196 protein-coding genes, 1 tRNA gene and 1 riboswitch (1 of these 198 running past the window's edge) are annotated in these 227,262 nt (G+C 67.7%); of the genes, 128 read left to right on the forward strand and 69 right to left on the reverse strand.

All coding sequences use genetic code 11. The features are described 5' to 3' along the window. Both kduD and AB9O74_RS07980 read left to right on the forward strand, forming a co-directional pair. A protein-coding gene (gene kduD, locus AB9O74_RS07975; RefSeq protein WP_128095343.1) for a 2-dehydro-3-deoxy-D-gluconate 5-dehydrogenase KduD crosses the window boundary here: on the forward strand, positions 1–306 show its end. It extends 450 nt beyond the left edge of the window; 306 of the gene's 756 nt are visible here — the last part of the coding sequence; its start codon lies beyond the left edge, outside the window; it ends in the stop codon at positions 304–306. A 101-nt stretch (positions 307–407) separates the two neighbouring features. Continuing rightward, entirely contained in the window at positions 408–1,511 is a 1,104-nt protein-coding gene (locus AB9O74_RS07980; RefSeq protein ID WP_369348976.1) for a GDSL-type esterase/lipase family protein, read from the forward strand. A 112-nt stretch (positions 1,512–1,623) separates the two neighbouring features. On the opposite strand, the gene phhA is transcribed toward AB9O74_RS07980, so the two are convergent. Beyond that, positions 1,624–2,520 carry a phenylalanine 4-monooxygenase gene (gene phhA, locus AB9O74_RS07985; RefSeq protein ID WP_369349078.1) on the reverse strand — a complete coding sequence of 299 codons (897 nt, stop codon included), beginning with the start codon at positions 2,518–2,520 and terminating at the stop codon, positions 1,624–1,626. Between the two features lie 127 nt (positions 2,521–2,647). Between phhA and AB9O74_RS07990 the strand changes: the two genes are divergently transcribed. Next, positions 2,648–3,130, forward strand: coding sequence for an Lrp/AsnC family transcriptional regulator (locus tag AB9O74_RS07990; RefSeq protein WP_123730980.1), 483 nt, complete (start codon positions 2,648–2,650; stop codon positions 3,128–3,130). A gap of 45 nt (positions 3,131–3,175) precedes the next feature. On the opposite strand, the gene AB9O74_RS07995 is transcribed toward AB9O74_RS07990, so the two are convergent. Beyond that, positions 3,176–4,174 carry a patatin-like phospholipase family protein gene (locus AB9O74_RS07995; protein ID WP_369349079.1) on the reverse strand — a complete coding sequence of 333 codons (999 nt, stop codon included), beginning with the start codon at positions 4,172–4,174 and terminating at the stop codon, positions 3,176–3,178. 161 nt (positions 4,175–4,335) lie between these two features. Here AB9O74_RS07995 and AB9O74_RS08000 point away from each other — a divergent pair, with 161 nt between their 5' ends. Continuing rightward, positions 4,336–6,603, forward strand: a complete 2,268-nt coding sequence (locus AB9O74_RS08000; protein WP_369348977.1) for a TonB-dependent receptor — start codon at positions 4,336–4,338, stop codon at positions 6,601–6,603. 239 nt (positions 6,604–6,842) lie between these two features. Here AB9O74_RS08000 and AB9O74_RS08005 read toward each other — a convergent pair whose 3' ends face one another. Together AB9O74_RS08005 and AB9O74_RS08010 are read right to left on the reverse strand one after the other, a co-directional pair. Next, complete coding sequence (locus AB9O74_RS08005; protein ID WP_369348978.1) at positions 6,843–7,691, reverse strand: phosphatase PAP2 family protein; 849 nt, start codon at positions 7,689–7,691, stop codon at positions 6,843–6,845. 109 nt (positions 7,692–7,800) lie between these two features. Next, positions 7,801–8,586, reverse strand: coding sequence for an ABC transporter ATP-binding protein (locus AB9O74_RS08010; RefSeq protein ID WP_369349080.1), 786 nt, complete (start codon positions 8,584–8,586; stop codon positions 7,801–7,803). Between the two features lie 195 nt (positions 8,587–8,781). Between AB9O74_RS08010 and AB9O74_RS08015 the strand changes: the two genes are divergently transcribed. The 6 genes from AB9O74_RS08015 (at position 8,782) to AB9O74_RS08040 (ending at position 16,438) form a co-directional block, all read left to right on the forward strand. Beyond that, the gene (locus AB9O74_RS08015) at positions 8,782–9,984 is read left to right on the forward strand and encodes an acyl-CoA desaturase (protein ID WP_176990302.1); all 1,203 of its coding nucleotides are present in this window, start codon (positions 8,782–8,784) and stop codon (positions 9,982–9,984) included. Positions 9,985–9,987: 3 nt separating this feature from the next. Beyond that, positions 9,988–10,365: a hypothetical protein gene (locus tag AB9O74_RS08020; RefSeq protein WP_346478999.1), complete on the forward strand. Its 378-nt coding sequence runs from the start codon at positions 9,988–9,990 to the stop codon at positions 10,363–10,365. Between the two features lie 75 nt (positions 10,366–10,440). Beyond that, positions 10,441–11,253: a bifunctional DNA-formamidopyrimidine glycosylase/DNA-(apurinic or apyrimidinic site) lyase gene (gene mutM / locus AB9O74_RS08025; RefSeq protein WP_346488445.1), complete on the forward strand. Its 813-nt coding sequence runs from the start codon at positions 10,441–10,443 to the stop codon at positions 11,251–11,253. 65 nt (positions 11,254–11,318) lie between these two features. Further along, a complete protein-coding gene (locus tag AB9O74_RS08030; RefSeq protein ID WP_176990299.1) occupies positions 11,319–11,882 on the forward strand; it encodes an ECF-type sigma factor in 564 nt (187 codons plus the stop codon). A gap of 30 nt (positions 11,883–11,912) precedes the next feature. Then, positions 11,913–14,744 carry a protein kinase gene (locus AB9O74_RS08035; RefSeq protein WP_369348979.1) on the forward strand — a complete coding sequence of 944 codons (2,832 nt, stop codon included), beginning with the start codon at positions 11,913–11,915 and terminating at the stop codon, positions 14,742–14,744. 92 nt (positions 14,745–14,836) lie between these two features. After that, positions 14,837–16,438, forward strand: a complete 1,602-nt coding sequence (locus AB9O74_RS08040; RefSeq protein ID WP_176990297.1) for a glucan biosynthesis protein — start codon at positions 14,837–14,839, stop codon at positions 16,436–16,438. On the opposite strand, the gene AB9O74_RS08045 is transcribed toward AB9O74_RS08040, so the two are convergent. After that, positions 16,439–17,059, reverse strand: coding sequence for a thymidine kinase (locus AB9O74_RS08045; protein ID WP_176990296.1), 621 nt, complete (start codon positions 17,057–17,059; stop codon positions 16,439–16,441). A 131-nt stretch (positions 17,060–17,190) separates the two neighbouring features. On the opposite strand from AB9O74_RS08045, the gene AB9O74_RS08050 reads away from it, so the two are divergent. Then, a complete protein-coding gene (locus AB9O74_RS08050; protein ID WP_176990295.1) occupies positions 17,191–19,167 on the forward strand; it encodes a UvrD-helicase domain-containing protein in 1,977 nt (658 codons plus the stop codon). 116 nt (positions 19,168–19,283) lie between these two features. Then, positions 19,284–19,817: a GNAT family N-acetyltransferase gene (locus tag AB9O74_RS08055; protein WP_369348980.1), complete on the forward strand. Its 534-nt coding sequence runs from the start codon at positions 19,284–19,286 to the stop codon at positions 19,815–19,817. 55 nt (positions 19,818–19,872) lie between these two features. Here the strand turns inward: AB9O74_RS08055 and AB9O74_RS08060 are convergent, their stop codons facing one another. Further along, positions 19,873–20,550 carry a DUF480 domain-containing protein gene (locus tag AB9O74_RS08060; protein ID WP_346479004.1) on the reverse strand — a complete coding sequence of 226 codons (678 nt, stop codon included), beginning with the start codon at positions 20,548–20,550 and terminating at the stop codon, positions 19,873–19,875. Between the two features lie 111 nt (positions 20,551–20,661). Between AB9O74_RS08060 and AB9O74_RS08065 the strand changes: the two genes are divergently transcribed. The 4 genes from AB9O74_RS08065 to plsB all read left to right on the forward strand — a co-directional run bounded on the left by AB9O74_RS08065 (position 20,662) and on the right by plsB (position 26,140). Beyond that, positions 20,662–21,585, forward strand: coding sequence for a 5'-nucleotidase, lipoprotein e(P4) family (locus tag AB9O74_RS08065; RefSeq protein WP_369348981.1), 924 nt, complete (start codon positions 20,662–20,664; stop codon positions 21,583–21,585). Beyond that, complete coding sequence (pyrF, locus tag AB9O74_RS08070; RefSeq protein WP_346491450.1) at positions 21,582–22,307, forward strand: orotidine-5'-phosphate decarboxylase; 726 nt, start codon at positions 21,582–21,584, stop codon at positions 22,305–22,307. Before AB9O74_RS08065 ends, pyrF begins: the two co-directional genes overlap by 4 nt. A 150-nt stretch (positions 22,308–22,457) precedes the next feature. Continuing rightward, positions 22,458–23,426 carry a hypothetical protein gene (locus AB9O74_RS08075; protein WP_369348982.1) on the forward strand — a complete coding sequence of 323 codons (969 nt, stop codon included), beginning with the start codon at positions 22,458–22,460 and terminating at the stop codon, positions 23,424–23,426. After that, a complete protein-coding gene (gene plsB, locus AB9O74_RS08080) occupies positions 23,426–26,140 on the forward strand; it encodes a glycerol-3-phosphate 1-O-acyltransferase PlsB (RefSeq protein ID WP_369348983.1) in 2,715 nt (904 codons plus the stop codon). The genes AB9O74_RS08075 and plsB overlap by 1 nt, the downstream gene beginning before the upstream one ends. Positions 26,141–26,254: 114 nt before the next feature. Here the strand turns inward: plsB and AB9O74_RS08085 are convergent, their stop codons facing one another. Next, positions 26,255–26,458: a DUF465 domain-containing protein gene (locus AB9O74_RS08085; RefSeq protein WP_176990288.1), complete on the reverse strand. Its 204-nt coding sequence runs from the start codon at positions 26,456–26,458 to the stop codon at positions 26,255–26,257. A gap of 97 nt (positions 26,459–26,555) precedes the next feature. Here AB9O74_RS08085 and ttcA point away from each other — a divergent pair, with 97 nt between their 5' ends. The 3 genes from ttcA to AB9O74_RS08100 are packed head-to-tail and all read left to right on the forward strand — an operon-like array spanning position 26,556 to position 29,266. Continuing rightward, positions 26,556–27,464, forward strand: a complete 909-nt coding sequence (gene ttcA, locus AB9O74_RS08090; RefSeq protein WP_346491453.1) for a tRNA 2-thiocytidine(32) synthetase TtcA — start codon at positions 26,556–26,558, stop codon at positions 27,462–27,464. 50 nt (positions 27,465–27,514) lie between these two features. Beyond that, the gene (locus tag AB9O74_RS08095) at positions 27,515–28,420 is read left to right on the forward strand and encodes a recombination-associated protein RdgC (protein WP_369348984.1); all 906 of its coding nucleotides are present in this window, start codon (positions 27,515–27,517) and stop codon (positions 28,418–28,420) included. Positions 28,421–28,477: 57 nt separating this feature from the next. Then, the gene (locus AB9O74_RS08100) at positions 28,478–29,266 is read left to right on the forward strand and encodes a SprT family zinc-dependent metalloprotease (protein WP_346491454.1); all 789 of its coding nucleotides are present in this window, start codon (positions 28,478–28,480) and stop codon (positions 29,264–29,266) included. Between the two features lie 194 nt (positions 29,267–29,460). On the opposite strand, the gene AB9O74_RS08105 is transcribed toward AB9O74_RS08100, so the two are convergent. After that, the gene (locus tag AB9O74_RS08105; RefSeq protein WP_369348985.1) at positions 29,461–30,333 is read right to left on the reverse strand and encodes a methylglyoxal synthase; all 873 of its coding nucleotides are present in this window, start codon (positions 30,331–30,333) and stop codon (positions 29,461–29,463) included. Positions 30,334–30,507: 174 nt separating this feature from the next. Between AB9O74_RS08105 and AB9O74_RS08110 the strand changes: the two genes are divergently transcribed. Then, the gene (locus tag AB9O74_RS08110) at positions 30,508–30,801 is read left to right on the forward strand and encodes a hypothetical protein (RefSeq protein ID WP_346491456.1); all 294 of its coding nucleotides are present in this window, start codon (positions 30,508–30,510) and stop codon (positions 30,799–30,801) included. Between the two features lie 6 nt (positions 30,802–30,807). On the opposite strand, the gene AB9O74_RS08115 is transcribed toward AB9O74_RS08110, so the two are convergent. The 3 genes from AB9O74_RS08115 to AB9O74_RS08125 form a co-directional block, all read right to left on the reverse strand. Then, entirely contained in the window at positions 30,808–32,253 is a 1,446-nt protein-coding gene (locus AB9O74_RS08115) for an FAD-dependent oxidoreductase (RefSeq protein ID WP_369348986.1), read from the reverse strand. Between the two features lie 88 nt (positions 32,254–32,341). Next, positions 32,342–36,796, reverse strand: a complete 4,455-nt coding sequence (gene gltB, locus AB9O74_RS08120; protein WP_369348987.1) for a glutamate synthase large subunit — start codon at positions 36,794–36,796, stop codon at positions 32,342–32,344. Between the two features lie 167 nt (positions 36,797–36,963). Next, a complete protein-coding gene (locus tag AB9O74_RS08125) occupies positions 36,964–37,365 on the reverse strand; it encodes an I78 family peptidase inhibitor (RefSeq protein ID WP_319210233.1) in 402 nt (133 codons plus the stop codon). 134 nt (positions 37,366–37,499) lie between these two features. On the opposite strand from AB9O74_RS08125, the gene AB9O74_RS08130 reads away from it, so the two are divergent. Next, entirely contained in the window at positions 37,500–38,564 is a 1,065-nt protein-coding gene (locus AB9O74_RS08130) for a DNA topoisomerase IB (RefSeq protein ID WP_176990280.1), read from the forward strand. Between the two features lie 9 nt (positions 38,565–38,573). Here AB9O74_RS08130 and AB9O74_RS08135 read toward each other — a convergent pair whose 3' ends face one another. Continuing rightward, positions 38,574–38,915 carry a hypothetical protein gene (locus AB9O74_RS08135; protein ID WP_176990279.1) on the reverse strand — a complete coding sequence of 114 codons (342 nt, stop codon included), beginning with the start codon at positions 38,913–38,915 and terminating at the stop codon, positions 38,574–38,576. 206 nt (positions 38,916–39,121) lie between these two features. Between AB9O74_RS08135 and AB9O74_RS08140 the strand changes: the two genes are divergently transcribed. Then, a complete protein-coding gene (locus tag AB9O74_RS08140) occupies positions 39,122–40,231 on the forward strand; it encodes an SDR family oxidoreductase (protein WP_369348988.1) in 1,110 nt (369 codons plus the stop codon). Here the strand turns inward: AB9O74_RS08140 and AB9O74_RS08145 are convergent. Then, positions 40,188–41,312: a serine hydrolase domain-containing protein gene (locus AB9O74_RS08145; RefSeq protein ID WP_369349081.1), complete on the reverse strand. Its 1,125-nt coding sequence runs from the start codon at positions 41,310–41,312 to the stop codon at positions 40,188–40,190. The genes AB9O74_RS08140 and AB9O74_RS08145 overlap by 44 nt on opposite strands. 228 nt (positions 41,313–41,540) lie before the next feature. On the opposite strand from AB9O74_RS08145, the gene AB9O74_RS08150 reads away from it, so the two are divergent. Together AB9O74_RS08150 and AB9O74_RS08155 are read left to right on the forward strand one after the other, a co-directional pair. Beyond that, positions 41,541–41,927 carry a BlaI/MecI/CopY family transcriptional regulator gene (locus tag AB9O74_RS08150; protein WP_070472651.1) on the forward strand — a complete coding sequence of 129 codons (387 nt, stop codon included), beginning with the start codon at positions 41,541–41,543 and terminating at the stop codon, positions 41,925–41,927. Positions 41,928–41,942: 15 nt separating this feature from the next. After that, on the forward strand, positions 41,943–43,808 hold the full coding sequence (locus AB9O74_RS08155; RefSeq protein ID WP_369348989.1) for a M56 family metallopeptidase: 1,866 nt from the start codon (positions 41,943–41,945) through the stop codon (positions 43,806–43,808). A 16-nt stretch (positions 43,809–43,824) separates the two neighbouring features. On the opposite strand, the gene AB9O74_RS08160 is transcribed toward AB9O74_RS08155, so the two are convergent. After that, positions 43,825–44,160, reverse strand: a complete 336-nt coding sequence (locus AB9O74_RS08160) for an I78 family peptidase inhibitor (protein WP_176990276.1) — start codon at positions 44,158–44,160, stop codon at positions 43,825–43,827. A gap of 32 nt (positions 44,161–44,192) precedes the next feature. Between AB9O74_RS08160 and AB9O74_RS08165 the strand changes: the two genes are divergently transcribed. After that, the gene (locus AB9O74_RS08165) at positions 44,193–44,633 is read left to right on the forward strand and encodes a hypothetical protein (protein WP_176990275.1); all 441 of its coding nucleotides are present in this window, start codon (positions 44,193–44,195) and stop codon (positions 44,631–44,633) included. A gap of 13 nt (positions 44,634–44,646) precedes the next feature. Here AB9O74_RS08165 and AB9O74_RS08170 read toward each other — a convergent pair whose 3' ends face one another. Further along, the gene (locus tag AB9O74_RS08170) at positions 44,647–45,762 is read right to left on the reverse strand and encodes a ribonuclease H-like domain-containing protein (protein WP_369348990.1); all 1,116 of its coding nucleotides are present in this window, start codon (positions 45,760–45,762) and stop codon (positions 44,647–44,649) included. Next, positions 45,759–48,239 carry a DEAD/DEAH box helicase gene (locus AB9O74_RS08175; protein ID WP_319210249.1) on the reverse strand — a complete coding sequence of 827 codons (2,481 nt, stop codon included), beginning with the start codon at positions 48,237–48,239 and terminating at the stop codon, positions 45,759–45,761. Before AB9O74_RS08175 ends, AB9O74_RS08170 begins: the two co-directional genes overlap by 4 nt. Positions 48,240–48,426: 187 nt before the next feature. On the opposite strand from AB9O74_RS08175, the gene AB9O74_RS08180 reads away from it, so the two are divergent. Then, positions 48,427–48,903: a hypothetical protein gene (locus AB9O74_RS08180; protein ID WP_369348991.1), complete on the forward strand. Its 477-nt coding sequence runs from the start codon at positions 48,427–48,429 to the stop codon at positions 48,901–48,903. A 19-nt stretch (positions 48,904–48,922) separates the two neighbouring features. Here the strand turns inward: AB9O74_RS08180 and AB9O74_RS08185 are convergent, their stop codons facing one another. From AB9O74_RS08185 to AB9O74_RS08225, 9 genes are all read right to left on the reverse strand, one after another. Next, a complete protein-coding gene (locus tag AB9O74_RS08185; protein ID WP_369348992.1) occupies positions 48,923–50,752 on the reverse strand; it encodes a hypothetical protein in 1,830 nt (609 codons plus the stop codon). Next, positions 50,749–52,920 (reverse strand): hypothetical protein, encoded by a 2,172-nt coding sequence (locus tag AB9O74_RS08190; RefSeq protein ID WP_369348993.1) that lies wholly within the window; start codon positions 52,918–52,920, stop codon positions 50,749–50,751. The genes AB9O74_RS08185 and AB9O74_RS08190 overlap by 4 nt, the downstream gene beginning before the upstream one ends. Next, positions 52,917–54,032 carry a BatA domain-containing protein gene (locus AB9O74_RS08195; RefSeq protein WP_369348994.1) on the reverse strand — a complete coding sequence of 372 codons (1,116 nt, stop codon included), beginning with the start codon at positions 54,030–54,032 and terminating at the stop codon, positions 52,917–52,919. Before AB9O74_RS08195 ends, AB9O74_RS08190 begins: the two co-directional genes overlap by 4 nt. Beyond that, complete coding sequence (locus tag AB9O74_RS08200; RefSeq protein WP_369348995.1) at positions 54,029–54,925, reverse strand: DUF58 domain-containing protein; 897 nt, start codon at positions 54,923–54,925, stop codon at positions 54,029–54,031. Before AB9O74_RS08200 ends, AB9O74_RS08195 begins: the two co-directional genes overlap by 4 nt. A gap of 10 nt (positions 54,926–54,935) precedes the next feature. Beyond that, positions 54,936–55,919, reverse strand: a complete 984-nt coding sequence (locus tag AB9O74_RS08205; RefSeq protein WP_176990267.1) for a MoxR family ATPase — start codon at positions 55,917–55,919, stop codon at positions 54,936–54,938. Positions 55,920–55,980: 61 nt separating this feature from the next. Continuing rightward, on the reverse strand, positions 55,981–56,682 hold the full coding sequence (locus AB9O74_RS08210) for a DUF4159 domain-containing protein (protein WP_176990266.1): 702 nt from the start codon (positions 56,680–56,682) through the stop codon (positions 55,981–55,983). Positions 56,683–56,749: 67 nt separating this feature from the next. Next, positions 56,750–58,084, reverse strand: a complete 1,335-nt coding sequence (locus tag AB9O74_RS08215) for a TldD/PmbA family protein (protein WP_346479608.1) — start codon at positions 58,082–58,084, stop codon at positions 56,750–56,752. A 20-nt stretch (positions 58,085–58,104) separates the two neighbouring features. After that, a complete protein-coding gene (locus tag AB9O74_RS08220; protein ID WP_176990264.1) occupies positions 58,105–59,739 on the reverse strand; it encodes a TldD/PmbA family protein in 1,635 nt (544 codons plus the stop codon). Positions 59,740–59,871: 132 nt separating this feature from the next. Continuing rightward, entirely contained in the window at positions 59,872–61,500 is a 1,629-nt protein-coding gene (locus AB9O74_RS08225) for a TldD/PmbA family protein (RefSeq protein WP_369348996.1), read from the reverse strand. 144 nt (positions 61,501–61,644) lie between these two features. Here AB9O74_RS08225 and AB9O74_RS08230 point away from each other — a divergent pair, with 144 nt between their 5' ends. The 3 genes from AB9O74_RS08230 to AB9O74_RS08240 all read left to right on the forward strand — a co-directional run bounded on the left by AB9O74_RS08230 (position 61,645) and on the right by AB9O74_RS08240 (position 64,027). Continuing rightward, on the forward strand, positions 61,645–62,268 hold the full coding sequence (locus tag AB9O74_RS08230; protein ID WP_369348997.1) for a DUF938 domain-containing protein: 624 nt from the start codon (positions 61,645–61,647) through the stop codon (positions 62,266–62,268). Between the two features lie 92 nt (positions 62,269–62,360). Continuing rightward, positions 62,361–62,999, forward strand: a complete 639-nt coding sequence (locus AB9O74_RS08235) for a tetratricopeptide repeat protein (RefSeq protein WP_369348998.1) — start codon at positions 62,361–62,363, stop codon at positions 62,997–62,999. 110 nt (positions 63,000–63,109) lie between these two features. After that, positions 63,110–64,027 carry an AEC family transporter gene (locus AB9O74_RS08240; RefSeq protein WP_369348999.1) on the forward strand — a complete coding sequence of 306 codons (918 nt, stop codon included), beginning with the start codon at positions 63,110–63,112 and terminating at the stop codon, positions 64,025–64,027. Between the two features lie 10 nt (positions 64,028–64,037). Here AB9O74_RS08240 and AB9O74_RS08245 read toward each other — a convergent pair whose 3' ends face one another. Continuing rightward, positions 64,038–65,522, reverse strand: coding sequence for an AAA family ATPase (locus AB9O74_RS08245; RefSeq protein ID WP_346479614.1), 1,485 nt, complete (start codon positions 65,520–65,522; stop codon positions 64,038–64,040). Positions 65,523–65,654: 132 nt separating this feature from the next. Here AB9O74_RS08245 and AB9O74_RS08250 point away from each other — a divergent pair, with 132 nt between their 5' ends. The 9 genes from AB9O74_RS08250 (at position 65,655) to AB9O74_RS08290 (ending at position 74,682) form a co-directional block, all read left to right on the forward strand. Beyond that, positions 65,655–66,287, forward strand: coding sequence for a ParA family protein (locus tag AB9O74_RS08250; protein WP_176990258.1), 633 nt, complete (start codon positions 65,655–65,657; stop codon positions 66,285–66,287). Positions 66,288–66,300: 13 nt separating this feature from the next. Further along, positions 66,301–66,777 carry a histidine phosphatase family protein gene (locus tag AB9O74_RS08255; protein WP_176990257.1) on the forward strand — a complete coding sequence of 159 codons (477 nt, stop codon included), beginning with the start codon at positions 66,301–66,303 and terminating at the stop codon, positions 66,775–66,777. Between the two features lie 42 nt (positions 66,778–66,819). Further along, positions 66,820–67,377, forward strand: a complete 558-nt coding sequence (locus tag AB9O74_RS08260) for a YceI family protein (RefSeq protein ID WP_241696586.1) — start codon at positions 66,820–66,822, stop codon at positions 67,375–67,377. Beyond that, on the forward strand, positions 67,374–69,440 hold the full coding sequence (locus AB9O74_RS08265; protein WP_369349000.1) for a phospholipase D family protein: 2,067 nt from the start codon (positions 67,374–67,376) through the stop codon (positions 69,438–69,440). Before AB9O74_RS08260 ends, AB9O74_RS08265 begins: the two co-directional genes overlap by 4 nt. A 26-nt stretch (positions 69,441–69,466) precedes the next feature. Further along, positions 69,467–69,904, forward strand: a complete 438-nt coding sequence (locus AB9O74_RS08270; RefSeq protein ID WP_176990255.1) for a hotdog fold thioesterase — start codon at positions 69,467–69,469, stop codon at positions 69,902–69,904. Positions 69,905–70,084: 180 nt separating this feature from the next. Continuing rightward, positions 70,085–70,876, forward strand: coding sequence for a 1-acyl-sn-glycerol-3-phosphate acyltransferase (locus tag AB9O74_RS08275; RefSeq protein ID WP_176990254.1), 792 nt, complete (start codon positions 70,085–70,087; stop codon positions 70,874–70,876). A 57-nt stretch (positions 70,877–70,933) separates the two neighbouring features. Beyond that, entirely contained in the window at positions 70,934–71,929 is a 996-nt protein-coding gene (locus AB9O74_RS08280; RefSeq protein ID WP_176990310.1) for a YheT family hydrolase, read from the forward strand. A gap of 61 nt (positions 71,930–71,990) precedes the next feature. Next, positions 71,991–74,060, forward strand: coding sequence for a tetratricopeptide repeat protein (locus AB9O74_RS08285; protein WP_176990253.1), 2,070 nt, complete (start codon positions 71,991–71,993; stop codon positions 74,058–74,060). A gap of 10 nt (positions 74,061–74,070) precedes the next feature. Then, positions 74,071–74,682, forward strand: a complete 612-nt coding sequence (locus AB9O74_RS08290) for a YbhB/YbcL family Raf kinase inhibitor-like protein (RefSeq protein WP_369349001.1) — start codon at positions 74,071–74,073, stop codon at positions 74,680–74,682. Positions 74,683–74,855: 173 nt separating this feature from the next. On the opposite strand, the gene AB9O74_RS08295 is transcribed toward AB9O74_RS08290, so the two are convergent. Together AB9O74_RS08295 and AB9O74_RS08300 are read right to left on the reverse strand one after the other, a co-directional pair. Further along, positions 74,856–75,680, reverse strand: a complete 825-nt coding sequence (locus tag AB9O74_RS08295) for a DUF4377 domain-containing protein (protein ID WP_369349002.1) — start codon at positions 75,678–75,680, stop codon at positions 74,856–74,858. Positions 75,681–75,751: 71 nt separating this feature from the next. Then, entirely contained in the window at positions 75,752–76,546 is a 795-nt protein-coding gene (locus AB9O74_RS08300; protein WP_179460568.1) for an undecaprenyl-diphosphate phosphatase, read from the reverse strand. A gap of 223 nt (positions 76,547–76,769) precedes the next feature. Between AB9O74_RS08300 and glnA the strand changes: the two genes are divergently transcribed. From glnA to AB9O74_RS08350, 10 genes are all read left to right on the forward strand, one after another. Further along, the gene (gene glnA, locus AB9O74_RS08305) at positions 76,770–78,179 is read left to right on the forward strand and encodes a type I glutamate--ammonia ligase (RefSeq protein WP_019184908.1); all 1,410 of its coding nucleotides are present in this window, start codon (positions 76,770–76,772) and stop codon (positions 78,177–78,179) included. Positions 78,180–78,544: 365 nt separating this feature from the next. After that, complete coding sequence (locus AB9O74_RS08310) at positions 78,545–78,883, forward strand: P-II family nitrogen regulator (RefSeq protein ID WP_353085229.1); 339 nt, start codon at positions 78,545–78,547, stop codon at positions 78,881–78,883. 18 nt (positions 78,884–78,901) lie between these two features. Continuing rightward, entirely contained in the window at positions 78,902–80,335 is a 1,434-nt protein-coding gene (locus AB9O74_RS08315) for an ammonium transporter (RefSeq protein ID WP_369349003.1), read from the forward strand. Between the two features lie 162 nt (positions 80,336–80,497). Then, a complete protein-coding gene (locus AB9O74_RS08320) occupies positions 80,498–81,247 on the forward strand; it encodes an N-acetylmuramoyl-L-alanine amidase (protein WP_176990248.1) in 750 nt (249 codons plus the stop codon). Then, entirely contained in the window at positions 81,244–82,419 is a 1,176-nt protein-coding gene (locus AB9O74_RS08325) for a murein transglycosylase A (RefSeq protein ID WP_369349004.1), read from the forward strand. The genes AB9O74_RS08320 and AB9O74_RS08325 overlap by 4 nt, the downstream gene beginning before the upstream one ends. Positions 82,420–82,480: 61 nt before the next feature. Continuing rightward, positions 82,481–82,831, forward strand: coding sequence for a VOC family protein (locus tag AB9O74_RS08330; protein WP_369349005.1), 351 nt, complete (start codon positions 82,481–82,483; stop codon positions 82,829–82,831). A gap of 54 nt (positions 82,832–82,885) precedes the next feature. Then, entirely contained in the window at positions 82,886–83,944 is a 1,059-nt protein-coding gene (locus AB9O74_RS08335) for a nitrogen regulation protein NR(II) (protein WP_176990245.1), read from the forward strand. Next, entirely contained in the window at positions 83,937–85,388 is a 1,452-nt protein-coding gene (gene ntrC, locus AB9O74_RS08340; protein ID WP_369349006.1) for a nitrogen regulation protein NR(I), read from the forward strand. Before AB9O74_RS08335 ends, ntrC begins: the two co-directional genes overlap by 8 nt. Before the next feature lie 93 nt (positions 85,389–85,481). Then, entirely contained in the window at positions 85,482–86,048 is a 567-nt protein-coding gene (locus tag AB9O74_RS08345) for a superoxide dismutase family protein (RefSeq protein ID WP_179460552.1), read from the forward strand. Between the two features lie 53 nt (positions 86,049–86,101). Then, entirely contained in the window at positions 86,102–86,737 is a 636-nt protein-coding gene (locus AB9O74_RS08350; protein ID WP_369349007.1) for a superoxide dismutase family protein, read from the forward strand. A 104-nt stretch (positions 86,738–86,841) separates the two neighbouring features. Here the strand turns inward: AB9O74_RS08350 and AB9O74_RS08355 are convergent, their stop codons facing one another. After that, the gene (locus AB9O74_RS08355) at positions 86,842–87,729 is read right to left on the reverse strand and encodes a hypothetical protein (RefSeq protein WP_176990241.1); all 888 of its coding nucleotides are present in this window, start codon (positions 87,727–87,729) and stop codon (positions 86,842–86,844) included. Positions 87,730–87,821: 92 nt separating this feature from the next. Here AB9O74_RS08355 and AB9O74_RS08360 point away from each other — a divergent pair, with 92 nt between their 5' ends. Then, positions 87,822–89,117 (forward strand): acetyl-CoA C-acetyltransferase, encoded by a 1,296-nt coding sequence (locus tag AB9O74_RS08360; RefSeq protein ID WP_346479625.1) that lies wholly within the window; start codon positions 87,822–87,824, stop codon positions 89,115–89,117. 100 nt (positions 89,118–89,217) lie between these two features. Here the strand turns inward: AB9O74_RS08360 and AB9O74_RS08365 are convergent, their stop codons facing one another. From AB9O74_RS08365 to AB9O74_RS08375, 3 genes are all read right to left on the reverse strand, one after another. Further along, on the reverse strand, positions 89,218–90,582 hold the full coding sequence (locus tag AB9O74_RS08365) for a heme biosynthesis protein HemY (RefSeq protein WP_369349008.1): 1,365 nt from the start codon (positions 90,580–90,582) through the stop codon (positions 89,218–89,220). 3 nt (positions 90,583–90,585) lie between these two features. Continuing rightward, on the reverse strand, positions 90,586–91,563 hold the full coding sequence (locus tag AB9O74_RS08370; protein ID WP_369349009.1) for a uroporphyrinogen-III C-methyltransferase: 978 nt from the start codon (positions 91,561–91,563) through the stop codon (positions 90,586–90,588). Between the two features lie 108 nt (positions 91,564–91,671). Further along, the gene (locus AB9O74_RS08375; RefSeq protein ID WP_369349010.1) at positions 91,672–92,448 is read right to left on the reverse strand and encodes a uroporphyrinogen-III synthase; all 777 of its coding nucleotides are present in this window, start codon (positions 92,446–92,448) and stop codon (positions 91,672–91,674) included. A 43-nt stretch (positions 92,449–92,491) separates the two neighbouring features. Here AB9O74_RS08375 and AB9O74_RS08380 point away from each other — a divergent pair, with 43 nt between their 5' ends. From AB9O74_RS08380 to AB9O74_RS08400, 5 genes are all read left to right on the forward strand, one after another. Then, the gene (locus AB9O74_RS08380) at positions 92,492–92,962 is read left to right on the forward strand and encodes a YiiD C-terminal domain-containing protein (protein ID WP_179460545.1); all 471 of its coding nucleotides are present in this window, start codon (positions 92,492–92,494) and stop codon (positions 92,960–92,962) included. A 30-nt stretch (positions 92,963–92,992) separates the two neighbouring features. Then, complete coding sequence (locus AB9O74_RS08385) at positions 92,993–93,427, forward strand: hypothetical protein (RefSeq protein WP_369349011.1); 435 nt, start codon at positions 92,993–92,995, stop codon at positions 93,425–93,427. 78 nt (positions 93,428–93,505) lie between these two features. Next, positions 93,506–93,943, forward strand: coding sequence for a rhodanese-like domain-containing protein (locus AB9O74_RS08390; RefSeq protein WP_176990234.1), 438 nt, complete (start codon positions 93,506–93,508; stop codon positions 93,941–93,943). Between the two features lie 105 nt (positions 93,944–94,048). After that, the gene (gene secB / locus AB9O74_RS08395; protein WP_019184891.1) at positions 94,049–94,564 is read left to right on the forward strand and encodes a protein-export chaperone SecB; all 516 of its coding nucleotides are present in this window, start codon (positions 94,049–94,051) and stop codon (positions 94,562–94,564) included. A gap of 20 nt (positions 94,565–94,584) precedes the next feature. Next, complete coding sequence (locus AB9O74_RS08400; protein WP_088434819.1) at positions 94,585–95,610, forward strand: NAD(P)H-dependent glycerol-3-phosphate dehydrogenase; 1,026 nt, start codon at positions 94,585–94,587, stop codon at positions 95,608–95,610. Between the two features lie 206 nt (positions 95,611–95,816). On the opposite strand, the gene AB9O74_RS08405 is transcribed toward AB9O74_RS08400, so the two are convergent. Next, positions 95,817–96,389, reverse strand: coding sequence for an Ax21 family protein (locus AB9O74_RS08405; protein WP_172407593.1), 573 nt, complete (start codon positions 96,387–96,389; stop codon positions 95,817–95,819). A 444-nt stretch (positions 96,390–96,833) separates the two neighbouring features. Here AB9O74_RS08405 and AB9O74_RS08410 point away from each other — a divergent pair, with 444 nt between their 5' ends. Further along, a complete protein-coding gene (locus AB9O74_RS08410) occupies positions 96,834–104,951 on the forward strand; it encodes an ESPR-type extended signal peptide-containing protein (RefSeq protein ID WP_369349012.1) in 8,118 nt (2,705 codons plus the stop codon). 94 nt (positions 104,952–105,045) lie between these two features. Here the strand turns inward: AB9O74_RS08410 and AB9O74_RS08415 are convergent, their stop codons facing one another. The 5 genes from AB9O74_RS08415 to AB9O74_RS08435 all read right to left on the reverse strand — a co-directional run bounded on the left by AB9O74_RS08415 (position 105,046) and on the right by AB9O74_RS08435 (position 113,705). Further along, the gene (locus AB9O74_RS08415; protein WP_346478507.1) at positions 105,046–105,687 is read right to left on the reverse strand and encodes a response regulator transcription factor; all 642 of its coding nucleotides are present in this window, start codon (positions 105,685–105,687) and stop codon (positions 105,046–105,048) included. A gap of 29 nt (positions 105,688–105,716) precedes the next feature. Next, on the reverse strand, positions 105,717–108,872 hold the full coding sequence (locus AB9O74_RS08420; RefSeq protein ID WP_369349013.1) for an ATP-binding protein: 3,156 nt from the start codon (positions 108,870–108,872) through the stop codon (positions 105,717–105,719). A gap of 122 nt (positions 108,873–108,994) precedes the next feature. Continuing rightward, positions 108,995–109,666: a response regulator transcription factor gene (locus tag AB9O74_RS08425; RefSeq protein WP_354274981.1), complete on the reverse strand. Its 672-nt coding sequence runs from the start codon at positions 109,664–109,666 to the stop codon at positions 108,995–108,997. Continuing rightward, positions 109,663–110,883: an EAL domain-containing protein gene (locus AB9O74_RS08430; protein ID WP_369349014.1), complete on the reverse strand. Its 1,221-nt coding sequence runs from the start codon at positions 110,881–110,883 to the stop codon at positions 109,663–109,665. Before AB9O74_RS08430 ends, AB9O74_RS08425 begins: the two co-directional genes overlap by 4 nt. Continuing rightward, the gene (locus AB9O74_RS08435; RefSeq protein ID WP_369349015.1) at positions 110,880–113,705 is read right to left on the reverse strand and encodes a response regulator; all 2,826 of its coding nucleotides are present in this window, start codon (positions 113,703–113,705) and stop codon (positions 110,880–110,882) included. The genes AB9O74_RS08430 and AB9O74_RS08435 overlap by 4 nt, the downstream gene beginning before the upstream one ends. 178 nt (positions 113,706–113,883) lie before the next feature. Here AB9O74_RS08435 and AB9O74_RS08440 point away from each other — a divergent pair, with 178 nt between their 5' ends. Then, positions 113,884–114,615, forward strand: coding sequence for a class I SAM-dependent methyltransferase (locus AB9O74_RS08440; RefSeq protein ID WP_346478502.1), 732 nt, complete (start codon positions 113,884–113,886; stop codon positions 114,613–114,615). A 60-nt stretch (positions 114,616–114,675) separates the two neighbouring features. On the opposite strand, the gene AB9O74_RS08445 is transcribed toward AB9O74_RS08440, so the two are convergent. Further along, positions 114,676–115,314: a response regulator gene (locus AB9O74_RS08445; RefSeq protein WP_369349016.1), complete on the reverse strand. Its 639-nt coding sequence runs from the start codon at positions 115,312–115,314 to the stop codon at positions 114,676–114,678. Between the two features lie 74 nt (positions 115,315–115,388). Between AB9O74_RS08445 and AB9O74_RS08450 the strand changes: the two genes are divergently transcribed. Further along, the gene (locus tag AB9O74_RS08450; protein WP_369349017.1) at positions 115,389–118,961 is read left to right on the forward strand and encodes a transporter substrate-binding domain-containing protein; all 3,573 of its coding nucleotides are present in this window, start codon (positions 115,389–115,391) and stop codon (positions 118,959–118,961) included. Between the two features lie 15 nt (positions 118,962–118,976). On the opposite strand, the gene AB9O74_RS08455 is transcribed toward AB9O74_RS08450, so the two are convergent. Beyond that, positions 118,977–119,366: a cytochrome c family protein gene (locus AB9O74_RS08455; RefSeq protein WP_176990225.1), complete on the reverse strand. Its 390-nt coding sequence runs from the start codon at positions 119,364–119,366 to the stop codon at positions 118,977–118,979. Positions 119,367–119,464: 98 nt separating this feature from the next. Continuing rightward, on the reverse strand, positions 119,465–121,141 hold the full coding sequence (locus tag AB9O74_RS08460; protein WP_369349018.1) for an electron transfer flavoprotein-ubiquinone oxidoreductase: 1,677 nt from the start codon (positions 121,139–121,141) through the stop codon (positions 119,465–119,467). A 285-nt stretch (positions 121,142–121,426) separates the two neighbouring features. Here AB9O74_RS08460 and AB9O74_RS08465 point away from each other — a divergent pair, with 285 nt between their 5' ends. Next, positions 121,427–122,590, forward strand: a complete 1,164-nt coding sequence (locus tag AB9O74_RS08465; protein WP_369349019.1) for an acyl-CoA dehydrogenase family protein — start codon at positions 121,427–121,429, stop codon at positions 122,588–122,590. Between the two features lie 43 nt (positions 122,591–122,633). Here AB9O74_RS08465 and trmL read toward each other — a convergent pair whose 3' ends face one another. Together trmL and AB9O74_RS08475 are read right to left on the reverse strand one after the other, a co-directional pair. After that, the gene (gene trmL / locus AB9O74_RS08470) at positions 122,634–123,113 is read right to left on the reverse strand and encodes a tRNA (uridine(34)/cytosine(34)/5-carboxymethylaminomethyluridine(34)-2'-O)-methyltransferase TrmL (RefSeq protein ID WP_346478496.1); all 480 of its coding nucleotides are present in this window, start codon (positions 123,111–123,113) and stop codon (positions 122,634–122,636) included. A gap of 43 nt (positions 123,114–123,156) precedes the next feature. Next, the gene (locus AB9O74_RS08475) at positions 123,157–123,636 is read right to left on the reverse strand and encodes a hypothetical protein (RefSeq protein WP_369349020.1); all 480 of its coding nucleotides are present in this window, start codon (positions 123,634–123,636) and stop codon (positions 123,157–123,159) included. 342 nt (positions 123,637–123,978) lie between these two features. Here AB9O74_RS08475 and AB9O74_RS08480 point away from each other — a divergent pair, with 342 nt between their 5' ends. The 4 genes from AB9O74_RS08480 to AB9O74_RS08495 all read left to right on the forward strand — a co-directional run bounded on the left by AB9O74_RS08480 (position 123,979) and on the right by AB9O74_RS08495 (position 129,416). Then, positions 123,979–126,870: a M16 family metallopeptidase gene (locus AB9O74_RS08480; RefSeq protein ID WP_369349021.1), complete on the forward strand. Its 2,892-nt coding sequence runs from the start codon at positions 123,979–123,981 to the stop codon at positions 126,868–126,870. A 127-nt stretch (positions 126,871–126,997) separates the two neighbouring features. Further along, the gene (locus AB9O74_RS08485; RefSeq protein ID WP_176990219.1) at positions 126,998–127,315 is read left to right on the forward strand and encodes a DUF4156 domain-containing protein; all 318 of its coding nucleotides are present in this window, start codon (positions 126,998–127,000) and stop codon (positions 127,313–127,315) included. A gap of 112 nt (positions 127,316–127,427) precedes the next feature. Then, positions 127,428–128,444 carry a 3-oxoacyl-ACP synthase III gene (locus tag AB9O74_RS08490; protein ID WP_019184878.1) on the forward strand — a complete coding sequence of 339 codons (1,017 nt, stop codon included), beginning with the start codon at positions 127,428–127,430 and terminating at the stop codon, positions 128,442–128,444. A gap of 81 nt (positions 128,445–128,525) precedes the next feature. Continuing rightward, positions 128,526–129,416, forward strand: coding sequence for an alpha/beta fold hydrolase (locus AB9O74_RS08495; RefSeq protein WP_369349022.1), 891 nt, complete (start codon positions 128,526–128,528; stop codon positions 129,414–129,416). 74 nt (positions 129,417–129,490) lie between these two features. Here AB9O74_RS08495 and AB9O74_RS08500 read toward each other — a convergent pair whose 3' ends face one another. Beyond that, the gene (locus tag AB9O74_RS08500) at positions 129,491–129,919 is read right to left on the reverse strand and encodes a YkgJ family cysteine cluster protein (RefSeq protein ID WP_369349023.1); all 429 of its coding nucleotides are present in this window, start codon (positions 129,917–129,919) and stop codon (positions 129,491–129,493) included. A gap of 117 nt (positions 129,920–130,036) precedes the next feature. Here AB9O74_RS08500 and oleC point away from each other — a divergent pair, with 117 nt between their 5' ends. The 3 genes from oleC (at position 130,037) to AB9O74_RS08515 (ending at position 132,918) form a co-directional block, all read left to right on the forward strand. After that, positions 130,037–131,692 carry an olefin beta-lactone synthetase gene (gene oleC / locus AB9O74_RS08505; RefSeq protein WP_369349024.1) on the forward strand — a complete coding sequence of 552 codons (1,656 nt, stop codon included), beginning with the start codon at positions 130,037–130,039 and terminating at the stop codon, positions 131,690–131,692. Further along, positions 131,689–132,699, forward strand: coding sequence for a 2-alkyl-3-oxoalkanoate reductase (gene oleD / locus AB9O74_RS08510; protein WP_369349025.1), 1,011 nt, complete (start codon positions 131,689–131,691; stop codon positions 132,697–132,699). The genes oleC and oleD overlap by 4 nt, the downstream gene beginning before the upstream one ends. 63 nt (positions 132,700–132,762) lie before the next feature. After that, positions 132,763–132,918, forward strand: a complete 156-nt coding sequence (locus AB9O74_RS08515) for a DUF1328 domain-containing protein (RefSeq protein WP_019184873.1) — start codon at positions 132,763–132,765, stop codon at positions 132,916–132,918. Between the two features lie 81 nt (positions 132,919–132,999). Here the strand turns inward: AB9O74_RS08515 and ddlA are convergent, their stop codons facing one another. Beyond that, on the reverse strand, positions 133,000–134,106 hold the full coding sequence (ddlA, locus tag AB9O74_RS08520; protein WP_369349026.1) for a D-alanine--D-alanine ligase: 1,107 nt from the start codon (positions 134,104–134,106) through the stop codon (positions 133,000–133,002). Positions 134,107–134,233: 127 nt separating this feature from the next. Here ddlA and AB9O74_RS08525 point away from each other — a divergent pair, with 127 nt between their 5' ends. The 3 genes from AB9O74_RS08525 to AB9O74_RS08535 are packed head-to-tail and all read left to right on the forward strand — an operon-like array spanning position 134,234 to position 137,234. Further along, a complete protein-coding gene (locus AB9O74_RS08525) occupies positions 134,234–134,875 on the forward strand; it encodes an SCP2 domain-containing protein (protein WP_176990214.1) in 642 nt (213 codons plus the stop codon). Further along, positions 134,872–136,530 carry a ubiquinone biosynthesis regulatory protein kinase UbiB gene (gene ubiB / locus AB9O74_RS08530; protein WP_369349027.1) on the forward strand — a complete coding sequence of 553 codons (1,659 nt, stop codon included), beginning with the start codon at positions 134,872–134,874 and terminating at the stop codon, positions 136,528–136,530. Before AB9O74_RS08525 ends, ubiB begins: the two co-directional genes overlap by 4 nt. Beyond that, positions 136,527–137,234 (forward strand): pseudouridine synthase, encoded by a 708-nt coding sequence (locus AB9O74_RS08535; protein WP_369349028.1) that lies wholly within the window; start codon positions 136,527–136,529, stop codon positions 137,232–137,234. Before ubiB ends, AB9O74_RS08535 begins: the two co-directional genes overlap by 4 nt. A gap of 44 nt (positions 137,235–137,278) precedes the next feature. Here AB9O74_RS08535 and AB9O74_RS08540 read toward each other — a convergent pair whose 3' ends face one another. Further along, positions 137,279–137,809 carry a DUF2059 domain-containing protein gene (locus AB9O74_RS08540; protein WP_241696585.1) on the reverse strand — a complete coding sequence of 177 codons (531 nt, stop codon included), beginning with the start codon at positions 137,807–137,809 and terminating at the stop codon, positions 137,279–137,281. Between the two features lie 156 nt (positions 137,810–137,965). On the opposite strand from AB9O74_RS08540, the gene arfB reads away from it, so the two are divergent. The 3 genes from arfB (at position 137,966) to dcp (ending at position 141,307) form a co-directional block, all read left to right on the forward strand. Then, entirely contained in the window at positions 137,966–138,397 is a 432-nt protein-coding gene (gene arfB, locus AB9O74_RS08545; protein ID WP_121044396.1) for an alternative ribosome rescue aminoacyl-tRNA hydrolase ArfB, read from the forward strand. Positions 138,398–138,443: 46 nt separating this feature from the next. Continuing rightward, entirely contained in the window at positions 138,444–139,004 is a 561-nt protein-coding gene (locus tag AB9O74_RS08550) for a lysophospholipid acyltransferase family protein (RefSeq protein WP_241696584.1), read from the forward strand. 146 nt (positions 139,005–139,150) lie between these two features. After that, positions 139,151–141,307 (forward strand): peptidyl-dipeptidase Dcp, encoded by a 2,157-nt coding sequence (dcp, locus tag AB9O74_RS08555; RefSeq protein ID WP_369349029.1) that lies wholly within the window; start codon positions 139,151–139,153, stop codon positions 141,305–141,307. Positions 141,308–141,448: 141 nt separating this feature from the next. Here the strand turns inward: dcp and AB9O74_RS08560 are convergent, their stop codons facing one another. Together AB9O74_RS08560 and AB9O74_RS08565 are read right to left on the reverse strand one after the other, a co-directional pair. Then, complete coding sequence (locus AB9O74_RS08560; RefSeq protein WP_046272278.1) at positions 141,449–141,898, reverse strand: 3-dehydroquinate dehydratase; 450 nt, start codon at positions 141,896–141,898, stop codon at positions 141,449–141,451. A gap of 3 nt (positions 141,899–141,901) precedes the next feature. Beyond that, positions 141,902–142,312, reverse strand: a complete 411-nt coding sequence (locus tag AB9O74_RS08565) for a hypothetical protein (protein ID WP_369349030.1) — start codon at positions 142,310–142,312, stop codon at positions 141,902–141,904. Positions 142,313–142,490: 178 nt separating this feature from the next. Here AB9O74_RS08565 and lepB point away from each other — a divergent pair, with 178 nt between their 5' ends. Together lepB and AB9O74_RS08575 are read left to right on the forward strand one after the other, a co-directional pair. Beyond that, a complete protein-coding gene (gene lepB, locus AB9O74_RS08570; RefSeq protein ID WP_369349031.1) occupies positions 142,491–143,123 on the forward strand; it encodes a signal peptidase I in 633 nt (210 codons plus the stop codon). Between the two features lie 132 nt (positions 143,124–143,255). After that, positions 143,256–144,530 carry an MFS transporter gene (locus tag AB9O74_RS08575; RefSeq protein ID WP_176990207.1) on the forward strand — a complete coding sequence of 425 codons (1,275 nt, stop codon included), beginning with the start codon at positions 143,256–143,258 and terminating at the stop codon, positions 144,528–144,530. On the opposite strand, the gene AB9O74_RS08580 is transcribed toward AB9O74_RS08575, so the two are convergent. Next, a complete protein-coding gene (locus tag AB9O74_RS08580) occupies positions 144,520–145,422 on the reverse strand; it encodes a LysR substrate-binding domain-containing protein (RefSeq protein ID WP_179460523.1) in 903 nt (300 codons plus the stop codon). The two genes, AB9O74_RS08575 and AB9O74_RS08580, sit on opposite strands and share 11 nt — an antisense overlap. Before the next feature lie 10 nt (positions 145,423–145,432). Next, complete coding sequence (locus AB9O74_RS08585) at positions 145,433–146,398, reverse strand: LysR family transcriptional regulator (RefSeq protein WP_121044373.1); 966 nt, start codon at positions 146,396–146,398, stop codon at positions 145,433–145,435. A 108-nt stretch (positions 146,399–146,506) separates the two neighbouring features. Here AB9O74_RS08585 and aceB point away from each other — a divergent pair, with 108 nt between their 5' ends. From aceB to AB9O74_RS08605, 4 genes are all read left to right on the forward strand, one after another. After that, a complete protein-coding gene (aceB, locus tag AB9O74_RS08590) occupies positions 146,507–148,153 on the forward strand; it encodes a malate synthase A (protein WP_354275001.1) in 1,647 nt (548 codons plus the stop codon). A gap of 52 nt (positions 148,154–148,205) precedes the next feature. Continuing rightward, entirely contained in the window at positions 148,206–149,498 is a 1,293-nt protein-coding gene (gene aceA / locus AB9O74_RS08595) for an isocitrate lyase (RefSeq protein WP_159498903.1), read from the forward strand. A gap of 223 nt (positions 149,499–149,721) precedes the next feature. Beyond that, complete coding sequence (locus AB9O74_RS08600) at positions 149,722–150,768, forward strand: GGDEF domain-containing protein (protein ID WP_176990203.1); 1,047 nt, start codon at positions 149,722–149,724, stop codon at positions 150,766–150,768. 13 nt (positions 150,769–150,781) lie between these two features. Beyond that, positions 150,782–153,274 (forward strand): putative peptide modification system cyclase, encoded by a 2,493-nt coding sequence (locus AB9O74_RS08605; RefSeq protein ID WP_369349032.1) that lies wholly within the window; start codon positions 150,782–150,784, stop codon positions 153,272–153,274. Between the two features lie 8 nt (positions 153,275–153,282). Here AB9O74_RS08605 and AB9O74_RS08610 read toward each other — a convergent pair whose 3' ends face one another. Continuing rightward, on the reverse strand, positions 153,283–153,576 hold the full coding sequence (locus AB9O74_RS08610) for an NHLP-related RiPP peptide (RefSeq protein WP_179460518.1): 294 nt from the start codon (positions 153,574–153,576) through the stop codon (positions 153,283–153,285). Between the two features lie 136 nt (positions 153,577–153,712). On the opposite strand from AB9O74_RS08610, the gene AB9O74_RS08615 reads away from it, so the two are divergent. Next, complete coding sequence (locus AB9O74_RS08615; protein WP_369349033.1) at positions 153,713–154,915, forward strand: putative peptide maturation dehydrogenase; 1,203 nt, start codon at positions 153,713–153,715, stop codon at positions 154,913–154,915. Here AB9O74_RS08615 and AB9O74_RS08620 read toward each other — a convergent pair. The 3 genes from AB9O74_RS08620 to AB9O74_RS08630 are packed head-to-tail and all read right to left on the reverse strand — an operon-like array spanning position 154,870 to position 159,692. Further along, positions 154,870–156,852, reverse strand: a complete 1,983-nt coding sequence (locus AB9O74_RS08620) for an acetyl-CoA carboxylase biotin carboxylase subunit (protein WP_369349034.1) — start codon at positions 156,850–156,852, stop codon at positions 154,870–154,872. The two genes, AB9O74_RS08615 and AB9O74_RS08620, sit on opposite strands and share 46 nt — an antisense overlap. A 55-nt stretch (positions 156,853–156,907) precedes the next feature. Continuing rightward, positions 156,908–158,518 carry a carboxyl transferase domain-containing protein gene (locus tag AB9O74_RS08625; protein WP_369349035.1) on the reverse strand — a complete coding sequence of 537 codons (1,611 nt, stop codon included), beginning with the start codon at positions 158,516–158,518 and terminating at the stop codon, positions 156,908–156,910. 10 nt (positions 158,519–158,528) lie between these two features. Further along, positions 158,529–159,692 carry an isovaleryl-CoA dehydrogenase gene (locus tag AB9O74_RS08630; RefSeq protein WP_176990199.1) on the reverse strand — a complete coding sequence of 388 codons (1,164 nt, stop codon included), beginning with the start codon at positions 159,690–159,692 and terminating at the stop codon, positions 158,529–158,531. 146 nt (positions 159,693–159,838) lie between these two features. On the opposite strand from AB9O74_RS08630, the gene AB9O74_RS08635 reads away from it, so the two are divergent. The 3 genes from AB9O74_RS08635 (at position 159,839) to AB9O74_RS08645 (ending at position 162,617) form a co-directional block, all read left to right on the forward strand. Next, a complete protein-coding gene (locus tag AB9O74_RS08635) occupies positions 159,839–160,444 on the forward strand; it encodes a TetR/AcrR family transcriptional regulator (RefSeq protein WP_176990198.1) in 606 nt (201 codons plus the stop codon). 114 nt (positions 160,445–160,558) lie between these two features. Beyond that, the gene (locus AB9O74_RS08640; RefSeq protein WP_369349036.1) at positions 160,559–161,077 is read left to right on the forward strand and encodes a cytochrome c5 family protein; all 519 of its coding nucleotides are present in this window, start codon (positions 160,559–160,561) and stop codon (positions 161,075–161,077) included. Between the two features lie 94 nt (positions 161,078–161,171). After that, entirely contained in the window at positions 161,172–162,617 is a 1,446-nt protein-coding gene (locus AB9O74_RS08645) for an ExeM/NucH family extracellular endonuclease (RefSeq protein WP_369349037.1), read from the forward strand. 83 nt (positions 162,618–162,700) lie between these two features. On the opposite strand, the gene AB9O74_RS08650 is transcribed toward AB9O74_RS08645, so the two are convergent. After that, positions 162,701–163,567 (reverse strand): EamA family transporter, encoded by an 867-nt coding sequence (locus tag AB9O74_RS08650; protein ID WP_369349038.1) that lies wholly within the window; start codon positions 163,565–163,567, stop codon positions 162,701–162,703. 56 nt (positions 163,568–163,623) lie between these two features. Between AB9O74_RS08650 and AB9O74_RS08655 the strand changes: the two genes are divergently transcribed. Then, entirely contained in the window at positions 163,624–164,310 is a 687-nt protein-coding gene (locus AB9O74_RS08655; RefSeq protein WP_369349039.1) for an alpha/beta hydrolase, read from the forward strand. Then, the gene (gene zapE / locus AB9O74_RS08660; protein WP_176990194.1) at positions 164,307–165,407 is read left to right on the forward strand and encodes a cell division protein ZapE; all 1,101 of its coding nucleotides are present in this window, start codon (positions 164,307–164,309) and stop codon (positions 165,405–165,407) included. The genes AB9O74_RS08655 and zapE overlap by 4 nt, the downstream gene beginning before the upstream one ends. Positions 165,408–165,464: 57 nt before the next feature. On the opposite strand, the gene AB9O74_RS08665 is transcribed toward zapE, so the two are convergent. Beyond that, positions 165,465–166,286, reverse strand: coding sequence for a DUF2884 family protein (locus AB9O74_RS08665; protein ID WP_369349040.1), 822 nt, complete (start codon positions 166,284–166,286; stop codon positions 165,465–165,467). Between the two features lie 567 nt (positions 166,287–166,853). Here AB9O74_RS08665 and AB9O74_RS08670 point away from each other — a divergent pair. The 5 genes from AB9O74_RS08670 (at position 166,854) to AB9O74_RS08690 (ending at position 173,018) form a co-directional block, all read left to right on the forward strand. After that, entirely contained in the window at positions 166,854–169,238 is a 2,385-nt protein-coding gene (locus tag AB9O74_RS08670) for a ribonucleoside-diphosphate reductase subunit alpha (protein WP_176990192.1), read from the forward strand. A gap of 147 nt (positions 169,239–169,385) precedes the next feature. Next, positions 169,386–170,405: a ribonucleotide-diphosphate reductase subunit beta gene (locus AB9O74_RS08675; RefSeq protein ID WP_176990191.1), complete on the forward strand. Its 1,020-nt coding sequence runs from the start codon at positions 169,386–169,388 to the stop codon at positions 170,403–170,405. Positions 170,406–170,532: 127 nt separating this feature from the next. After that, positions 170,533–170,946 (forward strand): acyl-CoA thioesterase, encoded by a 414-nt coding sequence (locus tag AB9O74_RS08680; protein ID WP_123731098.1) that lies wholly within the window; start codon positions 170,533–170,535, stop codon positions 170,944–170,946. 46 nt (positions 170,947–170,992) lie between these two features. Beyond that, a complete protein-coding gene (locus tag AB9O74_RS08685; RefSeq protein WP_350463781.1) occupies positions 170,993–171,811 on the forward strand; it encodes an NAD-dependent protein deacetylase in 819 nt (272 codons plus the stop codon). 58 nt (positions 171,812–171,869) lie between these two features. Then, a complete protein-coding gene (locus tag AB9O74_RS08690; protein WP_369349041.1) occupies positions 171,870–173,018 on the forward strand; it encodes an NADH:flavin oxidoreductase/NADH oxidase in 1,149 nt (382 codons plus the stop codon). A gap of 50 nt (positions 173,019–173,068) precedes the next feature. On the opposite strand, the gene AB9O74_RS08695 is transcribed toward AB9O74_RS08690, so the two are convergent. Then, a complete protein-coding gene (locus AB9O74_RS08695; protein WP_369349042.1) occupies positions 173,069–174,001 on the reverse strand; it encodes a LysR family transcriptional regulator in 933 nt (310 codons plus the stop codon). A gap of 224 nt (positions 174,002–174,225) precedes the next feature. On the opposite strand from AB9O74_RS08695, the gene aceE reads away from it, so the two are divergent. The 3 genes from aceE (at position 174,226) to purU (ending at position 178,893) form a co-directional block, all read left to right on the forward strand. Continuing rightward, entirely contained in the window at positions 174,226–176,898 is a 2,673-nt protein-coding gene (gene aceE, locus AB9O74_RS08700) for a pyruvate dehydrogenase (acetyl-transferring), homodimeric type (RefSeq protein ID WP_369349043.1), read from the forward strand. 206 nt (positions 176,899–177,104) lie between these two features. Beyond that, on the forward strand, positions 177,105–177,971 hold the full coding sequence (locus AB9O74_RS08705; RefSeq protein ID WP_369349044.1) for a hypothetical protein: 867 nt from the start codon (positions 177,105–177,107) through the stop codon (positions 177,969–177,971). 70 nt (positions 177,972–178,041) lie between these two features. Further along, entirely contained in the window at positions 178,042–178,893 is an 852-nt protein-coding gene (purU, locus tag AB9O74_RS08710; protein ID WP_369349045.1) for a formyltetrahydrofolate deformylase, read from the forward strand. Positions 178,894–178,977: 84 nt separating this feature from the next. Here purU and pncA read toward each other — a convergent pair whose 3' ends face one another. The 3 genes from pncA to metE form a co-directional block, all read right to left on the reverse strand. After that, entirely contained in the window at positions 178,978–179,604 is a 627-nt protein-coding gene (gene pncA, locus AB9O74_RS08715) for a bifunctional nicotinamidase/pyrazinamidase (protein WP_369349046.1), read from the reverse strand. A gap of 52 nt (positions 179,605–179,656) precedes the next feature. Then, positions 179,657–180,346 carry an epoxyqueuosine reductase QueH gene (locus tag AB9O74_RS08720; protein WP_369349047.1) on the reverse strand — a complete coding sequence of 230 codons (690 nt, stop codon included), beginning with the start codon at positions 180,344–180,346 and terminating at the stop codon, positions 179,657–179,659. A gap of 70 nt (positions 180,347–180,416) precedes the next feature. Continuing rightward, positions 180,417–182,714, reverse strand: coding sequence for a 5-methyltetrahydropteroyltriglutamate--homocysteine S-methyltransferase (metE, locus tag AB9O74_RS08725; protein WP_369349048.1), 2,298 nt, complete (start codon positions 182,712–182,714; stop codon positions 180,417–180,419). Between the two features lie 213 nt (positions 182,715–182,927). Beyond that, positions 182,928–183,161: riboswitch (cobalamin riboswitch) on the reverse strand. 104 nt (positions 183,162–183,265) lie between these two features. On the opposite strand from metE, the gene AB9O74_RS08730 reads away from it, so the two are divergent. From AB9O74_RS08730 to AB9O74_RS08790, 13 genes are all read left to right on the forward strand, one after another. Continuing rightward, complete coding sequence (locus tag AB9O74_RS08730) at positions 183,266–184,048, forward strand: hypothetical protein (protein WP_369349049.1); 783 nt, start codon at positions 183,266–183,268, stop codon at positions 184,046–184,048. Positions 184,049–184,118: 70 nt separating this feature from the next. Next, positions 184,119–184,685 carry a sigma-70 family RNA polymerase sigma factor gene (locus AB9O74_RS08735; RefSeq protein WP_241696580.1) on the forward strand — a complete coding sequence of 189 codons (567 nt, stop codon included), beginning with the start codon at positions 184,119–184,121 and terminating at the stop codon, positions 184,683–184,685. Beyond that, a complete protein-coding gene (locus tag AB9O74_RS08740) occupies positions 184,682–185,467 on the forward strand; it encodes an anti-sigma factor (protein ID WP_369349050.1) in 786 nt (261 codons plus the stop codon). The genes AB9O74_RS08735 and AB9O74_RS08740 overlap by 4 nt, the downstream gene beginning before the upstream one ends. Before the next feature lie 90 nt (positions 185,468–185,557). Continuing rightward, a complete protein-coding gene (locus AB9O74_RS08745) occupies positions 185,558–186,517 on the forward strand; it encodes an acyl-CoA desaturase (RefSeq protein ID WP_369349051.1) in 960 nt (319 codons plus the stop codon). 1 nt (position 186,518) lies between these two features. Continuing rightward, complete coding sequence (locus tag AB9O74_RS08750) at positions 186,519–187,799, forward strand: NAD(P)/FAD-dependent oxidoreductase (protein ID WP_369349052.1); 1,281 nt, start codon at positions 186,519–186,521, stop codon at positions 187,797–187,799. Continuing rightward, entirely contained in the window at positions 187,796–188,563 is a 768-nt protein-coding gene (locus AB9O74_RS08755) for a DUF1365 domain-containing protein (RefSeq protein WP_369349053.1), read from the forward strand. Before AB9O74_RS08750 ends, AB9O74_RS08755 begins: the two co-directional genes overlap by 4 nt. Continuing rightward, a complete protein-coding gene (locus AB9O74_RS08760; RefSeq protein WP_369349054.1) occupies positions 188,560–189,816 on the forward strand; it encodes a class I SAM-dependent methyltransferase in 1,257 nt (418 codons plus the stop codon). Before AB9O74_RS08755 ends, AB9O74_RS08760 begins: the two co-directional genes overlap by 4 nt. Position 189,817: 1 nt before the next feature. Continuing rightward, a complete protein-coding gene (locus tag AB9O74_RS08765; protein WP_369349055.1) occupies positions 189,818–190,375 on the forward strand; it encodes a DUF2878 domain-containing protein in 558 nt (185 codons plus the stop codon). Beyond that, a complete protein-coding gene (locus AB9O74_RS08770) occupies positions 190,372–191,169 on the forward strand; it encodes a DUF1295 domain-containing protein (RefSeq protein WP_369349056.1) in 798 nt (265 codons plus the stop codon). Before AB9O74_RS08765 ends, AB9O74_RS08770 begins: the two co-directional genes overlap by 4 nt. Next, on the forward strand, positions 191,166–192,239 hold the full coding sequence (locus AB9O74_RS08775; protein WP_369349057.1) for a class I SAM-dependent methyltransferase: 1,074 nt from the start codon (positions 191,166–191,168) through the stop codon (positions 192,237–192,239). The genes AB9O74_RS08770 and AB9O74_RS08775 overlap by 4 nt, the downstream gene beginning before the upstream one ends. A 28-nt stretch (positions 192,240–192,267) precedes the next feature. Next, entirely contained in the window at positions 192,268–192,804 is a 537-nt protein-coding gene (locus AB9O74_RS08780) for a lipocalin family protein (RefSeq protein ID WP_369349058.1), read from the forward strand. A gap of 144 nt (positions 192,805–192,948) precedes the next feature. Then, entirely contained in the window at positions 192,949–194,838 is a 1,890-nt protein-coding gene (locus AB9O74_RS08785; RefSeq protein ID WP_369349059.1) for an RpoH suppressor, read from the forward strand. 89 nt (positions 194,839–194,927) lie between these two features. Beyond that, positions 194,928–195,497, forward strand: a complete 570-nt coding sequence (locus AB9O74_RS08790; protein WP_369349060.1) for a hypothetical protein — start codon at positions 194,928–194,930, stop codon at positions 195,495–195,497. Positions 195,498–195,523: 26 nt separating this feature from the next. On the opposite strand, the gene AB9O74_RS08795 is transcribed toward AB9O74_RS08790, so the two are convergent. Next, positions 195,524–196,894: a short-chain fatty acyl-CoA regulator family protein gene (locus tag AB9O74_RS08795; RefSeq protein ID WP_369349061.1), complete on the reverse strand. Its 1,371-nt coding sequence runs from the start codon at positions 196,892–196,894 to the stop codon at positions 195,524–195,526. A 111-nt stretch (positions 196,895–197,005) separates the two neighbouring features. On the opposite strand from AB9O74_RS08795, the gene AB9O74_RS08800 reads away from it, so the two are divergent. From AB9O74_RS08800 to mmsB, 5 genes are read left to right on the forward strand one after another with little or no spacing between them, the layout of a single operon-like run. Next, the gene (locus tag AB9O74_RS08800) at positions 197,006–198,511 is read left to right on the forward strand and encodes a CoA-acylating methylmalonate-semialdehyde dehydrogenase (protein ID WP_176990171.1); all 1,506 of its coding nucleotides are present in this window, start codon (positions 197,006–197,008) and stop codon (positions 198,509–198,511) included. A gap of 19 nt (positions 198,512–198,530) precedes the next feature. Then, positions 198,531–199,697, forward strand: coding sequence for an acyl-CoA dehydrogenase family protein (locus AB9O74_RS08805; RefSeq protein ID WP_369349062.1), 1,167 nt, complete (start codon positions 198,531–198,533; stop codon positions 199,695–199,697). After that, positions 199,694–200,491, forward strand: a complete 798-nt coding sequence (locus AB9O74_RS08810) for an enoyl-CoA hydratase (protein ID WP_369349063.1) — start codon at positions 199,694–199,696, stop codon at positions 200,489–200,491. The genes AB9O74_RS08805 and AB9O74_RS08810 overlap by 4 nt, the downstream gene beginning before the upstream one ends. Then, positions 200,488–201,663: an enoyl-CoA hydratase/isomerase family protein gene (locus AB9O74_RS08815; protein ID WP_369349064.1), complete on the forward strand. Its 1,176-nt coding sequence runs from the start codon at positions 200,488–200,490 to the stop codon at positions 201,661–201,663. Before AB9O74_RS08810 ends, AB9O74_RS08815 begins: the two co-directional genes overlap by 4 nt. After that, positions 201,660–202,550, forward strand: coding sequence for a 3-hydroxyisobutyrate dehydrogenase (mmsB, locus tag AB9O74_RS08820; RefSeq protein ID WP_346478443.1), 891 nt, complete (start codon positions 201,660–201,662; stop codon positions 202,548–202,550). The genes AB9O74_RS08815 and mmsB overlap by 4 nt, the downstream gene beginning before the upstream one ends. A gap of 23 nt (positions 202,551–202,573) precedes the next feature. On the opposite strand, the gene AB9O74_RS08825 is transcribed toward mmsB, so the two are convergent. The 3 genes from AB9O74_RS08825 to AB9O74_RS08835 form a co-directional block, all read right to left on the reverse strand. After that, a complete protein-coding gene (locus AB9O74_RS08825) occupies positions 202,574–204,349 on the reverse strand; it encodes a peptidoglycan-binding protein (RefSeq protein ID WP_369349065.1) in 1,776 nt (591 codons plus the stop codon). A gap of 71 nt (positions 204,350–204,420) precedes the next feature. Then, a complete protein-coding gene (locus AB9O74_RS08830) occupies positions 204,421–204,858 on the reverse strand; it encodes a lysozyme inhibitor LprI family protein (RefSeq protein ID WP_176990165.1) in 438 nt (145 codons plus the stop codon). 142 nt (positions 204,859–205,000) lie between these two features. Further along, positions 205,001–205,426 carry an organic hydroperoxide resistance protein gene (locus tag AB9O74_RS08835; protein WP_019185509.1) on the reverse strand — a complete coding sequence of 142 codons (426 nt, stop codon included), beginning with the start codon at positions 205,424–205,426 and terminating at the stop codon, positions 205,001–205,003. A gap of 110 nt (positions 205,427–205,536) precedes the next feature. On the opposite strand from AB9O74_RS08835, the gene AB9O74_RS08840 reads away from it, so the two are divergent. Continuing rightward, positions 205,537–206,373: a cupin domain-containing protein gene (locus tag AB9O74_RS08840; RefSeq protein WP_369349066.1), complete on the forward strand. Its 837-nt coding sequence runs from the start codon at positions 205,537–205,539 to the stop codon at positions 206,371–206,373. A gap of 21 nt (positions 206,374–206,394) precedes the next feature. Here the strand turns inward: AB9O74_RS08840 and AB9O74_RS08845 are convergent, their stop codons facing one another. Further along, positions 206,395–207,342: a cation diffusion facilitator family transporter gene (locus AB9O74_RS08845; protein ID WP_176990163.1), complete on the reverse strand. Its 948-nt coding sequence runs from the start codon at positions 207,340–207,342 to the stop codon at positions 206,395–206,397. Positions 207,343–207,660: 318 nt separating this feature from the next. On the opposite strand from AB9O74_RS08845, the gene AB9O74_RS08850 reads away from it, so the two are divergent. The 5 genes from AB9O74_RS08850 to AB9O74_RS08870 all read left to right on the forward strand — a co-directional run bounded on the left by AB9O74_RS08850 (position 207,661) and on the right by AB9O74_RS08870 (position 212,173). Then, positions 207,661–208,275, forward strand: coding sequence for a hypothetical protein (locus AB9O74_RS08850; protein WP_369349067.1), 615 nt, complete (start codon positions 207,661–207,663; stop codon positions 208,273–208,275). A gap of 97 nt (positions 208,276–208,372) precedes the next feature. After that, positions 208,373–209,389, forward strand: a complete 1,017-nt coding sequence (gene dusA, locus AB9O74_RS08855; RefSeq protein WP_369349068.1) for a tRNA dihydrouridine(20/20a) synthase DusA — start codon at positions 208,373–208,375, stop codon at positions 209,387–209,389. A gap of 212 nt (positions 209,390–209,601) precedes the next feature. Continuing rightward, positions 209,602–209,967, forward strand: a complete 366-nt coding sequence (locus AB9O74_RS08860; protein WP_176990160.1) for a hypothetical protein — start codon at positions 209,602–209,604, stop codon at positions 209,965–209,967. A gap of 77 nt (positions 209,968–210,044) precedes the next feature. Then, positions 210,045–210,728: a response regulator transcription factor gene (locus AB9O74_RS08865; RefSeq protein ID WP_019185514.1), complete on the forward strand. Its 684-nt coding sequence runs from the start codon at positions 210,045–210,047 to the stop codon at positions 210,726–210,728. 20 nt (positions 210,729–210,748) lie between these two features. Further along, complete coding sequence (locus AB9O74_RS08870) at positions 210,749–212,173, forward strand: sensor histidine kinase (protein ID WP_070474511.1); 1,425 nt, start codon at positions 210,749–210,751, stop codon at positions 212,171–212,173. Between the two features lie 204 nt (positions 212,174–212,377). Here the strand turns inward: AB9O74_RS08870 and AB9O74_RS08875 are convergent, their stop codons facing one another. Further along, positions 212,378–213,163, reverse strand: a complete 786-nt coding sequence (locus AB9O74_RS08875; RefSeq protein WP_369349069.1) for a zinc-dependent peptidase — start codon at positions 213,161–213,163, stop codon at positions 212,378–212,380. Next, a complete protein-coding gene (locus AB9O74_RS08880; RefSeq protein ID WP_319209739.1) occupies positions 213,130–213,405 on the reverse strand; it encodes a hypothetical protein in 276 nt (91 codons plus the stop codon). The genes AB9O74_RS08875 and AB9O74_RS08880 overlap by 34 nt, the downstream gene beginning before the upstream one ends. Before the next feature lie 128 nt (positions 213,406–213,533). Here AB9O74_RS08880 and birA point away from each other — a divergent pair, with 128 nt between their 5' ends. The 7 genes from birA to AB9O74_RS08915 all read left to right on the forward strand — a co-directional run bounded on the left by birA (position 213,534) and on the right by AB9O74_RS08915 (position 217,958). Further along, the gene (gene birA / locus AB9O74_RS08885) at positions 213,534–214,499 is read left to right on the forward strand and encodes a bifunctional biotin--[acetyl-CoA-carboxylase] ligase/biotin operon repressor BirA (protein WP_369349070.1); all 966 of its coding nucleotides are present in this window, start codon (positions 213,534–213,536) and stop codon (positions 214,497–214,499) included. After that, the gene (locus tag AB9O74_RS08890) at positions 214,496–215,233 is read left to right on the forward strand and encodes a type III pantothenate kinase (RefSeq protein ID WP_346478432.1); all 738 of its coding nucleotides are present in this window, start codon (positions 214,496–214,498) and stop codon (positions 215,231–215,233) included. The genes birA and AB9O74_RS08890 overlap by 4 nt, the downstream gene beginning before the upstream one ends. Positions 215,234–215,242: 9 nt before the next feature. Continuing rightward, positions 215,243–216,076: an SPOR domain-containing protein gene (locus tag AB9O74_RS08895; RefSeq protein ID WP_369349071.1), complete on the forward strand. Its 834-nt coding sequence runs from the start codon at positions 215,243–215,245 to the stop codon at positions 216,074–216,076. A 41-nt stretch (positions 216,077–216,117) separates the two neighbouring features. Continuing rightward, positions 216,118–216,193 (forward strand) — tRNA-Thr (locus tag AB9O74_RS08900). 93 nt (positions 216,194–216,286) lie between these two features. Further along, entirely contained in the window at positions 216,287–217,207 is a 921-nt protein-coding gene (gene rocF / locus AB9O74_RS08905; RefSeq protein WP_179460470.1) for an arginase, read from the forward strand. Between the two features lie 191 nt (positions 217,208–217,398). Further along, positions 217,399–217,536, forward strand: coding sequence for an entericidin A/B family lipoprotein (locus AB9O74_RS08910; RefSeq protein WP_019185522.1), 138 nt, complete (start codon positions 217,399–217,401; stop codon positions 217,534–217,536). Between the two features lie 200 nt (positions 217,537–217,736). Then, positions 217,737–217,958 carry a CsbD family protein gene (locus AB9O74_RS08915; protein WP_019185523.1) on the forward strand — a complete coding sequence of 74 codons (222 nt, stop codon included), beginning with the start codon at positions 217,737–217,739 and terminating at the stop codon, positions 217,956–217,958. A 91-nt stretch (positions 217,959–218,049) separates the two neighbouring features. On the opposite strand, the gene AB9O74_RS08920 is transcribed toward AB9O74_RS08915, so the two are convergent. After that, positions 218,050–218,850, reverse strand: coding sequence for a hypothetical protein (locus AB9O74_RS08920; protein ID WP_369349072.1), 801 nt, complete (start codon positions 218,848–218,850; stop codon positions 218,050–218,052). 108 nt (positions 218,851–218,958) lie between these two features. On the opposite strand from AB9O74_RS08920, the gene AB9O74_RS08925 reads away from it, so the two are divergent. From AB9O74_RS08925 to AB9O74_RS08940, 4 genes are all read left to right on the forward strand, one after another. Then, positions 218,959–220,248: a tryptophan--tRNA ligase gene (locus AB9O74_RS08925; protein WP_369349073.1), complete on the forward strand. Its 1,290-nt coding sequence runs from the start codon at positions 218,959–218,961 to the stop codon at positions 220,246–220,248. A 68-nt stretch (positions 220,249–220,316) separates the two neighbouring features. Further along, positions 220,317–220,646, forward strand: coding sequence for a hypothetical protein (locus AB9O74_RS08930; RefSeq protein WP_121044217.1), 330 nt, complete (start codon positions 220,317–220,319; stop codon positions 220,644–220,646). Positions 220,647–220,686: 40 nt separating this feature from the next. Further along, on the forward strand, positions 220,687–221,619 hold the full coding sequence (locus AB9O74_RS08935) for an MBL fold metallo-hydrolase (RefSeq protein WP_369349074.1): 933 nt from the start codon (positions 220,687–220,689) through the stop codon (positions 221,617–221,619). Positions 221,620–221,689: 70 nt separating this feature from the next. Then, a complete protein-coding gene (locus tag AB9O74_RS08940; RefSeq protein ID WP_369349082.1) occupies positions 221,690–223,342 on the forward strand; it encodes a M28 family metallopeptidase in 1,653 nt (550 codons plus the stop codon). A 162-nt stretch (positions 223,343–223,504) separates the two neighbouring features. Here AB9O74_RS08940 and AB9O74_RS08945 read toward each other — a convergent pair whose 3' ends face one another. Beyond that, entirely contained in the window at positions 223,505–224,839 is a 1,335-nt protein-coding gene (locus tag AB9O74_RS08945; RefSeq protein WP_369349075.1) for an MFS transporter, read from the reverse strand. 177 nt (positions 224,840–225,016) lie between these two features. Between AB9O74_RS08945 and yedA the strand changes: the two genes are divergently transcribed. Both yedA and rarD read left to right on the forward strand, forming a co-directional pair. After that, entirely contained in the window at positions 225,017–225,919 is a 903-nt protein-coding gene (gene yedA / locus AB9O74_RS08950; protein WP_179460465.1) for a drug/metabolite exporter YedA, read from the forward strand. Then, positions 225,916–226,833 (forward strand): EamA family transporter RarD, encoded by a 918-nt coding sequence (gene rarD, locus AB9O74_RS08955; RefSeq protein ID WP_369349076.1) that lies wholly within the window; start codon positions 225,916–225,918, stop codon positions 226,831–226,833. The genes yedA and rarD overlap by 4 nt, the downstream gene beginning before the upstream one ends. The last annotated feature ends 429 nt before the right edge of the window (positions 226,834–227,262 follow it).

The raw sequence follows: 227,262 nt of genomic DNA on the forward strand, positions 1-227,262 counted from the left end.
ATCCGCGTGCCGTCGTACACCGCCAGCAAGAGCGGCATCGCCGGCATCACCCGCCTGCTCGCCAACGAATGGGCCAGCAAGGGCATCAACGTCAACGCGATCGCCCCGGGCTACATGGCCACCGACAACACCGCCGCGCTGCGCGCCGATGAGGACCGCAACAAGTCCATCCTCGACCGCATCCCGGCCGCGCGCTGGGGCACCCCGGAAGACCTCGGCGGCACGGCAGTGTTCCTGGCCTCCAGCGCCTCGGACTATGTCAACGGCGCGGTCCTGCCGGTCGACGGTGGTTGGCTCGCCCGGTAACACCATCGCTACGCGCTGGCGCTCCCACGATCTGCGCTGCAGATCGTGGGCTCCGGTAGTGCCGGCCGCTGGCCGGCAGCTCTCCACCCAGGAGCATGACCATGCTGCGTTTGCTGCTCTCCCTGTCGCTGCTGATGGCGGCCCCCAGCGCGCTGTGCGCCCCGCACCGCATCTTCATTGCCGGGGATTCCACCGCCGCCGGGTACGGCCCGGAGCGCGCGCCACAGGCCGGCTGGGGCCAGGCCCTGCAGAGCTATCTCGATCCCGCTGTGTGGGAGGTCCGCAACCACGCCAAGGGCGGCCGCAGCACGCGCAGCTTCATCGATGAGAAACGCCTGGACGCGATCGCCGCCGAACTCCAGCGGGGTGACGTGCTGCTGATCCAATTCGGCCACAACGACGCCAAGTTCGAAGATCCCAGCCGCTATACCGATCCTGCCGTTGCCTACCCGCAGTTCCTGATGCGCTACGTGCAGCTGGCCCGCGACAAGGGCGCCACGCCGGTGCTGATCACCCCGGTGGCGCGGCTGCTGTACGACTTCGGGTCGCTGCTGGATACGCATGGCGTGTACACCCAGGCAGTGAAGCAACTGGCGACCCGCGAGCAGGTCGCGCTGATCGATTTGAACGACAGTTCCACGCGCTGGATCCGCGGGCTGGGCGAACAGGGCGCCAAGCCGTATTTCCTGTTCGTGCCCGAGCAGAACAAGGCCGATGGCACGCACTTCAGCGTGGCCGGTGCGACGGCGGTAGCGTGCCTGGTGATGCGCGACTGGGTGGCGTTGCGGCCTGAACTAAAGTCGGCGCTGAAGCGCGACATCGACTGCGAGGTGCGCAGTGCAGGGCAGGGCGGTGATGCCCCCCGGCCCTCGCGCGTCGTGCACGAACGCGACATCGCCGTGAACCAGCCGGGACCCCATGGCGGGGCCGGGCCAACCACGGCGTACCCGTTCTTCGCCGAGGACACCGACATCCCGTTCGTGCTGCGCAAGCGTGTGCTGCATAAAGGTGCCGGCATCGGCCTGCACCCGCAGCACAAGGACGAGATCTACTACATCGTCAGCGGGCAGGGCAGCTACGTACTGGATGGGAAGCAGTACGACGTCGCGGCGGGTGATGCGCTGCTGACGAGAACGGGCAGCTCACATGCGCTGCAGCAGGTGGGGGAGCAGGATCTGGTGGTGCTGTTGGCGTATCCGCGATGAAAGGCAGCAGCGCATGACCCGGCTCCACCCATTGCCAACCTTCAAAAGCTCCCGAGGCTTTTGAAGGATAGGTGTCTAAACTTCAACAGCCCCGGTGAATTGCGTCACGACGTTACACGTCGCCGCCGTCTTCCCAGCCTTCCCCCGTGCCCTTCTGGAACACGCGGTCACCGTCCTGCACCTCACCGGCCGGCAGATGCTCCCTGGCCTCCAGCCCGGCGTAGATCGGGGTGAAGTCCGGCGCGGTCGCGGCCATCAACTGCTCGAAGCTGTCGATGACGAAGTAGGTCTTCTGGAAGGTGTCGATCCGGTAGCGGGTGCGCATGATCCGCTCCAGATCGAAGCCGATCCGGTTCGGCGCCGCCGACTCCAGCGAGTGCAGCGACTCGCCCTTCGATGACACGATGCCGGCGCCGTAGATGCGCAGGCCCTCGTCGGTGTTGATCAGGCCGAACTCCACCGTGTACCAGTACAGGCGGGTCAGGTGCTGCAGCGCTTCCGGACCGATCGCATGCGCCTTGACGCCGCCGCGGCCGTAGGCGGCCATGTAGTCGGCGAACACCGGGTTCATGAGCAGCGGCACGTGACCAAACAGGTCATGGAACATGTCCGGCTCGGCGATGTAGTCGATCTGGTCCGGGCGGCGGATCCACCACGTCACCGGGAAGCGGCGGTTGGCCAGGTGGTCGAAGAAATCCAGCTCCGGCAGCAGGCCTTCCACCCCGACCAGGGTCCAGCCGGTGGCGGCGCCCAGCACTTCGTTGAGCTGGTCGAAGCGCGGGATCATGTGCGCGCTCATGCCCATCTCGTCCTGCGCGTGCAGGAATTCCCTGCTGGCACGCCCTTCCAGCAGCGCGCGCTGGCGCTGGTACAGGGTGCTCCAGGTGGCGTGGTCGTCGGCGGTGTAGCTGTCCCAGGGCTGTTCCACGATGGCGGTGGTATAGACCGGCACGTATCCCTTGTCGGTCTGCTGGTGTTCGACGCGGCGGGGGGCGGTGGCGGTTTCCATCGTGGTGGTCTCCTGGGAAGTCATCTGTCGATGCTAGGGCAGGGCGCGCGCAAGAGGTTTGCAAAGTTGCGCGGATATGGCCTTCTGGCGCAAGATCATTGCGTCCACCTCATGTTGCGGGGCAGCAATGACCGGAATTGCCCAGTTCGACCGCACGGATCTGCGCCTGCTGGCGGAAATCCAGCAACACGGCCGCGCGACCAATGCCGAATTGGCTGCACGGGTGAATCTGTCCCCGTCGGCCTGCCTGCGGCGCGTCCAGCGGCTGGAGAGCGAGGGCGTCATCGCCGGGTATGGCGCGCGCCTTGAGCCGCGCCAGATCGGCCTCGGCCTGCAGGCCTTCGTCCGGGTGCAGCTGGAGAAGCACGACCAGCACGCCATCGGCGTGTTCGCCGACAGCGTGCTGATCTGGGATGAGGTGGTGGCCTGCCATGCGCTCACCGGCGACATGGACTACCTGCTGCACATCTATGTGCGCGACCTGGAGCACTTCTCCAGCTTCCTGCTCGACAAGCTGCTCAATGCCGCCGGCGTGGCCGACGTCAATTCCAGCTTCGTGCTGCGCACCGTGAAGGACTTCCGCGCGCTGCCGCTGTCGCAGCTGGAATGAGGCGGGTAGCGCCGACCGCTGGTCGGCGGTTACCGGTGCGGGGCCTCAGCCCTCGCACTTCTCCTTGCGCCCCATCAGCCGGCCCACGCGCGAGGGCTCATCGCACTTGGGCTTGGGCGGCGGCGGGGCGAGCGCGGCGGCACGCGCCTTCTGCAGCTGCTGGACCTTGGCGCGGATCTGCGGCATCGCCGCCATCGCAGCTTTCTCGCCTTCCAGGATCGCGTTGTTGCGCTGGCCGAAATCGGCGGCGCCGATGTCGAGCACCTTGGGCCGGATGATCACGTCCGCGCGTGCCAGCTCCTGTTCGCCCAGGCGCTGGCCCATGATCGAGATCGACTGGTTGACGATCCCGAGCATGCCGGTCGGCGCCTTGCCGCTGGCCTTGCTGGAGATGTCCACGGCGATCACGATGTCCGCGCCGAGCTGGCGCGCCGCATCCACCGGCACCGGGCTGACCACGCCGCCGTCGATATAGTTGTATTTGCCGATCTTCACCGGTTCGAACACGCCCGGGATGCTGCTGGACGCACGCACCGCCTGGCCGACATTGCCGCGCACGAACACCGTGCGCTCACCGGTTTCCAGCTGGGTGGCGACCGCGGCGAAGGGCTTGCTCAGTTTTTCGGCGGGGCGGTTGTCGACCTGCGCGTTGACGTAGTCCTGCAGCTTCTGGCCCTGGACCAGGCCGCCGGAGAACAGGCGCACATCGCGGATGCTGGCTTCATCCAGGGCCACCGCCTTGGACTGCATCTGGAACGCGTCCATGCCGCTGGCATACAGCGCGCCTACCACGCTGCCGGCGCTGGTGCCGGAGACCACCACCGGCTCGAAGCCGTTGGCCTCCAGCATCTTGATCACGCCGATGTGGGCGAAGCCCTTGGCCGCGCCGCCGCCCAGCGCGATGCCGATCCTGACCGGCTTGGCCGGCGTCACCGGAACGGCCGCCGGCGGCGGGGTCGGGCGCACGGGATCACCGCCGCAACCGGCCAGCAGGCCGAGCAGGGCAACGGACAGCGTCAGGCGGGTACGGCGCAGTGAGGTCATCGGCGTGGCAACGTGAATGGGCATCGAGGGCCGCCAGCATACCGAAGCGGTGGCAGGCCGGCAGGGGTAATGAATAGCGGTTGTTTGCGGCGCTGTTGTTGTACTGCAACAATTGTCTGGTAGCGCCGGTCCACCACCCCTCCCAACACAGCCTAAACGCCATGTTCCCGAACCGCACTGCCCACGGCCGTTTCCCGTCCGTGCACCCGCTCGTTGTCGCTCTTGCCGCCCTGCTGCCATTGACGGCCGCAGCCCAGGATGCCCCCGCCACCAAGGATCCGGTTGCCCTCGATACGCTGCAGGTCACGGCACAACGCCGCGTCGAAAACGCCAAGGACGTGCCGGTCTCGATCTCGGCGATCCAGGGTGAAAAGCTCGACGTGCTCGGTTCGGCCGGCGATGACATCCGCTTCCTGTCGGCGCGTGTGCCCAGCCTGAACATCGAATCGTCCTACGGCCGTGCCTTCCCGCGTTTCTACATCCGCGGCCTGGGCAACACCGATTTCGACCTCAATGCCTCGCAGCCGGTGTCGCTGGTGTATGACGACGTGGTGCAGGAAAGCCCGCTGCTGAAGGGCTTCCCGCTGTTCGACCTGGCCGGTGTGGAAGTGTTGCGCGGCCCGCAGGGCACGCTGTTCGGCCGCAATACCCCGGCCGGCGTGGTGAAGTTCGATTCGGCGCGTCCCTCGCAGGATGCCGACGGGTACATCAAGGTCGCCTACGGCAGCTACAACACCTGGAACACGCAGGGCGCCTACGGCGGCCCGCTGACCGACCGCTGGTCGGCCCGCGTCTCCGCGCTGTACCAGCGCCGCGACGACTGGGTCACCAACACCCGCCAGGGCGCACCGGCGCAGGGCTTCGAAGGCTATGACGAAGCCGCCGCCCGCGTGCAGTTCCTGTACGAAGGCGATGATGTCGAAGCGCTGTTCAACCTGCACAAGCGCAAGCTCAACGGCACCGCGCGCCTGTTCCGCGCCAACATCCTCAAGCCGGGTACCAACCAGCTGGTCGAGAACTTCGACCGCGATGAAGTCTCGACCGATGGCCAGAACTTCTCCGACCTGGAAACCTGGGGCGGCAGCGCGCGCCTGAAGTGGGACCTGGGCCGCGTGACGCTGCACTCGATCACCGGCTACGAGACTGCCGAATCGCTGAACCACGGCGACATCGACGGCGGTTACGGTGCCAGCTTCCTGGGCGCCGGCAACTACGGCCCGGGCAACATCCCGTTCGCCTCCGAGTCGGCCGATGGCCTGCCGCACCATCGCCAGTGGACCCAGGAATTCCGCGTGGAATCCAATGAGTGGGGCCGCTTCGACTGGCAGGCCGGCGTCTTCTACTTCGATGAAGACGTCACCATCGACAGCTTCAGCTACGACTCACTGACCCCGGGCAATCCGCAGACCGGTCACGCCGTGCAGCAGCAGCGCAACAAGGCGTGGGCCGCCTTCGCCTCCGGCGATTTCGACGTGACCGAGCGCTTCAAGCTGCGCGGTGGCGTGCGCTACACGCAGGACAAGAAGGACTTCAGCGCGAGCGTGCTGCAGGCCGTGCCGTTCGGCACCCCGGTCAGCGGCCCGTACATCGCCAAGACCGACGTCAACGACGTCAGCTGGGACCTGAGCGGCGTCTACCAGATCACCGACAACCTCAACGCGTACGCCCGCGTGGCCAAGGGCTTCCGCGCGCCGTCGATCCAGGGCCGCCTGGCCTTCGGCGGCGTCTCGCAGGCCGATTCGGAGAAGGTGATCTCGTACGAGGCCGGCATCAAGGCCGACCTGTTCGACCGCCGCGCGCGCCTGGGCTTCAACGTGTTCCGCTACAACGTCGACGGCCAGCAGCTGATCGCCGTGGGTGGCACCAACAACACCGCGACCCTGCTCAACGCCGACAAGACCCTCGGCCAGGGCGCCGAGCTCGACTTCGAAGCCTACCTGACCGACCACGTCCTGCTGACCCTGGGCAGCAGCTACAACGACACCGAGATCAAGGACAAGGATCTGGCGGTGGCGATCTGTGGCGGTGGCTGCACCATCACCGACCCGACCACGGTCATCGATGGCGGCACCTACGCGCTGGTCAACGGCAACCCGCTGCCGCAGGCGCCGAAGTGGATCCACAACCTGACGCTGCGCGCCGGCTTCCCGGTCAACGATGCCAGCGAGTTCTACGTCTACACCGACTGGGCCTACCGCAGCGAAGTGAACTTCTTCCTGTACGAGTCGCCGGAGTTCCGCAGCCGCTCCTCGCTGGAAGGTGGCCTGCGCCTGGGCTACAACTGGGATTACGGCCAGTACGACGTGGCCGTATACGGCCGCAACCTGACCGACCAGGTCCGCGTGGTCGGCGCGATCGACTTCAACAACCTGACCGGCTTCCTCAACGAGCCGCGCACGTTCGGCCTGGAGTTCACCGCAAAGTTCTGATGCACGTCATGCGGTAGGTGCCCACCGATGGTGGGCACGCTGTTGAAACGAAAACGGCGCGGAGAAATCCGCGCCGTTTTCTTGTGTGCCGCCATCGTCGCGCCGACCGCCGACCGCCAATCGGTACCGCCGTATCGGTAGTGCCGGCCGCTGGCCGGCTCTGCACCCTGTTGGGCACCGCGAGGCGCCGGCCAGCGGCCGGCTCTACCCACAATGCCATGCCATCGACAGGTGTCGCCTTACAACGCGCTCGCCGGCCGCACCTTCAACACCGCTTCTTCAGCCGCGCAATCCCGTGCCGAATGCAGCCCCGCCCTGCGTGCCGCGGCGATCTCCTTGCGCGCCGCCAGCAGGTCGCTGTTGAACGCGGCGTTGTCATGCAGGCGTGCCACGGCGGCCGCGCCCATGAAACGGCCTTCCAGGATGTCGCTCTGCCAATGCACGTTGCAGACCAGACGGCTTTCGCCGTAGTTGCGGCCGCGTGCCTGGATCGCATCGGCGCGGTCCGGAACGATCTCCGACAGGATCAACGCCCACGCCCAGCCGATCGAGGTGTGGCCGGAGGGATACGAGCCGTTGCCGCGCAGGTCCTGCTCGTCTTCCGGCGAGCAGGTGGGCTCACCATTGACCATGAACGGCCGCGCGCGCTGGTAGTGCTTCTTCGCGGTGCGGGTGGCGGCGCTGGCATCGATCCGGCTGCGTTCCAGCAGGCGGTACAGGGCCGGCGTCTTCACCGCGTCCACATCGACATCGATCGCGCACGAGAACTGGTTGGCACCCGCCGGGAAGGCGAGTTCGGCGTCGCGGTGTGCCTGCTCGAAGCGCGGGCTGCCGCGCAGGGCACGGGCTTCACGGCTGACCTGTTCGTCCAGCGCGAAGCCGGCCGAGCCGGCGGCCGGCGGCGCCGGTACCAGCGCCAGGCTCGCCGGCACGGCCGAGCCCTGCAGGTAGCCGACGGCCTTGGTGGTGACCGAGGCTTCCACCGCCGTCGTGCGCGGCGCAGCCGTCGACGAGCAGCCGGCGAGGGCGGCGAGCAGGGCGGTCGCCAGCATCGGGCGAACGGCAGCGGAGCGCAGGGACGAGGACATCGGCAGGTCTCGAAGAAGAGGGGAGCGGCATGATCGCAGCTTCACCCTTCAACGACAGCGGCCGTTCGTCATCCGGCCAGATCCGGCATGGCGTGCCCTCGGGCAGCGCTCAGCCCGCGAACGCACTCAACCGGCCGGCCTGTTCCACCACCCGGATCGGGCCGCCGAACAGCTCGGACAATGGCGCATCGCGCAGCAGCTCGGCACGCGCGCCATCGGCGAGGATCTTGCCGCCGCGCAGCATCACGACCCGTTCGATCTCGGGAATGATCTCCTCGATGTGGTGGGTCACCAGCACCAGGGTGATGCCCTGGCGGGCGAGATCACGCATGGTGGCGATCAGCTGCTCGCGGGCGATCAGGTCCAGCCCGGTGGAGGGCTCATCCAGCAGCAGGGCCTGCGGCCGATTGACCAGCGCGCGGGCGATCAGCACGCGCCGGGCTTCCCCGGCAGACAGCTCGGCATAGCCACGCTGCAGCAGGGGCAGGGCACCGGTCATGACCAGGGTTTCACGCGCGCGGTCGCGCATCTCCGCGCTCACTTCACGGAAGGCCGGCACCACGAAGCTGGCGAAGAAGCCGGTCAGCACCGCTTCTTCCACGGTCAGCCCGGGCATGTCGGAGAGGTTGCTGCTCAGATCGCCGGTGACGATGCCCAGCTGCGAGCGCAGCCGGTCGACCTGCCAGCGGTTCTGGCCGAGCACGCGCACCGCCACCGTGCCATCGCCATGCGCCAGCGGGTAGAGCTCGCGGGTGATCAGCTTGATGAAGGACGACTTGCCGCAGCCGTTGGGGCCGAGCAGGGCGGTGTGCTGGCCCTGTTCGATGCGCAGGCTGAGATCGTGCAGGACCCGGACCTGGCCGCGGATGACACAGGCGCGGTCGAGCTCGATCAGGGGGACGGGGGAGGCCGGCACCACCGGCGAGGCTGCGACTGTCATGAATGCGGGGGCATGCTCACGAAGGTAAGGGAGGAACTGAATGACTGCGCAAAAATGGCATCAGAGGGATGAAGTTTGCAACGTCAGGCCCCATCATGTCCGAAGGTAGCCCTGTTTCCTTGACGGCCGACTGCGGCCCGGAGTCCTGCGATGTTCGATACGCTCCTCAACTTCCTGACCGGCGGTGTCGTCGGCCTCGGCTGGTGGGGCATGGGCCTGGTGCTGCTGGTGTTCACCCAGCTGACCATCTTCGCCGTGACCCTGTATCTGCACCGCAGCCAGGCGCACCGCGGCGTGGATTTCCACCCGGTCATCGCGCACTTCTTCCGCTTCTGGACCTGGCTGACCACCTCGATGATCACCAAGGAGTGGGTGGCGATCCATCGCAAGCACCACGCCAAGGTGGAGACCGATGAAGACCCGCACAGCCCGGTGACCAAGGGCATCGGCATGGTCTTCTGGCGCGGCGTGGAGCTGTACCGCGAGGCCCGCGCGATGCGCGCGGACATCGAGCAGTACGGCCGCGGTGCCCCGGACGACTGGATCGAGCGCCACCTGTACACCCCGCACGCCAATCTCGGCCCGGTCGCGCTGCTGGTCATCAACAGCGTGCTGTTCGGCCTGCCCGGCGTGGCCCTCTGGGCGATCCAGATGGCATGGATCCCGTTCTGGGCGGCCGGCGTCATCAATGGCCTGGGCCACTGGTGGGGCTACCGCAACTTCGAATCGGCCGACACCTCCACCAACCTGACGCCGTGGGCGTTCTGGGTGGGCGGTGAAGAACTGCACAACAACCACCACGCCTTCCCGAGTTCGGCGCGCTTCTCGATGCGCCGCTGGGAGTTCGATATCGGCTGGGCGGTGATCCGTGGCCTGCAGGCCCTGCGCCTGGCCAAGGTGCTGCGCGTGGCACCGAGCATGGACGTGCGCCCGAACATCGCCGTGCCCGATGCTGAAACCCTCAAGGCCCTGCTGTCGCACCGCTTCCAGGCAATGACCGACTACCAGCGCAACGTGTTCGTGCCGGCCCTGCGCGAAGAGGCCGCGATGGCCGGCGCCAAGCTGCGCAAGCTGCTGCCGCGTCGGATGCGCCGCGGCCTGGTCAACGACGGCCGCTGGCTCAAGCCGGATTGCCGCGCCCAGCTCAGCACCTGGGTCGAGCAGCGCCCGCGCATCCGCGTGCTGGTCGAACACCGCGCGCGCCTGGCCGCCCTGCTCGAAGCGCGCGGCAACGACGCCGCCGAGCGCCTCAAGCTGCTCCAGGCGTGGTGCCATGAAGCCGAAGCCAGTGGCATCGCCGCGCTGCAGAACTACGCCGCGCGCCTGAAGGGCTACGCACTGACGGCACACTGATCGATGCGCCTCCCGCCCGGGAACGTGTCCGCGAAACGCCGCCTTGTGCGGCGTTCTGCGTGTCTGGGCCTGGCCGTTGGCCTGTTCGGCGCGACGGCACAGGCGCAGGTCACCGACACCGGCAGTTACCTGCAGCGCATGGACACCGACGGCGATGGCCGGGTCAGTGTGGAGGAGTACGTGCAGTGGCTGCTGTACGCCTTCGATCGCATGGACCGCAACGGCGATGGCGTGCTCGGCGCCGATGAGCTGCCCGGTGGCAAGGGCCCGCCGATCACGCGGGCGCAGCAGCGGCAGACGCTGGTCCAGCGGTTCCACAAACAGGATGCCAATGGAGACGGGTATCTGAGTGCGCGCGAGCTGGCGGCACCGCCGCGCTGAGCCTCGCGCTCGGACCGTAGCGGGGCAGCGCGCCGCTCTACCGCGGTTCATCGGGGGACGCCTTAGAATTGCGCCATGCCCGAGCTCCCCGAAGTAGAAACCACCCGCCGCGGCCTTGCGCCGCATCTGGAAGGCCGTCGCGTCCACGGCGTGATCCTGCGTCGCCCGGATCTGCGCTGGCCGATCCCGCCGGAGGTCAGCGAGCAGCTTCCCGGCCAGGCCATCGAGGGCGTGCGCCGCCGCGCCAAATACCTGCTGCTGGATACCGCCGTGGGCAGCGCCGTGCTGCACCTGGGCATGTCCGGCAGCCTGCGGGTGCTGCCCGGCGATACCCCGGTGCGGGCGCACGACCACGTGGACATCAGCCTGGACAACGGCCGGCTGCTGCGCTTCAACGACCCGCGGAGGTTCGGCAGCCTGCTCTGGCAGCCCGCCGGGGAGACCCATCCGCTGCTGGCCGGACTCGGCCCGGAGCCGCTGGATGAGGCGTTCGACGGCGACTATCTGTTCGCCCGCAGCCGCGGCCGCAGCGCCTCGGTGAAGACCTTCCTGATGGACCAGGCCATCGTGGTCGGCGTCGGCAACATCTATGCCGCCGAGAGCCTGTTCATGGCCGGGATCAACCCGCTGCGCGAGGCCGGGCGGATCTCGCGCGAGCGCTACCAGCGCCTGGCCGACGCGGTGAAGCAGATCCTGACCCACGCCATCACCCGCGGGGGCACCACCCTGCGCGATTTCATCAATCCGGACGGGGCGCCGGGGTATTTCGAGCAGGAACTGCTGGTCTACGGGCGTGAAGGCGAGCCCTGCCGCCAGTGCGGCCGGCTGCTCCGCCACGCCACCATCGGCCAGCGCGCCAGCGTCTGGTGCGGGCACTGCCAGCGCTGAATCGTCGCGCGGCTGTCGCTCCCCCGGCGGTATAGTCCGCCCAACATCACCGGCGGGGGTGTGCGATGGACGAGGGACCGGATATCACCGTGTGGCTGGATTCGGCCCGGGCGGGCGACCGCGCCGCGCTCGACCGGGTCCTGACCCTGCTCTATCACGAGCTGCACAGCATGGCGCGCCGGCAGCTGGCCGGGCAGCAGGGACGCACCCTGGATGCCACCTCGCTGGTGCACGAGTCCTACCTGAAGCTGCTCGGGTCCCGGGGCGCGGCGCGCTTCGAGGATCGTGCGCACTTCTTCGCCTATGCGGCCTCGGCGATGCGCAGCGTGGTCGTTGATTACGCACGCAACCGGCTCGCCCGCAAGCGCGGTGGCGATCTCAAACGGGTGGAACTGCCCGAGAACAGCAGCAGCGGCGTGCGCCTGGATGAAGACCTGCTCGCGCTGGATGTCGCGCTGGCACAGCTGCATGCGGTGGATGCGCACCTGGCCAAGGTAGTGGAACTGCGTTATTTCGCCGGCCTCTCCGAACAGGAGATCGCCGATCTGTGCCAGCGCTCGGAGCGCAGCATCCGCCGCGACTGGCAGAAGGCGCGCATGTTCCTGCTGGCCTCGGTCGGGGAGTCCTGAACAGCCACGCATCGTCCGGGGAGAGGAGCGATGGAGGCGTCACGCTGGCGGCAGCTGTCCTGCCTGCTGGATCAATTGCTGGAACTGCCCGAACCGGCGCGTGAGCAGCGGCTGCTGCGCCTGCGCGCGGAGGACCCCGGCCTGGCCGACGACGTGGAGCGCCTGCTCGCCCACGAGCGCGACAGCCACGAGTTCCTGGCGCAGCCGCTGTGGACCGCCGCGCCCGAAGACAGCCGGGTCGGCACCCGGGTCGGCCCTTACCGGTTGCTGCGTCCGCTTGGTGAGGGTGGCATGGGCGAGGTCTGGCTGGCCGAGCGCGCCGACGGTCTGTACGAGCGCCAGGTCGCCCTGAAGCTGCTGCGCAGCGGCTACGCCGACCCCGGCCTGCGCCAGCGCTTCAGCCGCGAGCGCGAGATCCTGGCCCGGCTGCAGCATCCCAACCTGGCCCAGCTGTTCGATGCGGGCGTGGACCTGCAGGGGCAGCCGTACCTGGCGCTGGCCTATGTCGAAGGCGAGCCGATCACCGACCACTGCCAGCGGCTGGCGCTGCCGCTGGAGCGCCGCCTGCAGCTGATGCTGCAGGTGTGCGCGGTGGTCAGCCACGCGCACGCCAACCTGATCGTGCACCGCGACCTGAAGCCCTCCAACATCCTGGTCACCGCCGATGGCGAGGTGAAGCTGCTGGATTTCGGCATCGCCAAGCTGCTGGACGACGACGACGGCAAGCCGCCCGCGCATCCGCCCACCGAAGCGCGCGCCTTCACCCTGCACTACGCCGCGCCGGAACAGGTACGTGGCGAGCCGGTCTCCACGCTCACCGATGTCTACTCGCTGGGCGTGGTGCTGTTCGAGGTGATCACCGGCCAGAAGCCCTACCGGTTGCGCCGGCACAGCGATGCCGAGTGGGAACGCTCGATCCTGGAGGTGCAGGCACCGCGTGCCTCGTCGGTGATGGCGCGCCTGGCCGCCGCCGGTGGCGAACACGCGGTGGCGGCCAGGCGCCTGTCACGGCGCCTGCGGGGCGACCTCGACACCATCCTGCTCAAAGCCCTGCAGAAGGAGCCGGCGCATCGCTACCCCTCGGTCGAAGCACTGGCCCAGGATCTGCGCCGTTTCCTCGAAGGCCGGCCGATCCATGCGCGTCCACAGCACGTGGGCTACCGGCTGCGCAAATACCTGGGCCGGCACCGGTGGGGAGTGGCGCTGGGCAGCGTCGCGGTGCTGGCCCTGCTTGCACTGGCACTGACCGCGCTGTGGCAGATGCAGCAGGCGCGCCGCGAGATCGCGCGTGCCCAGGCCATGCAGGATTTCACCGTGGGGTTGTTCGACCGCGCCGCCGGCGTGCGCCACGGCAGCTTCGATCTTCGCCAGCTGCTGGCGACCGGACAGCAACGCGGCGAGGCCGAACTGCGGGATCAGCCGCTGTCGCTGGCCGAGCTGGAAGGGGTGATCGGCCGGCTCCGGATCGGCATGGGCGACTACCAGCTGGCACTGCAGACGCTGGACCGCCAGCGCGCGCTGCTGGAGGAGGTCGGCGAGGTCCCGCCGACGCTGCAGCTGGAGGCCGTGACCCAGCGCGGGCGTGCGCTGCGCATGCTGGGCCGCTCGCGCGACTGCGTGACCCACCTCACCCCGATGCAGTCGCTGGCCACGGAGTACCGCCTGCGGCTGCCGGCGGCCGTGGCCGCGTACCACACCCAGCTCGGCCGCTGCCAGCAACTCCTCGGCTACCGCGACAACGCGCGCGCCGCTTTCGGCCAGGCGCTGGTCCTGCGCCGCGACATCCTCCGCGATACGCCCGGCACCGCTGAGAGCCTGGCCGACCTGGCCGCGCTGGACAGCGACGATGGCCGCGCCCCGGCGGCGCTGGCCGGTTACCGGCAGGCGCTGCAGCTGCTGCAGGCCGATGCCACGATGCGGTACCCGCAGCTGATCGCGCGGCGCCGGCACATGGGCGAGAGCCTGGCCGCGCAGGGGGACCTGGACGCCGCCGAGCAGGCACTGCGACTGGCAGCTGCCGATGCGGTGACGCTGTATGGACCGGACCATCCCGAGACCCTCTCGATCCGCCGCCTGCGCGCCCTGCTGGCGATGCAGCGGGGCGACCTGGAGCAGGCGGAAGCAGAGCTGCAGCAGATCCATCGCCTCACCCGGCAGGCGCTGGGGGAGCAGCACCGCGATACCGGGCTGACCTGGCACGCGCTGGGCCGGCTGGCCATGGAGCGCGGCGACAGCGCCACCGCCATTGATGACTTCGCCCGAGCCGTGGCGATCTGGCGGCAGCCCGATTGCGTGGGACTGCTGCCGCAGGGCCTGTACGACCAGGGCGAGGCCTTGGCCCTGGCCGGGCGTTGGCAGGCCGCCCTGGCCGCCCTGCATGAGGGGCGGCAGTGGCAGGCCGCGCAGCGCGGCGATGACGATGCCTCGGTGCAGCAGGCCGACCGCCGCATGGCCGAGCTGGTCAGTGCGCACGGCGACCCGCGCCAGGCCGGGGAGCAGCTGGCCGCGCTCATGCCCCGGGTGGACCGGGCCGGGTCCGCCGGCCCGGCCCTGCAGCGTGCGCTGCAGCTGGCCTGGGGGCGCAACCTGGGCCGCATGGGCCAGGCCGTGGAAGCCCGCCGCGCGCTGGCGCCCCTGCTGGTGGGCGACACGGCCGACCCCGAGAGCCGCGCGCTGCGCTGGCGCGCCCGGGCGGCGATGGCCGAACTCGACTGCCGCGGTGCACCGGCGCGTGCCCGCGAGGCGCTGGGGCAGCTCCACCAGACGCTGAAGACGCAGTTCCCGCAGGGGGGACAGCTGGTCGCGGAGGTGGAGCGGGCACGCCAGGCCTGCGCATCGGCGCAGGTAGCCGCCACTCCCTGAGCGCGCTGGCTGAACGCTGCGCCGTATTCACTTCGGCGAATTCACGTCTGCGTGCCTATGATGGCCGGCCCTTCCCTGCCATCGCTGCCTGCATGCAACGACGCGACTTCCTCCGCAATGCCTCCGTGGCCCTGGCCGCCTTCGGCCTGCCCGCACTGCCGGCCTGCGCCGCGCAGGGCAACCAGGTCGGCCTGCGCCGGCTCGGCCAGCCGCAGCCGTTCGACTTCGCCTCGCTGAAGGGGCAGGCCCGCGCGCTGTCCCAGGCCGCTTATCAGAGCCACAAGCGCACGCTGCCCGGCCCGGTCGAAGCGCTGGACTGGGACCAGTACCAGTCGATCCAGTACCGCCAGGACCATGCGTTGTGGGCCGACCAGCCCGGCCGCTACCAGGCCAAGTTCTTCCACCTCGGCCTGTACTTCCACTCGCCGGTGCGGATGTTCGACGTGACCGACGGCAAGGCGCAGGAGCTGGCCTATGACGGCGCGGCGTTCGATTACGGCAAGAGCGGCCTGAAGGGCAGCCACCTGCCGGCCGACCTCGGCTTCGCCGGTTTCCGCCTCAACACGCGCAAGGACACCAACCGCGACTTCGCCGCGTTCCTCGGTGCCAGCTATTTCCGCGCGGTCGGCAAGGAAGGCCAGTACGGCCAGTCCGCGCGCGGCCTGGCGATCGACACCGGCATGGGCAAGCCCGAGGAGTTCCCGGACTTCATCGCCTACTACCTGGAGCAGCCGGCGGCCGATTCCGACACCCTGGTGGTGTACGCGCTGCTGGATTCGCCGAGCACCACCGGCGCCTACCGCTTCGCGATCACCAACGGTGACGTGCTGCTGATGGACATCGACTGCGCGCTGTACCCGCGCAAGGCGATCGAGCGGCTGGGCATCGCGCCGTGCACCAGCATGTACCAGGTGGGCGAGAACGACCGCCGCATGGCCTGGGACTGGCGCCCGGAGATCCACGATACCGACGGCCTGTCGATGTGGACCGGGGCCGGGGAATGGATCTGGCGCCCGCTGTGCAACCCGTACAACCTGCGCTTCAACATGTTCGTGGACAATAATCCGCGCGGCTTCGGCCTGCTCCAGCGCGACCGCAACTTCGATCACTACCAGGACGACGGCGTCTTCTACGAGAAGCGGCCGTGCCTGTGGGTGGAACCGAAGGGGCAGTGGGGCAAGGGCTCGGTGCAGCTGGTCGAGATCCCGACCGTGGATGAGACCTTCGACAACATCGTGGCGTTCTGGAATCCCGAGGCCAAGCCGCAGCCGGGCCAGGAGCTGCTGCTGGGCTACCGCCTGTACTGGGGCGCCGAGCCGCCGGCCCGCACGCCGCTGGCGCACTGCGTGGCCAGCCGTACCGGCCTGGGCGGGGTGATCGGCAAGAAGCGCGCGTATTTCTCATGGCGCTTCGCGGTCGATTTCGAAGGCGGCGAGCTGGCAGCGTTGATCGACAAGGGCGAGGTCGAAGCCGTGGTCCAGGTCAGCCGTGGCCGCACCGAGATCGTCTCGGCGCGACCGCTGCGCGAGATCAAGGGCTACCGCGCCATGTTCGATGTCGTGCCGCCGGAGGATTCCACCGAGCAGATCGACATCCGCCTGTACCTGCGCAGCGGCGGCAAGACCCTCACCGAAACCTGGCTGTACCAGTACAGCCCGCCGCCGAAGGGCGCGCCGGAACGCACGTTGTATTGATCAAAGCGGCAATGGGACCTGTGCCGGGTCGATTCTTCCCTCGCCGCGCGTGATCTTCTTGAACTCCGCGCGGCTCACCGACACGTAGCGCTCGTTGCCGCCGATCTCCACTTGCGGGCCGTCCTGCACCGCGTGGCCGTGCTCGTCCACGCGGACCGTCATCGTGGCCTTCTTGCCGCTGTGGCAGATGGTCTTGATCTCCTGCATCTCGTCGGCCCAGGCCAGCAGGTACTGGCTGCCTTCGAACAGCTCGCCGCGGAAATCGGTGCGCAGGCCGTAGCAGAGCACCGGGATGCGCATCTGGTCGACCACCTCGCTGAGCTGCCAGACCTGGCTGCGGGTCAGGAACTGCGCTTCATCGACCAGTACGCAGCCCAAGGGGCCGTGCGTGCCGATGTCGTCGGCGATCAGCTGCTGCAGGTCGGTGTCCTGCTGGAACGCGATGCCGTCGGCCTTCAGGCCGATCCGCGAGGCGACCACGCCGCGTCCCGCGCGATCATCCAGCCGGGGGGTGAGGATGGCCACGCGCATGCCCCGCTCGCGGTAGTTGTGCGCCGACTGCAGCAGGGTCGTGGTCTTGCCGGCGTTCATCGCCGAATAATAGAAATAGAGCTTGGCCATCGGCCAATTCTAGACGCCCGGCCGCCTCTCGTGGCTGCCGGGCCCATGGGAGCGGACGCTTTCGTCCGCTGCCGGCGATCACCACGCTCCGGCCGGGCGGCCCGCTACAATGCCCCTCCCCTGGAGATGGCATGCACGGTCTCAATCCTCCCCAACACGCGGCAGTGATGCACTGCGAAGGTCCTCTGCTGGTGCTCGCGGGCGCGGGCAGCGGCAAGACGCGCGTGATCGTGGAGAAGATCGGCCAGCTGATCGCCAGCAAGCGCTACCCGGCGCGGCGGATCGCGGCGATCACCTTCACCAACAAGTCGGCCAAGGAAATGCGCGAGCGCGTGGCCAAGCGCCTGCGCGGTGACGATGCCGATGAAGTGACGATCTGTACCTTCCACGCGCTGGGCCTGAAGTTCCTGCAGATCGAGCACGCCGCGGTGGGGCTCAAGCGCGGGTTCTCGATCTTCGATGCCGACGATTCGACCGCGCAGGTCAAGGACCTGATGTACGGGGCAAAGCCGGACGACATCGAGGACGTGAAGAACCTGATCTCGCGCGCCAAGAATGCCGGCCTCTCGCCCGAGCAGGCGATGGCGGCCGCGCGCAGCACGCGCGAGAAGGAAGCGGCCAGCGTCTACGAGCGCTACCAGCTGCGCCTGACCGCGTTCAACGCGGTCGATTTCGATGACCTGATCCGGCTGCCGGTGCAGGTGCTGGAAGAGAATCCCGAGATCGCCATCGCCTGGCGCGAACGCATCGGGTATCTGCTGGTCGACGAATGCCAGGACACCAACGATGCGCAGTACCGGCTGCTCAAGCAGCTGGCCGGCAGCAAGGGCAACTTCACCTGCGTGGGCGATGACGATCAGTCGATCTACGCCTGGCGCGGTGCGAATCCGGAAAACCTGCAGCAGATGGCGCGCGATTATCCCGCCCTGGAAATCATCAAGCTGGAGCAGAACTACCGCTGCTCCAACCGCGTGCTGCGCGCGGCCAATGCGTTGATCGCCAACAACCCGCACGAACACCTGAAGAAGCTGTGGAGCGACCAGGCCGACGGCGAGCGCATCCGCGTGTGGGAGTGCCGCAACAGCGAGCACGAGGCCGAAAAAGTAGCGGCGGAAATCTCCTTCCTGGCCACCTCCAAGAAGATTCCGTGGAGCGATTTCTGCATCCTGTTCCGCGGCAATTTCCAGTCGCGGCCGCTGGAAAAGGCGCTGCAGCTGGTGCGCGCGCCGTACCACATCACCGGCGGTACCGCGTTCCTGGAACGGCAGGAGGTCAAGGACACGCTGTCCTGGCTGCGCCTGCTGGTGAACCCGGACGACGATACGGCTTTCATGCGCGCGGTGCAGTCGCCCAAGCGTGAAGTGGGCGCCGGCACGCTGGCCAAGCTGGCCGAGCTGGCGTCGGAAAAAGACCTGCCGATGGCGCATGCCGCCGAAGCGATCGGCGCGCTGTCGCAGCTGCCGCCGCGCGCGGCCAACGGCCTGAGCCGCTTCACCGACATCCTGCGCGACCTGCGCGCGGAGATGCCCAAGCTCAGCTCCGGCGACCTGGTGCGCAAGCTGGTGAAGGACTCCGGGCTGGTCTCGGACCTGCGCAGCGCGTGCAAGGAAGAGTCCGTCTACCAGCGTCGCCTCGGCAACCTGGAAGAACTGGCGCAGTGGTTCGAAGGCGGCCCACGGGGTGCCTCCACGGCGGATCTGGCCGCGCAGCTGGCGTTGCTGTCGCGCAACGACAAGGACGACGGCGGCAACCAGGTGCGCATGATGACCATGCACGCCTCCAAGGGCCTGGAATTCCCGTACGTGTTCATCATCGGCTGCGAGGACGGCGTGCTGCCGCACCAGGTCAGCCTGGACGAAGGCAACCTGCAGGAAGAGCGGCGCCTGCTGTACGTGGGCATCACCCGCGCCAAGGTGCAGCTGTGGATGAGCTACAGCAAGCTCACCCGCAAGTTCGGCGAGCACGTGCGGCTCAAGCCCAGCCGGTTCTTCGATGAGATACCGGCCGAGGAAATGCAGCGCGATGGTGCCGATCCGGTCGCCGATGCGGCGCGCAAGAAGGAACGCGCGAGCGCCGGGTTGGCGGCGATCCAGGCCCTGTTCGACTGAGCGGTGCCAGGTAGAGCCACCCCATGGGTGGCTGCTCTGCGATCCGGCACACGGAGCAGCCACCCATGGGGTGGCTCTACGGCACAATCAGGCTATCTCCCTCAGCCGGTACCCGCATGTCCGCCGTGATCCAGACCGACCGCCTGCACCTGCGCCTGATCGACCCCGACCATGACGCGGCCGACATGCTGGCCCTGCTCAACGAGCCCGGCTTCATCCGCAACATCGCCGACCGCGGCGTGCGCACCTTGGCGCAGGCGCGTGACTACACCGCCGAGCGCGTGCTGGGCAGCTATACGCTCAACGGCTTCGGCATGTACGCGATCGTCCGCCGCGAAGACGGCGCCTGGCTGGGCAACGCCGGCCTGGTCCGTCGCGACGGACTGCCGGCACCGGATATCGGCTATGCGCTGCTGTCGCAGTACGAGGGCCACGGCTACGCGTTCGAAGCCGCGCGCGGGGTGATGCACTATGCGCGCGACGTGCTGGGCTACACCGATCTGTACGGCATCGTTTCGCCGGACAACGTGCGGTCGGCCGCGCTGCTGCGCAAGCTCGGCATGGAGGATCGCGGCGACCTGCTGCTGCCGCCGCCGCATGGCGGCGATGTGGTGCTGCTGTTCGGCACCCCGGGCGCGCCGGCCGTCTGATCCGGTAGAGCCACGCCATCCGACCCGGTAGAGCCACGCCATGCGTGGCTGCACTTCACCCCCCCAACTGCGCGCGCAGCTCCGCCAGCTGCTCCTGCAGCTCGGCCACGGTGGCTTCCAGCTGCTGCACGCGCGACTCCAGCGCCGGATGGGCGGCACCGCCACCGCCACCGCCAGCGCCCGACGGCGCCGACCTGTACTGCTCCGCCAGGGCCTGCACGTCCACCGGGCCCGCCAGCAGGTGCATGTAGCGGTCTTCGCGCTGGCCGCTGGCGCGCGGCAGCTGGACCGCCATATCGCGCTGGATCATGCGCTCCAGGTGATGGCGCAGTTCGTCCACGTCCTGGAAGCGGACCAGGCGCTCGCTGCGGGTCAGCAGCTCATTGAGGGTCTGCGGGCCGCGCAGCAGCAACAGGCCCAGGATGGCCAGCTGCTGGCGGGTCAGGTCCAGCGCGGCACCGGCGCGATGCTCGTAGCGCTCGGCGCGCGAGGAGTACTGCTGGCGCGCCAGGCCCAGGGTCTCCAGCTGGCGCAGCGCGTGGTGCACATCGCCGGCCGACAGCGCCATCACCGGCTCGCGGGCGGTCTTCTGGTTGGCGGCCACCTGGGCGGCGTTGACCGTCAGCGGGTAGGCGTCCGGGGTGGTCGCCTCCTTCTCGATCAGGCAGCCCAACGCGCGGGCCTGGGCCGCGCTGAGCACGGGCAGGGCAGGGGTCTGGGTGTCGTCGGTCATGGGGCGCTCCGCGGTGTTTCAGGGGCGTGCAGCATAGCCGAGCCCCGCCGGCCACATGAATGCCGCGGGACAAGCCGGTAAACTGGCGCGAATCTGTTGCCGGTGAATGCCATGCGTCGTAGTGCTGTTTCCCTGTCCGTGCTTGCCTGTGCCGTGCTGGCACTGAGTGCCTGCAAGCGCACTGAAACCCCGGCCGATGCCGCCCCGCCGGCAGCCGCTGCCGCGGCGAGCGCCCCGGCTGCCAGCGGCGATGGTGCCGTGGCCGCCAATGACAACCTCAATGCCGTGCTGTGGATGCAGCGCGCGCAGGAATACCGCGCGATCACCGAGCAGACCTACCGCGCCGCCGCCGATCACCTGGACAAGGCCCTCAAGGAACCCAACTGGGACGCGCTGGTGCCGGACGAACGCGGCAACGCCGCCAAGGGCCTGAAGCCGGCCGTGGTGCTGGACGTGGATGAAACCGTGCTGGACAACTCGCCGTACCAGGCGCGCCTGGTGCGCGATGGCAAGGAATACGACGAGCTGAGCTGGGACCAGTGGGTCGCCGAGAAGAAGGCCAAGGCGATTCCGGGCGTGGTCGATTTCGCCAAGGCCGCCAACGCCAAGGGCGTCACCCTGCTGTACATCTCCAACCGCGCCGTGCACCTCAAGGACGCCACCCTGGCCAACCTGCGTGAGCAGGGCCTGCCGGTGGCCGACGACAGCGTGTTCCTCGGCCTGGGCACCGTGGTCGACGGCTGCGAGCAGGCCGGCAGCGAGAAGAACTGCCGCCGCCGCCTGGCCGGCCAGCAGTACCGTGTGCTGATGCAGTTCGGTGACCAGCTGGGCGACTTCGTGGAAGTCACCGCCAACACCAACGATGGCCGTGACACGCTGCTGCAGCAGTACCACGACTGGTTCGGCGAACGCTGGTGGATGCTGCCCAACCCGACCTACGGCGGTTTCGAGCCGGCCCAGTTCAACAACGACTACAGCCAGTCGCGCCAGGCTCGCCACGACGCCAAGCGTGCCGCGCTGGATTACGCACCGTGAGCCGCGCGCCGCTGCCGCTGCGTGACGAGGAGCGCCTGATCTTCGCGCTCGACGTGCCCGGCCGCGACGACGCGCTGGCCTGGGTCGATCGCCTCGGCGATGCCGTGTCGTTCTACAAGATCGGCATGGAACTGCTGGCCTCCGGCGAGTACTTCGAGGTGCTCGACGCACTCGCCGCGCGCGACAAGCGCGTGTTCGTCGATCTGAAGTTCTTCGACATCCCGGCCACCGCCGCGGCGGTGATCAAGCGCCTGTCGCAGTGGCCGGTGAGCTACGCCACCATCCATGGCTGGCACCCGGCGATGATGGAAGCCTGCGCGGCCGCCAACGGCAGCGACATGCGCCTGCTGGCGGTGACCGTGCTGACCTCGATGGGACGCAGCGACCTGGCCCGGATGGGCATCGACCGCGAGCCGGTGGAGGTGGTGGTCGAACGCGCGCTGGCTGCCCAGGCGGCCGGCATCGATGGCGTGATCGCCTCCGGCCAGGAGGCCGAGCCGATCCGCGCCGCCACGGGTGCCGGCTTCTCGATCGTGTGCCCGGGCATCCGCCCCGGCGGTCCGGTCGGCGATGACCAGAAGCGCACCGTCGGCGTGGCCCAGGCGTTTGCCGACGGCGCCGATGCGATCGTGGTCGGGCGCCCGATCCGGCTGGCCAGCGACCCGCAGGCCGCCGCGCGCGCCATCCAGGCCGAGATCGCTCAGGCCCTGGCCGCGCGCTGAGGCGACGACGGGGCGGAGCCGCCCCGTCACAACCGGTTTTTCTGTACATTCAACGGCTTGCGCATATGGCGCGAGGTCGGCGGGGTTGCCGGCTTGCCGCTGTCACTGAACAGGCCGCAAGATGCGGACCGGTCCGGGGAGTCCGAATTCATGTCCATGTCGTTGAAGCCGTGGCAGTACCGAGGGCCGGCGTTGGCGCTGGCCCTGTGCGGGGTGGTGCTGCTCAGTGCCTGCAAGGACAAGCGGATCGATCCGGATGCACCGGCGTCCGAGCCGGTCGCCGCCCTGCAGCAGCTGGCGCAGCGGGTCGCCGACAATGATCTGGTCGGCTACGCCAAGGCGGCGGTGCCACCGGCCCAGTACGCGCGCCTGCAGGGCGCCTGGAACCAGGGCCACAGCCGCTGGCCGTTGACCGAGCTGCCGCTGGATGGGCAGCTGCTGCCGATGCTGGCCGCGCTGTCGCGGCCGGATGCGCCACAGCGGCTGCAGCGCTCGTTCGATACCCAGATCGCCGGCCAGGCCTCCCAGGTCCGCCAGGCGGCCCACTCGATGGGATTGTTCGGCGAGCAGTACCTGCGCAACCAGAGCGAGTACAGCGACAGCGAGCGCGCCCACTACACCCAGGTGGTGAACGCGCTCAGCCGCTGGGCCGCCGCGGCGCCACTGACGGACAAGCAGCGGGCGAAGACGACCATCACCCTGCTCACCGCCACCGCGCGTACCGCCGGGCTGTCCACCGATGCCGAGCTGCAGGCGGCTGGCATGGAAGAGAGCCTGCGTCGGCTGGGCCCCTTCATCAAAGCCTTCAAGACCGCGCTGGCCAGCTACGGGCTGTCGCTGGACGGCGCGTTGACCGAGCTGCGCGGCGAACTGACCTCCGAACTGGGCGACGACGCGGTGGTGCGCATCCAGTACACGCTGGCCGGTGAGCAGATCGAAGCGCAGGTGCGGATGACCCGCCGCGATGGCCACTGGTATGTGACCCGTACGCTGGAAGACACCGATGCGCTGCTGCAGGCCGCCGACGCCGCGCAAGCTGAACATGACGCCCGGCAGGCGGCCGAAGCAGAGGCCGCCGCGACGGTCAAGGACGGTGCTTCTGCACCGGCTAAGCCATAATGAAGCCGATGCCGAACCAGAATCCCCTGCCTTTCCCCGGCGAAGAGCCGCCCAAGACGCCGGACGCCACGTCCTCGTCGCCCGCTACCGTGCCGTCCGACGGTGCCGCCGCCCCGGTCCCGCCGGTCGCTGGCGCGCCTGTGGATGCCGTTGCGGTCGATGCGGAGCCGTCCACCGTCGTGCCGTCCGCGATCGTGCCCGGCACGCGTCCGCCCAGTGGCCGCCCGCCGTGGTGGGCGCGCCTGCTCGGCCGCCTGGTCGAGCCGTGGCTGTCGCTGAAGATCGAACCCGAACACCCCGGCCAGTACAACGACGGCCGCCCGGTGGTCTACGTGCTGGAGGACTACGGTCTGTCCAACGCGCTGATCCTGGACAAGGCCTGCCGGGAAGCCGGCCTGCCCTCGCCGCTGGTGCCGATCGCCGGTGACCCGACCGGGCGCAAGCGCGCCTACCTGGCCCTGTCGCGCCGGAGCAGCAGCAACTCGCTGATTCCCGAGCAGCGGGGCGCCAAGACCCACTCGGACTCGCTGGCCAAGGTCCTGCAGGCGCACCGCGCCCGCGGCGAGCTGGACGTGCACCTGGTGCCGGTGTCGATCTTCGTCGGCCGCGCGCCGGACAAGCAGAGCGGCTGGTTCGCGGTGCTGTTCTCGGAAAACTGGGCCCTGGTGGGTCGTTTCCGTCGCCTGCTGGCGGTGCTGCTCAACGGCCGCAGCACGATCGTGCGCTTCGCCCCGCCGATCTCGCTGCGCAGCACGGTCGATGAGGGGCTGGACCCCGAGCGCACCGTGCGCAAGCTGCAGCGCGTGCTGCGCACCCACTTCCGCCGCATCCGCGAGTCGGTGATCGGTCCTGACCTGTCGACCCGCCGCCTGCTGGTGGACAAGGTGCTGGACGCGGACACCGTGCGCGAAGCGATCGCCTCCCAGGCCAAGCGCGACAACTCCAAGCCGGCCGATGCCTGGAAGAAAGCCCACGCCTACGCGTGGGAAATCGCCGCGGATTACTCCAGTCCGGTGGTGCGCTCGGCCAGCTTCATGCTCAGCCATGTCTGGAACCGCATCTACGCCGGCGTGCTGGTCCATCACCTGGACAAGTTCAAGGCGGCCGCGCCCGGGCACGAAGTGGTCTACGTGCCCAGCCACCGCAGCCACATGGATTACCTGCTGCTGTCCTACCTGCTGTACGACCGCGGCATCGTGCCGCCACACATCGTGGCCGGCATCAACCTCAACCTGCCGGTGGTCGGCACGCTGTTGCGCAAGGGCGGTGCGTTCTTCATCCGCCGCTCGATCCGCGGCAACGCGCTGTACTCGGCGGTGCTCAGCGAATACGTGGCGCAGCTGGTCGCCGGCGGCTACTCGATCGAGTACTTCGTCGAAGGTGGCCGCTCGCGCACCGGGCGCCTGCTGCAGCCCAAGGGCGGCATGATCTCGATGACGCTGCGCGCGTTCCTGCGCCAGCCGCGCAAGCCGGTCCTGTTCCAGCCGGTCTACATCGGCTATGAAAAGCTGATGGAAGGCGGCAGCTACCTGGACGAACTGTCCGGTCGGCCGAAGGAAAAGGAATCGATCTGGTCGCTGCTGTGGTCGATCCCGAAAGTGCTCAAGCAGAACTACGGTCAGGTCGTGGTGAACTTCGGCGAGCCGATCGCGCTCAACGACGTGCTCGCCCAGCGTGCGCCGGACTGGAATGGCCAGCCGGTGGGCGAAGACGAGAAGCCTTCATGGTTGTCCGGCACAGTGGATCACCTGGCCGAACGCATCCAGGTGCACATCAACGGCGCGGCCGACGTCAATCCGATCAACCTGCTCGCGCTGGCGCTGCTGTCCACGCCCAAGCATGCGATGGGCGAGGCGGACCTGATCGCGCAGATCGAGCTGTGCAAGACCCTGCTGGTCGAGATGCCCTACTCGGACCGGGTGACGGTGACCCCGCACTCGCCGGAGCGGATCATCGCCCACGCCGAGGAGATCAACGTCCTCACCCGCATCAAGCATCCGCTGGGCGATGTGCTCAGCGTCAGTGGCGATACCGCGGTGCTGCTGAGCTACTTCCGCAACAACGTCATCCACCTGTTCACGGCCTCGTCGTGGGTGGCCTGCTGCTTCCAGAACAACCGCCGCATGAGCCGCACCGGGCTGGTCCAGCTGGGCCGCACCGTGTACCCGTTCCTGCAGGCCGAGCTGTTCCTGCCGTGGACGGAAGACGAGTTCGCCCAGCGCATCGAGCAGACCATCAACGTGTTCGTGCGCGAAGGGCTGCTGCAGAACATCAACGATGACGATGGCGGCATCCTGGCGCGCAACACCGGGCAGACCGACGAAGTCTTCCGCCTGCGTGCGATCGGCCATTCGCTGCAGCAGGCGTTCGAGCGCTATTACATCGCGATCTCGGTGCTGGTGAAGAACGGCCCGGGTACGCTGGGTGCGGCCGAGCTGGAAAGCCTGTGCCAGCAGGCCGCGCAGCGCCTGAGCCTGCTCTACGCGCCGGCCGCGCCGGAGTTCTTCGACCGCACGCTGTTCCGCGGCTTCATCCAGAAGCTGCGCGAACTGCGCCTGGTGTGGCCGGATGAGAACAGCAAGCTGCTGTTCGACGCGCGCCTGGACGCGTGGGCCAAGGATGCGAAATTCATCCTCGGCCGCGAACTGCGCCACACCATCGAGCGTGTCAGCCCGGAAGCGGCGAAGCCAGAGGAACCGGTAGCCCAGGATTGACGACGGCACGTCGTCAATCCGACGAATCCGGACGTATCCGGATCTTATTGCGTTCGCCAGCAATTCGTAGGTACCGACCGTTGGTCGGTACCCGCGCGCCAGCGCGGCACAAGGCTACGCCGGCTCGTCCGGAATCAGCATGTCTTCCAGCTTGGCGATGCAGTCCTTCAACTGCAGCTTGCGCCGCTTCAGCCGCTTGGCTTCGAGCTCGTCGTCGCCGTTGGCGGCCATGCGCAGGATCTGGTCATCCAGCGCACGGTGCTCCTGCCGGAGCGTGGCAAGTCGGGCACTGATATCGCTGGGGGTCATGGTTTCCACAGGCTCCGAGCATACACATCCCGGATGACCGCCGGGAGTGAACGCAGTCACCTCACGGGCTCCGTGGCGGCGGGTGCGAGCCGGTAGAATGAACCCCATGAGCGCTGTCATCCGCCTGCCCGATCCCGTCCCGCGCGCCCGCGATCCGCGCGCGCCCGGCGGCGTGCAGGACCGGCTGGCGCGGCAGCTGCGGCGCCAGGTGGGCCAGGCGATCGCCGACTTCGGCATGATCGAGGCCGGCGACAAAGTGATGGTGTGCCTGTCCGGTGGCAAGGACAGCTACACCCTGCTCGACATCCTGCTGCAGCTGCAGAAAAAAGCGCCGGTGCCGTTCGAGCTGGTGGCCGTGAACCTGGACCAGAAGCAGCCCGGCTTTCCCGAGCACGTGCTGCCGACCTACCTGGCCTCAATCGGTGTGCCGTTCCAGATCATCGAGCAGGACACCTATTCGGTGGTCAGCCGGGTGATCCCGGAAGGCCGCACGATGTGTTCGCTGTGCTCGCGTCTGCGCCGTGGCGCGCTGTACCGGCATGCGGCCGAACACGGCTTCACCAGGATCGCGCTGGGCCATCACCGCGATGACAGCGTGGCCACGTTCTTCCTCAATCTGTTCCACCACGCCAAGCTCTCGGCGATGCCGCCCAAGCTGCGCAGCGACGACGGCCAGCACATCGTGATCCGCCCGCTGGCCTACGTGAGCGAAGCGGACATCAGCGCCTACGCACAGGCGCGTGCCTTCCCGATCATTCCCTGCACGCTGTGCGGCAGCCAGGACACCCTGCAGCGCCGCCAGGTGGAGCAGATGCTGCAGCAGTGGGAGCGCGACCAGCCCGGCCGCATCGACCAGATCGCACGCGCGCTGGGCAACATCCATCCCTCGCAGCTGGCCGATCCGGCGCTGTTCGATTTCATGGCACTGGGGCGCGCCGCGGCGGCCCCGTTGCCCGACCCGCCGGCCTGGGCCGGCACTGCCCACGACCCCGGCGACGCCCCCGGCCCGGCCTGAGCCACGCCGGCGCGCCCGCCCTCCCTTTCACGCTCTTACTCTGGACGTCCATGTTCTTTCGCAACCTGACGCTGTTCCGCTTCCCGACCGCCACCGATTTCTCCGACGTAGACACCCTGCTGCCGCAGGTGCTGCTCAAGCCGGTCGGTCCGCTTGAAATGAATTCCCGTGGCTTCATCTCGCCGTTCGGCCGTGAAGAAAAGGGCGTGTTCTCGCACCGCGTCGGCGATGCGCTGTGGCTGACCGTCGGCGGTGAGGACAAGATCCTGCCGGGCGCGGTGGTCAACGACCTGCTCGCGCGCAAGCTCGAGGAGATCGAAGAGAAGGAAGGCCGCAAGCCCGGCGGCCGCGAGCGCAAGCGCATGAAGGACGACCTGCTGCACGAACTGATGCCGCGTGCCTTCGTGAAGAGCTCGCGTACCGACGCGCTGATCGACCTGACCCACGGCTACGTCGCGGTGGACTGCTCGAGCAGCAAGAAGGGCGAGAACATGATGTCCGACATCCGTGGCCTGCTCGGCAGCTTCCCGGCGATGCCGTTGAATGCCGAAGTGGCGCCGCGCTCGATCCTCACCGGCTGGATCGCCGGCGAACCCCTGCCGACCGGGCTGAGCCTGGGCGAAGAGTGCGAGATGAAGGACCCGGCCGAGGGCGGTGCGGTGGTCAAGTGCCAGCACCAGGAACTGCGCTGCGACGAGATCGACAAGCACCTGGATGCCGGCAAGCAGGTGACCAAGCTGGCGCTGGTGTTCGAGGACAACCTGTCCTTCGTGCTCGGCGACGACCTGATCGTGCGCAAGCTGAAGTTCCTGGATGGCGCGCTGGACCAGCTCGAGCATGCCGACGATGACGGCCGCCGCGCCGAGCTGGACGCCCGTTTCGCCCTGCAGAGCGGCGAAGTGCGTCGCCTGTTCCTGCTGCTGGAAGAGGCCTTCAAGCTCAGCAAGGCGGACTGACCGGATCCGATCAGTCCCCAGTCATGCGCCGGTCACGGCCGGCGCTATGCTGTACCCATGTCCGGATTCCTCCGCCGCCTGATTTCGCCGGCTGTCAGCACGCTGCAGCGCGATACGGTACGGCTGCGCCTGGAGGATGCCGAGATCGATGTGTTGCGCGTACGCGATCCGCGCGCGCGCCGGATCAAGCTCAGCGTCGATGAGCGCGGCGTGCGCCTGACCCTGCCACCGCGCGCCAGCCTGGTGATGGGCGAGCGCTTCCTGGAGCAGCACCGTGGCTGGTTGTCCGAACAGCTGCGCAGCTACCAAGCGACCAACCTGCCGCCGCCGCTGGTGATCGGCGAGGCGGGCGTGCTGCCGCTGCGCGGTGAGCTGCTGCCGCTGCGCTGGGAAACCGGCCGCTATGCGCATATGGAGATCGACGCCGACGGCGCCTGCCTGCACTGGCCCAGCCGGGGCACCGACGCCACGCTGCGCCGTGCCCTGCGCGAGTTCTACGAAGCACAGACCCGTGCCGATGTCGGCCAGTGGCTGCCGCGCTACCTGCCGGGCCTGCCGCGCGCACCGGCGCGGCTGCGGCTCAAGGTGATGTCCTCGCAATGGGGCTCGCTGGCCCCGGACGGCAGCATGGCACTGGATCTGGCCCTGGTGCTGGGGCGGCCGTCGGCGTTTGAATACGTGCTGGTGCACGAGCTCTGCCACCTGATCCAGGCCAACCACTCGCCAGCCTTCTGGGCCGAGGTGGAGCAGCGTTTCCCGGCGTGGCACGCCGAGCGGGATTACTTCCAGCTCGAAGGGCGGCGGCTGAAGGCGATGCTGCGGCAGATGCTGACCCCGGCGGGGTAGAGCCGCGCCATGCGTGGCCGGGTTCCGCCCGGGCGCCATGGACGCTGGATGCAGGTCTTCGGTCGGGTTTCAACGTCGGTCGCTCGGCCAACGGGTCGATGATCCGGTTCCGGAGAGATGTGCCGCGCTGGCGCGCGGTATCCACGCATGGCGTGGATCTACGCGACGTGCGACGTGCTCCGGCGATGTTTCCGTCAGTTCCCCATCCGCAACGCAGCCGCCTGCGCCCAGCGGGCCGCCACCCGCGGTGCGGTGATGCACACGGCCTGATCGGTCACGGTGGTGACCGCGCGCTCCAGCAGCTGGATGTCGGCTTCGTGCTGGCGGGCGACGTGCGGATCCTCGAAGAAGATCGCCCGCTGGCAATGGCCTTCCAGTACGCGGTCGGCGATCTGCGCATCGCCGCCCATCGGGCCGCTCTGGTAGCGCGTCACCCATTCCTCGCCCTGCGGCCAGCCGCGGCTCCAGGCCAGTTCGTTGAGGCGCTGGCCGGTGGTGCCGGTGCCGACCCGGCTGCGGAAGCGCGACAGCACCTCGAAGTGCTCGTCGGCGAAGGCCAGCATCGCCGGCTTCATCGCGTCATGCGCGATCAGCGCCAGCGTGTGCTGCGCGAAGGCGTGCAGGTCATCGGCGCCCGGGTCCGGGGCCAGCCCGGCGTGCAGGCGCTCCACCTCGACCCAGTCGCGCGCGGTGGCGACGGTGGAGATGAAGGGTTTGCCGTGGATCACGCACTGGCGCTTCAGCGCGGTCGCCTCGGGGAACACCGACGAGGGATCGACCGGGTCCATCAGGTAGATGGCGCCATCCAGGGTGCGCTCGGGCGTGCCCATGCCGACCACCTCGGCGACCAGCTTCATCAGTCCACCCTCGCGGCCGTTCGGGTAGCGCCGCAGCGGGGCGAAGTCCTGCAGGAAGCCCAGCCGCTGGATCGCATCGAAGGTGCGTCCGACCGCGTGCAGCTCCACGCCCAGTTCGCGCAGTCCAGTGTCGCTGGCGCGCAGCCAGCGGAACAATGCGGCGTGCTTGTCGTGGTGGTGCAGGCGGTTCGCGGCCAGGCCGATGCGCATGGGAGCAGTCCAGAGGGAGACGCGGTCAGTGTAAGTCGTTCAGGTTGCAGCGGCGCCAGCACCGAACGGTGATGGCGGTCACGCGCCGTCACGCATTTTCGTAATTGTTGCATGGTGTCCGGAGGGGGCCATATCCGACAGTAGAGGTCGTCCGTCAATCAGGGAACTCCTGCCATGACCCTCTCTCTTTCTGCCGTTGCCGCCTCGTCCGCATCTGCTCCGGAGGATCCGGGCCCCCGCATCCGTGCGCTGGCCGCGGTATTGCGGGAGGCCCCGCAGGCCGATGCCGACGTGCTGCTGGCCGGGCTCGCCCGCATGCTAGATGCGCACATGGGCCGCGGCCACGACGATCCGGCGAGCAACCGCCGCATCCGTGACCAGCTCGACAACATCGAGCTGCTGATGGCGCTGGAGATCGAGCGGGCCGGCGTGCGTCACACGCCGTCACCGCTGCCCGCTGCCGCGTAGGCGCGATTACGCCGAGAGCAGCTGCACGATGCTGCCGGCCGCATCGCGGCCCTCGGCCACGGCCGTCACCACCAGGTCCGCGCCGCGTACCGCATCGCCCCCGGCGAACAGGCGCGGATGGGCGGTCTGGAACGGCAGGCGGCCACTGCCACCGGCCACGATGCGGCCATTGGTGCCGGCCTCCACGCCCTGTCCGGTCAGCCAGGCCGGCGCAGTCGGCGAGAAGCCGAAGGCGATGATCACCACGTCCGCTTCCAGCAGCGATTCGCTGCCGGCGATCGGCACCGCATTGCGGCGGCCCTGGGCATCCGGTGCGTCCAGCTGCGTTTCGACCACCATCACCCCGATCACTTCGTCATCCGCACCGGCCTCGATCGACAGCGGCTGGCGATTGAACAGGAAGCGCACGCCTTCCTCGCGGGCATTGGCCACTTCGCGCGCCGAGCCGGGCATGTTGGCCTCGTCGCGGCGGTAGGCGCAGGTCACCTTGGCCGCGCCGAGCCGGATCGCGCTGCGCACGCAGTCCATGCCGGTATCGCCACCGCCCAGCACCACGACGCGCTTGCCTTCGAGGTCGGGCAGGGCGATCTGGTCTTCCCAGCCGGCGATCGGCCGGCCGTGGGCATCGCTGCCACTGACGATGCGGCTGTTCTGCACCAGGAACGGCAGCGCCGGCAGCACGCCCTTGAGGTCCTGGCCGAGCAGGCCGCCGTCGGTATAGCGGTAGGCACCGGTACCCACGAACACCGCGTCGTACTCGGCCAGCAGGTCATCGATGCTCACATCGCGGCCGATCTCCACCCCGAGGCGGAACTGCACGCCCATGCCTTCGAGCACGTTGCGGCGGCGGCTGATCACCGATTTGTCCAGCTTGAAACTGGGGATGCCGAACTGCAGCAGCCCGCCGATCTGTTCGTAGCGGTCATACACCACGGCCTGGATGCCGGCATGCGCCAGCTTGTCGGCGCAGGCGAGCCCGGCCGGGCCGGCGCCGATCACCGCCACGCGCTTGCCGGTGGCTTCCACCGCACTCATGTCCGGACGCCAGCCGGTGGCGAGCGCGGTATCGACGATGTACTTCTCGACCGCGCCGATGGTCACCGCGCCGAACTCCTCCAGCGTGCAGCTGCCTTCGCACAGGCGGTCCTGCGGACACACCCGGCCGCACACTTCCGGCAGCGGATTGGTCGAATGGCACAGCGTGGCCGCTTCGTGGATGCGGTTTTCCTGCACCAGCTGCAGCCACTGCGGGATCGCGTTGTGCACCGGGCACTTCCAGCTGCAGTACGGGTTGCCGCAATCCAGGCAGCGACCGGCCTGGAACTGCGCGTCCTCCTTGCCGAACTTGCCGTACAGCTCGCCCCAGTCGCCGGAGGTGCGCAGTTCGACCGGGATGCGCTGCGGCATCGTCCGGGGCAGATCGAGGAACTGGAAAGCTTGCTTGCGGCTCATGGGTGGGCCCTGGGATGGTGATCTGCCGGCCAGCGGCCGGCACTACACGTTGAGGGTGCCGGCCAGCGGCCGGCACTACCGGGATGGATCACGCAGCGCGGCGCAGTGAGTCGGTCAGCGATTCGATGCTGGCGGCCTTGGGTTTGACCAGCCAGAACTTGCCGACGTAATCGCGGAACTCGTCGAGGATCTGCTGCGCCCAGATGCTGCCGGTCAGTTCGCGGTGGCGGCTGATCAGCGTATGCAGGTGCTGGCGATGGTTCTCGAAGCCCTCGGCCGAGATGCGGTGGATGTCGATCAGTTCGTGGTTGTAGCGGTCCACGAAGTCACGATCGATATCCAGCACGTAGGCCAGGCCGCCGGTGAAGCCGGCGCCGAAGTTCAGCCCGACCTTGCCCAGCACCAGCACGATGCCGTCGGTCATGTACTCGCAGCAGTGGTCACCGGCCCCTTCGATCACTGCCAGCGCGCCGGAGTTGCGCACGCCGAAGCGTTCGCCGGCACGCCCTGCGGCGAACAGCTCGCCACCGGTGGCGCCGTACAGGCAGGTGTTGCCGATGATCGCGGTGTTGCGCGCCTCGAAGCGTGCGCCACGCGGCGGGCGCACCACCAGCCGGCCGCCGGCCATGCCCTTGCCGACGTAATCGTTGGCTTCGCCTTCGACCTCCAGCTGCAGGCCGCCCACGTTGAACGCGCCGAAGCTCTGCCCGGCCGTGCCACGGAAGCGCAGGGTCAGCGGTGCATCGGCCATGCCCTGGTTGCCATGCGTGCGCGCGATCTCGCCGGACAGACGGGTGCCGATCGAGCGGTCGGTGTTGTGGATCAGGAAGCGGTGTTCACCGCCCAGCTTGCCGGCGATGGCCGGCGCCAGCAGCCCGTCCATCTGCGTCGCCAGGCTGTCCGGCGATTCGTACAGACGCTGCGCGGCGCAGTGGCTGCCCGCGTAGTCGGCCGGGTGCAGCAGGCGCGACAGATCCACCTTGACGCCCGGTCGCGGTGAAACCTCCAGCTGCTGCAGCAGGTCGGTACGGCCGACGATCTCCTCCAGCGAGCGCACGCCCAGGTAGGACAGCCAGCCACGGACTTCCTCGGCCAGCAGGCGGAAGAAGTTCTCCACGCGCTCCGGCAGGCCGGTGAAGTACTGCGCACGCAGGCGCTCATCCTGGGTGGCCACGCCGGTGGCGCAGTTGTTGAGGTGGCAGATGCGCAGGTACTTGCAGCCCAGCACGATCATCGGTGCGGTGCCGAAACCGAAGCTGTCCGCACCGAGCAGCGCGGCCTTGATCACGTCCAGGCCGGTCTTCAGGCCACCATCGGTCTGCAGCAGGGTGCGCCCGCGCAGGTCGTTGGCGACCAGTGCCTGGTGCGATTCGGCCACGCCCAGTTCCCACGGCACGCCCGCATAGCGGATCGAGCTGACCGGGCTGGCACCGGTGCCGCCGTCATGGCCGGACACGGTGATCAGATCGGCGCCGGCCTTGACCACGCCGGCGGCGATGGTGCCGACCCCGGCATGGCTGACCAGCTTCACCGAGACCAGTGCGGTCGGGTTGACCTGCTTGAGGTCGTAGATCAGCTGGGCCAGATCTTCGATCGAGTAGATGTCGTGGTGCGGCGGCGGCGAGATCAGGCCGATGCCCGGCTTGGCGTACCGCAGCCGCGCGATCAGCTCGTTGACCTTGTGCCCGGGCAGCTGGCCGCCTTCGCCGGGCTTGGCGCCCTGGGCAACCTTGATCTGCAGCACTTCGGCGTTGACCAGGTACTCGGCGGTGACGCCGAAGCGGCCCGAGGCCACCTGCTTGATCTTGCTGCGCTTCTCGGTGCCGTAGCGCACCGGGTCTTCGCCGCCTTCGCCGGAGTTGCTGCGGCCGCCGAGCCGGTTCATGGCGATCGCCAGCGCTTCGTGCGCTTCCGGCGACAACGCACCGAGGCTGATCGCGGCGGTGTCGAAGCGGCGGAACAGGTCTTCGGCCGGGGCCACTTCCTCCAGCGGCGTCGGCGTGGGCGCGGCCTTGAGCTGCAGCAGGTCGCGCAGTGCCGACACCGGTCGGCCATGCACCGCCTCGCAGTAGCGCTGCCAGTCCGCAGCATCGCCGCTGCGCGCGGCGCGCTGCAGGGTCATGACCACGTCCGGGTTGTACATGTGGTACTCGCCGCCGTGCACGTACTTGAGCACGCCGCCGACATCCGGGCGCAGCAGATCATTCCAGGCGCGCACGGTGAGCTCGCGGGCCTCGTCGTCCAGACGGGCGAAGCCGACCCCGGCCACGCGCGAGGCGGTGTCCGGGAAGCACAGGTCGACCACTTCGTCATCCAGCCCGACGATCTCGAACAGCTGCGCGCCGCGGTAGCTGGCCACGGTACAGATGCCCATCTTGGAGATGATCTTGGACAGGCCCTTGTAGATGCCCTTGCGGTAGCGGCGCCCGATCTGCGACTGCTCGCCGCCCTTGCTCAGCTGCAGGATGCCGCGCCGGCCCAGGTCGAACAGGGTCTGGTAGGCCAGGTACGGGTACACCGCGGTGGCACCGAAGCCGAGCAGGCAGGCCATGTGGTGCGGATCGCGCGCGGTGCCGGTTTCCAGGATCAGGTTGACGTCGCAGCGCAGCCCCGCATTGGAGAGATGGTGATGTACCGCGCTGGTGGCCAGCAGGGCATGCACCATCGGGCGGTCGGCAACCGGGTAACGGTCGCTCAGCAGCAGCATGACGATGCCTTCGCGGGCGGCGGCTTCGGCTTCGGCGCAGATGCGCTCGATGCCGGCCTTCAGGCCTTCGTCCAGGCTGTAGGACAGATCGATCAGCCGGTTCTTGTCGGCGTACTGCTCCATCTTGATCAGCTGGCGCAGCTTGCGCTGGCTGAGCACCGGCGAATTGAGGATGACGTGGTTCACCGTCTCCGCGCCGGCATGGAAGATGTTGGTCTCCTTGCCGAGCTGGGTGGACAGCGACATGACGCAGTCTTCGCGCAGCGGATCGATCGGCGGGTTGGTGACCTGCGCGAACGCCTGGCGGAAGTAATCGTAGAGCGGACGACTGTGCTGGCTCAGCACCGCCATCGGCGTGTCATCGCCCATCGAGCCGGTAGCTTCCTGCTCGGTCTCGGCCAGCGGACGCAGGATCTGTTCGACTTCCTCGGTGCTGAGCTGGAACAGCTTGTGGTAGCTGCGCAGGGTGCGCTCGTCGAACGGCTCTTCCACCAGCGACGGATCGATCAGCTCGGTCTGCAGGTAGGTCACGCCCTGCTGCAGCCACTGCTTGTACGGCGCGCGGCCGCGGTTGATGCGGTCGATGGCATCCGAATCGAGCAGGTCGCCGCGCTTGAGGTCGATGGCCATCATCTCGCCAGGGCCGAGCTTGCCCTTGCGCACCACGCGCTCGGCCGGCACTTCCCACACGCCGGCTTCGGAGGCGACCAGGAAGTGGCGGTCGGAAGTGAGCATCCAGCGCGCCGGGCGCAGGCCGTTGCGGTCCAGCGTGCAGGCGGCATAGCGGCCGTCGCAGGCGACGATGCCGGCCGGGCCGTCCCAGGGCTCGCTGTTGAGCCCGTAGAACTCGTAGAACGCGGCCAGGTCCGGATCCTTGAACTCCAGCGACTGGGTCGCCGGCGGCACCAGGATGCGCAGCGCCTGGATCAGCTCCATGCCGGCGCTGACCATCAGCTCGAGCATGTTGTCCAGGCTCTGCGAGTCCGAGCCGTGCATGGAGATGACCGGATTGAATTCGCCGATGTCGAAGCGCGGGGTCTTCCACACCTTGCTGCGCGCCTGCGCCCACCGGCGGTTGCCCTCGATGGTGTTGATCTCGCCGTTGTGCGCGAGCATCCGGAACGGATGCGCCAGCGGCCAGCGCGGCAGCGTGTTGGTCGAGAAGCGCTGATGGAACACGATCGCGCTGGAGGCCAGGTCGTTGCGCTGCAGGTCCACGTAGAAGCGGCTCAGCTTGTCCGGCAGCACCATGCCCTTGTAGCTGATCGCATTCGGGCTGAGCGTGGTGACGTAGTAATCGGCGTGCTCGCGCAGCTGTTGTTCGCTGCGGCGGCGGGCCAGGAACAGGGCCAGGGTGAAGGCGGCCTCGTCCTGCGCGGCACCGGCATCGACGAACACCTGCTCGATGTGCGGCAGGGTGTCGCGCGCGAGCTGGCCGCAGACGCTGGGATCGGTGGGGACCACGCGCCAGCCGACAGGCTGGCAGCCGGCCTCGCGCAGCTGTTGTTCGAGCGTGTCGCGGCAGGCCTGTGCGGCAGCGGTGTCGTGCGGCAGGAACACCACGCCGGCGGCGAAGCGCGCACCCAGCGTGAGACCCGCTTCGGCGGCGAGTGCCTTGAGGAACACGTCGGGACGGCGCAGCAACAGGCCGCAGCCATCACCGGTGACACCGTCGGCAGCGACGCCGCCGCGGTGGGTCATGCGCGAGAGTGCGGCGATAGCGGTGTCGACCAGCAGTCGGGACGGCTGGTCGTCGAGCTGGGCGACCATGCCGAAACCACAGGCATCTCGCTCATCTTGCGGGTCGTAAAGCCCTTGGCGGTTGCGGGGGGCCATCTCTGCCTCAATGTCGGGTGAGCGGCGACACTCGTCCCCGCTCAATCCGTTGAGCGCATCTGGAGGCACCGGATGACTCGACTAGAGCATAGTTGCTGCAACGCCGCAATACACGGTTGCAGGCGCAACCAAACCCCTGAGTTTCAGGGGTTTTCTCCGTCGCCTGTTCAGCCGCAGCGGACGCCGGCCACCACGTTCTTGGCATCCACTTCGACGTTCAGGCGCTCGCCGATGAACTCCATCGTGGTCATGTCGTTCGGCTTGAGCACGCGCACGCTGGTGGCGCCGGCATCCTGCTGGGCCTGGCTGCCGAGCGCGTCGGTATAGGGCTGGCCGACCAGGCTCTGCACCTGGGTGGCATCGCAGCTGCCGACCGGCGGCGCTTCGGTCGCCTTGCCGGCTTCGTCGGTCGGCGCGGCGGCGGCTTCGGCCGCCTTCTGCGCATGGGTGGCGACGGCCTCCTGCTCGTCCATCGGCGGGGCGCTGCACGCACCGAGGACCAGCAGGGCGGGGAACAGGGCGATCAGCCCGAAAGAACGCCGCACGCGGCGGAACGACAGGGACGACATCGGTACTCCAGGAAGCGAGCCAGTAAAGTCTGGAGGATATCGCCAAGCGCGGCGTGAGGTGTTTGTGTTGCGTTATTGACGCGGCGCCGCACCGGCAGCGGTAACACTGCGCTTCCCTGATCCGCGCCGCGTCCATGAGCCCGAGCCGCACCACCACCCCCGAAGCCGCCGCCGCCCGCCAGGCCGGCCTGCGTTATGTCAGCGATGAACTGCCCGGCATCGCCCGCCGCAAGGCCGGCAAGGGCTTCGCCTACCGCGACGCTGACGGTGCAGCGGTGCGCGATGCCGCCACGCTGGCCCGGATCCGCGCGCTGGCGATCCCGCCGGCGTATACCGATGTGTGGATCTGCGCGCTGCCCAACGGCCACCTGCAGGCGACCGGCCGCGACGCGCGCGGGCGCAAGCAGTATCGCTACCACGCTGACTGGGCGCGGGTGCGTGGGGACGGCAAGTTCGACCGCATCATTGCCTTTGGTACCGCCCTGCCCACGCTGCGTCGGCGCCTGCGCCGCGATCTGAAGCTGCCCGGCTTCCCGCGCGACAAAGTGCTGGCGATCGTGGTCGCGTTGCTGGCGCAGACGCTGGTGCGCGTTGGCAATGAAGTCTATGCACGTGACAACCGCTCTTACGGGTTGACCACGCTGCGTAACCGCCACCTCGCGCTGGTCAAGGGCGGCCGGGCGCAGATGCGCTTCCGGGGCAAGTCCGGCCAGGCGCATGAGGTGGACGTGGATGACCGCGAACTGGTCAAGCTCATCCGCAGCTGCCAGCAGCTGCCCGGGCAGGCGCTGTTCCAGTACCGCGATGACGAGGGCGCGGTGCAACCGGTGGATTCGGGCATGGTCAATGACTATCTGCACGATGCGATGGGCGAGGATTTCAGCGCCAAGGATTTCCGCACCTGGGGCGGCACGCTGGAGGCGATCCGTCAGCTTGCCGCGACCGAGCTGCCCGAACCCTCCAGTGAGCGTGCGCTGGCGGCATTGCAGAAGCAGGTGGTATGCGAGGTGGCCAACCTTCTGGGCAACACACCGTCGGTGTGCCGCAAGGCCTACATCGATCCCTGCGTATTCGATGGCTGGCGGGCCGGCTCATTGAAGGCGCTTGCCGGGCTGCGCGGCGACCGTCAGTGGGAACTGGCCACGCTGAAAGTACTCAAAGCCGCGCGGCGCACCGTCCGGCGCGCCCGCGCGGGATGAGCGCAGCGATCAGCCGCAGTAGATCGCGGTGATGTTGTTGGTGTTGCCGGTTTCGATGGTGAGCCGTTCGCCACCGCTTTCCGCCCCGGCGCTGGACGGCACCGCACCGCTGGCGGTCGGGCCGCTTTCCTGGCGCTGGCCCCGCAGCACGATGACCTCGAGGCTGTCGCTGTCCACGCGGGCCCGCTCCACGGTGGCCGCCGACGCGGCCAGCCCGGTGGCGCCACGGACCTTGTCGACATGGCACTGGCCGGAAATCACGCCGTCGATCGGCTGGACCTGCGCGACAGGGGTGCTGCTGCAGGCGGACAAAGCAAGGACGGCCACAGCCGCGGACAGGTAACGAAGCATGCGACGCACTCCATGGGAATTGCGCTCAGGGTGCAACGGTGCCCGTATGCGGCGCATGAATCCTCTACACGGTGTGGGCACGCTCCATTCACCGTCCCTGGCCGCCGGGTTGACCATAGTGGGGCTGCGCACTCCAGAGCGGCACCGCCGCGGCGACATGCGCCCGCGTGAGATCCACGCATCTGATCCGGCAACAGGAGTCGAACATGGCCACGGCCAAACCCCGTAAGACCACCAAGACCCCCACGTCCCGCAAGGCGGCCCCGGCGGCCGACGCAACCGAACCGCGTACCCGTGCGCCGGTCGTGAAAACCGCGACCCGCAAGGCTGCTGCCACCGATCCGCGCGCTGCGCGCGTGGCGGCGCGCCAGCGCCGGCTGCAGGACCAGGAGAAGGCCAAGGACGCGCGTGCGGCGAAGAAGGCCGCCGCGACCAAGACCAAGAAGGCGACCCAGGCCGGCACGCGCCGCCAGCCGGAAAAAATGCCGGCCGAGCAGCTGGCCAAACCGGGCAACGAACACGAGATGCAGCTGGCCCCGCGTTTCCTTGCGCCGGACTACCAAGGCAGCGGCAAACTCAAGGGCAAGCGCGCGATCATCACCGGCGCCGACTCCGGCATCGGCCGCGCGGTGGCCGTGCTGTTCGCCCGCGAAGGGGCCGATGTGGCGGTGCTGCACCTGGATGAAAAGAAGGACGCGAAGATCACCCGCGAGCACGTCGAGAAGGAAGGCGGCCGTTGCGTGGTGATCGCCGGCGACGTGCGCGACCCGGCCTTCTGCAACAAGGCGGTGAAGCAGGTGGTCAAGGCGTTCGGCGGGGTCGACATCCTGGTCAACAACGCTGCCTTCCAGCTGCACTGCGACCGCCTGGAAGACCTCGAGGACGACCATCTGCAGGAAACCCTGCAGACCAACATCGGCGGTTACATCCAGATGGCGCGTGCGGTGCTGCCGCATCTGGGCGAAGGCGCCAGCATCATCAATACCGGCTCGGAAACCGGGCTGTTCGGCAGCAAGTCGCTGGTGGACTACTCGGCCACCAAGGGCGCGATCCATGCCTTCACCAAGGCGCTGGCCAGCCAGCTGCTGCCGCGCGGCATCCGGGTCAATGCAGTCGCCCCGGGACCGGTCTGGACGCCGCTCAATCCGGCCGACAAGAAAGCCCCCGACGTGGCCGAGTTCGGCCAGGACAGCGACATGGGCCGACCGGCGCAGCCGGAAGAACTGTCGCCGGCCTATGTGTTCCTCGCCTCGCCGATCACCGCGAGTTACATCAGCGGCGTGATCCTGCCGGTGATGGGCGGGCCGCGCGGCTGACCGTCGGCATCGGCGCGTCCACGCCGTAGAGCGCGGCGATCTGCGGAATGAAGTTCTGCGGGTTGGCCCCGACCAGGTTGGTCAGCACCACGATGGCCAGCCCCTGGTCGGGGTAGACGATGAAGGCCGAGCGCGCGCCCCCCATGCCGGCCACCTGGCGTAGCGGGGCTCCCTGCAACACCGCCCAGCCGTCTCCCCAGGCGCCCTCGCGGCCATCGTTGAGCCGTTCCGGCGTCCACATCCTGCGGGTACTGGCCGCGTTGATCAGGCGGTTGCCGGACACCGCGACCAGCCACTGCGCGACGTCATCGGCGGTGGTCAGCATGCCGCCGCCGGCCCACAGCCCAGGCGTCATGTCGTAGAACCAGTGCGAGAGACGTGGCGCGGCGTCCGGCGCATCGGTGCGGCGCGGGAACCAGCTGTAGATCGTGGCGCTGTTGGCGATCAGGTCGTAGCTGTCGCCGAACGTCGTGGACGGCATCCCGACGACATCGAACTGACGCGTGGCCACATAGCGGTCGTACGGCATCGCCGACTGCGCGGCGATGATCCGAGCCAGCAGCACGTAGTTGGTCTGGTTGTAGGTGAAGCGCGCGCCGGGGGCGGCGTCCACCGGCAGCCGGGTCACCGCCGCCCAGGCCGCCTGCTCGCTCCCTCCGCCGAGCAGTCCCTGCGCATCGAGGATGTCCGGCAGCCCGGAGGTGTGCGCCAGCAATTGGCGCACACGAACGCCGCGCCACGCCTCGGGCAGATCGGCGAGATAGGTCGAGATCGGCGCATCCAGGTTCACCTTGCCCGCCTCGGCCAGCTGCATCATCGCCACCCCAGTGAACGACTTCGTCGCCGAGTTGAGCGGGAAACGCGTCGTGCGCGTGGCCGGCAGCCCGTTTTCGACGTTGGCCAGCCCGTGGCTCTCCGAGAGCACCACCTTTCCGTCCTGGATCACGGCGATCTGCAGCCCGGGAATGCGCAGGGCGTCCATGGTCCGGCCGATGAACTGCCGGGTCTGCTGGTTGGCGGTGTCCACGTTGCCGGCTCGCGCCTGCGCGCCAAGCGGGAACAGCAGGGCGGCCATCAAGATCACGCGGTACGTAGAGCGCATGCAGCAGGTCCTTGGCGAAGGTGACGCGGCGCCAGGGCGGGATGCCGCAGCTCGAAGGCTTGGATGCGGGCCGCGGCGAAAAGGTTTAAGGCCACCGGCAGGGCGATAGCGCTCGGTCTACCGTTCGTCGGCACCGACCGTCCGGCACTTGACGACACCTGTAGTCACTGGCACGGTAGCGACACGTGTAGTCATAGGGAGTGCGCCATGCGCGGCAAGACCATCGGGGACCAGGAACTGGCCCTGCTGCAGTACATCGCGGAACAGGACCGTCCAAGCGTCGGCGAAGTCGCCGCCGGGTTCGGCGAGCAGCGCGGGCTGGCACGGTCCACCGTGCTGACCATGATGGAGCGCCTGCGCGCCAAGTCGTACCTGAGCCGCAAGCAGGTGGACGGCGTGTACCGCTATGCCACCACCAGCGGCCAGGACAGCGTGGTGCAGGGCGCGGTGGCCAGCTTCGTGGAGAAGACGCTGCAGGGCTCGGTCTCGCCGTTCGTGGCGTTCATGTCGCACAAGGTGGACGTCAGCGATCAGGAGCTGGCCGAGCTGGAAGCGCTGGTCGCACAGTTGCAGTCACGCAAGCGGGAGGGCTGAGCCATGGACATGATGATGAGCGAACTGCTGATGCGGCTGGGCTGGACCAGCGTGCAGAGTGCGGTGCTGGTGGCGCTGGTGTGGGGCGTATGCCGCCTGCTGCCGCAGCTGCCCTCCGCCACCCGCTGCCGGCTGTGGTGGCTGGTGGCGGCGCAGGCGGTGCTGGGCCTGTTCTGGAGCAGCCCGCTGGAACTGGCGGTGCTGCCTGCACCCGTCGCGGTGATTGCCCCGACCGCCCCGGTGACGGCACTGCCTGCGTTCGATGCGGCCGTGCAGGCCGCGCCGGTCATCCATGCAGCGAGCGCGGCCGAGACGGCGACGATGGCCGTGTCCTGGCCGTCGCTGCTGCTGGCCCTGTGGGCCGCCGGCGTGCTCTTGATGCTGGTGCACAGCCTGCGCGGCTACCGCGCGAGCCGCGCGCTGGTGCGCGGTGCCACCGAGTGCACCGACGCCGGTCTGCAGCAGGCCCTGCAGCTCGCTGCCGAAGCGCATGGCCTGCGTCGCGCACCGCGCCTGAAGCTCTCCGCACAAATCCGCTCGCCGCAGTTGATCGGACCGTGGCGGCCCGTGCTGCTGCTGCCGGCGCGCGAACTGCCGGCGATGTCGGCCGATGACCTGGACATGGCGCTGACCCATGAGCTGATCCATCTGCAGCGCCGCGACCTGTGGTGGGGCCTGCTGCCGGCACTGTCGCAGCATCTGTTCTTCTTCCATCCGCTGGTCCACCTGGCCGCGCGCGAATACGCCCTGGCCCGCGAAGAAGCCTGCGATGGTGCGGTGGTGGCCGGCCACGGGCATTGCCGGCATGGCTATGGCCGGTTGCTGGTGCAGCTGGGTGTCGCGCCGCGTCCCGCCGTGGGCGTGGCGAGCGCCTCGCCGAACCTGCGCAGCCTCAAGCGCCGCCTGTTGACCCTGCAGCAGACCCGCAGCTTCCCGCGCGTGGCCTCGCTGGCGATCACCGCGCTGTTCGTGGTGGTCGGCGTGGCGCCGCTGCGGTTGGTGGCTGCGCCGCCGCCGCCGGCGCCACCGGCCCCGACCGCACCGAACGTACCCACGCCGCCCACGCCGTTGCCTGCGCGCGCGCCCCGTCCGGCACCCGCCCCGGTCCCCGCGCCGGAGCCGATGCCCGCACCGGAGCCCATGCCGGCCCCGGAACCGCCGGCCGCCCCCGCCGCCCCCGTCGCACCGCGTGCGCCGGAACCGCCGAAGGATCTGGATGACGGGATGTCCTTCGTCACCCATGGCAAGCTCAACATCCGCCAGCAACCCGCCCAGGCGTTCGTGCTGATGGGGCAAGACGACAACTTCGTCGATGCCTCGGTGGCCGATCTCAAGCAGGCGCGCCGCGATGCGGGCGGTGACGAACCGGCGCTGTGGGTACGTCGTGGCCAGGCGCGCTATCTCATCCGCGATCCCGCCGTCCTCAGCCAGCTCAGCCGCAGTCAGTCCGACGTGGCGGCCTTGGGCAACGCGCAGGCCGAGCTGGGCAACCGCCAGGCGGCGATCGGCCAGCAGCTGGCCAAGGTCTCGATGCAGGTCACCGCCGACGCGCTGGCCGCGGTGGATGTCGCGGCGGTGGTCAACCACGCGACGCGCCAAGTGGGACTGGATGCGGCCACCGAGGCCAACCAGGCCGCGCGCCAGTCACGTGCGGCTGCCGCCGGTGCCAGTCAGGCAGCGCGCGAAGCGCGTACCGCAGCGGCCAAGGCGGTGGACGCCCGTCAGATCACCCTGGTCGCGCGCGAGCAGGCCGAGCTGGGCCGGGAGCAGGCGCGCCTGGCGCAGCAGCAGAGCCTGGCCTCGGCCCGCGCCGTGCGGGAAGTACGCACGGCCATCGATCAGGCGCTGGCCAGCGGCAAGGCCCAGCGCCTGCGCGACTGACCTGCAGGAAGCCTTCTCAACCGCAGTTGGCGCGCACGATCCTGTTCTGCGCGTCCACTTCGATGCTGAGGCGATCTTCGCGGTAATCCATGGTCATCGCCATGCCCGGCTTGAGCACGCGGGCGTTGCGGGCACCGCTGTCCTTCACTGCTTTCTGGATCACCGCCTCGGTGGCGGTCTGCCCGGTCAGGCCGGTGAGCTTTTCCGGATCGCATTGGCCGCCACTGCCGGCCACCGCGGGCGGCGCGGTCGAGGTCGGGCTGTCGGCGGGTGTTCCCGCCGTCTTGCCGGGATGACTGCAGGCGGCCAGCGGCAGGGCGCAGCCCAGGGCGAACAGAAGGTTCAGACGCATGTGGTGGTCCTCCCACGGAGAGTGCGTGCAGTGTGGAACACGCCTACTTCACGCCGCGTCAAGACATGACGCACCACCTGCCGTCATTATTGGCGGCGTACCTCTCGGGAAGCCATCAGCCACCCTTCAGCAGGCAGCGCCTGCGAGCAAGGTTTGATTTGTCGGAGAAAACAATGAGCGCACCTGATATCACGTGGTTCAGGGGCAGTATTCATCCCCATTTGACGGGATTCAACATTACCTACACAGACGAAGGGCGCGGGGACTTCGGAGAGCTGCAGAGAGCGAGTGTTGAAGGAAACAATAAATTCGCGACGATAGATTTCTGGTCCAGCGGCTGGACGTCCGTGGACATTTTTGACTGTCAGGAGGACGCGCAAACCATGAATGAGATGATTCCTCCGGCGGAGGCCCATCGCGTGAATGAACTTCTGTCCCTGATGATTGATCGACTGCGTGCCGGACTGAGCTGATCCTGCGTTTCCCTCAGGGGGACGGCGAGGACAAAGCCAACGTCTCCCGGTCGCGCTGCTCCTCGGCCACCAGCCGCCGCATCAGCAGCGCCAAGGTCACCACGTCCTGGTGGTTGTGCTCGGCCACCCGGCGCAGGTTCACCGCGCTGCCGCCCCGGAGGTAATTCAGCCACGCCGCAGGGGCTTCCGAGCCGGGCAGATCGTCTTCGCGCACGATCTGCAGGAGCTGGCGCTCGATCGTGGCCAGCCGGCAGTTCTCCCAGGTGCCGCGATAGCGGCGGCGGGTCGGGAACAGCAGGTCGACGTGATCCAGCGGTGTGATCGGGCAGCGCTGCCGGGCCAGCCGATAGCGCGTCTTGAGCAGCGGCGCGTCGTAGCAGCGCCCGTTGTAGCTGGAGAACACCGTGCCCGGCTGCAGCCAGCCGGCAAACTCGCGCAGCATCGCGGCCTCGGCCGCCATCGTGGTCATCAGCAGTTGGCGGATGCGCAGGCCGTCGCCGCGGTCGGGATGGGTGTGCCAGTCCGCCGCGCCGATCATGAAGGCACGGGTACCGGTGCCGCCGGCCAGGCCGGTGGTCTCGGTATCGAAGAACAACAGATCCCGCGGCTGCACCTGCTCGCCCTCGCGCTTGGCGAAGGCCAGCGACAGCGGTTCGGTGGGGATCGCCTGCGCGACGAACGATTCGATCAGGAACAGCCCCGGCGCGATTTCCTCGCCCGGCACGTGGCGATCTGCGGCGTTCTCGCGCGGCTTGGCGGTGCTGATGCCGCGATCGCGCAGGCCAAGCAGACGGCGCAGGCCACCAATCTCCGGCTTGCGCAGCGCGGGCGCGGGGACAGGAACAGGAACAGCGGGAACCGCCGGTGCGGTCTCGCGTGCGGCGGCGCCGGTCGGTTTGTGCCGGATCTCCTGCTCGACCCAGCCGAAAACGGAGGCGGGCGCAGGCGTGCGCGCACGCGCGTCGTTGGCGGCGGCCGGAAGAGGTTCGCTGCCCGTGTGGCCGCGCACGCCCGTGTCAGCGGCAGCGGTTCCACGCCCAGGGGCGATGGCCGGATCAGAGGCAGGCGCCGCCGTCGCATCGCCCGCCTGCCGGCGCAGCAGGCGCAGCTTGTCCAGGCTCAGGCTCACGGGGCGACCACCTCGGCATGCTGGCGCTCACGTTCGGCGGCGGACGGCAGCGCGGCACTGTCGAACAGGTCCAGTACCTTCAACGCCAGCGCCTTCGGCGTGGTGGCATCGTCTTCCTGGCCGGCCAGCACCGGGCCGACGCAGGCCGGGCAGCCGGCCTTGCAGTCGCAGCCCTGCACCAGTTCGCGCGCGCGCAGCAGCAGCTCGGCCTGGCGCACCCACAGCGGCTCGCTCAGGCCCACGCCGCCGGGGAAGTTGTCGTACAGATAGACCGTGGGCACGAACTGCTGCTGCAGTTCGATCGCGCTGGCATCGAACTCGGCGCCACGCAGCTGCCCGCGCCCGCTCTGGTCGGCCACCGCGAACCACGCACCGTCACCATTGCCGACCGCCTTCTGCAGATCGCGCGCATCGGCCATCACCGCGACGGTGGCGACGATATGCAGCGCGTAGGCGGCTCCGAGGAAACCATCCAGCGCTTCCTGCTTGCTGTCGAACGCGGTCAGCAGCAGCGCCTGCGGCAACTGCCACCACACCGCCGTGGTGTGCAGCTCCTGGTCGGGCAGGTTGACCGGGCCGTAGCCGATGTTTTCGTGGGTGTAGTAGCGGATCTTCTTGTAGCCGGCCACGCGGCGCACCACGTGCACCTCGCCATGGTGGGAATCGCCGCGCCCGGCGATGCAGCCATCGAAACGGTCCAGCACCTTGAGCTTGGTGAAGTCGATGCTGTCGGTGTAGTAGTCCACGTGGGTGCGGGTGACATAGGCCTTGCGGCCTTCCCAGTCCAGCCGCTCCACCTGGTAGGGCGTGGACTGCACCATGTGGATGGCGCCTTCGTACAGCGTCAGCGCGGCGGCGGAGTAATCCACCTCGGCGATGATCTGCTGCTTGCCGTCGCTGCGGTCCACCACCACGAAGTTGCCATCGGCGACCGAGCGCAGGCTGACCGCATTGGCCGGGTAGCTGTCGGCGATCCACTCCCAGCGGTCGCCTTCGCGATGCACGACCTCGGTCTCAGCCAGGGCTTCCAGGAACACCAGCGGATCGATCGGGCCGAACGGATCGCCGGCCAGGAACGGGAGCTCGAAGGCGGCGCAGCGGATGTGGTCGAACAGGATCAGCGGCTGGTCCGGTGCGATGCGCGCATGCTCGGGCGAGGCTTCAGCGAAGAAATCCGGATGCCGCACCACGTACTGGTCCAGCGGCTGTGAGCTGGCCACCATCACGCCCAGCGCGGGCTGCTGGCGGCGACCCGCGCGGCCGAAGCGCTGCCAGGTCGCGGCGACGCTGCCCGGGTAGCCGTTGAGGATGACCACGTCCAGGCTGCCGATATCCACGCCCAGCTCGAGCGCCGAGGTGCTGACGATGCCGTCGATCTGCCCCGCGCGCATGGCGCGTTCGGTCTCACGGCGCTCGGTGGGGAGGTAGCCGCCCCGGTAAGCACGGATGCGCGCCGGCTTGCGCGGGTCGTGGTCGAAGATGTCCTTGAGGTACTTGGTCAGCACTTCGACCATCAGCCGGCTCTGCGCGAAGATCAGGGTCTTCAGCCCGGATTTGATCGCGATGCGGGCGATGCGGTTGCTCTGCGAACGCGCCGAAGCGCGCAGGCCGAGATCGGCGTTGACCACCGGCGGGTTCCACAGCAGTACATGCTTCGGCCCGCTGGGCGCGCCGGACTCGGTGATCGCCGTCACCGGCGCTTCGATCAGCGCCTCGGCATGCGCCTGCGGGTTGCCGATGGTCGCAGAGCACAGGATGAACTGCGGTTCCACGCCATAGAACGCGCAGATCCGCTTGAGCCGGCGCAGCACGTTGGTGACGTGGCTGCCGAACACGCCGCGGTAGGTGTGCACTTCATCGATGACCACGTAGCGCAGGTTCTCGAAGAACTGCGCCCACTTGGTGTGATGCGGCAGGATCGCCTGGTGCAGCATGTCCGGGTTGGAGACCACGATGTCGCCGTGCAGGCGGATCGCCTGGCGCGCATCGCCCGGCGTATCCCCATCGAAGGTGAAGGCTTTCACGCCCAAATCGCCGGCGCGGTTGAGTTCCAGCAGCTCGGCGACCTGGTCTTGGGCCAGCGCCTTGGTCGGGAACAGGTACAGCGCCTTGGCCTTGCCCTGCATCGCCGCGCTGACCACCGGCAGGGTGTAGCACAGCGACTTGCCGCTGGCGGTCGGGGTCACGATCGCCACGTGCTCGCCTCGCTGGCTGGCCTCCCAAGCCTGCGCCTGATGGCTGTAGAGCTGCTCGATGCCGCGCGCCTTCAGCGCCTGGACCAAGGCGTCGGGCACATCGGCCGGGATCGGCGCGTACTGGCCCTCGCGGGCCGGAATCGTGAAGCTGCCGGTGATGCGGTCGTTGTAGCGGCGCTGCAGGCGCGCGGTCAGCAGCGCGCCATCGCGCGAGGGCAGCCCGTCGGTGGTGGCGAGGCGGCGCTCGGCGTCTTCAGTGCGCTTGGCGAGTTCGTAGGCCATGGTCACAACGGTCCGCAAAGGACGCTATGGAAACATGACCGCGTCTCAATGTCTGAGACATCGGGGTGCGCGCGGGTGAATGGTTCAGTGCATGGCGGCGTCGCCTGGACAGCTGCCATCAACGAAATCTGACGCCGGCCTCCGTATCCTTGAGATCAGCCCGCAACCAAACACGGATGGAGTCGCTGTGGCATTACGTGGACATCAAGGCGCCGCGCTGCTGGCCGGCCTGCTGCTGGGTGCCGCCGCACAGGCCCAGCAGGCCGCCGCACCCGAGCCGGTGGAGCCACCGCCCGCGACAGCGCAGGGGGAGGTCACCACGCTGGGCGAAGTGCGTGCGCTCAAGCCCGACGACGAACCGCTGGATCTGTACCGCTTCAAGAATCCGGTGCAGGTGCAGCCCAATCGCTTCAGCCGCACCTGGAGCGAGCCGCCGTCGCCCGAGCAGGTCAGCATGAGTGGCGGTTATCTGATGATGGGCATCAACCAGGGATTGGCCAAGGCGGCGCAGGGCGTGAACAAGCTCACTGGCGGGCCCGCGCAGATCCAGTCCGCGACCGCCCGCCCTCCGCCGGAACTCACCGACGAAGAACAGCGTCGCGCGATGGAGGTGTGTGCGCAGCAGGGTGGGTGCCCGACGCCACTGCCGCCGTTGCCGGAGTAACGGACAGGCGGACCTGCCGTCATCGCGTTGTCGCCACCCGCCGCCGCTCCAGCCACCACAGCAGCCCTGCCGCCAGCACGAAGGCCAACAGCCACGGCCAGCGTGCGCCCGGCGTTTCGACCAGGCCCACCGATGCGGCGGCGGTGCCGCCAGCCAGACGCTGTGCGGTCGCCTCCCGCAGCTGCTGCCGATGCAGCGGTCGCGCGGTGGCCGGATCGAACACGTAGAACGTGTGGCGGTTCTCGCCCTGCTGCAGTTGATGCCAGCCGGCCTGCGCTGGCCAATAGCCGGCGCAGTGCTCCGCACCGCTGGCCGGGTCGATCCGCAGCGGAATGAACGCGCCATCCGGCGCACGCACCTGCGCGGTCGCCTGCAGGTGGCACAGGGCCATGCGCTCACCGGCCCAGGGGGTGATGGCGTCGATGCGTGGGGCCTCCGCAGCGGGAAGCGCGCGCGCGATGCTGGCCAACACGCTGCTCCACAGCTCGGCATGGCGATCGTCGCGGCCGGCCAGCACCAGCCGATAACTGTCGGTGACCGGCAGCAGCGCGACGCGTCCGCGTCCGAGGGCGCGATAGCCGCCGACCGACGTGCCCTTGTCATCGTGCAGCAGCGGCGTCGCGCCGGCGGTCTGCACGGCCAACCGCTCCAACACCGGCAGCGCGGCCTGGTGCGAGGCGGTGTCTGCTTCCTCGACGTAGGCGGTGCTGTCCGACGCGGGCCGCTGTGGGCCACGGCGCGCCTGCAGCAGGGCGGCGTCGGCATCCCCGGGCAGTGACAGGGGCGCGGCCTGGTTGCCGCCGGTGACGGGCAGTCCCCAGCTGCGCAGCACCTGACGGGCGCCATCGCCAAGCGGGCCGCTGGTACGAACCAGGACGCCGAGCCCATTGCGGATCGCCTGCTGCAGCGTGCTGCGCTGCGTAGCCGACAGTGCGACCAGGCTGCGCTCATCCAGCACCACGACATCGGTTTCGGCCAACCTGTCCGCAGCGAGCGTGATCGGCGCATCGCCAAGCGAAACCCCACCGCCCGCATTGGCCTGCGCCTGCACGCGCAGACCTGCATCCGTGGCCCAGCGGCGCAGGTACTTGAGCTCCGGGCCTGGCGCACCGGCCAGGATCAGCAGGCGCGGCGTGGCCTTGGCGACGGTGTCCACGGGTACGGCCAGGGTATCGACCACATGCTGGCCGGCATCCAACAGGCGCAGGCGGAACACACTCTGCCCGGGGACGCGTGCCACACCGTCCAGGTGCACGCTGCCATCGGCGCCGGGCGTGGCACGGTCGACGACCAGGCCGGCCGGATCCACCAGCTCGGCGCGTGCGTCCGGCACGCCCTGCGCACGCGCGCTGACGGTGAACACCGCACCGGGCGCGGTGACCGGCGGCGGCTGCAGTGACATCCAGCCCTGCGGTGCGCCAGGCGATGCGAGACGCACGCCGCGCGGCAGTGCCACATCGCGATCGCGGGCCGTCAGGCCATCGCCGATCAGCCGCAGGGAGGTGGTACCCGGATGCTGGCGCAGCGCGGTCGCGAGGTCGGGTGCACGGAGGGCCTCGGCCGCCGTTGGCGCCTCCGGCAGCGCGACCACGGTCTCGCCGGGCGCGGCCGACCAGCGCACCTGATCGGCCGCCGCGGTCAGCACGGTGAGCTGACCCCCGGCCGCGCGCTGCATCGGCGGCACCAGGGTCAGATAGAGCAGCGCGGTGACCGCGATCTGCAACAGCAGCAGGCCGGCGAACACGCCGCGCGCCCGCAGCGGCCCACGCCACTGCTGCCAGCACAGGCGTGCGCTGGCCAGCAGCAGCACGGCCAGCAGCGCGATCAGAATCCAGCGCGGTTCGCTCATGGGGTGGCCTCCAAGGCATCCAGGTAGCGCTGGCCCATGGCATCGGGTGCGTTGCGACGAGGCACCTGCGGCAGCGGCCGCAGCAGGGCACGCCACAGCTGCGCGCGCAGGGCCTGATGGCAGTCGGCGCAGTCCGGGGTGATCCGCAGTGTCTCGATGGCGGCGGCCAGGCTCAATGGATCCGGCAGCCGCGCTTCATTGCGCCGCAGCCACTGGGTCAGCGCGTCCAGATCGGGCGCGCTGCCGGGATCGGCCAGCTGCTGCCAGACCTGCACGATGGCCTGGTCGGGTGCTTCCAGCGCACGCAGCGGCAATGCCCTGCTGGCCAGCTCGGCGCGATCGCCGGTCATGCGCCGGCCTTCATCGATCGGCGGCAGCTCCGGACCGACCCGCGCCAGATAGATGCGCTCGGCCTGCTGCACTTCCTTGATGAAACCCAGCGCCTTGTAGGCGTAGGGCAGGGCGCGCTCGGGCTGGCCCTGGCGCAGTTCGCCTTCCGACGACCACATCTGGTCGAGCGCCGCCTTCAGCGTGGCGCGCGTCTTGGGATCGAGCAGGGTGGCGGCCTCGGCGTGGTCATGGGTATGGCCGTACTCGGAGAGCACATCGGTGGCGCTGCCAAACACGGGCGCGGTGCCGTCGGTTGGTACGCCATGGTCGTGATCATCGTGGCCGGCCTGTGCCTGGGCCTGTGCAGGCTCGCCATGGTGATCATGATCATCGTCATGCGGGGTCGCCGGCGTGTCGCTGGTGGGCAGGCTGTCGCTGGTCGGTGGCGGCTTGGCCCCGCCCTCGCTTTCCTCACCGAGGAACTGGCCATAGCGCAGGCGCAGGATGCGCTGGTCCACGCCGATCGCATCGGCGCGTTTGACGAACTCCTCGGCCGGCAGCTGGCGGCGCTGTTTGATCAGCGCCTCGGCGTCGATGATGATCTGGCGCTGGCTGCGGAAGTACGCCGGCAGGGTCTTCTTGACCATGCCCTCCATGTCGGTGCCCTGGATCTCGGCGGCGCTGGGCAGGCGCAGGATGACGCTGCTGCTCTGTGCGCTCTGCGCGGTGGGCGCATGGGTGTCGCGCACGGTCAGCTGCGCGATCACATCGTTGCCTTCGGTGGCACCCAGCGCGCCGAGATCGAGCGTGCGCGCGAAGCGCCGCTGCGTCACCGGCCCGGTGCCGGACAGGGTGAAGGTCTGCTCGCGGAAGGTGATGTTCTCACCGCTGCCCTGGGCCAACGTGACCTTCAACTGCGCGGTGGCGACCACACCATGGTCGTCAGTGGCCTCGAACTGCAGCGGCCACTGGCGCTGGCCGGGCGTGCCCAGCACGAGGCTGCGGTCCGGGGCGATCACGCGCACCACCGGGGGGCGATCCGGCACCACATCGAGCCGGTACAGACGGGTGTCGCGCAGGGCGGGCTCGGTCACCACGCGGTACAGCGCCGGGCGGGTCGCGGTCCACCGTGCGGTCCAGAGGTCGCCCTCGCGCTGCAGCGCGATGCGCTGGCCATCGTGGAACTGCAGGGCGGCGGTGTGCGGCTGCGCGGAGAAGCGCAGCGACCAGTGCAGGCGGCTGTCCTGCGCCACCTTGCCATCCAGCGCGTTCTGCACGCGCACCGCCTGCCCGGTGTAGGCCGGGGCGATGATCTCCAGCCGCGTCGAACGCAGCTGCGGCGGTTGCGCCGGTGTGGCCGGCGGTGCGGTCGCGCCGGAGAACAGTGGCGCTGCGCTCGGGCCGCGCGGCCAGCCGACGGCCAGGGACATGGCGAGCACTGACATCACCACCGACGCCAGTACCCAGCGCCACGGCCAGCGGGGTCGCAGCTCGGGCAGGCGCGACTGCAGTGCCGCCTCGACATGCGCCCGCTGGCGCCGCTGCAACGGGTTCAACGTGTCGGGGGTCGCGAACAGCAGGTCGGCACTGTCCTGTGCGATCGGGTGTTCATCCAGACGGCGAACCAGCCACCGGCGATCGAGCCGGCGTGCGCGCCAGGTGGCCAGCCCGACGCCGACCAGCAACGTCAGCAGCAGGATCACGGTGAACGCATTGAAGCCCGCGATCCGCCATGCAACGGCACTCAGTGCCAGCGCGATCGGTACCGCGAGTACGGCGGTGATCCACCAATGCCGCCGGCGCGCGCGCTGCCAGCCGCGCTGGATGATGGGGTTCATGCGCCTGCTCCGCGGCGCGGCGAGGTGGCCATCACCCGTTCGAGCGCGAACAGCAGCACGATCAGCGCCAGCAGCCACGGCGCAAGCTCACGTGGCGCGGGGAGCGGTGCGGCAGCGCCACGCAACGGTGCCTGTGTGGCCGCGGGTGCGAGGGTGGGTGCAGCCGGTGCCGCGATGACCGCCAGCAACTGGCGGGGGAAGCCGGGGTCGCGCAACGCCGGCTCCGTCGGCGACAGCGCTGCGCTGAAGCGCAGCAGACGACCGCTGCCTTCCTGCCGTTGTTCCAGCACCACCGCGCCCTGTGCATCGCGCAGGGCCGGCGTCCAGCCGGACCCCGCAGCACCGGGCGCGACCAGCACACTGCCGCCCCGTTGCACCCACGCCTGCCAGGCGGTGGGCAACGGCCCAGCGGCAAGCCACACGCCGAGCTGGCCATCGTCCGGGGCGGTGCCCGCGGCGCGTGCGGGCGACAGCGGCTGATTCGACCAGGCGCGCTGGATCGCTGCCAGCACCCGCTGCTCGGCGTCGGCGATGCCGGCGCCGACCTGCACCTCAGGCGGCGTCGCCGCGCGCGTGATGGCGGGCGCCAAGGGCACCGGCCGCCAGGTCACGGCGCGTGAAAGGCGCGGACGCTCGCCATCCAGCCCGGGCATCGGGTCGGGAATGTAGACGGTCAGTGGCGTACCGGCCGGCAGGGTCTGGTCCAGCTCGCGCAGCAGGCTGGCCAGCGGTGAGGGGGATGCGGGGACAGCATCGGCCAGTGCCGGGAAACCCGGGGCCAGCCAGCGCCAGTCCCCCGTGGCGTCCCGCCCGCGCAGGGCAGTGCCGTCCAGCCCCGGGGCGACCACCGTGACCGGGTGGGTGTCGGCCGCAGCGTCGTGCAACAACGGGCGTGCCAGCAGCAGGGCCAGTGCGGCGAGCAGCAGCAGTCGCACCAGCAGCAGCGGCCACTCGTCGAAACGGATTTTCTGGCGCGGCCGGATCCGGGCCCGCAGCCAGCGCAGGGCGGCGAAGTCGAGCGGCGCGTACTGATGCCGGCGTGCAAGGTGGATCAGCAGCGGCACCAGCCAGGCAGCCAGTGCCAGCAAGCCAAGTGGATACAGCAGGCTCATGCGCCGCCCCCGGCACCGAGCAGCACACGCAGCGGTTGATCCAGCGGCTGGTCGAGATAACCGGTGGCATGCACGATGCCACTGCTCTGCAGGCGTGCCTGCAATGCGCGCTGCGCCGTGTCGAAGCGGGCCAGGTAATCCGCGCGGATGGCGCGGCCGTCGCCCAGCAGTTCTTCGCCTGTCTCCGGATCGCGGAAGCGGTGGCCGTCGGTGAACGGGAAATCGCGCTCTTCGGCGGTCAGCAGCTGCAGGTGCAGCACCTCGCGGCGCGCAGCGGCGAGCCGCTCCAGCAGCACGACGCCGGCCTCGTCGAAACCGTCGCCCAGCGCGACCAGCAGGTCGCCGGCCTGCACGCGCTCCCAGATCGGTGCCAGTGCCGTGCCCGGCGGCCACCTGCCGCTGGCCTGGACCTGGCGCAGCAGCAGATGCACGCGGTCGCGCTGGCGCGGGCCATGGCCGGCCGGCACCAGTTGCACGCCTTCGCCGGTCAGGACGATCACGCCGAAGCGGTCGCTCTGCTGCAGGGCCAGCTCAACCAGGCAGGCGGCGGTGGCGCAGGCGTGGTCCAGCCGCGACCAGTCCGGTCGCGCGCGATCGCTCTGGCCCGCCGAGGCGGTGGCATCGAGCAGTACCCAGAGCGTGATCGGGCTTTCGCGCTCGGATTCACGCACGAAGAAGCGGTCCGAGCGCGCGTAGAGCTTCCAGTCGATCTGCCGCAGCTCATCGCCGGGCTCATAGGCGCGGTACTGTGCGAACTCCAGCCCGGCGCCACGACTGCGGCTGGCGTGCTGGCCGATCCCGTGTGCACCCCGCGCACGGCGCGGCAGCAGCCGCAGTGCCTTCAGGCGGCTGCGGACATCGGCGGGGATCGCGATCGGTGCGTTGCGGCTCACGGCGTGTGGATCAACCCGGGAACGGCACGGCCTGCAGCAGCGCGGCGACCACGTCGTCGGCGCTCTTCTGCTCGGCCTCGGCGGCGAAGGACAACAGCAGGCGATGGCGCATCACCGGGGCCGCCAGCGCCTGCACATCCTCACGGGTTGCGGCGAAACGGCCCTGCAGCAGTGCACGTGCCTTGGCCGCCAGTACCAGCGACTGTCCGGCACGCGGGCCGGCACCCCACTTGATCCATTGGTTCACCGCCGCCGGCGCATCGCTGCCGGGTCGGCTCGCACGCACCAGGCGGGTGATCCAGGTCAGCACGTCCTCGCTGATGTGCACCTGGCGCACGGCCGCCTGCAGGGCCAGCACGTCTTCGGCGTGCATCACCTTGGGCACGCTGCCCGTGGCGCTGCCGGTGGTCTGCAGCAGGATGTCGCGCTCTTCCTGCTCGGTGGGGTAGTCCACCCGCACGTGCAGCAGGAAACGGTCCAGCTGCGCTTCGGGCAGCGGGTAGGTGCCCGCCTGTTCGATCGGGTTCTGCGTGGCCAGCACGAAGAACGGCGCGGGCAGCGCATAAGTGGTGCCAGCGTAGCTGACGGTACGCTCCTGCATCGCTTCCAGCAGCGCGGCCTGGGTCTTGGGCGGTGTGCGGTTGAGCTCGTCGGCCAGCAGCAGGTGGGTGAAGATCGGGCCCTTCTGGAAGCGGAAATGACGGTGGCCGGTGCCGTGGTCTTCTTCCAGCAGCTCGGTGCCAAGGATGTCGCTGGGCATCAGGTCCGGGGTGAACTGCACGCGCCGGAACTGCAGCTCCAGCGCCTGGCCGAGCGAGCGCACCAGCAGGGTCTTGCCCAGGCCCGGTGCGCCTTCCAGCAGGCAGTGGCCGCCGGCCAGCAGGCCGATCAGCAGCTGCTCGACCACGGCGTGCTGGCCGACCACGGCCTGGCCCAGCGCGCTGCGCAGTTGATCCAGTCGGGGCAGGAGGACATCAAGGCTGTCGGTCGTCATAAGGCACTCGCAGAGATCGGTGTAGAGCCACGCCATGCGTGGCTGGAATGCAGGAAGGAACCTAACTGTTCAACGCATACATGATGATGTTGACCGCGAAGCGGGTGTTGTCTTCGGCCAGGAAACGCTTGTTGCGCCAGTCGTAGTCCCACTCGCAGCCGTAGTCCTTGTTGCTGTAGAGCACGCCGAGCCGGCCATCGATCTCGATGCCCTTGAGGTAATCGTGGACCAGGTCGTCGCCCCAGCCATTGAGCTCGAACCCCGTGGCGGGCGGGCCCTCGGGAAAGCGGAAGAAGCTGCGGTACAGCGCGTGGTTGTTCGGCAGCTTGTTCAACGCCTTCGGTCCGAACAGCTTGGCCATCTGTGCTTCGAAGGACTTGGCGAACAGGCCGTCGATGTCGTGGTTGCAGTCATCGACGAACACGAAGCCGCCGTTGCGCACGTAACGCACGAAGTTCTGCCGCTCGGCGGCATTGAACTCGACCAGCTTGTGCCCGGCCAGATAGCAGAACGGCGCCTCCAGCATGCGCGGATCGGACAGGGCGATCACGTGCTCGGTCGGGTCCACGCGCAGGGAGGTGTAATCGATCAGCGAGGTGATCACGTTGGACGGCATGCGCGCATCCACGTCCCAGTCGCCGGAGTCGTACTTGAGGCGGGTGAACCAGAAGTCATAGCGCCCGGCCTGGGCGCGCGCCGGCGCGGGCAATGCCGCGAAGGCGGCACTGCCCAGCATCAGGCGCAGGAACTGTGCGCGGTTCATCGCCACGCACGTTCCCGGGGGCAACCGGCCAGACGGAGAGACGGCCAGCGGCCGTCACGACCGTGCATCAGACCGCGTCGGACAACGAGGTGAAGGTGAAATCGCGCAGTTTCATCGGCGGGATCATCATCACCAGGCTGGATTCGTCACCGGCCACACGCACCGGCTTGCCCAGTTCTTCGATGTTGTTGAGCATGATCACCGGCGATTCGTTGAAGCGGAAGTTCTTCACCGGATGCTTGATCTGGCCGTTCTCGATGTAGAAGGTGCCATCGCGGGTCAGGCCGGTCAGCAGCACGGTCTGCGGATCGACCATGCGGATGTACCAGGTGCGGGTGACCAGGATGCCCTTCTGGGTACCACGCACCAGCTCGGCGGTGCTCTTGTCGCCACCGGCCATCAGCAGGTTGCCCGGCCGCGCGTTGGCGGTCTTGCCCTGCTTCTGCGCCCAGAAGCGCGAGTAGTTGAGGTTGGCGATCTTGCCGTTCTTGATGATGTCCAGCTTCTCGCGCGGCTGGCCTTCGTTATCCCACGGCAGCACGGCGGCCTCGGGGTGCCACGGGTCGGCCACCATGTTCACGCGCGGGTCGTAGACCTGTTCGCCGAGCTTGTTGCCGCCGCCCTTCTTGGACAGGAAGCTGCGGCCTTCATCGGCCGAGCGCGCATCGAAGAAGTTCATCATGAAGCTGATCAGGCCCGCCGCGGCAGCCGGCTCCAGGATCACCGTGTACTTGCCCGGCTCCAGCGCCTTGGCTTCGGCCGATTCGGTGGCCTTGCGCATGGCGATGCGGATGTCCTGGTCGGCCTTGAAATCAGCGGCCTCCTTGAGGTTGCGGCCGACCCAGCCCGAACCGCGGCCGTCTTCGGTGCGCACCGTGCAGGTGTAATCGAAGTTCGTGCCGCGCTGGTAACCGAAGTTGCCGTTGCTGTTGGCGGTGGCCTGGAAGCTCTGGCCGTCTTCGAGGAAGCCGGCCGCGATCAGGCCGTTGCCACGGCACGGCGCGATCGAATCGGCGGCGACCTTGGCGCGGAACGCCGGGTCGATCGCCGCGGTGGATTCGCTGAAGGTCGGGCTGGACCGGTAAGTCTGCTTGCCGATCGCCGGCAGGAATTCCGGGTTTTCCGGGGCCAGGCGGGCCAGATCCTCGGCGCGGCGCACCACGCGTTCCAGCGCGGCGTCGTCGAACTCGTTGATCGAGGCGGTGCCGACCCGCTTGCCGAAGGCGACCGTGACGGCCAGTTCGGTGTTGTCGACGATGCCGCTGGTGGAGACGTTGTTCAGTGCGAAACGGATGTTGCCGTCGATCGAGCCGGCCAGCACGGCGGTGCACTCATCGGCCTTGGAGAGCGCGATGACCTTGTCGAGGATGGCCTTGGCCTGGGCTTCGGTGAAGATACTCATGGATTGGGGCTCCTGACCGGTCAGCCGAGGCTGCGCGCGGTGTTGATGACGTTGATGCCGTTGAAGCGCGCGGTGGACGAACCGTGCGAGACCGCCGAGACCTGGCCGGGCTGGCCCTTGCCATCGAAGAACGAACCGCCCAGGCGGTAGTCGCTTTCATCGGCCACGGCGGTGCAGGCGTTCCAGAACTCCGGCGTGCGGATCTGGTAGGCCACGTCCTCGAGCATGCGGGTGATCTGGCCGTTCTTGATTTCATAGAACAGCTGGCCACCGAACTGCGCGTTGTAGCGCTGCTGATCGATGGAGAACGAGCCGTCGCCGATGATGTAGATGCCGTTCTCGACGTCCTTGACCATGTCGGCCACGCTCAGCTTGGTCTTGCCCGGCGCCAGGGACACGTTGGCCATTCGCTGGAACTGCACGCTGGACCACGAATCGGCGTAGCAGCAGCCGTCGGACTCGGTCTTGCCCAGGATGTGGGCCTGGTCGCGGATGGTCTGGTAATCGACCAGCTTGCCTTCGCTGATCAGGTCCCAGCGCTTGGTCTTGACGCCTTCATCGTCGTAACCGACCGCGCCGAGGCTGCCCGGCTGGGTCTTGTCGGCAAAAATGTTGACCTTGTCGCTGCCGTACTGGAAATGCTGCTCGCGCTTGTCCAGCGTGGCGAAGCTGGTGCCGGCGTAGTTGGCTTCGTAGCCGAGCACGCGGTCCAGTTCCAGCGGGTGGCCGACCGACTCGTGGATGGTCAGCCAGGTATGCGACGGATCCAGGATCAGGTCGTACTTGCCCGGCTTCACCGACGGTGCCTTGAGCTTCTCCTGCGCCTGCTTGGCCGCGGCGATCGCATCGGCCTTCATGTCGTAGGAGTTGCGGTAGTTGACCACGCCGTTGGGCGAGACCGCCTTGCCGGTGCCGACGCCATCGAGGTACTCGTAGCCCAGGCCCATCGGCGAGGACAGCCCCGAACGGGTGCGGAACTTGCCGGTGCTCTTGTCGATGGCGGTGACCGTCATCGGCGCCCAGATGCGGTGCACGTCCTGGTCGATGTAGGAGCCATCGGTGGACGCGAAGTACTTCTGCTCGTTGACCAGGAACAGCATCGAGTTGACGAAGCTGGCGCCGGCGCCCATCGCGCCTGCATTGACGTCCAGCAGCAGCTCGACCTTCTCCTTGATCGGCACGTCCATCGCGTTCTTGCGGATCGGCGTGCGCCAGGACACTTCGCCCACGCCGGGCGCGGCCGCCAGCTGCACCGGGGCGGTCTGCACGCCGGCGTTGGCCTTGGCGATCGCGGCGGCCTGCTGCGCGGCACGTGCCACATCGGTGGTGCCGAGCTGGTTGGTGGCGGCAAAGCCCCAGGCCCCGTTGACGATCACGCGGATGCCCACGCCGGTCGATTCGGTGTTCACCACGTTCTGGACCTTGTCCTCGCGGGTGATCACGTACTGGCGCAGGTAACGGCCGATGCGCACGTCGCAGTAGGTTGCGCCGGCTTGGCGGGCGGCGGCCAGCGCGGCATCGGCCAGGCGCTTCTTCAGGGCCGGATCGAGCGCGCTCTGCAGCTGTTCGGCGGCAATGACCTTGCCGAAGAACGACGGCACGATCAGTCCGCCAGCGGTAAGCCCGGTCAGGGCGAGGAAGTCACGTCTTTGCAAGGCAGCTCTCCACGTCGGTGTGGGGGTGGCAGGGAAACAGCGACATCAGGGCGACCGCCGCGGCGGCACAGCCGATTCTTGCGGCCATGCGGGCGCCGCGGTAGTGACATTCGGCACGGAGCGGGGACAGGCTCATCCCAGGCTGCGTGCGGTGTTGATGATGTTGATGCCATCGAAGCGCGTGGTCGACGAGCCGTGCGAGACCGCCGAGACCTGGCCCGGCTGGCCCTTGCCATCGAAGAACGAGCCGCCGAAGCGGAAATCGCGCTCGTCGCAGATCGCGCTGCAGGCATTCCAGAACTCCGGCGTGCGGATCTGGTAGGCGGCATCCTCGACCATGCCGGTGATCTCACCGTTCTTGATCTGGTAGTACAGCTGGCCGCCGAACTGCGCGTTGAAGCGCTGCTGGTCGATCGAGTAGGAGCCACGGCCGTGGATGTAGATGCCGTTCTCCACGTCCTTGATCATGTCGGCCACGCTCAGCGGGGTCCTGCCCGGCGCCAGCGAGACGTTGGCCATGCGCTGGAACTGCACGCTGGACCACGAATCGGCGTAGCTGCAGCCGTGCGATTCCTTCTCGCCCAGAATGTGCACCTCATCGCGGGTGGCCTGGTAGTTGACCAGGATGCCGTCCTTGACCAGGTCCCAGCGCTTGGTCTTGACGCCTTCATCGTCGTAGCCCACCGCACCCAGGCTGCCCGGAGCGGTCTTGTCGGCGAAGAAGTTGACGATGTCGCTGCCCCAGCGGAAGCCCGCATCACGCTTGTCCAGCGTGGCGAAGCTGGTGCCGGCGTAGTTGGCTTCGTAGCCGAGCACGCGGTCCAGCTCCAGCGGATGGCCGACGTTCTCGTGGATGGTCAGGAACAGGTTGGACGGGTCCAGCACCAGGTCGTACTTGCCCGGCTTGACCGACGGTGCCTTGAGTTTTTCGCGGGCCTGGCGGGCCGCGGCGATGGCATCTTCGACCGGGTCGTAGGAATCGCGGTAGGCGACCACGCCGCCCGGCAGCGCGATCTTGCCGCGCGCGTCGCCATCCAGGAACTCGTAGCCCATGCCCATCGGCGAGGACAGCCCGGCGCGGGTGCGGAACTTGCCGCTGGCCTTGTCGATCGCGGTGGCGGTGAACGGCAGCCAGATGCGGTGCACGTCCTGGTCGATGAAGGAGCCATCGCTGGAGGCGAAGAACTTCTGCTCGTTGACCAGGAACAGCGTGGAGTTGATGAAGTCGGCGCCGGCATTGAGCGCGGCCGCGTTCAGCGACAGCAGCATGTCGACCTTGTCCTTGATCGGCACCGCCATCGCGTTCGTGCGGATCGGCGTCTTCCAGCTCACATCACCCACCCCGGTGACCGGGGCCAGCTGCACCGGGCGGGTCTGGATGCCGGCGTTGGCGCGGGCGATCGCCGCGGCCTGCTCCACCGTGGCCAGCACCGCGGCCGGGGTCTGCTGGTGGGTGGCGGCAAAGCCCCATGCCCCGTTGACGATCACCCGGATGCCGATGCCCGAGGATTCGCTGTTGGTGACGTTCTGGACGTTGCTCTCGCGGGTGATGATCGCCTGGTTGAGGTAACGCCCGATGCGCACGTCGCAGTAGCTGGCGCCGGCCCGCTTGGCGGCGGCGAGCGCGGCCTCGGCCAGTGCCTTGCGCCGGCCGACATCGCCCGGTTCGAGCAGCTGCTCGGCGGCGATCAGCCGGCCGTGCGGCAGTACCAGGCCAGCCAGGCCCATTCCAGACAGCGCTAGGAACTCACGACGTTGCACAGCTCACATCCCCCAAGGACGGCCGACGGCACGGAGGCGGCCGGCGTTGGACAAGTCTTCGACTTTCGGTGCCATCGCACAGTGGCACAAGTGACTGCGGTCATGGTTGGATGGAGATCGATTCCCTGTCGGTGTGACATCCCGATGAGCCAGATACGCTGGTCCGAGGCCTGCGAGCGCAACCGCGCGCCGATCCTGGCGGTGCTGCAGCGCCACTTCGCCGACCGCCGCCGGGTGCTGGAGATCGGCAGCGGCACAGGCCAGCATGCCGAATACTTCGCCGGCGCACTGCCGCACCTCCAGTGGCAGGCCAGCGACCATCCGGATCATCTGCCCGGCATCGCCGCGCGCCTGCAGGCGGCCGGCCTGCCCAACACGCCGACCCCATGGCCCCTGCAGGCGGTGCTGTCGCCCGCGCCCGGGCTCGGCCCGCTGCCGGCCGTGCCGCTGGCGTTCGATGCGGTGTTCAGCGCCAACACCCTGCACATCATGAGCTGGGCGCACGTCCAGGCGCTGTTCGCCGGCCTGCCCGCCGTCATGGCCGATGACGCCGTGCTGGCGGTCTACGGGCCCTTCAATCACCACGGCGCCTTCAGCAGCGACAGCAACCGCCAGTTCGATGCGTGGCTGAAGGCGCGGGATCCGGCCTCGGGCATCCGCGACGCCGAGGCGGTGGATGCGCTGGCGGCCGGAGTGGGCCTGGTGCTGCTCGAGGACGTGGCGATGCCGGCCAACAACCGCCTGCGGGTCTGGCGCCGCGGCCGGTAGCGCCGACCGCCGGTCGGCGGCGCTTGGTGCCGGGCCCGCGCTGCGGTTAGGATCAGGAGGGGAGGTTGTTGTGACAACCTGGGGGAGTTTGCATGGCAGTTGCAAGACAGATGCTGGCCGGCGTGATGCTGGCCATGGGGGCTTGTGTGTTCAACGTGTCGGCGCAATCGCTGCCGGCCGTGCAGGAGTTCTACTTCGACAACGACGCGGCCGCCACGCCGATGGTGGCGGTGACGGGCAGCAGTGCCGACCTGGTCGACCAGTTGATGAAGCAGCGCGAACGCGGCCGCAAGACGCTGGAGGCGACCGTGCAGCTGGCCGGCGTGGCGATCGCACAGGGGCGGCCGGAACTGGGGCGCAGCCTGTACGAACAGGCCACCTCGACCACCGCCGCCAGCTCGATGCAGGCGCGTTCGGTACGCTGGAACTACGGTTGGGACCTGTTCCGCCTGGGCGATACCGAGGCCGCGCTGGTGCAGTGGACGACGGCCCAGAACGGGTTGCGCGGCAACCCGTCGTGGGTGCCGCCCACGTATGCGCTGGCCCTGTGGACACTGGGCCGCAGGAACGATGCGGTGCAGTGGTATGCCGCCGCGGTGCGCACCGAGCCGCAGCAGTGGAGTGGGACGGACCGCTACGCCGCCCTGCTGCCGGGCTGGCGCGACAGCGAACGCAGCACCCTGGCCGAGATCCAGCAGGCGTGGGCCGAGAAACCGCCGGCCTGGCCGTGATCGGGCGTCCCTGCCCGCGCGGGCGGGCAGGGACTGTCGGTCGCGCGGGGCATCGGCACGTCGACCAAGGTCGGGGCGGAGACCGCAGGCGAGTGGGCTAGGCTGTCGCGATGGCTTTCGATGCATTCGCGCTCATCCTGACCATGCTCGGCCTGGGCATGGCGTTCTCGCGCCTGCGCGCGCTGCCGGACAACACCGCCGATGTGCTCAACCGCATCGTGCTGTACGTGTGCCTGCCGGCGGCGGTGCTGATCTACGTTCCTCGGCTGGACCTGGATGCCAGCCTGATCGGACTGGTGGCGACGCCGTGGCTGCTCATGCTCGCCACCCTGGTCCTGGTCGGCCTGGCCACGCGCGCGTTCGGCTTCCCCCGCGACGTGCACGCGGTGCTGCTGATCTGCGTGGCGCTGGCCAATTCCAGTTTCATCGGCTACCCGATGGTGCGCGCGCTGCTCGGCGACCACGCCCTGCCGTATGCGGTGGTCTACGACCAGTTCGGCACCTTCGTGCTGCTGTCCACCTTCGGCCTGTACGTGATCGCGCGCTACAGTGGCGATACTCCGCCCACCGCTGCGCAGATCCTGCTGCGGATCGCGAAGTTCCCCCCGCTGTGGGCGCTGCTGTTCGCGTTGACCCTGATGCCCGAACAGCCACCGACCTGGATCGGCACCGGGCTGAAGCAGCTGGCCGATGCGATGCTGCCGCTGGTGATGCTGGCGGTGGGTTTCTCCATCCAGCTGCGGCTGCCCCTGGATGAACTCAAGCCGCTGGGCATCGGCCTCCTGCTCAAGCTGCTGGTGATGCCGGCGCTGGCGCTGCCGATCTCCTGGGCCTTCGGGCTGCAGGGCACGATGCTGCAGGCCAATGTGCTCGAATCGGCGATGCCGACCATGATCACCGCCGCCGCGCTGGCGATGTCCCACCGCCTCGCCCCGCGCCTGGCCGCCGCGCTGGTCGGCTACGGCATCCTGCTGTCGCTGGTGACGCTGCCGGCGTGGGTGTGGGTGCTGCACCGTCTGGCGGGATGAGGCGCGGGCGTCACTCGTCCGCGCTGACCGTGCGCCCCCGGGCCCAGTCGCGCAGGGCGGTGACCTGTTCGGCCATCAACACCGACAACGGCCGGCTGCCGCGGATCTCCTGCATCAACAGCCCGGTATCCAGCGCCCGGGATTCGGCATGCGCGGCGTACAGCCCGGAGACCACGGCCTGTTCGATCTCCGCGCCGGAGAAGCCCTCCGCCGCGGCCGCCAGCGCCGGCAGCGCGAAGTCGTCGGCGTTGAGCTGGCGCTTGCCCAGGTGCAGCCGCAGCAGCTCGACCCGGGTGTTGGGATCGGGCAGGTCGACGAAGAAGATTTCATCGAAGCGGCCCTTGCGCAGCAGCTCGGCCGGCAGCTCGTGCACCTGGTTGGCGGTGGCGACGATGAACACCGTGCTCTTGCGCTCGGCCAGCCAGGTCAGCAGGTGGCCCAGCACGCGGCGCGAGACGCCGCCATCCTCGCCGCCACTGGCCAGGCCCTTCTCGATCTCGTCGATCCACAGCACGCAGGGCGCCAGCTGCTCGGCCGAGGCCAGCGCCTCGCGCAGGTTTTTCTCGGTTTCACCGTGGAACTTGTCGTACAGGCTGCCGAAGTCCAGCCGCAGCAGCGGCACGCCGAAACCGGCAGCGGTCGCCTTGGCCAGCATCGACTTGCCACAGCCCTGCACCCCGAGCAGGAGCATGCCCTTCGGCGGATCCAGGCCGGCCGGGCCGGCACCGCCGAGGAACACCGGGCGGCGCTGGTTGACCCAGCGCTTGAGCCGGTTGGCGCCGGCCACGTCGGCAAAGCGGGTGGTGTCGTATTCGTAGTGCAGGTGCCCGGCGCGGTTGAGCAGCTCGAACTTGAGCCGGGCCAGCTGCGGCAGGTCGTCCTGGCTGAGCGCGCCGTCGGCGAAGATCAGCTGCCGGGCGATCCGCCGGGCATCGACCAGGCTCAGCCCGCGCAGGTTGTGCAGGATCTTCTGGACCGCCTCGTTGTCCACCTCCACGCGCCGTCCGCCGTTCTCGCGGGCATAGGCTTCGGCTTCCTCGCGCAGCATCTTCAGCAGCGCGTTGAGGTCGGGCAGGCGCGGGTTGAAGCGGGTGGCGAGCGCTTCCAGCTCGGCCGGAAGCTCGACCTTGGCCCCGATCAGCACCAGTACGTGCGCCTCGCAGTGCCGCCGCTGGATCAGGTCGCGCAGCGCGCGCTGATGGCTGGCATAGCCCAGGTAGGGATGGAAATCGAGCAGCAGGTAGATGCCGCGCTGCTCGGCCTGCCGGATCATCTGCAGCGCCGCGCTCGCATCGGGCGGGCCGACCGGGTCGTCCTCGCGGTCCATGTCGATGCGGCGCAGGCCTTCGGTGATCGACCAGCGGTGCAGGGCACGCCAGACATGCATCAGGGTCTGCCGGAACAGCTCCACCACCCGGCCCTCATCCTGGGTCTCGATGATGATCAGCGGGGTGTTGGCGCGGATCAACGCGCTGAGGTCCTGTAGTTCGCTCATGCTGGCGGTCAGTCCATTGGAACCATCCACGATAGCAAAGCCACGGCCGTCGGTTCGGGTTCAGCGCTGCGACTATCTCCGTCACAGGCGCCGGTGTAGGCTGCGGAAACGTTCCCCGGAAGCGAGGCTTGCATGAAGACGATCCTGGTGGCCGGTTCCAAGGGCGGGGTGGGCAAGACCACCGTTGCCACCCACCTGGCCGCGCATTCGGCATTGCAGGGCAGACCGACCGTCCTGGCCGATGCCGATCCACAGGGCTCCAGTACCCGTTGGGCACAACGGCGCTCGGTCCTGGAAAGCGCCGTGCTGCCCATCGACGTGTACCGCAAAAAGAGCTGGGAACGACTGATTCCCGACGGCACCGAGGAGGTCATCATCGATGCCCCGGCCGGTGCGATGGCCGACGATATTCCGCATTTCCTTGACGTTGCCGATGCCGTGGTGGTGCCGGTATTGCCTTCGGCGCTGGACATCGAGGCCATCGTCGGCTTCCTCAACAGCCTGTCGCGCGTCCCCCGCGTGCACAACCGCAGCCTGCCGGTCGGTTTGGTGCTCAACCGCACCAAACCCTGGACGCAGACTTCGCAACAGGCGATACAGATGTTGGCCGATTGGCCGTATGAGGTCGTCGCGCAGTTGCGCGACAGCCAGAGCTATGTGGTGATGGTCGGGCTGGGACGGAGTCTGTTCGACTACCGCTCGGCCCAGGTGCGCGAGCACCAGAGTGACTGGGAGCCGCTGTTGAAGTGGCTGAAGAAAGCCTGACACGAGAGATCCCATGCGAGAACTGATACTGCTGCGTCACGCCCATGCCGAAACCGCCAGCACCGGCCAGGCCGATCTGGACCGCCCGCTGTCGCCGGTCGGTCTGGCCGAAGCCGAGGCCGCCGGCCGCTGGCTCAAGGAAAACAACCTGCTGCCCGACTGCGTGCTCTGCTCGCCGTCACGGCGGACCCGCGAAACCCTGGAGGCCGTACTGGGCATCACCGGCTTCGTCGAGAAGCGGCTGGAGGATGCCGTCTACGACGCCACCCCGGGCACCCTGATGGGGTTGATCGATGCGCGCCGCGATGTGGACCGCCTGCTGGTGGTGGGCCACAACCCCGGCCTGGAACAACTGGTGGCCCTGATGAGCGAGGGCACCAGCAGCGATTACCGCGGCATGCCGCCGGGCGGAATCGCGGTACTGGCCTTCGACCGTGAGGCTGCCATCGAGCCCGGCGTGGCCAGCCTGACCGCCTTCTGGTGGCCGTAAGCAGTGTGGGCAGTCCGCGCGGCGTGGTTCGGGCTGCTGTTGATGGCAGGGGCGGTGCATGCCGCCCCGCCGTCGTCGGTACCGGCGCCGACCAGCCATGCCCTGGCCTTCGATACGGCCAGCTCGCGCTTCGGATTTGAGATCCGGACGCGGCTGGGGCAGCGCATGGAGGGGGTATTTCCCCGCTTCGAAGGCAACATCGAGGTGCTCTCCGACGGTCGCCACCAGGTGCACCTGCGGATGTTCACCCGCTATGTGGAGATTCCCGGCAAGCCGCGCTATACCGGCTGGATGCGCGGCGAGGAGTTCTTCGACTCGGCCCGCTACCCGGTGGTCGAGTTCGACTCGCTGCCGTACTGGCCCGAGGTGGTGGAGAAGGGCGGCAGCATCGAGGGCCGCCTGATCCTGCGCGGGGTCAGCCACCCGGAGACCCTGCGGGTCGAACCGCCGGCGTGTGCCCGGGCCGGGTATGATTGCGATGTGGTCAGCCGCGGTACCGTCCAGCGTGGCCGGTATGGAATGGACAGCTGGCAGCTTGCCCTGAGTGATCGAGTGACTTTTGTATTGCGTGCGCGTCTGAGCGAGGCGCCGAAACCGTGAACCCATTGCTGCGTCTGTTGGTGCTGGCAACGCTGTTGCTGGGCAGCGGCTGTGCCTCGCTGTCCAACGCCGAGCGCGACCGCGCGGCCGGCATCGCCGTGCAGGCGCGCTCGACCGTGGTCGACTGCGATCAACCGGACCGCTGCGCGCTGGATTCACCGCTGCGCGCCCTGGGCGGCCGCGCGTTCGCCGAATCCCGGCCGGACCAGCCGCGGCATTACGCCACCATCCTGGACGAGGGCGAGGTGTCCCTGGTCGCGCGGCTGAACCTGATCCGCAGCGCCACCCGCAGCATCGACCTGCAGACCTACATCTTCGACAAGGACGACAGCGCCCGGCTGGTGCTGGACGAACTGCAGGCGGCCGCCCGCCGCGGGGTCAAGGTACGGGTGCTGATCGACCAGCTCTCGGCGATCTCCGATCTGGAGATCCTCGGCGCCCTGTCCGGCAGCCATGCCAACTTCGCGCTGCGGGTCTACAACCCGACCTTCGGCAAGGCCCGCCTGAACTACTTCGATTACGCCGCCAGCGTGGTGTGCTGCTTCCGCCGCTTCAACCAGCGCATGCACAACAAGCTGCTGGTGGTGGACGACGCACTCGGCGTGGTCGGCGGGCGCAACTACCAGGACGACTATTACGACTGGGACAGCGAATACAACTTCCGCGACCGCGATGTGATCGTGGCCGGCCCGGAAGTGCGCGAGATGGCCGCGAACTTCGATGCGTTCTGGCGCGCGCCGCGCAGCGTGCCGGCCGAGCGTCTCAACGATGTCGGGCGCACGCTGCTCCGCCAGGGCGTCCCGGCCATGCCGCCAGCCGACTTCCGGCGGCCAGAGCGGATCGAGCGGGTCAGCGAAGAGGCCGACGATCCCGATTTCGTGCGCCGCACGTTCGTGGATACCGCCCTGCCGGTGGCCTCGGTGCAGTACGTCGCCGATCTGCCGCGCAAGCATCGCCGCGAACGCGCCAGCCAGCCGGCCAACGGCCAGCACGTGACCGAGCCGCAGCTGGACGCGCTGATCGCCAGCGCGCAGTCCGAAGTGCTGCTGCAGACCCCGTATCTGGTGTTGTCCAAGCCGGCGCAGCGCCTGTTCCGCGACCTGCGCAAGCGCGAGCACGCACCGCGCGTGGTGGTGTCGACGAACAGCCTGGCCGCCACCGACAACCCGATCGTCTACGCGCTCTCCTACAAGTACAAGCGTCGCAACCTGCGCGAGCTGGGCTTCAACATCTACGAGTTCAAGCCGTTCCCGCTGGACGCGCCGGTGGATTACCGCAATCTGCTGCCCGCCCCGCTGGGAACCGAGGTGCCGCCGTCGCAGGGTAAGCGCAGCAGCCTGCTCGGTGGCAGCGCGGCGGGCAGCAATGCGCGCGGCAGCGGTACTGCCGATACCCGTCGCGGCCGTGATGCCGGCAGCGACGCGGCCAGTGCCAGCGACGCCCGCGTCACGCGCCAGCCCACGCCGGGTCCGTCCGCGCGCCGGCGTACCGATGGCAGCGTGGTCGAGCGCCGCGTGCTGCGTGCCGAAACCCGGCCCTCGTTCCTGGGCACCAAGGCGGTCAACAAACCGCTGCCGGTCACCCGCAAGGGCGCGCGCATGGGCCTGCATGCCAAGTCGATGGTGGTGGATCGCCGCATCGGCGTGATCGGCACGCACAACTTCGATCCGCGCAGCGAGAACTACAACACCGAAGGCGCGGTGATCATCGATGACCCCGTGTTCGCCGAAGCGCTGGCGCAGAGCATCCTGCGTGACATCCATCCGCAGAACTCCTGGGTGGTCGCGCCGCGGGCCAAGCCGCCGGTGCTGTCCGGCCTGAATTACAGCGTCGGCAAGGCCTCCGAAGCGCTGCCGGTGCTCGATTTCTGGCCGTGGCGCTACGCCACCGATTACGAATTCCAGCCGGGGCCCGAGTGCCCGGACCCGCTCAAGCGGCAGGACCCGGCCTTCCACACCTGCTATGTGGCCGTCGGGGACTTCCCCGAGGTCAACGTCGGCCCGAAGTGGCTGCTGGTGCGCATGCTCACCGCCTTCGGCGCCGGGCTGGTCCCGATTCTGTAAGTCTGCAACCCCCACGGAGAAGCTGCATGTCCCAGGTATTCCGCGAAGCGGTGTCGATCGAAGCCCTCAACGATCTCGGCCGCAACACGCTCATCGAGCATCTGGGCATCACGTTCACCGCCGCCGGCGAGGACTGGATCAGCGCGACCATGCCGGTCGACCCGCGTACCCGCCAGCCTTACGGCATCCTGCACGGTGGCGCCTCGGTGGTGCTGGCGGAAACCCTCGGCAGCAGCGCCGGCAATCTGTGCGTGGATACCACGCAGCAGGTCTGCGTGGGGCTGGAAATCAACGCCAACCACATCCGCGCCGTGCGCGCCGGCACCGTCACCGGCACCGCGCGTGCGGTGCATGTCGGGCGCAGCACCCAGGTCTGGGACATCCGCATCGAGGACGAGGCCGGCAAGCTGGTCTGCACCTCGCGGCTGACCCTGGCGGTGGTACCGGCCGTGCGCCCGGGCTGATCGCGCACATGGCACGGATGCTGTGTTGCGGGACCCACGACAGTGCGCCGGCGCATGTCGGACGGCCGTTGTGCCGCCGCTGGCCGTTGGCTTGATCGCTTGCGGCGGCTGGCGTGCGCACGCCATCGATTTGTCCGGATTCCGCTGGCAGAGCCTGCGGCGCTCGGGTATCGTTCGCGGATGAATTCCCCCACTCCGGCCTCACGTGGCGGCGTGGCGCGTGTGTGCCGTTACCTGTACCGCGTACCGCTGCTGCTGGTCCACCTGTTGCTGTTCCTGCCGATGCTGCTGATCGCCATGCTGCCGCTGTGGGCGCGCGTGCGCGTGGGCGAGCGCACGCTCGAGCATGCGGCGGTGAACGTCTGGTCGGCCGGCCTGATGTGGATCTTCGGGTTCCGCCTGCACCGGATCGGCACACCGCTGCCGGGTGCGGTGCTGTTCGTGGCCAACCACGTGAGCTGGGTCGACATCTCGATGCTGCACAGCCAGCGCATGATGGGCTTCGTGGCCAAGCAGGAGATCGCCGGCTGGCCGGTGGTCGGGTGGCTGGCTGCGCGCGGGCAGACCATTTTCCACCAGCGCGGCAGCACTGAATCGCTGGGCGGCGTGATGCAGGAAATGGTCGTGCGCCTGCGCGAAGGCAAGGCAGTGGGTGTGTTCCCGGAAGGGCGTACCCGCGGCGGCCATGAAGTGGGTCCGTTCCATGCGCGCATTTTCCAGGCCGCGGTCGAGACCCAGGTGCCGATCCAGCCGGTGGCGTTGCGCTATGGCTGGCGCGGTGATGCGCAGACCATTGTCGCCTTCGGCCCGAAAGAGAGCTTTTTCGCCAACTTCCTGCGTCTGCTGGGAGAGCCGGCACGGCGGGCCGAGGTGCACTTCCTCGCGCCCATTGATACCCATGATCTGGAAGGCCGTCGCCGCATCGCGGAAACCTCGCGTGCGCGCATCCTGGCGGCCATGTCCGCCGAGTAAGCCGGCGGTGTTCCTTCACGCGCCAGCGTCGCAGCCGGGAGCAGGCTCGCGCCCATGTTGACCGCTGCCGACTATCAACCGCCGCGTTGGCTGCGCAATCCGCACCTGCAGTCGATGCTCAGCTCCAGCCGGATGCGCATGCAGCGCGGCCTGGTGCTGCTTGCGGCCACCGGCGCGCACACCGACGAACTCATCCTCGATGGTGGCGAAGGCGTCCGCCTGCAGGGCTGGCACAGCTATATCCAGGGACGCCAGCCGATCGGCATGGCGCTGCTGCTGCATGGCTGGGAAGGCAGTGCCGAATCCAGCTACATGCGCATGACCGCCGCGCGGCTGCTGGAGGAAGGCTACGACGTGGTCCGGCTGAACTTCCGCGACCACGGCAACACCCATCACCTCAATCCCGGCATCTTCCACTCCAACCGCATCGATGAAGTGGTGCAGGCCGCCGGCGACATCGCCCGCCGCTGGCCCGAGCTGCCGCTGGTCGCGGCCGGCTACTCGCTGGGTGGCAACTTCGTGCTGCGCCTGGCACTGCGCGCGCCCTCGGCCGGCGTGCCGCTGCGCCGCGTGGCCTCGGTCTGCCCGGTGCTGGACCCGGCGATCACGATGGAGAGCATCGAGAACGGCCCGGCGATGTACGACTGGTACTTCCGGCGCAAATGGGCCGGCTCGCTGCGCCGCAAGCGCGATCTGTTCCCCGAGCTGAGCGACTGGGACGACCGCGTGCTGAAGCTGGACATCCGTGCGCTGACCGCCTGGCTGGTCGAGCACCACACCGAGTTCGGCTCGCTGCAGGCCTACTTCGACGGGTACTCGATCGCCGGCGACCGGCTGGCCGGGCTGCAGGTGCCGGCCGACATCCTGATGGCGCAGGACGACCCGGTCATCCCCTTCGCCACCTTCAACGGCTGGCGCCTGCCGGCCCACGCCCACCTGGAAATCGCCCCCTGGGGCGGGCACTGCGGCTTCCTGGAGAACTGGCGCGGCGATGGCTTCTCCGAGCGCTGGGTGGCCCAGCGACTGCGGATCGAGGCGAATACGCCCGCCTGAGCGACCGCCCAGGCCGGCCGGCCCCGCTACAATCGGGGTTTGCCCTCGAGTTCGGACCGTCATGCAAGACCAGATTCTCCAAGCCCTGCGCCGCAATGCGGTGGACGATGCCGTGCAGCTGGCGCGCGAGTGGACCACGGCCGAGCCGGAGCAGCCGCAGGCGCACCGCTGGCTGTCGCTGTCGCTGCAGCAGCAGGGCCAGTTCGACGACGCGCTGGCCAGCCTGCAGCAGGCGCTGACGCTGGCCCCGGACAATGCCGACCTGCACCTGCAGCAGGCCGGCCTGCTGCTGGCCCTGCGCCAGTTCGATGCGGCCGGCTCGGCACTGGACCGCACCGCCGAACTCAACCCCAATGAACTGTCCGCCTACGTGATCCAGGCGCATCTGGCGCTGGCCCGCAACGATGTGGAGGAAGCCGAGCGGCTGACCCGCATGGCCACCCGCGTGGACGAAGAGCACCCGGAACTGGCCGCGCTCTCGGGCATGGTCGCGCTGCGCCGGGGCGAGGTGGATCGCGCGCTGGCCCTGCTGTCGGCCGCCAGCGAAGCCCTGCCGGGCGATTCGCGGGTGCTGTACGCGCTCGGCTTCGCCTACATGGGCAAGGACATGCTGGCCTTCGCCGAGCAGGCGTTCCGCCGCGTGCTGGAGTTGAACCCGAGCGTTACCTCGCTGCAGGGCCTGATCGTGCAGCTGGCCCTGCGCCAGGGCCATGTGGATGTGGCCGCGGAGATGATGCGCCAGGTGCTGGCCACGCCGGCCGGTGACACCCCGGCGATGCGTCGCCTGGCCGGCGAGCTGGAGCTGCAGGCCGGGCAGCCGCTGCAGGCACTGGAGCATCTGCTGCCGGTGCTGACCCAATGGCCGTCCGATCGCCACACGCTGCAGCTGCTGCTGATGGCCTGGCAGCGCCTGGGCCGCGAAGAGCAGGCCCGCGAGACCCTCGATGCGACCCTCGCCGATCACCCCGAGGTGCACGACCTGTGGATGGCACGCCTGACCGTCGAGCCGGTGGGGGGCCCCGAAGCGGTAGCCGTCGGCGAGCGCTGGCTGCAGGCCATGCCCGAGCACCTGCCGGCGCTGGAAACGCGCCTGCGCCTGCACGACATGAACGATGAAGATGACGCGGCCGAAGCGATCGCCGAGCGGATCGTGACGCTTGAGCCGGGCCGCGTCAGTGGCGAAGCGCGCCTGGTCGAAGGCCTGCTGAAGCGGGATCCGTCCGCTGCGATCGCGCGCGTGCAGGCCCTGCACGATGGCGCGCCCGAGGCGGCCAGGCCATCGCTGCGCGCGTGGCTGGGCTCGATCCAGGACCGTGCCGGCCAGTACCGCGATGCCGTCCGGACGTGGGTGGATCTGCACGCGGCCGACGCACCGCAGCGCCTGCCGCTGCCGCCGCAGGCCAAGGCGCCGCTGAGCTGGCCGGAGCTGGCAACGGTACCGGAGGACAATACCCTCGCGCCGATCTTCGTGTGGGGCGCCCCGGGCTCGGGCGTGGAGCGCGTGATCGCCGCCCTGGCCGCCGCCAGCCCGGTGGTCCGCGGTGATCGCTTCGGTGCGACGCCGCCCAACGATGCCTTCCAGAGCTATCACACGCTGCAGGACCTTTCGACCGGCACGCTGACGCCGGAGGCGCTGGTCGCACGGTGGCGCGAACAGTTGCCCGCACGCGGGATCAACAGTGGCGCCGTGATCGACTGGCTGCTGTGGTGGGACAACGCATTGTTGTGGGCGCTGCGTCCGCAGCTGCCGGAAGGCCGCCTGATCGTCGCCCTGCGCGATCCGCGCGACATGCTGCTGGAATGGATCGCCTTCGGCGCGCCGGCGCCGTTCGCGGTGAACTCGGTGCACGAAGCCGCCGAGTGGCTGGCGCGCTCGCTGGCCCAGATCGCGACGTTGCACGAGCAGGATCTGTACCCGAACGCACTGGTACGCATCGATGACATCGGGCACGACGCGCAGGCGATGGCCCAGTACCTGGGCAACCTGTTCGGCATGCGCTTCCCGCCGGCGGCGACGCTGGGCCCGGCCCGGATGGCCCCCGGCCATTGGCGCGATTACCGCGATGAGATGGGCCCCGCGTTCGCATTGCTGACCTCGGTCGCGGTGCGCCTGGGCTACCCGGAAGAGTGAGGAGAGACACATGCACCTGAGCAGTGACAGCATCACCAACGGCCAGCCGATCCCCGCCACGTTCGCGGCGGGCAATGCCGAGGGCTTCGCACCCAACCGCAATCCGCAGCTGGCCTGGCACGACGTGCCGGCCGGCACCCGGTCGTTCGCGCTGCTGTGCATCGATCCGGACGTGCCGACCGTGCCGGACACGGTCGGCCGCCAGGATTGCACGGTGCCGCGCGACCAGCCGCGTGCGCACTTCACCCATTGGGCGATGGCCGATATCCCGGCCGACGTGCACGCGTTGGCCGCCGGCAGCTGCAGCGACGGTTTCACGGTGCGCGGCAAGACCCAGCCGGCGGGCCCGGCGGGCAGCCGCCAGGGAGTGAATGATTTCACCGGCTGGTTTGCCGGAAACCCGGACATGGCCGGCCAGTACCTGGGCTATGACGGCCCGTATCCGCCGTTCAACGACGAGCGCGTGCACCGTTATTTCTTCCGCGTGTTCGCGCTGGACGTGGCGCAGCTGGCGCTGCCGACCCCGTTCACTGGGGCGGACGTGCTGCGCGCCATGCACGGGCACGTGCTGGCCGAAGCATCGCTGCATGGCACCTACACGTTGAACCCGGCGTTGGCGTGATCCCCCGGTGGGTGCCGACCGTAGGTCGCCACCCTGTCCGGTAGGTGCGGGCCGTTGGCCGTCACCACATCCGGAAGGTACCGACCGTTGGTCGGTACTGCGCTATCGGGAGCCGGCCAGCGGCCGGCACTACAGGATGAAGAAGGGCGGCCGGTGGCCGCCCTTCTGCTTTCTTATTTCTTCTCGTTCGCGGACTCGACCACCATGTCCAGCACATACGCGTTGGACGAGGCATCGGCCGGCGGGTTGGCGATCTTGTAGCGCTTCACGCGCACCACGTTGCGCACGCCGTCTTCGTGGGTATACCCCTCGATGACATCGTAGAAGTTCTCCCACTCGCCCGGCTCGCCCTGCTTGATGCCGTTGGCGTCGTAGCGGATTTCGCGGGTCTGCAGGCACTGCTTGTCGCGGATCATCGGGTGCGGGCACGGCTTGGTCTGCGCGGCCACTTCCAGGAAGACGGTCTCGCCTTCGCCGCCGTAGCGGGTTTCCGCGGTCGGCTCCGGGGTGAACACCAGCACATCGCCCTTGGCGGTGCGCAGGGTCAGCTGGCCGGCATCGCCCAGCTCGGTCTTCAGGGCGCCCTCCAGGCGGCTGCCGACGGCCTGGTCCAGCGCCATCAGGTTCTTGTCGGTGCAGGCCATCATGGTCGACGCCATCGGCGAGATCGTCAGCGAACCATCGGCCAGCGTGTAGCCGCCGCCCATGCGGTTGCAGGTGTTGCTGATCGCGATGCGGTCACCTTGGAAATCCAGCGTGACCGGCTTGTCGGCGCGGGCGAACAGGGCATCGATGCGCTTGCCGCTGGCATCGGTGGCCGAATCCAGGCGCCAATGGCTGCCCTGCAGGCGCTGCACGTCCAGACGGGCCACGGCGGCCTGGTCGGCGGCGGCGGTCGGCGCCGGGGCGAGGTCATCGCGGCCGGCCGGCGCGGTCGAAGGGTTGCTGCAGGCGGCCATCAGGGCCAGCGGCAGGATCAGCATCAGGGTGCGTTTCATGTACATCTCCTTGGGAACCTGGGGAAAAACGCCGGCGCCACCACAACGGGGTTACGCCGGCGCCGGGCTGTTCAGTTGCCAGCCGGCAACCAGAGCAGCAATGCCGCGCCCAGTGCGATGCGGTAAATCGCGAACGCAGTGAACCGGTGCGACTTGATGTAGCCCAGCAACCACTTCACTACGACGAAGCCGGTGACGACCGCGGCAAGGAAGGCCACGCCGACATCGGTCCAGTTCTCGCTGGCGAGCTTGCCGTCCTTGGCCAGTTCCAGGAAGGCATAGCCGCTGGCGGCGAACATGGTCGGGATACCCACCAGGAACACGAACTCGGTGGCCTTCGCGCGTCGGCTCAGGCCGAACAGCATCGCGATGAAGATCGCCGCCGCCGAACGCGAGGTGCCGGGAAACACGCCCGCCACCACCTGTGCCACACCCACCAGGACCGCGACCTTCCAGGTCACTTCATCGCGTTCGGGCAGGCGCGCGGTGTAGGCCTCCACCAGGATCATCCAGAGGCCGCCGATGATCAGTGCCCAGGCCACCGGGGTGACCGTCTCGGGCAGTTCCCAGCCGGCCAGGCGGACCGGCAGGCCGACCACGGCCGTCACCAGGAACGCGGTGCCGAGCTTGAGCACGTAATCGCGGTTGGCGCGCTCGTGCAGGCCGGTCGCCAGGGTCCACAGCCGCTGCCGGAACACCAGCGTGATCGCCAGGATCGCGCCGGCCTGGATGATGATGTTGAAGAAGTCCGAGCGTGCGCCCAACCAGTGCTGGGCGATCAGCAGGTGGCCGGTGCTGGAGATCGGCAGGAATTCGGTGAGGCCTTCAAGAATGCCCAGAAGGAGGGCGGAGAGCAGGTCGGACATCGGGAGTGCTGGGGCTCGGAATGGGTGAAATCGGGAGGCAGCATAAAACATCCGCGTCCCGCACCAAATGTGTGCGTGGTGCAGGGCGTGCACTACTTTGGTGCGGGCGGGCGCGCACCGGGGCTTCGATGAGCCCAGTGAAATCAAGGGTTTGTGAAGTCTGAAAAGTTGGCACGGGGATTGCTCTATCCACTCAGGCAATCACCCATCTGAGGTTTCACCGATGTCCGTGGAAAATGTTGAGAAGCTGATCAAGGACAACCAGATCGAGTTCGTCGACCTGCGTTTCGTCGATATGCGTGGTATCGAGCAGCACGTCACCTTCCCGGTCAGCATCGTGGAGCCGTCGCTGTTCGAAGAAGGCAAGATGTTCGATGGCAGCTCGATCGCCGGCTGGAAGGGCATCAACGAATCGGACATGGTCCTGCTGCCGGACCCGTCCAGCGCCTACATCGACCCGTTCTACGCCGATCCGACCCTGGTCATCAGCTGCGACATCCTCGATCCGGCCACCATGCAGCCGTACGGCCGCTGCCCGCGCGGCATCGCCAAGCGCGCCGAGGCCTACCTGAAGTCCTCCGGCATCGCCGAGCAGGCCTTCTTCGGCCCGGAGCCGGAATTCTTCATCTTCGATTCGGTCCGCTTCGCCAACGACATGGGCCACACCTTCTTCAAGATCGATTCCGAAGAAGCGGCCTGGAGCACCGGTGACAAGTACGACGGCGCCAACAGCGGCTACCGTCCCGCGGTGAAGGGCGGCTACTTCCCGGTCCCGCCGACCGACTCGCTGCACGACCTGCGCGCGGAAATGTGCAAGACGCTGGAGCAGGTCGGCATCGAAGTGGAAGTGCAGCACCACGAAGTGGCCACCGCCGGCCAGTGCGAGATCGGCACCAAGTTCAGCACCCTGGTGCAGAAGGCCGATGAACTGCTGCGCATGAAGCACGTGATCAAGAACGTCGCCCACCGCAACGGCAAGACCGCCACCTTCATGCCCAAGCCGCTGGTCGGCGACAACGGCAGCGGCATGCACGTGCACCAGTCGCTCTCCAAGGGCGGCACCAACCTGTTCTCCGGTGACGGCTACGGCGGCCTGAGCCAGCTGGCGCTGTGGTACATCGGCGGCATCTTCAAGCATGCCAAGGCCATCAATGCCTTCGCCAACTCCGGCACCAACAGCTACAAGCGCCTGGTCCCGGGCTTCGAAGCCCCGGTGATGCTGGCCTACTCGGCCCGCAACCGCTCCGCCTCGTGCCGCATTCCGTGGGTGTCCAACCCGAAGGCGCGCCGCATCGAAATGCGCTTCCCCGATCCGATCCAGTCCGGCTACCTGACCTTCACCGTGCTGATGATGGCCGGCCTGGACGGCATCAAGAACCAGATCGACCCGGGCGCACCGAGCGACAAGGATCTGTACGACCTGCCGCCGGAAGAAGAGAAGCTGATCCCGCAGGTCTGCTCCTCGCTGGACCAGGCCCTGGAAGCGCTGGACAAGGACCGCGAGTTCCTCAAGGCCGGTGGCGTGATGAGCGACGACTTCATCGACGGCTACATCGCGCTGAAGATGCAGGAAGTCACCAAGTTCCGCGCGGCGACCCACCCGCTCGAGTACCAGATGTACTACGCGAACTGAGCAATGGGTGACGATGACGAAGGATTTCCCTCCCACCCTTCGTCATCGTCGCCACCTTTTGCAACCGGGGCCGGGGCGGCCTGCAACGCGCCCCGCACCGCGGTTCAACGGGACAGTGGTAGATGCGCTGCGGCTGGGGAGCCGCGACGCAGGCAGTACGCACCACCAGGGGCAAGAGAGACCGGACGCGTGTCATGGGCCCTTCCTCCCTCCCGCGTCACCGCTGGCGTCGCCCTCCGGGCGTCGGCAACGGCGTGGCCCATGCAACGTTCGGCGCAACGACCGGCGGCCATGTGCAAGTGGCCGCCGGTTGACCTGACATCGGCCCCACGCGGGCCGGTTCCATCCACCATCGGGATATGCGCATGAAACTGATCTCCGCCATCATCCGGCCGTTCAAGCTCGACGAGGTCCGCGAGGCCCTCTCCGACGCGGGCGTGTCGGGCATCACCGTGACCGAAGTCAAAGGCTTCGGGCGCCAGAAGGGCCACACCGAGTTGTATCGCGGCGCGGAGTACGTCGTGGATTTCCTGCCGAAGATCAAGATCGAGACCGTCGTGACCGACGATCGCCTGGAGGCCGTTGTCGAGGCCATCCAGGCCGCGGCCGGCACCGGCAAGATCGGCGACGGCAAGATCTTTGTCACCGCGGTCGAACAGGTCGTCCGCATCCGCACCGGCGAAATCGGCGCTGACGCGCTCTAACCCCACTCGGAGCCCACAATGAAGACCTCTTTGTTCACCGGGTGGCAAGCCCGGTTCCATGCCGTGTGCCTGATGATGCTGCTCAGCGCGCTGGCCGTTGGTGCCTTCTCCAGCAGTGCGCATGCCCAGGCCCAGGTCACCCCCGTGCCGTCGGAAACGGTCGCGGTCGAGCCGCTGCCGGCCACGCCGGAGGCCACGGCTGTGCCGGTCGCCGAAGCGGCCGCTGCACCTGTCTTCGACCACGGCGACGTGGCCTGGATGCTCACCTCCACCCTGCTGGTGCTGCTGATGGTGGTGCCGGGCCTGGCGCTGTTCTATGGCGGCCTGGTGCGCTCCAAGAACGTGCTGTCGATCCTCAGCCAGATCCTGGTGGTGTTCTCGCTGGTGCTGATGCTGTGGGTGGCCTATGGCTACAGCGCGGTGTTCAGCGAAGGCAACGCCTTCTTCGGGTCGTTCACCCAGTTCGCCTTCCTCAAGGGCTTCGGGCCGGATACCGTCGGCAACACGCCGATCGCCGGACTGCCGGACTATCTGTTCGTCGCCTTCCAGTCGACCTTCGCCGGCATCACCACCGCACTGATCGTCGGTGCGTTCGCCGAGCGCATCAAGTTCAAGGCCGTGCTGCTGTTCTCGGCCCTGTGGTTCACCCTGAGCTACATCCCGATGGCGCACATCGTGTGGGGCGGCGGCTATCTCGGTGAGATGGGCGCGATCGACTTCGCCGGTGGCACCGTGGTCCACATCAATGCCGGCGTTGCCGGCCTGGTGGGCGCGTACTTCGTCGGCAAGCGCATCGGCTACGGCCAGACCGCACTGAAGCCGCACAACGTGCCGTTCACCTACATCGGCGCGATGCTGCTGTGGGTGGGCTGGTTCGGCTTCAACGCCGGCTCGGCCGCCGCCGCCGACACCGTCGCCTCGCTGGCCTTCATCAACACCATCCTCGCCACCGCCGCCGCGGTGCTGGGCTGGACCCTGGTCGAAGCGGTCAGCAAGGGGAAGCCGTCCGCGCTGGGCGCTGCTTCTGGCGCCGTGGCCGGCCTGGTCGGCATCACCCCGGCCTGCGGCACCGTGGGCCCGCTGGGCGCGATCGTGATCGGCCTGGTCGCCGGCGTGGTCTGCGTCTGGGGCGTCACCGGCCTCAAGCGTCTGCTCAAGGTCGATGACACCGCCGACGTCTTCGGTGTGCACGGCATCGGCGGCATCGTCGGTGCGCTGCTCACCGGCGTGTTCAGCGCCGAATCGCTGGGCGGCACCAAGGCCGACCTGGACATCGGCCACCAGGTCTGGGTGCAGCTGGTCAGCGTCGGCTTCACCATCGTCTGGTGCGCCGTGGCCACCGTGCTGATCCTGCTGGTGGTGCGCATGGTGTTCGGCCTGCGCGTCACCGAAGAAGCAGAGCGCACCGGCCTGGATGTCACCTCGCACGGCGAGTCGGCCTACGAGGCCTGAGCCGCGCGATACCGCATTAGAAACGAGAGAGAGATGCTTCACCTTCGCCGGCGGCCTTCGGGTCGCCGGCTTTTTTATCGGGCTGCTTTCGACGACGTCCGCGCACACCGCCGATTCACGCCGCGCCCGGCAACCGCGCGCCAGATCACGCACAATGCGGTCATGCGCCAGATCCGCTTCCTGCTCCCGCTGCTCGCCTGCCTCCTGTTCGCTGCCTGCGCCAGCACCGGGGTCCGCAGCCCGCTGGCCACCTGGGTGCCGTCACCGAACCACAACGCGCGCGCGCCGGTGGTGATCGTGCTGCACCACACCGATCAGCACTCCGTGCAGGAGAGCCTGGACACGCTGCGCAGCGCCAACAGCGGCGGCAAGGTCAGCTCCCACTATCTGGTCGGGGCCGATGGCCACCTCTACCAGCTGGTCGGCGATGACCGACGCGCCTGGCATGCCGGTCCCGGGCGCTGGGGCACGATCACCGATCTCAACTCGGCCTCGATCGGCATCGAGATCGACAACGACGGCGATACGCCGTTCGCGCCGGCGCAGATCGCCGCCCTGATCCGCCTGCTGGAGGACCTGTGCACGCGCTTGCGCATCCCACCCAGCCAGATCATCGCGCATGCCGACCTGGCGCCGTCGCGCAAGCAGGATCCCAGCCGTTTCTTCCCGTGGCAGACCCTGGCCGAAGCCGGCTTCGGCGTATGGCCGCGCGCAGCCGATGGCCCGGCCCCGCCCGGCTTCGATGCCTGGCTGGCGCTGCAGGCGTTCGGCTATCCGATGGACGACCGGGCTGCCGCGGTCGGTGCCTTCCATCGCCGCTTCCGCGGCCGTGACGATCTCCCCGCAGATCTCGATGCCGAAGACGCCCGCATCCTGCACTCGCTGCTGCTGCAACAGGAACGCCGCCCATGAAGTTCACGCCCGTCCTCCCCGCTCTCAAGCACACCGCGCTGTTGGGGGTGGGGTTGGCGCTGTTGAGTGCCTGCGCGGTCGCCCCGCAGCGCCCCGCATCACAAGCGCCTGTGCAAACCAGCACTTACGCGAAGGCAGATTGGAACGCATTGCCTGCCGTCGCAGACGCCGATCTGCAGGCTGGCTTCGCGGCCTGGCGCAGTGCCTGCCCGCGCCTGAAGACGGAGGCCAACTGGGCATCCACCTGCGCTGCAGCGGCCAATGTCGCCACCACGCCGGCCGCCATCCGCCAGTTCCTGCAGGCGAATCTCGACGTCTATGCCCTGCGCGCCGGTGGCAGCCGGTCGGACGGATTGATCACCGGCTACTACGAGCCGATCTATGCCGGCAGCGTCACCCGTACCGCCAAGGCATCGGTGCCCGTGTACGGCGTGCCGGGCGACATGGTCAGCGTCCAGCTCGACAGCCTCTACCCCGAACTCAAGGGCAAGCGCCTGCGCGGCCGCGTCGAGGGGCGCGTGCTCAAGCCGTATGACGATGCCGCGCGGATCGCCGCGAACGGCGTCAAAGCGCCGGTGCTGGCCTGGCTCACCAGCCCGATGGACCTGCAGTTCCTGCAGATCCAGGGCTCGGGACGCGTGCAGCTGGCCGACGGCCGCCAGCTGCGTATCGCCTACGCCGACCAGAACGGTCATCCCTACCGCCCGATCGGCCGCTGGCTGGTGGAGCAGGGCGAGCTGAAGCAGGCCGACGTGAGCATGGCCGCCATCCGCGCCTGGGCCGATGCCCATCCCGCACGCGTGCCCGAGCTGCTGGCCAGCAACCCGAGCTATGTGTTCTTCACCCGTGGCCCCGATAGCGATGAAGGCCCGCGCGGCTCGTTGAACGTACCGCTCACCGCCGGCTACAGCGTCGCCGTGGACCGCAACGTGGTGCCGTTGGGCAGCCTGCTGTGGCTGTCCACCACGCGCCCGGACGGCACTGCGCTGGTGCGCCCTGTCGCCGCGCAGGATACCGGCGGTGCCATCACCGGCGAGGTCCGCGCGGACCTGTTCTGGGGCACCGGCGATGCCGCCGGCGAACTGGCGGGGCACATGAAGCAGAAGGGCACGATCTGGATGTTGTGGCCGAAGGGCGTGGCGTTGCCGAAGGCGCCGGTCACGGCGAACTGACGACGCGCGGATCTGGTGGAGGCGGGTATACGTGCGGTTGTTGCAGCGCCCGGGAGGGCTCATGAAGGTCAAACGCATCATCGCCAATATCGCCGCGTCCGATCCGTCCGCTGCGGACAGGTTCTATCGGGACATCCTCGGCCTGGAGCTGGTCATGGATCACGGCTGGATCCGCACCTATGCGGGATCCGCGGATATGACTGTCCAAGTGAGTGTGGCGTCCGAAGGCGGCTCCGGTACCGTCGTGCCTGATCTCTCCATCGAGGTCGACGATCTGGACGAAGTGCTTCGTCGAGTGCACGCGGCCAACCTCCCCATCGCCTATGGCCCAGCCAGCGAACCGTGGGGCGTGCGTCGGTTCTACCTCCGCGATCCGTTGGGCCGGCTGGTCAACATCCTGCAGCATGCGTGAGCGAGGCAGGAAACCGGGATCAACAGGCCTGCCGTTTTGCACTACATTGGTGCAATGACCACCGCGCTACCGCCCCCCGCCCTCGACGCCCTCGGCACCCCGGTCGCCTGGGCCGATGCCAGTGGCCGCCTGGTGGGCTGCAATCCCGCCTTCGCGCGCTGGCTGGGGGTGAGCGTGCGGCGCCTGCTGGGCCAGCCGCTGGCCTCGCTGGAGGCACAGGGCGACGCGTTGGCCCACTTCCTGGCCCGTGACGAGCGCGACACCCTGCGACTGCACCGGCTGGCCCTGGCGCTGCCGGGCGATGCGCCGCGCTTTGCCGAGGGCTGGCTGAGCCGCTGGGACGAGGGTGGCTGGCTCCTGGAGGCGCATCCGGTCGACGAATTCCCGGGGCTGGATCCCACCCAGGCGCTGCCCAGCGCGCTCAGTGCCGCGCTCAAGGGTCTGGCGCACGAGCTGCGCAATCCGCTGGCCGGGTTGAAAGGCGCGGCCCAGCTGCTGGCACGCCGCAACGCGCAGCGTGATCCGGATGAGCGTGAACTGATCGAGCTGATCGGCTCGGAGATCGAACGCCTCAACGGCCTGCTCGAGCAACTGCTGTCGCCGGCACCGGCCGCGCCGCATGCACCGCTCAACATCCATGCCTCGCTGGAGCGCGTGCTGCGCCTGGCCGAGAGCGAGGGTGGCTGGGCCGTCCGGATGCAGCGCGATTACGACCCCAGCATTCCCGAGTTCGATGGCGACGCCGACCGCCTCACCCAGGCGGTGTGGAATCTGGTCCGCAATGCGATCCAGGCCGGTGCCGGCACGGTCACCCTGCGCACGCGGGTGGAGCACGGTGTGCGGATCACCGATCAGCTGCACCCGCTGGCGCTGCGGCTGGAAATCGCCGATGACGGCCGAGGCGTGCCCGAAGACCTGGCCGAGCATCTGTTCCTGCCGCTGGTCAGTGGTCGCGCCGAGGGCACCGGGCTGGGCCTGGCACTGGCCCAGCAGGTGGCGCGCGAGCACCGCGGCACCCTGACCTACCGCTCGCGCCCGGGCCACACCGTATTCACCGTGCTGCTGCCGATCGGGCAGGGCACCCCCGCCGAGGACACCGCCGCCCATGGCTGACCAGGTCGATACCACCGCCCAGCGCGTCTGGGTGGTCGACGATGACCGCGCGGTGCGCTTCGTGCTGTGCACCGCGCTGCGCGAGGCCGGCTACCGTGTCGAAGGCTTCGACGGCGCTGCCGCGGCGCTGGCGATGCTGGCCGATCAGCCGCCACCGGACCTGTTGTTCACCGATGTGCGCATGCCCGGCGATGATGGGCTGGTGCTGCTGGACAAGCTCAAGGCGGCGCATCCACAGCTGCCGGTGATCGTGATGTCGGCCTACACCGACGTGGCCAGCACGGCCGGTGCCTTCCGCGGCGGTGCGCAGGAGTTCCTGTCCAAGCCCTTCGATCTGGACGATGCGGTCGCCCTGGCGCAGCGCGTGCTGCCGGCCCCGGATGTGCCCCTGGCCGAGCCGAGCGAGACCGCCAGCACCACGCCGCCGGACCAGCGCCCGCAGCTGGTCGGCGATACGCCGGCGATGCGCGCGTTGTTCCGGGCGATCGGGCGCTTGGCGCAGGCGCCGCTGTCGGTGCTGATCAATGGCGAGACCGGCACCGGCAAGGAGCTGGTCGCGCATGCACTGCACCACGAATCGCCGCGCGTGCAGGGGCCGTTCGTCGCACTCAATACCGCGGCCATTCCGTCCGAACTGCTGGAAAGCGAACTGTTCGGCCACGAAGCCGGCGCATTCACCGGGGCGCAGCGTCGCCATATCGGCCGCTTCGAGCAGGCCAATGGCGGCACGCTGTTCCTCGATGAAATCGGCGACATGCCGTTGCCGCTGCAGACGCGCCTGCTGCGCGTGCTGGCCGAGGGTGAGTTCTTCCGTGTCGGCGGACGCGAGCTGATCCGCGTCGATGTGCGCGTGATCGCCGCGACCCACCAGGACCTGGAAAGCCTGGTCGCGCAGGGGCGCTTCCGCGCTGACCTGCTGCATCGGCTGGATGTCGTTCGGCTGCGGCTGCCGCCACTGCGCGAGCGTCGCGACGATATCGCCCAGCTCGCCGAGACCTTCCTTGCGGCTGCCTCACACAAACTGGACACGTCCCCCAAGCGGCTGACCGCGGCTGCGCTGCAGGCACTGCGCGAACACGATTGGCCGGGCAACGTGCGGGAGCTGGAAAATGTGTGCTGGCGCATGGCCGCGCTCGCTGCAGCCGACAGCATCGGTGTGGCCGACGTGGACAGCGCGCTGCATCGGGGCGCGGGTGCGCCGCGCTTGCGGAGTGCTGGCGATCCGGGCCAGTGGGAAACGCTGCTGTCGGCGTGGGCGCGCCAGCGCCTGGCCGAAGGCGCGGAAGGCCTGCACGCACAGGTGCGTGAGCGCGTCGACCACGCACTGCTCGAGGCCGCGCTGCAGATCACCCATGGCCGCCGTGCCGAGGCCGCCGCGCGGCTGGGCATGGGCCGCAACACCCTCACCCGCAAGCTCGGCGCCGGTCGCCGCCGCGGCGGATGAACCGCATGTCCACAGCGCGTGTGCGCCGTGTCCCGGCCACTTTCATGGCCTGTGGACGAGCGCACCGTTAGTTTGCAACCAAGGAGTCTTCCCATGCGCAGTTCCCCTGTCGTCCTTGCTGCGGTAATCGCGGTCGGCCTGGCCGCCTGCGGCAGCACGCCGCCGCCGCGCCCCGTGGCACCGGTCGTGCCGGTGGTCAGCACCGCGCAGATGGCCGAAGCCAATCTGTCGCCGGCCTCGGCCAGCCTGGTCAGCGGGCGCCTTGCGCTGGTCCCGGATACGCGCGGCGTGCATATCACCGGCGTCATCGGCGGCCTGCAGCCCCTGCAGGTGGCCGGGTTCCATGTGCATGAGCGCGGCGACTGCAGTGCGGTCGATGCGAGCAGCGCCGGTGCGCATTTCAATCCGGCCGGCCAGCCGCACGGCCGCAACAGTGCCGGTGCGCATCACGCCGGTGACATGGACAACCTGCGTGCCGACGCGCAGGGGCGCGTCAACGTCGACATCCGCCTGCCAGCGGTTACTCTTGGCGGCGGCGCAGCCACCGATATCGCCGGACGTGCACTGATCGTGCATGCCAACGCCGACGATTACCGCAGCCAACCCGCCGGCAACGCCGGCGCCAGAATCGCCTGCGGCGTCATCCGGGTCGTGCGCTGATCGCGCAGTCCCCCGACGTCGCTTCTTCCAACGCTACCCGCAAGGAGATCCACATGCGCCTGATCCATACCTCGTTGTTCGCTGCCATCGCCGCGCTCGGCCTGACCGCCTGCAACAAGCCGGCCGACACGACCCCGGAAGCCACCCCGGCCGCTGAAGCCACCGCGGCCCAGCCGACGGCCGAAGCGACCCCGGAAGCCCCGCCGGCAATGACCAGCGAAGCCCATGCCAACCACACCGCCAGTGCCGATCTCGCCGCCACCCAGGGCAACGACGTCAAGGGCAACGTGACTTTCAGCATCGTCGACGGCAAGGTCCACGTGAAGGGCCAGGTCAGCGGCCTGAAGCCCAACAGCGAGCATGGCTTCCACATCCATGAGAAGGGCGACTGCAGCGCGTCGGACGGCGCCAGCGCCGGGGGCCACTTCAACCCGGGCAAGGAAGACCACGGCAGCGTTGCCACCGCACCGCACCACGGCGGTGACATGCCCAACATCAAGGCCGACGCCCAGGGCAATGCCGTGGTCGACGCTCCGGTCTCGACCAACGTCAACATCGGCAAGGGCGATGACTTCGACATCATCGGCCGCGGGCTGATCGTCCACGCCGACGCGGACGACTACAAGACCCAGCCGACCGGCAACGCCGGCGCGCGCCTGGCCTGCGCGGTGATCAAAGCGGCCCCGTAATCCGGGCCGTGGTTGACGAAAAAACGCCGGCATTCGCCGGCGTTTTTTTTTAAATAACGGGGACGGAGGTAGTTAAGCCGCCGGCTTAACTACCTCCGTCCCTATTAACGCGCCAGCAGCGCGCGCGCGTCCTGCCCGGCTTCGCAATGCACGAACAGCACCGGCAGTCCGTGGGCTTCCAGCACGGCGGCCATCTGCCGCTGGCGGATCAGGTACTGGTCGTAGATGGCCTGCAGGCGATCGCAGTCACCGGTGCCGTGGTTGTAGTACGCACACCAGCCGGCAGGGTCGAACAGCGCCATACGCACTTCGCCGTCAGCGTATCGAAGCAGCGGCTCCGGTGCGGCATCCAGCCACTCTTCCACGTGCGGTGCCATCAGCGCGGTTTCGATCAGCGGCCACAGGATCGCCAGGCCCTGGTTGTCGTACTGCATCGACATCATCGCGGCGAGATCGTTCACCGTGAAATAGCGCGCATGCTCGATCTGTGCGCCGAACGCATTCTGCGCCTGCAGGGCGGTATCGGGCTGCGCCATGCCCTGGGCCAGCAGCACTTCTTCCAGTGCTTCGGCCACGGCCTGGGTCTGGGCGACTTCGGTGCCGGTCAGCAGGAACGGCACCACCCGCAGCCCGCCACCGGTGAGGGTGGCATCGGCCTGGAACGGCAGCGGCACATCGCCGTCGGCGCCGGCACCGAAGGCCAGCACGCGCGGACCCTGGCTGCGGCCCGGGGCACGCATCTGCAGCTCTTCCAGGCGCCGGTGTACCGGCCAGCCCGGACGCAGCACTTCGGCCGGATCGAAATGGGCGCCGGCGAACACGAAGTCCAGCCCGCTGACGCCGGGCACCAGCTTGGCCAGATCGCGGCCGACACGTTCGGCCAGTTCACCAGCCTGTTCAGAGGACAGCGCGGCATGGCGCGGGGCGTCGCCGCCGGCCAGTTCCAATGCCAGTACGCCAATGGCATTCATGCCGTGGTCGGGTTTGCTCATGGTTTCACGGTTGGCCCATCACAGGGCGGCAGCTACACTTGGCCCCATTATGCCTGCTCCTTCGTGCAGGCCATGTTGCAGACACCCCTCCCATGCCAGGTATCTCCATGCCCAACGCCCGTCCCGTCGCCATCCTCGGCGGCGTCCGCATCCCGTTCTGTCGCCAGAACACGGCTTATTCGGACGTCGGCAACCTCGGTATGTCGGTACGCACGCTCGGGGCGCTGGTGGAGCGCTTCGGCCTGCACGGCCAGCAGTTGGGCGAAGTGGCGATGGGCGCGGTGATCAAGCACTCCAGCGACTGGAACCTCGGCCGCGAAGCGACGCTGTCCTCGGGCCTGTCCCCGCTGACCCCGGGCATCACCATGCAGCGTGCCTGCGGCACCTCGCTGGACACCATCATCGCGGTGGCCAACAAGATCGCGCTGGGCCAGATCGACTCGGGCATCGGCGGCGGCTCGGATACCACGTCCGACGTGCCGATCGTCTACGGGAAGAAGCTGCGCGCACGCCTGCTGGCCGCCAACCGCGCCAAGAGCACCGGCGACAAGCTCAAGGCGTTGACCCGGGGGTTCAAGCTGAGCGAACTCAAGCCGGAATTCCCGGGCGTGGCCGAGCCGCGCACCGGCAAGAGCATGGGTGATCACTGCGAGGACATGGCCAAGGAGTGGAACATCTCCCGCGATTCGCAGGACGAGTGGGCGGTGTCCTCGCACAAGAAGCTCGCCGCTGCTTACGAGCGCGGGTTCTTCAACGACCTGATCGCCCCGTTCCGCGGCGTGGAGCGCGACAACATCCTGCGTGCCGATACCTCGCTGGAAAAGCTGGCCACGCTGAAGCCGGCGTTCGACAAGGTTTCCGGCCGCGGCACGCTGACCGCCGCCAACTCGACCCCGCTCACCGATGGTGCCTCGGCGGTGCTGCTGGCCAGCGAAGACTGGGCACGCGCGCACGGCCACGAACCACTGGCGTATCTGCGTGATTCGCAGGTGGCCGCGGTTGATTTCGTGCACGGCGAAGGCCTGCTGATGGCGCCGACGATCGCCGTGCCGGAGATGCTCAAGCGCAACGGCCTGACCCTGCAGGATTTCGACATCTACGAAATCCACGAAGCGTTCGCCGCCCAGGTGCTGTGCACGCTGCGCGCGTGGGAAAGCGAAGACTACTGCCGCAACCGCCTCGGCCTGGATGCGCCGCTGGGCAGGATCGACCCGGCCAAGATCAACCCGCTGGGTTCGTCGCTGGCCACCGGCCACCCGTTCGCCGCCACCGGTGCCCGCGTGATCGCGACGGCGGCCAAGCAGCTGGCCGAGCGCGGCGGTGGCCGCGCGCTGGTCTCGATCTGCACCGCCGGCGGCATGGGCGTGGTGGCGATCGTCGAGCGCTGATCGCCGACGCAGGAAATGAAGAAGGCCGCCCAAGGGCGGCCTTCTTCGTTTCCGGGTATATCCACGCCATGCGTGGATGTCCCAAATCCCGCGCCGCCTGTTACGGCAGGCGCGGATTGCCGAACTCGTCGCGTTCCACGTGCAGGCGATCTTCTTCGACGTGCACGCGGCCCGGCTCCCCGTGCAGGCGATCCTGCAGCGGCGCCGGTTCGCCCATCAGCGACTGCTCTTCGATGGTCGCGCGCTCGGGCACGATCGGGTCCAGTGGGGTCGCGGTCGAGGCACGGGCCAGCGCCACGCTGTCATCGCCGCGCTGCTGGCGCAGGGCATTGGCGAAGCACTGCGAGGCCAGCGCGGTCTCGCCACGGTCGAGGAACACTTCGCCCAACGCTTCCCATGCGGCCGGGCCGGCACCGGCGGCGATCGCGCGATGCAGGTAATCCTCGGCCAGCGTGTGCTGACGCTGACGGGCGGCGATGCGACCCAGCGCCAGCAGCAATGCCGGGCTGGAAGGCTGCGTGGTCAACCAGCGCTGCAGGTTGGCCTGGCGGGTGGCCAGTTTCTCTACCGGCATCTGGCCGTAGAGGGTCACCACCGATTCGTCCCAGCGCGTGTCCAGTGCCTGTTCGAGGTTGAGCAGGGCCGGTTCGTCCCAGTCCAGGGCCACTGCGCGCAGCGCATAGGCGGAGACGACATCGGGATCACTGCGCAATGCCTTCGGCGTGGCTTCCCACTGGGCGGCCAGCGCGTTCACGTCACCGGCTTCGAGCAGCGACTGCGCGGCCAGGCGGATTTCCAGTTCGGCCACGGCGGCATCGGGCAGCACTTTCTGCTTGCGCAGCGCGCCCAGCTGGCCATACGCCTCGTGCGCGCGATCGGCACGGGCCAGTGCTTCGGTCCGCAGCCACAGGCCGCGCGGCGGCAGCGGCTGGATCGCGGCCACGTCGAGCACGTTGATCGAATCGACCGGCCGTTCCTGGGCCAGCAGGCGTTCGGCCAGCAGCAGGGCATGGCTGGTGGCATCTTCGGTGGCCAGGCGCTGCAGGTACTGATTGACCGCAGCATCGTCATCGCGCGCCTGTGCACTGCGCACCGCGGTCACCATGGCGACAGCGCTCACTTCCTTGTCTTCAGCAGCACTGGTCAGCAGCTTTTCCGCACGCTGCCAGTGGCCGTATTCGTGCGCCTGCAGGCCTTCGGTCAGGCGGGCGCGGCCCTGCTTGCGGCGGTAGCGGCCCCAGGCGCGGAACGGCGAGGCCAGCAGGCTCCACAGCAGCCACAGCACCAGCAGCCCGACCAGCACCATCAGGGCGACCTGCGGCACGGTGGAGCGGTAGTCGGTACCGCCGTAGCGGTAGATCACTTCACCGAACTGGCGCAGCTGCTCGGTGCCGAGCCACTGCGAGGCGATCACGCCCAAGGCCACGGCCAGCAGCAGGACCACTAGAGATTGAAACGGCTTCATCGATTAACTCCCAGTACGCATCGTGCGCAGTTGCTGCAGGGTGCTGCCCAGTTCGGGCAACGATGGACGCAGCTCACGGGCGCGTAGTTGGTGCAGTTCAGCACGACGCTCGCGCAGAGCAGGTGAATCCGGCCACAGCCGCGGCAGCCACAGCGCCACCCGGTCCAGCGCCTGGACGTAGCCGGCCTGGTCGCCGCGCTCCACGGCGGCGCGCGCCAGGGTCAGCTCCAGCTGCAGCGAATCCCAGGCGGCCACACGCTCGGCCTCGGTCAACGGGCCCTGCAGGCGGGTGGGGGTGATGGTCACGAACGGGGCGAGCACCTGGTGCCACCACGGCGTCACCGCGGTGGCGTCGACCGCTGCGTCGATCTGCTCGGGCAGCCCGGTCAGCGCAGCGGCAAACTGCGACAGCGCGGCCTGCGCCTGGGCACGCGCACCGGGGCCGAGGGCATCCACCGCGTTGCGCTCCTGCATCAGCGCCTGCCGCAGGTTCAGATATTCATTGCCCTGTACATCGTCCAGCGAGGTGGCCGCCAACGCGTACAAGCGCTTGGCCCCCTCGACGTCATCGGCATAGGCCAGCCGTTGCCCGGCCTGGCTCAGCAGCAGCTCGGCCTCTTCCAGCTGCAGCGCCTGGGCGCCGTGGCGGGTGCTGTCGGCGAGCTTGGCCAGGTTCTCTTCGAGCAGGGCGTTGCGTTGGCTCAGGCCCAGCATTTCATCGCGCAGCACGCGGTTGGTCGCAGCGGCATCCTGCACGCGCTGGGACGTCGAACGCTGGTCACGGCGCAGTGCCTCGACGCTGTCCAGCAGGCCCTGCACCTGCAGCTGGGCGTTCTCCAGCCGCAACTGCTCCTGCGCTTGCCGCGCCTGCCATTGCGTCCAGCCCCATGCACCAGCCCCGGCCAATACGGCCAGCGCCGCGATCGGTACGATCCAGCGCAGGGGGCGGCTCGAAGAGGGGGGCGAAACCGGGTCGTTCATACGGGCATCCTTGTCGCGCGCGCCGGGCAGTCCGCTGGCTGGCGAGCGACGTGGCGCACAGCATCGCCCGTCGCCCGAGCCCCCTGCAAGACCGCCCCGCCTCCCTGTTCAGGAAGATGCGGGCGGGATGAGCGCGGCGTGTGCAGCGGCGACCAGCTGCGCCGGCAACGGCCCGGCCGCGACATGGACCTGTCCGAAGCCGGCGGCCCGTGCCTGTACCGCCAGCCGCTCGCTGGCGGCCACCACGGTGGCGGCGCGCAGGGGCGCCTGCAGATCGTCGGGCAGCTGCGCCAGCAGCAGCGCCAGCGCCTCCCCGCTGCTAACCGCCAATGCCCAGGGAGCAACCGCGTGCCGCAGCCGCTGCAGCGTGCGCGGCGCGAAGGGCAACGGCCGGCGCGCATACACGTTGGCGCGCAGCAGCTGCGCGCCGCGCTGCTGCAGGGTGTCGGCGATGACACCGCGCCCGCCAGGTGCGGTCACCAGCCCGGCACGCAGGCCGCGCAGGTCCGCCAGGGCGGGCAGCGCCAACAGGCCTTCGCTGTCCATCCGTGCCGGCGCGGCGATGTCCAGTGCCCCCTGCCGGTGCAGTGCCGCCGCAGTGCCGGCGCCGACCGCAAGCCACTGCCCCGGGTGGGGCGCGGCGAGGTCCACCAGTCGCGCGGCGGCATGGACGGCGGCCGGACTGCTGAAGACGACCCGCTCGGCCGCCAGCGCAGCGGCGAGGTCGACGCAGGTGGCCGCATCCCTGCGTGCCTGCAGCGCCCACGGCGACAGCGCGATGACGGTTGCGCCGGTGCCCTTGGCCGCGCGCCGCAGCGGCGCATGCTGGCCACGCGGGCGCAGCGAGATCAGGGTCCAGGGCGCGACTTTCGTTTCGGTGTTCATTGCGGGCATTATGCGAGCCCTTCGATGTGACGTGACCAGCCAGATGTCCGCAACCGATTCCCTGCCGGCGCAGCTGTCCGCGCTGCAGCATGTCCTGGATGCCATGCCGCCGGTGGCGGCCATGCAGATCCGTGTCCACGATTATCGCGACGGCGTCCTGCACATCCATGCCCCGCTGGCCGCCAACGTCAACGACAAGGGCAACGCCTTCGGCGGCAGCCTGGCCTCGGCCCTGACCCTGTCCGGCTGGGCCCTGGTGACGCTGCGGCTGCGCCTGGCCGGGTTCGATGCGGATGTCTACGTGGCCGACAGCCACATCCGCTACCTCGCGCCGGTGTACGGCGATCTGCACGCGCAGGCCCAGGCCGATGCGGAAACCGACTGGGACAGCTTCCTGGCCACCTTCGCCCAGCGCGGCAAGGCGCGCATCAGCCTCACCGCCCGCCAGCCGGGCGACGGCGACAAGGCGGCCGCTGAACTGAGCGGCCGTTTCGTGGCCTTCGCCAGGCGGTAGGATGGGCGCCTTGCCTATTGGGGAATTCGCATGCGCCGTACGCTTCAGATCCTGCTGATCGCCTTGTTCGCGCTGACCAGCGTGACCGCGCTGGCCGCCGAGCAGAAGACCACCAGGAAACAGCGCAAGGCGCTGGAGGAAACCCAGGTCAAGTACGACGCCACGATGCGCTGGGGCACCGTCGAGGATGCCTTGCCGTACCTGGATCCGGAATATGCCAAGGACCACCCGATGACCGATCTGGAGCTGCGCCGCTTCGAGCAGGTCAAAATCTCCAGCTATCGCGCCAGCGACAACGTGCCCATGCCCGACGGCCGGGTGGGGCGCACGGCCGAGGTGCGGGTGATCAACAACAACACCCAGTCCGAGCGGACGGTGCGGGTGCGGGAGATCTGGCGCTGGGACGCCGTGGACAAGCGCTGGCTCCAGGCCAACGGCCTGCCGGACCTCTGGCAGGACCGCTGAGGCCCGCCCGCACGGGGCTGGACGCCGATTCGCCCGCATGTGCGACAATCGGCGCCCGCTTATCGACCCGTGATCTTAGTGAATTACGAAGAGTTGCTGGCCTTTGCCGGCCGAAACCCGATGTTGTCGATGGCCCTGGTCGGCCTGACCGTGGCCATCATCGTGACCGAAGTCCGCCGCCTGTTCCGTGGCTTCAAGTCGCTCAAGCCGGCTGAACTGACCCAGCTGATGAATGCCGGTGGCGCCATCGTGGTCGACCTGTCCTCGAGCAGCGATTTCGAGAAGGGCCACATCGCCGGCAGCCGCAACGTGCAGCCGGCCCAGTTCGGCCCGGAGCACAAGCTGGTGGCCAAGGCGCAGCAGAGCCCGGTGGTGCTGGTCTGCCGCAGCGGCAATGCCTCCGAGACCGCGGCCAAGGCACTCAAGAAGGCCGGTTTCACCCAGGTCAGCGTGCTCGACGGTGGCATCCCCGCCTGGCAGCAGGCCGAGCTGCCGCTGGTCAAGGGCCGCAACTGATTCCCCTCGGATTCCAGCGCACGCCTTGTGCGCGGCGCACAGCGCCCCCATCGCAGGGCATGTAACAATCCGTTTTTACAGCATTCATTTTTGGAGCAACAGGAAATGTCCGAAGAGAACACCAACGGCGCCGTCGCGCCGGTCGACGCCGCTACCGGTCCCTCGTTCACCGTCGAGAAGATCTACGTCAAGGACGTTTCGTTCGAATCGCCGAACGCTCCGGCCGTCTTCAATGACGCCGTGCAGCCGGAACTGCAGCTCAACCTGAACCAGCGCGTGCAGCGCTTGGGCGAGAGCGCCTTCGAAGTCGTGCTGGCCGTGACCCTGACCTGCAAGGCCGGCGAAAAGACCGCCTATGTGGCCGAAGTGCAGCAGGCCGGCGTGTTCGGCCTGGTCGGCCTGGACCCGCAGTCGATCGACGTGCTGCTCGGCACCCAGTGCCCGAACATCCTGTTCCCGTACGTGCGTTCGCTGGTGAGCGAGCTGATCCAGGCCGGCGGCTTCCCGCCGTTCTTCCTGCAGCCGATCAACTTCGAAGGCCTGTACGCCGAAACCCTGCGCCAGCGCCAGGAACAGGGCGAGACCTCGCTCGCCGATTCCGAGCCGGCCGGCAACGCCTGATCGGCGCTGCAGTCGTACGGATGAGCAACCACGCAGACAAAATCGCGGTTCTCGGCGCCGGCTCCTGGGGTACCGCCCTGGCGAGCCTGCTCGCGCGGCACGGTCATCCGACCGTGCTGTGGGGGCGCGATGCGGCGATGGTCGAGGCCATCGACCAGCGCCACGAGAACACCCGTTATCTGCCGGGCATTCCGTTGCCCGAGTCGCTGCGCGCGACCACCGACCTCGCCGCTGCCGTCAAGGACGCGGCCTGGGTCCTGGTGGTGGTGCCGTCGCATGCTTTCGGTGAAACCGTGCGTGCGCTGGCACCGCTGCGGCCGGCCGATGCCGGCGTGGCGTGGGCGACCAAGGGCTTCGAACCCGGCTCCGGTCGGTTCCTGCACGAAGTAGCACGTGAGGTCCTCGGGCCGGACGTGCCGCTGGCGGTGGTGACCGGCCCGTCGTTCGCCAAGGAAGTCACCCAGGGCCTGCCGACCGCGATCACCGTGCACGGTGACGCGCCGGACTTCGCCCAGCAGGTGGCCGATGCGATGCACGGCCCGGCGTTCCGCGCCTATACCGGCGATGACATGGTCGGTGCCGAGCTCGGCGGTGCGATGAAGAACGTACTGGCGGTGGCCACCGGCGTCGCCGATGGCATGCAGCTGGGCCTCAACGCCCGTGCCGGCCTGATCACCCGTGGCCTCAATGAAATGCTGCGGCTGGCCGCCGCGATCGGTGCCAAGCCGGAAACCCTGATGGGGTTGGCCGGCCTGGGCGATCTGGTGCTGACCTGCACCGGCGATCTCTCGCGCAACCGTCGGCTGGGCCTGGCCCTGGGCCGCGGGCAATCGTTGAACGATGCCGTGCGCGAGATCGGCCAGGTGGTGGAATCGGTGCAGACCGCCGATGAAGTGATGCGCCAGGCGCGGCGTCACGGCATCGATCTGCCTATCTCCGACCGGGTGCGCGCCGTGCTGCACGGTGAGCAGACCCCGGAAGAAGGATTGCGTGCGCTGTTGGCACGCGAACAGAAGCCGGAGTATCCGGACACGCTGTTCAAGTGACGCATGGAAAACCCCGGCAAGCGCCGGGGTTTTTTTTTCAGCGCCAGAACGAAAAAACCCGGCACGTGGCCGGGTTTTTTCGTGGCGTACCGACGAGGGTGTCGCCAGGTGCTGCATAAAAGAAGCCCGGCGTGAGCCGGGCTTCATGGCGCAGGGGAGAGAGACCGCGCCATCCAACAACGTACCGCGGTGTTGCGTATCGCGTATTACCAGGTGAAGCGCGGACCGACGAACCATTCCTTGTCGCCGCCCTTGGCCAGCTTCACTTCGCCAGCCAGGCCCCAGTTCTGGTTGAGCTTGGCCTGGGCGCCGACGCGGCCGTAGAACTCGCCGTCCGGGTTGATGCCGTGCTTCTTGCTGTAATCCTCGTAACCGGCCATCACGTAGCCTTCGAAGTTCGGGGTGAACGCGCTGCGCACGCCGACTTCGGTCGAGTAGCCGTTGAAGTCCAGGCCGTGCTTCGGATCGAACTTCTGGTAAGCAACGCGGGCGACCAGATCGGTGGTCGGGGCGATGCCGTAGTTGTAGCCGACACCGACCTTCCACTGGTCCACATCATTGCTGCCGCGCTTGGTTTCCTGCGCGTTGTAATCACCGAAGACGTGGAAGTTCGGCGCCACGGCGACCGAGCCCTTCACCGCCCAACCGTCAGCGTCGCCGCCCTTGGCATCGGTGTTCACGTAGCCGCCTTCAACATAGTTGTACGACAGGCCGTCGGTTGCCGAAGCAGCGAACGGCAGTGCAGCGAGCAGACCCAGGGCAAGCAGGGAAGTCTTCATCATCGGGGACACCTTTTTATTTTTTGGTTTTGTCCGCCAGCAGAGGGGAGGGGAAATCGCTGCTGGCGACAGGTGTGAATTATCCGTTAGTCACCCCAATTAGCCCTGAATATCAAACTGAGCAGTACATAAATACAAGGGTATTAGAAGGAACTTTGTCGGCGGTATCTGTAGCCATGTCCCCGTAGTTGGTGTCGATTGCACGAACTATGGGCGCAGCAGCCTGCACGAACTATGGGCGCACACTTTTCCTCCGCTCCAAGACAAAGCCGCGCCTTAACGGCGACGTAACGTCTGCTTCCTGGCCAGCCTAAGACGCAACTTTAAGAAACCGCTGATATATCCCAGAGAGACAGCTGAGGAGGATGGAGCCATCCGGTCAGACCGGAACCAAGGCCCCTCCACTCTCACGCGCAGTTTGCCGCGCAGCTCCTGGGATTCTCCATGAACTTTGTATACAAGTTGATCTTCAACATTTCGACGGGCACATGGGCAGTCGCCCATGAACTCGCTGTTTCGCGCGGCAAGAAGAGCCGCACCCGGTTGGCGAAGGCCATGGCCGTTGCGTTGGCGTTGCCGGCGGGTGCGGCGATGGCGGCTGACTCTCCGGCGCCGCTGGAGTGTTCCGCAAATGAAGTGAAGTCCCACGACGGGATGCTCTGCGAAACGGTCAAAATGCTGGAAACTCGCGCAACCAGTATGGCTACGCGCGGCGCCACGGACGGTGGCAGTGCTACCGGTAATGGCAGCACTGCCGTCGGCTCAGGGTCGCAGGCGACCGGTGTGAGAGCAACCGCGATGGGGATAAACGCGGTGGCAACGGGCAAGTGGACGACTTCTTACGGGGCATTTACCAACGCCGTTGCAGACGGCTCAATCGCCATCGGTAACGGTGCAGCTGTTGAAGCCGACGGAAAATTTGGAACCGCAATTGGGTATATCGCGCGCGCAAAGGCTGAGAATTCGGTGGCGTTGGGTTCCGGGGCCGTTGCGGATTCCAGCTGGACCGTGTCAGTTGGCAATGATAATACAGAACAAAGGCGACGGATCGTCCATGTCGCAGCCGGTAGGGGCGACAGTGACGCGGCCACCGTTGGTCAGTTGACCCCCTTGATCGCCGGCCTCGGTGGCGGCGCTGCGATCGACGCGGAGACAGGTGCCGTTACCGGCCCCACCTATAAGATCGATGGCAAGGATCAGAACCTTGGCGAAGCCATCGCAGGGCTGGGTGATAACACCCAAGCCCTGAAGGACAAGCTGACCAGCAGCGGGCTTGTGGCCGAGGACGGCAAAGCCATCGCAGCAGTGACGTATGACCGGGATATCAAAGGTGAAACCAACTTTGGTTCGGTCACCATGGGCAACGGTACTGGTCCGGTCAAGCTGAAGAACGTCGCCGTTGGCACCGCCAACACGGACGCGGTCAACGTCGGCCAGCTCAACACGGCCCTTACGAAAGCTGCTCAGGATGATGTTCATACGTTCTTGCAGTTCGGCGCGACCGGTGCCAGTTCCAGCGGAAACGCAGTCGCAGGCGGCGCCGGGGCGGTAGCAGTTGGCCGGGGCGCGAACGCAGCCAAGTACAGCGTTGCGGTCGGTGGCAACACGAAAGCAACCGGCGACTCTTCCACAGCCATTGGCATTGAAGCCTCTGCCGTAGGCGCCAAGGCCTCTGCACTTGGCTGGAAGGCAAACGCTGCTGGCGAACGCGCCACAGCCGTCGGCTTTGGCGCGACAGCAGAAGGTGCCGCCAGCGTCGCGCTGGGCGGTGGCATCAGCGAAACCCCGGAGGGCGTGGTCACTGCAACTGGCGCATTGTCGTCGGGTGAGAACTCTGTCGCCATCGGCGTCCGTAGCAAGGCGACCGCCAAGGACGCTGTCGCGCTCGGCTCGGAGTCGGTGGCGGGGTCGGCCAACTCCTTCTCGATCGGCAACGATACCTTGAAGCGCACCATCATCAACGTGGCGGCCGGCAAGGCTGCAACCGATGCGGTCAATGTCAGCCAGCTGTCGCCGCTGGTGGCCGGCTTGGGCGGTGGCGCAGCCATTGATCCCACCACGGGCGCGGTCACCGGGCCGACCTACAAGGTTGACGGCAAGGAACAGAAGAATCTGGGCGATGCGCTGACCAGCCTCGACGCAGGTACGAGCGCACTGAAGGAAACGCTTGCAAGCAGTGGGCTGGTGGCAGCCGACGGCAAGGCACTGGCCGCTGTCAGCTACGATCGCGATATCAAGGGTGTGACCAACTATGGCTCGGTGACGCTGGGCAACGGCAAGGGTGCCGTTTCGCTCAAGAACGTGGCGGCGGGCACGGATGATACCGATGCCGTCAACATGACCCAGCTCAAGAACGCCATGGCGAATGCAACGCCGGCCGAAAGCACCTTCCTGGCCGGTAAGGGCGGTGGCACGGCAGCCAAGGCGACCGGCTTCAACTCGGTGGCCCTGGGCATCAACTCGGTGGCCGACCAGGCCAACACCGTGTCGGTGGGCTCGGCGTCGGGGAAGCGTCGCATCACGAACCTGGCGTCGGCCCAGGAAGAAAGCGATGCCGCAACCTATGGCCAGGTTACCGCCCTGGTGGGTAACGCCAGTTCGAGCGCCCAGCGTGCACTGAAGGACGTCAACACGCGCCTGTCGGCACTGAGCGAGCAGACGGGCCGTGTCGGTTTGGATAGCCCGTTCCTGAAGATCGATGCCCCGGAAGGCTCCGAAGCGGCTGTCGTCGATCTGAACAACTCCGCTGTGGCCATTGGTGCATCGACCAGCGCCATCGGCAGTATTGCCACGGCGATTGGTGGCGCCTCCTACGCGAAGGGTTCGCAGGCTGCGGCGATTGGCGGTGGCGCCTACGCCGAAGGTCAGGGCGCTCTGGCGATGGGCTCCGCACGGGCCGAAGCCGACAATTCCACGGCGCTGGGTAACGGTGCGCGTGCCACCGGTGCCTACACGCTGGCCATCGGCGCCAACGCGCGCTCGGCGGGCATGAATGGCGTTGCCCTGGGTAACAGCACCCGCGCGAACGCTGATAATGCAGTGGCCATCGGCACCTTGGCCAACATCGACGCCACGGCCACCAACTCCATGGCCTTTGGCCGTAACGCCAGCGTGGGCGCTGGCGCGACCAATGCGATGTCGCTGGGCAGCAACACGACCAATACCCGTGCCAACACGGTGTCGGTCGGCAGCCTGAAGAACGAACGGCAGATCACGAATGTGGCGGCCGGTACCGCTGACACCGACGCCGTCAATTTCAGCCAGCTGAAGAGCTTCGTCGGTTCCAATGGTGGTGGTCCGCTGACGGTGTCGTACGCCGATGAAACGAAAGCCTCGCTCGCCCTGGCCGGCGAAAACGGCACGACGATCAGCAACGTGAAGGCTGGCGCCGTCTCGGCCACCAGCACCGAAGCGATCAACGGCGCGCAGCTGCAGGGTACGGCCTCTTCGGTTGCCTCCGCGCTGGGCGGCGGTTCGACGGTGAAGGCCGACGGCACCCTCGTGGCGCCGAGCTACACCGTGGGTGGCAACAAGCATGGCTCCGTCGGCAGCGCGCTGGGTGCTGTGGATACCTCCCTGACCGATCTGGACGGCCGTACCAATGACTTGGCCAGCCAGATCAAGGGCAGCGGCCTGGTGGACGACAAGGGCAACGCCTTGGCCGCCGTGACCTACGACAAGAAGGCGGATGGTTCGGCTGACCGGGCTTCGGTGACGCTGGGCACGCCGGGCACTGCCGTCAAGCTCTCGAACGTGGCCGCCGGCAAGGTGACCGCAGCCAGCACCGACGCCATCAACGGCGCCCAGCTGCAGGGCACGGCTGCTTCCGTGGCAGCGGCCCTGGGTGGCGGCTCCACGGTCAAGGCCGACGGCACCATTGCCGTGCCGAGCTACACCGTGGGTGGCAACACGCACGGTTCCGTCGGCAGCGCTCTGGGTGCCGTGGATACGTCGCTGACGGACCTGGATGGCCGCACCAATGAACTGGCCAGCCAGATCAAGGACACCGGGCTGGTGGACGACAAGGGCAACGCCCTGGCTGCGGTCACTTATGACCAGAAGGCGGACGGCTCGGTCGACCGTGCTTCGGTGACGCTTGGCACGCCCGGCACGGCGGTGAAGCTGTCGAACGTGGCCGCCGGCAAGGTAACCGCGGCCAGCACCGACGCCATCAATGGTGCGCAGCTGCAGGGCACGGCCGCGTCGGTTGCGGCCGCACTTGGCGGCGGCTCGACGGTCAAGGCCGACGGCACCCTTTCGGCGCCGAGCTACAGCGTGGGTGGTAAGCCGCATGCCTCCATCGGCGGCGCGTTGGGCGCTCTGGACACGTCGGTCACGGCGCTGGATGGCCGGACCAATGATCTCGCCGAGCAGCTTGCAGACAGTGGCTTGGTGGATGACAAGGGCAACGCCATCGCGGCAGTGACCTATGACCAGAAGAAGGACGGCTCGGCGGACTACGCGTCGGTGACGCTGGGCAATGCGGACACTGCTGTGAAGCTCTCGAACGTGGCCGCCGGCAAGGTGACCGCCGCGAGCACGGACGCCATTAACGGTGCACAGCTGCAGGGGACGGCCACTTCCGTGGCGGCGGCTCTGGGCGGCGGCGCGGTGATGAAGGCTGACGGTACGCTGACTGCGCCGAGCTATACCGTGGGAAGCGGCAAGTACGGCGACGTCGGCGGCGCTTTCGGTGCGGTGAACAGCTCGCTGACCGATCTGGATGGCCGTGCCAAGTCCATGGCCGAGCAGCTCGCAGGTATGGGCGTGGTGGGCGAAGATGGCAAGAGCCTGGCTGCCGTAACCTATGACCAGAAGAAGGACGGTTCGGCTGACTATGCATCCGTGACCCTGGGCTCGAAGGATGCTGCGGTGAAGCTGTCGAACGTGGCCGCTGGTTCGGTAGCCGCCGGTAGCACCGAGGCCATCAACGGCGCTCAGCTGCAGGCCAATGCGGCGTCTGTTGCCGCATCGCTGGGTGGTGGCAGCCAGGTCAAGCCGGACGGCACCCTCTCGGCTCCGAGCTACACCATCGGTGGCGACAAGCATGGCAGCGTGGGCGGCGCCCTCGGCGCGGTCGATACATCGCTGACCGATCTGAAGAAAGTCACCAATGACCTGTCCTTCAAGTTCGAAGATGCAGGCCTGGTCGGTGAGGACGGCAATGCGCTGGCTGCCGTCACTTATGACCAGAACAAGGACGGCACGGTCGACCGCACGTCGGTCACCCTGGGTGACGCGGGCACGGCAGTGAAGCTGAAGAACGTCGCTGCAGGTGCAGTGAATGCCAGCAGCAGCGAGGCCATCAATGGTGCGCAGCTGCAGGGCACCGCCGCTTCGGTGGCAGCAGCACTGGGCGGTGGTTCCACCGTGAAGGCCGACGGCAGCATTGCGGCTCCGAGCTACACCGTGGGTACCACCAAGCACGGCGATGTGGGCAGTGCCTTCGGCGCCGTCAACACCTCGCTGTCTGACCTGGATGGCCGGGCCAAGCAGCTGGACGAAAAGTTGTCCGGCACGGGCCTGGTGGACGACAAGGGCAATGCGTTGGCCGCTGTTGTCTACGGCCAGAACAAGGACGGTTCGACCAACTATGGTTCGGTGACGCTGGGCAAGATCGCTGGCAGTGAACCGGTCCGCCTGAAGAACCTCGCCGCTGGCGTGGACAGCAGCGACGCGGTCAATGTCAGCCAGCTGACCGCTGCAACCGCAAATCCGTGGTTCAGTGGCAAGGGCGGCGGCACGGCGGCCAAGGCAAGTGCGTTCGGTTCGGTTGCCATCGGCATCAACTCGGTCGCCGACCAGAACAACACGGTGTCCGTTGGCAGCAGTGACCTGCAACGTCGCATCACCAATGTGGCTGACGGTGAGAGCAACAACGACGCAGTCAACTACGGCCAGCTGGTGTCGATGGCGTCCGGCCAGAACACGCGGACCCAGAACGCACTCAAGGCTGTTGACAGCCGCTTCGCCGCGCTGGATGCACGCGGCATCGTGGACGATTCGTTCATCAAGATCGACGCTCCGGAAGGCTCCGAAGCGGCGGTTGTCGATCTGAACAACTCCGCTGTGGCCATTGGTGCATCGAGCAGCGCCATCGGCAGTGTTGCCACGGCGATTGGTGGCGCCTCCTACGCGAAGGGTTCGCAGGCGGCAGCGATTGGCGGTGGCGCCTACGCTGAAGGTCCGGGTGCCCTGGCGATGGGCTCGGCTCGGGCCGAGGCCAACAACGCCACGGCGCTGGGCAACGGTGCGCGTGCCACGGGTGCCTACACGCTGGCGGTCGGCGCCAACGCGCGCTCGTCGGGCATGAGTGGCATTGCACTGGGTAACAACACCCGGGCAAACGCTGACAACTCAGCGGTCATCGGCAATCTTGCCAATGTCGATGCCACGGCCACCAACTCCATGGCCTTTGGCCGCAACGCCAGCGTGGGTTCTGGCGCGACCAATGCGATGTCGCTGGGCAGCGGCAGCACGAACCTCCGCGCCAACACGGTGTCGGTCGGCAGCTTGAACAATGAGCGGCAGATCACCAACGTGGCGGCTGGCACGGCCGAGACCGATGCTGTCAACTTCAGCCAGCTGAAGAAGTACGTGGGTGAGAACGGTGGCAGCGGTGGTGCAGCCAATCCGCTGGCTGTGGCCTACACCGATGCCGACAAGGGCACGGTCAGCCTGGCGGGCGCCGAGGGTACGATCCTCTCCAACGTCAAGGCGGGTAGCGCAGACACCGACGCGGCCAACGTCGGCCAGGTGAAGGGTGTTGCCGCCGCGATCGGCGGAGGCGCCTCCATTGCGGCAGACGGTTCCGTCACCGCGCCGAGCTTCACGATCGGTGGCGGCCGCTACAGCAATGTCGGCGAGACCTTTGCTGCAGTGGACACCTCGCTGACCGACCTGGATGGGCGTGTCACGGGCAATAGCAGCAGCGTGACCAACCTGAGCAAGCAGTTCGAGGCGCTGACGGCAGGCACCAGTGGCATGGTCACCTTCGATGCGGCGTCCAACACCGTGAAGGTGGCTTCGGCCCAGGCGGGCACCACGGTCGACTTTGCCAACAGTGATAACGAAGCACGCACGCTGACCAACGTTGCTGCAGGCAGCGCCGAAGGTGATGCGGTGAATGTTGCCCAGCTGAAGGGCACTGCACAGAGTGTGGCCGCAGCCATCGGTGGCGGTTCGGTCGTCAACGCGGACGGCACTGTGTCCCAGCCGAGCTACACGGTTGGTGGGACCACGGTGACCAACTTCGGCGATGCCATCACCAACATCGATGACCGCACGACCACCAACGCAACCGAGCTCACCACGCTGGGCACGACCATCAAGGAACTGTCCAACGGTACGTCCGGTCTGGTCACGGTTGATCAGGTCACCGGCAATGTGCAGGTCGCTGCAGCGCAGGGCGGGACCCTCGTCGACATGGAAGGTACCGACGGCAAGCGTCGCGTCAGCGGTGTTGCCAACGGCACGGAGGAAGACGACGTGGTGACGATTGCCCAGCTGCGTGCAGCCGGTGCGATCGATCCGGTCAGTGGCCAGACGTTGAGCGTGCTGACCTACGACGGTGCCGATCTGTCGCGTGCCACCCTGGGCGGTAGCCAGGGAACCGTGCTGGCCAACGTCGCCAGCGGGTTCATCGGCGCGGGCAGCATGGAAGCGATCAACGGTGGCCAGCTGTTCGACATGAATGCCGCTATCCAGGGCAGGATGGATGGGCTGGATGGCCGTGTAGGCACCATTGAGAAGGGTATTGCCGAGGGTTCGATTGGCAGCGGCAATGGTTCCGGCAACGGCAACGGCAACGGCAACGGCAACGGCAATCCTGCCGGCGACGGTGCAGCCGAGGGCGGTTTGGTTGGCCCGGGTGCTGGCGAAGGTGCGCTGATTGTCGGCGGCGGTTCGGCCGGCGGTTCAGGTGCGGTGAGCGTCGGCGACGGCAGCAAGGCGGAGGGCGACAGCTCGATCGCCGTTGGCGGTGGCAGCTCGGCCGGCACCGGCTCCATCAGCGTCGGTGGTGGCAGCTCGGCCGGTGGCACTGGAGCGATCAGCGTCGGCGAGGGCAGCGCGGCCAGTGGTACCGGCTCGGTTGCCATCGGTGAAGGTGCGAAGGTGACGAACGACAACTCGGTTGCCATCGGCAGCGGATCCACCACCACCCGGGACAATGAAGTCTCGATGGGCTCGGCGGGTTCGGAACGGGTTGTCAGCAATGTCGCCGCGGGTATCCAGGGCACTGACGCAGTCAATCTGCAGCAGATGGATGACCGCTTCAAGGCCGAGCATGACTGGTCCAACAGCCGCTTCCAGTCGATGGACAAGCGCATCGACCGGATGGGTGCCATCAGTGCGGCCTACGCCGGTATGGCCATCAATACGGCCGGTCTGAGCGGCGACAACCGCCTGGGCGCCGGTATCGGGTCGCAGAACGGTCGCAGTGCATTGGCCGTCGGCTACCAGCGCATCCTCGGCGAGAAGAAGAACGTGTCGGTCTCGCTGGGCGGTGCTTTCAGTGGCAGCGACCAGAGCGTCTCGGCAGGTGCCGGCATCAGCTGGTAAGCGCAGAGAGCTTGATGTCGTAGTGTAAAAAGAAGCCCGCGGTCGAAAGACCGCGGGCTTTTCTACGTCTTCCTGCGAAGCAACCGCGACTCGATCAGCCGAAAAGGCCTGATTCCAGACAGAACGCGACCAGTTCCTGATCCGTCCGGGTGCCCAGCTTGCGCATGGCGCTGATCTTCTGCGTGCTGACTGTCTTGCTGCTGCGATTGAGCGCGCGCGCGATGTCACCAACGCTCTGGCCGCTGGCGAACAGCCGAATCACTTCGAACTCCCGGGGCGACAAGGTGGCGGCCGAGGTGGGCTCGCCAGCCTCAGGCACCATTTCTTCGCGAGGCAGTTCGGGGGAACGGTATATCCGCTGTGCCAGCAGGCTGGTCAGGGCCCCGTCGAGCTCATTGAGATTCCCGCTCTTGCGCACCACACCGCTGGCACCCGCGCGATACATTTCGGCAACGATGGAGGGGTTGGACACCATCGTGAGTATCAGAACGCGAGTGTCCGGGAAATTGCGGGTCAGGTAGGAAATGAGCTTGATCCCATCCCCCATCCGCTCGTCACCAGGCATGCTGTAGTCAGTGATGATGATGTCCGGCGCATGCTGCTGTGCAAGGTCCACCAGCCCGGCCGGGTCCTGTGCCTGACCGACGACCTGGAAGCGCGGGTCGCGATCAACAAGATCGGCGATGCCCGCCAGCACAATCGGGTGGTCGTCGGCAATGACGATCTTGGTCTTCAAGGCGGGGTCTCCGGATCGCGGGGGAAAGGTCAAGGTGGATCGGTCGGGTCGACGGATGTCGACTCGAGATGGGCCAGGGCGCATTCCAATCGGACAATGAATGCATCGATGCCAGGCACGCAGTCCTCCGCACTGGTCCCGTCATCGATTCTATCCTCGATATGCTTGCTCTCATCGGCCAACGGCTCTGCCGACACTATGACCAGCGCACCACGCAGGCGATGCAGCATGTGCTTGACGCCCTGCAGATCCCTGATCTCCTGTGATCTTGCCAGCGCGGCCATATCATCACGCATGGTTTCCAGGAAGAGCGTCCGCATCCGCGGAGCGACCAAGAGGACATCCGGGCTGGATCCGGTAACCGCCAAGGGGCTCAGATGCCGGTACAGATCGTCCAGCCGGATGGGCTTCACCAGACAATCGGCCATGCCCACGCTGCGGCAACGCGCGCGCTCAGTGGGGTCGGCATTTGCGGTGGCGCCGAATATCGGCGCCGTTATGCCGTGCCCGTGCAGCCGCTCTGCCAGTGCGTACCCATCGACATGCGGCATGTTCAGATCGGTGATGACCACATCGAAATGACGACGTGTCCAATAATCAAATGCCTCGGCGCCATCGCTGGCGACGACGGCATGGCACCCGAGACGCTCCAGCTGTTCACGCAGGATCATCTGGTTGATGGGGTTGTCCTCTGCGACCAGAACGCTCAGGTGGAGCGGCTGGAACGCCTTGGCCGACGGTTCCCCCTGCAGTGGCAGTGGGCGGCCGGTCGCGAGGAGCAGTGCATCGACCATCGCATCGAGCCGGTGCATGGACACCAGCCATACGCCGTTGACCTGTTGGGGATGATCGCCGCCGCCGGTGCGGGCGACCACGTGAGGGCCGTCCCATGCGCCGATCGGTCCATTCATGGGGACCTCCAGAAGAGGCGTGCCGGGGATCGTATCCATGCCCGGGTCCCGGTGAAGCCCCTGCGCGAGGAAACCGCGCTTGCGCAGACGGGCGCACAGGGTGTCAACCAGCTCGCCGGCCGGCGAGCGCACGTAAACGCGCTGCTCTGCGTCGGCGGAACGTCCGCTCGGGGAGGAATCCTCTGGCCGGTCCAGCTCGAGCTCGAAACTGAAACTGCTCCCAAGCCCCGTGTCACTGACCACTCTCAGTTGGCCGCCCATCAGGCCCACCAGTTGCGCGCTGATCGCCAACCCAAGGCCGGTGCCCCGCTGCGCATCGGCGCCCGGATTGGCCTGATAGAACGCTTCGAAGAGATGCGCTTGATGGTGTTCCTCGATCCCGATCCCGGTATCGGCCACCTGCCAGGCGAGCGTCGCCTTTCGCCCGCTCACGTCCCGTGCCTGAAGCCGGATGACCACGCGGCCGGCCTCGGTGAACTTGATGGCGTTGCTGACCAGGTTGTTCAGGACCTGACGTATCCTCGCGCCGTCGCCGTGGACGTGCTCAGGCACGTCGCCATCAATGCAGGCATACAGCTGCAGGTTCTTCCGCGTCGCGGACGCGGCATATGAGCGGAGTACCTCTTCGGTGAGTTCGGCCGGAGAGAACAGCGCGGGCTCCAGGACCAGCTGTCCGGCTTCGGCCTTGGACACGTCCAGGATGTCGCCAATCAACTGCATCAACGTGGAGGACGAATGCTGGATGGTGCTCAGGTAGTCTCTCTGCTGACTGTCCAACGCGGTGAGCCCAAGCAGCTCCAGCGTGCCCAGAACGCCGTACAGGGGGGTGCGGATCTCATGGCTCATGGTCGCCAGGAACAGGCTCTTGGCGCGGTTCGCCTGATCGGCCTCCTGCCGAGCCTGTTGTAGAACCTGCTCGGCTTCATGCTGTGCAGTGAGATCGATGAACAGGCAAAGGGTGACAGGCTCGCCGCGATACCGGGCTTGGGTGGTATTGATCAGCAGGTGGCGTCCATCCGGTGTCCGGTAGGGAATCGTGCGGCTCTGCCCGGATTTCACCAACGTCAGTGCATCTTGACGCCACGTGCCATCCCAGCCGGGAGCGTCGTGTCGAGCACCCAGCCACTCGCGAGCCAGCGCATTCTCCAGAACCACGCTGCCATCACTGCTGCGAAGAAGACACAGCCCGATCGGAGCGGCCTCCAGGACGGTGCGGCTGAACGCCTCGCTCTCCTGCAGCCGTTCCTGATTCCTGCGCAGCGGCACCAGGACGGAGCGGCGGTAGCTGCGAAGCGCCACGATGCCACCGAGCGCAAGCAGGATGGCCGCAATCACGCCGCCGATCAGGGGCCAACGCTGGTGAAGCAGCACGCGCGCCCAGCCGACCTGATAGACCGCTTGCCAGCCTTCAGCGTCACGCATGCGATAGGTAATGCTCCCGGCGCTGTAGTGTCTGCTTTGCCCGCCGCCACCATCGACCTCCGGCCCGTAGAGCAGCCGCCCGTCGGGGGCCAGGATCGAAAGCCGGTCGTAAATAGGCTCTCCGAGCACCTGCTGGTGGTCATCGATGCGGGACACATCCAGCATGCAGGAGATCGCCGGGGTCCCGCCGTCGGCCCAAAGGACCGCATCCTGGGGGGAGCGCATGACGGACAGCAACCAACGGCTCCCGTCGGCCAGATCACGTCGGTGCCACCCCATGCCGCCGTTCTGCGGGTTTGTGATCAAGGCTTCCGCGTGAATGATGCCCATCATCCGGCGCAGGGTTGGATCCGCGGCGTTATCCGAACCGCTTATGGGGAGTGCATGCGGCACCAGCGCTGCCATCGTGCCGGTGCCATCGAGCAGGAGGCAACGGGGCGATGGATAGCGCGAATCGGACCAAAAGCTGCCATAGAACCCTGAGAAAGCTCTGCCCAACTCCGTTGCTGCGGGTGAAGGCGGGGATCCGGTGCTGCTTACGACGGAAAATGGAGAGAAGGCTGCGGGGTAAGGACTGGCGTCCAGAAAGCGTGGCGTGGCGCGCTTTGAATCCGCGGGATCCAGCTGATGGCCCTGCCAGCGCGCCATGAAGCGCTCTTGTTCGTGCAGCGCACCAGAAAGCCGCTTGAAGTGGAAATCCACCTTCTGCTGCTCTTCTCGAAGCAGCTGTAGCGAGCTGGAGAGAAGAAGACCGGCCTGAATGGTGGCCACGGCGATGGTGCCCACGAGCAGGCTGTGCAGCCACAGGGACCTGCGCGCAAGCAAGCGCACGGGAGTGGACTCGACCGGCATGCATATCTCGTCTGACGGGCGGAGCGGCCCTTGCGAAGGATAATCGATAGGAACCCGGGCGCGCACGGGACGGTGATGGTCCCCCCAGCGGTCTGGCCCCTGCAACCATTCACGGGCTCCCGTCAGGTGACCTGGTCACCCATCCCGACAAAGTTCAGTCCCAGCGCTACCAGTTCCTGGTCGCTCCTCGTACCGAGCTTGCGCTTCGCACTGGCCTTCTGCGCGCTGACGGTACAGCGGCTGCGATTGAATCTCGCCGCGATGTCACTCACGGTCTGGCCGTTGGAAAACAGCCTGACGACTTCCAGCTCCCGCGGCGACAGGCCGTGTCGAGGCGCTTGAGGGGGCGCAGTCGTTCCGCTGGAACGACCAGCGCTATTTGACCGATAAGTGCGCTGCATCCGTGCCGCTGTCAGTGCACTGAGAAGTTCAGCCGGATCCCCCGATTTGGTGATCACGCAGTGCGCCCCGACTCTGTACATCTCATCGATCATCCACGGGGTGGTGATCATTGTCAGAACCAGAATGGGGAGGCAGGGAAACGCCCTGTGCAGCCTGCCGATGAGCACGGAGCCATCGCAGGTGCGGGAATCGCCGGGCATCACGTAGTCGGTGATCAGAATGTCAGGTTGTTGCGTATGGAGCGCCCTCATGAGTGCGGCGGAATCACTCACCTGTGCAACCACCCGGAATCGGCCGTCCTGCTCGATCAGTTCACGGACGCCCGCCAGTATGAACGGGTGATCGTCGGCAATAACAACGCGCGACGTCCCTCGGCCATCCTTGCGTTTCATCGGCCGTCATTCCGCTGGGCGCGCGTCTCACCATTCAAAAGTTCTGCGAAGGCGTCTGCGGGGATCGCGGCGGAGATCAGATAGCCCTGCACCTGTGTGCAGCCGAGGGCCCGGAGCGTGGACAGCTCTTCATCCGTCTCCACACCTTCGGCGACGATGTTGAGGCCGAGCTTCTGGCCAAGCGTGATCACGGTGCTCAAAGCGCTCCGCAGTGCAGAATCCCGCGTGCAGCCATGTACCAGAGACCGATCGATTTTTACCTCGGTGAATGGAGCGCTCACCAGGTTGTGCACGGAGCTCAGTCCCTGTCCAAAGTCATCCTGGGCCAACCCGAAGCCTTTCATGCGCAGGCGGCAGGCGCCAGCGTAATAGTCGCTGACATGCCGGGTGGTGCTGCTCTCCATCAGCTCGAAACAAAGATCAGCAGGCGAGCCGCCGTGCTCAATGGTCAGCTCCGCCAGTTCCTCCGGCAAGGTGCTTCTTTCCAGGAGATGGGGAGGCAAATTGACTGATACGGGAATTCGAAAGCCCCTCGCGCGCCACTCGGCCTGCGCGCGAACGCTCATCTTCACCATGTGCCGCAGTAGTGCCAGCTCGAGTGAGTTTTCCTGGATCAACGGTAGGAACTGACCGGGCGATATCAAGCCCTGTTCTGGGTGGCACCAGCGGACCAACGCTTCGGCCGCCACCACGAGGCCGGAGCCCAGCGATTTTTTCGGCTGGAACCACGCCGTGATCTCACCGCTCTTCATGGCCCGCCACAAAGTGTCGCGGCTTGCCGCCAACGGGAGCTTGGCCTCCTTGCTGACGGCGGCGACGCGATGCGCGCCTTCCTGCTTCTGGCTCAACAACGCCATTACATCGGCAACATCGCCAGGGGATACGGGCTTTGGGAGTACCGCAAGCACGCTGAATCCCAAGGATTCGGCCATCAGACGGGCGGAGAACATCATGCGTGTCGACGCCGAGCTGACCAATACCAGTGCCGGCTTCCGATCCTGGGCAGCCAGGCTCTGGATGAACTGAATGCCATCCACCCCGGGCATCATCATGTCGGTGACGACCAGGTCGTAGGGACGCCAGTGGCACATCGCCAGCGCATCGGCGCCATCGCCCGAGGTATCTGCGTGGGTTCTCGATGCGCTGTTGAAGAGCTGAGCCAGCATGCTGCGTTGGAAGGCCTGGTCTTCCAGGATCAGTACATGGCGGATGGTCATGCCGGTGCTCCGTGGGACAGTTGGGTCAGGGCGCGGCGCAAGGTACCGATGTCAACGGGCTTCGCCACGTAGCCGGCCATGCCACTGGCAAAGCAGCGTTCACGCTCTTCAGGGGTGGCGCTGGCTGTCGCGCCGATCACTGGGACAAGGATGTCGTGCTGACGCAGGCTTCTGGTCAACGCATGCCCGCTCATGCGCGGCATGTTGATGTCGGTCAACACCACGTCGAACGGTTGCGACCGGCACAGCTCCAAAGCATGCTGGCCGTCGGTTGCTGTCAGGACGCTGCAGCCGAGTGTTTCCAGCTGCTCCTTCATGATGATGCGATTGATCGGATTGTCCTCGGCGACCAGCACCCGCAGATCCAGCGCGTCGGGTCGGGATACCGCTGCCATCGGGACAGGGGCGTCGCTCTGTTGCAGCCGCGCCAACGCGTTTGCAATGGCGCGGATGCTGAACATCGTGACGGTGAGGTGGCGGGGGTTCTCCGGATCAACGACGGGCGTATCGCCTCCATCAGGCAGTGCGGTGACACGGGGGCCCCGCCAGCTGACGGGGGGAGAGCCGCGTGGATCGCTGTCGAGCAGAATGGCGTTCTCGTCCAGCGCGAGCGGCATCCCCGGTTCATAGCGACGCACGGTGGCACCCCACCGCTGCAGCCATTCGCTCCCACTATCTGCCAACTCGGAAACAGAGCACCGGACATAGATCAGCGGTTGCGCCAGCAACTTGGGCGCACTTTCCTCGGGCATGGCCCGCGAATCGGCCTTCAGCGGCAGCACCATCGTGAAACTGCTCCCCAGCCCGGGCTCGCTGACCAGACGGATGTCGCCGTTCATCAGCCGCACCAGTCGGTCGCTGATGGACAATCCCAGCCCGGCACCTTCCAAGCGGTTGTGTGTGCCGATCTGACGGAAGGGTTCGAACAAACGCGCATGCTCGGCTTGGGCGATGCCTACGCCGGTATCCGTGACCTGCCAGCTTACGGACACCATATCCGCCTCACGGGCGACCAGCCGGACGCGCAGGCAGATGTTCCCGCTGTCAGTGAACTTGATCGCGTTGCTCAACAGATTTCCCAGAATCTGCCGAATCCGACCGGCGTCGCCCAGGACCTGGTCCGGCAGCTCGGGGTCGGTGCATACCATGATCCGTATTCCCTTCCTTTCAGCGGCTGCCGCGTACGCACGAAGGGTCGACTCCGCCAGATCCAAGGGGGAGAACGGTGCCACGACCAAGGTGAGCTGACCCGATTCAATCTTGGTCACATCCAGAATCTCGCTGATCAGCTGAAGCAGGGCCGAAGAGGATTGCTCGATGGTTGCAAGGTACTGGCTCTGTCGAGCGTCCAGTGACGTATGCGCCAACAGCTCCAGCGTGCCGAGCAGGCCATACAGAGGGGTCCGGATCTCGTGGCTCATCGTGGCAAGAAAGGCAGTCTTGGCTTGACTGGCGGCGTCAGCCGCCTGCTTTGCCGCGGACAATGCCGCCTGGATCTGACGATGTCGGCTCACGTCGTTGAAAACGCACAGCAGGACATCTTCGCCGTGATAGCGGGTCCGAGCGGCCAGCACCTGGAGCTGTCGGCCATCGCTGGTGGTGTAGTCCGCGCTGCGACGTTCGCCCAGCGGGTCCGCATTGCCGGTTCGCAGATTGCCCAGCCAGTCGCCTGCTGCGGCATCGTTGCCAAGCCAGTCACGTGCAAGCTGGTTCTCCACCATCGGGGTGCCATCGTGACCGCGCAGCACGCAAACTCCGACCGGCGCCATCTCGATCACCGTGCTGCCGAAATCGAAGCTCTCCAGGAGTTGTCGATGCTGTAGCAGCGCCGGCTGGATCAACTGGCGGTCGATGCGTCGGGTCAGCGCACGCAGCGCAACCACGCCAGCCAGGGACATCAGCAGCGAAATGCCCAGATGGGGCGCGATATCAACCAGCAGCAGGCTCAGGGGCGCGTGGTACACCAACCGCCAGCCGTCTTCGCCAATGCCCTTGACCAGTGCCAGGCCCTCGGGACGAGCGCCATCCCAGATCCATCCGAACTCGTCCTGCGCATGCCGACGCATCCAGTTTGCGGAAGGGGAGCGCTCCCCTTGCGTCAGGACTGCCTCCCCGTGCTTGTCCAGCAAAGCAAAGTCGCCAATGCCGTTGCCATTCAGGGTCTTGATCATGGCGTCCGAGTCAATCGCCAATCCCAGCCAGTGGGAAGCGTCCGGTTCCACGCCGCCGATCGCCCGATAAAGATAAATAGGCGACCCCGTCTGTGTTGGTGCAACCCAGCGCACCCGGCTATCGCCAGGACGTTCACCATCCGGCGCCAGCGGGGTTCCCACGGTGTGTTGTCGAGAGATGAAACTGGCGCTCGGCTCCTCGTGAGCAGCCGAGCGAACGGCCACTGAGGTGCCGTCAATGTGCACCAAGCGCACGCCAAAATCGGCCAAGGTCTGTTCAGCCCGTGCCGACAGGAGCAGAGTCAATTCCTGTCCGTCGCCCGCCGTACCCAATCGGAGTCGACGAACGTTCCGGTCATCGTCATGCCTCGAGGCGCGCGCCTTCTGGCTGGAGGTGTGGACGTTGACGACCGAGTCGACCAGATAGTTCAGGAGGGCTTCGCGCTGGTCCACATAAAGCTGCGCTCGATACGCAGCAGCGTTCATCCCGCGCCTGTGTACGGAGACGTCATCCCCCAGCTGAACGAGGACGTAGAAGATCCCGGTACCGACCAGGCACACCAGGATGCACGCCGACAGCCACCGCAGCAGCACGGTGGCTGCGACGGCAGGCGCGTCAATCGCGGGGTGCTGTGGGAGGAGGCGATGCATGAAAGCATGCTATGGAGACGTATCAAGCCACTCCATCAGCCAATCCTTAAAGGCCGTCTCCTCACGCGGAGGTGGGCATGTCCGTTCAGCTCCGGCCAGACGGGGGCTGGAACTGCCAGTAAGGGTGTTTCCTGTGGCGTTGACCGGTTTTAGAATTGAATTCGATTCGGAGTCCAGCGTGTCCCAGAACATCTACGACAATCAGGCCTTTTTTGATGGCTATGCCCGACTGCCGCGCTCGCAGTTCGGTCTGGAGGCCGCTCCCGAGTGGCCGGCCATCCAGGCTATGCTCCCTGTGTTGACGGGAAAACGGGTTCTGGACCTTGGCTGTGGATACGGTTGGTTCTGCCGCAGGGCACGAGCCGCTGGAGCCGCCAAGGTGCTCGGTATCGACTTGTCCGAAAAAATGCTCGCACGAGCTCGAGAGCTCACCGACGACATCGACATCAGCTACCAGCGTGGCGATCTGGAGCAGCTCGTACTGCCGAGCCAGGCGTTCGACGTGGTCTACAGCCAACTGACGCTGCACTACCTTCCGGACATCGGCCCGCTGTTTGCTTCCATCCATCAGGCACTGCCGCCTGGCGGTTGGTTTGTCTTCACGGTGGAGCACCCGATCTATACGTGCTCACCACGTCAGGGTTGGCTCACCGATGAAGAAGGTCAGCGTTCTTGGGCGGTCAATAATTACCAGAACGAAGGCCAGCGCGTCAGCAACTGGCTGGCTGACGGGGTGGTGAAGTACCACCGGACATTGAGCACGACATTGAACGCGTTGATTGCCGCCAGCTTTGCTATCCGCCACGTCAATGAGTGGGGGCCGACTGCGGAGCAGATTGACGCTAACCCAGCGCTTGCGGAAGAGGCGGAGCGTCCGATGATGGTCCTGTTTTCCGCACAGCGATTGTAGCCATGGTTTCACGAGGGAGGGCGGGTTGATAGTCGCCACGCCGTCAGCGGACGGCGGCGATCAGCGTTCGCCGTCGCGCAGGTAATCGAACAGCTCGGCGTCGCCCTTCAGGCCGAGCTTCAACATCGCATCGCCCTTCTGGCGGCTGATGGTGCTCACGCTCTTGTGCAGATGCAGGGCGATCTCCTTGACCGTCATGCCGCTGCCGAGCAGGCGCAGCACTTCCACCTCGCGCGGTGACAGCGGTTTGGCCTCGCCTTCTTCCACGCTGTTCGTGCCGATCGCGTCAATGCGCTCTTTCAGCGTCTGGCTGACGTAGGGCATGCCACGCTGTACGGTCTGGATCGCGGTGGGCAGTTCGTCCATCGAGGAGGTCTTGTCGACCAGGCCCAGCACACCGGTGGCGACCACCATGCGCAGGATCGCCAGATTGTTGGACACGCTGAGCATCAGCACCGGCAACGTGGGAAAGCGCCGGCGGATCATCTCGATCATCGCGAACCCATCCGCCTGCTGGCCGCCGGGCATGGAGTAATCGGTGACCAGGACATCGCACGGATGTTCGGACAGCGCGGTCATCAGCTCGGCCACGGTACTGGCTTCGGCCACCACCTGGCCAACGCCACTGGACTCGATCACGGCCTTCGTGCCGATCCTTACGACCGGATGGTCATCGGCAATGATAATGCGCAGGGTCATGGACTAGTATTGCCTGTAAGGCAGCCGTCGGGCCGTGCCGGGATGGGGATATCATTCTACGGAGATCAGGCAGCATGCGTACCCACGTCGTTCGCTGGCTGGTGCTGGTCATGCTGGCAATGGCCTGGGTCGTGTCGGCTTCCGCCGCCAACCCTCCCGCCTTGTCGCCCCGGCAGAGCGAGTGGCTTGGCAGGCACCCTACCATCATCCTTGGCATGTACGACAGCGGCTGGCCGCCGTTTGAATCCCTGCGCGATGGCAAGCCTGCCGGTCTGGGCTACGACTACCTGAGCCTGCTCGCGCAGCAGCTCGGCGTGCAGGTGAAGGTGCGGATGTACCGCGACTGGACCGACGTGCTGGATGCGGCGTGCCGCGGCGAAGTCGACGTGGTGATGAACATCACCCTCACCGCCGACCGCACCCGCTGCATGGTCTACACGCGTCCCTACGCCGATGCCCCTTTGGCGCTGGTCGGTCGCCCCGGCGATACGCGGGCGTCGGCCGATCCTGATCTGCGCGGCCTGCGCGTGGTCACCGAGCGCGAGTTCGTCACCAGCGAAGACGTACGCGCGCGCTTTCCCGCCGCCCGCCGCGTGGTGGCCGACGACACCACCGCCGCGCTCACCATGGTGGGAAAAGGCGAGGCCGACGTGTACATCGGCAATGCCTACGTCGCCACTGCGCTGATCGCCGAGCGGCGGCTGACCGACGTGGCGCTGCTGCGCCCCAGTGACCTCGCACCGGAACGCCTGCACTTCGGTGTGCCCAATGCCAAGCAGCCGTTGGCGGAGGCGCTGGACATGGGGCTGGCCGCGCTGGCCGAGCCCGAGCGGGAACGGCTGCGGCGGCGCTGGCTGCAGACACCGGCGTGGTCGCTGCAGTCGCAGTTGATCCTGGGCAATGCCGAGAAGCGCGTGCTGGCGACGCCCCTGCGGCTCGCCTTCGCGCCGAATGCGGCGCCGCTGGCCTTCATCGACAGCGCCGACCAACCCAGCGGTGTCTCGGCCGAGTACCTGCGCCTGCTGCGCAATGTCGGCGCGCAGCTGACCCGGGTTCCTGCCCACGACTGGTTCGATGTGCGCGAACAACTGCGGCGCGGCGACGTCGACGCGATCATGGGCATCCCCAACGATTCCAGCTACCTGGGCGACGACTGGGTGTTCAGCCAGCCCTTCATCACCGTCCCCAACGTGGTGGTCACCGCCGCGGGAAGTCCCTCGGTACTGGGCGTGCGCGACCTGGATGGGCGCAGCATCCTGCTGACCGATCCGGACCGCCTGCGCGGCTACGTCCTGCAACAGGCGCCGAACGCCCGCATCGTGCCCGCGCGCAGTGCCGAACTGGCGCTGGCACGGTTGGCCCATGGCGACGCCGATGCGTACATCGGCAACCTGGCGATCGTCGACCGGATCGTGCGCGAGCACTATCCCGCACAGCTGCACGTGGCCGCGCCGGCCGGCTTCAGCGACCGGCTGTCGCTGGCGGTCAAGCGCCAGTACGCACCGCTGGCCACGACCTTCGACCGGATGCTGGTCAATATGAGCGCCCGCGAGCACGAGGCGATCCGCAGCGATTGGCTCACGGCCGAGTACCGCAGCGATCTGGACTGGCGCGCGATCGCGGGCTGGGCGGTGCCGCTGGCGCTGGTGCTGCTGACCGCGCTGCTGGTGCATGGCTGGGGCCACTGGCGCCTGCGCGGGGAAGTGGCGATGCGCAGGCGGGTCGAGCAGCGGCTGGCGGAGGTCACGGACAACCTGCCGGCGATCGTCTACCAGGGACGTCGCGAGCGCGACGGCAGATTGTCCCTGCCGTACATCGCCGGTGACACCGAAGCGCTGTTCGGGGTCACCGCCGCCGAAGCCATGGCCGATGAAAGCGCGCTGATGGACCGCATCGACGAGCGCGACCGCGCCGGTGTCCGCCAGGCCATGGAGCGCGCCGCACGCGACCTCACCCCGTTGGACATGGAATTCCGCACCTCCCCGCGGGGCACGTTGCGCTGGGTGCGCTCGCGCGCGCTGCCCTACGACGCCGAGGATGGTGCACTGCTGTGGAGCGGCTATTGGGTGGATGTCACCGAGGCGCGCGCGCAGGCCGATGCGCTGGCGTTGGCCAAGGCCGTCGCCGAGCGCGCCACGGCCGCGAAATCCGAATTCCTGGCCACGATGAGCCATGAGATCCGCACGCCGATGTCGGGCGTGCTGGGCATGATGGAGGTGCTCTCGCATACCTCGCTGGACGGGGAGCAGCGGCGCATCATCGGCGTGATCGAAGACTCGGCGCAGATGCTGCGGCAGATTCTCGACGACCTGCTGGACTACTCCAGGATCGAGGCCGGTGCGCTGTCGCTGCAGCCGCATCCGGTCGCGCTGCGTGCGCTGCTCGGCAATGTGCAGCAGCTGCTCGCTCCGCAGGCGGTGGCCAAGGGACTGGACCTGCAGATCCAGATCGACGATGACGTGGCGGCCATGCACCTGGTCGACGGCCTGCGTCTGCGCCAGATCGCCTTCAACCTGCTCAGCAACGCCATCAAGTTCACCCACGCAGGAGAGGTCGGCATCGCGCTGGGGGTGCTCGATACCGATGCCGAGGGCGCACAGCGGCTGCGGCTGACCGTGCGCGACACCGGCATCGGCATTTCGCCCGAGCAGCGCGAGCGCCTGTTCGGCCCGTTCGCACAGGCCGACGCGGCGACCAGCCGCCAGTACGGCGGCACCGGCCTGGGCCTGAGCATCTGCCAGCGGCTGGTGGCACTGATGCACGGCACCCTGATGCTGCACAGCGCACCGGGTGAAGGCACCTGCGTGGAGGTGCAGCTGACCCTGCCCACCGTGCCGATCGACGAGCAGCCTGGCGCCGCCGAAGAACAGGCGCAGGTGCTGCCGTTGCCCGCCGCGCTGCTGCAGCGGCGGATACTGATCGTCGAGGACCATCCCACCAACCAGGCGGTGATGGGCTGGCGCATGCAGCAGCTCGGCCTGCCGCACGTCCTGGCCGAGAACGGCGAACAGGCGCTGGCGCTGCTCGCGCGCACCCGCTTCGATCTGGTCCTCACCGATTGCCGGATGCCGGTCATGGACGGCTACGCCACGACCCGGCGGATCCGTGACCAGGAGCGTGACCGCGGCAGCGCCCGGATGCCGGTGATCGCGCTGACCGCCAGCACGATGGGGAACGATCTGCAACGCTGCCGCGAGGCCGGCATCGATGACCTGCTGATCAAGCCGGTGGCGTTGGCCACGTTGCGTCAGGCACTGCTGCAGTGGTTGCCGGAGGTACCGCCGGCCCCGTCAGCCGCACCGGATGCATCGGGCGTCACCGACGCGCCGCCCGACCGCGCCGCCCTTGTGCGGCGGTTTGGATCGGCGCATGTGGCGGACGTGTTGATCGAGGGCCTGTGCACGACGTCTGCCGACGATCTGGTGCAGCTGCAGGCGGCGCTGCATGAGCGGGCAGGGCCCGCGCTGGTGGAGGTGCTGCACCGGATGGTGGGCGGCCTGGCAACGCTGGGTGCGGACGCGCTGGCGGTCCAGGCGCGAGGCCTGATGGACCGCGTGGACGAAGACGGCGTGGCGGTGCACGCCGTGGCGGTCAGCGCGTTCGATACCGCGCTGCGCGATTACCTTGTGCAGCTGCAGGCGTCCTGAGCGCCACCAGGACGATCAGCGCTGCTGCTGCAGGTATTCGATCACCTGGCGCCGACGCTCCGGGTCGACGGTGGCGTTGACCATGCGGGTACCCGGCACCACCTGCGCAGGCGAGCGCAGGAAGGCATCCAGGGTCTGTTCGTTCCAGGTCAGCCCGGCCTCGCGCATCGCGTTGGAGTAGGGGTAGCCCGCGACGCTGCCGGCACGGCGGCCGATCACGCCATGCAGGTTCGGGCCGAAGCGGTGTACGCCACCGGCGCTGACCGTGTGGCAGCCGGCGCAGATCGCGAACGCGCGCTGCAGAGCCTGCTGATGGGCCTGTTCCGGCGTCTGCGGGGTGCGCGCGCACGCGGTCAGCACGAGGCAGACCAGCAACGGCAGGGGGGATCGGAACGCAGGGGGCATGGCGCAGCGGAGATGTCCGGCAGGACGATCAGGATAGCCAGTGCGGCGGCGCCTGCCGCGCCCGACGGCCTGCGACCGGTGGTCGCAGGCCATGCCGGTCACATGCCCGAGTAGTTCGGTCCGCCGCCGCCCTGCGGCGTGACCCACACGATGTTCTGGGTCGGGTCCTTGATGTCGCAGGTCTTGCAGTGCACGCAGTTCTGCGCATTGATCTGCAGCTGCTCATGCCCGTCGCTGCCGACGAACTCATACACGCCGGCCGGGCAGTAGCGTGCTTCCGGCCCGGCATACTCGGCCAGGTTGATGCGCACCGGCACGCTGGGGTCCTTGAGCGTGAGGTGGCCGGGCTGGTCTTCGGCGTGGTTGGTGCTGCTCAGGAACACCGAACTGAGCCGGTCGAAGGTGAGCACGCCATCCGGCTTGGGATAGGTGATCTTCGCGTGCTTGGACGCCGGTTCCAGGCAGGCGTGGTCCGGCGTGCTGTGGCGCAGCGTCCACGGTGGATTGCGGATGCCGAGCTTGGGCAGCAGCCACTGTTCGACACCGGTCATCAGCGCGGCCACGGTCTGGCCCTTCTTGAACCACTGCTTGAAGTTCTTGGACTGCAGCAGCTCGGCATGCAGCCAGCTGGCCTCGAACGCCTGCGGGTACGCGCTCAGCTCATCGTGCTGGCGATCGGCGACCAGCGCATCGAAGGCGGCATCGGCGGCGAGCATGCCGGTCTTGAGCGCGGCATGGCTGCCCTTGATCCGGCTGACGTTGAGGTAGCCGGCCTCGCAGCCGACCAGCGCGCCCCCCGGGAACACCGTCTTGGGCAGCGACATCAGGCCACCGGCGGTGATCGCGCGGGCGCCATAGCCGATGCGCTTGCCACCTTCCAGATGCTTGCGGATATCCGGGTGGGTCTTGAAGCGCTGGAACTCTTCGAACGGGCTCAGCCACGGGTTCTTGTAGTCCAGGCCGACCACATAGCCGATCGAGACCTTGCCGCCTTCGGCGTGGTACAGGAACGCGCCACCGTAGGTGTCGTTGTCCAGCGGCCAGCCGGCGGCATGCACCACCAGGCCCGGTTCGTGCTTGGCCGGATCGATCTGCCACAGTTCCTTGATGCCGATGCCGTAGGCCTGCGGATCCTTGCCGGCATCGAGCTGGAAGCGCGCGATCAGCTGGCGGCCGAGATGGCCGCGCGAGCCTTCGGCGAAGATCGTGTACTTGGCGTGCAGCGCCATGCCGCGCTCGAACGCGGGGCCGGGCTGGCCGTTCTTCTCGATGCCCATGTCGCCGGTCGCCACGCCGATCACCGCGCCGTCGTCGCTGTACAGCACTTCCGCCGCCGGGAAGCCGGGGAAGATCGCCACTTCCAGCGCCTCGGCCTGCTGCGCCAGCCAGCGGGTCACTTCGCCGAGGCTGACGATGTAGTTGCCTTCGTTGTGGAAGCACTCCGGCAGCAGCGCGTTGGGCGTGCTGCGCGCGCCCGTCTCATTGAGGAACAGGAATTCGTCGCGGGTGACCTTCTGCTTCAGCGGCGCGCCGCGCTCGGCCCAGTCCGGGAACAGTTCGGTCAGCGCGCGCGGGTCCATCACCGCACCGGACAGGATGTGCGCGCCGGGTTCGGAGCCCTTTTCCAGGATGCACACCGACAGCTCGCGGCCGGCCTCGATGGCGCGCTGGCGCAGCCGGATCGCGGTGGCCAGGCCGGCAGGGCCACCACCCACGATCACCACATCGAATTCCATCACTTCACGCGGGGGCAGGACGTTGATTTCTTCGCTCATGGGGCTGCGTAACTCTTGGGTAGTGCCGCGGTTGAACGGGCGGCGGTTGCCTGGGAATCGCGCGTGTCACACCACGGCGAAACGGTTGGATCAGTGCGCCAGAGTACCGGCCCGGCGCATTTAAGCCTAGATCGCCGACGATGACAGCGGTGTCGCCGCGCGTCCGGCACGCCGATGCTGCGGTGCAGCACGCCGCGCGCGTGCCGGCCGTCGTCGCGTCCCTTGGCCCATTCCACGACAACGACCACAATGGGGGCCTGTTCCACCGCCACCTGCCGGGATGCCATGTCACTGAATCCGTTCGATCTGTTCGATATCCGTTCGCTGCTCAGCGAGGAGGAGCGCGCGGTGCAGGCGACGGTGGCGCGCTTCACCGATTCGCGGGTGCTGCCGATCATCGGCGATGCCTTCGACGACGGACGTTTCCCGGATGAGTTGATCCCGGAAATCGCCTCGCTCGGCCTGCTCGGCTCCAGCCTGCCCGAGCAGTACGGCGGCGGCGGACTGAACGCGGTGAGCTACGGCTTGATCTGCCAGGAACTGGAGCGCGGCGATTCGGGCCTGCGCAGTTTCGTCTCGGTGCAGAGTTCGCTGTGCATGTACCCGATCTACGCCTACGGCAGCGAAGAACAGCGCGTGCGCTGGTTGCCGGACATGGCCACCGGCAAGGTGATCGGCTGCTTCGGCCTGACCGAGGCGCACGGCGGCTCCGATCCGGCGGCGATGAAGACCCGCGCGGTGCGCGACGGCAGTGACTGGGTGATCAACGGCAGCAAGATGTGGATCACCAGCGGGCCGGTGGCGGATATCGCGATCATCTGGGCGCATACCGAGGATGGCATCCAGGGCTTCGTGCTGGAAAAGGGCATGGCCGGGTTCAGCACGCAGGAGATCAAGCACAAGATGAGCCTGCGCGCCTCGCTCACCGGTGCGCTGTTCTTCGACAACGTGCGCGTGCCCGACCGCAACCGGTTGCCGAACGTGCAGGGCTTGAAAGGTCCGCTGGGCTGCTTGAACCAGGCACGCTATGGGATCAGCTGGGGCCCGATCGGCGCCGCGGTGGCCTGCCTGGATGAAGCACTGGCCTACACCAAGCAGCGCGTGCTGTTCGGCCGGCCGGTGGCCGCCACGCAGAGCGCGCAGATCAAGCTGGCCGACATGGCGCGGCGGATTACCACCGCGCAGTTGCTGGCATTGCAGCTGGGGCGCCTGAAGGACGCCGGGCAGCTGCAGCCGCAGCAGGTCAGCCTGGCCAAGTGGAACAACTGCCGCATGGCCATCGACATCGCGCGCGAGTGCCGCGACCTGCTCGGCGGCGCCGGCATCACCACCGAGCACGTCGCGATCCGGCACGCGCTCAATCTGGAATCGGTGATCACCTACGAGGGCACCGAGACCGTGCACCAGCTGGTGATCGGGCGCGAGCTGACCGGGATCAACGCGTTTTGAGCCGGTAGGTGCCGACCGTTGGTCGGCACGCGATCACGCAATGTCACACCCCGCCGGCAAACCCGTGCTGGCGCCACGCCTCATACATCACCACGGCCACGGTATTGGAGAGGTTGAGGCTGCGGTTGTCCGGCTGCATCGGCAGGCGCAGGCGTCGGCCGTGGGGCAGGCTGTCGAGCAGGTCCTGGGGCAGGCCGCGGGTTTCCGGGCCGAACAGGAAGGCATCGCCATCGTCGAATTGCGGGGTGTCGTAACGCACGCTGCCGCGGGTACTCAGCGCGAACAGGCGCTTGGGCGCAATCACCTGCAGGGCGGTCTCAAGGTCTGGATGGACCTGCAGTCGGGCGTACTCGTGATAGTCCAGGCCGGCGCGCTTGAGCTGCTTGTCGCTCAGGTCGAAACCGAGCGGCTCGATCAGGTGCAGCCGCGCGCCGGTATTGGCGCAGAGGCGGATCACATTGCCGGTGTTCGGCGGGATTTCGGGTTGGAACAGGACGACATGGAACGTGGGCGTGGCAGTCATCGGCGAAGTGTACGCCGAGGCTGCGGGCGACCGCAGCTACGGCTTACTGGCGGATCAGGGTCGAGGCGGCGACAGCAGCGGTTTCCAGCGCCAGGGCCTGCAGATCGGCGGCCGACGGACGCACCTGCAGGGTCGGCAGGTTGATGATCACTTCGTTGGCGACGGCGGTGGCGGCCGCGGTGAAGGTGGCGACATAGCCGCGATCGTTGCGCTGTTCGGCGGCCAGGGCCTGGCGCTGTTCGGCGGTCGGGCGCACTTCGACGGCGGCCAGCGTGGTGACGCGGCGGGTGGCAGCCAGTTCGGCGCGGTAATCGGCGATCAGGCCGGCGGTGGGGCGGACTTCAACGACGGCCAGGGTCGGGATGCTGCTGGTGCGCTCGACGTCGGCCTGGGCGATCTGGTCGGCCGACGGGCGGACCTGCACGGTCTCCAGGGTGACGATGGCGGGGGCGGCCTGCACCGACGAAGCAAACGCGGAACCGGCGGCGAGGGCGATGGCGATGGCGAGAGTCTTGGTGTTCATGGCGAGGTCCTGTTTAGTGTTGGTGATCAGTGGTGTGGTAGTAAGGTAGTACACCGATTCGGGGCTTGCAAGAACAATTTCAACTTTCTTGTTTTTGTTCAGCGTCCAGTCAGTTTCGGTTTGATCCTTGCTTCCCTTGCCCAGTACCAAGCAGGTCGCGTGCCAACTTTTCACCGTTGATTTCAAAGGGTTTTTGTCGACGTTGCGGTGTCCGCTGTCCGGACAGTTGTCCGCCGCAGGGCCTGCAGGCTGTCCGTTTTGACCCCAATGACTGTTGGCCGATGCCTTTTGCCTGGGTGGCGCGCTAGCATCCGGCTTCACTTTCATGACCAAGGAACCGGAATGACCGTCCAACTTCGACCGCGTGCTGCGCTGCTGGCTGCCGCGCTCTCCGCCGCCCTGGGCTCGCTCGCCCCTGCGCCGGTCCTGGCAAAGCCGGCCACGGTGGCCAAGGTCGACATTCCGTTCGAGCAGTTCACCCTGCCCAATGGCCTGCGCGTGGTGGTGCACACCGACCGCAAGGCGCCGATCGTGGCCGTCAACATCTGGTACCACGTCGGCAGCAAGGACGAGCCCGCCGGCCGCACCGGCTTCGCGCACCTGTTCGAACACCTGATGTTCCAGGGCAGCGAGAACCACGACGGCGAGTACTTCGAGCCCTTCAAGCAGGTCGGCGTGACCGGCCAGAACGGCACCACCAATACCGACCGCACCAATTACTTCGAGAACGTGCCCACCACCGCGCTGGACATGGCGTTGTGGATGGAGTCCGACCGCATGGGCCATCTGCTCGGCGCGATCGACCAGGCCGCGCTCGACGAACAACGCGGCGTGGTGCAGAACGAAAAGCGCCAGGGCGAGAACCAGCCGTATGGCCAGGTCTGGGAAAAGCTGACGCGCGCGATGTATCCAGCCGGCCACCCGTACCACCACAGCGTGATCGGCTCGATGAACGATCTCAACGCCGCCTCGCTGGATGACGTGAAGACCTGGTTCCGCGCCTGGTACGGCCCGAACAATGCGGTGCTGGTGCTGGCCGGCGACATCGACGTGGCCACCGCGAAGGAAAAGGTCGCCAGGTACTTCGGCGACATCCCGGCCGGCCCGAGCATGGCCCAGCCCAAGGTAGACGTGGCCAAGCGCGAGAAGAGCACGCGCGAAGTGATGACCGACAAGGTGCCGCAGGCGCGCATCTACCGCGCCTGGAACGTGGCGCAGGTCGGCACCACCGACATCGACCAGCTGCAGCTGTTCGCGCAGGTCCTCGGCGGTGCCAAGTCCTCGCGCCTCGATCAGCGCCTGCTGCACCAGGACAAGCTGGTCGACAACATCAGCGCCGGTGCCTACAGCTCGCAGCTGGGCTCCAACTTCGTGATCATGGCCAGCGTCAAGCAGGGCGTGGACCCGGCCAAGGTCGAGGCGATCATCGATGAGGAAGTGAAGCGCCTGGCCAAGGACGGTCCGACCGCCGATGAGCTCAGCCGTGGCAAGACCGCGTTCCGCGCCGGCTTCATCCGCGGCATCGAGCGCATCGGTGGTTTCGGCGGCAAGGCCGATGCGCTGGCCGAGTGCACCGTGTACGAAGGTGACCCGGGCTGCTTCCGCAAATCGCTGGCGACCATCGATGCGGCCACTGCCGCGCAGGTGCGTGATGTCGGTGCCAAGTGGCTGGGGATCGGCGACCACACCATCGTGGTCGAGCCGGGTGCGCGCGTTGCCCTGGCCGAACTGCCGTCGGAAACGCCCAAGCCGTTCACCGTGCCGGCCGTCGATCCGACGTTCACCACCCTGCCCAAGCAGGTCGACCGCAGCACCGGCGTGCCGCAGACCAAGACCTTCCCGGATCTGAAATTCCCGGAACTGCACCGCGCCACGCTGAAGAACGGCACCCAGGTGATCCTGGCCGAGCGCCATGACATCCCGGTCGTGCAGTTCAGCTATGAATTCCCGGGCGGCTTCACCGCCGACCAGGGCCGCAAGTCCGGCACGGCCAACTTCACCATGGGCCTGCTGACCGAAGGTGCCGGCAAGCTCGGCGCGCTGCCGTTCGCCGATGCGGCCGATGCGCTGGGCGCCAAGCTCGATGCCTCCGCCTCGCTGGACAGCACCAGCGTGTACCTGTCCGCGCTGAAGGAAAACCTGGCGCCGTCGCTGGCCCTGTATGCCGACATGCTGCGCCAGCCGCGTTTCGACCAAGCCGAGATCGACCGCATCAAGGCCACCTGGATCGCCGGCATCCAGCAGGAAAAGGTGAACCCGAGCGCGGTGGCGATGCGGGTCATGCCGACGCTGCTGTACGGCGCGGGCCATCCGTATGCGATTCCGTTCACCGGCAGCGGCAATGAAGTGGACATCCAGTCGATGACCCGCGACGACCTGGTCGGCTTCCATCGCGACTGGCTGCGTCCCGAGCAGGGCACGTTGATCGTGGTCGGCGATACCACGCTGAAGGAAATCGTGCCGCTGCTGGAACGCCAGCTCGGCGACTGGAAGGCCGAGGGCCCGGCGCCGCAGGTGAAGGCGCCGGTGGATGTGGCACGACCGACGCAGGCCCGCGTGTACCTGATCGACCAGCCGGGTGCGGTACAGGCCAATCTGTTCGCCAGCCAGGTGGTGCCGTCCTCGATGGATCCGGGCTCGACCCGCTTCGACATCGCCAACGGCGTCCTCGGCGGCGACTTCACCTCGCGCCTGAACATGAACCTGCGCGAGCAGAAGCACTGGTCCTACGGTGCCGGCAGCAGCGCGAGCAACACCCTGGGCCAGCGCCCGTGGGGCGCCCGCGCACCGGTACAGATCGACAAGACCGCCGAGTCGATGCAGGAGATGCAGAAGGAGATCGCCGCGTTCGCCACCGGCGCCAAGCCGGCCACCCCGGCCGAAGTGGCCCGCATCCGCAATATCCAGAACCTGAGCCTGCCCGGTGCCTATGAGACCGCCAGTGCGGTGATGGGCACCATCAGCGGGATCGTGCGTTACCAGCGTCCGGACGACTATGTGGTCCAGCGCAAGGCCGAGATCGAAGCGATGACCCCGGCCCAGGTGCAGCAGGCCGCGGCCACGCTGGACCCGAACGCACTGACCTGGGTGGTGGTCGGTGACCTCAAGCAGACCGAAGCGCCTGTGCGTGCGCTCAACCTCGGCCAGGTGCAGGTGATCGATGCGGAAGGGAACGCCGTCCAGGCCCCGGCTGCTCCGGTCGCTCCGGCGGCTGCGAAGCCCAAGGCCCGGTGATGCCGACCGCTGGCCGGCCATCGCGTCGGCCAGCACATCGGGTGCCGGGCACTGTCCCGGCACCTGATCACCCCCGATTCAGATGCTTCCCGCACACTCCCTCATGTATTCCAGCCAGGCCCTGCCCATGCGCATTCTGCTTCTGTCCGCCCTGATCCTCAGCGTTTCCGCCTGCACCTGGGTGCCGATCGAGTCGTCCGGGAAGACGGTCCGCGTGCTGCCGGCCGGCCCTGCGCCCAGCGGCTGCCAGAGCAAGGGCGAGGTGGTGGTGACCGTTAAGAGCAAGGTCGCCTTCTACAACCGCAACCCGCTGCGCGTGCAGGAAGAGCTGGAAACCCTGGCACGCAACGAGGCACCCAGTGCCGGTGCCAATGCCGTGCAGGCCTCGGGCCTGCCTGCCGATGGCAGCCAGCGCTTCCTGGCCTTCCAGTGCCCGCCACGCTGAACCCTTCACACCGCGCCCGGACCATACGCCCGGGCGTGAATTCGTAAAGGTGCGGTGAAAGCCGTGCCGGCTTACAATAACGCCCCCTTTGCCTGAGCCTTGGCGCTAACTGATGCTCTTCAAGAATGTCTCGATCGCCGGCTTGGCGCACATCGACGCGCCGCACACGCTGACGTCCAAGGAAATCAACGAACGGCTGAAGCCGACGCTGGATCGCCTTGGCATCCGTACCGACGTGCTCGGCGACATCGCGGGCATCCATGCCCGTCGCCTGTGGGATGCCGACATGCTGGCCTCCGACGCCGCCACGCTGGCCGCCCGCAAAGCCCTGGAAGACGCCGGAATCGGCGCCGACAAGATCGGCCTGCTGGTCAACACCTCGGTCAGCCGCGATTACCTGGAGCCGTCCACGGCCAGCATCGTCTCGGGCAACCTGGGGGTCGGCGACGAATGCATGACCTTCGACGTCGCCAATGCCTGCCTGGCCTTCATCAACGGCATGGACATCGCCGCCCGCATGCTGGAACGCGGCGAGATCGACTACGCGCTGATCGTCGACGGTGAAACCGCCAACCTGGTGTACGAGAAGACCCTCGAGCGCATGGCCCTGCCAGGCGTGACCGCTGATGACTTCCGCAACGAGATGGCCGCCCTGACCCTGGGCTGCGGTGCCGCGGCGATGGTCATGGCGCGCACCGAGCTGGTGCCCGATGCCCCGCGTTACCGCGGTGGCGTGACCCGCTCGGCCACCGAGTGGAATCAGCTGTGCCGCGGCAACCTGGACCGCATGGTCACCGATACCCGCATGCTGCTGATCGAAGGCATCAAGCTGGCACAGAAGACCTTCGTCGCCGCCCGCGAAGCGCTGGGCTGGGCCGTGGAGGAACTGGACCAGTTCGTGATCCACCAGGTCAGCCAGCCGCACACCGCCGCCTTCATCAAGAACTTCGGCATCGACCCGAAGAAGGTGATGACGATCTTCGGCGAGCACGGCAACATCGGCCCGGCCTCGGTGCCGATCGTGCTGAGCAAGCTCAAGCAGCTGGGCAAGCTGAAGAAGGGCGATCGCATCGCGCTGCTCGGCATCGGCTCGGGCCTGAACTGCTCGATGGCCGAAGTGGTCTGGTAAACCACGCGCCGCAGCCTGCCGCGGCGTTGGAATTGAACATCAAGGGCCGGTTCTGCCGGCCCTTTTCACAGGTGCGTTTGCATGCCCCAGCTGCCCGGTTACCCCGCCCATCCGCACCGCTTCGAGGTGCGTCCCGGTCTGTCGATGAACTATCTCGACGAAGGCCCGCGCGATGGCGAGGTGGTGGTGATGGTCCACGGCAACCCGTCGTGGAGCTATTACTGGCGCACCCTGGTGGCCGGCTTGTCGGACAGCTACCGCTGCATCGTGCCGGACCATATCGGCATGGGCCTGTCGGACAAGCCCGATGACGCGCACTACGAGTACACCCTGCAGTCGCGCGTGGACGACCTGGATGCGCTGCTCGCGCACCTGGGCATCACCGGCCCGGTGACCCTGGCCGTGCACGACTGGGGCGGCATGATCGGCTTCGGCTGGGCGCTCTCGCACCATGCCCAGGTCAAGCGCCTGGTGGTGCTCAACACCGCCGCCTTCCCGATGCCGGCCGCGAAGACGATGCCGTGGCAGATCGCGCTGGGCCGCCACTGGAAGGTGGGCGAGTGGATCATCCGCACCTTCAACGCCTTCTCGTCCGGTGCCTCGTGGCTGGGCGTGGAACGGAAGATGCCGGCGGACGTGCGCCGCGCGTACGTGTCGCCGTACAACAGCTACGCCAACCGCATCAGCACCATCCGCTTCATGCAGGACATCCCGCTGTCGCCGGCCGACAAGGCCTGGTCACTGCTGGAGCGGTCCGGCCAGACGCTGCCGTCGTACGCCGACCGACCTGTCTTCATCGGCTGGGGCCTGCGCGATTTCGTGTTCGACCACCACTTCCTGAAGGGCTTCCAGGCCGCGTTGCCGCAGGCCGAAGTGCACGCCTTCGAGGATGCCGGGCATTACGTGCTGGAAGACAAGCATGAGGTGCTGGTGCCGAAGATCCGCGCGTTCCTGGATCGCAACCCGATCTGATCGGCGTGACGACCCACGGTCGTCACCTACCCATCGCCGATCCGGTAGGTACCGACCGTTGGTCGGTACGGGTCTTATGCCGCGATCGGTGCCTGCGGCGGCGCCGGGGAACTCCCGTTGTCATCGGGATGATCATCGTCATTGCCCGCCTCGTCCCGCCAGCGCCAGTCGGCCAGGGTCAGCGCCGGCATGCCGTGCGCCACGCGCGCCTTGTCGCACTGCGGGCTGGCCTTGCCGTACTCCCACGAGGCATCGACCTCACGGCAGACGCTGGGGCGGTTGGGATGGATGCTGCAGCGCGAATACACCCCGATCTCCGCATCCAGCGCCACGCAGTACACCGGCTTGGACAGGGTGCCGCGCATGCACAGCCGGTGCGGGTCCAGCACCTGGGTGAGTTCGTGCGGGACGCCACCGGGGGTGACCTCGTCGGATTCCATCCAATGGAAGGCCACACGGTATTGGGTGCAGCAGGCGCCGCAGGTGAGGCAGGGATGGGGCATGGGGCACCGGCTGGAGACGCGTAGATCCACGCCATGCGTGGATGGGTGGGAAGGCCGCGAATTTTCCACGCCCACGGCCGGCGCGCAAGAATTTTCTGCAGCGGCGACAATGAACGGATGAACAGCGCCATCAATATCGCCGCGCGCCTGCCCGAGCTGGCCCGTGAACGCCCCGACCAGATCGCCATCCGCTGCCCCGGCAAGCCCGGGCCCGGCGGCATGGCGCGTTATGACGTCACCCTGGATTACCGCACCCTCAATGCCCGCAGCGACGCGATGGCGGCCGGCCTGGCGGCCCACGGCATCGGCCGCGGCGTGCGCGCGGTGGTGATGGTGCGGCCCTCGCCGGAGTTCTTCCTGCTGATGTTCGCGCTGTTCAAGAACGGCGCGGTGCCGGTGCTGGTCGACCCCGGCATCGACAAGCGCGCGCTGAAACAGTGCCTGGACGAGGCCCAGCCGGAGGCCTTCATCGGTATCGGCCTGGCCCACGTGGCGCGCCTGGCCCTGCGTTGGTGCCGCTCCGCGCGCCTGCTGGTGACCGTCGGCCGCCGCTGGGGCTGGGGTGGCACCACCCTGGCCCGGCTGGAAGCCCAGGGCGCCACGGCGGCCCCCGCACTGGCCCCGACCGATGGCGAGGATGTCGCCGCGATCCTGTTCACCAGCGGCTCCACCGGCGTGCCCAAGGGCGTGGTCTACCGCCACCGTCATTTCGTCGGCCAGGTCGAGCTGCTGCGCGCCGCCTTCGGGATGGAGCCCGGTGGGGTGGACCTGCCGACCTTCCCGCCGTTCGCGCTGTTCGATCCGGCGCTGGGGCTGACCTCGGTGATCCCGGACATGGACCCGACCCGTCCGGCCCAGGCCGATCCGCGCAAGCTGCATGATGCGATCAACCGTTTCGGCGTCACCCAGCTGTTCGGTTCGCCGGCGCTGATGCGGGTGCTGGCCGACCATGGCCAGCCGTTGCCCGGCGTGCGCCGGGTCACCTCGGCCGGCGCCCCGGTGCCGCCCGACGTGGTCGCGCGGATCCGCCGCCTGCTGCCCGACGACGCCCAGTTCTGGACGCCCTATGGCGCCACCGAGTGCCTGCCCGTCGCCGTGATCGAAGGCCGTGAGCTGGAGAACACCCGCCAGGCCACCGAGGCCGGCGCCGGTACCTGCGTCGGCCGCGTGGTCGCACCCAACGAAGTGCGCATCATCGCCATCGACGACGCGCCGCTGCCGGCCTGGTCGCAGGCCCGCGTGCTGGGTACCGGCGAGGTCGGCGAAATCACCGTGGCCGGCCCGACCGCCACCGACAGTTACTTCAACCGCCCGCAGGCCACCGCCGCGGCGAAGATCACCGAGACCCTGGCCGAGGGCAGCACGCGGGTCGTGCACCGGATGGGCGATGTCGGCTACTTCGATGCGCAGGGCCGGCTGTGGTTCTGTGGGCGCAAGACCCAGCGCGTGGAAACCGCGCAGGGCCCGCTCTACACCGAGCAGGTCGAGCCGCTGTTCAACGCGCTCGATGGCATCGCCCGCACCGCGCTGGTCGGCGTGGGTGCGCCAGGCCGGCAGGTGCCGGTGCTGTGCTACGAACTGCTGCCCGGTATCGCCGATTCCCCCGCGCTGGTCGAGCGGTTGCGCCGTGAGGCCGCCGCGCACGCGCATACCGCGCGCATCGAGCGCTTCCTGCCCCACCCGGGCTTCCCGGTCGACATCCGCCACAACGCCAAGATCGGCCGCGAGAAGCTCGCGGTCTGGGCCACCACGCAACTGGAGCAGCACGCATGAAGATCCTCGTGACCGGCGGCGGTGGATTCCTCGGCCAGGCCCTGTGCAAGGGGCTGATCGAGCGCGGCCACCAGGTGCTGGCGTTCAACCGGGGCCACTATCCCGCGCTGCAGGCGATGGGGGTGGGCCAGATCCGCGGTGACCTGGCCGATGCGCAGGCGGTGATGCACGCGGTGGCCGGGGTCGATGCGGTCTTCCACAACGGGGCCAAGGCCGGTGCCTGGGGCAGCTATGACAGCTACCACCAGGCCAACGTGGTCGGTACCGACAACGTCATCGCGGCCTGCCGTGCGCACGGCGTCGGCAGGCTGGTCTACACCTCCACGCCCAGCGTGACCCACCGCGCCACCCACCCGGTCGAAGGGCTGGGCGCGGACGAGGTGCCTTACGGCGAGAACTTCCAGGCACCGTACGCGGCCACCAAGGCCATCGCCGAACAGCGCGTGCTGGCGGCCAACGATGCACGCCTGGCCACCATCGCGCTGCGCCCCCGGCTGATCTGGGGCCCGGGCGACCAGCAGCTGGTGCCACGCCTGGCCGAGCGTGCCCGCGCCGGCCGCCTGCGCTTCGTCGGTGACGGCCAGAACAAGGTCGACACCACCTACATCGACAACGCCGCGCTCGCCCACTTCCTGGCCCTGGAGCACCTCGCGCCGGGGGCGGCCTGCGCCGGCAAGGCCTATTTCATTTCCAACGGCGAGCCGCTGCCGATGCGCGAGCTGCTCAACAAGCTGCTGGCCGCGGTGGATGCCCCGCCGGTGACGAAGTCGATCAGCTTCAAGGCGGCCTACCGGATCGGCGCGGTCTGCGAGCGGCTGTGGCCGCTGCTGCGCCTGCGCGGCGAGCCGCCGATGACCCGCTTCCTGGCCGAGCAGCTGTGCACCCCGCACTGGTACAGCATGGAACCGGCGCGCCGCGATTTCGGCTATGTGCCCCGGGTCAGCATCGAAGAAGGGCTGGCGCGGCTGGCATCTTCATCGAACGCACAGGAATCCATCACTCCCTGAACACCGCAGGTTGGTGAACATGGCCCCACGCCAACTCCGGCACGCATCAACGCGAGGGTCGACATGCTGCATTACGCCGTCATCTTTTTTGTCATCGCCATCATCGCGGCGGTACTTGGTTTCTCGGGCATTGCCGGCGCCGCCAGCAACGTGGCCTGGATCCTGTTCGTCGTGTTCCTGATCCTGGCGGTGGTGTCGATGTTCCGCAAGCGGACCTAGTGTCCCGCGCGTCCCACGCCACCTCTCTCCGGCGTGGGACGCGCAGCGGAAACCATGACGGCCTGACATCGGCAACGATGCTCAGGCCGTCGTTGCGATGGAGCTCTGCAGATCGCGCTCATGCGCATGCCGGGCCATCGCCAGCTCCAGCAGCCGCGTGATCAGCGCGGTGTAATCCAGGCCGCTGGCCGCCCACAGCTTCGGGTACATGCTGATGCGGGTGAAGCCGGGCAGCGTGTTGATCTCATTGATCACCACCTCACCGGCCGGCGTCAGGAACACATCCACCCGGGCCAGGCCGGCACAGTCCAGCGCCTGGTAGGCCTGCACCGCGATGTCCCGGATGCGGGCCTGCTGCGCCGCCGTGATCGCCGCCGGCACCACGATGTCCGCACCGTTTTCGCTGATGTACTTGGTGTCGTAGGAATAGAAATCATCGTGCACGACCACCTCGCCACAGACGCTGGCTTCCGGGTGCTCGTTGCCCAGCACCGCGCATTCGATCTCTCGGCCGTCGATCGCCGATTCCACCAGCGCCTTGTGATCGAACGAGAGTGCCAGCGCGAGCGCGGCATGGAATTCCGCTTCGGTACGCACCTTGCTCACGCCCACCGATGAGCCCTGGTTGGCCGGCTTCACGAACAGCGGCGTGCCCAGCTCGGCAACCAGCGCGATGTAATCGGCGCGGGCCGCAGTGACCCGGTTGAAGCAGGCGAACGGCGCCACCGCCAGCCCGGCATCGCGCAGCAGGCGCTTGGCCACGTCCTTGTCCATCGCCACCGCCGAGCCCAGCACGCCGGAGCCGACGAAGGGCAGGTTGGCCATGCGCAGCAGGCCCTGCAGCGAGCCATCCTCGCCCAGCGTGCCGTGCACGATCGGGAACACCACGTCGATCTGCTCCAGCGCGGTGGCCGGGTCGGTCGGGACCAGCTGCTGGCGCTCCAGGCCCGGCCGCACCGCCACCGCATTGCCCGAGCGGTGCAATGCGATCCGTGCCGGATCGCCCGCGTTGAGCAGGAAGTCATGCGGGTCGCTGACGTGCCACTGGCCCTGCTTGTCGATGCCGATCAGGCTGACTTCGAAACGCTCCTTGTCCAAGGCATCGAGAATGTTCTTCGCCGACTGCAGCGAAACCTCGTGTTCGGCCGACCGGCCGCCGAAGATGATGCCTACCCGGGTCTTGCCCATGCCTGTTGCCGCTCCTGCTGCTGTGTTGGGAGCCATAGCATGAACCGAGTCGGTGCCCGGCAAACACCCTCTGCCGTGTCGTCGCGCTCGCCGCCCGTCGTTCAAGGGGGCGCGGTAGAATGCGCTGATGGCCCGTTCCCTGCTCTCCTCCCTCAAACCGCTGGCCGGCAATGCGCTGCAGCTCACGCTCAACCGCGCGCTGGCGCTGGACCCGGACACCCGCAGCGCGCTGGCCGCGCTGGATGGCCGCCACATCGCCCTGACCCTGGAATCGCCCGCGCTGGCGATGCGGATCGGGGTGGACGGTGAACGCCTCACGGTCGGTCCGGTCGACCCGCAGCAGGAGCCGGACCTGGCCGTGCGCAGCACGCTGGGTGGGGTGCTGGCCCAGTTGCCGTTCCTGGCCAACGCACGCCGCGGCGGCGACGCGCCGGCCGGGCGGGTCAAGGTCTCCGGCGATGCCGAGCTGGCCCGCCGCCTGCAGCAGCTGGCGACCCGTTTCGATCCGGACTGGCAGCAGCCGTTCGTGCGCGTGTTCGGCGAGGTGATGGGCGTGCAGATCGCCAACGCCCTGCGCTCGGCCCTGCAGCACGCCCGCCGCGGCGCGTCCGACCTGGCGCACAGCGCCGCTGAATTTGTCACCGAGGAGTCGCGCGACGTGGTACCGCGAGCAGAACTGGATGCCTTCCACGACGATGTGGACGTGATGCGTGATGACGTCGAACGCTTGGCCGTGCGCGTGCAGCGCCTGCGGCAGGTGGGCGCATGAAGGCGATCTTCCGGGCCAGTCGCATCGGCCGCATCATCCTGCGCTACCGCCTCGACGATCTGCTCCAGGGCACCCCGGCCGAGCGCTGGCTGCGCCTGGCCAAGCCGTTCGTGCCGCGTGCCTCGGCCGACATTGCCGCACAGTCGCGCGGGGCCCGCCTGCGCCTGGCGCTGCAGGACCTCGGCCCGATCTTCGTCAAGTTCGGGCAGATCCTCTCGACCCGCCGTGACCTGATCCCGGCCGATGTGGCCAACGAACTCACCCTGCTGCAGGACCGGGTCAAGCCGTTCGACGGCGCCACCGCGCAGGCCATCGTCGAGCGCGCGCTCGGCCGCCCGGTCAGCGAAGCGTTCGCCAGCTTCGACCTGCAGCCGCTCGCCTCGGCCTCGATCGCACAGGTGCACGCGGCCACGCTCGCCGACGGCCGCCAGGTGGTGGTCAAGGTGCTGCGCCCGGACATCGAAAAACAGATCGACGCGGACATCGCGCTGCTGAAGTCGGCCGCCGCGCTGATCGAGCGCGCCCACCCGCGCGCCGACAAGATCCGCCCGCGCGAAGTGGTCGCCGAGGTCGAGAACACCCTGGCCGCCGAGCTGGACCTGCAGCGCGAAGGCGCCAATGCCAGCGTGCTGCGCCGGTTCTGGATGGACTCGGACGATCTGTACGTGCCCGAGGTGATCTGGAGCCACACCGCCGAGCGCGCGCTGACCCTGGAACGCGTGTGGGGCATCCCGTCGGACGACATCGTCGCGCTGGACAAGGCCGGCATCGACCGCAAGGCGCTGGCCGCCAAGGGCGTGCGGGTGTTCTACACCCAGGTGTTCCGCGACAATTTCTTCCACGCCGATGCGCACGCCGGCAACATCTGGGTCGACACCGATCCGGCGCGCCGCGCCAACCCGCGCTTCATCGCGCTGGACTTCGGCATCATGGGCCAGCTCTCCGAAGAAGATCAGTACTACCTGGCCGAGAACTTCATGGCCATCTTCAACAAGGATTACCGGCGCATGGCCGCGCTCCATGTCGAAGCCGGCTGGATGCCCAACAACGTGCGCATCGACGAACTTGAAGCGGCCGCGCGTTCGGTATGCGAACCCTATTTCACCCGCCCGCTGTCGCAGATCTCGCTGGCCGAGGTGCTGATCAAGCTGTTCCGCGTGGCCCAGCGCTACGAGCTCACGTTGCAGCCGCAGCTGATCCTGCTGCAGAAGACCCTGCTCAACATCGAAGGCGTCGGCCGTCAGCTCGATCCCGAGCTGGACATCTGGGCGGTCGCGCGGCCGGTGCTGGAACGCATCCTGCGCGAGCGCTACAGCCCGCGCCGCGTGCTCAAGGAAGTGCGCAAGCGCCTGCCCGAAATCATGACGCATACGCCGGACATGCCGCGCCTGGTCCACGCCTGGCTGCGCCAGCAGGTGGAAGGCGACCACGAACTGTCGATGCGCTCGCGCGATCTGGCGGCGCTGAATGTCAGCGTGCAGAAACTGCAGAAGCGCGCGGTGGCCGCGATCGCCGGCGTCGGCCTGATGATCGTCGCCGCGGTGCTGTATGGCCTGCAGCCGGGGGGCTGGTACTTCGGCGATGCCCCAGTGTGGAGCTGGGTGACCGGCGCGGCGGGCGTGTTCTCGCTGGCCAGTGCCTGGTGGCGCCGATGAGCGCCCTCCTTCCCCCCCTGCAGCTGTTGTACCTGGACGACCAGCTTGCCGTGGTCAACAAGCCCGCCGGGTTGATGGTCCACGACAGCAAGCTCGCCCGGGGCGAAGACGACTTCCTCGCCGACCGCCTGCGCGAACAGCTCGGCAAGCCGATCTTCCTCGTCCACCGCCTGGACCGCGCCACCAGCGGCTGCCTGCTGCTCGCCTTTGATCGCGACAGCGCCAGCGTGCTCGGCAAATCGCTGATGGGCGGCGACGTCACCAAGGATTACCTCGCGATCTGCCGCGGCTGGCCGGCCGAAGACGCCTTCACCGTCGACCACGACCTCGATGGCGGCCCCGGCAAACCGGTCAAGAAGCAGGCGATCACCCACTTCCAGCGCGTCGCCGTGGGCGAGATCGCCATCCCGATGGGCGAGTTCGAGACCTCACGCTACGCCCTGCTGCGCTGCCAGCCGCAGACCGGCCGCTTCCGCCAGATCCGCCGCCACCTCAAGCACCTCTCGCATCACCTGATCGGCGACACCAGCCATGGCGATGGCCGCCACAACCGCAGCTTCCGCATGCAGGGCATCCACCGCATGCTCCTGCACGCCGAGCGCCTGCGCTTCCCGCATCCGGATGGCACGCCGATGGACATCAGCGCGCCGGTGGACGGCGAGTTCCGCAAGGCCATGGATCTGTTTGGCTGGGAACTCGCCTGACGCCTGATGCCGTGCGATAGCCGACCAGCGGTCGGCTCTACCGGTTACTTCCTGGCGGGCGCGGCCGCCGGCGCCGGCTCATTCACGATCGCCTCCAGGTCTTTCTGCAGATCCACGAACAGCGGCTGCATCTTGGTCTGGATCGCCACCATCACGTTCTGCATCAGCGCCGGCGTCTTGTCCAACAGACTCTGCCCGGCCGAACTCTCGTAGAACTCGGCCATCGCCAGCACGTCTTCCTTGCTGAAGGTCTGCTTGTACAGATCCACGTACATCGGCCGCAGCTCCTTCCAGGACAGCGCCTGGCGCACCGTCTGGCTGGTCCGCTGCTCGATCCGCTGCAGCTGCGCCTGCTGCGTCGCGTCCAGCTGACGCTGCTGCGCCACCTGCTGGAACTGCTGGCGCTGCATCGCCTCGATCTGCGGCAGCATCGTATCGAGCATGCTCTGCGCCCGCGACGCGGCCAGCAGCCGGTTGATGTCGGCATCCGACGGCGGTGCGGCCAGGGCCGGCGCGATCGCGGCCAGGCCCAGGACCAGGGCCAGAGTGAGGCGGCTCAGGCCGCGGCGGGCCATCGGGCGGATCAGGGACATGGCGGAGCATCCTGCGTTGCGTGGACTGCGGAGAATACCTGCGATGGCGTCATCAGGCCGTAATTGAGGACGTTATCGACGATATCCACGCACGTTGCAGCCCCCCGGCCGGCGGGTCCTCCCCTTACAATGCCGCCCATGGGCAACGGGCCAGTCACCATCAGCGCGCACCTGACGATTCCGGACACGGAACTCGTCGAGCGGTTCGTGCGCGCCAGTGGCGCCGGTGGCCAGAACGTCAACAAGGTCTCCACCGCCGTCGAACTGCGCTTCGACGTGGCCGGCTCGCCTTCGTTGCCCGAGCCGTTGCGCGCGCGCCTGCTGGCCCGCCGCGACCGGCGCATGACCGGCGAAGGCGTGCTGGTCATCGATGCACAGCGTTTCCGAACCCAGGACCGTAACCGCGAGGACGCGCGCGATCGACTGGCCGCCTTCATCCAGGCGGGGCTGAGCGTGCCGAAGGCACGCGTGGCCACCAAGCCGACCTACGGGTCGAAACTGCGTCGTCTGGACGCCAAAAAGGGGCGCGCGCAGATCAAGCGCGGGCGCACCACACGCAATTGGGAGTGATTGCTTGAACAACCGAAGTCCGTTGTTGCCGGTGGTTCCGCCGAACATGCCGCAGGTCAAACCGAACCGCTTCCTCCGCTGGCTGGCCCGCTGCACGCTGCGCCTGGGCGGCTGGAAAGTGACCGGGACCCTGCCCGATGTGCCCAAAGTGGTGTTCATCATCGCCCCGCACTCATCCAACTGGGACGGTTTCTGGGGCATGGCGGCGAAGATCGCGCTGGGCATGCAGGTCAAGGTGCTGGGCAAGGCCTCGCTGTTCTGGTGGCCGCTGGGCCCGCTGCTGCGCAGGCTCGGCGTCATCCCGCTGGACCGCAGTTCGCCGCAGGGCACCGTCGAGCAGGCGGTCAGCCTGATCCGCGGCTCAGACCGCCTGTGGTACGCGATCACCCCGGAGGGCACGCGCAAGGCCGTGCAGCACTGGAAGGCCGGGTTCCTCAAGATCGCGCGCATGGCCGACGTGCCGGTGCTGGCCGCCTATTTCCACTACCCGGAAAAGACCATCGGCATCGGCCCGCTGTTCCATCCCACCGGCAACGACGTGGCCGATATGGCCGCGATCCGCGAGTACTACCGGCCCTGGCAGGGCAAGACCCGCGGCACCGTCTGAGCGCCGCCGGGCGGGCCGGACGGGGTAGCCCCCACGGCCCGCACAGCCACGCGCCACGACCGGCACATGCCGCCTGCGGGCTTTGGGAGTAGGGTGATCGGCTGCGGGATTTTCCATCCCGCGCCCTCATCCAAGGAGCCCGTTTCATGTCGCGTACCGTAGTTTTGGCCGCTGCCATCAGCCTGGCGCTGGCGGCCTGTTCCGGCAAGGAGTCCACCCCCGTGACCGATACCCAGCCCGCGCCGACCCAGCAGCCGGCCGATGCCTCCGCCAACCCGCTGTTGAGCGCCAGCACGCTGCCGTTCCAGGCGCCGCCGTTCGACAGGATCAAGGACGGTGACTACCTGCCGGCCTTCAACGAAGGCATGAAGCAGCACCTGGCCGAAGTCCGCAAGATCGCCGACAACCCCGAGCCGGCCACCTTCGACAACACCATCGAAGCGCTGGAGCGCAGCGGCGAGACCCTGACCCGCGTGTCGCGCATTTTCTTCGGCCTGGTCCAGGCCGATACCAACGATGCACGCCAGAAGGTGCAGGAAGAAGTCGCTCCGAAGCTGGCCGAGCACCAGGACGAGATCAACCTCGACCCGAAGCTGTTCGCCCGCATCAAGACCATTTACGACCAGCGCGACGCGCTGGGCCTGGACCCGGTGCAGAAGCGCCTGGTTGAGCGTGACTACCAGGAGTTCGTGCGCGCCGGCGCGCAGTTGAACGATGCCGACAAGGCCTCGCTGCGCAAGCTCAACGTGGAAGAAACCACGCTGGCCACGCAGTTCCACACCCGCCTGGTCGCCGCGACCGCCGCCGGTGCCGTGGTCGTCGATGACAAGGCCAAGCTGGCCGGCCTGGACGAGGATGCGATCAACACCGCCGCCGCCGATGCCAAGGCCCGCAACCTCGAGGGCAAGTACCTGCTGCCGCTGCAGAACACCACCCAGCAGCCGGTACTCGGCTCGCTGAGCGACCGCGAGCAGCGCGCTGCCGTGCTCAAGGCCTCGGAGACCCGTGCCGAGAAGGGCGACGCCAACGACACCCGCGAGACCATCCAGCGCCTGGCCCAGCTGCGCGCGCAGAAGGCCAAGCTGCTCGGCTTCGAGAACTACGCCGCCTACAGCCTGGCCGACCAGATGGCCAAGACCCCGGCCGCCGCGCTCAAGCTGCTGACCGACACCGTGCCGGCCGCTACTGCCAAGGCGCGTGGCGAGATCAGCGAAATGCAGAAGGTGATCGACGCGCAGAAGGGCGGCTTCAAGCTGACCGCATCGGATTGGGACTTCTACGCCGAACAGGTGCGCAAGGCGCAGTACGACCTGGACGAATCGCAGATCAAGCCGTACTTCGAGATGGACAACGTGCTGCAGAACGGCGTCTTCTACGCCGCCACGCAGCTGTACGGCATCACCTTCAAGCCGCGTACCGACATCCCGACCTACCACCCGGACATGAAGGTCTACGAAGTGTTCGACAAGGACGGCACCTCGCTGGCCCTGTTCTACACCGACTACTTCAAGCGTGACAGCAAGTCCGGTGGCGCCTGGATGGACGTGTTCGTCGAACAGGACGGCCTGACCGGTGCCAAGCCGGTGGTCTACAACGTGTGCAACTTCACCAAGCCAGCCGCCGGCCAGCCCGCGCTGCTGAGCTTCGATGACGTGACCACGATGTTCCATGAGTTCGGCCACGCGCTGCATGGCATGTTCTCGAAGGTGAAGTACCCGTCCATCGCCGGTACCAGCACCTCGCGCGACTTCGTCGAGTTCCCCTCGCAGTTCAACGAGCACTGGGCGCTGGACCCGAAGGTCTTCGCCAACTACGCCAAGAACTACAAGACCGGCGAGCCGATGCCGCAGGCGCTGGTCGACAAGATCCTCAAGGCGCGCACCTTCAACCAGGGCTATGCGACCACCGAGTACCTCTCGGCCGCACTGCTCGACCTGGCCTGGCACACCCAGCCGGCCGACGCCAAGCTGCAGGACGTCGCTCCGTTTGAAGCGGCCGCGCTGAAGAAGTTCAAGGTCGACCTGCCGCAGGTGCCGCCGCGCTACCGCACCAGCTACTTCGATCACATCTGGGGTGGCGGGTATTCGTCCGGCTACTACGCCTACTTCTGGGCCGAAGTGCTCGACCATGACGCTTTCGAGTGGTTCAAGGAGAACGGCGGCCTGACCCCGGCGAACGGCCAGGTGTTCCGCGACAAGATCCTCTCCCGCGGCAACAGCGTGGAGCTGGCCGATCTGTACCGCGAGTTCCGCGGCAAGGATCCGTCGGTGGAACCGCTGCTGGTCAATCGTGGCCTGAAGTAATCGCGGCATCCCGGTAGGTACCGACCGTTGGTCGGTACGCCGGTGACTGGCCGATACGCCTGCCGCCGGCACACTGAAACGAAAACGGCAGGGGAAACCCTGCCGTTTTTTTTGGGGTTGCCGCCCCACCGACCCCGCGCATCACGTCCCTACGTGCACGCCTTCGGCGATCTCACTGCACCCCAGGTGATCCAGCGCGATCTCCAGCGCGTGCATGTAGCTCTGCGCGCAGTACCCGCGCGCCACGCCGATGCGCTGGCCCACATCCGCCGGCAGGCACGCCTCCGGGGCGCGCGCATCGTCGTCGTGCACTTCCACGTAGGCGTTGTGCAGATGCGGCAGCAGGCGCTGCAGGCGCGCGCTGTCCACGCACGCACCGGGATCGAGCAGGGTGACTTCGCCGCGGCTGTGATCGGCCACGCGCAGGGCGTCCAGCAGCTCCTGCTCCGAGCCACAGGCGCGTATCGCCACCGTGGTGCCCGCATCGATCGCGCGATGCACCAGGGATTTCAGGACCAGCGCCGGCAGCGGCTGCGCGGTACGGATCAGCTGCCCGGCCGCTTCCGGCCCACGGATGATGAAGATCGACATGGCTCAACCCTCCACGGCCTGCAGGCGATGGGCGGCGATCGCCAACGACAGGCGACACGCATCCTGGCGGCCGCTGCTGCACACCACCCGCGCGGCCGGGGCATGCTGCGGATGCAGGTGCTCGTCCAGCGCGTCGTCGTCGTTGCTGGCCATCTCGATGTACGGCGCCGGCAGGTCCTCCAGCGCGGTGCGCAGCGCTTGGCCATAACGGGCCCATTGCGGTGCATCGACCGCCGCGGTGGCGATCAGGACCAGCGCCGGGCGGCTGCGCTGGGCACGCTGCAGGCAGCGCACCAGGGCCGGCAGGGTGTCGCAGTCGCGGCAGGCCAGGCGGTGCCCGGCGACCCGCGCAGGCAGCGGCGACGCGTCCGGCACGGCGTTCGACGGTGTATGCCGGATCAGCAGGATGGTCATGGAACGTCTCTTCGAAGCGCCCTTCGGCGCGGTGTCGCCACGATGCGGCCGCGCCCCGTAAAACCGCGATGCCGACCCGGTCCGCCCGGCGTAAACAGTGCGTAGCTTTTTCGGACCCGGCCAGGGAACTTGCCCGCCTCCCGTCCGGTCACAGCCACACACTCCCTGGAGCGCCCGTATGGACACCCCCGCCGCCGCCTCTGCCCCCGCCGACCACCGCCTGCTGCGCTGGCTCAAGAAAGAAGCCCTGCCGCTGCTGGTCATGCTCGGCCTGCTCGCGGCGGCGCGCGACACCTTGGCCAACCACTACCAGGTGCCCAGCGGCTCGATGCAGCACACGCTGATGCCCGGCGACCGGGTGGTGGTGGACATGCGCGCCTACGGCGTGCGCCTGCCGTTCACCTCGGTGGAGCTGCTGCACACCGGCCAGCCGCAGCGCGGTGACGTGGCGGTATTCGATTCGCCGCAGGACGGCACCCGCCTGATCAAGCGTATCGCGGCTGTCGGGGGTGATCGGGTCGACCTGCACGACGGCCACTTGAGCATCAACGGCCATCCGCTGGCCCAGGCCGGCGTCGGCGAAATCGAAGACTTCGGCCCGCATCTGGCGCAGCTGGATCTGGGCCAGGGCGGCGGGCCCGACATCACCGGGCTGACCGTCCCGGCGGGCGAGGTGCTGATGCTCGGCGACCACCGCGGCAACAGCGCCGACGGCCGCTTCTTCGGCCTGGTCCAGGCCAGCGCGCTGTATGGCAAGGCCTCGCACGTCTACTACCGGCGCGGCGAAGGCCTGACCTGGCAGGCGCTGTAATCCCGGCCGTGATCTGAATCGATATCTGGATCGTCTCGATCCAGACCTATCAGGTTATGGATCGACCTGTCTGCGCTGCCTATCCTGAGCGCTGACTCCTCGCTCCGGCCCGTCCACGCGGGCCTTACCGGCATGAATGGCGACACCGCAGCGGTCCCCGACCGCAGCCCCCCGACAACCACCGCAGCGCCGGCCGGCGACCAGATCCATCAGGGCACCCCGGCCTTCCGGCGCACGGCGGCCGCGCTGTTCCTGGCCGGCTTCTCCACCTTCGGGCTGCTCTACACGGTGCAGCCGCTGCTGCCCGAATTCAGTCGCCACTTCGGTGTCTCCGCAGCCAACAGTGCGCTGACCCTGTCGCTGACCACCGGTCTGCTGGCGGTCTCCATGCTGATTGCGGGATTGATCTCCGACCGCATCGGGCGCCGCAGCGTGATGGTCGCGGCGCTGTTGGCGTCCAGCGTGTTGTCCGTCGCCACGGCGATGGTGGATGACTGGACCACGCTGCTGGTGCTGCGCACGCTGCTCGGCATCGCGCTCAGTGGCGTACCGGCGGTGGGCATGACCTACCTCGCCGAAGAAATGGACAGCCGCGCGCTGGGCCTGGCGATGGGCCTGTACATCGGCGGCAACGCGATCGGCGGCATGAGCGGTCGCCTCATCGCGGGCATCGTGGCCGACCACTGGGGCTGGCGCTGGGGCATCGGCGTGGTGTCGCTGATCGCGCTGCTCAGTACCGTGCTGCTATGGATCCAGCTGCCGCCGTCGCGCCACTTCCAGCGCCGCCGTGGCGGCCTGCGCGAACTGCCCGCGCGCTGGCGCAGTCTGTTCGGCGATCCCGGCCTGCCATGGTTGTTCGCCACCGCTTTCGTGTTGATGGGCGTGTTCGTCACCCTCTACAACTATCTCGGTTTCCACCTGCTGGCGCCGCCCTACGGCCTCAGCCAGACCGTGGTCGGCCTGATCTTCAGCGTGTACCTGGTCGGCACCTTCAGCTCGGCCTGGATGGGGCAGCAGGCCAACCGCCATGGCCGCAGCCGCGTGCTGGCGATCTGCTACGGGCTGATCGCGCTGGGCATCGTGCTGCTGGCGATGCCGTGGCTGGGCTGCATGGCCGCCGGCATCGCCTTGGTCACGTTCGGCTTCTTCGGCGGTCACTCGGTGGCCAGCAGCTGGGTCGGCAGCCGCGCCGGTGCAATGCGGGCCGAAGCATCCGCTTTGTACTTGTTCGCCTACTACCTGGGTTCCAGCGTCGCCGGTGTGCTCGGCGGCGTGTTCTACACGCACTGGGATTGGCTGGGCGTGTGCGGCTTCGTCGGCGTACTGACCGTGGCCGGTGGCGTGATCGCCTGGCGCTTGGGGCAACGCGTGCAACCGGGCACCGCCGCGCTCGCGCTCAGCCGCTGACACCCTGCAGCAGACGGGTGAAGTGCCCGATCAACGGTGACGCCGCGCCCCGCCGGCAGGCGACGTGCACTTCCGAACTGGCGGCACGATCACTGAGCGCGACGAAGCGCGCCCCGTCCACCTGGATATGGCTGCACGAGGCGGGCAGTACCGTCACGCCCAGGCCCGAGGCCGCCAGGCTGATCAGCGTCGAAGCTTCCCCGGCTTCCTGCACGATGCGCGGCGTGAAGCCGGCGCTGCGGCACAACGCGATGAAATGATCGTGGATGCCCGCGCCGACCTCGCGCAGGAAACCGACGAACGGCTCATGCGCGAACAGCCGTAGCGCCACCGCCGCATCCGCGGGGAGATCACGCACCAGCGGATGCTGGTCGTGCACCACCAGCGCCAGCGGATCACTGAACAGTTTGCGTGACATCAGCGGCGCGGGCAGGGCACGTTTGCGGATCAACCCGACATCCAGTTCGCCGGCCATCAGCGCATCGATCTGCTGCAGGGTGTTCATCTCGCGCAGCTTCAACTGCACCTGCGGGAACTGCTGGCGGTAGGCGAAGATCGCACGCGGAATCTGCGTGGACAGCGGCGTCGCCCGGGTCAGCCCGATGCGCAGCTCACCGGTTTCCCCGCGCTGCGCGCGCTGGGTCAGATCGATCGCGGTATCCACCCGCGCCAGCACCTCGCGCGCTTGTTCCTGCAGCACGCGCCCGGCATCGGTGAGTTCCACGCGGCGGTTCGCACGCAGGAACAACCGCGCGCCGAGCAGCGTTTCGAGCTGACGGATCTGCTGGCTGAGCGGTGGCTGCGACATCCCCAGCCGCTCGGCCGCCCGGCCGAAGTGCAGCGTCTCGGCGACGGCCAGGAAGTAGCGCAGGTGGCGGAGTTCGATGGACATGGGGCGTGCGTCAGCGCTCGGAATGACCACTTTCATCATAGCTGCGCGGACTGAACAGGTCCGGCTGGATCAGCTCGATGAACGCCCGCGCCTGCGGTGACAGGAACCGCCCGCGCCGCACGATCACCCCATAACTCCGCTCCGGGAACCACGCACTCATCGAGCGCGTCACCAGCTTCTCGCGGTCGGCATCGTGGAGGCAGAGCGCCGGCACGATCGAGATGCCCATGCCCATCGCGACGTACTGCTTGATCACTTCCCAGCCACCGACCTCCAGCGCCACGGTGTAGGGCAGCCGATGCCGCTGGAACACCTGGTCCACCAGCCGGTAGGTGATCTGGCGTTTGGGCGGCAGCACCAGCGGGTACTGCGAGATCGCCTCCAGGCTCAGTTCGCCGTGCGCCAGCGGATGATCGGGCGGGGCGATCAGCACCTGCTCGAAGCGATAGGCCGGGGCGTAGCTGAGGTCGGCCGGCACATCGGTCATCGAGCCCACCGCCAGGTCCGCCGCATCGCTGCGCAGCAGGTCGGTGCCGTCGGCGCTGATCGCGTTGTGCAGGGTCAGGCGGACGTCCGGGTGGCGCTGGCGGAAGCGCTCCACGATGCGCGGCAGCAGGTACAGGATGGTCGAGCTGTTGGCCGCGATGTTGAGCTCGCCGGCATCCAGCCCCTTCACCTTGTCGCGGAAGCTGGCCTCCAGCCCGTCCAGGTTCTCCACCAGCGGCAGCGCCATTTCATACAGCAGCTGGCCTTCGCGGCTGGGCACCAGGCGGCGCCCACTGCGTTCGAACAGGTTGACCCCGAGTTCGCGCTCCAGGGCCTGCAACTGCTGGCTGATGGCGGGCTGGCTGACGAACAGCGCCTCAGCTGCCCGTGAGACTGAGCCGAGGCGAACCGTCTGGCAGAACGCCCGCAGCGGCTTGAGCCGATCGGATTTGTAGGAAAACCGGGGACTTGGCGTGCGCGGCGTGGTCATGGTGTCATGAGTATAAGCACGCCTTATGTAAGCCATTGCAATAACTGCTTTGTCAAATATCGGCGCGGCGGCGCACGGTGGAGCTCAACCGCACCGCAGGAGTCCGCCATGTCCGCCGTCGCTTACGCCACCGCCCAGCCCACCCCCGCCGATGCACCGGCCACCCCCGGCATCGCCCTCACCACCCAGCTGGCGGGCCAGTCCGCGCTGCTGCCGGCGGGGGTACTGGCGCTGCTGGTGTCGCTGCACCGGGCGGTGGAGCCGGAGCGTCAGCGCCGGCTGCAGGCACGGGTGGCCCGCCAGGCGTTCTTCGATGGCGGCGGCCTGCCCGACTTCCGTGCTGATACCGCCGAGATCCGCAGCGGCGACTGGCAGGTCGCCCCGCTGCCGGAAGCGCTGCAGGACCGCCGGGTGGAGATCACCGGCCCGACCGACCCGAAGATGGTCATCAACGCGCTGAACTCCGGCGCCAAGGTGTTCATGGCCGACTTCGAGGATTCCACCGCCCCGGCCTGGCGCAACCTGCTGGCCGGCCAGCAGGCGCTGATCGGCGCGGTGCGTGGCGATCTGACCCACACCGGCCCGTCCGTCGATGGGAAACCGGGCAAGCAGTACACGCTGCGGCCGTTCAACGAGCAGGCCGTGCTGATTGTCCGCCCGCGTGGCTGGCACCTGGATGAGAAGCACGTGCGCATCGATGGCCAGCCGATCGCCGGTGGCCTGTTCGATGCGGCGGTGTTCGCCTTCCACAACGCCCGCACGCTGATGTGCAGGCAGCGTGGGCCGTACTTCTACCTGCCCAAGCTGCAGAGCATGGAAGAGGCGGCGCTGTGGGAGACCGCGCTGTCGCACATCGAGGGCATGCTCGGCCTGCCGCATGGGCAGATCAAGGTCACCGTGCTGATCGAGACCCTGCCGGCGGTGTTCGAGATGGACGAGATCCTGCATGCGCTGCGCGATCGCATCGTCGGCCTGAACTGTGGCCGCTGGGATTACATTTTTTCCTACATCAAGACCTTCCGCCGGCACGCCGACAAGGTGCTGCCCGAGCGCGGCCAGGTGACGATGACCCAGCCGTTCCTGAAGGCCTATTCGGAGCTGCTGATCCGCACCTGCCACCGCCGTGGCGCGCATGCGATGGGTGGCATGGCCGCGCAGATTCCGATCAACCACGACGCGGCCGCCAACGAGCAGGCGATGGCGCGGGTGCGGGCGGACAAGCTGCGCGAAGTCACCGCCGGCCATGACGGCACCTGGGTCGCCCACCCCGCGCTGATCCCGGTCGCGCAGGCGATCTTCGACGAACACATGCCCGGGCCGAACCAGCACCGCGTGCTGCGCAACGACGTGCAGGTCGGCCGCGACGACCTGATCGCCGCGCCCACCGGCACCATCACCCGCGCCGGTTTCGAGGGCAACGTCGAAGTCTGCGTGCGCTACCTGGCCGCCTGGCTGGACGGCAACGGCTGCGTGCCGATCCACCACCTGATGGAAGACGCGGCCACCGCCGAGATCAGCCGCAGCCAGCTGTGGCAGTGGCTGCATACCCCCGGCCAGCACCTGGACGACGGCACCGCCATCGACCTGGCCCTGCTCGACGCCACCCTGGCCCAGCTGCCGGCGCGGCTGGGCGATACCACCGCGCTGCCGGGCAGCGCCCGCATCCCCGAGTCCATCGCGCTGCTGGCCGAACTCAGCCGCCGCGAAGCGCTCACCGACTTCCTGACCCTGCCCGCCTACGACCGTCTCGACTGACCCCCCGCCATCCACCTGCCGTTACCGCATCCGTTCCCTTTGGAGATTCGACATGAGCACCCTGCAGACCGCCGAACAGATCCAGCACGCTTGGAACACCGACCCGCGCTGGGCCGGGATCACCCGCAACTACACCGCCGCCGACGTGGTGCGCCTGCGCGGCACCGTGCACGTGGAGCACTCGCTGGCACGGCTGGGCGCGGAGAAGCTGTGGACGTACCTGCAGGAGAAGGACTTCGTCAACGCGCTGGGTGCGCTGACCGGCAACCAGGCCATGCAGCAGGTCAAGGCCGGCTTGAACGCGATCTACCTGTCCGGCTGGCAGGTCGCCGCCGACGCCAACCTGGCCGGCCAGATGTACCCGGACCAGTCGCTGTACCCGGCCGATTCGGTGCCGGCGGTGGTCAAGCGCATCAACAACACCCTGCTGCGCGCCGACCAGCTGCACCATGCCGAGGGCAAGGATGACATCGACTTCCTGCAGCCGATCGTGGCCGATGCCGAAGCCGGTTTCGGCGGCGTGCTCAACGCCTTCGAACTGATGAAGGCGATGATCGAGGCCGGTGCGGCCGGCGTGCACTTCGAGGACCAGCTGGCCTCGGTGAAGAAGTGCGGGCACATGGGCGGCAAGGTGCTGGTGCCGACCCGCGAGGCGATCGAGAAGCTCAACGCCGCCCGCCTGGCTGCCGACGTGATGGGCGTGCCAACCCTGCTGGTGGCACGTACCGATGCCGAGGCCGCCGACCTGCTGACCAGCGATGTAGATGGCAACGACCAGCCGTTCACCACCGGCGAACGCACCGTGGAAGGCTTCTACAAGACCCGCAACGGCCTGGATCAGGCGATCAGCCGCGGCCTGGCCTATGCGCCCTATGCCGACCTGATCTGGTGCGAGACCGGCAAGCCGGACCTGGAGTTCGCCCGCAAGTTTGCCGAGGCCATCCACGCCAAGTTCCCGGGCAAGCTGCTGGCCTACAACTGCTCGCCCAGCTTCAACTGGAAGAAGAACCTGGACGACGCCACGATCGCGACCTTCCAGAAGGAGATCGCCACCTACGGCTACAAGTTCCAGTTCATCACCTTGGCCGGCTTCCACGCCCTGAACTACTCGATGTTCAACCTGGCCCACGGCTACGCCCGCCGCCAGATGAGCGCCTTCGTGGAGCTGCAGGAGGCCGAGTTCGCCGCCGCCGACCGGGGCTTCACGGCGGTCAAGCACCAGCGCGAGGTCGGCACCGGCTACTTCGACGCGGTGACCCAGGCGATCCAGCAGGGCCAGTCCTCGACCACCGCCCTGAGCGGCTCCACCGAGGAAGAGCAGTTCAACGCGGAACGGGCGGCCTGATAGCCCGGAAGGGAGGCCAGGGAAGGCCTGCAGGGCGGCCGGTCGGGGGACCTGCCGCCCTGTTCCGTAGTCCGGGCCCGTCTTCACATGGCCAGACACGGGAGAACCCACGCCGTTTCACGATGTTGGGGTCTGAAAGTCGGAAATGGGATAGGGCGCACAGTTTTGAGGAGTGCTATCCTCCATGGCTCACCAGGGGGCGCTGGAAAGCGGGTGTTCGGAAATGACCGGCAAGGGTGCGGCGGCGATCATGTGCGAACAGGAACCAGACATCGACCGAAAGGCGATGGCTGAGATCGTGCACGCCATCCTGAGCAATGGCGAGTCCGCATTGTTCTCCGAATTCGGCCGGCAACGCAAGCTGCCTTCAGGCACGCATCTGTTCCACCGCGGCCACGCCGGCAACACGATGTACGTGATCGTCAGCGGCTGCATCGAACTGGACTTCGGCGAAGACCTCGTCGTGAAGTCGCTCGGTCCCAATGAGTTCTTCGGCGAGCTGGGCCTGTTGATCGGCGATCACCAGCGCACGGCCGGCGCGCGTGCGGTCGAGGACAGCATCGTGCTGGAACTGGACCACGAGGATTTCCAGCGCCTGGTCGACCGCGATCCTGGTCTGCTCGCCTACTTCCTGCGCCGCACGATCATGCGCGTGGTCAGCAACGAGCAGGTGCTGATCCGCCAGCTGCGCCGCCGCAATCACGATCTCGAAACCGCGCTGGACAATCTCTACGTCACCACCCATCAGCTCACCCACACCCGCGAGCTGGTGCGCACCGATGAACTGACCGGCCTGCACAACCGGCGCGGTCTGGCGCTGTACCTGCAGGAATGCCGTGCCCAGGAAGACAGCGCGCCGCAGGGCCTGCTGCTGATCGACTGCGACCAGTTCAAGCAGGTCAACGACGTGCACGGCCACCAGGCCGGCGACCGCGTGCTGCAGAGCGTGGCCAACATCCTGCGCTCGGTGGCCACCGAGCCGGACGTGGCCTGCCGGCTCGGTGGCGACGAATTCTGCCTGCTGCTGCGCAGCGCCGACCAGGACAGCCTGCAGCACGCCGCCGAGTTCATCCTCAGCGCGGTGCATGGCCTGATCGGCCGCGCCCACGGCGTGCCGCATGTGTGCCCGGTCAGCATCGGCGTCTGCCTGATCGACCCGCGGACCGACTGGAGCGAGTGGTACGCCCGGGCCGACAATGCGCTGTACCAGGCCAAACGGCTGGGCGGCAACCGATTGCACTGGTCGCGATCAGCGACCGCCACACCCTGATCGGGAGATCGGCATGAACGGCGACAACGGAACGTCGACCCAGGCCCCGCAGATGCGGGCGCTGTTGTTCACCGATCTGTGCGACTCGCTGATCCTGGTGGAGCGCATCGGTGATGCGGCGGCGGCTGAGCTGTTCCAGGAGCATGACCGGCTGGTGCTGGCGTTGCAGCAGCAGTGGAACGGGCACCAGATCGATCGCTCGGACGGGCTGTTTCTGTTGTTCGAGCGGCCCATCGATGCGCTCGGATTCGCCCTGGATTACCACGCTGGCCTGGGTGCACTGGGTCGATCGCTGCAGCACCCCATCCGCGCACGCGCGGGCCTGCATGTCGGTGAGGTCATCCTGTGGGACAACAGCGCCGAAGCGATCGCGCTGGGCTCCAAGCCGGTGGAAGTGGAAGGGCTGGCAAAGCCGATGGCGGCGCGGCTCATGCAGCTGGCACGGCCCGGGCAGATTCTCGTGTCGGCGACGGCTGAGTCGATGGTCCGGCGTGCCGGCGTTGCGTTGCGCGATAAAAACAACGGACTGAAATGGACTTCGTTCGGACGCTGGCGATTCAAGGGCGTGGCGCAGCCGATGGACGTGTTCGGAGTGATGTCATCGGACATGCCATCCAGCGGTCGCCCCCGGGCGACGTCGAAGGCCGCCCGCGACCTGCCTTTTTGGCGCCAGCCAACGGCCATGGTGGCGGAAGCCACGTTGGCCGTCGCGCTGCTGGTGGGGGCCTGGATGATGACGCGGTCGCAGCCGGCAATCGCCTTCGCTGAGCGTGACTGGGTGGTGCTGTCGGATGTCACCAACCAGACCGGCGAGCCCATTTTCGATGACTCGCTGCGTCAGGCCGTGCTGCTGGGCCTGGAACAGTCGAAGTACGTCAACGTACTGTCCGACGGCAAGGTCCGCGAAAGCCTCGAACTGGCACGCGATCCCGTGGATGCCGTGCTGGATCGATCGCGCGCGGTGGACGTGGCGGTACGCGAAGGTGCCCGCGCGGTCCTGGTACCGAAGGTCATCCCGCGGCGTGGTGGATACGAGGTGCAGATCTCGCTGATCGATCCTGGCAAGGACGTGGTGATCCAGACGTACACGGCCCTGGCGTCCGGGACCGGCAACGCGGTGGAGGCGGTCGACAAGGTGATCGGCGAACTGAGAGCTGGACTGGGCGAATCCGTCGCAGGTCTGCAGCGGTCCATGCCGCTGCCCAGTGCCTCAACCGCCAGTCTGCGCGCCCTGCGCTCGTATGCGCTGGCCGAGACCGCACTGGGCGAGCGCCGTTTCAATGACGCGCGCAATCTGTATCAGACCGCGTTGGAGATCGATCCGGCGTTCGCGCTGGCCTATATCGGCCTGGCCAAATCGTTCGCGCGTACCGCCGATCGCAGCAGTGCGCGCGAGCAGCTGGAAAAAGCGCTGGCGTTGAAGGGGCGGCTGCCGCACCGCGAGCAGCTGTACCTGAAAGGCTGGCAGGCGGAGCTGGAGCCGGACGGGTGGCCGGTCGAGCAGTGGCGGGTACTCGCCGGGGTGTACCCGGATTTCTATGCCGGTCCTTCCAACACGTCCTGGTATCTGATCCAGGACAACCGCTTCCAGGAGGCAGAGCCCTTCGCCCGTGCGGCGTCCGTTCCCCAGGACTACCTGCGCATCTACCCCATGGTGCACCTCGCCCGCATCCAGCTGGCCCGCAACCAGTTCCATGAGGCGCAGAACACCCTGCAGCAGGCGCGTACGCTCCGCCGCGACGGTATCGACGACACCCAGGTGGATGTTCTGGTCGGCCTGCGCCGGTATGCAGAAGCCAGGCGCCTGGTGGAGCGCATGGGCAAAGGCGAGGACGCCCTGCAGGACCTGATGCATCTTCGAGCAAAGGTGCTGCTCGCCGCCGACCAGGGAGACTGCGACGCCATGCGTTCGGCCGTGCGCCAGGATGCCGCGAAACCGGGCCTGGCGGATTACCAGATTCATCAGAAGCTGGTGCATGCCACCGTCGAGACGCTGTGCGGGGGGGCCAACAAAGGCACCTTGTCTGCGACCGCAACGCAGCTGATTCCCATGTTGAAAGAGCGCGATCATCCCAACATCGCCGACCGCAGCCTGCAGTTGCTGGCGCTGGTCTACCTTGCGCAGCGCCAGGGCCAGCATCCGTTGGCCGACACACTTTTGCGCGACAACGCGGCTCTGCTGGAACGCCAGCACAGCCCGGTGGTCGCCAAGTGGCGGCGCATCGTGTCCTCCAATGCACTGCTGATCGATGGCAAGGCCGATGCGGCGGTAGAAATGCTGCAGCCGCTGCTGGACGGGTCCGAGCCGGTGCAGGCGCATGTCGTGCTGCTGCAGGCCAGGAGGGCACAGCAGGATGGGGCGGGCGTCCTGCAAGAGCAGCAATGGCTGGCCACGCATCGTGGGCAAGCCATTGCCGAGGTGGCGGCGATCCAGGTCTGGCAGCCGTTGAACGCGCATGACGTGGCCACCTGGTCCGTGCCGGTCAACGCGACCGGCATGCAGTGAGGCGACCGTCAGCTGATGGTGTCGCCAACTTTGCCAGCTTCGAAACAGAACACCACCGTCATCGACGCGGTATGCGTGCTCAGATAGGTTTCCAGTTCGCTGCGCAGGGCGAGCAGTTCCGAAGGCGTGGCGAGGTCCACGACAGCCAGGCAGTCGGTACAGCCGTCGGGGTCGATGCCGATCGAGGCAAGCGCTGCCGCGCCATCGGCGGAAAACAGCGTGCGGAACGCCGTATCGCCAATCAGATGGTCGAGCAGCAGCATGGCTTGGGTCGGGGTGAGCTGGGCGGGAGCAGGCGTCATGGTCGATTTCCAGGGCAAGAGAGTGTTCTATCGGCACAAGCGCTCCCCGGTTGAGCACAACGCACCGGCGGAGGCCTCTGTGTGCGGTCACCGCACATCGGGATAAGCTTACCTCTGCATTACGACAGGAAGATCGATGCGCGTTCGCCGCTGTACCCATCTACTGCTGGAGCCGCGCGAAACCGTCTCGTTCGGCCTGCAGGCGCTTCTGCGTGGCAACACCGAGGCCAACAGCACCCATGTCTGGCTGGCGCTTGCGGGGCACCTGGATGGCCCGGTGGAGATCGACGCCGGGCAAAGCGAACTGCTTGGCCGCACCAGCGCAACGCAGTGGCGGACGTTGTCCGCGCAGGACATGGCCGATCCCCGCTGGGGCCAGTTGCTGAGCAACGGCCTGCTGCTGGGCGATCAGCCGGAACACGCAGACCTTCTGGCGCGCGACCAGCGGATCAAGGACGCACATTGGTGGCCGCTGTCCGCCGTGGCGCACCGGCACTCGCGCTGGCAGGGCGTGGACAGCGTTTCGGACATGCGCGGGCAGGGCCTGGATACCGCAGTCGGTCTGCGCAGGACGCTGGGTGCGCCGCCGCCTGCCGTGCATCCTCTGGAGGGCCAGTACCAGCCGCTGCCGAACGTGCAGGAATCCCCGTTCGATGCCCTGCTGGCGGCCAGAACCACCTGTCGCAACTTCGATCCCGGGCGTGCGCTGCCGCTCCCGATGCTGGCCCAGCTCCTCCAGCGCAGCGTCATGGCCCACGCCGCGCTGCAGGTCGAGCAGGACATGCTGATCCTGAAGAAAAACGTCCCTTCGGGCGGGGGTCTGCACCCGACCGAGGTATGGCTGCTGGTACAGCGCGTCGACGGGCTCGCGCCCGGCCTCTACCACTATCACGCGCTGGACCACGCGCTTCTGGCGTTGCCATCGCCGCCCGTTCCCACGCTGCCATCGCTGGCTCGCACCATGGTATCGGGGCAGGAATGGTTCGCCGATGCGCCGGTCCTGATCGTGCTCGCCCCTCGTTTTGGACGCAGCTTCTGGAAGTATCGCAACCACGCCAAGGCGTATCGTGCGCTCACGCTGGACGCAGGACACATCTCGCAGATGGTGTACCTGGCGGCCACGGAAGCAGGCCTGGGTGCTTTTGTGACCGCAGCCATCAACGAAGGTGACGTGGACCAGGCCTTTGGCCTGGATGGCGTGGAACAGGGCGCGCTGGCGATCTGCGGTGTGGGCTACCGTGCGGTAGAGCGCAGCACGGCCGAATTTGATCCGGCCGGCCGCAGTGCGGGTAACTACCCCGCCTCGAAATCCACCAGCACCGCGCCATCACCCACTTGATCCCCGGCCTTGACCCGGTAACCCTGCACGGTGCCATCGGCCGGTGCCTGCAGCGTGTGCTCCATCTTCATCGCCTCCAGCACCAGCAGCGGCGCGCCGCGTTTGACCGCCGTGCCCGGTGCCACCAGGGTGGCAACGATACGGCCCGGCATCGGCGCGACCAGGCTGCCGGCATCGGCGACGGACTGGTCCGCTTCGCTGACGGGATCATGCAGGGTGAAGCGATGCACGCCCTCGCTGCCGAACAGGTAGAGCTCATTGCCATCGCGGATGACTGTGGCACGGTGCAGCTGCTCGCCGATCTGCACGCGCAGCGCATCACCGGCCAGGCGGCCGCTGCCCTGCAGTGCGTTGCCGTCCATGTGGACGGTCCACTGTTCGCTCGCGCCCTGCACGGCCACGCTGCGCTGTGCACCCCGGTGCTCCAGCGTCAGCGCGCGTGCGGCGGCCGCGCCAAGGCGCCAGCCATCCTGGGCCTGCCACGGCGAGTGCGGGTCACGCGCGTCACGGCGGGCGGCGTCGCTGGTGGCCACGCCGGCAATCGCGGCCAGCGCCCAGAGCGCCGGATCGCTGTCGCCGTCGTTGGGGGCCAGTGCGGCCTGCTCGCGCTCGATCAGCGCGGTGTCCAGCTTGGCCTGGGTAAACGAATCGGTCATCACCAGCCGGCGCAGGAAGGCGGCATTGGTGGTCACGCCGACCACTTCGCACTCGGCCAGCGCCTGCTGCATGCGGCGCAGCGCGGCATCGCGGTCGACGTCCCAGACGATCAGCTTGGCGATCATCGGGTCGTAGAACGGGGTGATCGCATCGCCCTGCTCGACACCGGCGTCCACGCGCACGTGTGCGGTGTTGGCCGGCAGGCGCAGGTGGCGCAGGGTGCCGGTAGACGGCAGGAAACCGCGGTCGGCGTCTTCGGCGTACAGGCGTGCTTCGAGTGCATGCCCGCGGATCTGCAGCTGATCCTGCTGCAGCGGCAGCGGCTCACCGCTGGCCACGCGCAGCTGCCACTCGACCAGGTCGGTGCCGGTGATGCACTCGGTGACCGGGTGCTCCACCTGCAGGCGGGTGTTCATTTCCATGAAGTAGAAATCGCCATCGGGCCCGGCGATGAACTCCACCGTGCCCGCGCCGACGTAGTTGACCGCGCGCGCGGCATCGACGGCGGCCTTGCCCATCGCGGCGCGGCGCTCGGGCGTCATGCCCGGGGCGGGCGCTTCTTCGAGCACCTTCTGGTGGCGGCGCTGCACCGAGCAGTCGCGCTCGAACAGGTACACCACGTTGCCGTGGCTGTCGCCGAACACCTGGATCTCGATGTGGCGCGGGCGCTCGACATATTTTTCGACCAGCACGTGGGCGTTGCCGAACGCCGACTGCGCCTCGCGCTGGCAGCTGGCCAGCGCCTCGGTGAAGGTCGCGCTGTCATCCACGCGGCGCATGCCCTTGCCACCGCCGCCGGCGCTGGCCTTGATCAGCACCGGGTAGCCGATGCTGTCGGCCTGCTGGCGCAGGAACTCGGGGATCTGCTCGTCGCCGTGGTATCCCGGGGTCAGCGGCACGCCAGCCTGCTGCATCAGTGCCTTGGCCGCGCTCTTGTCGCCCATCGCGCGGATCGCCGCAGCGGAGGGGCCGATGAACACGATGCCGGCGTCGGCGCAGGCCTGCGCGAAGCCGGCGTTCTCCGAGAGGAAGCCGTAGCCGGGATGGATCGCCTGCGCGCCGGTGCGGCGGGCGGCCTCCAGGATGGCGTCGCCGCGCAGGTAGCTCTCACGCGCCGGCGCCGGGCCGATCGCAATGGCCTCGTCGGCCAGGCGAACGTGGCGCGCGTTGCGGTCGGCGTCGGAGTACACCGCCACGGTGGCGATGCCCAGGCGCTGGCAGGTAGCGATGACGCGGCAGGCGATTTCGCCACGGTTGGCGATCAGGATCTTGGTGAACATGGTGGTCTCGTTGCGCGGGCCAGGGGCGGCGGTGCCAGGCGGCACCGCCCGTGCATTACATGCGGAACACGCCGAAGTCGGTCTTCTTCGCCGGGGCGTTGAGGCTGGCCGACAGCGCCAGGCCCAGCACACGACGGGTGTCGGCCGGATCGATCACGCCGTCATCCCAGAGGCGGGCGCTGGCGTAGTACGGGTGGCCCTGCGATTCGAACTGCTCGCGGATCGGCGATTTGAAGCCGTCTTCTTCCTCGGCCGACCACTGCCCGCCCTTGGCTTCGATGCCATCGCGCTTGACCGTGGCCAGCACGCTGGCGGCCTGCTCGCCGCCCATCACGCCGATGCGTGCGTTCGGCCACATCCACAGGAAGTTGGGCGAGTAGGCGCGGCCGCACATGCCGTAGTTGCCGGCGCCGAACGAGCCGCCGATCACCACGGTGAACTTGGGCACCTTGGCGCAGGCCACGGCCATCACCAGCTTGGCCCCGTCCTTGGCGATGCCGCCGTGCTCGTACTTGCGGCCGACCATGAAGCCGGTGATGTTCTGCAGGAACACCAGCGGAATGCCGCGCTGCGTGCACAGTTCGATGAAGTGCGCACCCTTCAGCGCGGACTCGGAGAACAGGATGCCGTTGTTGGCGATGATGCCCACCGGGTAGCCGTGCAGATGCGCGAAGCCGGTGACCAGGGTGTTGCCGTAGCGCGGCTTGAACTCATCGAAACGCGAATCGTCGACCAGGCGCAGGATCACTTCGCGCACGTCGTAGGGCTTGCGCGTGTCGGCCGGAATCACGCCGTACAGCTCGTGGGCCGGATGCCGCGGTTCCATCGGGGCCTGCACCGCCAGCGCCGGCTCGGGCTTGCGCCAGTTGAGCTGGGCGATGATCGCGCGAACCCGGGCCAGCGCCTGCAGGTCGTTGTCGGCCATGTGGTCGGCGACGCCGGAGATGCGCGTATGCACGTCGGCACCGCCCAGTTCCTCGGCGGTGACCACTTCACCGGTGGCCGCTTTCACCAGCGGCGGGCCGCCGAGGAAGATGGTGCCCTGCTCGCGCACGATCACCGTTTCATCGCTCATCGCCGGCACGTAGGCGCCACCGGCGGTGCAGCTGCCCATCACGCAGGCGATCTGCGGGATGCCCTGCGCGGACAGGTTGGCCTGGTTGTAGAAGATGCGGCCGAAATGATCGCGGTCCGGGAACACCTCGTCCTGCAGCGGCAGGAACGCACCGCCGGAATCCACCAGGTAGATGCAGGGCAGGCGGTTCTGTTCGGCCACTTCCTGCGCGCGCAGGTGCTTCTTGACCGTCATCGGGTAGTAGGTGCCACCCTTGACCGTGGCATCGTTGGCCACGATCACGCACTCCACGCCCGAGACCCGGCCGATGCCGGCCACCACGCCGGCGCTGGGGATCGGATCGCCATACATGCCGTGCGCGGCCAGCGGGGCGATCTCCAGGAACGCGCTGCCCGGATCAAGCAGGGCATCGATGCGGTCGCGCACCAGCAACTTGCCGCGTGCGGTGTGCTTGGCGCGTGCCGCTTCGCTGCCGCCCAGCGCTGTCTGCGCCAGGGTGGCGCGCAGGTCGTCGACCACCGCCTGCAGTGCGGCGCGGTTGGCCTCGAAGGTGTCGCTGCCCGGTTGCAGCTGGGTGCTCAGTACGGTCATGGCAGGGCCCTTACTTGGTGCGCTGGAACAGTTCGCGGCCGATCAGCATGCGGCGGATCTCGGAGGTACCGGCGCCGATTTCATACAGCTTGGCATCGCGCCACAAACGACCTGTCGGATACTCGTTGATGTAGCCGTTGCCGCCGAGGATCTGGATCGCCTGGCCGGTGAGCCAGGTGGCCTTCTCGGCCGAGTACAGGATCGCGCCGGCCGCGTCCTGGCGCGTGGTGCGGCCCTGGTCGCAGGCGCGTGCCACCGCATACACATAGGCGCGGCAGGCGTTGAGGCCGACGTACATGTCGGCCAGCTTGGCCTGGATCAGCTGGAAGGTGCCGATAGCCTCGCCGAACTGCTTGCGCTCGTGCACGTACGGCATCACCACATCCATCGCCGCGGCCATCAGGCCGAGCGGGCCACCGGAGAGCACCACGCGCTCGTAGTCCAGACCGGACATCAGCACCTTGACGCCACCGCCGACCACGCCGAGCACATTGGCTTCGGGCACTTCGCAATCCTGGAAGACCAGCTCGCAGGTGTTGGAGCCGCGCATGCCGAGCTTGTCCAGCTTCTGCGCCGTGGAGAAGCCCTTCATGCCCTTTTCGATCAGGAACGCGGTGATGCCCTTGGCGCCGCCATCCGGATCGGTCTTGGCATAGACCACCAGCACATCGGCATCCGGGCCGTTGGTGATCCACATCTTGTTGCCGTTGAGCACGTAGTGATCACCGCGCTTGTCCGCGCGCAGCTTCATCGAGACCACGTCCGAACCGGCGCCCGGTTCGCTCATGGCCAGCGCGCCGACCAGCTCGCCGCTGCACAGGCCGGGCAGGTAGCGCCGCTTCTGGTCTTCGTTGCCGTTCTTGCGCAGCTGGTTCACGCACAGGTTCGAGTGCGCGCCGTAGGACAGCGCGATAGCGCCGGAGGCACGCGAGATCTCTTCCATCGCCACCACGTGCGCGAGGTAGCCCATGCCGCTGCCGCCGTATTCCTCTTCCACGGTCAGGCCGAGCAGGCCCTGTTCGCCGAGCTTGCGCCACAGCGCATTGGGGAACAGATTCTCTTCGTCGGCCTGGGCGGCCAGCGGCGCGATTTCAGCGGAGGCAAAATGGGCCACGCTCTGGCGCAGCAGGTCGATCTCTTCGCCGAGATCGAAGTTCATGGTCGGGACGTGCATGGGCGACTCCGCAACAACAAGGGATGGGACGCGCCGGGAGGGATGGACGGGCTGACAGGGCCGTCCCGCGGGCGATGTACCCCCAGCGTAGCCGGGTTCGACAAAGAAGTGAACACAAATTCAAAAATTGAACATAGAATCAACAAATGGCCTATAAACGCTCCGCCCTGATGGAAGAACGCCTTGCCGGCGCCCGCGAACGCATCCTGCTGGCGACCCGTGCGCTGGTGGCCGCCGGCGGCTACCGCAATGCCCCGGTGACCGCCGTGGCCGCCGAGGCCGGGGTCTCCACCGGCCTGATCTACCGGCACTTCCCGTCCAAGGCCGAGCTGTTCGTCGAGGTGCTGACCGCCGCCGTCGAGCACGAGCTGCGCATCTTCGAGGCGATCGCGGCCGAGCCGCTGCCCGCGCCGGAGCGCCTGCGCCGCGCGATCACCGCCTTCGTGCGGCGCGCGCTGGCCGGCCCCGGGCTGGCCTATGCCTTCATCGCCGAGCCGGTCGACCCGGAAGTGGAAGCCGAGCGCATCCGCTGCCGCCGTCTGTTCGGCGATGTGTTCCGGCGCATCGTCGCCGATGGCGTGGAGGCAGGCACCTTCCCGCAGCAGGACACCCATGTCGCCGCGGCCTGCATCGTGGGCGCGTTCACCGAGGCGCTGGTCGGCCCGACCGCACTGAGCCGCGACGCGCATGGCGACGAAGATGCGCTTGTCGAGTCGATCTGTGTTTTCTGCCTGCGCGCCGCCGGCGCCTGAGCCGCGCGGATGCTGCATTGCGACACCGGCAGGTCGCTTGCGCAGCGCCGCCGACGCTGGTCATACTCCGGCGACAAGCCGTGGTCCAACGACTACCAGCCAGGGGTATAGAGAGTGCGGAATTACGACCTCGAGTTCCTGAAACGCTTTTCCATGGTCATCGCGCTGCTGATGGCCATCACACTTGGCCTGATCCTCTTCGCGGCCTACCTGCATACCAGCATTCCCCCGGAAGTCTCGCCGATGGCGGCCAAGCGCACCGAACAGCGCATCGCGCCTGCCGGTGCGGTCTATGCGGGCAGCACCGGTGCCGCCGCGCAGGCCGCCGCTCACGCTGCCGCGCTGGTCAAAGCCGCCTCACAGGTGGCCTATGGCGGCACCACCGACGGCAAGGTGATCTACGACAACCTCTGCACCGCCTGCCATACCAATGGCGTCGGCAAGGCGCCGACGCTGGACCATGGGCATTGGGATGCGCGCATCGCCCAGGGCAAGGACACGCTCTATAAGCATGCCGTGGAGGGCTACACCGGCCCGGACGGTGGCATCATGCCGCCCAAGGGCGGTAATCCGGCGCTGACCGAGGAGCAGATCCATGCCACGGTGGACTGGATGCTCGCCAACCTGAAATGACGGCTTTGCCGGATCAGGCCACCGACGCCGCCGAAGGGCGGCGTTTCACTTTATATGGTTAGCCTTGTCGCACTTCCCTGGAGTCCTGCTTCCGATGCGCCGTACCCCCCTCGTGTTCGCCCTCGCGCTGGCGTTGTCCGGCGCGGTCCATGCCGTCCAGCCGCAGCCCGCCACCTCGCCGCAGGTGCGTCCGGCGCCGACCACGTCGGCCACGGTCACCCTGACCGCGCCGCCGACCGACTGGCGCACGCTGGACGGCCAGCAGGTCCGCATCGCCGCGCCGCTGACCCTGGCCGGCACCGATGGGCTGTCGCGGTTCGGTGAGCTGACCGTGGCCTTCGGCGGCCGCCTCTGGCAGCCGAGCGAAGTGGCCGCACCGGGCACGGCGGGGCATGCGCAGGTGGTGGCCGACAACCTGCATCGCCGGCTGGTGCTCGATGATGGCAGCGATGCCCGCGATCCCGGCCCGGTGGCGTACCTGCCGATGGCCGCCAACCTGCGCACCGGCATGGTCCTGCGCAATGTCGAAGGCATCGTCCGTATCGATCCCAAGGGCAACACCCGCCTGCAGGTGACCCGTCCGTTGAACCTGCCCACGCTGGAGCGCCCGACGGTGCCGGTGGTGGCGGGCGCCCTGCACGTGGCGGCGTTCAACCTCGAGAACTTCTTCAATGGCGATGGCCAGGGCGGCGGTTACCCGACCCTGCGCGGCGCGCGCACCCTGGCCGAGCACCAGGCGCAGAAGGCCAAACTGGTGGCGACCATCAACGCCCTCGGTGCCGATGTCGCCGCGCTGATGGAACTGGAGAACGATGGCTACGGCCCGCAGTCGGCGATCGCACAGCTGGTCGACGCGCTCAATGCGGATCGCGGCAAGGAGGCCGACTGGCGTTTCATCGATGCCAAGCAGGGCCCGGGTGACAACCCGATCCGGGTCGGCATCATCTACCGCGCCTCGCGGGTGACCCCGGTCGGTGCCCCCGCCGTGCTGGAGCAGGAGCCCTTCGGCGAGCGCAGTCGTGTGCCGCTGGCGCAGGCTTTCCGCGCCGGCAAGGGCGCGCCATTCGTGGTCGTGGCCAATCACTTCAAGTCCAAGGGCTGCTCGGAAGCGACCGGCGCGGACGCCGACCAGAAGGACGGCCAGGCCTGCTGGAACGCCACCCGCGTTGCCTCGGCCGCGCTGCTGGACCAGTGGCTGGCGACCGATCCGACTGGTGCCGGCACCCGTGATGCGGTGCTGCTGGGCGACTTCAACGCGTACGCGATGGAAGACCCGATCCGCACCCTGCACGCCGCCGGCTGGCGGGATGCGTTCGCGGTGGCGAAGGTCGAACGGCCTTACAGCTATGTCTACAACGGCATGACCGGCCGGTTGGACCACGCGTTGTTGAGCCCGGGCATGGCGCAGCGCCTGCGCGCGGCAGCGGAGTGGCACATCAATGCCGATGAGGCCGACGATGTCGGCTACCGCGACCGCAACGAAGCCGGCCCATGGCGCAGCTCGGACCATGATCCGCTGCTGCTGGGGTTTGATCGCTGATACCGCACGGGTGTGCCGGCACGCCCGGTCACCGTCGCGTTGCCCGGGTAGTGCCGGCCGCTGGCCGGCACCACATCAATCGGTTACCACGTGCCCCACGCGATCAACCCGATCGCCACCACGGCCAGCGCCAGCCCGACCCGGTTCCACACGCTGGTGCGCTCGCCGAAACCGACGATGCCCACCAGTGCACCCAGCACCACCACGCCGATGTTCATCCCGGCGAACACCACCGCCGGGCTGTCCGGCAGGTGCTGGTGGGCGCGCACGTAGAACAGGATGTTGCCGAAGTTGAGCAGGCCGAGCAGGGCGCCGCCGACCCCGTTGCGCCACTGCAGGCGGGCGATGCCGCGCAGGTGGCGCCATAGCTGCAACGCCAGCATCAGCACGAAGGCCAGGCTGAAGCTGGCCAGCAGCGCGGCCATCGAGGGCGTGCCCGACAAGGCCACCTTCTTCAGCAGGATGTCGACCAGGGCATAGCCCACCCACACTGCCAGCAGCCACGGCCAGGCCCGCCCGCCGGTGGGCTCGGCCGCCCCGGCGCGCGGGCGCACGCTGATGCCCAGGATCGCCAGCAGGCCCAGGCCCAGCCCGGCCAGCTTCCAGCCGTTGGCGGTCTCGCCGAACACCAGGAACGCGGCCAGCAGCGAAAGCAGCAGCGACAAGCGCTGGGCTACGTCGCTGCGCACGATCCCGGCGCGGGTCACCGCGCGGGCCATCATCAGGAAGATCGCCGGCAGTGCCACGGCCAGGCAGAGCAGGGCAGCCCACGGCGCATGCGCGCTCTGCAGCGAGGCCAGCGAGGGCTGCAGCAGCACCGCGCTGAGCACGCTGGCGACCAGGTAATTCCAGGTCACCACCTGCGGCATGTCCAGCCGCTGGCGCGGCGCCAGCTTCAGCAGGACCGAGACCAGCACGCTGCAGAGAACGCTGAAAACCAGATAGTGCATGTACGGATCCGGCGGGGGCGGCGGTGAAGCACGCGGAGGGACGGTATTATGACGCCATGCACAATCCCCCATTTCCCCAAGAAAGCGGTGCGCTGACGCTGGACGGACCGGTCGGTCCGCTGGATGTCGTGGTTGATCTGCCCGAGGCCGATGTCGCGGTGCAGCCGGTGGTGGCGATCGTCTGCCACCCCCTGTCCACCGAGGGCGGCAGCATGCACAACAAGGTGGTGACCATGGCCGCGCGCTCGCTGCGCGACCTGGGCATCGCCACCGTGCGCTTCAACTTCCGCAGCGTCGGCGACTCGGCCGGCACGTTCGACAACGGCGTGGGCGAGCAGGACGACCTCAAGGCCGTCGCCGCCTGGGTGCGTGCACAGCGGCCGGGCCAGGCCCTGTGGCTGGCCGGTTTCAGCTTTGGTGCGTACGTCTCGTTGCGCGCCGCCGGCGACCTGCAGCCGACCACGCTGATCTCGATCGCGCCGCCCGCCGGGCGCTGGGACTTCGACGGCATGCAGCCGCCGGCCCAGTGGCTGGTGATCCAGGGCGAGGAAGACGAGATCGTCGATCCGCAGGCGGTCTATGACTGGCTGGACGGTCTGGATGCACCGCACGAACTGGTGCGCATGCCCGACACCAGCCACTTCTTCCACCGCAAGATCGTCGACCTGCGCGGCGCGCTCATCCATGGCGTCAAGCAGTGGCTGCCGAATCCCGCCCCCGACGCGGCCCCCGACGCGACATGAGCGACACGGTGATGACCCCGTCGCAGCGCTACGCCGATGGCGTGGCCCGGGGCGAATGGCAGAACGACCCGGCCCAGCACGCCGCCCTGGCCGAGCTGGATCGCATCCATCTCGCGCTGGTCGACAGCGCGCAGGACGGCTGGCTGGATCGCCTCTCCGCATTCTGGAAGAAGCCCGAACCGGTCAAGGGCCTGTATTTCTGGGGCGGGGTGGGGCGCGGCAAGACCTTCCTGGTCGATCTGTTCTATGACGGCCTGCCGATCGAACAGAAGTACCGCACCCATTTCCATCGCTTCATGCGCGGCATCCACGAGCGCCTGCGCGAGCACCAGGGGCAGAGCGATCCGCTCGCGAAGATCGCCCAGGAGTGGCGCAGCAAGCTGCGCGTGCTGGTGCTGGACGAGTTCTTCGTCACCGACATCGGCGATGCGATGCTGCTGGCGCGCCTGCTCGAGCGCATGTTCGCCGAGGGCGTGACCCTGGTGACCACCTCCAACACCGCCGTCGAGAACCTGTATCTCAACGGCCTGCAGCGCGACAGCTTCATGCCCGCGATCGGGCTGCTGCAGACCTACTGCGTGGAGCTCTACGCCGAAGGCACCGAGGACTACCGCATGCGCGCGCTGACCCGCTCGCCGGTGTACCAGTCCCCGATCGATGCCGGCAGCGACGCCTGGCTGGCCGGCCGCTGGGCCGAGCTCAGTGGTGGGCAACCGGCCAAGGCGGGCAACATCGAGATCGAGGCGCGCAAGATTCCGGTGCGCGGCCGCGGCAAGAGCATCGTCTGGTTCGATTTCAAGGCGCTCTGCGAAGGCCCGCGCGGCCCCTCGGATTACATCGAGATCGCGCACGAGTTCAACACCGTGCTGCTCGGCGACATCCCGCACTTCGACACGCTCAACGAAGATGCCGCGCGCCGCTTCGTCAACCTGATCGACGAGCTGTACGACCGCCACGTCAACCTGGTCTGCACCGCGACCGATTCCCCCGTGGCGCTGTATTCGGGCGTCCGCCTGCAGGGCGCGTTCGAGCGCACCGCCTCGCGCCTGATCGAAATGCAGAGTGCCGAATACCTGGGTACCCCGCACCGCGCGTAAATCCACGCCGGGCTTGGACAGGCCGTGATGTAGATCCACGCCATGCGTGGATGCTCTCTACAACGGCGGCAACACCAACGCGTCCCCGCGCGGCTGTTCGTGCGCGATCGGCGCGGCCGCGTCCTCGTCGCCGTCCATCACCATCATCGCCAGCGGCTTGCCCTGGTAGCGCACCTCCAGCGACTGCTGGATCGCATCCAGCGCCAGCACCTGCGTGCACAGCGACCGGGCCTGCGCCTCCAGCGCCTGCCCGCGGACGTCCATGCGACGCTCCAGGTCGGCCTCCATCTTCTCGGCGCGCGCCTCGATCCGATCCGAGCCGCCGGTCAGCATCGTCCACAGCACGCCGCGGGCGAGCGAGCCGGACACGCTCTCGGCCGCGTCCTGCACATGCCGGTCGAAGCCCTCCTCGAACACCGCCTGCTCCCAGATGCCGCGTCCCAGGGTGCGGGCCACATAGTCGTGGGCACCGCGACGCAGTCGCTCGACCCGTCGCTGGGTGCCACCGCTGCCGGTCATGATCTCCACCGTGGCCCCCAGCGCATCGAAGGCGATATCCGTGGCCTCCCCGGCCACCCCGGCCACGGCAGGCACCAGCTGGCGGGTGCCCCATTCGAGTTGGCGCAGCCGCTGGGCGTCGGCGTCGCTGACCGGGATCGGCTGGCGGTCGATGTTCAGCTCGCCATCGTGGAAGAAGATCTCGGCCGGCACCTGCCCGCGGTTGCGCAGCCAGATGCCGCCGCTGTCCACCAGTACGTTGTAGGGCGTGCTCACCCCGCACTGGCGCGACGACAGCTCCGGCGCCTTGCTCTGGCCGGCAGCGGCGGTGCCAGCCAGGGTCAGGCCCAACATCAGACATCCGGTCAGGGGCAGGCGCATGGTCGCGTTCATATAAAGGAGACGCATCGGAGGGTGGCACCCCGGGGCGACCCCGGCGCGGGTCGGAAGTCACCCTGGTCGGCGGCGATTCGTTAGGGCCATGTGAGCGTCCGTTGTTCTGTTTTCGAGGAGGACAATCCGGTCATCCGGCCTTGACTGCGCACTCGGTTTCGACAGGTCCAGACCGTTCGTCGGACGCCCTTCAGGCCCGGTCCTTGCGCCGCAAGGGATTAGGGAAATTCACTACATTTGGCGTTGACGACACCTGGTACCCCCACTATCTTGTGGCCGTCGGTACCGCCGACCACAAGTCGACGGGAGTATTGCCTTCACGCCGATGGCCTGAAGACCTACTGACAACCGCACGAAGTACAGCGTGTGGTGCCGGTCGCAGGATTCTCCGGGGGGAGAGGACCGGTGACGCAGGGGAACCGCCCGCAGGCTTGCCTGCACGGGTCGCGGCTCCTGCGACGCCGATAGTCCACCCTGAGCATCTCTGCATCGGTTCCGGCGCCTGCCAGGCAGACCCCGCTGTACCACCCCAAATCACGCCAAGAGGAAAACGCCGTGAGCACCGAAACCAGCGCAGCTATCGATAAGGAAAGCGAATTCCTGCTGACCTCGCCGCCCACCGCGACCGCCATGAGCGTGACCAAGCGCAACGGCACGACCGAACTGGTGGACCTGAACAAGATCGTGCGCGCCGTACAGCGCTGCTGCGAAGGTCTGCATGCGGTGGATCCGATGCGCGTTGCGACCCGGACCATCTCCGGCCTGTACAACGGCGCGACCACCCAGGAGCTGGACGAACTGTCGATCCGCACCTCGGCGCTGCTGATCGGTGAAGAACCGGAATACGGCCGCCTCGCCGCGCGCCTGCTGGCCAACTTCATCGCCAAGGAAGTGTCCGGCCAGGAAATCCATGCGTTCTCGCAGTCGGTCGGCCGCGGCCACGAAGTGGGCCTGATCAACGCGCGCCTGCTCGACTTCGTGCAGATCAACGCCCGCAAGCTCAACGACGCGATCGATCCGTCGCTGGACCTGCATTTCGATTACTTCGGTCTGCGTACCCTGTACGACCGGTACCTGCTGCGTCATCCGCACACCCGCAAGGTGATCGAGACCCCGCAGCAGTTCTTCCTGCGCATCGCCAGCGCGCTGAGCGAAGACGTGCCGGAAACCCTGGCGCTGTACAAGCGCATGGGCAACCTGGATTACCTGCCGTCCAGCCCGACGCTGTTCAACTCCGGTACCACGCATGAGCAGCTGTCCTCGTGCTTCCTGCTGGATTCGCCGCAGGATTCGCTGGAGTCGATTTACGCCAAGTACGGCGACATCGCGCAGCTTTCCAAGTTCAGCGGCGGCATCGGCGTCAGCTACAGCCGCGTGCGTTCGCGTGGTTCGCTGATCAAGTCGACCAACGGTCATTCCAACGGCATCGTGCCGTGGCTGAAGACCATGGATTCCTCCGTGGCGGCGGTGAACCAGGGCGGCAAGCGCAAGGGCGCGGCCTGTGTGTACCTGGAAACCTGGCACGCCGACGTCGAGGATTTCCTCGAGCTGCGTGACAACACCGGTGACGAATCGCGCCGTGCGCACAATCTGAACCTGGCCAACTGGGTGCCGGACCTGTTCATGCAGCGCGTCGAGGCCGACCAGGAATGGTCGCTGTTCGATCCGAGCGTGGTGCCCGAGTTCACCGATCTGTTCGGTGAAGCCTTCGAGCAGGCCTATCTGCAGGCCGAAGCCCAGGGCAAGGCCCAGCGCACGATCTCCGCACGCAAGCTGTACTCGCGGATGATGCGTACCCTGGCCGAGACCGGCAACGGCTGGATGACCTTCAAGGACAAGTGCAACCGCGCCAGCAACCAGACCCTGCGTCCGGGCAACGTGATCCACCTGTCCAACCTGTGCACCGAAATCCTGGAAATCACCTCGGCCGAAGAGACCGCGGTGTGCAACCTGGGCTCGATCAACCTGGGCAACCATTTCGACGCCCACGGCGAGTTCGATTTCGACAAGCTGGCCGACACCGTGCGCCTGGCCGTGCGCCAGCTCGACCGCGTGATCGACCTGAACTTCTACCCGATCGAAACCGCCCGCCGCGGCAATCTGCGCTGGCGTCCGGTCGGTCTGGGCTGCATGGGCCTGCAGGACGTGTTCTTCCGCAAGCGCCTGGCCTTCGACAGTGCCGAAGCCCGCGCGCTGTCGAAGAAGATCGCCGAATCGATCTACTTCCACGCGCTGGAAACCTCATGCGAGCTGGCCCAGGAACGCGGCAAGCACCCGTCCTTCGCCGACACCCGTGCGGCCAGCGGCGAGCTGCAGTTCGATGCCTGGAACGTGGTGCCGGAAGACACCGCACGTTGGGACGCGCTGCGTGAGCGCATCAAGGAACACGGCCTGCGCAATTCGCTGCTGATCGCGATCGCCCCGACCGCGACCATCGCCTCGATCGCCGGTTGCTACGAGTGCGTCGAGCCGCAGGTGTCCAACCTGTTCAAGCGCGAAACGCTGTCCGGCGACTTCCTGCAGGTCAACCGTTACCTGGTGAACGAGCTGAAGAAGCTCGGCCACTGGACCCCGGAAATGCGCGACGCGATCAAGCTGGCCGAAGGCTCGATCCAGGGCATCACCCAGATCCCGGAAACGCTGCGCCACGTGTACCGCACCGCCTGGGAACTGCCGATGCGTTCGCTGATCGACATGGCCGCCGACCGCGGCGCGTTCATCGACCAGTCCGCCTCGCTCAACCTGTTCATGGAAAGCCCGAACATCGGCGCGATGTCCTCCATGTACATGTACGCCTGGAAGCAGGGCATCAAGACCACGTACTACCTGCGTTCGCGCCCGGCGACCAAGATCGCCAAGACGACCGTCAGCAGCTACACCCCGGTCGAAGCCGTCGCCTGCTCGCTGGAAAACCCGGAAAGCTGCGAGGCGTGCCAGTAAACAAGGTGTGCCGGCCCACCGGGCCGGCACCGCCGGGTGCACCGACGGACGGTCGTTGCCTACCCGGGAACACCGGTTCCGCCGGAAAATCACACATTCGGTAGCTACCGACCGTTGGTCGGTAGTCGCCAAGAAGGACGAAACACCATGGCCGACAAGCCGAGTCAAATGCTGCTCGATCCAGGTTTCGAACTGACGTTGCGCCCGATGCGCTACCCGCAGTTCTATGACATGTATCGCAACGCGATCAAGAACACCTGGACGGTCGAGGAAATCAATTTCCAGATCGACATCAGCGACCTGCACGGCAAGATGTCGCCGGGCGAGCGCCACCTGATCCACCGCCTGGTCGCGTTCTTCGCCACCGGCGATTCGATCGTGTCCAACAATCTGGTGCTGAACCTGTATCAGCATCTGAACGCGCCGGAAGCGCGCATGTACCTGTCGCGCCAGCTCTATGAAGAAGCGCTGCACGTGCAGTTCTACCTGACCCTGCTTGACAACTATCTGCCGGATCCGGACGAGCGCGCCAAGGCGTTCGACGCGGTGGAGAACATCGATTCGATCAAGAAGAAGGCCGACTTCTGCTTCAAGTGGATCGATTCGATCCAGAACCTGAAGCGCATCGAGACCCGTGACGAGCGTCGCCAGTTCCTGCTCAACCAGATCTGCTTCGCGGCGTGCATCGAGGGCCTGTTCTTCTTCGCCGCCTTCGCCTACGTGTACTACTTCCGTTCGCGCGGCCTGCTCAACGGTCTGGCCTCGGGCACCAACTGGGTCTTCCGCGACGAGAGCGCGCACATGGAGTTCGCCTTCGAGTGCGTGGACGTGATCCGCGAGGAAGAGCCGGACCTGTTCGACGATGCGATGAAGCAGGAGGTCTACGACATGCTGGCCGACGCGATCGAGTGCGAAGTGCAGTTTGCCGAGGACGTGCTGTCGGGCGGCGTGGCGGGCATTTCGACGCGCGACATGCGCCAGTATCTGCAGCATTGCGCGGACAATCATTTCCATCGCCTGGGCATGGAAAAGAAGTACAACGTGCGCAATCCGCTGAGCTTCATGGAGCTGCAGGACGTGCAGGAGCTGACCAACTTCTTCGAGCGTCGTTCCTCGGCCTACCAGGTGGGCGTGAAGGGCGAAGTGTCGTTCGACATGTCGTTCTGATCTGACGCTTACGTCGTGATTCCGAAAAGCCCCGGACATGTTCCGGGGCTTTTTGTTGTGCTCTACGCGACCAACCACCCCCCTGTCGTATCATCCGCGCCACCCCACAACACTCCCGGCCCCCGCCATGACCCCCATCCCTGAGACCATCCCGCCCATCGAAGTCCGCATGGCCGAGATCGTGTTCCCCAACCACACCAACCACATGGGCACCCTGTTCGGTGGCCAGGCGCTGGCGTGGATGGACAAGGCGGCGTTCCTGGCCGCGGCCCGCTACTCGCGCCGCACCGTGGTCACCGCGCGCTCGGACCAGGTCGATTTCAAGCTGCCGATCCGCATCGGCCAGATGGTCGAGACCGTCGGCCGCATCGTGGAGGTCGGGCGCAGCTCGATGAAGGTCGAGGTCGAACTGATCGCCGAGGACCTGCACAACGGCGAGCGCAAGCTCTGCACGCGCGGGCACTTCGTGATGATCGCGCTGGATGCCGACGGCCATCCGACCACCGTTCCGCCGCTGCCGGGCGACATCCCGGGTCCGTGAGCGGCCAGCGATTGCCTCTCCGCGCCTGCGCCCCCATCTGCTGATCATGAGCACCCCCCTCGCCGAATTCATCGACCGCGCCCAGCGCCTGTTCGTGCTGACGGGCGCCGGCTGCAGCACCGATTCGGGCATTCCGGATTACCGCGATGCCGATGGGCAGTGGAAGCGGACGCCGCCGGTCACCTATCAGGCCTTCATGGGCGAGCTGGCCACGCGCCAGCGCTACTGGGCGCGCAGCCTGCTGGGCTGGCCCCGGTTTGGCTGGGCCCAGCCGAACGGCACGCATGCCGCGCTCGCCGCGCTGGAGGCCCGTGGCCAGGTCGAGCTGCTGCTCACCCAGAATGTCGACCGCCTGCATCAGCGGGCGGGCAGCGAGGCGGTGATCGACCTGCATGGGCGGCTGGACCAGGTGCGCTGCATGGGCTGCGAAGCCCGCACCCCGCGCGAGGCGTTCCAGCACCGGCTGCTGGCGCTCAACCCCGGCTGGGAGCACCTTGAAGCCGGGCAGGCGCCTGACGGCGATGCCGATCTGGAGATGGATTTCTCCGCCTTCCAGGTGCCGGCGTGCCCGCTGTGTGGCGGCGTGCTGAAGCCGGATGTGGTGTTCTTCGGCGAAAGCGTGCCGCGCGAGCGGGTCGCGACCGTCCACGCGCATCTCCAGCAGGCCGATGCGGTGCTGGTGGTCGGCTCCTCGCTGATGGTCTATTCCGGCTTCCGCTTCGTGCAGGCCGCGGCCCAGGCCGGGCTGCCGATCGCCGCGCTCAACCGCGGCCTTACCCGCGCGGACGCGCTGTTGAGCTTGAAGGTCGACCAATCCTGCGCCGACGCGCTGGCCTTCCTGCTGCCAGGAACCGCCGCCGCCTGAGCCGCTACGAAACACTGATCCATTGGCACGGTTGCCTCCGCCGCCGCACAGGAGTGCAATGGCGCCCGGTTCCATTTCCTCTTCCCGAGTTCCCCCCTTGAGCCAGCTCTTCTCCTCCATCCCCTTCGGCCCGCTGACCCTGCCCAACCGCATCGTGATCGCGCCGATGTGCCAGTACTCCTGCGTCGACGGCCTTGCCAATGACTGGCACCGCATCCACCTCGGGCAGCTGTCGCAGTCCGGCGCCGGCCTGCTGATCCTGGAAGCCACCGCCGTGCTGCCGGAAGGCCGCATCAGCTGGGCCGACCTGGGCCTGTGGGATGACGCCACCGAAGCCGCGCTGGCCTCGGTCGTGGCCTCGGTCAAGCAGTGGTCGCCGATGCCGCTGGGCGTGCAGCTGGGTCACGCCGGCCGCAAGGCCTCGGTCAACAAGCCGTGGGAAGGCGGCGGCGCGATGGACCCGTCCGATCCGCGCGCCTGGCCGACGGTCGCGCCGTCTGCGCTGCCGTTCGCCAAGACCGATCCGACGCCGACCGAACTGGATCTGGCCGGTATCGATGCGGTGGTCGAAGCCTTCGCGGCTGCGGCCCGTCGCGCCGAACGCGTCGGCATGGACCTGATCGAACTGCATGCCGCGCACGGGTACCTGCTGCACCAGTTCCTGTCGCCGCTGAGCAACCGCCGCGAGGATGAGTACGGTGGCTCGCTGGAAAACCGCATGCGGCTACTGGTGCGCGTGTTCGACGCCGTGCGCGAGGCCGTCTCCGATCGCATCGCGGTCGGTGTGCGCATCTCCGCGAGCGACTGGGTGGCCGGCGGCTGGGATATCGAACAGACCACGACCCTGGCGCACGTACTGGATGCGCGCGGCTGCCAGTTCCTGCACGTCTCCAGCGGTGGCAACGACCCGCGGCAGCAGATCCCGCTGTCGCCGGGCTACCAGGTGCCGTTCGCGCAGGCGATCAAGGCGCACAAGCTGCGCATGCCGGTCATCGCGGTGGGCCTGATCACCGAGCCCTCGCAGGCCGAATCGATCCTGCGCCACGGCCATGCCGATGCGATCGCGCTGGCCCGCGGCATCCTCTACGACCCGCGCTGGCCGTGGCATGCCGCTGCGGCACTGGGCGATTCGGTCGCCCCGGCCCCGCAGTACCTGCGCTGCGAACCGCGCGAAGCGCGCGGTGTGTTCATCGCGCCGGAACGCTGACACGCTGACGGGAGTGCCGGCCGCTGGCCGGCCTCCGGGTGACCCTGCACTCAGCCGACATCCACCCGCCACGCCGGCGGCAGCCCCTCGATGATGTGCTGCATCAGCGCCCGCACCTTGGGCGTCAGATCACGGCGATCGCTGACGCACAGGAACAACCGCATCGGCTCCGGTGAGGCCTGGGTGCTCGCCGCATCGCCGGGTTCGAACAGCGCCTGCAGCTCGCCGCGCGCGAGATAGGGCGCGGCCACGAACGCCGCCAGCCGGGTGATGCCGCCGCCGGCCACCGCCATCGCGGCCAGCGCATCGATGTCGTCGCTGACCAGCGCCGGGTTCACCTCGGTATCGAATCGCATGCCATCGCGCACGAAGCCCCACGGCAGGTAACGCCCGTCCAGCGGGTAGCGCAACAGCAGGCAGCGATGCTCGCGCAGCGCCTCCGGTGTGAGCGGAATGCCGGCCCGCGCCAGGTACGACGGCGCCGCGCAGAACACGAACGGCACCTGCGCGATCGGCCGCGCCACCAGGCCTTCCTCCAGCTGCGGCTCGATCCGGATGCTGACGTCCACGTCTTCGTGCGCGTGGTCCACGCTGCGGTCGGTGAGCAGCAGTTCGATCGCCAGGCGCCGGAACCGGGCCTGCAGCGCGGGCAGCAACGGCGCCAGGGCGTGCCGGCCGAACGCGGTGCTGCTGGCGATCCGCAGCCGGCCTTCGGGCGTGGCATCGAGGTCGGTCACCGCGGCCTGGGCGCGCTGCAGGTCGCGCTCGATATGGCGCACCTGGGCCAGGTACAGCGCGCCGCGTTCGGTCAGGGCCAGCGTGCGCGTGGTGCGGTTGAGCAGGCGCACGCCCAGATGGGCCTCCAGGCGGGCGATGTTCTGCCCGACCGCCGCCGGGCTGACCCCCAGCGTGCGCGCGGCCGCGGCCAGGCTGCCGGCATCGGCGGTCCGGATGAAGCTGCGGATTGACTGGAGAATGTTCATGCTGGCCGCCATTCTCGCGCTCCATTGGAAAGAATTTCTTTATAAAGCGCCAAGCCCATCCGGTCTACCCGCCCCGGCGGCGGCTGCTTATCGTGCCTGTCCCGCAACCGCCAGGTTGCCCGCTCGCCCGGCTCTGTTGCCCGGGCGACGCCGCTTCCGCGCTGTGCCGCCCCCGCTGCCGTCGCGTCCTGCGCACGGCCTGGCCGCCTTCCCCGGAGATGCACATGAACCCAGCGCTCGCCCCCCTCGATACCGACCCGCAGGAAACCCAGGAATGGCGTGAGTCGCTGGAGGCGGTCATCCACGCCGCCGGCCGCCCGCGCGCGCATTACCTGATGGACCAGCTGAGCGAGCTGGACACGGCCCGCCACGGCGACCTGCATGGCCGCGTGTGGACGGCCTACACCAACACCATTCCGGTCGAACGCCAGCCGGCCTATCCGGGCGACCTCGGCATCGAGCGCCGCCTCAACGCGATGATCCGCTGGAACGCGATGGTGATGGTGCTGCGCGCCGGCAAGCACTCCAACGTGGGTGGCCACATCGCCACCTACCAGTCCGCGGCGGTGCTGTACGACGTCGGCTTCGATCACTTCTTCCGTGGCCGCACCGATACCTTCGATGGCGACATGATCTACATCCAGGGCCACTCGGCGCCCGGCATCTACGGCCGCGCGTTCGTCGAAGGCCGCATCGCGCCCGAACGCATGGACAACTTCCGCCGCGAATCCGACCGCGACGGACTGTCCTCGTACCCGCACCCGCGGTTGATGCCGGACTTCTGGCAGTTCCCCACGGTTTCGATGGGGCTGGGCCCGCTCACCGCCGCCTACCAGGCGCGTTACATGCGCTACCTGGAGTACCGCGGGCTGAAGGAGCACCAGGGCCGCAAGGTCTGGGCCTTCCTTGGCGATGGTGAAATGGACCAGCCCGAATCGCTGGCCGCCATTTCCGTGGCCGGCCGCGAGCGCCTGGACAACCTGGTGTTCGTGGTGAACTGCAATCTGCAGCGGCTCGACGGCCCGGTGCGCGGCAACGCCAAGGTGATCCAGGAACTGGAAGGCACCTTCCGTGCCGCCGGCTGGAACGTCATCAAGGTGATCTGGGGTGGCGGCTGGGATGCGCTGCTCGCCAAGGACAGCACCGGCCTGCTGCGCCAACGCATGATGGAATGCGTGGACGGCGACTACCAGACCTTCAAGTCGCAGAACGGTGCCTACGTGCGCGAGCATTTCTTCGGCAAGTATCCCGAACTGCTGGCGCTGGTCGAGGACCTGAGCGATGACGACATCTGGGCACTCGCCCGCGGCGGCCACGATCCGCAGAAGGTGTATGCCGCCTACGCGCAGGCCGTCGCCGGCAATGGTCGGCCGAGCGTGATCCTGGCCAAGACGGTGAAAGGCTTCGGCATGGGCGAGGCCGGTGAAGGCCAGAACATCAACCACCAGCTCAAGAAAATGAGCGCTGACGCCGTGCGCGCGTTCCGCGATCGGTTTGACCTGCCGGTCAGCGACGACCAGCTGGAGGACATGCCGTACCTGCGTCCCGCACCGGGCAGTGCCGAAGAGCGCTATTTCGCACAGCGTCGCCACGCCCAGGGCGGCCAGCTGCCGGCGCGCGTGACCCATGTCGATCCGTTGCCGGTGCCGGCGTTGTCGGCCTTTGCCACCCAGCTGCAGGGCAGTGGCGAGCGTGGCCAGTCCACCACGATGGGCTTCGTGCGCATCCTCACCACGCTGCTCAAGGACCCCGAACTGGGCAAGCTGATCATTCCGATCGTGCCCGATGAATCGCGCACGTTCGGCATGGAAGGGCTTTTCCGCCAGATCGGCATCCACTCCTACCTCGGCCAGCTGTACACGCCGCAGGATGCCGGCCAGCTGAGCTATTACAAGGAAGCCAAGGACGGCCAGATCCTGCAGGAAGGCATCAACGAGTCCGGTGCGATCTGCTCGTGGATCGCCGCCGGTACCGCCTACAGCAACCACGGCCTGGCCACGATTCCGTTCTACATCTTCTATTCGATGTTCGGCCTGCAGCGCGTCGGTGACCTGGCCTGGGCCGCTGCGGATGCGCGCACCCGTGGCTTCCTGCTCGGCGCCACCTCCGGGCGCACCACGCTGATGGGCGAGGGCCTGCAGCACGACGACGGCCACAGCCACGTGCTGTCCTCGGTGATCCCGAGCTGTGTGTCCTACGACCCGACCTACAACTTCGAACTGGCGGTGATCATCCAGGACGGCCTGCGCCGGATGTACGTGGACCAGGAAGAGATCTACTACTACATCACCGTGCTCAACGAGGCCTATCCGCACCCGGCACTGCCGGAAGGCAGCGAAGCCGGCATCCTCAAGGGTCTGTACCTGCTGCACCCGGCTGTCGCCGACAGTGACCCGGCGCTGCGCGTGCAGTTGATGGGCAGCGGCGCGATCCTGCGCGAAGTGGAAGCCGCCGCCACCCTCCTGCAGCAGGATTTCGGCATCGGCAGCGACGTGTGGAGCGCCACCAGCCTCACCGAACTGCGTCGTGATGGCCTGGCGGCCGAGCGCTGGAACCTGCTGCATCCGCTGCAGGAACCGCGGGTGCCGTATGTGCAGCAATGCCTGGCCGCGCACCCGGGCCCGGTGATCGTCGCCACCGACTACATGAAGATCGTCGGCGACCAGATCCGCCCCTTCATCGATGACCGCCGCTTTACTGCGTTGGGCACCGACGGCTTCGGCCGCTCGGACACGCGCGAGTCACTGCGTACGTTCTTTGAAGTGGACCGCCACTTCATCGTGCTCGCCGCGCTCAAGTCGCTGGCCGACGAGGGTCGGATCGAACGGGCCCAGCTGCAGGTGGCGATCGACCGCTATGGCATCGATGTGGAGAAGGTGGATCCGGCGGCGGTGTAGTCGTTGGGCGGTGACGGCGCGGCGACGCTGCCAGCCGCGCCAGACACTCACGCCGGGCCGCCATAGATGCATTCGATGCCGTGAGCTGAGTCACGGCATCGGCATCACCGTTCACGATAGCGTGGTGACACGGTAGCGGAAGGGGCACATCGGTAATGCTGGCAGTGATGCTTCGAGGCAGGGCGTGGGCGGCCTGCGCAAGGCGGATGGTGATCAGCCTTGTGCTGTTTGTGGGTATCCCGATGCCGATCGCGATGTCGGTCGAGCTGCCCCTGTTTGATTCGCTGACGCAGCTGGATCGTGCCGCGCCGATTGCTCCGGTCCAGCAGCGACTGGCGGCGATGCGCAGCGCTTACGCACAGGCTGCGCCGGTCAGGATGGAGCGCTCGCAGTGCCTGGCGCAGACGGATGAGCGTCTGGAGGACCTGTTCCAGGCCACTGCGCTGATCGCGTTCTATGCCAGGGATACCAGCTCCCTGGACCGCCTCCAGTGCCTGCACGATGCCCTGGTCACCCGTGGCCAGGCCAGCGCGGCGCATCACCGGGCGCTGCGGGGCACATTGATCTCGCTTCAGCAGTTTGAACGTGCCAACACCGTGGGGGCGGCGCTGGCCGATGCCGGCGCGCCGTTGCCCACGATCCGCGGCAGCATCCCGCAAGGCAAGCCGCTGCTGGGCTTGATCAGCGTCGATGAGGCAGAACGCGTGGCACTGTCCGACGACGGGCTCCGGGTGGTCGCGATGGTGCATCCATACTGCGGCTTTTCCCGCCGCGCACTGGAGGCGATCACCACCCAGGCGCAGTACGCATGGCTGCGACCGCATCTGCAGCTGGTGGTGCCGATCGGGCAGCAGTGGCCGGGGCAGGAGCTGATCGACTGGAACGCGGCGCATGCCGGACTACCGATGCGGCCGATGGTGGTCGACCCGGCATGGGCGGGCTTTGAGCGGAATGAGACACCTGCGTTCCATCTGGTCCGCGAGGGCACGGTGATCGCCACCGTGACCGGGTGGCGGGGTGAAGGCGCGGAGTTGGGTGCCATCCGTGCGGCGTGGGATGCCGAGCAGCGCTGACTTCCCCGCGCCCTTGGTTGCATCTGAGAGCATCGTCCGCACATCGGCGGTGCTCGCTTACACTGGTCGGATGCGCCCCGATTCCATCCTCACCCTGTCATGCCCGGACCGTACCGGGATCGTCTACCGTGTGTCCGGCCTGCTGTTCGAGCTGGGCTGCAACATCCTCGATGCCCAGCAGTTCGGCGACGACGAGAGCGGCCGGTTCTTCCTGCGCGTGCATTTCGACCGTGCCGCCGAGCAGTCACTGGGCGACGTGGAAGTGCGCATGGCCACGCTGGCCGCCGAGTTCGGGATGGACTGGCAGCTGCATGACGCCCGCCGTCGTGCGCGCCTGCTGGTGCTGGTGAGCAAGCAGGGGCATTGCCTCAACGATCTCCTGTTCCGCGCGCACAGCCGGCAGCTGCAGGTGGACATCGCGGCGGTGGCCTCCAATCACGAGGACTTCGCCGCCCTGGCCGGCTCCTACGGCGTGCCGTTCCATCACCTGCCGGTCAACGCCGACAACCGCGCCGTGCAGGAGCAGCAGATCATCGACCTGGTCGAACGCGAGCAGATCGACCTGGTGGTGCTGGCGCGCTACATGCAGATTCTGTCGCCGCGCCTGTGCGAGGCCCTGGCCGGGCGCGCGATCAATATCCATCACAGCTTCCTCCCCAGCTTCAAGGGCGCGCAGCCGTACCACCAGGCGCACGCGCGCGGGGTCAAGATCATCGGTGCGACCGCGCACTACGTGACCCCGGATCTGGACGAAGGCCCGATCATCGAGCAGGACGTGGCGCGCGTGGACCATGCGATGACGCCGCGCGACCTGGTGCGACTGGGCAGCGATACCGAATCGCAGGTGCTGGCCCGCGCGGTACGCCGGCACGTGGAGCATCGGATCCTGCGCAACGGGCATCGCACGGTCGTGTTCCGCTGACGGGGTGTGGTGCTGCCTGCGCTTTGATCCGGTAGGTACCGACCGTTGGTCGGTACGCTTTCTGGCCGGCGCCCAATTCGCCCATCAGACAACCGCGATCTTCGCCTTCGCCAACGCCTCACGCACCATGCCGTCATTGGCCTCGGTGACCGGCCGGGTCAGGTCCCAATGGAATTTGACCCGGAACCCGGACTTCACCGCGTCCTGGGCGCTCCACAGCACGCAGTAATCGCGCGCCAGGCCGCACACATGCACCTCGCGGATGCCGCGCTCATGCAGCCAGCCCGCCAGTCCGGTGGCCGGGCGGGTGCCGTCGGGGCCATGGTTCTCACGGAAGGCGCTGTACGAATCCACCGCGCGTCGGGTGCCCTTGCGCAGGATCAGGTCGGCTACGTTCCAGTCCACGCCCGGGTGCAATGCAGCGCCCGGGCTGCCCTGCACGCAGTGGTCCGGCCACAGGGTCTGCGGCTGCGCGTGCAGCAGGATCGCCTCGAACGGCAGGTGTCCCGGGTGCTGGCTGGCGAACGAGGCATGGTCGGCCGGATGCCAGTCCTGGGTCGCCACCACGGTGCGGTAATGGCGCTCGGCGAGCACCGCGGCGATGCCCGGCACGATCGCATCGCCGTCCACGCAGGCCAGCGCGCCACCGGGCATGAAGTCCGGTTGCAGGTCGATCACGACCAGGGCGACATCGGCAGGGTAACGGCTCATGGCGACTTCACGACGGTGGGGGCGCCCAGTCTAGCCGACGCCCCCGCAACGGTCAGTCGGCGTTGCCCTGCCGGGAGGTGCCATCGCCGTAATACAGCACCCCCAGCTTGATCCGCTCGCGTCCGGTCTCGCGGCGGTGGCGGTTGGCGTCGCGCAGCGAGTACACGCAGCCGCAGTATTCCTGCTGATAGAACTGCTCGCGCTTGCTGATCTCCACCATCCGCGCGGCGCCGCCGCCCTTGCGCCAGTTGTAATCCCAGTACTGGATGCCCGGGTAGTGCGCGGCGGCGCGGTGGCCACAGTCGTTGATCTGGTTCATGTCCTTCCAGCGCGAGATGCCCAGCGAGCTGCTGATCACCTGGAAGCCATGTTCGTGCGCATACAGCGCAGTACGCACGAAGCGCATGTCGAAGCACATCGTGCAGCGGATGCCGCGCTCGGGCTCGTTCTCCATGCCGCGGGCACGCGAGAACCACGTGTCGGTGTCGTAGTCGGCGTCGACGAATGGCACGCCATGCTTCTCGGCGAAGCGGATGTTCTCCTGCTTGCGCAGTTCGTATTCCTTCACCGGGTGGATGTTGGGGTTGTAGAAGAAGATCGTGTAGTCGATACCGGAGGCGGTGATCGCTTCCATCACCTCGCCCGAGCACGGTGCGCAGCACGAATGCAGCAGCAGCTTGGTGTGCCCATCGGGCAGGGACAGGGTGGGACGGTCGATCGGTGTCAGCGGGGGCGTGTTCATGGGTCTCTCGTCGACCCCACCGCCGGCAACGGCGGCGATGGGGTCCTTGGGGCAGTCTACAAAGGGCAGATCAGGCGGCGTCGGCGTCTGCGGTTTCCTCGCGCAGCTCGCGCGCAGCGGCCACCAGTGCTTCCAGCGCGGCACGGGTTTCCGGCCAGCCACGGGTCTTCAGGCCGCAATCCGGGTTGACCCAGATCTGCTCGGGACGCAGCACCTCGGCGGCCTTGCGCAGCAGTGCCAGCATCTCGGCCTTGTCCGGCACGCGCGGGGAGTGGATGTCGTACACGCCCGGGCCGATCTCGTTGGGGTACTGGAAGCGCACGAAGGCATCGAGCAGTTCCATGCGCGAGCGCGAGGTCTCGATCGAGATCACGTCCGCGTCCATCGCGGCCACCGAGTGGATGATGTCGTTGAACTCGGAATAGCACATGTGGGTGTGGATCTGGGTCGCATCGCGCACGCCGCTGGCACTGATCCGGAAGGCTTCGACCGCCCAGTCCAGGTAGTCGCGCCACTGCGCGCGGCGCAGCGGCAGCCCTTCGCGGATCGCCGGCTCGTCGATCTGGATCACGCCGATGCCGGCCGCTTCCAGATCGGTCACTTCATCGCGCAGCGCCAGCGCGATCTGACGGCAGGTGTCCGCGCGCGACTGGTCATCGCGCACGAACGACCACTGCAGCACCGTCACCGGGCCGGTCAGCATGCCCTTCATCGGCCGCTGGGTAAGCGACTGCGCGTACTGCGACCAGCGCACCGTCATCGGCTGCGGGCGGGTCACATCGCCGAAGATGACCGGCGGTTTCACGCAGCGCGAGCCGTAGCTCTGCACCCAGCCGTTCCTGGTGAAGGCGAATCCATCCAGCTGCTCGCCGAAGTACTCGACCATGTCGTTGCGCTCGAACTCGCCGTGCACCAGCACGTCCAGCCCGATCTGTTCCTGCACGCGCACGCAGTGCTCGGTCTGGGTCGCCAGGAAGGCATCGTAGTCGGCATCGGAGAGCTTGCCGGACTTGTTGCGGGCGCGCGCCTCACGCACCTCCAGCGTCTGCGGGAACGAACCGATCGTGGTGGTCGGGAAGCGCGGCAGCTTGAGCGCGGCCGCCTGGGCCAGGTGACGCTGCGGGTAGCGGCTGTGGCGCTGGGCATCGGCCGGGGTCAGCGCGGCCAGTCGCGCGGCGACGGCCGGGTTGTGCACGCGCGGCGAGCGGCGACGGGATTCGATGCACGCACGCGACTGCGCCAGCGGCGCCTCGGCGCGTGCCGGCGCATCGATAGCGTCGGCCAGCACGCGCAGCTCGCCGAGCTTCTGCCGGGAGAACGCCAGCCAGCTGCGCAGTTCGTCGTCCAGCTTCTTTTCGTGGTCCAGATCGACCGGGCTGTGCAGCAGCGAACACGAGGGCGCCAGCCACAGCGCATCGCTGCCCACATGGCCGTGCGCGTAGCGCGCCAGCACCAGCGCGTTGTCCAGGTGGGTGCGCCAGATGTTGCGGCCATTGACCAGGCCGGCCGACAGTACGCGACCGGCGGGCAGCGCCTTGATCACCGCATCCAGCTGTTCCGGCGCGCGGACCAGATCCACATGCAGGCCATCGACCGGCAGCGACGCGGCGAGATCGAGGTTGTCCTCCAGCGCACCAAAGTAGGTCGCGACCAGCACCTTCGGGCGGGCGGCCTGGCCCAGCACCGCATAGGCGTGTTCGAACGCGGCCCTCGTGGCCTCGTCCAGGTCCTGCACCAGCAGCGGCTCATCCAGCTGCACCCACGAAGCGCCGGCGGCCTTGAGCTCGCCCAGCAGCTGCACGTATACCGGCAGCAGCGCATCGAGCAGGTCCAGCGCGTTGCTGCCATCGGTGGTCTTGGACAGCCGCAGGAAGGTCACCGGCCCGATCAGCACCGGGCGGGTCTCGATCCCCAGCGCCTTGGCCTGGCGGTACTCGGCCAGCGGCTTGTCGCCGCGCACCGTGAAAGTCTGGCCGGCATGCAGTTCGGGCACCAGGTAGTGGTAGTTGGTGTCGAACCACTTGGTCATTTCCAGCGCATGCAGGTCGATGCCATCGCGCTGCAGGCCCCGCGCCATCGCGAAGTAGCCGCCCAGCGGTTCGGCATCGGCGAGCGCGCGGTAACGGGCCGGGATCGCATCGAACAGGAAGGCGGCATCGAGCACCTGGTCATACAGGCTGAAATCGTTGCTCGGCGGCACATCCACGCCGGCCTCGCGCTGCAGCTGCCAGTGGCGTTCGCGCAGTTCGGCCGCGGTGTCCTGCAGCGACGCGGCGCTGCTCTCGCCGGACCAGAAGGCTTCGAGCGCGCGCTTGAGTTCGCGCTTGGCGCCGATGCGCGGAAAACCCAGGGTGGTAACAGTGGTCATTGGAACGTGTCCTCATTGCGTAGGGGCATTGAGGAACGAAGGAACCGCGCGCCGTCCGGGGCTTTGCAGCCCGTTCCGCCCCGCCAGCGACCTTCGCCCCCGCGGGCGAACCGGATGCCGTGAAGCGGACGCACGGGGGCAGCGCCAGGCAGGCGGCATGGCGGCAGGCCCCGGCAACCTCCCCGCGGACGTTCCAGGTCGAATCGGAGGACGGTCGTGTCCTCCGGCCGGGGCCGGTATTCGGGCTGATGGACACGGGCGCGGACACCCACCTAGTACCTGCCGCTTCCCAGGCGCGATGGCCCAGTGCTGTTGGCAGGAGTCGTTTCCATTCACCGCTGCGGGGCAGCTCCGGAATGGGCGCACGAGGCGCCTTCACCGGATTCCCGTTTAAATCCATCCCTTCATCTGCATGAAGCGATGGATACCTTCGGCGAGCACAAGGTAGGCCGAAGGCGAGCGATGGTCAAGTCGTCTGCGCGATTGACCCCACTGCATCCAAACCGCAGCCAACTGCGTATCTCCCTGCAAGCCCGCCCGTTTGGACCCCCATGCGCCAGCCGATGCCCTGCCTGATCCTGCTGATGTCGGCCTTTGCCGTCCCCGTGAGTGCCGCCGACCAGACCGTGCAGCGCCAGGAAGGGCGCGCGTACGCCACCGCCGATGGGCGCCTGCTCTACCGCGAGACGCACTGGCTGCAGGGACCGACAAGCGCACAGTCGCGGCTGGTGCTGTACCGCTGCAGCGATGGCCGTCCGTTCGCGCGCAAATGGATGACGCCGCAGGGCAACCCGCAGACGCCGGACTTCACGCTCGACGATGGCCGCGATGGGTATCAGGAAGGCGTGCGTGGTACCTCCGATGCGCGCCAGGTATCGGTCCGCGCCAGCGCCCAGGCGCCCACCTTCAGCCGGGCGATCGCGATCCCCTCGGGGGCCGTGGTCGATGCCGGCTTCGATGCCGCGGTACGCCGTCATTGGGCTGCGCTGCAGGCCGGACAGAGCGTGGCGTTCCAGTTCCTCCTGCCCAGTCGCCAGCGCCTGGTGCCGCTGAAGCTGCAGCGTACCGGCGCGGTCACCTGGCAGGGCCAGCCGGCCGAGCAGCTGCAGATGAAGCTCGATGCCTGGTTCGGCTTCGCCGTGCCCGCGGTGACCTTGATCTATGCCACCGCGGACCAGCGCCTGCTGCAGTTCACCGGCACCGGCAACGTCCGCGATGACAAGGGCAGGTACCCGGACGTGCGGGTCGAGTTTCCCGCCGCCCCCGTTGCAACGCCCGCCGCCGAGCTCACCGCTGCCCGCACGCAGCCGCTGGTGAAGACATGCGGTGCCTGAGCGCCCCCTTGCAGACAGCGCCGGGAGCAAGGAGGATGCCGATACGCCCGTTATCGACATTGAGCCTGCAATGCCCGAGCTGGACGCCGCCGCCGCCGCATCACACCGCCTGGACGAGTTGCTCGTCCGGGTCGCCGGAGGCGATCGCCAGGCGTTCGAATCGGTCTATCAGCTTGCCTCCGGCCGCCTGTTCGCGATCTGCCTGCAGGTGCTGCGCGACCGCGGCGATGCCGAAGAGGTGCTGCAGGAGGTCTTCACCACGGTCTGGCACAAGGCGGCACAGTTCGACCGTGCCAAGGCCGCGGCCATGACCTGGCTGTCGATGATGGCCCGCAACCGCTCGATCGACCGCCTGCGCGCCGCGCCGCCGCGCGCGCTGGATGATCTGTCGGTGGCCGAGGAACTGCCCGATTTCGCGCCGCAGCCGGCCCAGGTGGCCGAACAGGCATCCGATCACGAGCGCCTGCAGGACTGCCTGGACACGCTGGAGCCGCGCCGCCGCTCGCTGATCCGGCTGGCCTTCCTCGATGGCGCCAGCTATGAGGAACTGGCGCGCCGCATCGGCTCGCCGCTGGGCTCGGTGAAGAGCTGGATCCGCCGGGGCCTGGGCCAACTGCGGGTGTGCCTGGAACGATGAACATCCGCGACCTCCACGATCTGCATGACGACGGCGAACCGCCGAGCGCCGACATCCTCGCCGGTGAGTACGTGCTGGGGGTGCTCGACGCCGCGCGGCGCGCCGAGGTTGAACGCCGCATCGCCAGCGATCCCGGTTTCGGCCGGCTGGTGACGCAGTGGGAAAACCGCCTCGCGCCGATGCTGGAGTCGCTCGGCACCGAAGCCGTGCCCGCGCATCTGTGGCCGCGTATCCGGACCTCGCTGGGCTGGCCTTCCGCAGCCACGGCCTCGCCGCGGCTGTGGCAGCGCACCGGGTTCTGGCAGGGCATGACCGCGCTGGCCGCCGCATTGGCGCTGGTGGCGGTGTTCAGCCGCCGCGAACTGGAGCCTGCCGCTCCGGTGTCCACCCCGGTGGCGGTCACGCCGAGCACCCCGACGGCCCCGGCCGAACCGGAGCAGGCGACCAAGCCGGTCACCCCGCTGCTGCACGACGATGGCACGCCGGGCTGGCTGGCCTCGGTCGACAAGACCCAGGGCATGGTGCTGATGGTGCCCGTCCCGGCACCGGCAGACGCGGCCGGTCGCGCGCCGGAGCTGTGGCTGATCCCGGCCGGTGGCGCTCCGCGTTCGCTGGGCCTGGTCTCGATCAACCGTGCCCACACCGTGGCCGTGCCCGACACCCTGCGTGATGCACTTGTGAACGGCTCGGTGCTGGCGATCACGCTGGAGCCCTCCACCGGCGCGCCGCAGGGCATTCCGACCGGCCCGATCATCGCCAAGGGCGATATCGCGAACCTGTAACCGCATGGGTCCGGACTATTTTTCCGGATCCGTGCATCCAAACGGCGCCCGCTCCCGTATCTCCTGATAACGCCTCAGGAGAAGCGAGTCATGTCGGTCAGCCCCACCCCCGACGCAGGACGCACCGCACAGCGACGCCGCTGGGCAACGCTGCTGCGCTGGTTCGACACCAGCACCGATGCGGCGGCCGCGACCGGCCAGCCACAGCGCGTGGACTGGGTGCGGGCGATCCCGTTCGCCGCGATGCACCTGGCCTGCCTGGCGGTGATCTGGGTGGGTGTCTCCTGGGTGGCGGTCGGCGTGGCGGTCGCGCTGTACGCGGTGCGCATGTTCGCGATCACCGCCTTCTACCACCGCTACTTCTCGCACCGTACCTTCCGCACCTCGCGCGCCGTGCAGTTCCTCTTCGCGCTGATCGGCGCCTCCAGCGTGCAGCGCGGCCCGTTGTGGTGGGCCGCGCATCACCGCAACCATCATCGCCATACCGATACGGCGGCCGATCCGCATTCGCCCTCGGTGCATGGCTTCTGGTGGAGCCACATGGGCTGGTTCCTCACGGTCGAGGGCTTCCGTACCGACTGGTCGCGCATCCCCGACCTGGCCAAGTACCCGGAACTACGCTGGCTGGACCGCTTCGACACGCTGGTGCCGATCGCATTGGCCGCCGCGCTGTTCGGCCTGGGTGCCCTGCTGGAGCGCATCGCGCCGTCGTGGGGCACCACCGGCGGGCAGATGCTGGTGTGGGGGTTCTTCATCTCCACCGTCGTGCTGTTCCATGCCACGGTCACGATCAATTCGCTGGCGCACCGCTTCGGCCGCCAGCGTTTCAACACCGGCGATGACAGCCGCAACAACCTGTGGCTCGCCCTGCTGACGTTTGGCGAAGGCTGGCACAACAACCATCACTTCTTCCCGGGGACCGCGCGCCAGGGCTTCTACTGGTGGGAAGTGGATGTCACCTGGTATGGCCTGCGGGCGATGGCCGCGCTCGGCCTGGTGCGTGATCTCAAACCCGTGCCGGCCTGGGTGCTGGCCAAGGCGGAGCACTGACATGCGTATCGCCGTGATCGGATCGGGCATCGCCGGCCTCGCCAGTGCGTGGTGGTTGAGCCAGCGGCACGAAGTGACGCTGTTCGAGGCCAATGACTACCTCGGTGGCCATACCCACACGCATGAGGTGGAGATCGATGGCCGCACGCAGGCGGTGGATACCGGCTTCATCGTGTTCAACCCCGCGCACTATCCGTTGCTGACCGGCCTGTTCGAGGAACTGGGCGTGGCCTCGCAGCCGACCACGATGAGCTTCTCGGTGCACAGCGAACGCAGCGGGCTGGAGTACAACGCCACCTCGCTGGACACGCTGTTCTGCCAGCGCCGCAACCTGGTGTCGCCGCGGTTCTGGGGCATGCTGCGCGACCTGCGCCGTTTCTACCGCGAGGCGCCGGCGCTGCTCGAGCGCGACGATGAAGGCCCCTCGCTGGGCGAATTCCTGGACAAGGGCCGCTACGGCCGCACCTTCATCGACGAACACCTGCTGCCGATGGCCTCGGCGCTGTGGTCGTCGCCGACGGCCAGCCTGGCCGCCTTCCCGGCGCGCTACCTCGTGCAGTTCATGGCCAATCACCAGATGCTGCAGATGACCGGGCGCGCGCCGTGGCGCGTGGTGCAGGGTGGCTCGGCGCGGTATGTCGACGCGCTGCGCCGCCGCTGGCAGGTGCGTGAGCGCCTGGAGTGCCCGGTATTCGGCGTGGAGCGTCACGAGCATGGCGTGCGCGTGCACAGCGCTGCCGGCCTGGAAGGTTTCGACCAGCTGGTGCTGGCCTGCCACAGCGACCAGGCACTGGCCCTGCTGTCCGATGCCGATCTCACCGAACGCGCCGTGCTCGGCGCGATCCGCTACCAGCCCAACGAGGTCGTGCTGCACACCGATGCCAGCCTGTTGCCGCGCGACCGCAAGGCGTGGGCCGCATGGAACGCGCACGTACCGCGCGATCCGCTGGCGCCGTGCACGGTCAGCTACTGCATGAACCTGCTGCAGGGCATCGACACACCGACGCCGTTGGTGGTCACCCTCAACCGCAGCGCTGCGATCGATCCGTCCACCGTGCTGCGTCGCCTGCAGTACGCCCATCCGGTGCACGACCACGCGATGGTGCGGGCGCAGCAGCGCTGGACGGAGATCGAGGGCCACCGCCGGACCTGGTTCGCCGGTGCGTACTGGGGCTGGGGCTTCCACGAGGATGGCATCCGCAGTGCGCGGCGCGTGGTCGATGCGTTGCAGGCGCTGGATGCCGAGTCGTACTGGCCGCTGGCCGAGGCGCTGCCGGCATGAGCGCCAGTGCGATCTACCGTGGCTGGATGCGCCATCGGCGGCACGCGCCGCACGCGCATGCATTCCGCTACCCGATCGCGCAGCTGCTGCTGGATCTGGACGAACTGCCGCGCCTGTTCGAGCGGCGCTGGCTGTGGTCGGTCGGCCGCCGCAACGTTGTCGAGTTCCGCCGCAGCGATTATCTCGGCGCGCCCGATCAGCCGCTGGCCGATTCCGTCCGCGCACGCATCACCGAGGCCTTGGGCGGCGCGCCTGCCGGGCCGATCCGGCTGCTGACGCATCCGCGTTATGCCGGCCATGTCTTCAATCCGGTGAGCTTCTATTACTGCTACGCCGCCGACGGCACCACGCTGGACAGCATCGTGGCGGAGATCACCAACACGCCCTGGAAGGAACGCCACGCCTACGTGCTGCCGGTGGCGCAGGCCGATGCCCAGGGCCGCGCGCTGTGCTGGACGTTCGACAAGCAGTTCCACGTCTCGCCCTTCATGCCGATGGACTGCGAGTACCGCTGGCGCTTCACCGCGCCCGGCGATGACCTGCACGTGCACATGCAGGTGTGGCGCGAGGGCGTGTGCCAGTTCGATGCCGACCTGGTGATGCAGCGCCATCCGCTCACCGGTCGTGGCCTGGCCGGCGTGCTGCTGCGCTACCCGCTGATGACCCTCAAGGTAGTGGCCGCGATCCACTGGCAGGCGCTGCGCCTGTGGCTCAAGCGCACCCCCGTTCACGACCATCCATCTCTTGCCGGAAAATCCCCATGAACGACATGACCCGTGCGGTGGCCGTGCCGCAACCGTCCGCCCTTGAAGGATTCCTGCGCGGGCGCCTGCTGGCGCAACTGGCACCGCTGCGCGGTGGGCATCTGCGGCTGCGCGACGCCGTGGGCGATGTGGTGATCGGCGATCCAGACGCCACGCCCCAGGTGACGGTCTGGGTGGACGACCCCGGTTTCTACCGCGCGGTCGCGGCGCAGGGCAGTGTCGGTGCGGGCGAGGCCTACATCCGCGGTGACTGGCGCTGCGATGACCTGGTCGCGCTGGTACAGCTGCTGGTACGCAACCGCGATCTGCTCGATGGCATGGAGCGCGGCCCGGCCCGCATCGGCGGCTGGCTGCTGAAAGGCTGGAACCGGCTGCGCCGGAATACGCGCGAAGGCAGCCGCCGCAACATCGCCGCGCACTACGACCTGGGCAATCCGTTCTTCTCGCTGTTCCTGTCGCCGGACCTGATGTACTCCTCGGCGCTGTATGCCCGCCCGGACGACACGCTGGAGGCGGCGTCCGAGCGCAAGCTGGCGCGCATCTGCGAGCAGCTGCAGCTCACCGCGGCCGATCGCGTGGTTGAGATTGGCACCGGCTGGGGGGGCTTCGCGCTGTACGCGGCGCGCCACATCTGCTGCCACGTCACCACCACCACCATCTCGGTCGAGCAGTACACGCTGGCAAAGCAGCGGGTCGAGGCGGCCGGCCTGCAGGACAAGGTGACCCTGCTGCTCAAGGACTACCGCGATCTGGACGGTCAGTACGACAAACTGGTTTCCATCGAGATGATCGAGGCGATCGGCGCGCAGTACCTGGACACCTACTTCGCCACGCTGACCCGCCTGCTCAAGGACGATGGCCTCGCGCTGCTGCAGGCCATCACCATCGAAGACCAGCGTTACGAGCAGGCCCGGCGCAGCGTCGACTACATCAAGCGCTTCGTGTTCCCCGGGAGCTTCATCCCCTCGATCAACGCGATCGTCGCCGCCAAGACCCGCAGCAGCGACCTGCAGCTGATCGGCCAGCACGATTTCGGCCCGTCCTATGCACTCACCCTCCGCGCGTGGCGCCAGCGGTTCCTGGCCCAGCTGCCCGCAGTGCGCGCGCAGGGCTTCGATGCACGCTTCATCCGCCTGTGGGAGTTCTATCTCGCGTACTGCGAAGGTGGCTTCCTGGAGCGCTCCATCGGTGTCTCGCACCTGCTGATGGCGCGTCCGGGCTACCGGCCCGCGCTGATCGCCGGGGAGGGCTGAGGTGCCCCGTTTCTGGGCCAACGTGATCGGCAACCAGCTGGTCTGGCTGTGCGCCGTGATCGGTGCCGGCCACGGGCTGCGCTGGCCCGCGCTGGTGGCGGCGGCGGTGTATGTGGGCAGCCAGTTGGCGTTGTCGGCACAACCGTCGGTCGAACTCAGACTGATGCTGGTGGCGATCGGCTGCGGGCTGGTCGTTGACGGGTTGGCCGGCGCTTCCGGGTGGGTGCTTTACGCGGCCGGCAATGAACTCGCGTGGGTCGCCCCGGTCTGGATCCTCGCACTGTGGGCCGCGTTCGCGATGACGCTCACGGTGTCGTTCGCGGTGCTGCAGCGTCATCTGGTCATTGCCACGCTGGTCGGCCTGCTGCTGGCGCCGCTGGCGTATCTGTCCGCCGCGCGCGGCTGGTCGTCGGTGGTGTTCGCTACACCGCAGTGGCACGGCGTGCTGCTGCTTGGCATCGGCTGGGCGATCGCGCTGCCGGTACTTGCGGCGTGCGCCCGTCATTGGCAGCGCCACGCCGCACCGATGCGCCCACTCGTTCCGGGAGAGACACGATGAAAATGCTGTGGTGGGTGTGGCTGTACGCCGCCGTGATCATGACCTGGGGCTGGTGGTGGCAGCGCCGGCACCAGAACATCGGTGTGGTGGATGTGCTCTGGGCCAAGGGCGTCGGCGCCTCTGCCCTGCTGCTGGCACTGTTGGGGAATGGGGCAGCGATGCCGCGGATCGCGCTGGCGGTGCTGGGCGGCCTGTGGGGCTCGCGCCTGGCGCTGCACCTGTGGCACCGCGTGCGCAGCGAGCCCGAGGATGGCCGCTACCAGCATCTGCGCAGGCACTGGAACGGCCACCAGGGAAAGATCTTCGGCTTCTTCCAGTTCCAGGCGCTGCTGATCGTGCTGTTCGCGCTGCCGTTCGTGGCGGTGTCGGTGAATCCGGCACCAGCGGGTTGGGGCTGGCTGATCGCGGCCATCGCGATGTGGCTGCTGAGCGTGGGCGGCGAATCGCTGGCGGACCGTCAGCTGGCGCGCTTCCGTGCCGATCCGGCCAACAAGGGCAAGACCTGCCGTGAGGGGCTGTGGCGCTACTCGCGGCACCCCAACTATTTCTTCGAGTGGCTGCACTGGTTCACCTATGTGCTGCTCGCCGTGCAGTCGCCGCTGTGGTGGCTGGCCTGGTCCGGGCCACTGGTGATGTACGTGTTCCTGCGCTGGGTCAGTGGGATTCCCTTCACCGAGGCGCAGGCATTGCGGTCGCGTGGCGAGGATTACCGCGAGTACCAGCGCACCACGCCGATGCTGTTTCCGTGGTTCCCCTCCCGCTCGTCGCATGCCCGCAAGGAATCTTCCCCATGAATGTCGCCAGTGACCGTCTACCGCTGCCGGACTACGCACCGGGCCTGACCGGCCTGGCCGAACGCGGACTGCTGCCCGATGCCCTGCTGCGGCTGGGCATCCGCCGCCAGTGCGAGCAGCGCCTGCGCGAAGAACTCGCCGGCGGCCAGCAGGTGCAGTCGCAGCGCTTTGCCGCGCGCATCGCCGGGCTGGCCAGCAGCGCCGTGGCGCTGCACGTGGATGCCGCCAACCGCCAGCACTACGAGGTGCCGGCCGAGTTCTTCCACCGTTGCCTGGGCAAGCGCCTGAAGTACAGCAGCTGCTACTACGCCACCGGCACGGAAACGCTGGACGAGGCTGAAGAGGCGATGCTGGCGCTGTACGGCGAACGCGCACAGCTGGCCGATGGGCAGCACATCCTGGAGCTGGGCTGCGGCTGGGGGTCGCTGACACTGTGGATGGCCGAGCGCTACCCGAACGCGCAGATCACCGCGGTATCGAACTCCAACAGCCAGCGCGAGTACATTCAGGGCCAGTGTCGCGCGCGTGGCCTGATCAACGTCACCGTGCTGACCCGTGACGTGAACCATCTGATGCTGGATGCGGAGACTTTCGATCGCTGCGTGTCGATCGAGATGTTCGAGCACATGCGCAATTACCCGCAGCTGCTGCAGCGCATCCACCGCTGGCTGCGCCCGGAGGGCAAGCTGTTCGTGCACATCTTCGTGCACCGCACGCTGATGTACCCGTTCGAGACCGAGGGCGATGACAACTGGATGGGTCGCCACTTCTTCACCGGTGGCCTGATGCCGGCCGCCGATACCCTGCTGTTCTTCCAGCAGCACCTGCAGCTGCAGCAGCGCTGGCTGCTCGATGGCACCCACTACGAGCGCACCGCCAACCATTGGCTGGCCAACCAGGACCGGGAGAAGGAGGCCGTGATGGCTGTGCTGCGCCAGACCTACGGCGATGCCTCGGCCGCGCTGTGGCACCAGCGCTGGCGGATGTTCTGGATGGCCTGCGCGGAGCTGTTCGGCTATCAGCAGGGCCAGCAGTGGCAGGTGGCCCATTACCTGTTCAACCGTCCGTGATCACCCCACGTTCCTGGAGGAAGCCGTCATGTCGATCCGCGCTCTCATCCCCTTGCTGGCCGTCGGCATGATGCTCGGCGGCTGCAGTGGCAACACCCGTCCGATCCCGCCCGTGGCCCACGTGGACGTGCCGCGCTTCATGGGCGACTGGTATGTGATCGCCCATATCCCCAGCCGCCCCGAGCGTGAAGCGTTCGATGCGGTGGAGTCCTATGCGTTGCGTCCGGACGGTCGCATCCAGACCACCTTCCGCTACCGCAAGGGCAGCTTCCAGGCGCCGATCAAGACCATGCATCCGATCGGGACGGTCAAGGAGGGCACCGGCGGCGCCATCTGGGGCATGCAGTTCATCTGGCCGATCCAGGCCGAGTACGTGATCGTGGATCTCGATTCCGACTACAGGCAGACCATCGTCGGGCGCAGCAAACGCGATTACATGTGGCTGATGGCGCGCACGCCGACCATCTCCGATGCGGACTACCAGGCGGCCATGACCCGCATCGCCGCGCTCGGCTACGACCTGTCCCAGGTACGGCGCGTGCCGCAGTCCGGCAAGGCCGAATAAGCCGTTCCGTGCCGCGCTTCTCAGGCCCTGAGAAGCGCGCGGGCGATACTGTCGCCATCGGCCTCCCCGGTCCCTGCATCGTTGCGGGAACAGGCGGGGAGGGTGCGCGGATCGGCCGCGCACCGGCGGACAGAGGACGGCAACGTGGCGGACAAGTACTGCGATCTGGTCATGAAGGGCGGCATCACCAGCGGCATCGTGTATCCCAATGCGGTGCTGTCGCTGGCCCGTGAGTACCGTTTCAAGAGCATCGGCGGCACCTCGGCCGGGGCCATTGCCGCCGCCGTGGCAGCGGCCGCCGCACTGGGCGATCGGCGCCGCCAGGCCGGTGAGCCGGTCGCTGCGGCGGTAGGCTTTCCCGGGCTGGCCGAGGTCTCGGCGCAGCTGTCGCGGCAGGGGTTCATCCACAGCCTGTTCCAGCCGGCGTACGGCGCGCGTACCGCGTATCGCCTGCTGGTGATGCTGACCGGCAAGGCCGGCCTGCTGCGCAAGATCGCCTGCCTGCTCGCGGCGGTGTTCGCGATCGCACCCGTGGAGCTGCTGGTTGCGCTCGCCGGGCTGCTCGGGATCGGCTACCTGGCCGGTGGCATCGACGGCATCTGGGCCACGCTGCTGCCCTCGCTGCTGTGCGCGTATGGCGCCGGCGTGCTGGCCTCGGCGCTGCGCGTCGCGCGGGTGGCACGGCGCAACCTGCTCGGCCTGTGCAATGGCAGTACCCAGCCCGATGCGTCCGCACCGGCCCTGACCGATTGGCTGCACGCACGGCTGCAGGCACTGGCCGGCAAGCCGGACGACCAGCCGTTGACCTTCGGCGATCTGCACACGGCGCCGCGCTATCCCGGTGAACCGGGCGGCGCGCACGCGATCACCCTGCAGATGATCACCACCTGCATCTCGCACAGCGAGCCGCGCACGCTGCCGTTCAATGCGGCGCATTTCTGGTTCCTGCGCGAGGAGTTCGCGCACTTGTTTCCGGCGAGCGTGGTCGACTGGCTGGTGGCGCGTGCAGGCACGCCGGAGCACGTCGATGGGCGCGACTACTACCGCCTGGTCGATGGCGAGGAACTGCCGGTGCTGGTCGCCACGCGCATGAGCCTCAGCTTTCCGCTGCTGATCAGCGCGGTGCCGCTGCACGAGCCGGCGCGCCGCGAGCGTCGCTGCGAGCCGGTCGCGGACGCCGAGCCACGGCGCGACAACACCAACGTGGCCGACAGCATGGAAGGGCTCACCAGTGGCGGCCAGAGCTGTGGCCCGGTGATCGCGGCCTTCCGCGTCTGCTGGTTCTCCGATGGTGGGATCAGCAGCAATTTCCCGATCCACCTGTTCGACGCCGCGCTGCCGCGCTGGCCGACGTTCGGCATCAATCTGGTGTATCCGCGCCACGCCGAGGCGGTCAGCGTGCTGGCCCACGGCGACCCGCATGCGCGTGCGGAGCAGGCGGTGTTCCTGCCGACCGAGAACCGCCATGGCTGGCAACGCAGCTACCATTCCATCGCGCAGCCGCTGGCGGCGGCGGAGATGTCCGGCTTCCTGTTCTCGATCGTGTCGACCATGCAGAACTGGCGCGATGTGCTGCAGGCTCGCGCGCCGGGCTACCGCGACCGCATCGTGCATGTCGCGCTGGAGGGCGACGAGGGCGGCATGAACCTGGACATGCCGCAGGCCGTGCTCAGCCGCATCGCCGACAAGGGCAGCATCGCCGGCGAACGCTTCTGCGATTTCTCCTTTGCCAACCACTACTGGATCCGCTGGCGCAATCTGGCCTCGGCCTACCAGCGCTACACGCTGGATGTGGCGCGCACCGATGATCCGGCGCAGCGCGTGGCAGCCTACGAAGCGGCCTACCAGAGCGTGGCCACCGGCACGCCGGTGCCGCCGTCCTACCGCCTGAGCTCGGAAGACAAACGCCGCGAATCACAGCAGTTGTGGCGGCACATGGTTGAGCAGGGCCAGACGTGGGAAGACCTCGGGCCGGACCTCACCGATGGTGCGCCACGGCCGCTGCCGCAGATGAAGGTGACGCCGATTTATTGAGGGTATGCAGGCATCGCTGGGCGGTCGGCTATTTGCTTTGAGCCGACGCAAGAAAATGATTATTTCACGTTGAAAGAGGAGAGCTGCAAGTGCAAAGCATGCAAATGGAGAGTCTCGAGAGGGAACTGCGAAAACTACTGCGGCGGTTCCCAGTACTTTTCCTGACCGGCTTTGCCCTCGCGTTGGTGGCGGGGTATGGCACTGCAGCCAGCGCGCTGGTATTAGGCATTTTTATGGAAGTGTTTTCCCCACGGATAGTCACTTCAACGCTGTGCATGGCCCTGCTGTTGGCGGGAGGCGCGTATGCGGTGTTCGGGCGTGATGGGGGGCGCTTTGAGTGCATTCGCCAGCGACTGATGCGCGCTGCGCGTCGCGTGGCAGGTATATCGCTGAATGCATCGATGGTGGCCATCCCGGTTTTCCTTGGCGCAGGAACGATTCTCGCACTTGCCCAACAATGGCGAAATGCCAGTGTCATTGTCTGGTTCTGTCTGACGCTCGTCTGCGTAGGCGTTGTACCGAAGCTCTCGATCGTTGCCTTGGATATGGTTCCATCACCGAGTGCCGGAAAGCTGATCCAGAATGGGCGGTTGCTTGGCATGCTGCAGTTCTGTGCGGCGCTGTTGATGAGTGGCTATGTGATCAGCTATCCCAATTAAGCCGACAATCGAATGTGGCGTTGCGCTTAACCCCGTCCCGGCAGCTGCGGGAATGCGCGCTGCATGCAGTCCTCGCGCGGGCACACCCGGCAGCCCGGGCCGATCGACACCGAGTTGCCCGGGCTCTGGATGTCCAGCCCGCGCGTGTAGATCAGCCGCTCGGCATGCTGCAGATCACAGCCCAGTGCCACGGCGAAGGTCTTGCGCGGCTGGCCGTGGCCGATCGGACCGCTGCTCACCTGCCGCGCCAGCCAGAAATGGCGGCGCCCGTCGGGCATGCGCGCGGTCTGGGTCAGTACGCGGCCTGGCTGGTTGAACGCTTCGTACACGATCCACAGCGGGCAGGAGCCGCCCACCTGGGAGAAGTGGAAGTCGGTCGCCGAATGCCGCTTGGAGACATTGCCGGCGCGGTCCACGCGGATGAAGAAGAACGGCAGCCCCGGCGCGCTGCGTCGGGCCAGCGTGCTCAGCCGATGGCAGACCGCCTCGAAGCCGACCCCGAAACGATGGGCCAGCGCATCGATGTCGTACGCGCTGTGCTCGGCGGCGCGCAGGAACTGTGCATACGGCATCACCAGCGCACCGGCGAAATAGTTGGACATGCCGATCCGCGCCTGCGCGATCTGCTCGGCTTCGCCGAACCCCGCGCGGGCGATCACCGCATCGATCTGCGCCGCATACCCGAGCAGGGCCAGCTCTGCGGCCATCTGGAACGCCTGCTGGCCCGGCTCCAGGTAGTCGGGCAGCCACAAGGTGCGGCTGCCGCCGTCGTAGACGCGCTTCTCGCGTCCGGCCTGCAGCGGTCCGACCTCCACCAGCACGCCGTGGCGGTCGGCCAGCAGCTGGCGCAGGCGCGGCGCGACATGCCCGGCCACCAGCCCCCATTCGCCGAACAACTGCTCGGCCAGGTCATCCAGTTCGGGGATGTGGTTGTGCATGCGGTTGAAGAAGTCACGCACCTGGTCGCCGGCGGGCAGCGCCTGCCCGGCATGCACGTCGCCCAGCTGGAACTCCAGCGCGGCGGCATGCTCGCGCAGCATCAGGTGGCGGCGGTGCAGGTCGAGCAGGGCGCGGCTGATCTGCGGCAGGTTGCCGGCCATGGCACGTAGCTCGGTGCTGCTGACATCGGCCAGGCCCAGGTCGCGCAGGGTCTCGCCCAGCGATTCCTGCAGCGCACCGGGGTCGTCGACCTCGAACAGGTCGCTGACATCACCCAGCACCTCGCGCAGCTTGCCCTGTACCGCCGGGGTTAGTGGCCGTTTGTTGCGCTCGATCTGGTTCAGGTAGCTCGCCGACATCCCCAGAGCCTTGGCCAGCGCGAGCTGGCTGTAGCCCCGCTGCTCGCGCAGCTTGAGCAGGCGCAGGCCGATCTGACGTTGGACGGGCTGGCTATTCACAGAATTCACAAGAATCGTAGCGGGCATTGGCCAGATTAAGCGCATACAGCCCGGAAATCGAGGATGGCACTGTGAATAATGCCAACAACTTTCGACCCGTCGGGATTGTCCATGACTGTTGCAGCGCCCCGTATCCGCATGTTGATCGATGGCCAGTTCATCGAATCGGCCAGCTCGCATTGGCAGAACGTGGTCAATCCGGCCACCCAGGACGTCCTGGCCCAGGTCCCGTTCGCGACCCCCAGCGAGGTCGACGCCGCCGTCGCCTCGGCCAAGGAGGCGTTCAAGACCTGGCGCAAGACCCCGATCGGCACCCGTGCGCGCATCTTCCTGAAGTACCAGCAGCTGATCCGCGAGAACATGAGCGAGCTGGCCCACATCCTCAGCGCCGAGCAGGGCAAGACCGTGCCGGATGCCGAAGGCGATGTGTTCCGCGGCCTGGAAGTGGTCGAGCACGCTGCCGCCATCGGCAACTTGCAGCTCGGCGAACTGGCCAACAACGTGGCCAACGGCGTGGACACCTACACCCTGCTGCAGCCGCTGGGCGTGTGCGCGGGCATCACCCCGTTCAACTTCCCGGCGATGATTCCGCTGTGGATGTTCCCGATGGCGATCGCCACCGGCAACACCTTCATCCTGAAGCCGTCCGAGCAGGACCCGATGGTCACCATGCGCCTGGTCGAACTGGCGCTGGAAGCCGGCATCCCCAAGGGCGTGTTGAACGTCGTCCACGGTGGCGAAGACGTGGTCAACGCGATCTGCGATCACCCGGACATCAAGGCGGTGTCCTTCGTGGGATCCACCCGCGTCGGCACGCATGTGTACAACCGCGCCTCGCTGGCCGGCAAGCGCGTGCAGTGCATGATGGGCGCCAAGAACCACGCCGTGGTGCTGCCGGACGCCAACAAGGAACAGAGCCTCAACGCGATGGTCGGTGCCGCCTTCGGTGCGGCCGGCCAGCGCTGCATGGCCGCCTCCACCCTGGTGCTGGTCGGCGAAGCGCGCGCATGGGTGCCGGACCTGGTGGCCAAGGCCAAGACGCTGAAGGTCAGCGGTGGCAGCGTCGCCGGGACCGATGTCGGCCCGGTGATCTCCTGCGCCGCGCGTGAGCGTGTCGAAGGCCTGATCGCCTCGGGCGTGGAGCAGGGCGCCAAGCTGGTGCTCGACGGCCGCAACCCGCAGGTGGATGGGTTCGAGAAGGGCAACTTCGTCGGTCCGACCATCTTCGCCGGCGTGACGCCGGGCATGCGCGTGTACGACGAGGAAATCTTCGGGCCGGTGCTGGTGATCCTGGAAGCGGAGACGCTGGAAGACGCCATCGAACTGATCAACGCCAACCCGAACGGCAATGGCACCGCGCTGTTCACCCAGTCCGGTGCGGCCGCGCGCAAGTTCCAGGAAGACATCGACGTCGGCCAGGTCGGCATCAACGTGCCGATCCCGGTGCCGGTGCCGCTGTTCTCGTTCACCGGCTCGCGCGCCTCCAAGCTCGGCGACCTGGGCCCGTACGGCAAGCAGGTGGTGATGTTCTACACCCAGACCAAGACGATCACCTCGCGCTGGTTCGATGACGAGACGCTGGGTCATGGCGTCAACACCACCATCAGCCTGAAGTAAGCAACAACGGAGTTCGACCATGAGCCACTCGATGACGACGGAACTCGACGAAGCGCAGCAGGCCTATAGAGAGGCAGCGCGTGACTTCGCCCAGGCCGAACTGGCGCCGCACGCCGCGCGATGGGATGCGGAGGGCATCTTTCCGCGCGAGGCGATCGCCAAGGCAGGGGAACTCGGGTTCTGTGGTTTGTACATGGACCCCGAGGTCGGTGGCAGCGGCCTGAGCCGTCTGGACGCCGCCGTCGTCATCGAGGAGCTCGCCAATGTGGATCCGTCCACGGCGGCCTATGTCAGCATCCACAACATGGCGTCGTGGATGGTGGCCAAGTGGGGCCAGGAGAGCCTGCGTGCGGAGTGGGGTGCAGACCTCTCGTCCGGCACCAAGCTGGCCTCGTACTGCCTGACCGAGCCGGGTGCCGGCTCGGATGCGGCCTCGCTGAAGACCAGCGCGGTACGCGACGGCGACCATTACGTGCTCAACGGCTCCAAGGCCTTCATCTCCGGCGCCGGTGCCACCGAGCTGCTGGTGGTGATGGCCCGTACCGGCGGCGCCGGGGCCGGTGGCATCAGTGCGATCGCGGTGCCGGCCAATCTGCCGGGCATCAGCTACGGCCGCAAGGAAGAGAAGATGGGCTGGAACAGCCAGCCGACCCGCGGCATCACGTTCGAGAACGTGCGCGTGCCGGTCAGCCATCTGCTCGGCGAGGAAGGCAGCGGCTTCAAGCTGGCCATGAAGGGCCTGGACGGCGGCCGCATCAACATCGCCGCCTGCTCGCTGGGCGCTGCCCAGGGCGCACTGGATGCCGCCCGCCGCTACATGGGCGAGCGCCGCCAGTTCGGCAAGGCGCTGTCGGAGTTCCAGGCGCTGCAGTTCAAGCTGGCCGACATGGTCACCCAACTGGTCGCCGCCCGGCAGATGGTGCATACCGCTGCGCGCAAGCTCGATGCCGGTGCCAGCGATGCCAATGTGTGGTGCGCGATGGCCAAGCGTTTCGCCACCGATGCCGGCTTCAACATCTGCAACGACGCACTGCAGATCCACGGCGGCTACGGCTACATCCGCGAATACCCGATTGAACGGCTGCTGCGCGATTCGCGCGTGCACCAGATCCTGGAAGGCACCAACGAGATCATGCGTGTGATCGTGGCCCGCCACCTGCTCAACACCGAAGAGGAACTGCGATGATGGATTGGCGCCAGCATGATCATGTCGGCCTGAAGGTCGAGGCCGATGGCCACGTCGCGGTCATCACCCTCGACAACCCGCCGGCGCATACCTGGACCGTGCACAGCCTGTCCGCGCTGCGTGACCTGGTGGGCGCGCTCAACGCAGACCGCGGAATCTACGCGCTGGTGATCACCGGCGACGGCGAGAAGTTCTTCTCCGCGGGTGCCGACCTCAAGCAGTTCGCTTCCGGCGACAAGGCGGCCGCTCGTGAAGCCGCGCGCCGCTTCGGTGAGGCCTTCGAAGCCCTGTCCGGTTTCCGCGGCGTCTCCATCGCGGCGATCAACGGCTACGCGATGGGCGGCGGCCTGGAATGCGCGCTGGCCTGCGACCTGCGCATCATCGAAGAACACGCCCAGGTGGCATTGCCGGAGGCCACTGTCGGCCTGCTGCCGTGCGCCGGTGGCACCCAGAACCTGCCGCGCCTGGTCGGTGAAGGCTGGGCCAAGCGCATGATCCTGCTCGGCGAACGCATCGATGCGGACACCGCGCTGCGTATCGGCCTGGTGGAAGAGAAGGTTGCAAAGGGCGAGGCCAAGGCCCTGGCCCTGGCGTGGGCGCACAAGGCCGGCAAGCAGAGCCCGACCAGCATCGCCGCCTGCAAGACCCTGGTGCAGGCCACCCGCACCGGCACCCACGCCTCGGCATTGGTGGCCGAGCGCGAAGCCTTCGTTGATCTGTTCGACAGTGCCGACCAGGCCGAGGGCGTGAACGCGTTCCTGGGAAAGCGCGCCGCGCAGTGGAAGAACGCATGAGTACCGTCGTCGCCAACGACGCGGCGCCGGTGCTGTTCGAAGAGCGCCAGGCCGGCAACGGCACGCGCATCGGTATTGCCACGCTCAACGCAGCGCGCACTCTCAACGGCTTCTCGCTGCCGATGGCGCACCTGCTGCGCGAGCGGCTGGATGCCTGGGCCAGCGATGACGGCATCGCGCTGGTGGTGCTGCAGGGCGCGGGCGAGAAGGCGTTCTGCGCCGGCGGCGATCTGCACAGCCTGTACCGCAGCATGGTCGAGTACCGCGGCAGTGGGAAGACCGATATCCGCGACAACGCCTACGCGGCCGAATTCTTCGACGTCGAATACCGCGTCGACTACGCGATCCACACCTATCCCAAGCCGATCCTGTGCTGGGGCCATGGCATCGTCATGGGCGGTGGCATCGGCCTGATGTCCGGGGCCAGCCACCGCGTGGTCAGTGAGCGCTCCAAACTGGCGTTCCCGGAAATCACGGTCGGCCTGTTCCCGGATGTCGGTGGCAGCTGGCTGCTGCCGCGCGTGCCCGGCCATGGCGGCCTGTTCCTGGCGTTGACCGGCGCGCCGCTCAACGCGGGCGATGCGATCTATGCCGGCCTGGCGGATATCCACATCGCCGAAGCGCAGCGCGAGACCGTGTTCAACGCGCTGGCGGACGTGCACTGGAGCCGCGAGGCCAAGCGCAATCACGAACAGCTGACCGCGCTGCTGCAGCAGCATGCCAGCGATGCGGCCACCGGCCCGCTGCTGCGCAACGCCGCGACGGTCGATGCGCTGTGCGCGGGCGACGACGTCGGCGCGATCGTCGAGGCGATCCTTGCGCTGGAGACGGACGATGCCTGGCTGAGCACCGCTAAAGCGACGCTCGCCGCCGGAGCGCCGGGCTCGGCGCGGCTCGCGTTCGAGCTGCAGCACCTGGCCGAGGGCGCCTCGCTGGCCGAGGTCTATCGCATCGAATACATCGCAGCCCTGCACGCGGCGGCCCATGGCGATTTCGCCGAAGGCATCCGTGCGCTGCTGATCGACAAGGACCGCACCCCGCAGTGGCAGCCGCGCACGCTGGCTGACGCGACGGCCGAGTGGGCCCGCACCTTCTTCGTTTCGCCGTGGTCGGATGCCGCGCATCCGCTGGCCGACCTCGGTGCCACCGTCCCTGAAAGGAGCCACGCATGAGCCGTATTGCATTCATCGGGTTGGGCAACATGGGTGGCCCGATGGCCGCCAACCTGGCCAAGGCCGGCCACGCCGTGCGCGTGTTCGATCTGGTGCCTGCCGCGGTGCAGGCCGCCGTCGACGCCGGCGCCACTGCCGCCACCTCGGCCCTGGATACGCTGACCGACGCCGAGATCGTCATTTCGATGCTGCCGGCCAGCCGCCATGTCGAAGGCGTCTACCTCGGCGATGACGGCCTGCTCGCGGATATCCCTGGCGGCGCGCTGGTCATCGACTGCAGCACGATCGCCCCGGCCACCGCCCGCAAGGTCGCCGAAGCGGCCGCCGCACGTGGCCTGCAGATGCTGGATGCCCCGGTCTCCGGCGGTACCGCCGGTGCCCAGGCCGGCACCCTGACCTTCATCGTCGGTGGTGAAGCCGAGGCGCTGGAACGCGCCCGCCCGCTGCTGCAGGCGATGGGCAAGAACATCTTCCATGTCGGCGCCAGCGGTGCCGGCCAGGTCGCCAAGCTGTGCAACAACATGGCGCTGGGCGTGATCATGGCGGTGACCGGTGAGTCGATCGCGCTGGGCGTCGCACACGGGCTGGACCCGAAGGTGCTTTCGCAGATGATGGCAGTCAGCACCGGCCGCAGCTGGGCCACCGAAGTGTGCAACCCGTGGCCCGGTGTGCTGGACAACGCCCCGGCATCGCGCGGCTACAGCGGTGGTTTCGGCAGCGACCTGATGCTCAAGGACATGGGCCTGGCGGTGGAAGCGGCGATGAGTGTCGGCGCCTCGATCCCGCTGGGTGAGCTGGCCCGCAACCTGTATTCGATGAACCACCAGGCCGGCCGCGGCAAACTGGATTTCTCCAGCGTCGTGCAGCTGGTCACCAGCGACCGGTAGAGCCCGGTCGCTGGCGGCCGGGTTCAGGCCGACATGGCCCGTGCGCCATGCTGCTGGGCCTGCTGATCCATCAGCCGCTGCTCCCGCTGCTGGTCGCCGGCCTGCTGCGCGCGGGCCGTGCTTTCTTCCAGCGATTGGCCCATCGCTTCGGCGGTCTGCACTGGCGCGCTGGTGCGGTTCAACGCGGCCTCGTCGCGCAGCGCATTGGCCTGCACTGCGCGCGCCATCGAACCGTCCTGGTTGAGCTCGACGCGGTCGATGGTGTGCAGACCGGCACGTGCGGCCTCCACCGTCAGCGCACCGGCCAGACGCTCGCTGTGCGGCCCGTGGCCGATGCCGCGTGCCTCTTCGGCTTCATGCACGCGCATCAGGGTTTCCATGTACAGCACGTGCTGGGCGTTGCCCGGATCGGTCAGCGGCCGCAGCGCGGCGCCATCGCGCTGCGCCGGTTCCGGCGCAGGCGCGATGTCGGCCGGTGCCTGGGTGCGCGCCGGTGCGGCCATCGCTTCACGGGTCTGCGCGTCCAGTACGCCGCTGGGGTCCAGGCCGTGCGCCTGCTGGTAAGCACCCAGCGCGGCACGGGTACCGGCGCCCAGGTGCCCGTCCACGCTCAGCGCGCGGCCGTTGGCATCCGTATGTCCCTGCGCGGCCAGTGCGGTCTGCAGCTGGCGTGCTTCACGGTCGATCGCGCCCAGGGTGGCCGGGCCCGCCTTGCCGTCCACCGGCTCCAGCCCGTGCGCGCGCTGGAAGGCTTCCACCGCCGCACGGGTGTCGCCGTCAAAGCGCTTGTCGGCGTTCAGGGCCTGGCCGTTGGCGGCGGTGTAGCCAAGCACCGCCAGATTGGACTCCAGCTTGCCGACCTCCTTGCCGCTGGCGCCTTCCTTCAGCACGCTCGAGGCGGCACTCTGCTGGCGCGGCGGATGGATCTGGTCGAGCGCGACGCGGATGTCCGCATCATTGCGCTCACCGGCCGGCGCGTAGTCACGGCTGCTGACCTTGGCGTGGGCACGGTCCATCGCGTCCTTGTTGGTCGCGTAGGCGTCTTCGTAGCGCGCGGCGATGTCGGCGGCCTTGGGGCCATCGTAGTAGGTGTGCGTGGCGCGGATCTCGCCGGCCTTGGTGCGCAGGGCGTCGTAGTCGCCGCCGTTCTCCAGCACCTTTTCCAGCTTCGAAAGCTGGCCGGGCATCTGGTTGGCGGTCTTGGCCAGCAGGCTGATCGCCTCGAAACGGCGCTCATCGGGAATATGGCTGCCGTGCGCGTCCAGGATCGACATCGCGGTCTGGGTGGCGTTGCGCACCTGCGGGTAATCGATGTTGGCGTGGATCCACTGCTTGCCTTCGTCCGAACCGGCCCAGGCGTTGATGCTGTCGCGGGTCTGTTCGTCCATGAAGCGGATCGAAGAGCGCCCGCCGAGCCCGTTGCCGTGGCTGAGCAGGTCGCCACGCAGGTCGGCGCGGTCGTTGGTGAACGGCAGATTGTGCGTTTTCGCGTAGGCCTGGGCCTGGTCGATCACCGCATCCACATAGGTCTTTTCGCCCGCCGCCAGCGGACGATCGCCGATCGCGCCGACCGGCCAGGTACCGCGCTGGCCGAAATCGACCTGGATCGCGCCCAGGCTGTAGCCGCTGTTCTGCGCGACGCTGCTGACCTCGCCCCAATCCGGCTCGCGGGTACCGCGGGTGATGCCGGCGATGGACAGATGGTACGACGCCGGGCCGCCTTCGGTGCCACGGCCTACCGCGAAGTAGACCGCGCCGGAGGTGGCATCCAGGTTACGGGTATCGATATTGTCGGGCATGGCTTACTTCCTTGTTTCTGTGCAATCGGGGGGCGGCCGGGGGCCGGGTCAGCATTCCAGCGGGGCGCGGCTCAGTCGAGCAGGTCGATGTAACCCTGCAACTGGTCCGCACGTGCGCCGAGGCGGCGCATCTCGATCTCGCTTCCCTGCAGGTTGCCGGGCTGGGTGCTGTCGAAGATCACGGTCTCCAGCTCGCCGTCGCGCTTGCGCGACTCCAGCCAGGCACGCTGCGCCCCGACCAGCTTGGCCTTGCCGGCGGCGTCGAGCTTGCCCTGAAGTTCCTTGTAGACCCGGTTCAGGCGCTGATCCTGCAGCTTGGTTTCCTGCGAGATGCACGCTGCCTGTGCGATCGCGCCCTGGGCGCGCTGCTGGCAGGTGGTGAAGGAGGCACTGATGCCCTTGCCGGGCTGCGCCGTGGAGACCGGCGAGCGCGCCATCGCCGCACCGCTGGCGATCAGCGCGGTCAGCGTGATGCCGACCAGAAGGGACTGTTTGAACTTCGCCTGCATGCCTGATTCCTTCATTCCATTGTCCGGCGGGCAGTATACGAAGCAATCCTGACTCACGGCATCACGGCGCGCACACACGCGTACGGCCGGGACAAGGCCCGGCCGTACGTGGATTGCAGGCGCATCGCGCGCCTCGGGTGGCTCAGACCACGGTCAGCGTCACATCGATGTTGCCGCGGGTCGCGTTCGAGTACGGGCACACGATGTGCGCCTTCTGCACCAGCTCTTCGACCTGCTCGCGCGGCAAGCCCGGGACCGAAATCTCAAGCGCCACTTCGATGCCGAAACCGGTCGGAATCTGGCCGATGCCGACCTTGCCGGTGATCTGCGTTTCGGCCGGCAGGGCGACCTTGGCCTGGCCGGCCACGTACTTCAGCGCGCCCAGGAAGCAGGCCGAGTAGCCGGCCGCGAACAGCTGCTCCGGGTTGGTGCCCGGGCCACCCGCACCGCCCAGCTCGCGCGGGGTGGAGAGCTGGATGTCCAGCACGTTGTCGGAGGAGACGGCGCGGCCGTCGCGGCCTCCGTTGGCAGTGGCCTGGGCGGTATACAGAACGTTGGCAATGGACATGGGATTCTCCTGCGGAGTGAAAGGGGTGGGCCAGATGGCAGGTGTACTTTGCGCGTCCATCCCGTACGTGTGGCAACATTTCGTCCAGAAAATTTGATCTGGAGTCCGCCATGGTCGATCGACTGCAATCCCTGTTGGACCGTTTCGCAGTCTCGGCGGAGGTCTTCCACGCCGGCGCGCTATGCGGCATCAACGATCTGCCGGCCGACGGCGAGCGCGGCCAGCTGCATCTGATCCGCGACGGCGATGTGCGTGTCGAGCACCCGGACGGCAGCACGCTGCAGATCACCACGCCCAGCGTACTGCTGTACCCGCGCCCGTTCGCGCACCGCTTCGTCACCGATGCCACGCGGGGTGCGGATTTCGCCTGCGCCCACCTGCAGTTCGAAGGGGGCGCCAACAATCCGGTCGCCGCGGCACTGCCGCCGATCGTGTGCCTGCCGCTGGAGGGCTTGTATGGCGGCCAGCCGGTGCTGTCGCTGTTGTTCGAAGAAGCCTTCGCGCAGCGCTGCGGCCGCCAGGCCCTGCTGGATCGCCTGTTCGAGGTGGTGCTGATCCAGATCCTGCGCGCGCTGATGGAGAGTGGCCAGATCCGCGTCGGCCTGCTTGCCGGCATGGCCCATCCGCGGCTGCGCCACGCGCTGGTCGCCATGCACGAAGCGCCGGCCGACGAGTGGACGCTGGAGTCGCTCGCGCAGCGCGCCGGCATGTCACGCAGCGCCTTCGCCGACAGTTTCCGCCACACCATCGGCAGCACGCCCGGCCACTACCTGCAGGGCTGGCGTACCCGCCTCGTGCAGCAGGCGCTGCGTCGTGGCCATCCGCTCAAGCGCATCGCGATCGATGTGGGCTACGGCAGTGAGGCGGCATTGTCGCGCGCGTTCAAGGCGCAGACCGGGCAGTCGCCGCGGCAGTGGAAGCAGGGCAGCGTGGCGCCCGGGCGATAGTGCGACGCACGTCGGCGTCGCTCAGATCGCCCACTCCCGATCCGTCGTGAACATGATCGTCAGCCACCGGTCCGGCGACTCCTCGCCCAGTGCCTCGCCGATCTCATCGCGCAGGCGATCCCATTCGATCAGCGGCCGCGGCGGATCGTCCGCGCGCGCCACGAAGAACAATTCGATCTGCTCACCGCGTCCAACCTTGGCCACGTAACTGCGGTACTCGAGGAAACCGTGCCTCGCCACGATGTCGCGTGCCACCGCGTCGACATGCGCCTGCAGGTCCAGCGGCGTGATCAGCAGGATGTCCGACAGCGCCTGGCGCACCGTGCCCAGGGGCGCCACCACAACGAACAGGCAGACCACCAGCAGGATCGCCGGATCGATGTACGGGACCAGCCACGCCCATTCGGTGCCGCGCAGCACATAGCCGCCGACGAAGGCGACCAGGTAGGCGGCCGACATGCTGGCCGCGACCACCCAGTTCTTTGCATCGAGCGCGATGAAGTCCGAGCCGATCGACCGGTTCGCACGGCGTACGAACAGCGCCAGCCCGGTTTCGGCCACGATCGAGATCACCGCGAACAGGATCGCCGGCCCCAGCGCGATCTCGCGCCCGCCGGACATGAGTGCGTCCACCGCATTGACCGCGGCGTACAAGGCCGCACCGATCATCAACGTGCCGCTGACCCCGAGCACGATCGGCTCCAGGTGCCAGAAGCCCATGGTGAAGCGCTGGTTCAAGCGCGACTGCAGGGTATCCACGTGGGTCGACAGGCTGATCAGGCGCACCACCAGCAGTGACAGCCAGGTCATCACCACGTCGATCAGCCCGTAGATGCCGTCGAAGATGATCAGCGAGGAGTTGGCGAGCAGGCCGAAGGCCACCGCGGCCGCGGCCATCGCCAGCGAGGCGGCGATCGACAGGCGCAGCACGCCTTGTTCGGTGGTGGGGTCGAATCGTGCAATGCTCATTGGAAACCTGCATGGGGCGACATGACATGATCGCCCGCCGTCTTTTGGCCATGTGGGTAGGCGAGACGCGTCGAGCGGGAGATGCGCATGTAGGTGGATAGGTTCATTGGGATCGCGCGGCGTTCAACAGGTTTTCCCGGCATTTTCGATACATCCGATAGCGCGGACAAATGACTTTCGCATAGGGCGGATCGACTTGATCGCGATGCTGCGAATGCGTTCGAAGGAGTGTGACTTCAGCTGGATTTTTACGGAATGGTTGTTGGTAGCTTGGCATTTCGAGGGGTCAAGGCGAAGCACGCAATGCTGAGAAGAATCATGTTGCTGTTGTCCGGCGTTCTGCTTGGCGCCGGGAGCTTTGCAGGCGGTGCGACCCAGCGGATGGCAGCAGAGTCGATCAATCTGCATGACCTGTCGTTGAGAGTGTTGGTGGACGGCGAGCTGATAATGACGCCAAACGTGCAACTGCTTCCAACGCGTACCGCCTACGTGTCCATTGGATCTCCCGGGGAGGTTGTGTACACGTTGACGTTGGACATCATCGAGCACGTAGCGGATGCCCCAGCCGATGCCACGGGGTTGCAGATGGTTCTCTGGCGGGGCGGTGTCGGCGGTGGAGAGATGCTCCTGGATTCCGTGATGGTCATTGATTCCCGCACCATCGCCAGGGCCGCTTCCGAGGGGCGGTCGCCCAGCGTCAGGATAGGCGGTTCGACGAAGGCATCGGTCGAGATTGAACTGGTTTCTCACGCAGTACTTGAGAGCGACGCGACTGTGGTGGCTACACAGGCCACCTGCAAGACAGCTCGTGCTCTGTCCGCCTCCAGCAGCGATTGCTGTAGTGCCAAATGCAAGGACGGCAGCGCGAACTCACTTTCGTGCTGTGGTGCGTACCGGTGCTGTGGATGCGGCGTCTGTTGCTCGGTCCCTTGACCGATTCCCCCAGCGCCCCACGTACAGCGTTCATGGGAAGGGGGTAAACTATTGATTGCGCTGGTATTGCCAGTGAATCCAGATAGCCCCGCGCCCCATGACCCAGTCCATCACCGACGCCACCGCGCGTTACGCCGCCTCCCTGCGTCTGTCCGTTGCCCCGATGATGGACTGGACGGACCGCCATTGCCGGTACTTCCACCGGCTGCTGGCGCCGGGCGCACGGCTGTATACCGAGATGGTGCACGCCAACGCGGTGATCCATGGCGACCGTGAGCGCCTGCTCGGCTTCGACGGCAGCGAGCATCCGCTCGCGCTTCAGCTCGGTGGCAGCGATCCGGCCCTGCTGGCCCAGGCCGCGCGCATCGCGCAGGAGTGGGGCTACGACGAGGTCAACCTCAACTGTGGCTGTCCCTCCGATCGGGTCCAGGCCGGGCGTTTCGGCGCCTGCCTGATGCGCGAGCCTGCCCTGGTCGCCGAGTGCGTGGGCGCGATGGTCGCAGCGGTGGACATCCCGGTGACGGTGAAGTGCCGACTCGGCGTGGATGACGACAACGACTACGAAAACTTCGTCAACTTCGTCGATCAATCGGCCAACGCGGGAAGTGCGATGTTCGTGGTGCATGCCCGCAACGCGTGGCTGAAGGGCCTCTCGCCGAAGGAAAACCGCGAAGTGCCGCCGCTGCGTTACGACTGGGCGCACCGCCTCAAGGCCGACCGCCCGCAGCTGCAGATCGTCCTCAACGGTGGCTTGGCCACGGTCGAGGCCGCGCAGGCCCAGTTGCCGGCGCTGGACGGGGTGATGCTGGGCCGTGCGGCCTACCACGACCCCTACGTGCTGCATCAGCTGGAGGCGGCCCAGACCGGTGCCCCGCTGCAGTCGCGCGAGGCGCTGCTGCGCGCCATGCAGCCGTACATCGAGGCCCAGCTGGCCCGCGGGCTGGCGCTCAAACACATCACCCGGCACCTGCTGGGGCTGTTCCACGGTCAACCGGGCGGGCGGGCCTTCCGCCAGATCCTGAGCGAAGGCTCGCACCGCGTCGGGGCCGACTGGAGCCTGATCGACCAGGCGTTGGCGGTGACCCGCGCCCAGGCCGAACGCGTCGCGGCGTGAACCGCATCACCCTGTCAGCTTGACAAGGGCCTCGCTTTGGCCGCCAATGTTCACTTAGATGAACAAAGCGGGGAGGCAGCCGGAAAAGTTCAGACCGGATTCACTGGCTAAAACCAAGAATTCGCTAAAGATTCGTAAAGCGCCGGCCCAGGCTGGCGGTTGCCGATTCACAACTTTTGAACGTTTAGCCGCGCTCCGCTAGGATCAGACCGATGTTCTCCGTGACCCGCCACCGCCGCATCGCTGCCTTCGCCCTTCTGGCGACGGGCGCAGCTGCCTCCGCCAGTGCGTGGGCGCAGATGCCGCCGGAAGCGGCCCGTGCCGAGATGATGCGCACGGCCGAACGCGGTGGCCCGCAGGAGCGCTCGCTGTCCGATGCGGTCCGTCGGGTGCAGCGGACTACCGGTGGACACATCCTCGGCGCCGAGCGCGTGCCCTTCGACGGGCGCGACATCAACCGGGTCAAGTACATGGATGACCGCGGCCGCGTCCGCTATATGGACGATCCCGCGACATCGCGTTCACAGCCCCGCACGCCGCGCTCGGATATGTCATCACTACGCGGCGATAACCCCTGAACAGGGATAGTTGTCCGCAGTCATCTGCATTACCCACTGGCCCCATGGGGCCATACCCAGGACACTAGGGAGAGTTCATGCGTATCCTTCTGGTCGAAGACGAAGCCCCGCTGCGGGAAACACTGGCAGCCCGGCTCAAGCGCGAAGGCTTTGCCGTCGATGCTGCGCAGGACGGTGAGGAAGGTCTGTACATGGGCCGCGAAGTACCGTTCGACGTCGGCATCATTGATCTGGGCCTGCCCAAGATGTCGGGCATGGAACTGATCAAGGCGCTGCGCGACGAGGGCAAGAAGTTCCCGGTGCTCATCCTGACCGCGCGTTCGAGCTGGCAGGACAAGGTCGAGGGCCTCAAGCAGGGCGCCGACGATTACCTCGTCAAGCCGTTCCATGTCGAAGAGCTGCTGGCCCGCGTCAATGCGCTGCTGCGCCGTGCCGCCGGCTGGAGCAAGCCGACGCTGGAGTGCGGCCCGGTCGCGCTGGACCTTGCCGCGCAGACGGTCAGCGTCAACGGCAGCAACGTGGACCTCACCAGCTACGAGTACAAAGTGCTCGAGTACCTGATGATGCATGCCGGTGAACTGGTCTCCAAGGCCGACCTCACCGAACACATCTACCAGCAGGACTTCGATCGCGACTCGAACGTGCTGGAGGTCTTCATCGGCCGCCTGCGCAAGAAGCTCGACGCCGACGGCGAACTCAAGCCGATCGAAACCGTGCGTGGCCGCGGTTACCGCTTCGCCATTCCGCGCAACGAAGGCTGAGCTGCGGCTGGCGATAGATGATGTCCGGCCGTCTGTGGTTCTTTAAACGCTGGCGGCCGCGCTCACTGCAGGCGCGCCAGCTGTTGGCCGCCTCGGTGGGCCTGGTGGCCTTCCTGGCCCTGGCCGGCTACGCGCTGGATGCCGCCTTCGCCGATACCGCGAAGGCCAATCTGCGCGAGCGGTTGAAGAACTACGCCACCGCGTATGCGGCCGGCATCGATTTCACCCGCGACCGCTCGTTGTACATCCGCGAGCAGCCGCCGGATCCGCGCTTCGACGTCCCGGGCAGCGGCCTCTATCTGCAGGTCGTGATGCCCGACGGCAAGGGCAATTCCATGTCCGCTGAAGGCCCGATGCTGCCGACCGTGGGCGGCGGCATGCTGGCCCCGCGCCAGGAAGTCTTCGAAGGCCCGTTGCCGATGATCCAGATCGACGGCAGCGAGGGCTCGGCCTACCGCTATGGCATGGGCCTGGTCTGGGATGCCGACGCCGATCCGGCCACCGAATTCCCGTACACCATCTACGTGCTCGAAGACTCGCGCGCGCTCGGCGCACAGCTGCGCGTGTTCCGCGGGCGGGTGTGGTTCTACCTCGGCGGCATCGGTCTGATCCTGCTGCTGCTGCAGACGGTCATTCTGCAGTGGAGCCTGCGCCCGATGCGGCGCGTGATCAACGAACTGACCAAGGTCCAGCGCGGTGAAACCGAGCGCATGAGCGAACGCCATCCGCGCGAGCTTGAGCCGCTGACCGACAGCATCAACGCCTTCATCGAGAGCGAGCGCGAAAACCTCGAGCGCCAGCGCAACACCCTGGCCGATCTCGCGCACAGCCTGAAGACACCGCTCGCGGTGCTGCGCACGCAGCTCGACAGCGGCGCGCGCGATGAGGATCTGCGCGAAGAATTCGACGTGCAGCTGCGGCGCATGAACAACCTGGTGTCCTACCAGCTGGCGCGCGCGGCGTCGTCCGGTCACAAGCTGTTCTCCGCCCCGCTGCCGATCGAGTCCAACGCCGAAGAGATCGTGCGTGGCCTGGAGAAGGTCTACGCCTCCAAGGGCGTGCTGTGCGAGTTCGATATCGACCCGGCCGCGCGTTTCCATGGCGAGCCCGGCGATCTGCAGGAACTGCTCGGCAACCTGCTGGAGAACGCGTTCAAGTGGGCCAAACGCCGCGTGCTGCTGACCGCGCATCCGTTGCCGGCACCGGGTGCGCGTCGCGCCGGCCTGGTGCTGTCGGTGGATGACGATGGCCCGGGCATCGCACCGGAAGATATCGCCAAGGTGCTGCAGCGTGGCGTGCGTGGCGACGAGCGCGTGCAGGGCCACGGCATCGGTCTGTCGATCGTGCAGGATCTGATCAAGGATTACCGCGGCGAACTGCAGGTGAAGCGTTCGCCGGAGCTGGGTGGTGCACGCTTCGAGGTGAAGTTGCCGCCCGGGCCGTAAAGGCCGTACCGACCAACGGTCGGCACCTACCGATGGCCCGTATCCACGCAAAGTGCATCATCGATCTGTATCGCCCGGCATTCCCACGGGACAGGTAGCCCAAGACCGTTGGTCGCGGCGCATCCGTCCGGCTGGTAGCCCACGACCGTTGGTCGCGGTGCATCCGTCCGGCTGGTAGCCCACGACCGTTGGTCGTGGCGCACCTCACCGCATCAGCGGCGACGGACCATAGAACCGCTGCAGATGCCCAGCCACCGCCGGCATCTCGCGTGCCAGCAGCGCCGGTGCGGAAAAGTGGTACTCGCTGACCACCGCGAAGAACTCCTCCGGCGCCTCGGACGCATACGGGTCGACCTGCGTTTCCCGACCCTGGTCCACCGCAGCGCAGAACGCGTCATAGGCCTGCTGGAAATCCGCCGCCCACTGTTTCTGCCACGCACGCGGCAACGGCGGTGTGCCGTCGATCGCGCCGTCCAGTGCATCGATCTTGTGCGCCATCTCATGCACCGCCACGCAGAACCCAGCCTCCGGATCGGCGATATCAGCCTGGATGTCGGCCCACGACAGGATCAACGGACCGCTGTCCCAGGATTCGCCGATCAGCGCATCGTCCCATTCGTGCAGCACGCCGGCGGCATCCACCTGGCTGCGGTGCACGCGGAACGCGTCGGGATAGACGATCAGCTGCGACCAGCCGCGCAGACCCACCTCACCCAGCTCCAGCAGCGGCAGGCAGCACAACGCGGCCAGCAGCACGCCATCGGCGTCGTCCAGCTGCAGTCCGGCGGCCGGGCTGATGGTTTTCTCGTGCAGGAAGCGGGCGGCGAGGACGCGCAGGCGTTCGCGGCGGGCAGCATCCAGCTGCCGCAGCCAGGCGGCGCGGTGGCAGGTGGTGTCCCAGAGGGTGGGGTCGATCTCGCGTGGCGTGCGGCGCAGCCAGCCCAACAGTCGTTCGATCAGCGGAACATACCCGGCAGGAAGCTGTGCCACTTCGGCGCGCGCAGGCGCGGCAGCACGTCCTCATCGCCGCCGCCGCCGGTACTGGTCCCGCTGCTGGCGCTGGGCTTGACCGTGGCGGGTGCGGCGGACGCAGATGCCGATGCCGGCGCACTGCGCTCGTTCTCACTGGCCGAATAGACACACGCGCCGCGACCCGCCGTGGTGAGCGCATCGGAAGCATGCGCGGCCAGCGGGGCCATCAGGAGGAGCAGGCAATGGGCGAACGGGCGCATCGTCAACATCCAGCGGCGGGTGAAGTTCCCGATTCTAGCCCGATTTCGCCGGTGGATTGGAAGGCCCCGGGCGGGCGCTGGCGGCGGCTTTCCCGCATACTTTTCCCGTTTACCCGATGGAAGCTGCCGTGGACGACCGCCAACTGCTGGCCAAACTGGGCGCCGGGCGCCTGTCCGGCGACGCGCTGGCGCGCGAACTGGGCCAGACCCGTGCCGCGATTTGGAAGCGGATTCAAGGACTTAGGGCGGCGGGCGTCGATATCGACGGACGCGCCGGTGACGGCTACCAGTTGCAACAGCCGCTGGACCTGCTGGACGCCGAGGCGATCCAGGCGGCGCTGCCGGGCCCGGCCTCGGGCCAGCTTGCCTCCCTGCAGGTGGCCTGGTCGGTTGCGTCAACGAACAGTGAATTGCTGCGCTGCAGCGCGCCGGAGCGCGGGGCGATGGTCCTGCTGGCGGAGCGCCAGACACGCGGCCGCGGCCGCCGCGGACGGGCCTGGGCCTCGCCACTGGCGGCGCATATCTATCTTTCCGTGCTGCGTGGCTTTGCCGGTGGCCTGTCGCGGTTGGGCGGGCTGAGCCTGGTCGCCGGGGTCGCGGTGGCCGAGGCGCTGCGCGAGGCGGGTTTTCGCGACGTCGCGCTGAAGTGGCCGAATGACCTTGTCGTCGATGGACACAAACTCGGCGGCCTGTTGATCGAGGGCGGCGGTGAGTTCGCTGGGCCCGCGCGTGCGGTGATCGGCCTGGGCGTAAACGTGCGCATGCCCGCCGCGTTCGCCGCGGAGATCACCCAGCCCTGGACCGATCTGGACACGCTGTCCGGCGCACAGACGTCGCGTAACGCCGTGGTCGCACGCATCCTCGCGGTCCTGCTGCCGGCGTTGGACGCGTTCGAGCAGGACGGCCTGGCGCCGTTCCTCGCGCGCTATGCCGCGTTGGACAGCCTGGCCGGGCGCGAGGTGCAGGTGGAAGAGGGCGGCGTGCTGTTTGGCGGCACGGCGCTGGGTCTGGCCGACGATGGCGCGCTGCGCGTGCGCATCGACGGCAACGAACGGGTTTTCCATGCGGGCGAAGTCAGCGTGAGGGCGCAATGAGCGACTGGTTGTTTGATCTGGGCAATTCGCGCTTCAAGTTCGCGCCGCTGCAGGGCATGCGCGCGGGCGATGTGCAGGCATGGCCGCATGGCGCCGAAGCGATGCCCGCTGCGGCACTGGATGCGCTGCCGTCGGGTGACACCGCCTATGTCGCCAGCGTCGCAGCGCCCTCGCTGACCGCCGCCATGCTGGATGTGCTGCAGGCGCGCTTCCGCCATGTGCGCGTGGCGCGCACCGAAGCAGAGTACGCCGGAGTGCGGATCGCCTATGCCGATCCCGGCCGCTTCGGCGTGGACCGCTATCTGGCGCTGCTGGCCGTGGCGGCGAGGGGCCAGGCCGTGTTGATCGCCGGCGTGGGCACCGCGCTCACGATCGATCTGCTCGATGCCGATGGCCAGCACCACGGTGGCCGCATCTCGGCCTCACCGACCACCATGCGCGAAGCGCTGCATGCGCGTGCGGTGCAGTTGCCTGCGGCAGGCGGCGACTACAGCGAGTTCGCCAATGACACCGCCGATGCGCTGGCGTCCGGCTGCGATGGTGCCGCGGTGGCGCTGATCGAACGCAGCCGTGTACAGGGCGGTGAACGGCTCGGCACGCTGCCGCACCTGCTGGTCCACGGGGGCGGTGCACCCGCCCTGCTGCCGCTGCTCGGCGATGCCGAATTCCAGCCTTCGCTGGTGCTCGACGGGCTGGCCCGCTGGGCCGTGCATCAACCGCCGTCAGCAGGCTAGGATCAGCCGATGCTTACCCGTGCCCTGATCGTCGTCCTGGTCATCCTCAACCTCGGTGTCGCGCTGTGGTGGCTGCTGCGCGGCGAACCGGTCAGCGAACCCGCGGCCTCGCCGGTTGGCGTGGCGCAGCTGGAAGTGCTGCCGTCCACGCAGGCGCCCCCCGCTGCGGCGACGCCGACTGACAACGCGTCGGCGCTGCAGGACGTGACACCGGCTGCGGCGCCGGTGGCCGAGCCGCCGGTGACCCCCGAAGTGCCGCCCACCGCCGTGGCTGCCGCGCCCGCGCCCACGCCTGCAGCTGCCGCGCCTACTGTCGCGCCTGGTCCCGCCGCTGCCCCGGCGGTCGCCCCACCGGCACCGGTCGCGCCGCCGGCCGCACCCGCCCAATGCGTCAGCCTGGGGCCCTTCGCCGACCGCGCGACGGCGCAGGCCGCGCAGTCCCGCGCCGGCAGTGCCCTGCGCACGGCCCGGCTGCGCGAGGTCGCCGATGCCGGCGCCACCCGTTACCGGGTGCTGCTGCCGCCCGCCGCCAGCCGGGAAGAGGCGCAGGCCACGGTCAAGCGCATCGTTGCGGCCGGGGTGAGCGATTACTACATCATTGCCCAGGGCGAGGAGACCCATGCCATCGCGCTGGGCCAATACCGCAACCGGGAAGGCGCGGATCGTCGCCTGGCGGCGCTGAGCGCGGCCGGTTTCAAGGCGAAGATGGTCGCCAGCGGTGGCGATGGCAGCGCGCAGTGGTGGCTGGATGCGACCCTGGCAGCGGGTACAGAGGCCGCCGCGGCACGCCAGCGCAGCGGCGCAGCCCAGCAGCGCTCGCTGGAATGCGCGCGCGTGCGCTAGAATCCCGGCTCCGCGACGGGTCGTCCCGCCGCGATGCCCATGCCGGCATAGCTCAGTTGGTAGAGCAACCGCCTTGTAAGCGGTAGGTCCCCAGTTCGAATCCGGGTGCCGGCACCATTGCTGCACGGTCGATGACGGCTGCTGCAGCGCCGCGAGTCGTATCACCTCGCGCTGGCTATGCTGTTCCTCTTTGCAATGGAGGCAACAGCGATGGCGATGTATTCCCCGGTTTCCCTGATTGGCGTGCCCACCGACATCGGGGCGGGCCACCGTGGCGCGGGTCTGGGACCGGACGCCCTGCGCATCGCGGGCCTGGGTGATGCGCTGATCGCGCGGGGCGTGGAGGTGCGCGACCTCGGCAACCTGGACGGTCCGCGCAACCCATGGACGGCACCGGTGCAGGGCTATCGCCATCTCGACGAGGTGGTCGCCTGGAACCGCGCGCTGATGGACGCCACCTACACCGAACTGCAGGCCGGCCGCATGCCGATCATGCTCGGCGGCGACCACTGCCTGGGCATTGGTTCGATCACCGCGGTCGCGCGCTGGTGCCGTGAGCAGGGCAAGGACCTGCGCGTGCTCTGGCTGGACGCGCATTCGGACTTCAACACCAGCGAGGTCACCCCGTCGGGCAATGTGCACGGCATGCCGGTGGCCTGCCTGTGCGGGCTTGGCCCGGATGCGTTGACCCGGCTCGGCGGCGACGCCCCCGCGATCCGCCCGCAGCAGGTGCACCAGATCGGCATCCGCTCGGTGGACCAGGAAGAAAAGCGCCTGATCAAGCAGCACCAGGTCGATGTCTACGACATGCGCTACATCGACGAAGCCGGCATGAAGCGCACCATGGAAGCGGCACTGGCCGGCATCGATGCCAACACCCATCTGCACGTCAGCTTCGACGTCGATTTCCTGGATCCCAGCATCGCGCCGGGCGTGGGCACCACGGTGCCGGGCGGGGTCAACTACCGCGAGGCGCAGCTGGTGATGGAGATGATCGCCGACACCGGGCGCATGGGCTCGCTGGACATCGTCGAGCTGAATCCGCTGCTGGACAACCGCAATGCCACGGCCGAACTGGCGGTGGATCTGGTCGAAAGCCTGTTCGGAAAATCAACGCTGATGCGCGATTGAGAACTTCTGGCTGAACAGCGGTTTCCTGCATTCACATCCGCTGCACGCCTCTCCCGCCAGATTGCACTTCACGCGGGGCCGTGTGTTTCGACCCACGGCACTGCAGGTCAGGAAGAGGAGTTGCGCTGGCGTGCTCATCTGACAGGCGGGACCGGATTCCGGTATTGAATTTGATCAACCAGGAGAACCCTATGAAGCGTGTTATCGCACTGATGCTGTTGTCGATGTTCTCGGTCGCCATGCTGTCCGGCTGCAACACCGTTGCCGGTGCCGGCAAGGACGTGCAGAAGGCCGGTGAAACGGTCGAAGGCGCTGCCAAGGGCAACTGATCCGCGGATCAGGCGTCAACGGAAAAGGCCGGGATTTCCCGGCCTTTTTCATGTCCTGAAGATGACGGCGCGGCGGATGGAGTGGTGAATCATTCAAGCTCGTGAGCATGCGTTTCATCGCCGCTTGACCGTGCGGCAACGCGCCCTGGCGCAATCTGGTCCCACGGCGAGATGGCCGTTGCAATCAAGGAAGCGAACCCATGAACAAAGACATCATTTCCGGCAAGTGGACGCAGCTCAAGGGCAAGGCGCAGGCCAAGTGGGGCGACCTGACCGACGACGATTTCAAGGTGGCCGAAGGCAATGCCGAGTACCTCGCAGGACGCCTGCAGGAACGCTATGGCTGGGCACGCGACCGTGCTGAAACCGAAGTCCGCGACTTCGAAGCGGCCATGCGCAAGGATTATCCGGATTACCACTGAGTGGTGATCCGTTGCGACGGCGCAGCCGTCGGGGGTTGAAACCGGAACGGGCCGCGAGAGCGGCCCGTTTTTTCATGCGCTTGGTCCGGGATCAGCGATCGCGGTACGGCGGCGGGTCCGGCACGTACTGGCCGGGGAAGGCCTGCGGCTCGTCGCGCGGTGGTGTGCTCCGCCGTGGAAGAATCCCGCGTGCCCTCAGATTGCGCTCACTGTCGTAGCGGACCTGCAGCTGCTGCGCTGGATACGCCGTGGCGCGCTCGAAGGAGGTGTTGCGCACGCGCGATGCCTCGCGCTGGCCATGGCCGGTGCCCAGTTGGGGGGCGGGGGCCGAGGAACCGGTCACGCGTGCGCTCTCCATCGTCGATGCGCGCGCCTGCGGGCGTGCCTTGGCATCGGCCGCGCCGGCCACCGCGGGCGCCGCTTCCCTGGACACCCGCCCGGCTTCGTGGAACACCGCCACCCCGATCACCCCGATGTTGTCCGGGCGCCCGGTACGGGCCGCATAGCTGCGGTCCGGATCGGTGAACACGAACTGGGCGACCTCGTCGGAGGATTTGCGCCAGCCGTGGATATCGGTGGTCTGCCATGGGTTGAGCACGTAGCCGGTCTGGCCGGGGGCAGCCACCTCGCCGCTGATGGCATTCAGACCGTCGACCGAGAGCACCACCAGCACCCGCTCGGCGCTGCCGTTGCGCAGGCGCACGCTGTAGCGATGGCCCTGCTGCCCCGCCACCCAGCGCTGGCTGCCCTGGCGGTACTGGGTCAGGGCCTGGCCGCTGTCGCGGTCGATCACGGTCAGGTGGACGGGCCCGGTGTCGTAGCGCAGAGAGGGCGCCGGCTTGAAGCCGCACAGGGCCAGCACGGCAAGCAGGGGCAGGATCAGGCGTTTCATGGCAGGGCTCCGCAGGGCAGGTGCAGGATCAAACGCACGGGCCGGGCCAACGGGGTCGAGCGCGGGCAGGTAAACTGGGGCGGTTCATCTGTCCGCATTGATTCCCCCATGACTACCCGCGTCCTTACCGGCATCACCCCCTCCGGCACGCCCCACCTGGGCAACTACGTCGGCGCCATCCGTCCGGCGATCACCGCCAGCCAGGCCTCGGATATCGAGAGTTTCTTCTTCCTGGCCGACCTGCACAGCCTGATCAAGGCGCAGGAGCCGGAGCGCACCCAGCGCTCCACGCTGGAGATCGCGGCAAGCTGGCTGGCGTGCGGGCTGGATCCGGACAAGGTGTGGTTCTACCGGCAGAGCGACATCCCGGAAACCACCGAGCTGATGTGGTTCCTGACCGTGATCGCCAGCAAGGGCATCCTCAACCGCGCGCATGCCTACAAGGCGGCCGTGGACAAGAACCGCGAGGAGCAGCTGGATGATGACGCCGGCGTCAGCGCGGGCTTGTTCATGTACCCGGTACTGATGGCGGCCGACATCCTGATCTTCAAGGCCAACCGCGTGCCGGTCGGCCGCGACCAGATCCAGCACATCGAGATGGCGCGCGACTTCGCCCAGCGGTTCAACCACGTCTACGGCCAGGAATTCTTCCCGCTGCCGGAGGTGGTGATCGATGAGCAGGTCGCCACGCTCGCGGGCCTGGATGGCCGCAAGATGAGCAAGAGCTATCACAACACCATCCCTCTGTTCGCCCCGCGCGCGGAGCTGAAGAAGCTGGTGTTCGCGATCCTCACCGATTCGCGCGCGCCCGGCGAGCCGAAGAGTACCGAAGGCTCGGCGCTGTTCCAGATGTACCAGGCCTTCGCCACCCCGGAACAGACCGCTGCGTTCGCGCAGGCGTTCGCCGACGGCATTAGCTGGGGCGATGCCAAGCAGCAGCTGTTCGAGCGCATCGACAGCGAGATCACCCCGCTGCGCGAGCGCTATGACGCGCTGATGGCCGAGCCGGAAAAGATCGAGGCGCTGCTGCGCCGTCGTGGCCAGCAACTGCGCGAGCAGTTCGCCGTGCCGCTGCTCAAGGAGCTGCGCCATGCTGTCGGCCTGCGCGATCTGTCCACCGCCGGTGACGTGCCCAGCGAGGAAAGCGAGACCGCGCGCGCCGCACCGCCGCTGTTCAAGCAGTACCGCGAGAAGGACGGCCGTTTCTACTTCAAGCTGCAGGCCGGTGACGGCACGCCGCTGATCCAGAGCGAAGGCTTCGATTCGCCGCGCGATGCCGGCCAGCTGATCGGCGTGCTCAAGCAGACCGAGCATGGCGACGGGCTGCAGAGCGAGCTGTTCAAGCTCGAGGCCGAGGTCGACGTGGTGCTGGCTGCACTCCAGGCGCTGCGCGGGTAATGCCGGCCGCTGCTATGGCATGATGCCCCTGCACGCCGCAGGGGCGTGTTCCTGCACGGGAGACTGCGATGGCCTGGTTGTCGTTGTTGTTGTTCCTGCCCTGGTTCGTGCTGCTGGGCACGCTGTACTGGCTGTTCCCGCGCCAGCCGCGTGGCACCGCGCGCCGCCTGTTCGATGGCGCCGCGCTGGTCCTCGCCTTCGTGCTGAGCATCCTGGCGATGCTGTGGGGCCACCACATCGGCGTGGTCCAGAATGATGCCGGACCAATCTGGCGGCAGGTATTGGCGGTGCTCTACGCCTACGGTGCGTTCCTGGCAGTGATGGTGGCCGCCGTGCTGCTGCGTGGACCACTGCTGAGTGCGACTGCGACCAAAGCCGCATCGAAGCCGCTGCACTGATCGACGTAAGATGGGGGCGTTTCGTGCCAGGGATGTGTTGATGCACTCCGACCCCAGCATTCATACGATCGACACCGCGTTCCAGCGCGATGATTTCGACGCGGCCTACCTGATCGTCGAGAACGGCCGGGCGGCCTTCATCGATTGCGGCACCGGCCTGGCCGTGCCCGCGATGCTCGCCGCATTGACGCGCGCAGGCTGTACGCCCGGGCAGGTCGATTGGCTGATCCTGACCCATGTGCACCTGGATCATGCCGGCGGCGCCGGCCTGCTGATGCAGCAATTGCCCAACGCCACCCTGGTCGTGCACCCACGCGGCGCGCCGCACATGCTCGATCCGACCCGCCTGGTGGCCGGGGCCACCGAGGTCTATGGCGAAGCCGAGATCGCACGCAGTTATGGCCCGGTGCTGCCGGTGCCCGCCGCGCGCGTGGTGATCGCCGAGGACGGCCACACCGTGGACCTGGCCGGCCGCCCGCTGCTGTGCATCGATACCCCCGGACACGCACGCCATCACCTGTGCGTGTGGGATGCACGCAGCCGCAGCTGGTTCACCGGCGACACCTTCGGGCTGTCCTACCGCGAGCTGGACAGCGCGCAGGGCGCGTTCATCGTGCCGACGTCATCGCCGGTCCAGTTCGATCCCGAGCCGCTGAAGCAGTCGATCGCGAAGATGCTGGCCTACGATCCGCAGGCCATGTACCTGACCCACTACGGGCCGGTGGCACCGCCGCGGAAACTGGCGGCGGATCTCGTCGAGCAGATCGACGCGATGGTCGAGATCGGTCGCCAATGCGATGGTCGCCCGGACCGGCATCGCTGCCTGGTGGCGGCGCTGACCGCGCTGTACCTGGAACGCGCGCAGGCACACGGCTGCCCGCTGGATGACGAAGCGGTGACCCGTGTGCTGGCGATGGACATCGAGCTCAACGCGCAGGGCCTGGCCTGCTGGCTGGATCGCGATCGCCGCTAGTGCACGGTCACGGGGGTGTCACGTTACACTCCGGTGTCCCGTTTTCGTCCTGGTGTCTGCCGTGAATCCGATGCGCATGCTGCTGCTGTCGTCCTGCCTGTTCGTGGGCGGCCTGGCCCACGCCGCCAATGATCTGCCCGGTGGCGGCATCGATCCGCAGGCCCTGTCGCGGCATGTGCGCATCCTGGCCTCGGACGAGTTCGAAGGCCGTGCCCCGGCCACGCCCGGTGAAGAGCGCACGGTCCAGTACCTGATCGAGGAATTCAAGACGTACGGCCTGCAGCCCGGTGGCGTCGACGGCGGCTGGGTGCAGCCGGTGCCGATGGTGCGCGCGCAGGTCGATGGCCCGGTGCGCGCGCAGCTGCGCCAGAAGGGCAAGCAGCGCGCCCTGGCCAATGGCGAGGACGTGACCCTGCAGAGCCTGCGACCGCAGGATGCGGTGGCGATCAAGAACGCACCGCTGGTGTTCGTCGGCTACGGCATCGATGCGCCCGAGCGCCAGTGGAACGATTACAAGGACGTCGACCTGCACGGAAAGATCGCCGTGGTGCTGATCAATGACGCCGATTTCGAGGCCGACCAGCCGGGCGCGTTCGATGGCAAGGCCGTGACCTACTACGGCCGCTGGACCTACAAATTCGAAGAGGCCGCACGCCGCGGTGCGCAGGGCGTGCTGATCGTGCACGAGACCGCGCCGGCCGCGTACGGCTGGGCCACGGTAAAGAGCTCGGGCACGTCGCCGCTGTTCGATATCGAACGCACCCGCGAGCAGGCCCTGGCCCAGCACGTACCGGTGCGCGGCTGGATGCAGCGCAGCCTGGCCGAGCAGTTGTTCCGCGACGCCGGCCTGGATTTCGAGGCCGAGAAGCGCCGCGCCATGACCCCGGCCTTCAAGCCGGTGGCCCTTGGCGATGCGCAGCTCTCGGTCGACTTCAAGCTCAAGCGCGAGCAGGTGATCACCCGCAACGTGGTGGCCAAGCTGCCGGGCGGCGCGCATGCCGATGAAGCGGTGATCTTCTCCGCGCATTGGGACGCGTTCGGTATCGGCCAGCCCGATGCCAAGGGCGACCGCATCCGTCGTGGCGCGATCGACAACGCCACCGGCGTGGCCACCGTGCTGGAGCTGGGCCGCGTCTTCGCTGCCGGCCCGCAGCCGCAGCGCACGCTGTATTTCGTGGCGTTGACCGCGGAAGAGAAGGGCCTGCTCGGCGCCAGCTATTACGCCGCGCACCCGCTCGCCCCGCTCGACAAGACCGCTGCGGTGTTGAACATCGAGATGTTCAGCCCGGATGGCCCGACCCGCGATATCGCCTCGTGGGGCAAGGGCCGGGTGTCGCTGGAAGGGGACCTGGAGCGCGTGGCCAAGGCACGGGGCCGTACCTACTCGCCGGACCCGAACCTGGAAGCCGGCTTCTTCTACCGCGCCGACCATTTCGCCTTCGCCCGCCTCGGCGTGCCGGCGATCACCATCGGCCCGGGGCTGGACATGCGCGAAGGTGGCGTCGAAAAGGGCCGTGAGCTGCGCGATGCGTATTTCGCCGCCTGCTACCACCAGGCCTGCGATGCCTGGACCCCGGGCTGGGACCCGAGCGGCCACGCCGCCGACACCCTGCTGGTCTACGACCTGGGCGCGGAACTGGCCAACAGCCGTCGCTGGCCGCAGTGGGAAGAGGGCTCTGAATTCCGCGCCGAGCGTGAAAAGACCGAGTCCGCGCGCCGCTGATGTAGGGGTGGATTGCGGGATCGCCGCATCCGGGAGCAGAACCAAAGCCCCCTGAGTCAGGGGGCGGCCGCGTAGTGGCGGGGATCTGGGTGTTGGTAAGAAGGGGCCCGCGGTTTGCGCAGGAAAGCGTGGGGCGTCAGCGCGTATGCGATGGCGCGTCCCCTACTTGCGCGTGCCATCGAGCCAGTTCGGGCCCTTGTTGGTCAGGAAGAACATGTAGACCACCAGCGATACCGCGATGATCGCCGTGACGTACACCGCGAAGATGCCGACCTGGCCGGTCTTCAGCGCACCCTGGTACAGCAGCGGCGCGGTGCCACCGAACAGCGAGTTGGCCATCGCATAGCCGAAGCCCACGCCCAGTGCGCGCACATGGGTGGGGAACAGCTCGGCTTTGACGACCGCGTTGATCGAGGTGTAGCCGGTCAGGATCACGAAGCCGATGCCCAGCACCAGGAAGGCCATGAACGGATCGTGCTGGTTGGGCAGTTCGGTGATCAGGTACCAGCTGTACAGCACGCCGCCGATGCCGAAGAACACCAGCAGGCTCTTGCGCCCGACCATGTCCGACAGCCAGCCACCGATCGGCTGCAGCACCATCAGGAAGGTCAGCACGCCGAGGTTGATCATCGTGCCGGTCATGACGTCATCGCCCGCGAACGCGCTCTGGATCATCTTCGGCCCGTTGACCGAATACGTATAGAACGCGACGGTGCCGCCAGCGGTGATCAGGAAGCACAGCAGCAGCGGACGCCACTGGTTGACGAACAGCTCACGCATCGAGCCGGAGGCCTTGGCGCGGCCATCGCGTGCGGCTTCGATGGAATCGGTCTGCAGCGATTCGTCCATGCTCCGGCGCAGCCAGAACACCACGATCGCCGCGATGCCGCCGATGCCGAACGCCACGCGCCAGCCCCATGCGGAAATCTCCGGCTTGTCCCAGAAGGTCAGCATGCCCAGCAGGGTCAACTGCGCCAGCACGTGGCCACCGACCAGGGTGACGTAGTGGAACGAGGACAGGAAGCCGCGCCGGCCGGGGATGGCGGCCTCGGACATGTAGGTCGCACTGGTGCCGTATTCACCCCCGGTCGCGAAGCCCTGCAGGAGGCGCGCGAACAGCAGGATCACCGCCGCCCAGATGCCGATCTGCGAGGCGGTCGGGGTGATCGCGATCAGGAACGAACAGGCGGCCATCACCGTGACCGACACCGTCAGCGCCAGCCGTCGGCCGTAGCGGTCGGCGAAGCGGCCGAAGTACCACGCGCCGATCGGGCGCATCAGGAAGGTGGCGGCGAAGATCGCCCACACATACATCGTGGAGTTCTTGTCGGCGGCCGAGAAGAACTGGGATTCGAAGTACACCGCGAAGACCGAGTAGACGTAGACGTCATACCACTCGACCAGGTTGCCGGCCGAGCCTTTGAGGGTGTTGGAGATGGAGCGCCGCAGGGCGGCCCGTTCGGGGTGTGCCGCGGTGGCGGGGACGGAAGTGCTCATGCAGGGTAGGGGTCCTGGCTGGGAAGCGTTGATTGCTCTTGTTACCTTACCGCACGTCAAAAACGGGTGCGTGTCAGGCATCACGCGGCGGCCCGGTGAAATCAGCGTGCCAGCACAAGGGGTGCCGCGCCATCGGCAACGGCCTAGAATCCGGGTTCCCCCGTACCGTGGTGGCCCATGGCCGTTCTACCCGAATCTCCGTCGGCCGCTCCCCGCAGCGGCCTGGTCGTCCTGGCGCTGCTGCTGGTGTACGTGGTCTGGGGGTCCACCTATCTCGGGATCCGGCTGGCCTTGGAGGGCGGCGCGCTGCCGCTGACGATGGTCTCCGGCGGCCGGTTCATCATCGCCGGCTCGCTGATGTACGCCGTGCTGCGCTGGCGTGGCTCGCCCGCGCCGACCCGGCGCCAGTGGCGCAATCTGGCGATCATGGGCCTGACCATGCTGGTGCTGGGCAACGGCATGGTGGTGCTGGCCGAGCGCACGGTGTCCTCGGGCCTGGCCGCGACCGCCGTGGCCTCGGTGCCGCTGTGGATGGCCCTGTTCGGCGCGATGCGCGGGCAGAACGCCAGCCGCGGCGAGTGGCTGGGCATTGCGATCGGCTTCCTCGGCGTGGTCTGGCTCAACGCCGGCAGCAGCCTGACCGCCTCGCCGCAGGGCCTGATCCTGCTGCTGATCGCGCCGATCGGTTGGGCCTTCGGCTCGATCTGGGCACGCGGCCTGGACCTGCCCAGCCCGTTCATGACCGCCGCCGGGCAGATGCTCTGCGGTGGCGCGATGCTGATCGTGCTCGGCCTGCTCAGCGGCGAACGCCCGACCACGTGGCCCAGCATGAATGGGCTGCTGGCGGTGGCCTACCTGTGCATGTTCGGCTCGATCGTCGCCTTTACCGCGTACGTGTGGCTGCTGCACAACGTGCGCCCGGCGCTGGTGGCCAGCTATGCCTACGTCAATCCGGTGATCGCGGTGATCCTGGGCGTGATCATCGGCAACGAGCATTTCGGCGGGCGTGACCTGCTGGCAATGGCGGTGATCCTGGCCGGCGTGGTGGTGCTGACCCTGGCCCGGACGCGCGCGAAGTGAGCCTGCCTGCGCAACACAGCCTGCAGGAGCAGCGCCGCGGCTTCGCGATCACCGCCTTCACCTTCACCCTGTGGGGCCTGGTGCCGGTCTACTGGCACCTGCTCAAGGCGGTGCCGTCGCAGCAGATCATCGCGCACCGCATCATCTGGAGCACGGTGCTGGTGGTGGCCTGGCTGCTGCTGAGCAACGGGATGGGCTGGTGGAAGGCCATCGCCGCCCAGCCGCGCGCGCTGCCGACGCTGGCGCTGAGCAGCGTGGCGATCGCGTTCAACTGGGGCCTGTACATCTGGGCGATCAATGCCGGTCACGTGATCGAGACCAGCCTGGGGTACTTCATCAACCCCCTGGTGAGCGTGGTGCTCGGCGTGGTGGTGTTGAAAGAGCGCCTGCGCCGCCTGCAGTGGCTCGCGGTGGGCTGCGCGGCCCTCGGGGTGGCATGGCTGACCGTCGATGCGGGAACGCCGCCCTGGATCGCGCTGGGGCTGGCCTGTTCGTTCGGTCTGTACGGGCTGCTGCGCAAGATGATCTCGGTGGACCCGGTGGCCGGCCTCGGAGTGGAGAGTCTGTATCTGTTCCTGCCGGCGATCGGGTTCGCGCTGTGGAGCGAGAACGGGCACGGCGGGGCGTTCTTCAGTGGGTGGGGTTGGCGCAACGATGCGCTGTTGATCTTCGGTGGTGCGGTGACGGCGTTGCCGTTGATCGGGTTTGCGTACGGGGTGAAGCGGATTCCGCTGTCGCTGGTCGGGATCCTGCAGTACATCGCGCCGAGTATCGGCCTGCTGTTGGGCGTGTTCTTTTTCCGCGAGCCGTTCGATACGGCCAAGGCGGTGGGTTTCGCTGCGATCTGGACCGGGCTGCTGCTGTTCATCGGCGACGGTGTCTGGCGGTCGCGGGTTGGGGGCTTGAAAGGCTGAAAAGCCTTGAAGCCTTGAAGCCTTGGGCTGCGGGGATGGCTGGCTGGGCAGGGTGTGGGTGGGTGCGCGGGACCCGCCGTGAACCCATCCATGGGGGCTCATATGCCGCCATCCATGGCGGCATATGGTCCCGCGCACCCACCCACACCCCGCCTCCGACAGTTGGCTGGGGGCCTAGGTAAAGCTAAGGGCGGTCTGGCACTGCGGCGTCATTTCTGCAGCGCCGGGCGTATTGATCCGGTGGAAGCAAGGCCGGTCGAAGCGTAGCCATGACAGAGCGCAGCCAAGCAGGTCGAGCGAACTGGAGCGGAGCCTGTGAGGCAGAGCAAAGCAATGCTGAGCCCATCAAGCTGGGCGGATCAACGTCGAGCAGATCAAAGCAGAGCAGGTCAAAGCAGAGCAGGTCAAAGCAGAGCAGGTCAAAGCAGA

Source organism: Stenotrophomonas sp. JAG2, assembly GCF_041080745.1.
In the GTDB taxonomy this organism is placed as follows: domain Bacteria; phylum Pseudomonadota; class Gammaproteobacteria; order Xanthomonadales; family Xanthomonadaceae; genus Stenotrophomonas; species Stenotrophomonas maltophilia_AA.

Bases quoted from the DNA above. Each gene is read 5' to 3' on its own strand.
- AB9O74_RS08630 (WP_176990199.1), bottom strand. From the start codon at position 159,692: ATGCACGTCCCGACCATGAACTTCGATCTCGGCGAAGAGATCGACCTG.
- AB9O74_RS08835 (WP_019185509.1), bottom strand. From the start codon at position 205,426: ATGTCCATTGCCAACGTTCTGTATACCGCCCAGGCCACTGCCAACGGA.
- metE (WP_369349048.1), bottom strand. From the start codon at position 182,714: ATGACCACTGTTACCACCCTGGGTTTTCCGCGCATCGGCGCCAAGCGC.
- AB9O74_RS08945 (WP_369349075.1), bottom strand. From the start codon at position 224,839: ATGAGCACTTCCGTCCCCGCCACCGCGGCACACCCCGAACGGGCCGCC.
- AB9O74_RS08815 (WP_369349064.1), top strand. From the start codon at position 200,488: ATGAGTACCGTCGTCGCCAACGACGCGGCGCCGGTGCTGTTCGAAGAG.
- AB9O74_RS08685 (WP_350463781.1), top strand. From the start codon at position 170,993: ATGAGCACCCCCCTCGCCGAATTCATCGACCGCGCCCAGCGCCTGTTC.
- AB9O74_RS08380 (WP_179460545.1), top strand. From the start codon at position 92,492: ATGTCCGCAACCGATTCCCTGCCGGCGCAGCTGTCCGCGCTGCAGCAT.
- AB9O74_RS08150 (WP_070472651.1), top strand. From the start codon at position 41,541: ATGCGCGGCAAGACCATCGGGGACCAGGAACTGGCCCTGCTGCAGTAC.
- AB9O74_RS08525 (WP_176990214.1), top strand. From the start codon at position 134,234: ATGGCCCGTTCCCTGCTCTCCTCCCTCAAACCGCTGGCCGGCAATGCG.
- AB9O74_RS08485 (WP_176990219.1), top strand. From the start codon at position 126,998: ATGCGCATTCTGCTTCTGTCCGCCCTGATCCTCAGCGTTTCCGCCTGC.
- AB9O74_RS08705 (WP_369349044.1), top strand. From the start codon at position 177,105: ATGGTGATCAGCCTTGTGCTGTTTGTGGGTATCCCGATGCCGATCGCG.
- AB9O74_RS08425 (WP_354274981.1), bottom strand. From the start codon at position 109,666: ATGAAACGCAAGGATGGCCGAGGGACGTCGCGCGTTGTTATTGCCGAC.
- ntrC (WP_369349006.1), top strand. From the start codon at position 83,937: ATGGCTGACCAGGTCGATACCACCGCCCAGCGCGTCTGGGTGGTCGAC.
- AB9O74_RS08605 (WP_369349032.1), top strand. From the start codon at position 150,782: ATGAACGGCGACAACGGAACGTCGACCCAGGCCCCGCAGATGCGGGCG.
- ddlA (WP_369349026.1), bottom strand. From the start codon at position 134,106: ATGGGCAAGACCCGGGTAGGCATCATCTTCGGCGGCCGGTCGGCCGAA.
- AB9O74_RS08775 (WP_369349057.1), top strand. From the start codon at position 191,166: ATGAATGTCGCCAGTGACCGTCTACCGCTGCCGGACTACGCACCGGGC.
- AB9O74_RS08730 (WP_369349049.1), top strand. From the start codon at position 183,266: ATGCGCCAGCCGATGCCCTGCCTGATCCTGCTGATGTCGGCCTTTGCC.
- AB9O74_RS08000 (WP_369348977.1), top strand. From the start codon at position 4,336: ATGTTCCCGAACCGCACTGCCCACGGCCGTTTCCCGTCCGTGCACCCG.
- AB9O74_RS08195 (WP_369348994.1), bottom strand. From the start codon at position 54,032: ATGAGCCTGCTGTATCCACTTGGCTTGCTGGCACTGGCTGCCTGGCTG.
- AB9O74_RS08335 (WP_176990245.1), top strand. From the start codon at position 82,886: ATGACCACCGCGCTACCGCCCCCCGCCCTCGACGCCCTCGGCACCCCG.
- ttcA (WP_346491453.1), top strand. From the start codon at position 26,556: ATGAGCGCTGTCATCCGCCTGCCCGATCCCGTCCCGCGCGCCCGCGAT.
- aceE (WP_369349043.1), top strand. From the start codon at position 174,226: ATGAACCCAGCGCTCGCCCCCCTCGATACCGACCCGCAGGAAACCCAG.
- AB9O74_RS08320 (WP_176990248.1), top strand. From the start codon at position 80,498: ATGCGCCAGATCCGCTTCCTGCTCCCGCTGCTCGCCTGCCTCCTGTTC.
- plsB (WP_369348983.1), top strand. From the start codon at position 23,426: ATGAAGCCGATGCCGAACCAGAATCCCCTGCCTTTCCCCGGCGAAGAG.
- AB9O74_RS08940 (WP_369349082.1), top strand. From the start codon at position 221,690: ATGCGCATGCTGCTGCTGTCGTCCTGCCTGTTCGTGGGCGGCCTGGCC.
- AB9O74_RS08065 (WP_369348981.1), top strand. From the start codon at position 20,662: ATGCGTCGTAGTGCTGTTTCCCTGTCCGTGCTTGCCTGTGCCGTGCTG.
- AB9O74_RS08140 (WP_369348988.1), top strand. From the start codon at position 39,122: ATGGCCACGGCCAAACCCCGTAAGACCACCAAGACCCCCACGTCCCGC.
- AB9O74_RS08420 (WP_369349013.1), bottom strand. From the start codon at position 108,872: ATGCCGGTCGAGTCCACTCCCGTGCGCTTGCTTGCGCGCAGGTCCCTG.
- AB9O74_RS08635 (WP_176990198.1), top strand. From the start codon at position 159,839: ATGGCCTATAAACGCTCCGCCCTGATGGAAGAACGCCTTGCCGGCGCC.
- AB9O74_RS08475 (WP_369349020.1), bottom strand. From the start codon at position 123,636: ATGAACACCAAGACTCTCGCCATCGCCATCGCCCTCGCCGCCGGTTCC.
- AB9O74_RS08125 (WP_319210233.1), bottom strand. From the start codon at position 37,365: ATGTCGTCCCTGTCGTTCCGCCGCGTGCGGCGTTCTTTCGGGCTGATC.
- mutM (WP_346488445.1), top strand. From the start codon at position 10,441: ATGCCCGAGCTCCCCGAAGTAGAAACCACCCGCCGCGGCCTTGCGCCG.
- AB9O74_RS08680 (WP_123731098.1), top strand. From the start codon at position 170,533: ATGACCCCCATCCCTGAGACCATCCCGCCCATCGAAGTCCGCATGGCC.
- AB9O74_RS08250 (WP_176990258.1), top strand. From the start codon at position 65,655: ATGAAGACGATCCTGGTGGCCGGTTCCAAGGGCGGGGTGGGCAAGACC.
- aceA (WP_159498903.1), top strand. From the start codon at position 148,206: ATGAGCACCCTGCAGACCGCCGAACAGATCCAGCACGCTTGGAACACC.
- AB9O74_RS08325 (WP_369349004.1), top strand. From the start codon at position 81,244: ATGAAGTTCACGCCCGTCCTCCCCGCTCTCAAGCACACCGCGCTGTTG.
- AB9O74_RS08920 (WP_369349072.1), bottom strand. From the start codon at position 218,850: ATGAAACGCCTGATCCTGCCCCTGCTTGCCGTGCTGGCCCTGTGCGGC.
- phhA (WP_369349078.1), bottom strand. From the start codon at position 2,520: ATGGAAACCGCCACCGCCCCCCGCCGCGTCGAACACCAGCAGACCGAC.
- AB9O74_RS08600 (WP_176990203.1), top strand. From the start codon at position 149,722: ATGACCGGCAAGGGTGCGGCGGCGATCATGTGCGAACAGGAACCAGAC.
- pncA (WP_369349046.1), bottom strand. From the start codon at position 179,604: ATGAGCCGTTACCCTGCCGATGTCGCCCTGGTCGTGATCGACCTGCAA.
- AB9O74_RS08040 (WP_176990297.1), top strand. From the start codon at position 14,837: ATGCAACGACGCGACTTCCTCCGCAATGCCTCCGTGGCCCTGGCCGCC.
- AB9O74_RS08455 (WP_176990225.1), bottom strand. From the start codon at position 119,366: ATGCCCCCTGCGTTCCGATCCCCCCTGCCGTTGCTGGTCTGCCTCGTG.
- oleC (WP_369349024.1), top strand. From the start codon at position 130,037: ATGAACAGCGCCATCAATATCGCCGCGCGCCTGCCCGAGCTGGCCCGT.
- AB9O74_RS08575 (WP_176990207.1), top strand. From the start codon at position 143,256: ATGAATGGCGACACCGCAGCGGTCCCCGACCGCAGCCCCCCGACAACC.
- AB9O74_RS08405 (WP_172407593.1), bottom strand. From the start codon at position 96,389: ATGAAGACTTCCCTGCTTGCCCTGGGTCTGCTCGCTGCACTGCCGTTC.
- AB9O74_RS08935 (WP_369349074.1), top strand. From the start codon at position 220,687: ATGCACTCCGACCCCAGCATTCATACGATCGACACCGCGTTCCAGCGC.
- AB9O74_RS08565 (WP_369349030.1), bottom strand. From the start codon at position 142,312: ATGACCATCCTGCTGATCCGGCATACACCGTCGAACGCCGTGCCGGAC.
- AB9O74_RS08215 (WP_346479608.1), bottom strand. From the start codon at position 58,084: ATGAGTATCTTCACCGAAGCCCAGGCCAAGGCCATCCTCGACAAGGTC.
- AB9O74_RS07995 (WP_369349079.1), bottom strand. From the start codon at position 4,174: ATGACCTCACTGCGCCGTACCCGCCTGACGCTGTCCGTTGCCCTGCTC.
- AB9O74_RS08880 (WP_319209739.1), bottom strand. From the start codon at position 213,405: ATGCGCCCGTTCGCCCATTGCCTGCTCCTCCTGATGGCCCCGCTGGCC.
- AB9O74_RS08430 (WP_369349014.1), bottom strand. From the start codon at position 110,883: ATGACCATCCGCCATGTACTGATCCTGGAAGACCAGGCCTTCCAACGC.
- AB9O74_RS08190 (WP_369348993.1), bottom strand. From the start codon at position 52,920: ATGAACCCCATCATCCAGCGCGGCTGGCAGCGCGCGCGCCGGCGGCAT.
- AB9O74_RS08160 (WP_176990276.1), bottom strand. From the start codon at position 44,160: ATGCGTCTGAACCTTCTGTTCGCCCTGGGCTGCGCCCTGCCGCTGGCC.
- AB9O74_RS08515 (WP_019184873.1), top strand. From the start codon at position 132,763: ATGCTGCATTACGCCGTCATCTTTTTTGTCATCGCCATCATCGCGGCG.
- AB9O74_RS08800 (WP_176990171.1), top strand. From the start codon at position 197,006: ATGACTGTTGCAGCGCCCCGTATCCGCATGTTGATCGATGGCCAGTTC.
- secB (WP_019184891.1), top strand. From the start codon at position 94,049: ATGTCCGAAGAGAACACCAACGGCGCCGTCGCGCCGGTCGACGCCGCT.
- rocF (WP_179460470.1), top strand. From the start codon at position 216,287: ATGGCGATGTATTCCCCGGTTTCCCTGATTGGCGTGCCCACCGACATC.
- AB9O74_RS08100 (WP_346491454.1), top strand. From the start codon at position 28,478: ATGTCCGGATTCCTCCGCCGCCTGATTTCGCCGGCTGTCAGCACGCTG.
- AB9O74_RS08780 (WP_369349058.1), top strand. From the start codon at position 192,268: ATGTCGATCCGCGCTCTCATCCCCTTGCTGGCCGTCGGCATGATGCTC.
- AB9O74_RS08615 (WP_369349033.1), top strand. From the start codon at position 153,713: ATGCGCGTTCGCCGCTGTACCCATCTACTGCTGGAGCCGCGCGAAACC.
- AB9O74_RS08205 (WP_176990267.1), bottom strand. From the start codon at position 55,919: ATGACGACCGACAGCCTTGATGTCCTCCTGCCCCGACTGGATCAACTG.
- AB9O74_RS08690 (WP_369349041.1), top strand. From the start codon at position 171,870: ATGGCGCCCGGTTCCATTTCCTCTTCCCGAGTTCCCCCCTTGAGCCAG.
- AB9O74_RS08365 (WP_369349008.1), bottom strand. From the start codon at position 90,582: ATGAAGCCGTTTCAATCTCTAGTGGTCCTGCTGCTGGCCGTGGCCTTG.
- AB9O74_RS08580 (WP_179460523.1), bottom strand. From the start codon at position 145,422: ATGTCCATCGAACTCCGCCACCTGCGCTACTTCCTGGCCGTCGCCGAG.
- AB9O74_RS08105 (WP_369348985.1), bottom strand. From the start codon at position 30,333: ATGCGCATCGGCCTGGCCGCGAACCGCCTGCACCACCACGACAAGCAC.
- purU (WP_369349045.1), top strand. From the start codon at position 178,042: ATGCGCCCCGATTCCATCCTCACCCTGTCATGCCCGGACCGTACCGGG.
- AB9O74_RS08645 (WP_369349037.1), top strand. From the start codon at position 161,172: ATGCGCCGTACCCCCCTCGTGTTCGCCCTCGCGCTGGCGTTGTCCGGC.
- AB9O74_RS08315 (WP_369349003.1), top strand. From the start codon at position 78,902: ATGAAGACCTCTTTGTTCACCGGGTGGCAAGCCCGGTTCCATGCCGTG.
- AB9O74_RS08735 (WP_241696580.1), top strand. From the start codon at position 184,119: ATGCCCGAGCTGGACGCCGCCGCCGCCGCATCACACCGCCTGGACGAG.
- AB9O74_RS08445 (WP_369349016.1), bottom strand. From the start codon at position 115,314: ATGACCCTGCGCATTATCATTGCCGATGACCATCCGGTCGTAAGGATC.
- ubiB (WP_369349027.1), top strand. From the start codon at position 134,872: ATGAAGGCGATCTTCCGGGCCAGTCGCATCGGCCGCATCATCCTGCGC.
- AB9O74_RS08465 (WP_369349019.1), top strand. From the start codon at position 121,427: ATGTCACTGAATCCGTTCGATCTGTTCGATATCCGTTCGCTGCTCAGC.
- AB9O74_RS08925 (WP_369349073.1), top strand. From the start codon at position 218,959: ATGACTACCCGCGTCCTTACCGGCATCACCCCCTCCGGCACGCCCCAC.
- AB9O74_RS08740 (WP_369349050.1), top strand. From the start codon at position 184,682: ATGAACATCCGCGACCTCCACGATCTGCATGACGACGGCGAACCGCCG.
- AB9O74_RS08810 (WP_369349063.1), top strand. From the start codon at position 199,694: ATGATGGATTGGCGCCAGCATGATCATGTCGGCCTGAAGGTCGAGGCC.
- AB9O74_RS08500 (WP_369349023.1), bottom strand. From the start codon at position 129,919: ATGCCCCATCCCTGCCTCACCTGCGGCGCCTGCTGCACCCAATACCGT.
- AB9O74_RS08400 (WP_088434819.1), top strand. From the start codon at position 94,585: ATGAGCAACCACGCAGACAAAATCGCGGTTCTCGGCGCCGGCTCCTGG.
- AB9O74_RS08385 (WP_369349011.1), top strand. From the start codon at position 92,993: ATGCGCCGTACGCTTCAGATCCTGCTGATCGCCTTGTTCGCGCTGACC.
- AB9O74_RS08095 (WP_369348984.1), top strand. From the start codon at position 27,515: ATGTTCTTTCGCAACCTGACGCTGTTCCGCTTCCCGACCGCCACCGAT.
- AB9O74_RS08495 (WP_369349022.1), top strand. From the start codon at position 128,526: ATGCCCCAGCTGCCCGGTTACCCCGCCCATCCGCACCGCTTCGAGGTG.
- AB9O74_RS08750 (WP_369349052.1), top strand. From the start codon at position 186,519: ATGCGTATCGCCGTGATCGGATCGGGCATCGCCGGCCTCGCCAGTGCG.
- lepB (WP_369349031.1), top strand. From the start codon at position 142,491: ATGGACACCCCCGCCGCCGCCTCTGCCCCCGCCGACCACCGCCTGCTG.
- dcp (WP_369349029.1), top strand. From the start codon at position 139,151: ATGTCGCGTACCGTAGTTTTGGCCGCTGCCATCAGCCTGGCGCTGGCG.
- AB9O74_RS08805 (WP_369349062.1), top strand. From the start codon at position 198,531: ATGAGCCACTCGATGACGACGGAACTCGACGAAGCGCAGCAGGCCTAT.
- AB9O74_RS08490 (WP_019184878.1), top strand. From the start codon at position 127,428: ATGCTCTTCAAGAATGTCTCGATCGCCGGCTTGGCGCACATCGACGCG.
- AB9O74_RS08300 (WP_179460568.1), bottom strand. From the start codon at position 76,546: ATGTCCGACCTGCTCTCCGCCCTCCTTCTGGGCATTCTTGAAGGCCTC.
- dusA (WP_369349068.1), top strand. From the start codon at position 208,373: ATGACCCAGTCCATCACCGACGCCACCGCGCGTTACGCCGCCTCCCTG.
- AB9O74_RS08115 (WP_369348986.1), bottom strand. From the start codon at position 32,253: ATGAGCCGCAAGCAAGCTTTCCAGTTCCTCGATCTGCCCCGGACGATG.
- AB9O74_RS08035 (WP_369348979.1), top strand. From the start codon at position 11,913: ATGGAGGCGTCACGCTGGCGGCAGCTGTCCTGCCTGCTGGATCAATTG.
- AB9O74_RS08285 (WP_176990253.1), top strand. From the start codon at position 71,991: ATGCAAGACCAGATTCTCCAAGCCCTGCGCCGCAATGCGGTGGACGAT.
- AB9O74_RS08480 (WP_369349021.1), top strand. From the start codon at position 123,979: ATGACCGTCCAACTTCGACCGCGTGCTGCGCTGCTGGCTGCCGCGCTC.
- AB9O74_RS08890 (WP_346478432.1), top strand. From the start codon at position 214,496: ATGAGCGACTGGTTGTTTGATCTGGGCAATTCGCGCTTCAAGTTCGCG.
- oleD (WP_369349025.1), top strand. From the start codon at position 131,689: ATGAAGATCCTCGTGACCGGCGGCGGTGGATTCCTCGGCCAGGCCCTG.
- AB9O74_RS08540 (WP_241696585.1), bottom strand. From the start codon at position 137,809: ATGGCCCGCCGCGGCCTGAGCCGCCTCACTCTGGCCCTGGTCCTGGGC.
- AB9O74_RS08535 (WP_369349028.1), top strand. From the start codon at position 136,527: ATGAGCGCCCTCCTTCCCCCCCTGCAGCTGTTGTACCTGGACGACCAG.
- AB9O74_RS08435 (WP_369349015.1), bottom strand. From the start codon at position 113,705: ATGCATCGCCTCCTCCCACAGCACCCCGCGATTGACGCGCCTGCCGTC.
- AB9O74_RS08275 (WP_176990254.1), top strand. From the start codon at position 70,085: ATGAATTCCCCCACTCCGGCCTCACGTGGCGGCGTGGCGCGTGTGTGC.
- gltB (WP_369348987.1), bottom strand. From the start codon at position 36,796: ATGGCCCCCCGCAACCGCCAAGGGCTTTACGACCCGCAAGATGAGCGA.
- AB9O74_RS08030 (WP_176990299.1), top strand. From the start codon at position 11,319: ATGGACGAGGGACCGGATATCACCGTGTGGCTGGATTCGGCCCGGGCG.
- AB9O74_RS08055 (WP_369348980.1), top strand. From the start codon at position 19,284: ATGTCCGCCGTGATCCAGACCGACCGCCTGCACCTGCGCCTGATCGAC.
- AB9O74_RS08695 (WP_369349042.1), bottom strand. From the start codon at position 174,001: ATGAACATTCTCCAGTCAATCCGCAGCTTCATCCGGACCGCCGATGCC.
- AB9O74_RS08050 (WP_176990295.1), top strand. From the start codon at position 17,191: ATGCACGGTCTCAATCCTCCCCAACACGCGGCAGTGATGCACTGCGAA.
- AB9O74_RS08770 (WP_369349056.1), top strand. From the start codon at position 190,372: ATGAAAATGCTGTGGTGGGTGTGGCTGTACGCCGCCGTGATCATGACC.
- AB9O74_RS08745 (WP_369349051.1), top strand. From the start codon at position 185,558: ATGTCGGTCAGCCCCACCCCCGACGCAGGACGCACCGCACAGCGACGC.
- AB9O74_RS08245 (WP_346479614.1), bottom strand. From the start codon at position 65,522: ATGAGCGAACTACAGGACCTCAGCGCGTTGATCCGCGCCAACACCCCG.
- AB9O74_RS08350 (WP_369349007.1), top strand. From the start codon at position 86,102: ATGCGCCTGATCCATACCTCGTTGTTCGCTGCCATCGCCGCGCTCGGC.
- AB9O74_RS08620 (WP_369349034.1), bottom strand. From the start codon at position 156,852: ATGTTCACCAAGATCCTGATCGCCAACCGTGGCGAAATCGCCTGCCGC.
- AB9O74_RS08840 (WP_369349066.1), top strand. From the start codon at position 205,537: ATGGTCGATCGACTGCAATCCCTGTTGGACCGTTTCGCAGTCTCGGCG.
- AB9O74_RS08720 (WP_369349047.1), bottom strand. From the start codon at position 180,346: ATGAACACGCCCCCGCTGACACCGATCGACCGTCCCACCCTGTCCCTG.
- AB9O74_RS08155 (WP_369348989.1), top strand. From the start codon at position 41,943: ATGAGCGAACTGCTGATGCGGCTGGGCTGGACCAGCGTGCAGAGTGCG.
- AB9O74_RS08260 (WP_241696586.1), top strand. From the start codon at position 66,820: ATGGCAGGGGCGGTGCATGCCGCCCCGCCGTCGTCGGTACCGGCGCCG.
- AB9O74_RS08375 (WP_369349010.1), bottom strand. From the start codon at position 92,448: ATGAACACCGAAACGAAAGTCGCGCCCTGGACCCTGATCTCGCTGCGC.
- AB9O74_RS08760 (WP_369349054.1), top strand. From the start codon at position 188,560: ATGAACGACATGACCCGTGCGGTGGCCGTGCCGCAACCGTCCGCCCTT.
- AB9O74_RS08930 (WP_121044217.1), top strand. From the start codon at position 220,317: ATGGCCTGGTTGTCGTTGTTGTTGTTCCTGCCCTGGTTCGTGCTGCTG.
- AB9O74_RS08175 (WP_319210249.1), bottom strand. From the start codon at position 48,239: ATGGCCTACGAACTCGCCAAGCGCACTGAAGACGCCGAGCGCCGCCTC.
- AB9O74_RS08850 (WP_369349067.1), top strand. From the start codon at position 207,661: ATGTTGCTGTTGTCCGGCGTTCTGCTTGGCGCCGGGAGCTTTGCAGGC.
- AB9O74_RS08015 (WP_176990302.1), top strand. From the start codon at position 8,782: ATGTTCGATACGCTCCTCAACTTCCTGACCGGCGGTGTCGTCGGCCTC.
- AB9O74_RS08450 (WP_369349017.1), top strand. From the start codon at position 115,389: ATGCGTACCCACGTCGTTCGCTGGCTGGTGCTGGTCATGCTGGCAATG.
- glnA (WP_019184908.1), top strand. From the start codon at position 76,770: ATGTCCGTGGAAAATGTTGAGAAGCTGATCAAGGACAACCAGATCGAG.
- AB9O74_RS08560 (WP_046272278.1), bottom strand. From the start codon at position 141,898: ATGTCGATCTTCATCATCCGTGGGCCGGAAGCGGCCGGGCAGCTGATC.
- AB9O74_RS08330 (WP_369349005.1), top strand. From the start codon at position 82,481: ATGAAGGTCAAACGCATCATCGCCAATATCGCCGCGTCCGATCCGTCC.
- AB9O74_RS08915 (WP_019185523.1), top strand. From the start codon at position 217,737: ATGAACAAAGACATCATTTCCGGCAAGTGGACGCAGCTCAAGGGCAAG.
- AB9O74_RS08210 (WP_176990266.1), bottom strand. From the start codon at position 56,682: ATGAACCGCGCACAGTTCCTGCGCCTGATGCTGGGCAGTGCCGCCTTC.
- AB9O74_RS08460 (WP_369349018.1), bottom strand. From the start codon at position 121,141: ATGAGCGAAGAAATCAACGTCCTGCCCCCGCGTGAAGTGATGGAATTC.
- AB9O74_RS08665 (WP_369349040.1), bottom strand. From the start codon at position 166,286: ATGCGCCTGCCCCTGACCGGATGTCTGATGTTGGGCCTGACCCTGGCT.
- trmL (WP_346478496.1), bottom strand. From the start codon at position 123,113: ATGACTGCCACGCCCACGTTCCATGTCGTCCTGTTCCAACCCGAAATC.
- AB9O74_RS08410 (WP_369349012.1), top strand. From the start codon at position 96,834: ATGAACTTTGTATACAAGTTGATCTTCAACATTTCGACGGGCACATGG.
- yedA (WP_179460465.1), top strand. From the start codon at position 225,017: ATGGCCGTTCTACCCGAATCTCCGTCGGCCGCTCCCCGCAGCGGCCTG.
- AB9O74_RS08870 (WP_070474511.1), top strand. From the start codon at position 210,749: ATGTCCGGCCGTCTGTGGTTCTTTAAACGCTGGCGGCCGCGCTCACTG.
- AB9O74_RS08755 (WP_369349053.1), top strand. From the start codon at position 187,796: ATGAGCGCCAGTGCGATCTACCGTGGCTGGATGCGCCATCGGCGGCAC.
- AB9O74_RS08585 (WP_121044373.1), bottom strand. From the start codon at position 146,398: ATGACCACGCCGCGCACGCCAAGTCCCCGGTTTTCCTACAAATCCGAT.
- AB9O74_RS08310 (WP_353085229.1), top strand. From the start codon at position 78,545: ATGAAACTGATCTCCGCCATCATCCGGCCGTTCAAGCTCGACGAGGTC.
- AB9O74_RS08020 (WP_346478999.1), top strand. From the start codon at position 9,988: ATGCGCCTCCCGCCCGGGAACGTGTCCGCGAAACGCCGCCTTGTGCGG.
- AB9O74_RS08655 (WP_369349039.1), top strand. From the start codon at position 163,624: ATGCACAATCCCCCATTTCCCCAAGAAAGCGGTGCGCTGACGCTGGAC.
- AB9O74_RS08845 (WP_176990163.1), bottom strand. From the start codon at position 207,342: ATGAGCATTGCACGATTCGACCCCACCACCGAACAAGGCGTGCTGCGC.
- AB9O74_RS08240 (WP_369348999.1), top strand. From the start codon at position 63,110: ATGGCTTTCGATGCATTCGCGCTCATCCTGACCATGCTCGGCCTGGGC.
- AB9O74_RS08130 (WP_176990280.1), top strand. From the start codon at position 37,500: ATGAGCCCGAGCCGCACCACCACCCCCGAAGCCGCCGCCGCCCGCCAG.
- AB9O74_RS07980 (WP_369348976.1), top strand. From the start codon at position 408: ATGCTGCGTTTGCTGCTCTCCCTGTCGCTGCTGATGGCGGCCCCCAGC.
- aceB (WP_354275001.1), top strand. From the start codon at position 146,507: ATGTCCGCCGTCGCTTACGCCACCGCCCAGCCCACCCCCGCCGATGCA.
- AB9O74_RS08830 (WP_176990165.1), bottom strand. From the start codon at position 204,858: ATGCAGGCGAAGTTCAAACAGTCCCTTCTGGTCGGCATCACGCTGACC.
- AB9O74_RS08060 (WP_346479004.1), bottom strand. From the start codon at position 20,550: ATGACCGACGACACCCAGACCCCTGCCCTGCCCGTGCTCAGCGCGGCC.
- AB9O74_RS08865 (WP_019185514.1), top strand. From the start codon at position 210,045: ATGCGTATCCTTCTGGTCGAAGACGAAGCCCCGCTGCGGGAAACACTG.
- AB9O74_RS08135 (WP_176990279.1), bottom strand. From the start codon at position 38,915: ATGCTTCGTTACCTGTCCGCGGCTGTGGCCGTCCTTGCTTTGTCCGCC.
- AB9O74_RS08355 (WP_176990241.1), bottom strand. From the start codon at position 87,729: ATGAGCAAACCCGACCACGGCATGAATGCCATTGGCGTACTGGCATTG.
- AB9O74_RS08650 (WP_369349038.1), bottom strand. From the start codon at position 163,567: ATGCACTATCTGGTTTTCAGCGTTCTCTGCAGCGTGCTGGTCTCGGTC.
- AB9O74_RS08045 (WP_176990296.1), bottom strand. From the start codon at position 17,059: ATGGCCAAGCTCTATTTCTATTATTCGGCGATGAACGCCGGCAAGACC.
- AB9O74_RS08345 (WP_179460552.1), top strand. From the start codon at position 85,482: ATGCGCAGTTCCCCTGTCGTCCTTGCTGCGGTAATCGCGGTCGGCCTG.
- AB9O74_RS08075 (WP_369348982.1), top strand. From the start codon at position 22,458: ATGTCCATGTCGTTGAAGCCGTGGCAGTACCGAGGGCCGGCGTTGGCG.
- AB9O74_RS08860 (WP_176990160.1), top strand. From the start codon at position 209,602: ATGTTCTCCGTGACCCGCCACCGCCGCATCGCTGCCTTCGCCCTTCTG.
- AB9O74_RS08270 (WP_176990255.1), top strand. From the start codon at position 69,467: ATGTCCCAGGTATTCCGCGAAGCGGTGTCGATCGAAGCCCTCAACGAT.
- AB9O74_RS08550 (WP_241696584.1), top strand. From the start codon at position 138,444: ATGCCGCAGGTCAAACCGAACCGCTTCCTCCGCTGGCTGGCCCGCTGC.
- AB9O74_RS08910 (WP_019185522.1), top strand. From the start codon at position 217,399: ATGAAGCGTGTTATCGCACTGATGCTGTTGTCGATGTTCTCGGTCGCC.
- AB9O74_RS08230 (WP_369348997.1), top strand. From the start codon at position 61,645: ATGAGCCAGATACGCTGGTCCGAGGCCTGCGAGCGCAACCGCGCGCCG.
- AB9O74_RS08610 (WP_179460518.1), bottom strand. From the start codon at position 153,576: ATGACGCCTGCTCCCGCCCAGCTCACCCCGACCCAAGCCATGCTGCTG.
- AB9O74_RS08675 (WP_176990191.1), top strand. From the start codon at position 169,386: ATGGCCGACAAGCCGAGTCAAATGCTGCTCGATCCAGGTTTCGAACTG.
- AB9O74_RS08255 (WP_176990257.1), top strand. From the start codon at position 66,301: ATGCGAGAACTGATACTGCTGCGTCACGCCCATGCCGAAACCGCCAGC.
- AB9O74_RS08895 (WP_369349071.1), top strand. From the start codon at position 215,243: ATGCTTACCCGTGCCCTGATCGTCGTCCTGGTCATCCTCAACCTCGGT.
- zapE (WP_176990194.1), top strand. From the start codon at position 164,307: ATGAGCGACACGGTGATGACCCCGTCGCAGCGCTACGCCGATGGCGTG.
- AB9O74_RS08110 (WP_346491456.1), top strand. From the start codon at position 30,508: ATGACCCTCTCTCTTTCTGCCGTTGCCGCCTCGTCCGCATCTGCTCCG.
- AB9O74_RS08360 (WP_346479625.1), top strand. From the start codon at position 87,822: ATGCCAGGTATCTCCATGCCCAACGCCCGTCCCGTCGCCATCCTCGGC.
- AB9O74_RS08625 (WP_369349035.1), bottom strand. From the start codon at position 158,518: ATGACCGTACTGAGCACCCAGCTGCAACCGGGCAGCGACACCTTCGAG.
- AB9O74_RS08185 (WP_369348992.1), bottom strand. From the start codon at position 50,752: ATGAGCGAACCGCGCTGGATTCTGATCGCGCTGCTGGCCGTGCTGCTG.
- mmsB (WP_346478443.1), top strand. From the start codon at position 201,660: ATGAGCCGTATTGCATTCATCGGGTTGGGCAACATGGGTGGCCCGATG.
- arfB (WP_121044396.1), top strand. From the start codon at position 137,966: ATGGGCAACGGGCCAGTCACCATCAGCGCGCACCTGACGATTCCGGAC.
- AB9O74_RS08295 (WP_369349002.1), bottom strand. From the start codon at position 75,680: ATGAAACGCACCCTGATGCTGATCCTGCCGCTGGCCCTGATGGCCGCC.
- AB9O74_RS07990 (WP_123730980.1), top strand. From the start codon at position 2,648: ATGACCGGAATTGCCCAGTTCGACCGCACGGATCTGCGCCTGCTGGCG.
- AB9O74_RS08005 (WP_369348978.1), bottom strand. From the start codon at position 7,691: ATGTCCTCGTCCCTGCGCTCCGCTGCCGTTCGCCCGATGCTGGCGACC.
- AB9O74_RS08290 (WP_369349001.1), top strand. From the start codon at position 74,071: ATGCACCTGAGCAGTGACAGCATCACCAACGGCCAGCCGATCCCCGCC.
- AB9O74_RS08235 (WP_369348998.1), top strand. From the start codon at position 62,361: ATGGCAGTTGCAAGACAGATGCTGGCCGGCGTGATGCTGGCCATGGGG.
- AB9O74_RS08370 (WP_369349009.1), bottom strand. From the start codon at position 91,563: ATGAACGACCCGGTTTCGCCCCCCTCTTCGAGCCGCCCCCTGCGCTGG.
- AB9O74_RS08825 (WP_369349065.1), bottom strand. From the start codon at position 204,349: ATGCCCGACAATATCGATACCCGTAACCTGGATGCCACCTCCGGCGCG.